This window comes from Alteromonas sp. DY56-G5, from assembly GCF_041414725.1.
GTDB lineage: Bacteria > Pseudomonadota > Gammaproteobacteria > Enterobacterales > Alteromonadaceae > Alteromonas > Alteromonas macleodii.
Map to the genome: position 1 here is coordinate 1 of NZ_JANHZQ010000003.1, position 183,020 is coordinate 183,020.

General features: G+C 45.4%; 148 protein-coding genes and 1 riboswitch. Of the genes, 91 read left to right on the forward strand and 57 right to left on the reverse strand.

All coding sequences use genetic code 11. The features are described 5' to 3' along the window. Window positions 1-138: 138 nt before the first annotated feature. Window positions 139-1,113, reverse strand: coding sequence for an octaprenyl diphosphate synthase (gene ispB, locus NO989_RS01885; protein WP_014948150.1), 975 nt, complete (start codon window positions 1,111-1,113; stop codon window positions 139-141). A gap of 776 nt (window positions 1,114-1,889) precedes the next feature. Between ispB and rplU the strand changes: the two genes are divergently transcribed. From rplU to cgtA, 3 genes are all read left to right on the forward strand, one after another. Beyond that, window positions 1,890-2,201, forward strand: a complete 312-nt coding sequence (rplU, locus tag NO989_RS01890) for a 50S ribosomal protein L21 (RefSeq protein ID WP_012517169.1) — start codon at window positions 1,890-1,892, stop codon at window positions 2,199-2,201. Window positions 2,202-2,216: 15 nt separating this feature from the next. Next, entirely contained in the window at window positions 2,217-2,474 is a 258-nt protein-coding gene (gene rpmA / locus NO989_RS01895) for a 50S ribosomal protein L27 (RefSeq protein ID WP_012517170.1), read from the forward strand. A 260-nt stretch (window positions 2,475-2,734) separates the two neighbouring features. Then, entirely contained in the window at window positions 2,735-3,901 is a 1,167-nt protein-coding gene (gene cgtA / locus NO989_RS01900; protein WP_014948151.1) for an Obg family GTPase CgtA, read from the forward strand. A 171-nt stretch (window positions 3,902-4,072) separates the two neighbouring features. Here the strand turns inward: cgtA and NO989_RS01905 are convergent, their stop codons facing one another. From NO989_RS01905 to NO989_RS01920, 4 genes are all read right to left on the reverse strand, one after another. Beyond that, on the reverse strand, window positions 4,073-4,360 hold the full coding sequence (locus NO989_RS01905) for a S24/S26 family peptidase (protein ID WP_278346855.1): 288 nt from the start codon (window positions 4,358-4,360) through the stop codon (window positions 4,073-4,075). After that, window positions 4,361-4,858, reverse strand: a complete 498-nt coding sequence (sodN, locus tag NO989_RS01910) for a superoxide dismutase, Ni (RefSeq protein WP_131137090.1) — start codon at window positions 4,856-4,858, stop codon at window positions 4,361-4,363. Between the two features lie 13 nt (window positions 4,859-4,871). Beyond that, window positions 4,872-5,078: a hypothetical protein gene (locus NO989_RS01915; protein WP_014978232.1), complete on the reverse strand. Its 207-nt coding sequence runs from the start codon at window positions 5,076-5,078 to the stop codon at window positions 4,872-4,874. 63 nt (window positions 5,079-5,141) lie between these two features. Further along, on the reverse strand, window positions 5,142-5,507 hold the full coding sequence (locus NO989_RS01920) for a hypothetical protein (RefSeq protein WP_014948155.1): 366 nt from the start codon (window positions 5,505-5,507) through the stop codon (window positions 5,142-5,144). A gap of 182 nt (window positions 5,508-5,689) precedes the next feature. Here NO989_RS01920 and folA point away from each other — a divergent pair, with 182 nt between their 5' ends. Further along, window positions 5,690-6,187 carry a type 3 dihydrofolate reductase gene (gene folA, locus NO989_RS01925; protein WP_039231980.1) on the forward strand — a complete coding sequence of 166 codons (498 nt, stop codon included), beginning with the start codon at window positions 5,690-5,692 and terminating at the stop codon, window positions 6,185-6,187. A gap of 113 nt (window positions 6,188-6,300) precedes the next feature. Here folA and rpoS read toward each other — a convergent pair whose 3' ends face one another. From rpoS to NO989_RS01975, 10 genes are all read right to left on the reverse strand, one after another. Then, window positions 6,301-7,293, reverse strand: coding sequence for an RNA polymerase sigma factor RpoS (gene rpoS / locus NO989_RS01930; protein WP_371342002.1), 993 nt, complete (start codon window positions 7,291-7,293; stop codon window positions 6,301-6,303). A 72-nt stretch (window positions 7,294-7,365) separates the two neighbouring features. Then, window positions 7,366-8,205, reverse strand: a complete 840-nt coding sequence (locus NO989_RS01935) for a peptidoglycan DD-metalloendopeptidase family protein (protein WP_253819237.1) — start codon at window positions 8,203-8,205, stop codon at window positions 7,366-7,368. Window positions 8,206-8,236: 31 nt separating this feature from the next. Continuing rightward, a complete protein-coding gene (locus tag NO989_RS01940; protein ID WP_014978237.1) occupies window positions 8,237-8,815 on the reverse strand; it encodes a YqaA family protein in 579 nt (192 codons plus the stop codon). After that, window positions 8,812-9,447: a protein-L-isoaspartate(D-aspartate) O-methyltransferase gene (locus NO989_RS01945; protein ID WP_014948160.1), complete on the reverse strand. Its 636-nt coding sequence runs from the start codon at window positions 9,445-9,447 to the stop codon at window positions 8,812-8,814. The genes NO989_RS01940 and NO989_RS01945 overlap by 4 nt, the downstream gene beginning before the upstream one ends. Window positions 9,448-9,527: 80 nt before the next feature. Beyond that, window positions 9,528-10,613 (reverse strand): tRNA pseudouridine(13) synthase TruD, encoded by a 1,086-nt coding sequence (truD, locus tag NO989_RS01950; protein ID WP_171337556.1) that lies wholly within the window; start codon window positions 10,611-10,613, stop codon window positions 9,528-9,530. Continuing rightward, window positions 10,610-11,083 carry a 2-C-methyl-D-erythritol 2,4-cyclodiphosphate synthase gene (gene ispF, locus NO989_RS01955; RefSeq protein WP_014978239.1) on the reverse strand — a complete coding sequence of 158 codons (474 nt, stop codon included), beginning with the start codon at window positions 11,081-11,083 and terminating at the stop codon, window positions 10,610-10,612. Before ispF ends, truD begins: the two co-directional genes overlap by 4 nt. Beyond that, a complete protein-coding gene (gene ispD / locus NO989_RS01960; RefSeq protein ID WP_014978240.1) occupies window positions 11,083-11,844 on the reverse strand; it encodes a 2-C-methyl-D-erythritol 4-phosphate cytidylyltransferase in 762 nt (253 codons plus the stop codon). The genes ispF and ispD overlap by 1 nt, the downstream gene beginning before the upstream one ends. 5 nt (window positions 11,845-11,849) lie before the next feature. Beyond that, window positions 11,850-12,140 (reverse strand): cell division protein FtsB, encoded by a 291-nt coding sequence (gene ftsB / locus NO989_RS01965; protein ID WP_014948164.1) that lies wholly within the window; start codon window positions 12,138-12,140, stop codon window positions 11,850-11,852. Window positions 12,141-12,238: 98 nt separating this feature from the next. Further along, window positions 12,239-13,954, reverse strand: coding sequence for a TIGR03545 family protein (locus NO989_RS01970; RefSeq protein WP_283616936.1), 1,716 nt, complete (start codon window positions 13,952-13,954; stop codon window positions 12,239-12,241). A gap of 341 nt (window positions 13,955-14,295) precedes the next feature. Beyond that, window positions 14,296-15,918, reverse strand: a complete 1,623-nt coding sequence (locus NO989_RS01975) for a methyl-accepting chemotaxis protein (protein WP_014948166.1) — start codon at window positions 15,916-15,918, stop codon at window positions 14,296-14,298. Between the two features lie 444 nt (window positions 15,919-16,362). Here NO989_RS01975 and putA point away from each other — a divergent pair, with 444 nt between their 5' ends. From putA to NO989_RS02005, 6 genes are all read left to right on the forward strand, one after another. Continuing rightward, window positions 16,363-20,160 (forward strand): bifunctional proline dehydrogenase/L-glutamate gamma-semialdehyde dehydrogenase PutA, encoded by a 3,798-nt coding sequence (putA, locus tag NO989_RS01980; protein ID WP_371341974.1) that lies wholly within the window; start codon window positions 16,363-16,365, stop codon window positions 20,158-20,160. A 260-nt stretch (window positions 20,161-20,420) separates the two neighbouring features. Continuing rightward, complete coding sequence (locus NO989_RS01985) at window positions 20,421-21,875, forward strand: TolC family protein (protein ID WP_371341975.1); 1,455 nt, start codon at window positions 20,421-20,423, stop codon at window positions 21,873-21,875. After that, window positions 21,872-23,098, forward strand: a complete 1,227-nt coding sequence (locus NO989_RS01990) for an efflux RND transporter periplasmic adaptor subunit (protein ID WP_371341976.1) — start codon at window positions 21,872-21,874, stop codon at window positions 23,096-23,098. Before NO989_RS01985 ends, NO989_RS01990 begins: the two co-directional genes overlap by 4 nt. Next, complete coding sequence (locus tag NO989_RS01995) at window positions 23,088-26,315, forward strand: efflux RND transporter permease subunit (RefSeq protein WP_371341977.1); 3,228 nt, start codon at window positions 23,088-23,090, stop codon at window positions 26,313-26,315. Before NO989_RS01990 ends, NO989_RS01995 begins: the two co-directional genes overlap by 11 nt. Continuing rightward, window positions 26,287-27,027: a response regulator transcription factor gene (locus NO989_RS02000; protein WP_156085928.1), complete on the forward strand. Its 741-nt coding sequence runs from the start codon at window positions 26,287-26,289 to the stop codon at window positions 27,025-27,027. The genes NO989_RS01995 and NO989_RS02000 overlap by 29 nt, the downstream gene beginning before the upstream one ends. Beyond that, window positions 27,021-28,370, forward strand: coding sequence for a HAMP domain-containing sensor histidine kinase (locus NO989_RS02005; RefSeq protein WP_348670536.1), 1,350 nt, complete (start codon window positions 27,021-27,023; stop codon window positions 28,368-28,370). Before NO989_RS02000 ends, NO989_RS02005 begins: the two co-directional genes overlap by 7 nt. Window positions 28,371-28,501: 131 nt before the next feature. On the opposite strand, the gene NO989_RS02010 is transcribed toward NO989_RS02005, so the two are convergent. Beyond that, window positions 28,502-29,314, reverse strand: coding sequence for a TIGR04211 family SH3 domain-containing protein (locus NO989_RS02010; RefSeq protein WP_069943706.1), 813 nt, complete (start codon window positions 29,312-29,314; stop codon window positions 28,502-28,504). On the opposite strand from NO989_RS02010, the gene NO989_RS02015 reads away from it, so the two are divergent. Then, a complete protein-coding gene (locus NO989_RS02015) occupies window positions 29,277-30,782 on the forward strand; it encodes an inorganic triphosphatase (protein ID WP_039224442.1) in 1,506 nt (501 codons plus the stop codon). The genes NO989_RS02010 and NO989_RS02015 overlap by 38 nt on opposite strands. Before the next feature lie 76 nt (window positions 30,783-30,858). Beyond that, entirely contained in the window at window positions 30,859-31,938 is a 1,080-nt protein-coding gene (locus NO989_RS02020; protein ID WP_061439409.1) for an AraC family transcriptional regulator, read from the forward strand. A 31-nt stretch (window positions 31,939-31,969) separates the two neighbouring features. On the opposite strand, the gene mutH is transcribed toward NO989_RS02020, so the two are convergent. Next, complete coding sequence (gene mutH / locus NO989_RS02025) at window positions 31,970-32,647, reverse strand: DNA mismatch repair endonuclease MutH (protein ID WP_039224444.1); 678 nt, start codon at window positions 32,645-32,647, stop codon at window positions 31,970-31,972. 113 nt (window positions 32,648-32,760) lie between these two features. Between mutH and rppH the strand changes: the two genes are divergently transcribed. From rppH to NO989_RS02060, 7 genes are all read left to right on the forward strand, one after another. Continuing rightward, complete coding sequence (rppH, locus tag NO989_RS02030; RefSeq protein WP_014948179.1) at window positions 32,761-33,303, forward strand: RNA pyrophosphohydrolase; 543 nt, start codon at window positions 32,761-32,763, stop codon at window positions 33,301-33,303. A gap of 123 nt (window positions 33,304-33,426) precedes the next feature. Continuing rightward, entirely contained in the window at window positions 33,427-35,718 is a 2,292-nt protein-coding gene (ptsP, locus tag NO989_RS02035; RefSeq protein ID WP_039224899.1) for a phosphoenolpyruvate--protein phosphotransferase, read from the forward strand. Between the two features lie 3 nt (window positions 35,719-35,721). Beyond that, window positions 35,722-36,528, forward strand: a complete 807-nt coding sequence (locus NO989_RS02040) for a sulfite exporter TauE/SafE family protein (RefSeq protein ID WP_061439411.1) — start codon at window positions 35,722-35,724, stop codon at window positions 36,526-36,528. Between the two features lie 4 nt (window positions 36,529-36,532). Beyond that, window positions 36,533-37,345 carry a prolipoprotein diacylglyceryl transferase gene (gene lgt / locus NO989_RS02045; protein ID WP_269351423.1) on the forward strand — a complete coding sequence of 271 codons (813 nt, stop codon included), beginning with the start codon at window positions 36,533-36,535 and terminating at the stop codon, window positions 37,343-37,345. Window positions 37,346-37,353: 8 nt separating this feature from the next. Further along, entirely contained in the window at window positions 37,354-38,187 is an 834-nt protein-coding gene (locus tag NO989_RS02050) for a thymidylate synthase (RefSeq protein ID WP_014948183.1), read from the forward strand. Window positions 38,188-38,196: 9 nt separating this feature from the next. After that, window positions 38,197-39,267 (forward strand): response regulator, encoded by a 1,071-nt coding sequence (locus tag NO989_RS02055; protein WP_278344003.1) that lies wholly within the window; start codon window positions 38,197-38,199, stop codon window positions 39,265-39,267. Further along, entirely contained in the window at window positions 39,264-40,253 is a 990-nt protein-coding gene (locus NO989_RS02060; RefSeq protein ID WP_278344002.1) for a diguanylate cyclase, read from the forward strand. Before NO989_RS02055 ends, NO989_RS02060 begins: the two co-directional genes overlap by 4 nt. Here NO989_RS02060 and NO989_RS02065 read toward each other — a convergent pair. The 6 genes from NO989_RS02065 to rapA form a co-directional block, all read right to left on the reverse strand. Next, on the reverse strand, window positions 40,248-42,434 hold the full coding sequence (locus NO989_RS02065) for a response regulator (RefSeq protein WP_371341978.1): 2,187 nt from the start codon (window positions 42,432-42,434) through the stop codon (window positions 40,248-40,250). The genes NO989_RS02060 and NO989_RS02065 overlap by 6 nt on opposite strands. Window positions 42,435-42,519: 85 nt before the next feature. Then, a complete protein-coding gene (locus NO989_RS02070) occupies window positions 42,520-43,866 on the reverse strand; it encodes an MFS transporter (RefSeq protein ID WP_278344000.1) in 1,347 nt (448 codons plus the stop codon). A 43-nt stretch (window positions 43,867-43,909) separates the two neighbouring features. Beyond that, window positions 43,910-44,233: a hypothetical protein gene (locus tag NO989_RS02075; RefSeq protein WP_014948188.1), complete on the reverse strand. Its 324-nt coding sequence runs from the start codon at window positions 44,231-44,233 to the stop codon at window positions 43,910-43,912. A gap of 142 nt (window positions 44,234-44,375) precedes the next feature. After that, window positions 44,376-45,263: a DUF3530 domain-containing protein gene (locus NO989_RS02080; RefSeq protein WP_278343999.1), complete on the reverse strand. Its 888-nt coding sequence runs from the start codon at window positions 45,261-45,263 to the stop codon at window positions 44,376-44,378. Between the two features lie 150 nt (window positions 45,264-45,413). Next, window positions 45,414-46,130 (reverse strand): bifunctional tRNA pseudouridine(32) synthase/23S rRNA pseudouridine(746) synthase RluA, encoded by a 717-nt coding sequence (rluA, locus tag NO989_RS02085; protein WP_278343998.1) that lies wholly within the window; start codon window positions 46,128-46,130, stop codon window positions 45,414-45,416. A gap of 49 nt (window positions 46,131-46,179) precedes the next feature. Continuing rightward, window positions 46,180-49,041 (reverse strand): RNA polymerase-associated protein RapA, encoded by a 2,862-nt coding sequence (gene rapA / locus NO989_RS02090; protein ID WP_371341979.1) that lies wholly within the window; start codon window positions 49,039-49,041, stop codon window positions 46,180-46,182. Between the two features lie 329 nt (window positions 49,042-49,370). On the opposite strand from rapA, the gene NO989_RS02095 reads away from it, so the two are divergent. Further along, complete coding sequence (locus tag NO989_RS02095) at window positions 49,371-50,162, forward strand: DUF4019 domain-containing protein (RefSeq protein WP_371341980.1); 792 nt, start codon at window positions 49,371-49,373, stop codon at window positions 50,160-50,162. Between the two features lies 1 nt (window position 50,163). Here NO989_RS02095 and NO989_RS02100 read toward each other — a convergent pair whose 3' ends face one another. Further along, on the reverse strand, window positions 50,164-51,561 hold the full coding sequence (locus NO989_RS02100) for a hypothetical protein (RefSeq protein ID WP_371341981.1): 1,398 nt from the start codon (window positions 51,559-51,561) through the stop codon (window positions 50,164-50,166). Between the two features lie 522 nt (window positions 51,562-52,083). Between NO989_RS02100 and NO989_RS02105 the strand changes: the two genes are divergently transcribed. The 3 genes from NO989_RS02105 (at window position 52,084) to ccoG (NO989_RS02115) (ending at window position 56,580) form a co-directional block, all read left to right on the forward strand. Then, the gene (locus tag NO989_RS02105) at window positions 52,084-53,481 is read left to right on the forward strand and encodes a PhoH family protein (protein ID WP_014978266.1); all 1,398 of its coding nucleotides are present in this window, start codon (window positions 52,084-52,086) and stop codon (window positions 53,479-53,481) included. Between the two features lie 93 nt (window positions 53,482-53,574). Then, on the forward strand, window positions 53,575-54,972 hold the full coding sequence (locus NO989_RS02110) for a PLP-dependent aminotransferase family protein (RefSeq protein WP_014975624.1): 1,398 nt from the start codon (window positions 53,575-53,577) through the stop codon (window positions 54,970-54,972). Window positions 54,973-55,206: 234 nt separating this feature from the next. After that, window positions 55,207-56,580, forward strand: a complete 1,374-nt coding sequence (gene ccoG, locus NO989_RS02115; protein WP_283628486.1) for a cytochrome c oxidase accessory protein CcoG — start codon at window positions 55,207-55,209, stop codon at window positions 56,578-56,580. 7 nt (window positions 56,581-56,587) lie between these two features. On the opposite strand, the gene NO989_RS02120 is transcribed toward ccoG (NO989_RS02115), so the two are convergent. The 4 genes from NO989_RS02120 to NO989_RS02135 form a co-directional block, all read right to left on the reverse strand. Beyond that, window positions 56,588-57,592, reverse strand: a complete 1,005-nt coding sequence (locus NO989_RS02120; RefSeq protein WP_283627160.1) for a hypothetical protein — start codon at window positions 57,590-57,592, stop codon at window positions 56,588-56,590. Window positions 57,593-57,733: 141 nt separating this feature from the next. Then, entirely contained in the window at window positions 57,734-59,302 is a 1,569-nt protein-coding gene (locus tag NO989_RS02125; protein WP_371341982.1) for a tryptophan halogenase family protein, read from the reverse strand. Window positions 59,303-59,620: 318 nt separating this feature from the next. Further along, entirely contained in the window at window positions 59,621-61,003 is a 1,383-nt protein-coding gene (cysG, locus tag NO989_RS02130) for a siroheme synthase CysG (protein WP_014975628.1), read from the reverse strand. Between the two features lie 129 nt (window positions 61,004-61,132). Further along, window positions 61,133-62,923, reverse strand: a complete 1,791-nt coding sequence (locus tag NO989_RS02135; protein WP_014948201.1) for a DEAD/DEAH box helicase — start codon at window positions 62,921-62,923, stop codon at window positions 61,133-61,135. Window positions 62,924-63,228: 305 nt separating this feature from the next. Here NO989_RS02135 and prsT point away from each other — a divergent pair, with 305 nt between their 5' ends. Further along, entirely contained in the window at window positions 63,229-66,003 is a 2,775-nt protein-coding gene (gene prsT / locus NO989_RS02140; protein ID WP_371341983.1) for an XrtA/PEP-CTERM system TPR-repeat protein PrsT, read from the forward strand. Window positions 66,004-66,117: 114 nt separating this feature from the next. On the opposite strand, the gene NO989_RS02145 is transcribed toward prsT, so the two are convergent. Continuing rightward, window positions 66,118-66,972: an ion transporter gene (locus NO989_RS02145; RefSeq protein WP_069943718.1), complete on the reverse strand. Its 855-nt coding sequence runs from the start codon at window positions 66,970-66,972 to the stop codon at window positions 66,118-66,120. Between the two features lie 209 nt (window positions 66,973-67,181). On the opposite strand from NO989_RS02145, the gene NO989_RS02150 reads away from it, so the two are divergent. Further along, window positions 67,182-67,340, forward strand: a complete 159-nt coding sequence (locus NO989_RS02150; RefSeq protein ID WP_014997260.1) for a hypothetical protein — start codon at window positions 67,182-67,184, stop codon at window positions 67,338-67,340. Between the two features lie 139 nt (window positions 67,341-67,479). Here the strand turns inward: NO989_RS02150 and tolC are convergent, their stop codons facing one another. After that, complete coding sequence (gene tolC, locus NO989_RS02155) at window positions 67,480-68,853, reverse strand: outer membrane channel protein TolC (protein ID WP_371341984.1); 1,374 nt, start codon at window positions 68,851-68,853, stop codon at window positions 67,480-67,482. Between the two features lie 296 nt (window positions 68,854-69,149). Between tolC and nudF the strand changes: the two genes are divergently transcribed. The 10 genes from nudF to kwaB all read left to right on the forward strand — a co-directional run bounded on the left by nudF (window position 69,150) and on the right by kwaB (window position 78,710). Beyond that, window positions 69,150-69,776, forward strand: a complete 627-nt coding sequence (gene nudF / locus NO989_RS02160) for an ADP-ribose diphosphatase (RefSeq protein WP_014948206.1) — start codon at window positions 69,150-69,152, stop codon at window positions 69,774-69,776. Next, window positions 69,773-70,213, forward strand: a complete 441-nt coding sequence (locus NO989_RS02165; protein WP_049587313.1) for a DUF1249 domain-containing protein — start codon at window positions 69,773-69,775, stop codon at window positions 70,211-70,213. Before nudF ends, NO989_RS02165 begins: the two co-directional genes overlap by 4 nt. Continuing rightward, the gene (locus NO989_RS02170; RefSeq protein ID WP_371341985.1) at window positions 70,210-71,034 is read left to right on the forward strand and encodes a metallophosphoesterase; all 825 of its coding nucleotides are present in this window, start codon (window positions 70,210-70,212) and stop codon (window positions 71,032-71,034) included. The genes NO989_RS02165 and NO989_RS02170 overlap by 4 nt, the downstream gene beginning before the upstream one ends. A gap of 106 nt (window positions 71,035-71,140) precedes the next feature. Further along, window positions 71,141-71,722, forward strand: coding sequence for a YqiA/YcfP family alpha/beta fold hydrolase (locus NO989_RS02175; protein WP_278343989.1), 582 nt, complete (start codon window positions 71,141-71,143; stop codon window positions 71,720-71,722). 114 nt (window positions 71,723-71,836) lie between these two features. Continuing rightward, a complete protein-coding gene (gene parE, locus NO989_RS02180) occupies window positions 71,837-73,732 on the forward strand; it encodes a DNA topoisomerase IV subunit B (protein ID WP_014975634.1) in 1,896 nt (631 codons plus the stop codon). A gap of 409 nt (window positions 73,733-74,141) precedes the next feature. After that, on the forward strand, window positions 74,142-75,053 hold the full coding sequence (locus NO989_RS02185; RefSeq protein ID WP_014975635.1) for an ABC-three component system protein: 912 nt from the start codon (window positions 74,142-74,144) through the stop codon (window positions 75,051-75,053). Beyond that, window positions 75,050-75,298 carry an ABC-three component system middle component 6 gene (locus NO989_RS02190; protein WP_014975636.1) on the forward strand — a complete coding sequence of 83 codons (249 nt, stop codon included), beginning with the start codon at window positions 75,050-75,052 and terminating at the stop codon, window positions 75,296-75,298. The genes NO989_RS02185 and NO989_RS02190 overlap by 4 nt, the downstream gene beginning before the upstream one ends. Next, window positions 75,295-77,031, forward strand: a complete 1,737-nt coding sequence (locus NO989_RS02195; RefSeq protein WP_014975637.1) for an ABC-three component system protein — start codon at window positions 75,295-75,297, stop codon at window positions 77,029-77,031. The genes NO989_RS02190 and NO989_RS02195 overlap by 4 nt, the downstream gene beginning before the upstream one ends. A 132-nt stretch (window positions 77,032-77,163) precedes the next feature. Beyond that, the gene (gene kwaA, locus NO989_RS02200; RefSeq protein WP_278343988.1) at window positions 77,164-77,760 is read left to right on the forward strand and encodes an anti-phage protein KwaA; all 597 of its coding nucleotides are present in this window, start codon (window positions 77,164-77,166) and stop codon (window positions 77,758-77,760) included. Then, window positions 77,757-78,710 (forward strand): anti-phage protein KwaB, encoded by a 954-nt coding sequence (gene kwaB, locus NO989_RS02205; RefSeq protein WP_278343987.1) that lies wholly within the window; start codon window positions 77,757-77,759, stop codon window positions 78,708-78,710. Before kwaA ends, kwaB begins: the two co-directional genes overlap by 4 nt. 855 nt (window positions 78,711-79,565) lie before the next feature. On the opposite strand, the gene NO989_RS02210 is transcribed toward kwaB, so the two are convergent. Next, entirely contained in the window at window positions 79,566-80,240 is a 675-nt protein-coding gene (locus tag NO989_RS02210) for a hypothetical protein (RefSeq protein WP_014975642.1), read from the reverse strand. 212 nt (window positions 80,241-80,452) lie between these two features. Between NO989_RS02210 and NO989_RS02215 the strand changes: the two genes are divergently transcribed. Both NO989_RS02215 and NO989_RS02220 read left to right on the forward strand, forming a co-directional pair. Beyond that, window positions 80,453-81,154 carry an HAD family phosphatase gene (locus NO989_RS02215; protein WP_039224464.1) on the forward strand — a complete coding sequence of 234 codons (702 nt, stop codon included), beginning with the start codon at window positions 80,453-80,455 and terminating at the stop codon, window positions 81,152-81,154. A gap of 178 nt (window positions 81,155-81,332) precedes the next feature. Then, on the forward strand, window positions 81,333-82,628 hold the full coding sequence (locus NO989_RS02220; RefSeq protein ID WP_039224465.1) for a hypothetical protein: 1,296 nt from the start codon (window positions 81,333-81,335) through the stop codon (window positions 82,626-82,628). Between the two features lie 102 nt (window positions 82,629-82,730). On the opposite strand, the gene NO989_RS02225 is transcribed toward NO989_RS02220, so the two are convergent. Further along, a complete protein-coding gene (locus NO989_RS02225; protein ID WP_014975645.1) occupies window positions 82,731-83,063 on the reverse strand; it encodes a hypothetical protein in 333 nt (110 codons plus the stop codon). A gap of 279 nt (window positions 83,064-83,342) precedes the next feature. Between NO989_RS02225 and NO989_RS02230 the strand changes: the two genes are divergently transcribed. Then, on the forward strand, window positions 83,343-83,534 hold the full coding sequence (locus NO989_RS02230) for a hypothetical protein (protein ID WP_014948215.1): 192 nt from the start codon (window positions 83,343-83,345) through the stop codon (window positions 83,532-83,534). A gap of 1 nt (window position 83,535) precedes the next feature. Here NO989_RS02230 and epmB read toward each other — a convergent pair whose 3' ends face one another. Continuing rightward, complete coding sequence (gene epmB, locus NO989_RS02235) at window positions 83,536-84,561, reverse strand: EF-P beta-lysylation protein EpmB (RefSeq protein ID WP_371341986.1); 1,026 nt, start codon at window positions 84,559-84,561, stop codon at window positions 83,536-83,538. A 36-nt stretch (window positions 84,562-84,597) separates the two neighbouring features. Between epmB and efp the strand changes: the two genes are divergently transcribed. The 5 genes from efp (at window position 84,598) to NO989_RS02260 (ending at window position 90,196) form a co-directional block, all read left to right on the forward strand. After that, window positions 84,598-85,167 carry an elongation factor P gene (gene efp, locus NO989_RS02240; protein WP_014948217.1) on the forward strand — a complete coding sequence of 190 codons (570 nt, stop codon included), beginning with the start codon at window positions 84,598-84,600 and terminating at the stop codon, window positions 85,165-85,167. A gap of 85 nt (window positions 85,168-85,252) precedes the next feature. Continuing rightward, window positions 85,253-86,221 carry an elongation factor P--(R)-beta-lysine ligase gene (gene epmA, locus NO989_RS02245; RefSeq protein WP_061439490.1) on the forward strand — a complete coding sequence of 323 codons (969 nt, stop codon included), beginning with the start codon at window positions 85,253-85,255 and terminating at the stop codon, window positions 86,219-86,221. 177 nt (window positions 86,222-86,398) lie between these two features. Next, window positions 86,399-88,792: a TonB-dependent receptor gene (locus tag NO989_RS02250; protein WP_061439492.1), complete on the forward strand. Its 2,394-nt coding sequence runs from the start codon at window positions 86,399-86,401 to the stop codon at window positions 88,790-88,792. Window positions 88,793-88,960: 168 nt separating this feature from the next. Beyond that, on the forward strand, window positions 88,961-89,578 hold the full coding sequence (locus tag NO989_RS02255; RefSeq protein ID WP_061439494.1) for a hypothetical protein: 618 nt from the start codon (window positions 88,961-88,963) through the stop codon (window positions 89,576-89,578). Between the two features lie 99 nt (window positions 89,579-89,677). After that, window positions 89,678-90,196 carry a GNAT family N-acetyltransferase gene (locus NO989_RS02260; RefSeq protein WP_061439496.1) on the forward strand — a complete coding sequence of 173 codons (519 nt, stop codon included), beginning with the start codon at window positions 89,678-89,680 and terminating at the stop codon, window positions 90,194-90,196. Window positions 90,197-90,233: 37 nt separating this feature from the next. Here NO989_RS02260 and NO989_RS02265 read toward each other — a convergent pair whose 3' ends face one another. Then, complete coding sequence (locus NO989_RS02265; RefSeq protein WP_080986480.1) at window positions 90,234-90,842, reverse strand: peptidylprolyl isomerase; 609 nt, start codon at window positions 90,840-90,842, stop codon at window positions 90,234-90,236. Window positions 90,843-90,891: 49 nt separating this feature from the next. Continuing rightward, complete coding sequence (locus tag NO989_RS02270; RefSeq protein WP_061439498.1) at window positions 90,892-92,124, reverse strand: methyltransferase; 1,233 nt, start codon at window positions 92,122-92,124, stop codon at window positions 90,892-90,894. A 236-nt stretch (window positions 92,125-92,360) separates the two neighbouring features. On the opposite strand from NO989_RS02270, the gene NO989_RS02275 reads away from it, so the two are divergent. The 5 genes from NO989_RS02275 (at window position 92,361) to NO989_RS02295 (ending at window position 95,920) form a co-directional block, all read left to right on the forward strand. Further along, the gene (locus tag NO989_RS02275) at window positions 92,361-93,443 is read left to right on the forward strand and encodes a hypothetical protein (RefSeq protein WP_061439499.1); all 1,083 of its coding nucleotides are present in this window, start codon (window positions 92,361-92,363) and stop codon (window positions 93,441-93,443) included. Window positions 93,444-93,581: 138 nt separating this feature from the next. Further along, window positions 93,582-94,223, forward strand: a complete 642-nt coding sequence (locus NO989_RS02280) for an alpha-ketoglutarate-dependent dioxygenase AlkB (RefSeq protein ID WP_039224473.1) — start codon at window positions 93,582-93,584, stop codon at window positions 94,221-94,223. A gap of 5 nt (window positions 94,224-94,228) precedes the next feature. Next, window positions 94,229-94,549: a BolA family transcriptional regulator gene (locus tag NO989_RS02285; RefSeq protein ID WP_061439501.1), complete on the forward strand. Its 321-nt coding sequence runs from the start codon at window positions 94,229-94,231 to the stop codon at window positions 94,547-94,549. 31 nt (window positions 94,550-94,580) lie between these two features. Continuing rightward, window positions 94,581-95,273 (forward strand): phosphatase PAP2 family protein, encoded by a 693-nt coding sequence (locus NO989_RS02290; RefSeq protein ID WP_014948227.1) that lies wholly within the window; start codon window positions 94,581-94,583, stop codon window positions 95,271-95,273. Between the two features lie 2 nt (window positions 95,274-95,275). Continuing rightward, the gene (locus tag NO989_RS02295; RefSeq protein ID WP_156085931.1) at window positions 95,276-95,920 is read left to right on the forward strand and encodes a nucleotidyltransferase family protein; all 645 of its coding nucleotides are present in this window, start codon (window positions 95,276-95,278) and stop codon (window positions 95,918-95,920) included. Between the two features lie 48 nt (window positions 95,921-95,968). Here the strand turns inward: NO989_RS02295 and NO989_RS02300 are convergent, their stop codons facing one another. Both NO989_RS02300 and NO989_RS02305 read right to left on the reverse strand, forming a co-directional pair. Further along, window positions 95,969-97,309, reverse strand: coding sequence for a nitrate regulatory protein (locus NO989_RS02300; protein WP_061486924.1), 1,341 nt, complete (start codon window positions 97,307-97,309; stop codon window positions 95,969-95,971). Between the two features lie 356 nt (window positions 97,310-97,665). Continuing rightward, complete coding sequence (locus tag NO989_RS02305; protein ID WP_014948232.1) at window positions 97,666-97,953, reverse strand: hypothetical protein; 288 nt, start codon at window positions 97,951-97,953, stop codon at window positions 97,666-97,668. Window positions 97,954-98,387: 434 nt separating this feature from the next. Here NO989_RS02305 and NO989_RS02310 point away from each other — a divergent pair, with 434 nt between their 5' ends. The 13 genes from NO989_RS02310 (at window position 98,388) to NO989_RS02370 (ending at window position 118,392) form a co-directional block, all read left to right on the forward strand. Next, window positions 98,388-99,953: a SulP family inorganic anion transporter gene (locus NO989_RS02310; RefSeq protein ID WP_014978293.1), complete on the forward strand. Its 1,566-nt coding sequence runs from the start codon at window positions 98,388-98,390 to the stop codon at window positions 99,951-99,953. 311 nt (window positions 99,954-100,264) lie between these two features. Beyond that, window positions 100,265-102,814 carry a nitrite reductase large subunit NirB gene (gene nirB, locus NO989_RS02315; RefSeq protein ID WP_061439511.1) on the forward strand — a complete coding sequence of 850 codons (2,550 nt, stop codon included), beginning with the start codon at window positions 100,265-100,267 and terminating at the stop codon, window positions 102,812-102,814. Between the two features lie 36 nt (window positions 102,815-102,850). Further along, window positions 102,851-103,222 (forward strand): nitrite reductase small subunit NirD, encoded by a 372-nt coding sequence (gene nirD, locus NO989_RS02320; RefSeq protein ID WP_014975661.1) that lies wholly within the window; start codon window positions 102,851-102,853, stop codon window positions 103,220-103,222. 87 nt (window positions 103,223-103,309) lie between these two features. After that, complete coding sequence (locus NO989_RS02325; protein ID WP_061439513.1) at window positions 103,310-106,213, forward strand: nitrate reductase; 2,904 nt, start codon at window positions 103,310-103,312, stop codon at window positions 106,211-106,213. A gap of 12 nt (window positions 106,214-106,225) precedes the next feature. Next, window positions 106,226-107,209, forward strand: coding sequence for a uroporphyrinogen-III C-methyltransferase (gene cobA / locus NO989_RS02330; RefSeq protein ID WP_061439515.1), 984 nt, complete (start codon window positions 106,226-106,228; stop codon window positions 107,207-107,209). Beyond that, on the forward strand, window positions 107,193-108,179 hold the full coding sequence (locus NO989_RS02335; RefSeq protein ID WP_061439517.1) for a glycosyl transferase family protein: 987 nt from the start codon (window positions 107,193-107,195) through the stop codon (window positions 108,177-108,179). The genes cobA and NO989_RS02335 overlap by 17 nt, the downstream gene beginning before the upstream one ends. Before the next feature lie 145 nt (window positions 108,180-108,324). Continuing rightward, window positions 108,325-109,842, forward strand: coding sequence for a bifunctional UDP-sugar hydrolase/5'-nucleotidase (locus tag NO989_RS02340; RefSeq protein WP_061439519.1), 1,518 nt, complete (start codon window positions 108,325-108,327; stop codon window positions 109,840-109,842). 4 nt (window positions 109,843-109,846) lie between these two features. Next, window positions 109,847-111,445, forward strand: coding sequence for a diguanylate cyclase (locus tag NO989_RS02345; protein WP_371341987.1), 1,599 nt, complete (start codon window positions 109,847-109,849; stop codon window positions 111,443-111,445). Window positions 111,446-111,729: 284 nt separating this feature from the next. After that, window positions 111,730-113,046 carry a methyl-accepting chemotaxis protein gene (locus NO989_RS02350; RefSeq protein ID WP_075175961.1) on the forward strand — a complete coding sequence of 439 codons (1,317 nt, stop codon included), beginning with the start codon at window positions 111,730-111,732 and terminating at the stop codon, window positions 113,044-113,046. Window positions 113,047-113,617: 571 nt separating this feature from the next. Beyond that, window positions 113,618-115,027, forward strand: coding sequence for a CmpA/NrtA family ABC transporter substrate-binding protein (locus NO989_RS02355; protein ID WP_371341988.1), 1,410 nt, complete (start codon window positions 113,618-113,620; stop codon window positions 115,025-115,027). Between the two features lie 88 nt (window positions 115,028-115,115). Beyond that, window positions 115,116-116,111 carry an ABC transporter permease gene (locus NO989_RS02360; protein WP_370134748.1) on the forward strand — a complete coding sequence of 332 codons (996 nt, stop codon included), beginning with the start codon at window positions 115,116-115,118 and terminating at the stop codon, window positions 116,109-116,111. Window positions 116,112-116,127: 16 nt separating this feature from the next. After that, a complete protein-coding gene (locus NO989_RS02365) occupies window positions 116,128-117,030 on the forward strand; it encodes an ABC transporter ATP-binding protein (protein ID WP_371341989.1) in 903 nt (300 codons plus the stop codon). 141 nt (window positions 117,031-117,171) lie between these two features. Continuing rightward, window positions 117,172-118,392: an alginate export family protein gene (locus NO989_RS02370; RefSeq protein ID WP_370134752.1), complete on the forward strand. Its 1,221-nt coding sequence runs from the start codon at window positions 117,172-117,174 to the stop codon at window positions 118,390-118,392. A gap of 58 nt (window positions 118,393-118,450) precedes the next feature. Here the strand turns inward: NO989_RS02370 and NO989_RS02375 are convergent, their stop codons facing one another. The 5 genes from NO989_RS02375 to ccoG (NO989_RS02395) all read right to left on the reverse strand — a co-directional run bounded on the left by NO989_RS02375 (window position 118,451) and on the right by ccoG (NO989_RS02395) (window position 124,861). Further along, on the reverse strand, window positions 118,451-119,041 hold the full coding sequence (locus NO989_RS02375) for an HD family hydrolase (RefSeq protein WP_371341990.1): 591 nt from the start codon (window positions 119,039-119,041) through the stop codon (window positions 118,451-118,453). Window positions 119,042-119,126: 85 nt separating this feature from the next. Beyond that, entirely contained in the window at window positions 119,127-119,759 is a 633-nt protein-coding gene (locus tag NO989_RS02380; RefSeq protein WP_371341991.1) for a thiol:disulfide interchange protein DsbA/DsbL, read from the reverse strand. Between the two features lie 308 nt (window positions 119,760-120,067). Further along, window positions 120,068-121,990, reverse strand: a complete 1,923-nt coding sequence (locus tag NO989_RS02385; protein ID WP_216600737.1) for a TonB-dependent siderophore receptor — start codon at window positions 121,988-121,990, stop codon at window positions 120,068-120,070. 88 nt (window positions 121,991-122,078) lie between these two features. Further along, window positions 122,079-122,331, reverse strand: a riboswitch (cobalamin riboswitch). A 119-nt stretch (window positions 122,332-122,450) separates the two neighbouring features. Continuing rightward, window positions 122,451-123,434 carry a serine/threonine protein kinase gene (locus NO989_RS02390; protein ID WP_371341992.1) on the reverse strand — a complete coding sequence of 328 codons (984 nt, stop codon included), beginning with the start codon at window positions 123,432-123,434 and terminating at the stop codon, window positions 122,451-122,453. Then, complete coding sequence (gene ccoG / locus NO989_RS02395; RefSeq protein ID WP_371341993.1) at window positions 123,431-124,861, reverse strand: cytochrome c oxidase accessory protein CcoG; 1,431 nt, start codon at window positions 124,859-124,861, stop codon at window positions 123,431-123,433. The genes NO989_RS02390 and ccoG (NO989_RS02395) overlap by 4 nt, the downstream gene beginning before the upstream one ends. A gap of 479 nt (window positions 124,862-125,340) precedes the next feature. On the opposite strand from ccoG (NO989_RS02395), the gene NO989_RS02400 reads away from it, so the two are divergent. Together NO989_RS02400 and NO989_RS02405 are read left to right on the forward strand one after the other, a co-directional pair. Beyond that, window positions 125,341-125,712, forward strand: a complete 372-nt coding sequence (locus NO989_RS02400) for a hypothetical protein (protein WP_371341994.1) — start codon at window positions 125,341-125,343, stop codon at window positions 125,710-125,712. Window positions 125,713-125,835: 123 nt separating this feature from the next. After that, complete coding sequence (locus NO989_RS02405; RefSeq protein WP_283626649.1) at window positions 125,836-126,381, forward strand: DUF3016 domain-containing protein; 546 nt, start codon at window positions 125,836-125,838, stop codon at window positions 126,379-126,381. Window positions 126,382-126,475: 94 nt separating this feature from the next. Here the strand turns inward: NO989_RS02405 and NO989_RS02410 are convergent, their stop codons facing one another. Next, complete coding sequence (locus NO989_RS02410; protein ID WP_069943747.1) at window positions 126,476-128,236, reverse strand: acyl-CoA dehydrogenase family protein; 1,761 nt, start codon at window positions 128,234-128,236, stop codon at window positions 126,476-126,478. Between the two features lie 347 nt (window positions 128,237-128,583). On the opposite strand from NO989_RS02410, the gene NO989_RS02415 reads away from it, so the two are divergent. Together NO989_RS02415 and NO989_RS02420 are read left to right on the forward strand one after the other, a co-directional pair. Continuing rightward, complete coding sequence (locus NO989_RS02415) at window positions 128,584-129,375, forward strand: SDR family NAD(P)-dependent oxidoreductase (RefSeq protein ID WP_069943748.1); 792 nt, start codon at window positions 128,584-128,586, stop codon at window positions 129,373-129,375. 86 nt (window positions 129,376-129,461) lie between these two features. Continuing rightward, entirely contained in the window at window positions 129,462-130,337 is an 876-nt protein-coding gene (locus NO989_RS02420; protein WP_039224502.1) for an amidohydrolase, read from the forward strand. Window positions 130,338-130,407: 70 nt separating this feature from the next. Here NO989_RS02420 and NO989_RS02425 read toward each other — a convergent pair whose 3' ends face one another. From NO989_RS02425 to NO989_RS02435, 3 genes are all read right to left on the reverse strand, one after another. Further along, on the reverse strand, window positions 130,408-131,592 hold the full coding sequence (locus tag NO989_RS02425) for a mandelate racemase/muconate lactonizing enzyme family protein (protein ID WP_371341995.1): 1,185 nt from the start codon (window positions 131,590-131,592) through the stop codon (window positions 130,408-130,410). Window positions 131,593-131,647: 55 nt separating this feature from the next. Then, window positions 131,648-132,415, reverse strand: a complete 768-nt coding sequence (locus NO989_RS02430) for a class II aldolase/adducin family protein (RefSeq protein WP_014948258.1) — start codon at window positions 132,413-132,415, stop codon at window positions 131,648-131,650. Between the two features lie 65 nt (window positions 132,416-132,480). Further along, window positions 132,481-133,026 (reverse strand): NUDIX hydrolase, encoded by a 546-nt coding sequence (locus NO989_RS02435; protein ID WP_278344413.1) that lies wholly within the window; start codon window positions 133,024-133,026, stop codon window positions 132,481-132,483. 498 nt (window positions 133,027-133,524) lie between these two features. On the opposite strand from NO989_RS02435, the gene NO989_RS02440 reads away from it, so the two are divergent. From NO989_RS02440 to NO989_RS02460, 5 genes are all read left to right on the forward strand, one after another. Beyond that, window positions 133,525-134,574, forward strand: a complete 1,050-nt coding sequence (locus NO989_RS02440; RefSeq protein ID WP_014975679.1) for an efflux RND transporter periplasmic adaptor subunit — start codon at window positions 133,525-133,527, stop codon at window positions 134,572-134,574. A 14-nt stretch (window positions 134,575-134,588) separates the two neighbouring features. Next, entirely contained in the window at window positions 134,589-137,696 is a 3,108-nt protein-coding gene (locus NO989_RS02445) for an efflux RND transporter permease subunit (RefSeq protein WP_014978315.1), read from the forward strand. A gap of 531 nt (window positions 137,697-138,227) precedes the next feature. Then, complete coding sequence (locus NO989_RS02450) at window positions 138,228-138,632, forward strand: phosphate ABC transporter substrate-binding protein (protein WP_039224509.1); 405 nt, start codon at window positions 138,228-138,230, stop codon at window positions 138,630-138,632. A gap of 34 nt (window positions 138,633-138,666) precedes the next feature. Beyond that, a complete protein-coding gene (locus tag NO989_RS02455; protein ID WP_168533563.1) occupies window positions 138,667-139,866 on the forward strand; it encodes a topoisomerase IV in 1,200 nt (399 codons plus the stop codon). A gap of 143 nt (window positions 139,867-140,009) precedes the next feature. Then, entirely contained in the window at window positions 140,010-141,629 is a 1,620-nt protein-coding gene (locus tag NO989_RS02460; RefSeq protein WP_168533565.1) for a methyl-accepting chemotaxis protein, read from the forward strand. Window positions 141,630-141,795: 166 nt separating this feature from the next. On the opposite strand, the gene rpoD is transcribed toward NO989_RS02460, so the two are convergent. From rpoD to rpsU, 4 genes are all read right to left on the reverse strand, one after another. Continuing rightward, on the reverse strand, window positions 141,796-143,628 hold the full coding sequence (rpoD, locus tag NO989_RS02465; RefSeq protein ID WP_014948265.1) for an RNA polymerase sigma factor RpoD: 1,833 nt from the start codon (window positions 143,626-143,628) through the stop codon (window positions 141,796-141,798). Window positions 143,629-144,109: 481 nt separating this feature from the next. After that, a complete protein-coding gene (gene dnaG, locus NO989_RS02470; protein WP_049587032.1) occupies window positions 144,110-145,888 on the reverse strand; it encodes a DNA primase in 1,779 nt (592 codons plus the stop codon). A 204-nt stretch (window positions 145,889-146,092) separates the two neighbouring features. After that, window positions 146,093-146,539: a GatB/YqeY domain-containing protein gene (locus NO989_RS02475; protein ID WP_012517256.1), complete on the reverse strand. Its 447-nt coding sequence runs from the start codon at window positions 146,537-146,539 to the stop codon at window positions 146,093-146,095. A gap of 239 nt (window positions 146,540-146,778) precedes the next feature. Then, entirely contained in the window at window positions 146,779-146,994 is a 216-nt protein-coding gene (gene rpsU / locus NO989_RS02480) for a 30S ribosomal protein S21 (RefSeq protein ID WP_012517258.1), read from the reverse strand. A 520-nt stretch (window positions 146,995-147,514) separates the two neighbouring features. On the opposite strand from rpsU, the gene tsaD reads away from it, so the two are divergent. Both tsaD and NO989_RS02490 read left to right on the forward strand, forming a co-directional pair. Continuing rightward, window positions 147,515-148,540 carry a tRNA (adenosine(37)-N6)-threonylcarbamoyltransferase complex transferase subunit TsaD gene (gene tsaD / locus NO989_RS02485; protein ID WP_039224515.1) on the forward strand — a complete coding sequence of 342 codons (1,026 nt, stop codon included), beginning with the start codon at window positions 147,515-147,517 and terminating at the stop codon, window positions 148,538-148,540. Window positions 148,541-148,732: 192 nt separating this feature from the next. After that, window positions 148,733-150,049 (forward strand): ectonucleotide pyrophosphatase/phosphodiesterase, encoded by a 1,317-nt coding sequence (locus tag NO989_RS02490; protein ID WP_278343793.1) that lies wholly within the window; start codon window positions 148,733-148,735, stop codon window positions 150,047-150,049. Here the strand turns inward: NO989_RS02490 and plsY are convergent. Continuing rightward, window positions 150,039-150,641 carry a glycerol-3-phosphate 1-O-acyltransferase PlsY gene (plsY, locus tag NO989_RS02495; protein WP_014948270.1) on the reverse strand — a complete coding sequence of 201 codons (603 nt, stop codon included), beginning with the start codon at window positions 150,639-150,641 and terminating at the stop codon, window positions 150,039-150,041. The genes NO989_RS02490 and plsY overlap by 11 nt on opposite strands. A 278-nt stretch (window positions 150,642-150,919) precedes the next feature. On the opposite strand from plsY, the gene folB reads away from it, so the two are divergent. The 4 genes from folB (at window position 150,920) to NO989_RS02515 (ending at window position 153,127) form a co-directional block, all read left to right on the forward strand. Continuing rightward, window positions 150,920-151,273: a dihydroneopterin aldolase gene (gene folB / locus NO989_RS02500; RefSeq protein ID WP_278343792.1), complete on the forward strand. Its 354-nt coding sequence runs from the start codon at window positions 150,920-150,922 to the stop codon at window positions 151,271-151,273. Continuing rightward, entirely contained in the window at window positions 151,273-151,767 is a 495-nt protein-coding gene (folK, locus tag NO989_RS02505) for a 2-amino-4-hydroxy-6-hydroxymethyldihydropteridine diphosphokinase (protein ID WP_278343791.1), read from the forward strand. The genes folB and folK overlap by 1 nt, the downstream gene beginning before the upstream one ends. Window positions 151,768-151,775: 8 nt before the next feature. After that, window positions 151,776-152,576 (forward strand): undecaprenyl-diphosphate phosphatase, encoded by an 801-nt coding sequence (locus NO989_RS02510; RefSeq protein ID WP_278343790.1) that lies wholly within the window; start codon window positions 151,776-151,778, stop codon window positions 152,574-152,576. A gap of 179 nt (window positions 152,577-152,755) precedes the next feature. Continuing rightward, window positions 152,756-153,127, forward strand: coding sequence for a histidine triad nucleotide-binding protein (locus NO989_RS02515; protein ID WP_278343789.1), 372 nt, complete (start codon window positions 152,756-152,758; stop codon window positions 153,125-153,127). An 82-nt stretch (window positions 153,128-153,209) separates the two neighbouring features. Here the strand turns inward: NO989_RS02515 and NO989_RS02520 are convergent, their stop codons facing one another. Then, window positions 153,210-154,904, reverse strand: coding sequence for a Zn-dependent hydrolase (locus NO989_RS02520; RefSeq protein WP_278343788.1), 1,695 nt, complete (start codon window positions 154,902-154,904; stop codon window positions 153,210-153,212). A 449-nt stretch (window positions 154,905-155,353) separates the two neighbouring features. On the opposite strand from NO989_RS02520, the gene NO989_RS02525 reads away from it, so the two are divergent. Further along, window positions 155,354-156,190: an HDOD domain-containing protein gene (locus NO989_RS02525; protein ID WP_014948276.1), complete on the forward strand. Its 837-nt coding sequence runs from the start codon at window positions 155,354-155,356 to the stop codon at window positions 156,188-156,190. A 126-nt stretch (window positions 156,191-156,316) separates the two neighbouring features. Here the strand turns inward: NO989_RS02525 and NO989_RS02530 are convergent, their stop codons facing one another. Next, window positions 156,317-157,507: a benzoate/H(+) symporter BenE family transporter gene (locus NO989_RS02530; protein ID WP_014975686.1), complete on the reverse strand. Its 1,191-nt coding sequence runs from the start codon at window positions 157,505-157,507 to the stop codon at window positions 156,317-156,319. A gap of 186 nt (window positions 157,508-157,693) precedes the next feature. Between NO989_RS02530 and NO989_RS02535 the strand changes: the two genes are divergently transcribed. Beyond that, window positions 157,694-158,257, forward strand: coding sequence for a helix-turn-helix domain-containing protein (locus NO989_RS02535; protein WP_371341996.1), 564 nt, complete (start codon window positions 157,694-157,696; stop codon window positions 158,255-158,257). Between the two features lie 238 nt (window positions 158,258-158,495). Here NO989_RS02535 and rdgC read toward each other — a convergent pair whose 3' ends face one another. Together rdgC and NO989_RS02545 are read right to left on the reverse strand one after the other, a co-directional pair. Next, the gene (gene rdgC / locus NO989_RS02540; RefSeq protein WP_014948279.1) at window positions 158,496-159,407 is read right to left on the reverse strand and encodes a recombination-associated protein RdgC; all 912 of its coding nucleotides are present in this window, start codon (window positions 159,405-159,407) and stop codon (window positions 158,496-158,498) included. Window positions 159,408-159,524: 117 nt separating this feature from the next. Further along, a complete protein-coding gene (locus NO989_RS02545) occupies window positions 159,525-161,255 on the reverse strand; it encodes an ATP-binding protein (protein ID WP_371341997.1) in 1,731 nt (576 codons plus the stop codon). A 254-nt stretch (window positions 161,256-161,509) separates the two neighbouring features. Here NO989_RS02545 and phoB point away from each other — a divergent pair, with 254 nt between their 5' ends. The 11 genes from phoB (at window position 161,510) to NO989_RS02600 (ending at window position 175,838) form a co-directional block, all read left to right on the forward strand. Continuing rightward, entirely contained in the window at window positions 161,510-162,199 is a 690-nt protein-coding gene (gene phoB / locus NO989_RS02550) for a phosphate regulon transcriptional regulator PhoB (protein WP_014948281.1), read from the forward strand. Window positions 162,200-162,299: 100 nt separating this feature from the next. After that, entirely contained in the window at window positions 162,300-163,601 is a 1,302-nt protein-coding gene (gene phoR / locus NO989_RS02555) for a phosphate regulon sensor histidine kinase PhoR (RefSeq protein ID WP_014948282.1), read from the forward strand. A gap of 16 nt (window positions 163,602-163,617) precedes the next feature. Beyond that, complete coding sequence (locus NO989_RS02560) at window positions 163,618-164,649, forward strand: PstS family phosphate ABC transporter substrate-binding protein (RefSeq protein WP_080986402.1); 1,032 nt, start codon at window positions 163,618-163,620, stop codon at window positions 164,647-164,649. A gap of 424 nt (window positions 164,650-165,073) precedes the next feature. Continuing rightward, entirely contained in the window at window positions 165,074-167,854 is a 2,781-nt protein-coding gene (locus NO989_RS02565; protein ID WP_371341998.1) for a hypothetical protein, read from the forward strand. Window positions 167,855-167,971: 117 nt separating this feature from the next. Beyond that, a complete protein-coding gene (locus NO989_RS02570; RefSeq protein WP_168533576.1) occupies window positions 167,972-170,620 on the forward strand; it encodes a TonB-dependent receptor domain-containing protein in 2,649 nt (882 codons plus the stop codon). Window positions 170,621-170,796: 176 nt separating this feature from the next. After that, window positions 170,797-171,555: a DUF3450 domain-containing protein gene (locus NO989_RS02575; protein WP_014948287.1), complete on the forward strand. Its 759-nt coding sequence runs from the start codon at window positions 170,797-170,799 to the stop codon at window positions 171,553-171,555. A 13-nt stretch (window positions 171,556-171,568) separates the two neighbouring features. Further along, window positions 171,569-172,933 (forward strand): MotA/TolQ/ExbB proton channel family protein, encoded by a 1,365-nt coding sequence (locus NO989_RS02580; RefSeq protein ID WP_014948288.1) that lies wholly within the window; start codon window positions 171,569-171,571, stop codon window positions 172,931-172,933. Between the two features lie 2 nt (window positions 172,934-172,935). Then, complete coding sequence (locus tag NO989_RS02585) at window positions 172,936-173,454, forward strand: MotA/TolQ/ExbB proton channel family protein (RefSeq protein WP_012517279.1); 519 nt, start codon at window positions 172,936-172,938, stop codon at window positions 173,452-173,454. Window positions 173,455-173,486: 32 nt separating this feature from the next. Continuing rightward, window positions 173,487-173,894, forward strand: a complete 408-nt coding sequence (locus tag NO989_RS02590; protein WP_014948289.1) for a biopolymer transporter ExbD — start codon at window positions 173,487-173,489, stop codon at window positions 173,892-173,894. 3 nt (window positions 173,895-173,897) lie between these two features. Then, window positions 173,898-174,506, forward strand: a complete 609-nt coding sequence (locus tag NO989_RS02595; protein ID WP_014948290.1) for an energy transducer TonB — start codon at window positions 173,898-173,900, stop codon at window positions 174,504-174,506. 6 nt (window positions 174,507-174,512) lie between these two features. Beyond that, window positions 174,513-175,838 (forward strand): tetratricopeptide repeat protein, encoded by a 1,326-nt coding sequence (locus tag NO989_RS02600; protein WP_371341999.1) that lies wholly within the window; start codon window positions 174,513-174,515, stop codon window positions 175,836-175,838. Window positions 175,839-176,186: 348 nt separating this feature from the next. On the opposite strand, the gene NO989_RS02605 is transcribed toward NO989_RS02600, so the two are convergent. Together NO989_RS02605 and NO989_RS02610 are read right to left on the reverse strand one after the other, a co-directional pair. Further along, window positions 176,187-177,755, reverse strand: coding sequence for an AMP-binding protein (locus NO989_RS02605; RefSeq protein WP_371342000.1), 1,569 nt, complete (start codon window positions 177,753-177,755; stop codon window positions 176,187-176,189). Window positions 177,756-177,867: 112 nt separating this feature from the next. After that, on the reverse strand, window positions 177,868-178,341 hold the full coding sequence (locus NO989_RS02610; protein ID WP_231514250.1) for a hypothetical protein: 474 nt from the start codon (window positions 178,339-178,341) through the stop codon (window positions 177,868-177,870). A gap of 117 nt (window positions 178,342-178,458) precedes the next feature. On the opposite strand from NO989_RS02610, the gene NO989_RS02615 reads away from it, so the two are divergent. After that, window positions 178,459-179,685: a PQQ-dependent sugar dehydrogenase gene (locus tag NO989_RS02615; protein WP_049587063.1), complete on the forward strand. Its 1,227-nt coding sequence runs from the start codon at window positions 178,459-178,461 to the stop codon at window positions 179,683-179,685. A 399-nt stretch (window positions 179,686-180,084) separates the two neighbouring features. Next, window positions 180,085-182,895 carry a bifunctional aconitate hydratase 2/2-methylisocitrate dehydratase gene (locus tag NO989_RS02620; RefSeq protein ID WP_371342001.1) on the forward strand — a complete coding sequence of 937 codons (2,811 nt, stop codon included), beginning with the start codon at window positions 180,085-180,087 and terminating at the stop codon, window positions 182,893-182,895. Window positions 182,896-183,020: the final 125 nt, after the last annotated feature.

A 183,020-nucleotide genomic window follows, 5' to 3' on the forward strand; every position in this document is an offset into this window, starting at 1 on the left:
AAATATCGCGATCGCAGCCTTCGGCTGCTAGAAAAAATAAACCCCTCCGAAAAAAGAGGGGTTTATCATCAATCTGAGCGTGTTGCTTACAACACGCCTTTTCATATCACTTATCGACAATTAGTTATCTATTGCTAGTTAGCTTGTACGCTCAATTGAAATATGTGCCAGCGCGATTAACGCCTCTTTATATTCAGAATCTTCAATAGCGTTTAAGCTGTTAATGGCCATTTGTACTTCTTTTTGCGCACATTCACGTGTGTAGTCCAAAGCACCGGTTTCTTCCATAATGCCTTGAATCCGCGTCAAGTGTGGTAGGCCATTGCTTTGTTCAATAGCTTCTTGAATAAGCGCTTTGTCGTCGTCATTTCTTGCGTGCCACATAGCGTAAAGTAATGGCAGAGTAGGCTTACCTTCAGCTAAGTCGTCGCCCGCATTCTTGCCCATTTCTTCGCTGTCAGCCATGTAGTCAAGTATATCGTCAGCTAGCTGAAAGGCTGTGCCTAGGTGCTTACCGTATTCTTGCATAGCGTGTTCAATGTGCTCATTTTGGTCGGTCAGCACAGCCGCTAACTGCGTAGCAGCTTCAAACAAACGCGCCGTTTTACCGTAAATAACATCAAAGTAACGTGCTTCTGTAGTGCTGGGATCGTTACAGTTCATCAGCTGTAACACTTCACCTTCAGCAATTTGGTTTGTGGCTTCAGACAGTATCTCCATAACGCGCATGCGTTTGAGGCTCACCATCATTTGGAAAGAACGGGTGTAAAGAAAGTCACCCACTAATACTGATGCCTGATTGCCAAAAATGGCATTGGCCGTTTCCCGCCCTCTGCGCATGGTCGATTCGTCAACCACATCGTCGTGCAATAGGGTAGCGGTATGAATAAATTCAACAATCGCCGCAAGGGTATGGTGATCGTTGTTGTCTATTCCCATAGCCCGCGCACTTAACACGGTAAGAAGTGGGCGTAATCGTTTGCCGCCACTGTTTACAATGTAAAAACCAAGCTGATTAATTAGGGCAACATCAGAGTCGACTTGTTGTTGAATCAGCTGGTTGACCGCCTGCATATCATCATTAGACAGGGCGCGGATTTGATCTATATCCATAGGCATGGCAATAAATACTTACTCTTACGTCTTGGGCAATTATTGGTGGCGATTGTACCTTAATCATCTGTACTATCCACCAAATTGTCTTAAAAAATGACGGCTTAACGCATTTACGTGTAATTCCTCAAATACGGTTAAACCAGATGTGAAAAAGGTGGGGCTGCGTTCTTCATATAAATTCTGTTCTGTGTTTAGCGGTTTGCCGCACGTACGCCCCCTTAATCATGCGATCACATGCAATTATAGGTGCTCTCGATAATTTTTCCTGTTAAGTCGCTATTTTTTGACGTTTGTATGAAGAAAACGAAGTGTTTAAGAGCAACTTTGTTTCTCAATTAGGGGAGTAGCATTGCCCCAAGTCACAGATACAAAGTGGGGAAGTAGTAATCGCAAAAAACGATCCTATTCGTGGGTTCCAACAGCTCGATCGCAGTCTGATCGCAATGCATATTTGGGGATCGTTTGCCGATCTCGCTCGCGTGATCTTGCGCTGTTTGGATCGCATTTCTATGTAATTTAACCTATCAATATTTCCATTTTGATTTAATACGACCTAAAAATTTTTACTGTTTTTTCAAAAAAATTTGTGAATTTTTAACGGTTTTTGGGCATTTGAAGCTGCATCAAATACGCAATTGGGGCATAATTCGCCCCATGTTGGAAAAATAATCTATTTTTCTGCGAATCGGGGTTGTGATTTACGGATGTTTCACGTACAATTCGCGCCCTGTTTTTTGAATTGAAGCGTCAGTGGACGCAGAGCGGAGTTAACTATGTACGCGGTTTTCCAAAGTGGCGGTAAACAACACCGTGTGGCCGAAGGCCAAACCGTTCGTCTTGAAAAAATCGAAGTAGCCCCAGGCGAAACGGTTGAATTTGACAAAGTTTTAATGGTAAGCAACGGTGACGACGTAAAAATCGGCACACCAATCGTTGCTGGTGGTAAGGTGACTGCTGAGGTTGTTACACACGGTCGTGGCGATAAAGTAAAAATCGTTAAGTTCCGTCGTCGTAAGCACTCTCGTAAGCAAGCGGGTCACCGTCAGTGGTTCACAGAAGTGAAAATCACTGGTATCAACGCATAATAGGAGCACGAACACATGGCACACAAAAAAGCTGGTGGTAGTACCAAAAACGGTCGTGATTCAGAAAGTAAACGCCTAGGTGTTAAGCGCTTTGGTGGTGAATCTGTTCTTGCTGGTAACATCATTGTTCGTCAACGTGGTACTCGTTTCCACGCTGGTGACAACATGGGTATCGGTAAAGACCACACGTTGTTTGCACTAAAAGACGGTAAAGTTCAGTTCGACGTTAAAGGACCGAAGAACCGTAAATTTGTAAGCATCGTAGCTGAGTAAGCGCGTAAGCTTCTCGCCGAACAGGCTTAGAAAAACCCCGCGCTTGCGGGGTTTTTTGTTTTGTGAAACCTTTCTTTCTTTTTCTGTTCTTAATTAATAGCGATTATATTCTGAAAATGAATTAGCGCTGAGCAAGGTTTTACTTCTCAATTTTTTAGAATGCTGAGTAGACTCAAAAGCGCCGATGCGCAATTTGGTGTAAACTTAGTATTCGCATTAAATAAGTTAATAACCCACGGCATTACAGCCCGGAGTGATAAATGAAATTTGTAGATGAAGCTGAAATTCGCGTTGAAGCCGGTGACGGCGGCAACGGTACAATTGGCTTTAGAAGGGAAAAATACGTACCTAAAGGTGGCCCAGACGGTGGCGACGGTGGTGACGGCGGCAGTGTATTTTTACAGGCCGATGAAAACCTAAATACATTGATCGATTATCGCTTTGAGCGCTTTCACCGTGCTGAGCGTGGCCAAAATGGTCAAGGCGGCAACTGTATCGGTAAGAAAGGTAAAGACCTCACCGTAATGGTACCTGTGGGCACGCGTGCTACTGATAGCGATACTGGCGAAGTGTTAGGCGACTTAACCCGTCATGGTCAAAAGCTTAAAGTGGCACAAGGTGGTTTTCACGGTTTAGGTAATGCCCGTTTTAAAAGCAGTACGAACCGTGCCCCACGTCAAAAGACCAATGGTACACCAGGTGAAATTCGCAACCTTAAGCTAGAGCTTATGCTTCTAGCCGATGTTGGCTTACTTGGTATGCCTAACGCAGGTAAATCGACCTTTATCCGCTCTGTATCAGCAGCTAAGCCTAAAGTGGCTGATTATCCGTTTACAACCTTGGTGCCTAACTTAGGGGTGGTTCGTCAAGATTCACAGCGAAGCTTCGTTGTTGCGGATATTCCTGGTTTGATAGAAGGTGCTGCCGATGGTGCTGGCCTAGGTATACGCTTCTTAAAACACTTAGAGCGCTGTCGTATCTTGCTTCACGTGGTAGATATTTTCCCTGTTGATGAAACGGATCCTGCCGAGCACGCAAAAGCGATCATTGAAGAGCTTGAAAAATACAGCCCTAAATTGGCAGAAAAGCCCCGTTGGTTAGTATTTAATAAAGTCGACTTACTACTTGAAGAAGAAGCTGAAGAACGCTGTCAGCACGTGATCGATGCGTTGGGTTGGGAAGGCCCAGTTTATCAAATCTCTGCGTTCCAAAAGATGAACCTAGATCCTTTGTGTAACGACATTATGGACTTCATTGAAACTCTTCCAGCTGAACTGGAAGAGGAAGAAGAGAAGAAAGAAGTAGAATTCAAGTGGGACACTTACCACAAGAATACACTTGAAGCTCATGATGAGTTTGAAGATGACCTAGATGACGACGACTGGGACGAAGACGACTACGACGTGGAAGTTGAGTATCGTCGCTGAGAAACAGTCGTTGAGAAACAATCGCTGAGTGACAGTCGATTTCGAAACAATTACTGGTAACCAGTGCTATAAAGCAAATTAGAACAAAAAAAGCTCGCATCGTTGCAAAGACAACGTGCGAGCTTTTTTGTAAGTAACGCGGTTAGGCTAATGCACCCTCATCGTGCTGGCTTACTCACTGGTATGATAGATAACCTTTCCCAGCAATTGAGCGCGAGTAAACTTACCCATGGCCCCTTGGCTTACAGAGTGGGCCTTGTTATCGCCCGTTAAGGTAAACGTTCCGTCGGTGTTAACATGGTCTACCCTTTTGATAATTACGCCGTAAGTGCTGCTTTTAACAACCACGATTTGCCCACTACGCAGCCACCTAAGAGGCCATCTCATTGCACAGACAAAGTCACCGTCGTTTAGAGAAGGCAACATGCTGCTCCCCGTGACCCGCATAATTTTAAACATTTATAGGTCGGGATAAACCACTTCTTCAGAAGGTGGATAGGGGCACGTTGCTTTTTTGGTTGCGACATCCTTGGTTGCCCAGAAACGCTCTGCAAATTCATTCACTAACGAAAGCAGCTCTTCAGCTTTTTCTCTGCTGACGTGTTGCTTACACCCGGAACCGGCCAGCATGATTTTATGTACCAGCTCGTTAGTATCTGGAAACTTCTCAAACTGAGGGGCTTTAAAGTAATCGCCCCATATTACCCTGACTTCTTGCTTTACTTTCTCTGCATGGGTTTCCTTTTCTGCTACTAAGCGGCTCATTTGCGCTTGATCTGCAAACGTAAGTGTCTCTTTTTCGGTCAATTCGTTAAGTAGGTCTACGAAGCGAATAACACTCAACGCAGCCAACTGCGCCGAAAACGGATCGTAAATTTTGCAAGGAATGTCGCAATGTGCGCTAACCGCAGGGAAGGGGCTAACGGCATGAAGTTTTGAGAGTAATTGATGAATCATAATTTGTACCCCCTTACTTTGCTGAGCGCTTTTTAGCGTTGAAGTATTTGTAAGCCGCAAAGCCACACGCAGCTGCACAGCCTACAAGAGACGCGTAAAACAGAGCATGCATAACACCGCTAGTCCAGTGTTCATGATCGTGTCCTGCATGAGCGAATGCGCCTGAACTAAATACAGCGGCGTATAGCATTAGAGCTGAGCGTTTAAGGTTAACTTTCATGAATTCTCCTAAAGCGTTAGTAAAAGTAAGGTGAAGTAGTTAGGCGCATAAGTATCGGTGCAACTACACGGCGAAGCGCAGTGGTACATTGCTGTTCACGATGTTGTTCGAGGCGCTGATGACAGTATGAGCTCTGTCGACAATGGCGTTTCGGTGGTGAGGCAGTTTCAGATGAAAGTATGTCTCTTCAAGCAAGCTTGTTAAGCCCATAATCTTAGCTGTCATTGCGTTGTTCTCACCGCCGTCTACCTCAAGCAGAATAACGGCGATATCAAACGCACAGCCAAGGTATGGAATTGCTTCACTGAACTGACCGCTTTGCATAAGCATTGTGCCTTGCATTTCATCGCGCGCCATTACGTGTAGGGCCTGTTCTGGGTTGTTGTAAACCCAATCTGCGTGTTTAGGGCATAGATAGTTTATTTGCATTGTCGCGACCTCCTGTATACACACTAGAACAGTTAAAATAATAATGCAAATGATAACTGTTTCTATTTGTTGGGTGTTAAAGCGATACCCTTTGAGCCAATACACATTTGGTCGCTGATATTGATATACTGCCGCGGTTCAACAATAAAAACGGCTTTATAGGTAATGAAATGAAGATAGCGATGATTGCTGCTATGGCGAAAAACAGAATTATAGGCGCAGATAATGATATGCCGTGGCACTTACCGGCTGATTTAAAACACTTTAAAGCGATCACCTTAGGCAAAGCCGTCATAATGGGCCGCAAAACCTATGAGTCAATCGGAAGGGCATTACCTGGCAGGCCAAACATTGTTATAACGAGTAATGCTGACTACAGCTTATCTGACGCGACGGTAGTAGATTCACCAGAGTCAGCGATTGAGGTAGCCAAAGCGCTAAGCGCAGAGAACAGCGACAACGATGAAATAATGATTATCGGTGGCGGTACTATTTACCAAACGTTCTTAGATAGCGCTGACACTTTGTATCTCACACATATTGATTTGACTGTTGACGGAGATACACAGTTCCCAGACTATGAGGCGGCAGCAAGTTGGACGGAAGTATCACGTGATGAACATGACGCCGATGAGAAAAATCCTCACCCTTACACATTCGTTACTCTCGTTCGAAACTAACGGAGAGATTGGAACTAGGTCCAATTTAAAATAAAAAAATGCCAGTGTTGTGAAACTCAAAAATTGAGAGCTTCACAACACTGGCATTTTTATTTTTGCGTTGCGCGCAGATGCTACTTCATTTGGTCGAACAGGTTCTCTAATGAAAGACCCTGATGACCCAACATATCGCGAAGACGGCGAAGTGCTTCTACTTGAATTTGACGAACACGTTCACGTGTTAAGCCAATTTCGGCACCCACATCCTCAAGTGTTGAAGGTTCATATCCCATAAGACCGAAACGACGAGCAAGTACTTCGCGTTGCTTGGGGTTTAGTTCTTCAAGCCAGGTTACAATATTACTTTTGATATCTGAGTCTTGTAAGCTCTCTTCAGGGCTAAACTCTTTCTCGTCAGCAATAATGTCGAGGAGAGCTTTATCATTTTCTCCACCAATAGGTGTATCGACAGAGGTAATGCGCTCGTTTAAACGCAACATCTTAGTGACATCTTCTACAGGCTTATCAAGCGCTAGTGCAATTTCTTCTGCAGTTGGCTCATGATCAAGCTTTTGTGAAAGTTCACGAGAAGCACGTAAATAAACGTTTAGTTCTTTCACTACATGAATAGGCAAACGAATGGTGCGCGTTTGGTTCATGATAGCGCGTTCGATGGTTTGGCGTATCCACCATGTGGCGTATGTTGAAAAGCGGAATCCGCGTTCAGGATCAAACTTCTCTACGGCACGAATTAGTCCTAAATTGCCTTCTTCGATTAAATCTAGAAGTGCCAACCCACGGTTGTTATAACGGCGAGCAATCTTAACAACAAGGCGAAGGTTGCTTACAATCATACGTTTACGAGAGGCTTCGCAGCCTTTCAGTGAGCGGCGCGCAAAATAAACTTCTTCTTCTGCGGTTAGCAGTGGTGAAAAACCAATCTCGCCTAGATAAAGCTGTGTGGCATCTAGGTTTTTAGGTTGGTCATCCTGACTGAAAATAGCGTCGTCATTTTCTAGGTCAGCGTCGTTAACTAAGGTTTCGTCAGCTTTCATATCAGCTGGCATATCGATGACTTCTACATCATCTTGCGGTTTTGATTCTAAGGCTTTATTTGACTTACCCATCATGAATCTCCTGCTACAAGGTTTACCTTATGACGTTTCTCCTTTGTCTTTTTTTATTGTTATTTATTTTTATTATTTTAATGCTGGCAGGTATTTCATAGGGTCTAATGATTTCCCTCTATACCTAACTTCAAAGTGAAGTTTTACCGAATTTGTTCCGCTGTCACCCATGGTTGCAATTTGCTGCCCTGCCGACACCCATTCTCGTTCTTTGACTAAAATAGTGTCGTTGTAGGCATAGGCACTTAGAAAGGTATCTGTATGCTTAATGATAACCAGATTACCGTAACCTCTTAGTGCGCTACCTGAGTAAACAACTTTTCCATCTGCTGCCGCTACGACTTTACTGCCTTTAGCACCAGCGATATCAATACCTTTGTTGCCTGACTCTGACTTACTGAAGGTTCCAACTACCTTACCTTCTGCAGGCCACACCCACTCTTGTACTTTGTCTGGAAAACTCGTCGGTGTTTGTTTTTTGACGCTTTGTGACGGCTTCTTGACAGTTGTAACATTTTGTGGCTTAACAACTTTTTCACTTTCACGATACGCCTGTGGTTGTGGGCGGTCAACCAAACTTTTGTCTACATTTGATGTGGTCGGAGCTGTTGACTGATTGGTCTTGGACTTAGGTATAACGGGGGCTGTAGTCACATTCGAAGGTGGTGTGACGTTTAAAACTTGACCAGGGAAAATGGTGTAAGGGGCTGATAATTGGTTGTATTTTGCTAAGTCGCGATAGTCATTACCCGTGTACCATGCCACCGCATAGAGGGTGTCTCCCCGGTGAACTTTATAGGTTTTTTTTGTGTATTCTTCGCTTCCATCTGAAACTTGGCTATTTAATAAAACGACGGGAGCGGGTGCACTTCTTCCTGCACAGCCCCCGATGAGTACACAAATATATAACAAAATTCCTATGTGAAGGTGGGGCCTACGCATGTCATCGCAATAGTAAATAAGCGAATATTGCGAGGATGACTACTCCCCATCCAAGTACTTCTACATACTGCCTTAGCTTTTGCTCCATGGCTGCGCCCCCCCAGCGCATGAGTGCTGCGACCAAAAAGAAGCGTGCGCCTCGACCAACAGCCGATGCCAGTACAAATGGCAAGAAGGCCATTTGCAAAAAGCCAGCACTCACAGTGAAAATTTTATAAGGGATAGGTGAGAAACCAGCAAGAAAAACTACCCATACGCCGTAGTCTTTAAACCACTGCATTGCCGTGTCTATTTTGTGGGTATACCCCCAGCTCTCGATAAGCGGAGCCAGCCAAGCATCGAAAGCAAAGTAACCAAGCCAATAGCCAGCAATACCGCCCAAAATCGACGCGATGGTCGTAATAAAAGCGAACTGCCATGCTCTAGTGGGCTGGGACAGTGCCATTGGCGCAAGCATTACATCAGGTGGAATAGGGAAGAAAACCGACTCTGAGAAGCTTAACCCGCCCAAATATTTGGTTGCGTGACGATGTCTCGCCCAGCGTAACGCCATGTCATAACATGGCTCAAAAAGCTTCACATTAGCTCTCCTGCTACAAGGGGAACAAATCGGACCGATTCAATGGTCGATGTTTTTAGTTCACCTTCAATCCTATCAATACACAGTAACGATTGTTGCTCGTTACCTACGGGAATAATCAACCGTCCGCCTTCTTTAAGCTGATCGCACAAATCCTGTGGAAGACTTGCAGCGGCGGCGGTGACAATAATGGCATCGTAAGGGCCCTTGGACGCCCAACCTTTCCAACCATCGCCGTGTTTCATTGCAATATTGTGAAGGTCGAGCTGATTCATTCGACGTTTCGCTTGGAACTGCAATGATTTAATACGTTCAACACTGAATACTTTGGCAAAAAGCTGCGCAAGAATAGCGGTCTGATAACCTGAACCCGTGCCTATTTCTAACACTTTCTCGGGTTTATTAGGGCTATCTAGCAGCAACTCTGTCATTTTCGCAACAATATAAGGTTGCGAAATGGTTTGGCCTTGACCTATTGGCAATGCCGTATTTTGATAGGCCTTATGTTTCAGCGCGTCGGGTAAAAAGCTTTCCCGCGGCGTACCAGCAATGGCGTTCAATACTGCTTGCGAACGTATTCCCTCGTTATAAAGCAGTTGTGCTAACGCGTCTCCTTTTCTAGAAGCTCTCATGATGTTGCGTACTTTCCTTTATTCTTATCCACAGCCACGCGAGGTTTAGTCTGTTGCGCGCCACGCTTTCTCAATACTCTTTACACCCTGTTAATTGGCGACAAGGTTTCCACGCACTCTCTAAGGACTGAGGTTGCAAAGCAGCCACTTGGAAGCGCAAACGAGATAGTAAATGTATCACCCTTACTCTGCCATTCAAGCTGTGAAGGCCAAATTTTTATCGCGCGACGCTCTTGTTCGAACCCGCACTGGCTTAAAAAGTCGATAACTTCACTATTTTGCTCTGCAACAGATTGCTCAAGTGCTAGTGTGTCAGCTTGCGTAACAAGTGCTCCTTTACCCCACAGCGGTGCTGAAGGGCATACGTCTTTGGCATTAAAACGACGTTGTGCATCTTGTTGCTGTTCTGAGCCTTCACCACCTTCATTAATGAAAAAGCTGTTAGAACCTGAAAGCACCAGCGCGTCGCCGTGAGTGACCTTGTCGAATATGTCTTTTTCTAAGCGTGCAGAAAGCATTTCATTAAATAGCCAGCTGCGCAGTGCAGAAAGTGCCATGGAACGTTTGTTGCGGTGTCTGATGGTTTCACCGTTTACCATCCGCTCGGCCATTACCAGGTTTCCACCGCGTTGCACTTCACCCATGTCATTTAAGCGCATTACGCCAAAGCGTTGTTCGCCGTAATAGTTTGGTACACCGTGTTTTTCAATTTCTTGAAGACGCTCTTCAATGGCCTCAGGATGCAGTACCTGACGCAAAGTAATCGTAAAGTGATTGCCTTTAAGCTGGCCCGTTCGCAACTTTTTATTGTGACGCATTTGCTTAAGCACTTTAACGCCTTCCAGTTCAAAGTTGCTGAAGTCGAAGTCAGGCTTACCCGGCGCGTGAATACCAAACCACTGTTGCGTTACCGCGTATTTGTCTTTGCGACCAGCATAGGTAATTTGGCGTAATGGAAGGTTAACGAAACGGGCTAGCTGCTCAGCGACAAACGCGGTATTGGTGTTGGTTTTTTCAATAAATACAAACTGGTGCTCGCCTTCACCACAAGGGGTATAACCCAAATCCTCTACAACTTGAAAATCGTCGGCTTGGAATTTAAAAATACCGGTGGATACAGGTTTTGCGAAATAGTACTGCCAGTGGTCAGTGTGTAAAGGCTTCATAATTTTTCCAGTAGAACAACGGCGTGAGAGGCAATGCCTTCTTTACGGCCTGTATAGCCTAGCTTTTCAGTGGTCGTTGCTTTTACGTTGATGTCGTCAAGCGATACGTTGCAGTCTTGTGCAATAATCTCACGCATAGCAGCAATATGCGGCGCCATCTTAGGTGCTTGCGCAACAATGGTCATATCTGCATTAGTTAAGCGGTAACCTTTCTCCCTTACTACATTGACAACGTGACGCAGCAGCACGCGGCTGTCTGCACCCGCGTAAGCGTCGTCTGTGTCAGGGAAGTGCTTGCCAATATCACCGAGTGCCGCTGCACCTAGCATTGCATCACACAGTGCGTGTAGTAATACATCGCCATCTGAGTGGGCTAACAGTCCTTGCTCATAGTCGATACTGACGCCACCTATTGTGATGGGGCCTTCACCGCCAAACTTGTGTACATCAAATCCGTGTCCAATTCGCATTATGATTGTGCCTTTTGATTTTTTGCGCTGTGGCTTTTAGCTCTGTAGTTTTGAGCGTTCTGGCCTTGCGCGCTTAATTTTTGCTTAAGATAAAATTCTGCCAAAGGAAGATCGGCCGGATGCGTTATTTTTATATTTGCCGGACTTCCGCTTACCATGGCAACTTTGTAGCCTTCAAGCTCCATGGCAGAGGCTTCGTCTGTGATATTCGCGCCTTGTGATAAACCATTTTGAAGCGCGCGTTTTAGCAATGTTGCTGGAAAAAGTTGAGGCGTTAAAGCGTGCCAAAGACCGTCTCGGTCTTCAGTGTGAGAAATAACATTTGTTGAAGATCTGACCCGCTTCATGGTGTCACGAACAGGGGTAGCTAGAATACCGCCAGAAACGTCATCACTGCTCATTAACTCGAGCAGCGCGGAAATATCGCTCTCTTCTATACAAGGCCTCGCGGCATCGTGAACCAGTGCCCAATCATTCTCGCCAAGTGACATAAGCCCGTTCAATACACTATCAGCACGTTCCTTTCCGCCATCTACAACGCGAATGGGTTTTTCACGTAACCGATATTGATCAAAATACGCGTCACCTGGGCTTATCGCTACGATCACATCGTCGATTAACGGATGCTGTAGCAGCGCGTCAATCGTGTGTTCAAGAATGGTTTTACCGTTTAAGGTGAGGTATTGCTTTGGGCGGTCAGCCTGCATTCGGCTGCCAACTCCGGCTGCGGGGATAACCGCAACAACGCGGGGCGATGTCATTTTCTTCACTTAGAATCTGCGGGCAAAATACGGTAGAAGGTTTCTCCCTTTTTGATCAGACCGAGTTCATTTCGGGCTCTTTCCTCAATGGCTTCTAGACCAATTTTTAAATCGCTAATATCAGCTTTAAGTAGGGCATTGCGCTGAGCGAGGTTGGCATTTTGAAGGGCTTGAGAGTGAACTTCTTGTTTTCGGTTGAAGTAATCGGGAATACTATTTTTTCCAAACCATAGCCTGTATTGTAATAGACCAAGCAGTACTATCAATACAATGGGAAGCCATTTACCTTGCAACACAGATTCACCTGACAATGTGGTTAAGCGGAAAAAAGCAGAGGCTCTTCGCCTCTGCTGTGTCTTATTATGCCGCGAAGCAGCGTCGAGTCAAAGGCGCATTATTCACCTTGGCCCAATTTTCCCTTCAATTTATCAAACAGCTTACTTTTTTGCTGCTCAACAACGTTGTTAAGTTGAGCTTGAAGCAGTTCCTGAAGGGCGGCACTGTCGCCTTGGGCTGCGCTAAGCATACTGTTTACGTCAACAAGCTCGCCTGATAGCAATGATTGCTCGTTACTTATCATACTGTTGAGTTTGTTGTTTAATTCATCCAGCTTGTCTTTTTGGCTGGCAGTAAGCTGTGAAAGCGCCGCTTTAGCCAGCTTATTATCAAGATCAGACTTAATGTTAAAGCCAGGGTCTGAAAGCGTGCCGTCTAGCAGCATCGTCATGTTTAAGCTGGTTAACGTTTGCAGTGCCTGCGCAATAGCACTAGTGATATCACTGGTGCCAGTTGCTTCCATAACGAGCTGCTGAAGGTCAACTTCGCCCGTACCAGTAAGCATATTATCAGTGACTTTCATCGACCCATTGGTTTTCATCAGCGCTGATTTAAGCACCGCATTTAGTGTTTCATTACCGCTAAACGAAATGTTAGACATATTTACGCCAGCTAGCTGCCAGACTTGGCTGGCATCAACACCGTCGCCGTCAATCCAGAATTCACCGCTGGAAGTAAACGACTTTAATAACTCGCCCGCTGCTTCAATAGTAAAGGTGGTGGGGTTACCGAATACTTCGTGAACGTTTGTAATGTTGTTCCATTTGCTGGTGATAGATTCATTTTGCCAAAGCACTGATACATTGGCTTCTTTCACCAAAATCGACGGCACTTCAGTCGGCGCTTCACTTTTTTCTTCACCTTGAATGAGCGGCATAACAATTTGCATTGCTGCCATAAGGTACTCAGTGTATTCCGCCGCTTTGTCGCCAAACACAAAGTAAGTGACTTGAGAAAGTGCCGCTTGGTCACCCGCAATTACCCCTTTCAGCAACGCGTAATCTTCTTGTGGCGCTTTCTTAAGTGCTTCAACACTTTCGCTAAGGGCTTGTTTGGCATCGCTCGCTTTTTCCGTGAAATTGCTAATAAGCGCGCGGTCTGCCTGCATTTCTTCTTTCAACTTATCAAAAGAAGACTTTGCCTGTACCAAGGCTTGAGGGTCTTTGTAGTTCGTTTCTTTTAGCTGAGCTACCTGCGTTTTGTAGTACTCAATGCGCGACTTATCAGGTAAAGATTCATAGTCGTCTTTCAAACCTTTTCCATAGGTTTCGTAGGCAGACTTTGCATTTTCAATGGCAGCAGTGGTTTTTAGCGGATTGCGGGCGAGAAGTTCGTCAACCGTAGGCACGGCTTCTTTGGCTTTTGCTTTAATTTCGTCAAATGACAGTGAACGTTCTGGAACGCGATACACTTCACCTTCAGACTCGCGCTGTGTATCGAACTGCACTTTCAGTAAATCAAGATTGTTTACGATAACTTGATCATCTAACAGTGGCTTTAGCTCAACGTCTGCGTGAGCTTCGCCTACAAAAACTTGGTTGTGAGTAGGCTTTGTGGGGTTGGTGAGTGCAATACCTTTTAGCGTAACAGTTGTTGGAAAAAGAGAGTGGTCGAACTCGTCGATATTCACTTCTGCTCCATAGGATTCGCCCAGCTTGGACTCAAGAATAGATTTGATGATGGTATTGGCGAACAGGAAATACACCAAAAATAGCAACACGAAAAAACCGACAACCCATAATAATATAGGCTTACCCTTTGAACCACTGCTCATATTCAACTCCTTGATTTTTTGCGCGCTGGCTTTTATTGCGCATAAGTCACTACTTCGGTGGCTAGTATATCGCTCAATAAAAAGTAATCGATTAACCGCCACTTATGGTGCCTCTGAGTGTAATGCACTCAGGTCTTTTCTTCCATACGCAGAAGGTAGGTGTATTGATTAAACCATGTGAGCTTTTAAACAACTTGACGTAAGAGAAGCAAAATTCGGCAAAGTTTACTTTTTTTAAAAGAAAATTACCGGGAGCTATGGAGTGGTAGCAGCAGTAAAGTGAGCCTGCTTCTCAATGCTTTGCAGCAAAGCGCAGCAGGCTCGTTGAAATGTAAAATGCTTTAAAGCTTAAAGCGGTTCGCAATGTCCATTATTGCTATACAGCTTGCGCGTAACGCTTGGCTCGCAGCTGCTAATTCATCTGCCGTTCTCAAGCTACTATCAGCAGCACCCGAAAGCGCATTGATGCGCATATTCGCTTCGGTAGCGGCTTCCGCTTGCTGCTCGGTAGCCCGCGCTATTTCACTACTCATATCTGCAATTTCAGTCATTAAGCGATCAGCTTCTTGCAGATTTTGATTCGCCTGTATAGCGTTATCTACCGTTTTGGTTGACGCTGACTGGCTTACTTTTACTGCATCTACTGCGCTTTTGGCATTACTTTGCAGCTTTTCTATCATCGCTTGGATTTCATCGGTACTTTGTCCGGTTCGACTTGCCAGTGTACGCACTTCATCAGCTACGACGGCGAAACCTCGTCCTTGCTCGCCAGCTCGCGCTGCTTCTATAGCAGCGTTAAGCGCCAGTAAGTTAGTTTGTTCGGCAATACCTCGGATTACATCAAGTACAGCACCAATGCTTTCAGTCTGCGCAGCAAGTTCGGTAACAGCGCTACTTACGCTTTCAATATCAGAGGTAAGAGAGCGTATATCGTTTACGGTACTATCCACAACCGAGGCGCCGTTTTGCACGTTACCCCGCGCGCTGCTGGTACTTTTTTCTGCAGAATCTGCGTTATTGCTAACCTCATTTATCTGCGTTGTCATCTCTTCCATGGCAGCGGCAACTTGAAGCATATTTTCATTTTGCGTCTGTGCCTGAGCGTTGCTATTTTTACTTGATGTTTCTACAAGTTCTGCTTGCTGGGTCAGTGAATTAATATTCTCACGGATCCCTAACAGCGAATGGCGCATTTTTTCGGTATATTCATTAAAGTAGCGTGCCAAACGCGTTACTTCATCTTGGCCAGTTTCAGGCAACGAGCGGGTGAGATCACCTTCTCCTTGTGAGATATCCTTCATTCGCTCACTTACTTCTTGAACCGGTTTCACTATGCTGCCGCCAATCACATAAACAAGCACCACAACTAGCACTATGCTAACCAGACAAAACACCGCAATCACATTGCGAAGATGAGCAAATTCTTTTTCAAGATTGGTAAGGTAGATACCAGAGCCCACTGTCCATCCCCACGGCTTGAACTCTTTAACGTAGGAAATTTTGTCGGTAGGTGACTCTTCACCGGGAAGCGGCCATACATAATCGACAAAACCTTCACCTTTCGATTTCACTTTTTGCGCCATTTCTATAAAGAAGGCTTTGCCGTTCCCGTCTTTAAAGGTTCGTAAATCTTGACCGTCAAGGGCGGGCTTGATGGGGTGCATAACCATAGATGGCGTTTGGTCTTGGATCCAAAAGTAGTTGCTGCCGTCGTATCGTAGCGCTTTGACGGCCTCTAACGCCTGTTGCTTAGCGGTTGCCTCGTCTACGTCGGTGCGCGCCGCGAAGCTACTGAGCATGGTATGAACCACCTCGACCAGGTGCTGATTTTCATCATAAGACTTTTGCTTTAATGCTTCGTAGTGCCTGTTTAAAACAACGGCAGTAAGAAGTACAAATAACAGCGTAATTAGGGCAACGATAATGCCCAAACGTTGAATTAAACTGAATTTTCTTAACCACATCGGCAAATACCTATCTATTTGTATTTTTGTTTTTTTAAAGTGTAGACGGTTTTTTATTAACCGCTTTTTATCACGTTTAAAAAAACACTATTTTAGACGAGCTTTACTTCGACTTTAGAAGCAAATCGCTCACCGCTTTTGTACTAAAAATTAATGCGGTATCGACAGGCTAAAAAATGTCATCTAACGCACTGAATACGTAGCTTGACAAATAATCAAAAAAACTTTGCTGGTAGGGGCTTGGCAGGGCGATTTTGTGTGCTACCATCCGCGCAAATTTGGCACTGTCGTGATCTTCATCCAAAAGTATAAAGTTAAAAGAAGAACGACAGGTCAACGCAGGGTTTCGACTTTGCTTGTTTTTTAGCCGCTTCCATGTAACCGTGAGCAGTCTTACACGGCGGGAACGCTTTTTGTTACAGCTATTTCTATGAAAGGGTTGCAATGCTCATTAACGACACACTTCATACAACTTCACCCCTACGCCAGCGTATAAGAGACTACTATCGTATTAGTGAGTCGGTGGCTGTGGATCAAATTCTTCCCATTGCCGAGGTAAACCCACGTGCACGAAGCCGTGCATGGGAACGTGCACGAAAGATGGTGCTTCAAATTCGCCGAGAGCAAGAAGGGCACGGTGGTGTAGACGCATTATTAAATGAATACTCGCTATCTACAGCAGAAGGTGTGGTATTGATGTGCCTGGCTGAAGCCTTGCTGCGTGTTCCAGACAAAGCGACTCAAGATGAGCTTATTCGTGACAAGCTGTCTCAGGGACAGTGGACACCTCACTTGGGGAATTCAGAGTCGTTATTTGTTAACGCATCGGCGTGGGGCTTGTTGTTTACGGGCAACATGGTGAACTATGCCGACAAGCGCAAGAAAGAACAGTTTGGCTTATTAAAACAAACCCTTGGCCGCTTAGGTGAACCTGTTATTCGCCGCGCTATGAACATTGCGATGCGCGTTATGGGTCGTCAGTTCGTTATGGGCGAAACCATTGAAGATGCGGTAGATCGCGCCAAAGAGAAAGAAACCAAAGGGTACGTATATTCTTACGACATGCTAGGCGAAGGCGCACGCACTATGCGCGACGCTGAGCGTTACTACGATGCATACGTAAAAGCAATAAAAGTAATCGGTAAAGCGGCTAACGGACGCGGTCCTAAGCGTTCACCGGGGATCTCGGTAAAGCTTTCTGCTATTCACCCACGCTTTGAATTTTCTCACCGCGAACGCGCCATGGCAGACATTCCGCCGCGCTTGAAAGCGCTGTGTATGATGGCGAAAGAATACGATATCGGTTTAACCGTAGATGCGGAAGAAGCTGACCGTCTAGAGCTTTCTCTAGATATTATTGAAGCTGTATTTCGCGATGAAGACCTGAACGGTTGGACAGGCTTTGGCTTGGCCGTACAGGCCTACCAAAAACGCGCAATCCACGTTATAGAGCACTTACGTGAACTTACCCTAGAGGTAGGTCGTCCGCTAATGGTGCGTTTGGTTAAAGGTGCCTATTGGGATACTGAGATTAAGCTTACTCAACAAGCGGGCCTTGAAGAGTTCCCTGTATTTACCCGTAAGTCGTCAACAGATGTGTCATACCATGCCTGTGCGAACCGTCTACTTGAGTATCGCGACACCATTTACCCGCAGTTTGCGACTCACAATGCCTACACAGCGTCTGTAATTGTTGAGCTTGCTGGTGACGACAAAGAAGGTTTTGAGTTCCAGTGTCTGCACGGTATGGGCGATACCCTTTACGATCAGGTGGTAACACAGGATAAAATTCAGTGCCGTGTTTATGCACCTGTAGGTGAACACGAAGACTTATTGGCCTACCTTGTACGTCGTCTTCTTGAAAACGGCGCGAACTCGTCGTTTGTAAACGCTATCGTTGACGATGAAAAACCGGTTGAGTCTTTGCTTGAAGATCCGGTAGAGAAAACACAACGCCTGAAAGTACGTTATAACAAGTTAATTAAAACCCCACGTGGGCTGTATGCGCCAGAGCGCGACAACTCGCGTGGTCTAGACCTAACCGACACTAATGCGGTAATTGCGCTTAAACATGAACTTGAACGCTGGCAGGATTACTACAAAGTGACCGGTGAAGTGCCAGAAGGTGCGACAGCGGTACTTAGCCCAACTAACCACAACGACGTGGTAGGTTATCACCATTACGCTACGCCTGATGATATGCGCAAAGCATTAGATGAAGCCGAGGCTGGGTTTGAAGCATGGTCTAAACGCGATGTAAGCGAGCGCGCAGAAATACTTAATCGAACAGCAGATGCGCTTGAGCGCCACATGGCAGAACTTATCGCTATCTGTATGCGTGAAGCCGGTAAAGTAGCGCAAGACAGTATTGATGAAGTGCGTGAAGCCGTTGATTTCTGTCGCTACTACGCGGCGCGTGCAGAAGAGCTTGCTGAAGATCAACGCTTACTTCCTCGTGGTGTTGTGCTTTGTATTAGCCCGTGGAACTTTCCACTAGCTATCTTCTTAGGCCAAGTGGCAGCGGCACTTGTAACAGGTAACACGGTTATTGCTAAGCCTGCTGAACAAACCAGCATTATTGCGCAGCGTGCGGTAGATATTATGCACTCGGTAGGCCTGCCAGAAGACGCATTGAAACTTATCGTATCGCCTGGTAAAGAAGTGGGCGAAACCCTTCTACCAGACGAGCGCATTAAAGCGGTAATGTTCACAGGTTCAACGCAAACCGGTACGTTAATTTCCCAAGTGCTTGCAGAACGTGGTGGCGAACAGGTGCCATTGATTGCAGAGACGGGCGGTCAAAACTGTATGATCGTTGATTCAACTGCACTGCCAGAGCAGGTAGTTGATGACGTGATCCACTCTGGTTTCCAAAGTGCTGGTCAGCGCTGCTCAGCGCTTCGCGTATTGTTCGTACAAGACGAAATTGCTGATGACCTTATCGAAATGCTAACCGGCGCCATGAAAGAGCTTACCGTTGGTGACCCAACGCAGCTTGCTACCGATGTGGGCCCTGTTATTGACGAGAAGGCACTAAAGAGCCTAACCGATCACCAAGAGTATATGGAAGATAAAGCAAAGCTGCTTTATCGCAATGAAATGCCAGCAGGCTTTGAAAACGGTACTTTCTTCGCACCGACCTTGTATGAAATCAAGAACATCGATGTGCTTGAAAAAGAAGTGTTTGGCCCTGTGGTGCATATTGTTCGCTTTAAGTCGAAAAACCTTGATAGTGTGCTAGAGCAAATCAATGGCACAGGTTACGGCCTGACTATGGGCATTCACTCGCGTATTGAAGAGCGTGCTAACGAGCTGGCAGCGAAGAGCCGCGCGGGTAACGTGTACATTAACCGCAACATGATTGGCGCTATTGTTGGCGTTCAGCCATTCGGTGGACGTGGATTGTCTGGTACAGGTCCAAAAGCGGGTGGCCCTAACTATCTGCCTCGCTTAATGATGGAGCGTGCTACACCTAAGCCATCGCGCATTGATGATGTAGACGGTACTGATGCAGCGCTTGTCGGTGATGAAAAGATTGCAGAGCGTGCGCACGTAATGATGGATAAAGCGAAAGCGGTAGAAGTGCAGTGGCGTCATACGCCGTTGAATGACCGTATTTCTATGGTTCGTCAGCTTCTGGCAAAAATTGCGAAAGTGGACATTGTTGACGAGCTTGCTGATGACTTGAACCGTACGCTTGCGACGGCGCGTCAGCAGTTAACCAGCGTTGAGCGCAAGCTTGCCAAGCCACAAACCTTGCCGGGCCCAACAGGTGAATCGAACAAGCTTTACTTAGAGCCTCGCGGAATCTTGGTGTGTTTCGCCGATAAAGAAGTAACCTTCGAATACTGGTTACTGTCTGTTGTGACCGCGTTATCAACGGGTAACCCGGTAGTATCAGTTGTGTCTGAAATCTTCTATGAAGAAGCCGTTGAAATTCAAAATAAATTTGAATCAACTGGCGCACCTAAAGGCTTATTCCAGGTAGCGCGTCTTGCGCATCTAGATACCTTGCTAATGGATGAAGATTTATCTGGCGTGGTGGTCGACTCTGGTACTGAACGTACTGCGCGTATTACAGCAATGCTGTCATCCCGCGAAGGCGCTATTTTGCCGGTTATCACAGCAGAATATAACGACAACCTTATTCAACGTTTGATGACAGAGAAAACCATCAGTATCGATACTACGGCATCAGGTGGTAACACGTCATTGATGACCTTGGTCGAAGATGATGAATAAGCGATAATGCTTGTGGTAAATACCGACTTTGCAAGATAGCGATTTAATTGAGAGCTATCTTCACAACATGTCATTCAAAGGCCAGCGCTAAGCTGGCCTTTTTAATACCTTATTCTTACCTTTCTCATTTATTTCTAATTCCTTGCTCTTTTCTTAACCGGACCTTAACCCTGCGTTTGAAATACTCGTGTCAGTTAATTTAAAAAAGCTGCGCATAGACCTTCGAAAGTAAGCTGTGCGCCAAATAATAGGCACAAGTCATGGGCAAGATAAAACTGACGGTAAATAGCATTACCCTTTGCATTTTGCTGTCTGCATGCACAAGTACTGATGACAGAGCGTTGAGCGAATCGGCATCGTCGTCAACGGGTAACAACGTTGTGTGGCAGTCTCAAGCGCGGCAACAAGAATCAACACAAACCTTGCTGCTGAATTCGGACACGACGTTAACCGATGTCATTGATATCAAAGAGTTACCCCACTTAGCCGGTTACATTGATGAAGCCCTGTCTTCTAATGCTAGTCTGCAGCAGTCGTTAATAACGCTTAGAAAAGCACAAGTAGCCATTGATAGTGCAAAAGCGGATAGGAACCTTAATGTTGACGCGAGCTTCTCTGCGTCAAAAAGTGAAACCACCAATAGCAGTGCATCTACCAGCTCAAATACCAACTCCAGTACGAGCTCTAATTCGAGCAGTCCGAGCTATAGTGCGAGCATGAATGTCAGTTGGGAGCTGGACCTATGGCAAAAAATCAGCGATGGAATAAGTGCAGCAAACTTAGATGCAGCAAGTGCCAGAGCCAGCTATCAGTCTGCCAGAGATTCTCTGGTCGCTAACGTAGTAAGAAGCTATATCGACGTACTCACTCAGCAGCAATTACTGAATATTGAGCAGTCTCGGTTAACGGTACTAGAAAATAACGAAGCCGTTATTTTAAAGCGCTATAGCACCGGTCTTGGAAGTTTAGACGACCTAGATACCGCGCGCACTAGCAGCGCAAATACCCGCGCTACTATTGCCCAATATGAAAATGCACTTTTAACAGCAAAGCGCACCTTGGCCGTACTCTTAGGCAGGCAAAACCAATCGCTAAACGAGCTCAACACTCAAGTTAATTTTCCCGACGTGTTATTGCCGCTAACAACTTTGCCAAAACAGGATCTGGCACGTAGACCCGATCTTCAGGCGGCCTTTTATGCATTAAAAGCAACAGAGTTTGAAGTCGATGTGGCCTACAAAGCCTTGTTGCCAAGCATTAGCTTGTCTGCATCACTTTCTGATAATGCCTCTACACCTTCACAAGCTTTGTTTACTAACCCTTTATGGAGTTTGCTTGGGCAGATGACCGCGCCACTGTTTCAGGGGGGCGCTTTAAGGGCGCAAATTGAAGATGCAAAGCTAACCTCAGCCAATGCCTGGTGGCAGTATCGCGAAACGTTATTAACGGCGGTACAGGAAACCCAAAATGCGCTGGATAGCGAAACCGCGTTGAGTGCTCGAATTAGCCACACCAACGTGGCGTTAGCGAATGCAGAGCGCAGCGTCTCTACCATTGAAGGTCAATATCGACAGGGCCTTGCTGACATCTTGGACTTACTTTCAGTATATGAAACGCGCTTTAACTTACAAGCTCAGGCAGTTGAGCTGCACGCCCAGAAATTACAAAACCGAATTGACTTAGGCCTAGCCCTTGGCCTTGGAGTGTCACAATGAGAAACAAACGAATTATTGTAACCTTACTCGCCGCTGCAAGTATTGCGCTAGCGGTTATGTATACCATGACGAATATGGGCGCCCAACATCCCGGCGCAAAACCGCAGGCCGAATCAAAGCCAACGTCTCCCGCTATTTCCGCGATTGCCGAGCAACCACAAAATGCCGCTCAGGCAAAGAGACCTGCAGGTGGAGAAAGGCCAGTAGCATCACCTACTGCCGATAGCGGTGTGAACAGGCTTAACAAGGCAAGCGACACGTCATCAGTGAATACCACTAATCGCAGCCCAAAGGGAGAACAAAGCGGCAATACTCAGCTGGCTCAAGTAGGCGTTATTGATGTAACCGCCGACAGCTATAACGCTAAGGTGAGGGGGTATGGTCAGGTTGTTCCGCAAGATAGTTTGAGCTTAGTCGCACAGGTTAGTGGTCAAGTTACTGATATATCTTCGTCTTTTAAAACTGGTGCCCTAGTGGCTAATAATACGGTATTGGCACGTATTGATGACACCAACTATCAACAGGCGTTAGCAAGTGCAAATGCTACCTATCAAGCGGCTGTGGTAAGTCTGGAAGAAGAGCGATTACAGGGTATTCAAGCGAAAGATGAATGGACACGTTCAGGGCTTGATGGTGAACCTTTATCGGCATTAGTACTGCGTGAGCCACAGCTAAAAGCGGCTCAGGCCACTTTGGATGAAGCCGAGCAAAGTGTAAATTCAGCCAAGCGAGATTTGGCGTTTACCTCGTTACGTGCACCTTTTAATGCATTGGTGGTCAGCCGTGACATTGCGCTAGGGAGCTATGTTCAAGCTGGCAGTGCGGTCGCCACACTTTATTCTGCAGATATTGCCGAAGTGGCAATTGGCCTTTCACCTAGCCAATGGGCTCAACTCCCGGCTTCTGCTATCTCGCAAAAGCAAGAAGTATGGTTAGTAATGCCATCTACCGGGCAGTTGGCAAAGTTCACGCCTTCGGTTTTGTTTGAAAGCGAAGGTTATGCCTACATCACCCCGCCAAAAACCAGTGAAGTTACGGGCGATATTGTGAGTAATGTTGCGGGAAAAACCTCGGGTAACGCTAGCGACAACAGCATGTCAGAACAGGTTGGCGAAATACGCCAAGCGCTGGTGGTTGCGCGCCCTTTAAACAGCTATCTGGTGAATACCAAAGTATTGCCTGTAGTGGAAGGACAAACAGGAGGGCAAGCTGATGACAAATAATCGAAACGGCGCGCCGTTTGACGGGGGCGAGAGTCCGAAAGGCAATAGGAATGGTGGGAATAACGCCCGGGGAATTATCGCTTGGTTTGCGCAGAACTCAGTAGCGGCCAATTTGCTCATGGTCAGCCTTATTGTGCTTGGCTTGGTTTCCATGAACGATATCCGCAAAGAGGCATTTCCAAGTATGGAGCCACGCTTTGTTACCATTTCAATGACATACGATAGTGGTGATCCTAAACAAGCAGAAGAAGGGATAGCTATCAAAATTGAAACCGCTCTGGAAGCAATTCCGGGGATTAAGCGAATTACCTCTACCTCGAACGCCAGCGGCGCCAGTGTGCAGGTAGAAAAAGAAACCGAATACGATTTAGACACGCTTTTCAACGACATCAAAACCGAAGTAGATAGTATTTCTAACTTCCCGTCAGATGCTGAAAACCCTGTTATCAGCAAAGCACGCCGACAAGAACACGCTATTTGGGTGCAGCTTTATGGTGACGTCGACCACGCTTCGCTTCAATACTTGGGTGAGCAATTAGAACGAGATTTACTGGCAACAGATGACATTCGCGAAGTCAGCGCAGGCAGCTTTGTCGACCCTATGATGTCTATTGAAATAGACGAAGGTAAGCTTCAAGCCTACGGATTAACGCTGTCAGACGTGGCTGATGCCGTTAACCAGGAGTCGAATACCGCGCTTACAACCAGCTTGCGCAACAAAGAAAAAGTGATTCGTTTAAAAGCGTCTGAACAGTCTTACTGGGCGAAAGATTTTGCCAACATCCCCCTCATTACGGATACCAATGGCGTCATACTCACCGTTGGCGATGTTGCTACAGTGCGCGATATGTTTGCCGACGACAGCTATCACTTGTCACGTTACAACGGTACCAATGGCTATGGAATTCAGGTGCTTATGGACGAATATGGTGACGTAACAAAAATGGTACAGCAGGCTCACGAAGTAGTGGACGCATGGCACGAAAAAGGCTTGCTACCTGAAGGCGTAGAGCTTGAAACCTGGTATGACAAAAGTACGCTTATTACCGAGCGATTGACGTTACTTACCAGCAATGCGCTTATGGGCATTATGTTGGTATTTGTTACTCTTGCCGTGTTTCTAAATTTACGCGTGGCTTTTTGGGTGGCGGCTGGCTTGCCCTTTATCTTCTTCGGCACCTTGTACTTCATGACCGACAGCTATACGGGAATGACGCTAAACGAAATGACCACATTCGGTTTTATCATGGCCCTTGGCATTGTGGTGGACGATGCCGTGGTGGTGGGGGAAAGCGTGTACGCCACGCGTAAACAGCATGGCGATACGCTTCAAAATACCATTTTAGGTACCCATAAAGTGGCGGTTCCCACACTGTTTGGTGTACTAACCACAGTGGCCACTTTTTTCGCATTATCGAACGTATCGGGCGGCTTAGGTACGCTTTATTCTCAGTTCGGCACTATCGTTACCTTGTGTTTGTTGCTGTCGGTGGTGGAATCGAAGCTGATCTTACCTTCTCATTTAGCTCATCTGCCAACTAAGCAAAAAGCGCGAAGGGGATTAGGTGGCGTATGGAACAAAGTACAGCAAAAAGCGGATGGTGGACTTCAGTGGTTTAATTACCGCGTGTATGAGCGCTTATTGAAAGTCACCGTAGCCTACCGTTATGCCGCTGTATTGTTGTTTATTGCCTTATTTGTCATGGTGGTTAGCCTACCGCTTATAGGTGCGGTAAGAGTAAGCTTCTTCCCCAGCATGCAGGGCGACACGGTTTCGGCCAATATGTCGCTTTACAGCGATGCCAGCTATGGACAGAACGAACGCAACTTAATGCTGCTAGAGAAAAATGCGCTTGAGGCAGACCGCCAATTAACCCAAGAAAATGGCGCAGATAAAAGTGGCATTAGCAGTTTGCAAGTAACGGCGAGTGGTGATCAAAGCGGCACAATCACCATTTCACTTGATGAAGACTCCTCTTATTCTCTTGATGAATTGTCGGCACGCTGGAATACGTTAACTGGCAATTTAGAAGGCGTAAAAAGTCTAAAAATACGCTCACGCCGAGAGATGGTCGACGGGTTTAACGTTGAAATTAAAAGCATTAACGACGATACCCTGACGGCGGCTAACGATGCCTTTATTGAAGTACTTAACAATATCGATGGTGTATATGCAGTTGAGAGTTCGCTAACACCCGGCGAAGCCATGATGCGCTTTGAACTTACCCCCGAAGGACGAGCGTTGGGGTTGAATACGCAAAGCCTATCGCAGCAACTGTTAAAAGCATTTGGTGGCGAAATTGTTCAGCGCTATTTGCGCGATAAAAACGAAGTAAAAGTGCGGGTGCGTTATCCTGAACAAGACAGAATGAATCCGTCTGATGTAATGAACACGCAAGTGCGTCTGGACGACGGCACCGTAGTACCGCTTTCTGTAGTGGCTAACGTTATTCAAGATGTACAAGAAAAACAGGTGGTACGTATAGACGGCCTACGCGCCCTAACGGTTAGCGCGTCGGTGGATAGCGATGTTATCACCTCAACCGAACTGGTGAATTACTTAAACAACGAGTTTGTTCCTCAGCTATCGCGTCAGTATCAGGACTTATCGCTTTATTTTGCCGGTGAGGCTGAGCAGCAAGCTGAAACGCAAAGCTCCATGCAGAGCGTGTTTATATTAGCCTTGTTGTCTATTTTTGCGTTGTTGGCGATTCCGCTTAAATCCTACGTACAGCCGCTTATTATTATGACCGCCATCCCCTTTGGTATAGTCGGAGCCATTATCGGCCACTGGTCGAATGGATTAATGATAAGTCTGCTCTCGCTGAACGGCATACTGGCGCTTAGCGGCGTAGTGGTTAACGACAGCTTGTTGTTGGTTTCACGATTCAACGCTTTGCGAGAAGAAGGTGTGCCGGTGGAAACGGCAGTTATTGAAGCTTGTACCAGTCGCTTGCGAGCTGTGTTGTTGACCTCAATTACCACCTTTGTAGGCTTATATCCCATATTGGGCGAAACGTCGGTACAAGCGCAGTTCTTAATTCCGGCAGCCGCGTCGCTGGGTTACGGTATATTGTTTGCCACCGTCATCACACTTTTATTAATACCCGCATTACTGTTAATTTATGACGATGTAAGCCGTCTAATGGCAAAGCATTTGGTTAAACCTTTAACGGAGAGTACGGCTAATGATCCGCGTGTTACTAGTGGAAGATGATATGGGCCTGGCGGGCAATATTATCGACTATTTAGAGCTTGAAGACATGGTATGTGACCACGCTGCAAACGGTGTAGCCGCGCTGTCTCTTATCCAAAAGCATCCGTTTGATGTTGTGGTGCTGGACATTAATTTACCGCGACTTGATGGCTTAAGCGTATGTGAGAGGGTGCGGGAAGACGGCAACGATACGCCTATTATTATGCTAACCGCCCGTGACCAGTTGGAAAACAAGCTAGAAGGGTTTCAAAAAGGCGCCGATGACTATTTAGTGAAACCGTTTGACATGCCCGAACTGGTTGCTCGGGTTTTTGCACTGGCGCACAGGCGTTCATCACAAGTGAAAAAGCTGCGCTTTGGCAACGTAAGTTTAGCAATGGGAAGCGACGTAGTAAGTGTTGAGAACGTGCCTATTAAGTTAAGCCCCACAGCATTTACGCTGCTAAAGGCATTGTTACAGCAACAAGGAAAAGTTATGCCACGGGAGCGTCTTCTCGATGCGGTTTGGGGAGAAGAAGCGCCAGAGAGCAATGCGCTTAAAGTGCATCTTCATAATTTGCGTAAATCACTGGTGCAAGCGAATGCCAGCATAGAGGTAAAAGCAGTAGCCGGCACAGGCTTTTGTGTGACGTTAAAACCAGAGCAGTCCAATTCAGTGCAAAGTACAAGCGCGGAACCAAAAAGTACAAATAAAGGAAACGATCAGTGGTAAATGGCCTTCGCATCAGCTTAAGACGCTACGTCTTGTGGTCGCTATTAAGTTTGGCCGCCGTAGTTATTGTGCTCTTTTCAATACAAAGCAGCGATAGCTTTTTCGATGGTATGGACGGCATGCTGAGAAATACCATGATACGGGCGGCAGAAAGCGCAAAGCTTGATGACAACAAGCATGCTCAAATTCTCGATTTACATGTTTTTGCGAACTACGAGAGTTTGCCTGACGAAGTGAAGCAGAGCTTTTCCAAAGAGAGCTTTATACCGTTTTCACTTATGAAAGATATCAACAAACCTGATTGGTTTTCCCGTCCTATTTCGGCTCACTTTGCCGTGTTAGTTCCGTTAGAAAATGGAGAATCGCGATACGTTACCCAAGTGTTTGTCGCGCCACCTTCTGACGGCAAAAAACACTTTAGAATAAACCATGTTATTTACAGCGCCATTGTGGGCGTAGTTGCACTGGTTTCGTTTTTTGTCGCCTTGCTTTTTCTTATGCGCAGCGTGTCTCGCCCCATAGAGTCATTGCAGAGGTGGGCGGCGTCTTTGGATGAACAAGAGCTCGATAAGCCTATCCCAGAGTTTCGTTATAAGGAACTTAACGCGCTAGCAGGGATGACACATGGCAGCTTGCAAAACGTGCGCAATACCCTAAATCGAGAACGAGAATTTGTTAACCACGCGAGTCACGAGCTTAGAACGCCGATTGCCGTTATTAGAAGTAGCGCGGCATTACTGCACAGAGTGATCGATAGTGAAAATACTAAAGGCAATAACGCGCTTGCGCGGGTGGATCATGCCTCAAAAACCATGGCAGATTTGACCGAAACTCTACTTTGGTTAGGAAGAAATGAAGAAGCAGCTTTACCCAAAGAAAAGGTTAACCTTAAAGCAATGGTTGAGGCTCTAAGCCAAGATTTAATGTATTTGCTGTCGGGAAAAGACGTGAGTGTGCAGCTGCAATTGAGCGATTGTGAGTTAACGCTGGCCAAAACGGCGAGCGAAATTGTGATAGGAAATGTGATTCGAAACGCTTATCAGCACACGCAGCAAGGAAGAGTCACAATAAGTCTTTCAGATGCAACGCTCACCGTGCTCAACGAAGAGGACGGCCTTGAAGAAGAGGCGCTTAACGAAAAAGGCCAAGCGACTTTATCTGCGCCGACTATCAGTGAATTAGATGGCGGATTTGGAATAGGGTTAAAACTCATTGATAAGCTTTGTGCGAAGCTTAAATGGGGTTATGCACATGAGAGGATAACAGCCCGAGGGTCACACGATGAACAAGGTGATGTTTCTCGTATGACAAGAGGGTATAGAGTGTTGCTTACAGTACGATAATAGGCGCATATAACTCATCAAAGTGTTTGCACGTTGTCACTCCTAATCCATTTACCGAAACGAGCCCAATAGAAAACGCCGATGCTAACATCGGCGTTTTCGTTTTTTAGCGTCCAGCTTTAAAACCTACACTACATCCATTCGCTGTTTCTACGCTTGCGTTTAGGAAGGTAAGTGAGCATTACACCAAGCAATATCCCCACGCCTGCCACTATGCCACCGCGAGTAAACCAGGTAACAAGCTCGTCTTTATTAGCGCTTTCAACCTTAGCCGTTAAACGAATAATTTGAGACGCTTGCTCGTCGTTTGTGGTGGTAAGTTTAGACACCTTTTGGCGAGCATCGTTAAGCTGCTGACGAAGTTTGGCATTTTCTGATTGTGCAGCTTGAAGTCCACTTTGGCTCTCAGCTAGCTTCTCACTTATGATTGGCAATTGCTCGGCTTGCGACATGGTATTAGACACAAACTTACTTTCAACCCAGCCTTTACGTCCTTCGTTGTCGGTAATTTGGGTAAATTCAGCATCATTGTCGCGGGAGAGCACAGTAATAGGTGTGCCCGCCTCAATTGAACCTAGAATGCGGTAGTTACGACCAGGTCCAGTATGCATAAAGATAAACAAGTCATCTCTTATGTAATGCGAAGAAGACGCTTCTAAATCAGCGGTATCTTGTAGCGAAAATGCTTGAAAAGAGCATGCAATAAGGGCTGCTGCTAACCACTTTCGAATCATATGAAGTCCAATTTTAGAATTTAAAACGTGAAGATGGTATTGGTTGACCGCGATAAAGGCAAGTTTGTTCCACTTTTGTCTAATTAAAGCATCTTGTTTCATGGCGCCAGCATTGCGAAAAGTAAGCGACAAAGGTAAGGTGTCAGCATCATAAGCTGTGCCTAGCGCAACCATGTCAGAAATAGAATTAAAATTTGTAACGGGTGACAACGCCCACCATGCGTTTACTCAACGTGTACTTCCTCTTTTCGAAAAAAACAGTATTCAGGTTAACTCTCATCGTGAAATGCGCCTTGAAAACGACTATTACGATACCGATAAGCTCGATTTTCAAAACAATAAAATGGGCTTTCGTGTTCGAGGTAACAATGGTGAATACGAACAGACGCTAAAGACTAACGGCGTGGTCAGCGGTGGTCTGCACAAACGCATGGAATACAATGTGAGCCTTGATAATTCAAGGCCCGACCTCACGCTATTTGAAGCCAGCGCTTGGCCCCAAGATTGGGACGTGGCGGCAAAAAACACGCGTCTATCTAAACAGTTTAGCACTCACTTTACTCGCAATGCCTATGTGGTTAGTGTGGGTGAAAGTGTGGTTGAGATTGTGCTGGACTGTGGTGAAGCAAGTACAGAAAAAGCCAGTTCCCCAATCAACGAAATAGAGCTTGAGTTGATGTCAGGTGATATCAACAGTTTGTTTACGTTAGCTGTGCTAATAAACGACAACATGCCGGTACGCCTTAGTGATGTATCAAAAGCGGCGCAGGGATATCAATTACTTCACGGTTTTAACGCTAAAGTTCGACACCTGCCAGATTTCCTTGCGCTTGAAGACACAACCACCACGGAAGAAGCATTTAGCCACGCGGTTCAAACTGCATTGGCGCATTGGCAGCACCACGAGCATGTGTTTTGCGAAAGTGGTTCAATAAAAATGCTCGCGGAAGTCGCCAAGAGTGTACGCTTGTTACTTCAAAGTGTATCGCTTTACTTGCCGGTTCTGCAGTGCCCTGAGCTACTAGCCCTGCATAAAAAACTGGTCACCCATGCGCAAAAGTGGGGTTGGCAAGACGACTTACAAAGTTTGCGTTACTTGCTCTCTAAAAAGAGCATGTTTAACAAAACTCTCAGCAAACATCCTGCAGTAGTAAGCTATTTGCAAGGACGACAAACAGGTTTAATGCAGGCTCATGAGCCCGAAAAGCTGTTTTTCGACAACGATGCCACAGACATTAAGCTACACGCCATAAGTCTTATTCAGAATAAGCCGTGGCAAAAAGTCGCAACGGGTTTTGATCATCCCGTGCTTGATCATGCAAAAGGCTGGCTGTCGCAAGGTTGGCAAACTGTACAGCAAAGTATGCCGCTAAATAAAACCATGGGGCCTGCCAATTACAGCGCTGTAGAAGTAATGCTTAGGCAGACATTATGGAGTGGATTTCTGCTCGGTGACTTGTTTGTAGAAGAGCGGGGTAATTTTCGCGCACCGTGGTTAGATTTGCTCACTGGTATTGATGAGCTGAATGCGCTGCTTATGTTAAAGCAGTCGATAGACGACGCCGAAGTAGACTCCCATGACGAAGTGCGTAAATGGACAGCAGAGAAACTCAGCACGCTTATTCGAATTATGGAACGAACTCGCACAGTGGCTATGCAACGTGACGTTTACTGGTAATTGTTTTCTATGCATATGTGGTTACTGTAAACATGCACGGTAAAGGCAACTCGAATCTCAAGGATGGAGGGCGCTGATGACCTCAGCCATAAATGACTATTTCCTTTACGCACTGCTTGGCATTTATGCCATTGGCTTTGTGCGTCTGTTCGTTCAAAAAGTCAATTTACGCAGTGGACGCTGGCTAACGGCAGCGTTTTTGTGCTGGCCTGTATTTATGCTGGATGAGTGGCTCCGTATGGCAAATGCCACAGGGCTGGCTAGTATCTACGGGTTATCAGAAGTATTTGCTGTTATCGCGATTACGTGTTGTTACCGCGCAATAAAACCCATGCTGTTAGCTTATCCTACGGCAAGAAAGCGACTGTGGTGGCCGGTAGTAGTGACCGGCGTTTTTCAGTGCGCCATTCTCCTGATACCCGTAGACGATAAGCAGCAATGGCTCTCATCGTCTCCTCATGGTCAGCCTCTGCTATTGTGGCCTGCCTATATTGCATCACTGTTAACGGGGTTTAGCGTGTTGCTCATAGGTATTCTTATTACCGAGCATATTCAAATGTACCATAGGCACTTACCAGAGCAGGCGGTGGATATAAAAAACCTGAAAATGCCTAGGCTTGCCGGAGTAATGGGAAGCTTGGTTGGCGTTGCGTTTATGAGTATTCTACTTGTGACGGCCGCAACATTCGGCTTCTTCCCTGTTCCTTTTTGGGAAGGGTTTCATCATCTGATGATTGGAACGGCAATTCTAATTGTACTGTTTTCACTAACCTTTATACGACGGACGTCCCCGTCGCCACTCGATTACGAACGCTTAGATGAAGGCAAGGCAACGCCTTATGAAATTAGCAGTATTATTTCTAAAGCAGAACGCTACACCATAGAATCAAAGGCGTACAAGGTTCGCTTCCTTACCCTCAGTGAGTTTTGTAAAGGGGCAGATATCGACCCCACCTCGCTCGCATTGGCCTTGCAACTTACTGAAAAGAAAAACTTTAGACGTTTCATTTTCCACTACCGCTTAGAGTACGCCAAGAATGTACTGCTGCGCAGCGACGCTAAACTTGAAGCCGTGGCAAAACGCATGGGGATAAATTCAGAAAAGTTTTTGAGTGAATATTTCGTTAAACACCTAAACTCCACGCCGCTAAGATAACAAGAGTATTATGCTAGGCGTTGAGTTCGCGTTAGCCACCAAATGCATTTATCAATATTTGATGGGTGAAGGTTTTACGTAAATAAAAGCCGCGAGGACGGGTTTTAATACGCTGACCTTCAGGCCCCAACGCGTCAGTGAGCACTTTCCCGTTTGCCGCCTTAGGACGAATGTGTAAGGCCTCGCCTTGACGAGAGGTGATCGACTCAACCTGTCCAGTTGCAATTTGCTCGACCAGTTCCTCCCAATCGTGTCTCAATACCGCATCTTCGTGTTCATTCGGTCGCCAGTAGAAGCCTGTTGCTACCCGCCTATGGGCCAGCGGAATAGCTCTGTCACCTTCAATTGGTAGCCATAATACCTGCTGCAGTTTGTTTCGCACGTTAGACGTTTCCCATGTAATGCCGGGCGTCATCAAAAGCGGGGCAAAACAGACGTAGGTGGTTTCTAAAGGCGAAAAATGGGCGTCGATGGGAATGGTTTTAAGTTCGATGCCAAGTTCAGGAAAGTCCTGCTGAGGCTTCGAACCTGCACTCGCGCCCAGCCACTTCTCTATCAGCATGCCTGGCCACCCCTTGTGACGTTGTAAATTGGCCGGTATGGCTACATTTGCCATGTCCGCAAGCTCTCCAAGCGTCAAGCCCGCTATCGCATGACAACGAGCTAAAAGGCTATCTGGAGATGACGGGGGAGACGCTGGTGGCTGCATAAATATGGTTAATTTCCTGTTTGAAAAGCGGGTACGAATATTAAGACTATGATTGGAGCATAGTTTGTGGAAGAATGAAAACATATAACAGTATAGTGTGCCCGGGAGTCTATGTGATAGATGCCGATGGATTCCGTGCGAATGTGGGCATAGTGATTTGCAACAAAATGGGTCAAGTATTTTGGGCAAGACGTTATGGTCAACATTCATGGCAGTTCCCTCAAGGCGGAATTGATGAAGGGGAATCTGCTGAACAAGCTATGTACCGCGAGCTTCACGAAGAAGTAGGGCTGACACCGAAAGATGTCACTATTTTAAGTGTTACCCGTAACTGGCTTAGATATAAGCTGCCTAAGCGATTAATTCGACAAGGCAGTAACCCTGTTTGTATAGGGCAAAAACAAAAATGGTTCTTGTTGCAGCTCGATTGTAACGAGCGAGACGTTAATGTACTTAAAACAGGTCATCCTGAATTTGATGACTGGAGGTGGGTAAGTTACTGGTATCCAATAAGAAACGTTGTATCGTTTAAGCGCGATGTATACAGACGAGTAATGAAAGAGTTCTCGCCTGTAGTTATGTCTGCGCAGCATCGGCCTCAACAGCGCCAAAACGCAGCGCCACATAAACGTGGCAAGAAACGCAGGCGTGGATAAGCGTATGCGAAGTTCAGGTACGCAAGAAAGAGGTGTGCAATATTGCGGTGTGCGGAGTAAGCAGCGAGTAAACTGCGAGTAAAAAAGGAAAAACCGGTGAGCCCTCAGAGCCAGCAAGGAACAATGTTAACCACGTTAAAGCGTATCGTGCAGGAAATGAATCAAATTCCTGCTCTCGATACGGCGTTGTTTAGGCTAGCCTCGCGGGTTAAACAGACCCTAGATGTCGATTCATGCTCTATTTACCTTGCCGATTACGACACCCAAGAATTTATCCTTAAAGCCACTGACGGACTACATCCCGATGCAGTCGAGCAGGTACGCATTGGCTTCTCAGAAGGGCTTATCGGGCTGGTAGGTCAGCGGGAAGAGCCTCTTAATATCGTTAATGCTCATAGCCATCCTCGATTCAAACATTACCCCGAAGTTCAGGAAGAAAACTATAACGCCTTTTTAGGTACGCCTATTATCAACCAACGGCGTGTGCTTGGTGTTATTACCCTTCAGCAATCACAAATGCGCCGCTTCAGTGAAGACGAAGAAGCATTTTTAGTCACCCTTGCTGCGCAGCTCGCGTTAGAAATAACCAATGCTGATATTCGCGGGGCTTTGACGCTGTCAAATTCGAACGACAATACTGCGCGGCAAAAAAATGTGCGTGGTATTGCGGGTTCTCCAGGCCTTGCTATTGGCAAGGGAGTGTCTCCAGACAAATCTATTAACCTTAAAAACTGGGTCGTAAAGCGCACGCAATCTCCTCAAGATCAAATTCAACTCTATCGCAAAGGGGTTGAAGTTACGCGAGGTCATGTCGATGCGTTATCGAAGCGGTTAGATGACGGCATTCCCGACGATGTTAAATCCATTTTTCAGCTGTATCATCATCTGCTAGATGCCAACAGCCTTGGGCGGGAAGTAGAAGAAAAAATTCGCCAAGGTTGGGATGCGGCGTCTTCATTGAAAATGGTTGTAGAAAGCTATGCCGCGCGCTTTCAGGCAATGGACGACCCTTACATGCAAGAGCGTGCCATTGATATTGTCGATTTATCCGACCGTATTCTTGCCAACATTTTGTATGAAGCGAATGGCAAAAAGGTTACTGAAAAAACGATAACCGAAGCCAGTATTCTCGTAGCTGATGAAGTCTCAGCGCCTATGCTTGCCGAATTTCCAAGAGGTAAGCTAAAAGGCATTATTTCTATTCGCGGTTCAAATAACTCTCACGCGGCAATATTGGCTAGAGCCATGGGCGTGCCTGCAGTGATGGGCTGTCAAAACGTCACGCCAGCACTACTCGAAGACAAAGAGATTTTGCTTGATGGGTATTCAGGCGAGGTCATTGTATCGCCTGAACGTAACATCAAGTCTGAATTTATACAGCTCATTGAAGAAGAGTCGGCCATCGCAGAGAAAATTGACGCCGAGGCTGATAAACCTTGCGAAAGTGTTGATGGCTGTAGAATGTCTCTTTATATCAACGCTGGCCTTTCAGCTGAAGTCGAACTAAACGCTGAACAAATTGGCGCGGGTGTAGGGCTTTATCGCACCGAGATCCCCTTTATGTTACGCGAGCGTTTTCCTTCAGAACAAGAGCAAGTAAAGCTGTACCGCCAAGTGCTAGAGGCCGCGCCTTCATTGCCTATCACTATGCGTACTCTCGACGTAGGAGGCGATAAGCCACTACCGTACTTCCCAATTAATGAAGAAAACCCATTTTTGGGGTGGCGAGGCATCCGCCTAACCCTTGACCATCCAGAAATTTTCTTGGTTCAGGTTCGCGCCATGCTGCGTGCAAGTGTAGGCCTAAGCAATTTGCAAATTATGCTGCCTATGATCTCCACCGTATCTGAAGTGCAGGAGTCTAAGCGACTAATTAATCAGGCATATTATGAAATTTGTGATGAGATTGCAGAGTCAGGACAAACGTTAACCAAGCCTAAGTTAGGTATTATGCTAGAGGTACCGTCGGTACTTTATCAGCTACCTCAATTAGCAAAGCACGTGGATTTCTTTTCGGTAGGCAGTAACGACCTGACCCAATATCTGCTCGCGGTGGATAGAAACAATACGCGGGTGGCAGGGCTCTACAATAGCTATCATCCTGCGGTATTAGGGGCGCTTTACGACGTGGTTCAAAAAGCCAATCAAAATCAAGTGCCCGTGACTATCTGTGGTGAAATTGCAGGTGAGCCAGCTGGAGCATTACTGCTAATGGGAATGGGTTATCGCCGCCTAAGTATGAACGGCTTTAACTTAAGAAAAATAAACTGGCTTATTAGAAAAGTCACGCTGGATGAATGTAAGCAATTACTGTCATTGGCGCTCACCTCTGTTAGCCAAGAAGAAGTCTTTGTGCACTTGAATCAATATCTTGAAACCAAGGGCCTGGGAGGCCTTATCCGAGCAGGTGCTTAAGGAATGGATCCATTAGTTGTAATAGTTCTCAGCTGCCTTATTTTAGGTTCTGTGGTAGGTGTTTTGGCGGGTATGCTGGGCATTGGCGGTGGGCTTATCATCGTTCCTGTGTTGTCGTATTTGCTTATACATTTCATGGGAATGACCACTGAAACCGTAATGCCAGTCGCTATCGCTACCTCATTATCTACCATCATCTTCACAGGAATGTCGTCGGCCTTCGCGCATTACAAGCTGGGTAATATTCAAAGGCATGTTGTGCTTTACACAGGCTTAGGTATTGCTTTTGGCGCATTTGCCGGAGCACAGATAGCAAGCCATATTTCGGGTGAACTGCTTAAAGATGTGTTTGCGGTGCTGGTTATTTTGATTGCGATGCAGATGATATTTGGTAAGCAAAAAGCCTCAGAAAATGACGCATCAAAAGGTACGCTTGCGACTGTTGGTGGTGGAGCTGGCTTACTAAGTGCACTTATGGGGATTGGTGGCGGTGCATTATTGGTACCTGCGCTGGTATGGTTTCGTGTTAATGTACGGGCGGCAATTGGCTGTGCAGCCTTTTGCGGACTCATTATTGCCGTTTTTGGTACCACGAGTTTTATCGTGGCCGGTTACAATGCGATAGATGTACCAGAACATAGTTTAGGTTATGTGTATTTACCTGCAACAGCTGGTATTGTTGCCACCTCTATGTTTACAGCAAACATAGGTGCAAAGCTTGGGCAGCGAGTAAATGTTCGTGTATTAAAAGCGATGTTGGCGTGCTTACTCGTGTTGGTGAGCATTAGAATGATTTTAGGAATTGAATAAAGTAATGGAACAGAGCAGTTATCTGGTATTTCCCAGTATCGACCCCGTTATCTTCAGTGTCGGTCCGTTAAGTGTCCGCTGGTACGGCCTTATGTATTTGGTGGGCTTTATCGCCGCTTACCTATTGGCACAAAAGCGACTTTCACAAACCAACTGGAGCCGTGAGCAATTAAGCGACCTGCTTTTCTGGAGCTTCGTTGGCGTAATATTAGGCGGTCGAATAGGCTATGTGCTTTTCTACCAGTTTGGTATGTTTCTCGACGATCCCTTGTACTTATTCAAAATTTGGGCTGGTGGAATGTCCTTCCACGGCGGGCTTTTAGGGGTACTAACAGCCTTGTTCTGGCGCGCCAAGTGTATGAACACGACCTTCCTTCGACTAGGGGACTTTGTTGCCCCGTTAGTACCCATTGGCTTAGGTGCCGGCAGAATTGGCAACTTTCTGAATGCCGAGCTTTGGGGACGCACCACGGACGTACCTTGGGCGGTCATTTTCCCCAACGCGGGTAATATTCCCCGTCACCCATCACAGCTTTACGAGTTTGCGCTTGAAGGCGTACTACTCTTTATTATCCTATGGCTATATTCTGCCAAAAAGCGTCCAGTAGGGGCGGTCAGCGGCTTGTTCTTACTTGGTTACGGCACCTTCCGATTTATCGTTGAATACTTCAGAGAACCCGACGCACATATTGGCTTATATCAAATGGGACTAAGCCAAGGGCAACTTCTTTGTTTACCTATGATAGCTTTAGGAATAGGATTAATAGTCCGTGCTTACATGCGCGGGAAAGACCATGTTGAACAGCAAAAAATATAAGAATAACGATGAAAGAATATCTCGCTCTAATGCGCCATGTACGTGATACGGGTGTGAAAAAGGAAGATCGAACTGGTACAGGTACGTTAAGTGTATTCGGCTATCAGATGCGTTTTAATCTACAGGAAGGTTTCCCCTTGGTGACAACAAAGAAGTGTCACCTTAAATCCATTATTCACGAACTACTTTGGTTTCTTAAAGGCGAAACAAACATCGCTTATTTAAAAGAGCACGGTGTGAGTATTTGGGACGAGTGGGCTACCGAAGAGGGCGAGCTTGGTCCGGTTTATGGACACCAGTGGCGCAGTTGGGATCGCGGTGATGGCACATCGGTAGACCAGATTGCCGAAGTGGTTGAGCAAATCAAAAACAATCCAGATTCTCGTCGACTTATCGTTAGCGGCTGGAACCCTGCGGTACTCCCTGATACCAATTATTCTCCTAAAGAAAATGCAGCGATGGGCAAGCAAGCACTGCCACCTTGCCATACACTTTTCCAATTTTACGTATTAGACGGTAAGCTTAGCTGCCAGCTTTACCAGCGAAGCGGCGATATTTTCTTGGGCGTTCCTTTCAATATCGCAAGTTATGCTTTACTGACCATGATGATGGCACAAGTGTGTGATTTAGAGCCCGGCGATTTTATTCATACGCTAGGCGATGCGCATTTGTATTCAAACCATCTTGAACAGGTAGAGTTGCAGCTAAGTCGTGAGCCTTTCGAGCGCCCAACTATGGAAATTAATCCTGAGGTGAAAGATATCTTCGGATTTTCCTTCGACGACTTTACGCTTAAAAATTACCAGTCACACCCACACATTAAAGCCCCTGTTGCCATATAAGGAGTTGCCATGAGTACTCCTATATTAATATGCGACGACTCAGGTTTCGCAAGGCGCCAGATGGCGCGCAGTTTACCTGATGGGTGGGACGTGGATATTTCGTTTGCCGAGAATGGTGAGCAAGCCCTCGCGCTTGTTCGCGAAGGCAAAGGCGATGTGGTGTTTCTCGACTTAAACATGCCGGTAATGGACGGTTATCAAACCATGGAAGCCATTCGCCAACAGGATCTTCCTTGCTTGGTAATTGTCGTTTCCGGTGATGTACAAGCGCAAGCGCGAGAAAAAATGCTCGCTCTTGGTGCCCTGGATTTCATAAGAAAGCCAATTGATAACGAAAAACTCAGCCACATCCTAGCCTCTTACGGGATTTACAGTGGCGAGACGCATTCTTCTGGTGCGAGCTTACAAAAAGCGCAAGACGATAGCGACTCAAATGCCGTTTTAGCCAAGCGCCAGATGAGTAAAGAAGATCAATTAGACGCATGTCGTGAAATGGTCAATATTGCCATGGGACGTGCGGGTGAGAATCTTGCTCAACTACTTGGTGAATTTATTGATTTGCCCATACCAAACGTCAACTTAATTGAAAGCAACGAACTGTCTATGGCGGTTGCGGAAATTAATCGTAACGACAGCGTGTCGGCAGTTTCAAAAGGCTTTATTAGTGAAGGTATAAGCGGCGAAGCACTGGTCATTTTTAACGACACAAACTCTCAAAACATCGTCGAACTATTAAAATATCCGCCTTCGGCTTCCTCAGACAAACTAGCGCTCGAAGCACTAATGGATGTTTCCAATATTCTTATCGGTGCCTGTTTAAACGGTTTATCAGAGCAGTTAAATGTCGCCTTTAGCCACACGCATCCGGTGTTACTGGGGCAGCACCAAGGACTATCAACGCTTTTAAGTGATAACGTGCAGCGTTGGGGCAAGCTTATGGCTATCGAAATAGGTTATGCCATTAAAGCCAGAGATATTTCCTTTGACCTGCTGTTGCTATTTCCTGGTGACGCCATGAACCATATCTATTCTCGGCTGCTCGATGATGACGCTGTGACACAAGACAAGGAAAGTCTATGAATGCATCAACAGACGCACTTTCCACCGGTGCTTTAGTTAATTCTTCTCAAGTACCCGCAGAGCTTCTCGATTCCATTGAAGTGGGCATTGCAGTGCTAGACCGCAACTTCAAGGTTCAAGTGTGGAACAAGTTTCTTGAAAACCACGGTGCAAAGAAAGCGGAAGCAATCATTGGAGACAGTCTTTTTTCTCATTTCCCGGAAATAGAAGAAAAATGGCTGAGAACCAAAGTTGACCCTGTGTTCAATTTGAAGAGCCCTGTGTTTATTATTTGGGAGCAGCGCCCGTACTTATTTAAGTTTGGTTGTAATCGCCCTGTAACCAGCGCTGCAGAGTTCATGTACCAAAATGTGACCATGTTCCCTATTGTTGATAAGCGCGGCAACGTAGAGCGGTTTTGTATGCTTGTTTACGATGTCACTGAGCAGGCGCTCGGTAAGCGTGGAATGGAGCATCTTAACGAAGAGTTGAAAACTGCGAGCCGCGTGGACGGTCTAACTGGGCTATATAATCGTCGCTACTGGCAGGAACGCTTTGATGAGATGCACAAACTTTGTGTGCGTAGAGAAAAGCCAAGTACTGCGCTTATGCTCGATATCGACCATTTCAAACGCATTAACGATACTTATGGTCATCAGGCTGGGGATAAGGTGATTAAGATGTTAGCAGCGCTGATTAAGCGCTGTGTGCGGGAAACCGACCTTGCAGGGCGCTACGGCGGCGAGGAATTTGCCATTATTCTGAATGACTCTTCGGTTGAAGATGCCAAGATAGTGGCTGAACGTATCCGACAATTAGCACAGCGTTTAGTGGTAGAACACGAAGGAGAGTCGATAAGTTTCACTGTTAGTTTAGGCCTTGCACAATTCACTCCTGACTTTAAAGGAGCGTTGGCATGGCTTGAGTGTGCCGATCAGGCGCTTTATGAAGCAAAAGAAAACGGCCGAAATCAATATCGCATTTATGCAGCGCCTGGCGCATTATAGTGCTAGGCGTAGGGTGTTTTTGAGCTCTTGAAAGGTGACAGGCTTCACTAAGTGGTATCGAATACCTGCCTGCAGCGACGCTTCTTTATCGCTTCTGTGGGCATTGGCCGTCAGGGCAATGATTGGAAGGTCAGGGTGACCTTCTTTCATTATTTTAGCGACTTCCAAACCATTCATATCTGGTAAGTTGATATCCAACAGCACACAGTCAAACGCATTTTCACTCACTCTAATAATAGCGTCGTCACCGGTGTAACTCACGGTAACTTCGTGGCCCATACATTGAAGCATATACTCTACCATTTCTGCATTAATGGGCTCGTCTTCTACCAGTAACACGTTGGCCTTTTTCATTGTTTCAACAACTCTTGCGTTACTTGCTGTAAGGTGATGGAGCGCATCTACAAAGCGGTTTCTATCGATGGGTTTAACAAAACTTTGATAGATGGGCAGTTCACTGTTTGCAATAATGTTGGCAATATCTGGGGTTGCTGACAACACAATAACGGGCGGTACCCGTTCACCAAAAATCGCCTTAAGCGTCCTCACTAGTTCAAGACCATTCATGCCCGGCATATACAAATCTGCAATAATGCCTGAAAACTGAAGTATTTCTTCGTGCAGGTTGAGCAAATTCGCACCAGATGAAAACGTGCGTGCACTAAAGCCCTCTTTGGTAATAATTGATTGTAAATGCAGCCTAGATATCTCTAAATCGTCAACCACGGCGAAGGTCGCATTAGACGGTGCTGAATTTGTAGCGGGAAGGTCTTCAATAGGTTTCAGAGGCAGTAAAATTTTAAACTCTGTACCAACTCCAATTGTACTGGTTACCTGAAGTGCCCCGCCCAGCTTATCAACGCTGCGTTTAGCTACAGACAAGCCAATTCCTGCACCCGGGAAGCGTTGGCCAGTTGAGTGTTCGCCGCGATAGAAGCGTTCAAACATGCGTTTTTGCGTCGTCTCATCAATTCCTATTCCAGTATCACTAATTATAATAACGAGAAAAATCCCTTGGTTTTTCACCAAGGTTGTAACGGTGACGTCGATAAGTCCATTAGCTGTAAATTTAACGGCGTTATCAAGAATGTTAACTACCACTTTAGAAAGGGCGACAGGATCCGTTTCTGCGTGATGGGGAACACTGTGACTACAGTGCATATTAAATTCGATTTTTTTGTCTTTTACGCGTACAGAAAACGGCGAGATACATTCGTCGAGCAAGCTGATTAGGTCGACATCTGAAAAGTGCAGGTCGTCTTCAGTGTTATTGGTTAATACATCGGTAAGGTTGTTGGTAAGATTAAGAAGTCGATAGCTAGATTGTTCAGCCTGCTGAATTAGTCTGGTACGCTGCTCTTCCATGTTAGGAATAAGTTCAAGAGCACTGATAATTGCACTTATTGGCGCTCTGAATTCATGGCTAATCAGCTGCAAAAACTCTTTGTTTTGCAAATCTCTATCGTCGTCCACAATGGCAAGTCTCAACTTCGATTTACCAAACTTTTTAGGCGACTTGTTTGCGTTACTTTTATAAAAAAGCCATGCAATAAAATACCAAAGTACAATAACGACTGCGCCCAAAATAGTAGTGAGAAGCATCTTATTGCGCAACGCCTGAATACGCAGTAACAACGCGCTTTCTTCCGCCTGCATGGCTTTGACCATAGGCAGCAGGCTAAATTGCTGTTGAATACGTTGAGTTGCGTCGGCTATCGGCAACTCAATAAGAGTATGAAGTAAATCTAGTGTGGTTTGCGCGACCTGCCGTGCAGACGCGCTAGTCAATCCTTCGTTTGCTTTTGCAAAGTCTCTTTCGGATAAGACTGTGGGCGAGATAGCTTGGCCTGCACTACTGCGAAGGTATTCAGATATACCTTGAACGGTGATCTGTAGCTCGCGCTTTAGAATAGTGTAATTCGCGGGTTCAGAAAACGCGCTGCTCTCCATCCGAAACGTAAATTGATTGATACTAGACTCAGTGGCAAGAATATTGTCCTCTAAATAACTCTGCTGCTTTAAGACTGCTATGAGTGCTTGTTGCTTGCTCATCAGCGCGATTAAAACCGCAATGACAATCATAGCGATCAACAGTGCTGTAACACTCACTTTTGAAAAAGTGAATGTCCGCGAAATTGATGATGATTTGCGCTGCGACTGGCCAGCCTGGTTTGAGCTCACGTTCATCCTTGCAAGTAATATGCGGTAGAGATACCTACCTTAAATGTAGGCAACTAACGCTAACTTGCAAGGAAGTAGAAAAAAATCACGGTGACTCAACGCGCTTTATGTGGTGCCTAATTGAATACAAAAAGCAAAGGCTGGGAATTACCATGACTGCTGTGAGAATAAAGAACAAGCTCCAATTGCCTTCAAGACTATCTACAATAAAGCCGCTGCTAGAAGCGACCAAGGTTCTGCCCGCAACACTCAGGGAGGCCATGAGTGCGTATTGGGTTGCACTAAACGCCCGATTACACAATAGTGAGATAAACGCGACCATAGCAACGGTGCTCCAAGCCCCTGTAAAGCCATCGACAATAACGGTTATGGCTAAAAGAGATGTGGAAGGGCCTGTTTGCGCGATCAGTGCAAATAGTAAGTTAGACGCGGCCATGGCCACACCCGCAATCATTAATCCGCGGTAAATACCGTAGCGAATGTTAACCAATCCACCTAACAGTGAAAACACAATGGTTACCCACCAGTTGAGCAATTTTGAGTAAGTAGCGATATCGCTATTAGAAAAGCCAATTTCTTTATAAAACACGATACTCATGCGGCCTAGAAAGGCTTCACCGATTTTAAATAGAAAAATAAACAGTAAAAACGACGCCGCTAATTTAACGCCGTTTCGATTGAAAAATTCGGCGAATGGCGTGACCAGAGTAGTTTGTATCCAGTGAAAAACGGGAGACTGCTTTGTATCTTTGGCTGTTATCTTTTCAAGCAAGGCTTCGCGGTCAATTTGTGGCTCGTTCGCTAAACACGTGGCGCACATTAATAAAGCCATGAGAGCACCGAGTAAAAGATAAATGTTTGGCCAAGTCCAAGATGTCATGTCAGCCAAGAAGAACGGGATAGCACCAAGCCCGCCATAACCTGTCCACCAGCCGGCGGTGGCGACTGAAGACGCAGCTGACATGCCGTCTTTGTCGTCTTGGGCAATACAGTCAATGCGAAAACCATCAATGGCGATATCTTGCGTGGCTGAGGCAATAGCAATAAGCAAACCGATTAATGCAACATAAAACAAATCTTGGTCTGCAGTGAGTTGAGACATCACTAAGCACAGCAAAACTACACAGCCTTGCATAGCGAAAATCCAACCTCGTCGTTGACCTAGTAGTGGGGGCTTGATTTTGTCAACAAGCGGAGACCAGAGAAAATTAAAAGAGTATGTCGCGAAAATAATGCCGAATAAGCCGATGGCCGAGCGAGACAAACCTTCATCTTTGAGCCAAGCAGATAACACTGAACCAATCATGATCCAAGGGAAGCCACTGGAAATGCCGAAAAGAAATATACTGAGGTATCGTTTGTCGTTAAACGTTTTTAAAGCGTTGAGCAAAACTGCGGCCTTAGGCAAGAATATAAAAGCATATTGAGCCATGAACCACAGTGAGAAGCAATAACGCGTTGAAGTGAAAGTTTTACTATGGACGAATGCCGACGCAGTCGAGTGGGCAATGACCCAAACCTTCAAGGAAATTCACGCAGTTATTTAGTTCATCTACAAGAAACTGGTCGTTAATTAGCTTGTCTTCATTCCAATAATGTACTTGATGAAGTAAATGCCAAAAAACCCGTTCTTTTTGTGTATAGGGCTGCGTTAAGGTGTAATCAATTTGCCCCCATTCTTCCATACTATCCCAAAAGAATAGCTCGATCTCCTCGATAGGAAGCTCTCCTTGCCAAAATGCTCTCAAATAGAAACACAGCTGCTTTGCTTTGTTATCTACGAAATCTTGAACACTCACAAGTAACTCAACCGTTTATGTTTGCTAAAAGTATTATAGTTCATAACAATCTTACTGCTTAGGACAGAGGCTTGCTATTTACACCATTAAATTTAGGTAATTGTTTTGGATACTAATTTAGCGTAATCGGTAAATTATCGAATTACCAGCCTAGGTGGCGAGTCCAACCAATAGTACTATTAGCAACTATTTGAATATGAGGGGGTTTCTGAAACTCCTTTATACTAAAGGCTAATAAATTACTGGGAATAATTATTTGCCGATAGTGCATTTTTAGTGCGTTTTTTGCGCTAATCTTTCGCTTTTGCGTGGTACTGTTTGCCCAATCGTTAAATCCACTTAGTGACAGATCCAATATTGGAAAGCTGGACTGCGCTATATTATCTATAACTAATGTATTCGTTGATTCTTCTGGCCAAAAAGGTGAAATGGCAACGAAGGTGTCTGGATGAAGTTGAGGCTGTTGCTCTACAACGGACAAGTAAGTTGTGGCCAGCATGCCTTGTGCAATGACCATACGGTAACCTGAATTGTCTTGTAAATAATTATTCAATGCATTGAGTTGTAAACCTAGCGCTGAAGTTGCTGATTCAAAATTGAGATACTGCGTAAGTTGATTACTTCTGGGGTGGATATTTTGGGCTGACATAGACGTAGTTTCAGAGTCTGACATGTCGGTGTTTGTAGATTCAACAGGTAGGTTCTGCTGGGAAGTGACATTGACCGGCAAATTAAACGGACTTATCACTACATTCCAGCCTTTTTCAGCAAGCATGTTGGCAAGGCTATTTCCCTGCGCGAGCGTAAGGCTAGAGGGAAAAGGCTCTGTGAGTATGATAGCCACACCCAAAGGTAATGGTGTTTGCGCTTCAATTTCAATAATTGGGGATTCAACTTCCCCAATCATCAAAGGTTTCACTTCTCCAGGCAGATAGGCGTGACTAACATCTGTGAAAAAGTCACAGTGAGCTGTCATAGGCAATAGCGAAACAATAACAGCAAATGTTAAAAGGAGAGCGTGCCTTTTCATAAAATGTGGTTTGCCTTTACCTTAATCTGGATCTATTCAGCTTGGACAGCATCAAATTAATTCGTACATCAAGCGTTATACGAAGGTTATCGGCAGGGTGCGTTAAAACTAAAATGGAGTCTATTGATAAAATTGAGTAGCGTTAAAACGCTATTCAATACTTTCTGAAAGCGGCTTTGGGCGAAACGGACTAAAAGGGATGGCGACATTAAAGTGCAGCCAATGGCCAAGTGTCGGGTGCGTAAAACTCAAGCTTTCAGCATGAAGTTGTAAGCGAGGTGCCATAGACAATGCTTCTTCGTGGGCATAGAGTCTATCACCCAAAATAGGGTGACCCAAAGCAAGCATATGCACGCGCAGTTGGTGAGAGCGACCGGTAATGGGATAAAGGGCAACAAGAGAGTGAGGATGCCCTTTTTCATCCAGTGTGCGCTTAATGACGTCAAAGTGTGTTACGGCTTTTTTACCGCGCTCAAAGTCTACCATTTGCTTTGGCCTGTTTGGCCAGTCGCAAATTAGGGGAAGGTTAACTTCTCCGCTGTCTTGTTCTACATGTCCATGAACTCGGGCGAAGTAGCGCTTTTTAGTTTGACGTAACTCAAACTGTTTCGAGATATGGCGATGGCTATCTTTATTAAGCGCCAGCACCAAAATACCCGAAGTCGCCATGTCTAAGCGATGCACTACTGTGGCGGTGGGGTACACACGGTTCACCCGGCTAATCAGTGAGTCGCGGTGCTCTAATGCTTTGCCCGGAACGCTCAATAGCCCGCTAGGTTTATGCGCAACCACCATGTCCTCATCTTGATACAAAATATCAAGATAAGGTGTCATCGGTGGGTTATAAACAAAACTTGGGTTCGCCATTATGTACTCGTTACTTCACAGTCGCTTTTGAATGTTTAACCTTTCGAGGTTACGGGTTATTTACCACAATACGAATGGCGTCCAGCTGAACATCTGCATCCTGAATAACTTTATCAAGGGCGTTCATTTGCGTTTCAATAAACTCAATTTCGCTGTCACGTACTGCTGGATTACGCTTTTGAAGATCGCGCAAGCGCTGTATTTCTTCGTTAAGCGTGCTGTGCATGCTGTTAAGTGCGTCGTGTTGCTTTTGGTTAGCTTGCTGATGGGCAAGCTTACGCGCCTTTTCAATGGCAAGCTCAAGCGGCTGTTGCAAGGCTTTTAGAAGCTGAGCCGAGATCTTACGTCCAATTTTACGCTTAACGTCGAAGCTTAATTCAGACGGGTTTCCTTGCGCATCTAAACACACTCGCACGGGCGTTTGAGGTAAGAAGCGGCCCAACTGAAGCGCTTTAGGCGCTTGCGCCTGCAGCACAAACAACGCCTCAACCCAATAAGCGCCTTTTGGCAAAGACGGCTCGGCAATGAAGCCCATGCTGCTCTTTCCGTGTACGTCGGTGAGTACTACGTCCATGGCGGTATGCACAAGTGGATGATCCCAACTTAAAAACTGCACGTTTTCTAGCGTGGTGGCAACACGGCGCTTGTAAGTAACCGTCATGCCTTCTGGGTCAAGACCTGGAAGCTGGCTCACCATCGATTCAGTTGGCATAAGAATAAAGCAGTCATTGCCTTTTTCATCCTGCTGAACACCGATAGCATCGAAAACGCGACCCATAAAGCGCGACAAATCTTGTTCGCTATCAAGGGTAATAATGTCTTCAAGCAGTTGTTCTACGCGGCCCTCTCCCGAAGCATTAAGCTCTAGAAGACGATCGCGACCGGCTTCAAGCTGCGCTACGAGCTGGCTATTAAGCGTAACACTCATGTTCACTAGCTCGTCACGCGCGCTCATATCGTCAGGGTGTAAGCACGCACCAATAAGCAGAGGCTTAACGTCGTCGAATACACCAGAGCCCGTGGGGCAGGTCTTTTCGAAGGCATTCAGCCCTTCATGATACCAATCTAGTAATACGTGCTGCGCGGTTTTCGCTAAATACGGCACGTGAATTTGTACGGTTTGGGTTTGGCCAATACGGTCAAGACGACCAATACGTTGTTCAAGCAGATCTGGCGTAATAGGCAAATCGAACAGCACCAAATGGTGAGCGAACTGAAAGTTACGGCCTTCGCTACCAATTTCACTACACAGTAGAATTTGTGCGCCGTCTTCCTCATCAGCAAAATAATGAGCCGCCTTGTCGCGCTCCACAATGCTCATGCCTTCGTGGAATACACTGTGGCGAATACCGGTTTGCGTGCGAATAACCTCACCTAACTCTTGCGCTGTACGGGCGCTTGCGCAAATAAGCAGAATCTTTTCTGGCTTAACGCTTTGCATGAAATCAAGCAGCCATTCAACGCGCGGGTCTTGCTTGGTCCAGCTGTTAACCACGCTTGCCATACGTTCAGGATACAGTGAATAGGTTAAGTCGCCGCCGCTCACTGCATCTGAATAAACCTCGGGCAAAGCCAATTCATAAGCGCTTAATTTACGCATCGGAAAGCCTTCGATATTGGCGCGGCGGTTTCTAAACAGCATGCGACCTGTGCCGTGACAATCGATAAGTTGATGCAGCAACGCATGGCGATGTTCCGGCGAGCTTAAATCACCCGCATGTTCCATTACGTCAGGCGCGAATTCAGCCAGTTTGCTGCGTTGTTTGTCGTTAGGCTCGGCGTCTGAAAGTAATGGCGCTACCGCATCGGCCAGTTGGCTGTATTTCGATTCTTCATCTAAGAATGCATCGTAGCTATGGAAGCGAGCCGGGTCGAGCAGGCGCAAGCGGGCAAAGTGGCTTTCGTGACCAAGTTGATCAGGCGTTGCGGTAAGCAGTAATACACCAGGTGTTTGGTTTGCCAGCGCTTCCACACACAGGTATTCGGCAGAGCAAGCCTCACTTGACCACGCAAGGTGATGGGCTTCATCGACAACCATTAAATCCCATCCTGCAGCTTGAATTTGCTGCTGGCGTTTTTCGCTCTTGCTTAGGAAGTCGATACTGCAAAGTACCAGCTGGTCGTTTTCAAATGGATTCACAGCGCTCGCGTCAGATATTTCGTCATCTTGTAAGCCTTCGCTCTTCTCTATAGCCTCGCAGCGACTTTCATCGTAAATGGCAAAAGGAAGGTTAACGCGGCGAAGCATTTCAACTAACCATTGGTGTATGAGCGAGTCTGGAACCAAAATAAGCACGCGCTCTGCGCGGCCTGTTTTAAGCTGCTGGTGAATAATCAACGCGGCTTCAATGGTTTTACCAAGACCTACTTCATCGGCAAGTAATACGCGAGGTGCGTGTCTGCCGCCTACCTCTGACGCAATGTGGAGTTGGTGCGGAATAAGCGATATGCGCGCACCTGCAAGACCAATGGTGTTTGAACGTAAGTAATCATATTGATGATCTAAAGCACGCTCGCGCAAATCGAACCATTTAGGGTTGTCTAATTGCTGACTGAACAGGCGCTTTTCAGGTTGGTTCAAGCGAATGTGGCTGTCTAGCATGGTTTCAGGTAATCGCGCTTGCGCTTTGGTGTCTTCGCGAAGCCCGTGATAGATGAAAAGATCTTGGCTTTCTTCTTTTTCAGTAATGGTCATTTCCCAGCCGTCTTGGCTTTTGACCGTTTCGCCAATTTCAAAAATTAGTCGCGTAAGCGGCGCATCTTGCTTAGTATACTTTCGCGCTTCGCCTGTTGCTGGATACAACACTTCGACAGAACGGAAGTCGCTACCAATAACGACACCTAACCCCAGCTCTATTTCTGTGTTGCTTAACCAACGCTGACCAACTGAAAATTGACTATCTGAACTCATAAATCACCAACCTATTTTTCGGGGGGCGGTATTGTACGCATTGCGTTGTGATAAGTCATTAATACTAGCTCATTTGATTTGCGGTTGCAGGTGGGGGGATTGAGTACCTATGCCCTGCGTTAACAAGACGATTAGCACTAGTAGGCCTTCTTTGCTTCACAACGAGAATGCTGGTAGCAAAAGAGTAAGAACGTTGACGTGCCTATCAGGCTTGCTTTGTCACAGGGTTGGCGTAAAACTGTCGTATCACTGACCATGGATATTTCTTACTGTTAACCGCGTTACGTTTTTAACGTATGTGAATCGCAGCTAACAGGAGGAAGCGCGAGATGGATATGAAAGTAGACAGTCAAAAGCTTATACAACTTCGCAATGCTAGGGCATGGAGTCAGCAGCATCTGGCAGATGTGTCTGGATTGAGTTTGCGTACTATTCAGCGAATTGAGAAAACACAATCTGCATCACACGATTCAATAGGCGCACTTGCTTCAGTTTTCGAAACGACGCCCGATGCGCTTTTAATGGGTGAAACCCACGCTACAACAAGTCATGCTCAAGGGCAGCCAACCTCGCAAACTTCTACTGCGGGCGAGAATGCCGCAGCTCATCATTCAGTTAAGCTGCAGGGTGACCGGCCAACGTCGCTGAATCCCCAACATGTTCTTTGGATCACGCTAGCGCTCGCCATCAGTTTGTTTGTTGCTATTTATTATGCGCAAACGGTCAATGCGAACAATGGTAGCAACCAAGTAATTGAAGAAGGTAAGCCAGTTAATGTCAGTAGCGAAGTCCTTGAAGATGCAACAAGTTGGCTGGAACTTATCGACAGCGGTGAATATGAACAAAGCTGGAAAGAGAGTGGGGCTATTTTTAGAAGCGGTATTTCAATAGCTAAATGGACCGAGGCTATGCAGCTAGTCAGGGAGTCATTGGGGGCAGCCAAGTCGAGGGAAATCGCGTTAGCACAAGCGCCAACTTCACTGCCGGGATTGCCTAAAGGGAACTACCTAATTTTGTCGTTCACCACTGACTTTGATTCCCAGACCACAATGAAAGTAGAGACCCTTTCTATGGTGGAAGTTGATGGCGAATATAAAGCAATAGGCTACTTCATTAAGTAGCCTACTCAGGTAACTGGTACAAAGTTTCAATTCCTTGAATGGCTTTGAAAGCATCATCGCTCGTTGCATTGTTGATGGCTTTGATAAGTTCAGGTGCATTGTAGGGCTCTAACAAGGTTAAGAACGTCGCTGTGCCAGGTGGCATGCCACTATTCACTGCTTTTTGAAGTCGCTTCCATACGGTGAACAGCGACTCCTCACCTAACGTTTTTTGTTGCACCACGCTGTCGATGGCGCGGTGCATTATCATCCCGCACGAATAATAAAGATTGAAGTGCCCGTTTTTATAAGCACGAGCCAGCGTAGTCTGTGCCAGCCCTTCAGTACAGCTCTCGAAAGCGCGGGTCATTCGGCTTTCAACATAGCTATTGGCGTCTTCGTAGAGGAAGTTCATGGCGATGGCCGCAAAGTAGTCGGCGCTACCCTCGTGCAGCCAAGACTGCTCCTCGTTTTCTGATACACCTTCAGTACTGCCAGGCTGATATAAATGGGCGACTTCGTGAGCAAAGAACCAAAGTGTTTGGTTAACAAAGCTGCTGTTATCGGCCTGCTCATTTAAGTCTTGTCTGTTCCAATGCATAAATATCTGGTTAGGTAGTGTTCCGCCTTGTGTAGAGCGATCGTCTACGTTTGCGTAAGAGGCAAATAACATGGGCTTTTCGCCCTTAAGCGGATTAAGAGAATGGGAGAAAAGCGCCATCATGTTGGGTATATCTTCTTCTAGCGAAGCTTTAATGCTTTCAGGAAGCCCGGGATCAATTAGGGCAACCACATCATCGGTAATAATTGGCTGTTGCTTACCCACATACACGACTCTTCCATCATTGTTATCTGTCCACGACACGCTGCTTTTCACTACTTTGCCATTCAGCACTATGTGTTCATCACTGGGAACATTGATTGTCAGGTGCCATTTATTATCTTCTTCAGTACAGGCATTAGCACAAGCAAACAGTCGCCCAGAGTGAAAGGCATTTCCACCATCAGAAAAAGGAGAAAATGGCGCATAATCTTTGCCCAAATGTTTATAGGTGGGCGTCAGTAAAAATGACACGGTAGAGAGGGACTTGCCTGACTTAGAGCGCACAAGTTCTTGGTGTTTGACGTTATCAAAGACGATTTCTATGTCGTTGTCTTGCGCGAACCAACGTGTTGTTCTTGATGTATCTGGGTTTCTAACAAAAGCCAGTGTTTTGGCTGGCGTAGTTAATGTGTAAGTGACTACCCATTTTTCAGACGTGTCAGCCGTGCTTTTCTCAACCTTGATTAGAATGGTAGAAGGGGAAGAATCATTGAGCGCTTGGCTATTCGCCCATGCAATTTCAACGTTAAAGCACGCCAGTAGCGCTAACGTCATGCTTATGGCCGTTTTTATTTTTGTGATGTTAAGCCAATTCATAGCTGATCTTTCCCTGAGTGTTATTAATTTAAACGCATCCACTTTATTGAGGTGTTGTGGCATTGGGTTAGCACCCGTGTTTAATTCACCGCTTCAACAAATACACCTTAGCCTATTTGGGTATTAAAAACGCAGCTAAAACTGCGCTAACTGTAGTTAAAGTGTGAGCATTTGTTACGAACCAAGTATGCCAGTTTCTTGTTTAATGCAGAATGGGAGCGCTGTGCTATCTCATATAACGTGAAGGGACTGTTCGTCGCTTCTCACTTGCTCTAACGAAAAATAAAAAAGAAAAAACAGTGCTAATTCTCAAAAACTGGATTAAGGTGGAATCAAGGGTTCGCTAATTTAACAAACGAACCTTTGAGGCAGAAAGAGTAGTACTGCTTCTCAGTCGACGCGAGTAGGGGAAGAAGTCCTGTTTCGAGCGGCATTCTCCTACAACCGTAACTGTAGCTTGTTAGCGCGTGCGTTCATAAACGAACAATACGTCTAACCTGGCTTTATTTACCGGAGTGAAGGATGCCAAGAAAAAATTCTACCGATACTAAGATTTACGTCCTCGATACCAATATTCTGCTGCACGAACCTCACGCTTTTCTCTCCTTTAAAGAACATGACGTTGTTATTCCAATGACCGTATTGGAAGAGCTCGACTACATCAAAGACAGCAAAAAAGACGTGGCGCGTGATGCACGGGTATCCATTCGGGCTATGGAGGATTTGCTCCACGACGCAACGCCAGAAGATATGCTAGCGGGTGTATCGATGGAAGGGTTGGGCGCGGGTCAAACGGCACCTACAGGGAGTCTGTCTATATTTGCCGACCTTAATATGGTCGAAGCCCAGCAAGTCTTTACCAGCAATGAGAATGACAACCGCATTATTAACGTAGCGCTGCACTTGCAAAAGACGTTCGCGCCGCAAAAAGTGGTGTTGGTTACCAAAGACTTAAACATGCGCCTTAAAGCGAAAGGGGCAGGCCTCGCTCATGTTGAAGACTACCGCACCGACCAGCTAATTACTGACATCAAATATCTATCTCGCGGGTTTCATACCTTTGAAGGTAATTTTTGGGACAGCGTAAAAAGCGTGGATAGCCGCAGCGAAGGGCGCGACACCATTCACACTATTCCCAAGTCTATGTTGCCAGAAGCGTATGTAAACGAGTTTTTGCTCGACGAAACTAAACAGTTTGCAGGTTTAGTAGAAGAGATCACCGACGATCATTTAGAGGTGCTGGATTTAGGCTATGAACGCTTGATGGGTCGTCATGCCTGGGGCATCACACCCAAAAATATAGGGCAGGCCATGGCGCTCCATGCGCTGCTAGACCCACACATTGATATGGTTATTCTCACAGGCCCTGCCGGTAGTGGTAAAACGCTCCTTGCGTTAGCGGCAGCCCTTGAAATGGTGGTAGAGCGTAACATGTATGACAAAATCATTGTCACGCGAAGCACGCCGGAAATTGCTGAGTCCATTGGCTTCTTGCCGGGAACGGAAGAAGAAAAAATGTTGCCTTGGTTGGCAGCAATTACCGATTCTTTGGAAGTACTCCACAAGCACGACGAAAATACCAAAGGTTCTATGAATTACATCATGGAAAAAGCCAACATTCAGTATAAGTCGGTAAACTTTATGCGAGGCCGAAGTATTCAAAATGCGATTGTGATTTTGGATGAGTCGCAGAACTTAACCGCGTCACAGCTTAAAACCATCATCACACGCTGTGGTGAAGGAACAAAGCTGATAGTGGGCGGTAACCTCGCGCAGATTGACAGTAACTATCTGAGCGCAGTGACATCGGGGCTTACTTACTTGGTTGAGAAGTTTAAAGACTTCTCGGGCAGTGCCACCATTAACCTAGACGGCGTGGTAAGAAGTCGTCTTGCGAGTTTTGCTGAAGAAAATCTATAATCTAAGATAATGCGTAAATTGGCAGTATTGTTTTTATAACAGAATACTGTCCTCACTGTTATACTCCGCTGGTGGGAACTATCGGAGTATAACGTGGCTAAATACGAAGTTTTAGCTCACCAACTTAAAGAGCAGATTGAGCGCGGCGTGTGGGTAGAAAATGAAAAGCTCCCATCGCTTCGCAAACAGGCAGCACAAACAGGCTTCAGCCTAATGACAGTGCTGCACGCCTATCAGATGTTAGAAAGCCAAGGCATAGTAAGCTCCCAAGAACGTTCGGGCTTTCTGGTAACAGCTAAAGCGAGCAATGCCTCAAAAGAACGTGTACAGGCCACAGAAGCCGTCAGCATTAACGACTTTGTATATGAAGTGCTGCAGGCCTCTCGCGACCCTCACATGTTCAGTTTAGGATTTGCGTACCCCGACCCAAGCCTTTATCCAAGGCAACATTTAAATAAGTCTATTGCAGCTGCCGCCCAGCAAATTTCCTTGACCAGCGCCATGGATAATTTGCCTCCAGGTAACCTGGACCTTAGAAAAATCATCGCTAAGCGCTATGCCGCCAAAGGCGTGAATATATCGCCTGATGAAATCATTATTACCGCTGGTGCGCTAGAGGCGCTGAACTTGAGTTTGCAGGCATGCACCACACCAGGAGACTGGGTGGTTGTCGAGTCGCCGGTGTTTTACGGAACGCTGCAGGCGCTTCAACGTTTAGGTCTAAAAGCGATTACTGTAACGGTATCACCCAACACTGGATTGGACGTAGCTGCACTTGAGCGCGCATTTAAAAATCATAATGTGAAAGCCTGCTGGCTTATGAGCAACTTTCAAAATCCTGTTGGATACTCATTGAGTGACGTTCAAAAACAGCAGGTGGCCGCGTTGCTGGATAAGTATAATGTTGCCCTTATTGAAGATGATGTGTATGCCGAGCTTTATGCTGATAAGCGTCCACCTCTGCCAATTAAGCATTTTATGAAAGAGGGAGATAGCATGTTGTGTTCATCGTTCTCCAAGTCTTTAGTGGCAGGGTACAGAATAGGGTGGGTCGCCGCAGGTAAGCGTGCCCTTGAAATACAAAAACAGCAGCTTATGAGTACATTGGCAACCAGTGCGCCGATACAGCTTGCGCTTGTAGACTATTTATCCACAAAAAATTACGAGTCTCATTTAAAGCAGCTGCGAAAAAAACTCATCGCTCGTAAGAAGACGATAACGGCGCTGCTTACCGACCTTCTATCAGACGTTGCGACTATTCATACACATAGCGGCGGCTATTTTTTGTGGGTGGAATGCCGGGGGCATGTTGATGCAATGGCTATTTATAAAGAAGCGTTGCGTTTACACATCACCATTGCGCCAGGAAAACTGTTTAGCTTAACCAATGAGTTTAACCATTGTTTTCGTTTAAATGCATCGTTTGCTCTGAATGAAGCGAAGCGCAATCAACTGCTTAAGCTTTCGCTATTTATAAAAAGTCTTTCATAAATAACGCGTTATCACTCTGTGTAACGCAAACCGTAGTTTTTGCACATTATGTATAGGGTGCAGGTTTGAAATAAGAAAAACATCCACCTTAAAAATCTGCGACTTCAAAGCCTACGCCTTAAATATCTACGCCTTAAAAACTATTGTAACTGATCTATAAAGAAAGCCCTAATCTGTTTCTATTTTAACGGCCTTAAATCCCTACCATTAGCGCAAAATTTTCGGAGAAAGCTAATGACGGCAGTTAAAATTCGGCAAGAAGACATCATTGCTTGTACACCCGTAGAAAGCAAAAAAATCTATATCCGTGAGGAAACTGGGCACTTTCAAAAAATACGTCGATACTTGAATGTAGTATTAGTGACGCTGTTTGTTGCGCTCCCCTTTATTCAATACCAAGGACAGCAGGCGATTTTGTTTGATGTGGGGCGTCAAACCCTCACGCTTTTTGCATGGGTGTTGTATCCACAAGACCTCATGATTTTTGCCTTTCTGTTTATTCTTGCGGCTTTTGTTTTGTTTTTAGTCACCCGTCATTACGGGCGAGTATGGTGTGGCTTTACATGCCCTCAAACCGTATGGACTCTCGCTTTCAATTGGGTAGAGCGCCGTATTGAAGGTACGCACAATCAAAGCAAGGCTTTAGATAAGCAGCCTAGCTCACTAACAAAAGTAGTCGTAAAGGGGGCAAAACACAGTGCATGGTTGGCATTAAGCCTTATTACTGCGCTGGTTTTTATGTCTTACTTCTATCCGGCATCTCGTCTATATACGGAGTTTTTCACTTTCTCTGCGCCTGCGTTAATTTCAGGCTGGACTATGTTCTTTGCCGTTTGCACTTATGCCAATGCCGGTTGGCTTCGAGAGAAAATGTGCACGCACATGTGCCCCTATTCTCGCTTTCAAGCTGCGATGTTTGATAACAGTACGTCATTGGTTACTTACAACGAAACCAGAGGAGAAAGCCGCGGACCAAGGAAGCGTTTTTCACAGCACAAAGACTTGGGCGATTGTGTGGATTGTAATTTATGCGTTCAAGTCTGCCCAGCAGGCATCGATATTCGTGAAGGAATTCAGTACGAGTGCATTAACTGTGGCCTGTGTATTGACGCATGCGACAAGGTCATGGCCAAATTTGGCTATCCACTCAAACTTATCAATTTTTCGCGAGCCGGCAGAAATTCGGGGCGTAAATTCACTAACTATCTTTACGGCGCCGCAATCATTGCCATACTGCTCGCAATGGGCGAGTGGGCTATCGACAGGCAGGACTTCGAGGCTTCAATTAGCCGTGACCGCAACGCGCTTTACAGAGAGAACAACGCGGGACACATTGAAAACACTTATACGTTAACCGTTTTAAATAAATCCCGCGTGGCCAAAACCTATGAAATTGCTATAGAAACGCCATCAGATATGCAGCTTATTAACGTACCGACTATAAACGTAGCACCAGGCGAAAAGCGAAATGTGCCATTTTCAGTTGAAGCATTGTCGCCAATGGCTAATACCATGCAATCTGTTAGCTTTGTTATTATCGATAAATCTACCAACAGTGTGATTGGCAATGAAGTGATGTTCTATTCAGGGAATAACAGGCAAATGTAGATGAAACTTACTCTACTACTTCCACTTGGTAGCGCCCGGTCACAATGTTGCGCTCTGTATCTTCGGATACTTGCCCGAAAGGAATGAGTGCCGGACCCGTAGGATCATAGAGCACGTAAACGTCGCCATCGTGCTCTATGGTTCGGTCATCTGCCATGGGGGTTAATGCAATTCCAAGCAAGGCATGGTTGGGCAGGTAAAGCACAATCATCTTTGTAGTAGGTAAAAAAGCTCTTACCATTGAAGACGCTAACACTGCTTTACTGTCACAGTCCCCTAGGTTCTGCATAAGCACACTTATGGGCGGCGCATACCCAGAGCCATTACTCACTACTCTATCTTCTAACGTGTCGTAAGGGATGCTTTGCAGCCAACTGAGAATTAAAGAAAAATAGGCTCTAGAATCTGACTCAGACGCGACTTTCTCGTAAAACGCTTGAGAAACGGACACCAAAGGTTTTACTGACTCAGAGATGTAACGCAGGTGATCTGGCTTTATGGCACTTTGGTTAAATATGGTCGTAAAGCGCGTGAAGTAATGTTCATGCAAGTAGCTATCGTAAGCGTTTTGCTGTACGTCACGTAAATGCGCTTGAACGTCTTCTATTTTCTCTTCGTCAGTCCCCGACACTTTAATATTAATGGCTTCTCTCATGGGCTTGATTGTTACTTTTGCGTCTTTGGGGTCGATAGCCTTTGCTGCTTTGGTCAACGCAACAGTCACGTGTCGCTGTGCTATTTTTGGCTTGTAATTAGTTTGCCTTAGCGGCAAGTCTTCAATTGACTCAAAGGGAATTTCAAACCTAAGGTTATGTCGCTGCTTCGCACCGTCAATCCATTCGTAATAGAACTGCATGCCGGTATCAGTCTTTTTTCTTTTGAACTCGAGTTGTTCAGAGAGCGCATGCTGAACATGGAAAACCACAAGGATCGTAGCAAGACCAAGGTATCTCGTTACCTTGCTAATAAAGCGCCAAATGTTCTTTTTTTTCGAGGAAGTATGAAGCTTCATTGTTATCGTTGGGGTAACTCAATAATTGATCACTCATTTTGTGAGTATGCGCGTGAAAATGAAAAAAACAAGGCAAAGGCTATTTTGAAGCCTTTGCCTTGGGTCGTGCCAGCCCATTACCCTAGCAAAGGGCAGTGGCCGTTAATAATGCATTGAGAGACCTTGGGATTGTGCTACTTGATTCAAAAACTGTCGATTAGTGGGTAAACCACTGAGTTGTTGCTGAATACTTTGTACATGTTTTGCGTAGGCCTGCCGCTGTTCAGGGGTGTGTAAATTAGCTTGATAGACATCATTGTACTGCGACCTGAATCCCATGCCGTATAGAACAAACAAATAGCTGGCCGCGGGGAACAATTCCTCACGAAGTTCAAAATCAGATGAAATAGGACTGCGGCTTTTCCACAGGGTTAACCAATCTTGCAACTGGGTGGAACAGCTCTCTTGGTTCCGCATATCACGCCAGTACGCAGAAGCTTCACGTTCACTCAACACATAATGAAGCTTTAGGAAGTCGACTATTCTTTCCCACTTTTTTTCGAAAGCCTGATTAAACTGTCGACCAGCCGCTTGGCATTCTTTATATGTTCTAGGCAGTTGTTTTGCTATGTGGGTGGCAGATAATTCAATCATGACAAGCGCCGACGCTTCCAAAGGTTCTAGGAAGCCAGCAGATGTGCCGATGGCGACACAATTCTCTACCCAAAGCGTTTTACGGTAGCCCGGTGAGAATGTGATCTTTCTCGCTTTGCTAACATCCACATCAGCGGTTTTCTTGTCGTGCTTTAAGTAGGTCTCCAGTGTTGCTCTTGCTTCATCTTCACTACAATGCGCCGAGCTATACACGTATCCCACACCTTTTCTCGAAGGCAAACCAATGTCCCAAATCCAGCCACTGTCTTGAGCTGTTGAGTGTGTGGTAGAGGCAATATCAACTGAGCTGTCAACGTAGGGAGCTTGGATTGCGATAGCACTGTCGTTGGCCAGTACGTTGGAGCAAGATGTTAAGGGGACACCATAGTGCTGACCAATTAACCTTGCCGCAAAGCCTGTACAATCTATGAATAGATCACCAGTAATATTACCGTGTTCACGACCCACTATTGCAGCAATAGGTTCTGAAGATGAGCCAACCACATCATCCACATGATCCACAATATGTTGAACACCTAAAACCGTTGTCGCGTGCTTTTGAAGTAGGGCTGCAAACTTGTTTGCGTCAAGGTGATAACCATAGTTTGCAATGCCAGCATACGCAGGCGTTTGACGCTGCTTGGGTGCGAGGTGATGGTCGCATAACGCGGCCTGGGAACATACAGCATGTGCAAAATCTTGCTCTGCTGCGTAGCTTTGCCACCATGCCGCAACGTCGCTTTCAAAGTACCTAAATGGTAGGCTGAAAGGGTGGTAGTACTGATGTTCAACGTTGTCTGAGCGCCAATTGTGAAAACTGGTACCTTGCTTAAAAGACGCATTGCACTGGGCTAAAAAGGTTTCTTCACTGATACCAATTTTAAGAAGCGTACTGCGCATAGTAGGCCACGTCCCTTCGCCTACACCCAATATACTGACATCTGGTGACTCAACTAAAGTGACACTAATATTGTCATCGTGCTTGTGCGTTACAGCGATGATTGAAGCGGTTAACCAGCCAGCGGCACCACCACCTACAACAACAATACGACGAAGGGGGCTATTCGCTTGATGCATATTTTTCCCAAAGCCTACTTTATGAAAACAAAATGTTAACGATTTGGTTTTTCTTAAATGTATATTAAATGGGGCTTAAATGTAAGTGGAAACGTTTACATAATTAGTCGGTAGTCAGGAAATAGCGCAATTAACTACGAGTACAGGCAGCATTGTTTACTGCCAATAATACACAGGGAAATTATTGGGGCAGATGTTGGTAGTCGGTTGGGAAATTGCGGCAGAGCAATGTTGAAGAGGAGGTAAGTAGAAGCCGACGTTCATAAACGGAAAGGCTGGTACAGAGCCCCTTTATTTACACAAAGGGGCAGGAAGGGATTATTGGTACCAGTTTAGCTCGTCACGTAAACTAACAACTGAACCGACGATAATAAGTGTAGGAGGCTGTAATTGCGCCTCTTCTTGCTTAGCCACAATATTACTCAGCGTGCCTGTTAGTACCGCCTGCTTTTCGGTAGTCGCCGATTGAACTAAAGCGATAGGCGTATTGGCATCAAGACCGTGTTCAATGAGCTTTTCGCAGATAATCGGCAAGCCTGTCAAACCCATATAAAACACAGCGGTTTGATTCTTCTGTGCAAGGGCAGGCCAGTTGAGGTCGATAGTGCCATTTTTTAGGTGACCAGTGGCGAATACCACAGACTGGGCGTGATCGCGATGAGTAAGTGGAATGCCAGCATAGCTAGACGCCCCGCTTGCGGCGGTAATGCCGGGAACTACCTGAAAGTCGATGCCGTGCTGAATAAGTGTTTGAATTTCTTCTCCACCACGTCCAAATATGAATGGGTCGCCGCCTTTTAAACGTACCACACGATTGCCTTTTTTAGCTTCATCAACCATTAGTTGGTTAATGTCGTCTTGAGGAAGCGTGTGATTGCTTTTGGCCTTACCCACGTAGATTTTCTCAGCGTCACGGCGTACAAGCTCAAGAATTTGCGGCGATACTAAGCGATCATAGACTACCACGTCGGCCTTTTGCATTAAGCGCAAGGCGCGAAAGGTAAGAAGATCGGGGTCGCCAGGACCTGCTCCTACCAAATACACTTGCCCTTCTACTTTTTTGTCCTGAGCCGCGGCTTGCAGTGCTAATTCGAATGCATCATCGGCTTTGCTGTCTTGGCCCTTTTCAACCATTTCAGCAATGTCACCATCGAGCACGTCTTCCCAAAAGTATCGACGAGCGGTAACGCCATTAAGCGTTTGTTTTACTTTTTCGCGGAATTTTTCAGAAAATGCGCCAAGTCGACTTAAGTTAGCAGGCAGTACAGTCTCTAACTTTTGACGTAAATAACGAAGCAAAACAGGCGCTACACCACCACTACTCATAGCAATAACGATAGGAGAGCGGTCAACAATAGAGGGGGTGATGAATTGGCAAAGCGGCGTATTGTCCACCACGTTCACCAACACTTTGTTCGCGCGCGCTAAGTCGTGAATATGTTGATTAACATCGCCTTTATCTGTGGCAATGAAGACCATATCTTTATGGGTGAGATCACTATTTTCAAACTCGCGTTCAATAAGTGTCACTTTCTCATTTTGCGCCAATTGCTTCACCGTATCGCAAACCCAAGGCGCCACCACGGTGATGGTCGCAGGTGTCTTCATAATAAGCTCTAGCTTACGGGCAGCTACTTCACCAGCCCCAACAATTAGAACATTGAGTTTTCTGGCGTCTAGGAATAACGGAAAGTAATCCATAAAGGTTTTCTTAGCTTCAAATACAAAAAAAGAACTGACACTATTTTGCGCCAATTCTTTTTAATTAGAAAACAACGAAAACAGCCTTTATATTGCTATTAGTTATATAAAGGCTGAATGTATTGCTATTTAGTTCTTACGCTTACGGTTTTCGCGATCTCCGCGATTAGGGCGGTCTTCACGATTGCCGCGAGGCGCTCTGTCACCACGGTTACCACGATCGCCACGACCTTTAGCCGGCGGTGTATCTGACCATTCGCGAATATTCAAACGCTGACCAGCAACACGGGTGCCCTGTAGAGTATCGCGCGTTTCCTTAGGCATACCTTCAGGAAGGTCTACCGTGCTGAAGTTGTCATAAATTTCGATAGCGCCAATGTGCTTCGAATTTATGTTTGCTTCATTAGCAATAGCGCCAACGATATTTCCAGGCTTCGCACCATGTACGTGACCTACTTCAATGCGGAAGCGCTGCATGCCTTCTTCAGGCTTGCGGTTTCCACGAGGAACTCTTGGCTTTCTCTCACGACCATCACGGTCACGAGAGTTTCTCTCGCGGCTGTCGCGCTGAGGCTTGCTGTTAATATCTGGACGATCTGATTCTTTAAGTATTAACGGTTCGTCGCCTTGCGCAATTTTAAGCAGTGCCGCCATCAATACTTCAGGGGACGCTTCGTTTTCTTCTTTAATCATCTCAACAATAGGCATTAGTGATTCAATGCTATCGTCTTGGGTTGCTTCGGCAACTGATTGTTTGAAGCGGCTTAAACGTGTTTCATTAATTTCGCTAATTGAAGGAATTGGCATTGCTTCAATAGGCTGCTTGGTAGTTTTCTCGATAGAGAATAACAAGCGCTTTTCGCGATGAGAGATAAATAGGATCGCATCACCTTGACGACCAGCACGACCAGTACGGCCGATACGGTGTACGTAAGATTCGCTGTCGTACGGAATATCGTAGTTAATAACGTGGCTTACACGCTCAACGTCAAGACCACGGGCTACAACGTCGGTAGCGACAAGGATATCAATTTTACCCTGTTTAAGTTTTTCAACAGTGCGCTCACGAGCTGCCTGAGGAATATCACCGTTTAGTGGTTCTACGTCGTAACCACGAGCAGAGAGTTTATCTGCTAGTTCAACCGTAGCGGTTTTCGTACGTACGAATATGATCATACCGTCGAACACTTCCACTTCCATGATACGCGTTAGCGCTTCAAGCTTGTGGTGTGGTGCAATTTGGCAATAACGCTGGCGAATGGTGCTAGCTGTACTTACCTTAGACGCAATTTTAACGTGCTTAGGGTCTTTCAAGTATCGCTGAGTAATCTTCTTAATTGGGCCAGGCATAGTTGCCGAGAACAGTGCGGTTTGGCGCTCTTCTGGTGCGTGGCTAAGAATAAGTTCAACGTCATCGATAAAGCCCATACGAAGCATTTCGTCAGCTTCGTCTAGCACTAAGAACTTAAGTTCGCTTAAGTCTAGCGTTTTGCGCTTAATGTGGTCGATGATACGGCCTGGGGTACCTACAACAACCTGAACGCCGCGCTTAAGCTGGCGAATTTGGTTGTCGTACGACTGACCGCCGTATACTGGAAGTACTTTAATTTTTTGACTAAAGCTCGCATAAACCTGAAACGCCTCTGCAACCTGAATAGCTAGTTCACGGGTTGGGGCCAATACCAGTAATTGCGGCTTACGTTCTTCAGGATCGATATTTGCCAACATAGGTAGGGCAAACGCAGCGGTCTTTCCTGTCCCTGTCTGTGCCTGACCGAGTAAATCGTGACCTTCAAGTAGAAGAGGAATACTCTCAGCTTGAATAGGAGACGGTTTCTCGTAGCCAACTTTTTCAAGGGCTTGTAAGATAGGTTCTGGTAAATTGAGGTCTTTAAATGTCATGTCGACAGTTGTGGTCATTAAGGATCCTGGTGCATTAAGTAAGGAGGGTGCGGCATACGATTAAACCGTACTTTTTCGGTTTATTATCGCAAGACGCTATACAGCGATGAACTGGCCTTTCGGGCGAGTTTATGAAGCGTATTCGTAGCGTATTTCGCGATATGCTTGCCAGCAGTGTTGCAAAAAACCATATTATATTCGAATAATGGCAAGGTTGCCACGAAATTGCACAGTTTAGATGAAATAATAGACAGTACACCATGCGCTATTTTCAATGTGTAGCGATGTGACAATAAAAAGTTGAGGTAGGGCAAGGAATTACAATGACAAAAATGAAACCCAATACATTACTTAAAAGCACAACGTTAGCGGTGATGCTGACCAGCGCGCTTTTATCTGGATGTAGTGAAAAATCAATGGAAAGCCATTTAGCAGATGCAAGGAACTACGCCTCTTCTCAACAAATCGACGCCGCCATTGTTGAATATAAAAATGCCATTCAAAAAGCGCCCGATGCCGCAGCACCGCGCTTCGAACTTGGCAAGCTGTACTTGCAGGAAAGTAATTTTTCAGCTGCTGAAAAAGAACTCAACAAGGCAATGGAACTTGGGCATCCTGTTAGCCAAGTCATTCCTCTATTGTCGGTCGCTTACCAACAGTCAGGCGCAGAAAATGCGCTGGCCGAAGTAGATTATCGCGCAAAAGGGATGTCAGCAGTTGAATCAGCCGAGGTGGGTTTTTATAAGCTACAGGCTTTAATGCAGCTAGGTAAAAACGAAGAAGCGCAAACGCTACTGGCTGATTTATCAACCCTAGATACGAGCTCAGTCTACAAAGGCCTTATTGACAGTTATGCCTTTGTTTTAGACAACGACATGGATGGAGCGCTAGCCGCCACCGAGAAGCTGCGAGAACAAGCCCCCACCAATAAAGACGTGCTACAACAGCTAGCAAAAATTTATCTTCAAAAAGGTGAGCCGAGTAAAGCTGCCGAAGTCTACGGCGTGTATGTGAGTCAGTATCCTGACGACGTAACCAGCAAATTTGCCTATGCAGCGCTACTGATTGAAATAAGAGAGCTCGACAAAGCAGAACCTATTGTAGATGACTTGTTGACCTTAAATGAAAACCATCCGCTGCTTAATACCTTTAAAGGCATCATTGAGTCGGCCAACGAAAATTATGCTAAGGCCCTCGAACACTTGGAAATTGCCGTTCAAAATGGAAGAAGTGATCAGGTCGTGCGTTTGGTTGCGGGCTTCAGTGCATATCAAATTCAAGACTTTGAAGCGGCACAGCGTCACCTGACAATGGTGGCTTCTAGTCTTCCTGATAATCACCCTGGTCTTCGTATGCTGGCAGACAGCATGCTGCAGCTCGGTGAAAATGATGAAGCGCTTGAAGTATTAGCGAGGGTAGAAGGCGAGCAAGGTATTGATGCCGCACTATTCTCTAAGGCAAGTTATCAGCTTTTAAAAGACGGTAACGTGGTCGGTGCACAGCAAATGGTGGCAAAGTCTGAAGCGGTGAGTACCACAGCAGAAGATTTATCTCGTTTAGGTGTTTTGCAGTTGTCACTAAATGATATTGATGGCTTAGTTAATCTTGAACAAGCCGTAGAGCAGTCGCCAGAGTCTGTGACGTCACAAGCCACATTACTTCGCGCCTACATTGCTACTAGTCAGCTTGAAAAAGCAAAAAGTGCGGCGAAAGAGTGGCATGAACAGTCACCTGAAACTGCAGCTCCGCTTATTTACCTAGGGAACATTGCGACGGCAGAGGGAGCCTACCAAGAGGCCGCCCAATATCTAGATAAAGCCAGTGAGCTAGAAGGTGCAAAGAATGAGGTGTTTTACTCTCGCGCTAAATTACTGGTAGCCGAAGGTAAAAACGATAACGCGATTTCCTTTGTTCGCGCCTTTATTGATAAGAACCCCGCCGATGTACAGGCGCTAGCGCTTTGGTTTGCCCTCGCAACGGAAAAGGGGAACGCAAAGGACGTTATCAAGCATACTCAAACACAGTTCAACGCCAATAAAACAAATCTGAATTTAAGACTTCTTCTTGCAAGAATGTACTCGTTGAACAGTCAGCTTGATAAAACGGTTTCGCTTTTGTCAGATGTCGAAGGTAATGAAGCGTCGCCACAAGCGTTTTGGAACTTAAAGGGTCAAGCGCTTATCGCCACCAACAACGTAGAAGACGCGACAGCGTTTTTTGATCGTTGGCTATCGTTTTACCCGCAAGATAAAAATGCGGTATTGGGTAAGTTGTTGATTGTCGACTCTCAAAAGCAATTTAATCAGGGACTGACGTTAACCAATAAGGTGTTGGCTAAACGTCCAGATGCACAGTTAACCTTATTGAAAGCTTACTTCCACAGTCGACTTGGGCAGGCTAAACCTGCATGGGAAATCATTAATAGCACGGCCGATGATGTTAAGGCTCTGCCTTTCGTTAGAGGCGTAATAGCGCGCTTACATCTTATCGATAAAGCGCCTGAGCAAGCTGTAGAGCATGCCAAAGCCGCCTATGACGCTACGCCTAACTCAGATAACGCTTTGTTGTTGATTGCGGCGCTTGAGATGTCGGGTAAAAAAGCTCAGGCATTTACGTTTCTTGAAAAACACGTTCAGGCGCACAGTAACGACATTCCAAGTGCAATGCTGTTAGCAGAGCGTCAAATCGGCAAAGACAGAGCTGCAGCCATTAAAACCTATGAGCAGGTGCTAACTAAAACACCGGATAACTTTGTTGTCTTAAACAACTTAGCGTATTTGACGTTTGAAGACAAAAACCTTACCCGAGCAGAAGAGCTCGCTAAAAAGGCCGTATCACTGCAGCGTGAGAACGCAGACGCCGCGGACACGCTAGCGCAAATATACATTGCTAAAGGTGATAAAGCCGCAGCGCTTAAACTGTACGAGGAAGTCGCTGCACGTCCTATTGCGAACGACGACGTATATTTAAATTATGTGAGTGTATTACTTGAACTCGATAAAAAGGCGCTCGCCTCGCGCAAGCTGGCAAGCCGAGAGTTTAAGTCAGAGGCAGCCAAGCAAAGAGCGGAGTCACTTAAGCAGCAATACGGGCTTTAGACTCGCCCGGGCGTATCTTGCTTTAGCCTAAATCTAGGCATCACCATTTTTGAGAAACTAAAAAGGCCACATCACTGTGGCCTTTTTCAATTGCGCTATTCGGACAGAACGCACTTAGCTGGTTTTGTTTACCGTGCTATTTTGATTATTAGCGGCAAGCTGTGCCTTCAGCTCTCGTAGTTCTTTCATTACATCTTGAAGGGTTGGCTCTACGTTCCCTTGGGCAATTTGCTCTTCAAGTAAGGCGGCTTCTTTTTCTGCTCGTGCTTTTTCGTTTTCTCTTTCCATCACGTTCACCACGATACCAATCACCATGTTTAAAAACGCGAAGGCGGTGAAGAAAATAAAGGTAAGGTAGAAAATCCAGCTTAGCGAATAGACCTCTTGGGTCTCGTACATTACGTCAGTCCAATCTTCGAACGTCATAATTCTAAAGAGCGTCAGCATCGAGATAGTGATATCGCCCCACAGTACAGGGTTGATGGTTTCAAATAAGGTACTGCCCACAGCGGCATATATGTAGAAGATGATAAACATTAACAGCATTACGTACGCTAATTGAGGCAATGCTTTCACCAAAGATACTAACAGGATCCTAAGCTCGGGGATGATCGAGATCATACGCAGGACGCGGAATACTCGCACCAAACGAGCGATAAGTGCCAGCTCAGTGTCGTCTGCAGGAATGAGGCTGATGACCACAATCAGTGTGTCAAACCAGTTCCAGAAGCTTTTGAAAAAGTAGCGTTTACGTTTTTCAGCCAAAAATCGTATGGTGATCTCTGTCAGGAAGAATGCACTGATAAACCAATCTAAGAATAACGTGACGGATGACATGCCTGCTGGCAATTCATAGGTTTTGGCACCTACGAGAAGCGCTGAAATAACGATAACGCTAATTACAAAGGCTTCGAACCATTTATTGGCTCGAATGCGCTCAAATTTATTTTGAAGTTCAGAGGCTTGCATTTCTATTTATCACTCAAAGAAAAACCAAATAACCAAAGGGCTTGTGGTAAGCGCGATTGGCGGTATACTAAATAATCAGTAGTGCTGAATAAAGGCACTTATTGCTTACAAATGTAGGGGCACAACGGGCGTTTTAAACCTGTCTCGTCGCACGTTACCTAAACGTTTATCAAGCCGAATACACAGGCTTAAAAATAAAGGGCATAATCATGGATGATGAATTACGGTTGTTGCAAGAGAAATTGCATCGTGTAGCGGAACGCTTGTCTAACTTCGCGCCCACAAAGCAAAATGCAGAAGCCTTGCGTATGGAATATCGCCAACTGCTAAGCGCACTTAAGAAATATACACCTACATCGCCAACTTAATCATCATTAACATAGCCCTTTTTCGCGACTCAGCATCGCATTTCTTCAGGTGTCATATTATCTCAGGCATAAAAAAGGGCAGCACTGGCTACCCTTTCTTTCACTATTGAGCATGTACTAAACGCTCAACTATCCAATGCTAATCATTGGTGTTGGTTTCTGCTGGCTTAAGACCACGGTTGATCATAGCCACATCTTCACCTGTCAATGTACCTGCCGCTTGCTTAAGCGTAACCACTGACTGAATAAAGTCATAGCGTGCGCCCGCAAGGTTACGACGTGCATCGAACAGGTTACGTGTGCTGTCTAGCACGTCAACAATGGTACGTGTACCTACATCAAAACCTGCTTCTGTTGCTTTAAGGGCGCTATCTGCAGACACCACTGACTGCTCAAGAGCACGAATAGTAGAGATAGACGCTTTTACGTTATTAAACGAGCTGCGAATAGACTGCACAGTTTGACGATAAGTCTGTTCAGCTGCTTGGCTTGCTGCAACATAGTTAAACTTAGCTTGGTCGGTTTGCGATGAAACGCGAGAGCCTTGATAGATAGGCACATTCAATTGAACCGCAACTGACTGACTATCAAGATAAGGTGTTTCAAACTGTAAGAACGGGTTTGAAATATCGTCTTTGCTTCGCGATGCGTTAGCTGTTAAACCAAGGGTAGGTAAGTGACCCGAGCGCGCAATTGAAATATCTTCTTTCGCGATATCCATAGCAAGTCTGTCAACCAGAAGTGCTAAGTTTTTATCCTGCGCAGTTTCTAGCCACTCATCGACAGCCGCTGGCACAGGCATAGTTGCGGCAAAATTCTCTGTGTTTAGCCCAAACAAACGATCGTGATATTTACCTGTAATTACGCGAAGCGCTTCAAGAGCAAATTCAAGCTGGTTCTTTGCTTGGATTTCCTGCGCCACCGTGCTGTCGTAATTGGCCTGAGCTTCGTGTACGTCAGTAATAGCCGTTAAACCCACTTCAAAACGCTGGCGAGTTTGTTCTAACTGGCGCTCAATGGCACGTTTTTCAGCGCCCACAAATTCAACATTGTCACGTGCACGTAGTACGTCAAAATAAGCAGTAACCGTACGCACAATAACGTCTTGCATGCTAGCGGCAAGCTGGGCGTCGCTTTGCTCGGCCACTTTTTCAGCGCGATCCAGCCCTAGCCAGTTTGCGTGGTCGTAAAGTGACATTTGTACCTGCAAACCATAATCGATAGTGTCTACGTCTGTTTCAAATACCACAATTTGAAGGTCATCAGCATTAGCACCTAACGTTTGTGCACGTTCAGCTGTAGAAGTTGTATAGCCTACCGAGCCAGATATCTGTGGTAGAAGGTTTGCGCGGCTAAGACTGATTCCTTCGAACGCAGCATCACGTTGCGCTTTCGCTTGGTTTACCAATGGATCGTTCGCCAGTGCTTGTTGATATACCTGCATTAGGTCATCGGCTAGCGCACCAGTTGTCATCGAAACACCGATAACTAGCGACAGAAGTGTTCGTTTCATGCTTACGTCTTCCTGTTGTGTTCAAGTTGCGTCGTCGTTTATTCGTTGAGACGACTTATTAAAACCAAGTGTATGAAAATTCAACCACAAACCGAAAGTCCAAACTCGTAACAGTATTCGATTAACTGTAACAGAATATGTGATCTACCCACGCAATTATTATAGTAATAGACGACTTGTAATATGAGTTTTCTGTTATTCGCTCACACGCCGTATCGCATTTTTCATGCGTATACATGGTTGGTGTGTAAATGTACTATGTATGATAAATCTATTTGAACCATAAGTGTCAGCAAATGAGCAAGGAATTCCTTTCATTTACCTCAAATGACGTCGAAATCACCGACATTAAGCCAGTGTATCGTGGTTTCTTTACCATGAATCAGTATCAATTTAAGCACAAGTGTTTTAATGGAGAATGGAGCGACACGGTCACGCGAGAAATATTTGAACGCGGTCATGCGGTGGGGGTCTTACCCTACGATCCTGAACTCCAAGAGTTTGTGCTCATTGAGCAAGTTAGAATTGGGGCATTAGCCACATCTTCAAGCCCTTGGTTAATAGAAATTATCGCGGGCATGATCGACAAAGGAGAAACACCGGAGTCTGTATGCCATAGAGAGTCGATGGAAGAGGCAGGTATTACCCTAGATAAATTAACCAAAGCGCTGAGTTATTTATCGAGCCCGGGCGGCACGACCGAAAGATTACACATTTTTATAGCAAAGACTGATGCTAGCCAAGCGCAAGGCATTCACGGCCTAGAAAGCGAGTCTGAAGACATTAAAGTACACCGAATAAAAGAAAATACCGCCCTTGAATGGTTGGAAAATGGCCATATTGACAACGCCGCAGCGGTAATTGCGCTACAATGGTTCTTTATGCACAAAACACAACTTCTGGAGCAGTGGCAGACATCGTGACACAACGCAATCAACGAAAATACGTACCTCATCTTCCTTCAATGCAGGCGCTTTGCGAACTGAACTACTCCCATGTTCTGAGAATTTTGCCTGATTGCGATACGGAAGATTTGAGCTATGAATTTTCGGTCGGTGTCGGCCTGTCTTATGAAATACGTATTGTAGAGTCTGCTCGCTACACCAGTACGTTAAGCATTAAGCAAACCACTAAAGATATGCCCTCATATTTAACGCCCAGCATGACGGTGCGCTTATATCACGATGCGCGTATGGCAGAGGTTATTAATAGCCAAAATACGGGAGCGCTTGAACCGTCGTACGAGTATCCGAATTTAAAAATGCGTCAGCGTAATGAAAAGCACATGGTGAATATCTTTTTAGCTGAATGGCTAAACTTCTGTTTGCAACATTCCTCAAGCGTTACCTCTGAAGCGTGATAACACTCATTCAGCTAAGTGATTGCCACTTACTAAAAGGCAAAGATAAGACGGGATATGCGGGCATCGCGCCCTATGATTCACTAGCACGCGTGCTTTCTGATATCCAAAATTACATTGTTCAAGAAGTTGCAAGTGAGCCAGAACAGAGAGCAAAGCACCAAGTAGTCGTGCTGGTTACTGGGGATATTAGCGGCGATAATTCCCCTGAGAGCTATCAGCATTTTATTGCATTGATGGAGCAACATATTGAGCCAGCAAATATAGAATGGTTTGTGCTGGCGGGAAACCATGACAATAATCCGTACTTCGAAAAGTACGTTGGCAGTCGGCACCTACAAAGCAATGACTCGTTAAGCTTGTGCAATTGGCAATTACACGGCATGGATACCCGCGCTACAAGTAATATGCATACGGCAGCGGGGGAAGTAAAAGAAAGCGATATACAGGCGCTAGAGCAATCGTTAACTACGTCGCCGCAGACAAATCATCTTGTTGCGCTTCATCATCACATATTGCCTTCAAATAGTTGGATGGATAAGCACTCTTTGGTTGATGCTCAGCGGTTAGTATCGCTTACAGATGAATATCCGCAGATAAAAGCCTTCCTACACGGACACGTACATTCGCCGTTGCGCCAGCAGATAGGAAAGCACAATACGCCCTCTTACGGAGCCCCGTCTACCTGTTGGCAGTGGGAAATGCGGCCCGAGTTTGGTGTTAGCAATGAAGCGCCGGGGTATCAGGTGATGAATTTAATGGATGACGGCTCGGTGGATGTTTCCGTTGTTAGGGGGAAGCTCAGTCGAGCTTGGCTTTGAAGGATGCGGTAGGCGCGTTTGGCGTTAAAACCCGTTTCATACTCGCATCGAGTTTAGAGCAAACAAAGAAACAAAAAAGAACAGAGAACACAGGGTAGAGAAAAACATGCAGCACATTTTATATCTCCACGGCTTTTTAAGTTCGCCGAAATCCATTAAGGCGCAAGCCACTAAAGCGTATTTTGAGCAGCATCACTCAAACGTTACCTTGCACATTCCTGAGCTGTCTAATTTTCCTAGCAAAGTGGAAGACCAGCTAATTTCACTAATTGAGAGCACACCGGCACTGCTTGAAAGCGGGCTGAAACTTATTGGTAGTTCAATGGGGGGGTATCTCTCTACGTTTTTGCTTGAAAAGTTTGGTGGCAAAGCCGTGTTAATCAATCCCGCTGTTCGCCCTTACGAGCTATTGCAAGGGTTTATCGGTGCCCACGAAAACCCTTACAGCAAAGAAAAGTTTGAAATAGTAGAAAGCGATATGGGGGTAATCCAAGCATTAGAAGCTGCCTCAATTAAAACGCCAGGCAATTACAAAGTGCTACTTCAGACCGAGGATGAAACACTGGATTACCGCTTAGCGGCTGAAAAGTACGCACAAAGTCATCTGGTTATTGAAGAAGGCGGCGATCACAGCTTTGTAGGTTACGAAAATCACTTGCCTGCTATTGCCGAGTTTTTGCTGAAATAAGCGCATTGCCAGTCTGTACTCGCCCTGCTAACATCAAACCTATGCTGTGTGGCGCTTTTGCTTAAGCGCCGCGTACCTCTTTCTTTGTCGCTGGCTTAAATAACAACCATAACTATGTCAAATCAATACAATTCAGATGCTATCGAGGTTTTAAACGGCCTTGACCCCGTAAAACGCCGCCCTGGTATGTATACCGACACTACCCGCCCAAATCACTTGGGTCAGGAAGTCATCGATAACAGTGTGGATGAAGCGCTTGCTGGGCACGCCTCTAACATCAAAGTAATTTTGCATGAAGACCAATCGTTAGAAGTTATCGACGATGGTCGTGGTATGCCGGTAGATATCCACCCTGAAGAAGGGATATCAGGCGTAGAGCTTATTCTCTGTAAGCTTCACGCGGGTGGTAAATTTTCAAATAAAAACTATGCCTTCTCTGGTGGTCTTCACGGGGTGGGGATCTCGGTAGTTAACGCGCTTTCAACCCGCGTAGAAGTAACTATTCGACGAGACAGTAACGTATACCAAATTGCCTTTGAAAACGGCGACAAAGTCGAAGACTTACAAGTAATCGATACCTGCGGTAAACGCAATACAGGAACTCGTGTTCACTTCTGGCCTGACCCGCAATATTTCGACTCGGCAAAATTCTCAGCCAGCCGACTTGTGCACAACTTGCGCGCTAAAGCGGTATTAAGCCCGGGTCTGCGCATTCGCTTCGACAACAAGATTACCAAAGAAAGCCAAGAGTGGTATTACGAAGACGGCCTTAAAGACTACCTCTACCAAGCGGTAGAAGAGTTTGAAACCTTACCGTCTGACACGCCTTTTGTGGGTACATTCAGCGGCAATACAGAAGCCGCCGATTGGGCTGTAATGTGGTTGCCTGAAGGTGGAGATTTGGTAACGGAAAGCTACGTTAACCTTATTCCTACAGCGCAAGGCGGTACACACGTTAACGGGTTGCGCCAAGGCTTACTGGAGTCAATGCGCGAATTCTGCGAATTTAGAAACTTAATGCCCCGTGGCGTTAAGTTATCGCCTGATGATATTTGGGACCGCTGTGCCTATATTCTATCGACTAAAATGCAGGACCCGCAGTTTGCCGGGCAGACTAAAGAGCGCCTGTCTTCACGTCAGGCCAGCGCGTTTGTATCAGGTGTAGTGAAAGACGCATTCAGCCTTTGGTTAAATCAACACACTGAAATTGCTGAAGCGCTTGCTGAAATGTGTATCAACAATGCACAGCGCCGCCTGCGTCAAACCAAAAAGGTTGCGCGTAAAAAGGTCACTCAAGGGCCGGCACTACCAGGCAAACTGACCGACTGCTCATCACAAGATATTTCTTACTCTGAACTGTTTTTAGTAGAGGGTGACTCGGCGGGTGGCTCGGCCAAGCAAGCGCGAGACCGAGAGTTTCAGGCAATTATGCCGCTGCGCGGTAAAATCTTAAATAGCTGGGAAGTCGACTCTTCTCAGGTACTGGCTTCACAGGAAATTCACGATATTTCAGTTGCGCTGGGTATCGACCCAGACTCGACGGACCTGTCTGGTTTGCGCTACGGTAAAATATGTATTCTTGCCGATGCTGACTCCGATGGGCTACACATTGCAACGTTGCTATGTGCGCTCTTTGTACGTCATTTCAGAACCTTGGTTGAACAAGGTCATGTGTATGTCGCTATGCCGCCGCTATTTAGAATAGATGTAGGCAAAGAGGTGTATTACGCGCTAGATGAAGGCGAGAAGCAGGGCATTCTTGACCGAATTGAAGCGGAAAAGAAACGCGGTAAAGTCAACGTACAGCGCTTTAAAGGCTTGGGTGAAATGAACCCGCTACAGCTTCGCGAAACAACCATGGACCCGAACACCCGTCGCCTTGTTCAGCTGACCATTGAAGACGCGGAAGAAATGATGGAGTTGATGGACATGCTACTTGCTAAGAAGCGTTCTGGCGACCGTAAAACATGGCTTGAAAGCAAAGGTAATATGGCCGAAGTGGCGCTTTAAACTCAAACATTACTTGTCAAAAATAAAATTGTCGCTGTCAAAAAAAGCGTAACTTGACAGCGATTGTTCCCTTCACTGTTTATCTTTCCTGTTTCAATTTGTGCTCATCTAGAAATGTGTCTCTTATTCTCTAAACCTATGACCCGCTTCAAAAGCTTTAAGAGTTAACCGATTTGTAGCTCAACTTCCAAAACTTAAAAGGCATGTGCTGTCAATAATAGGCTTCATCGGGTGTTTGTTTTAGATTTGTTTTTTGTTTTTATCTAATTGATTTTAAACAATTAATTAAGTTTGTGTGAAATCAGTCTATATGATGTGGTTATTGAAAAATACTTGAACTTAAGTGTGGCCTTGCTTGATTTTGCAGGGTAGTATCTTTACCAGAATAAGAACAAGTTGAGGGAGCAATTTGGAACGAATAACAAGCTCATGGTACGCAGTTCATATAGAGCTAGCGTTACTCAAGAAGAAAGAGCAAGAGTATGAAGACTTCTTTTGCTGGATTATGGAAAAGAAGCATGGAACAAATTTCCAACGTGTGAAAGCCGCTGGTAGAGATGGTGATGCAAAATCAGACGGATTCTTGTTCACTGAAAAATGCGTCTTTCAATCATATGCTCCAAGTTCAGGCTTTCAGAAGGCGAAGCTCTTAGCCAAAATCGAAGGTGATTTTGAAGGAGCAAAAGAACGTTGGGGCAAAAAAATGGAGCAATGGGCGTTCGTTCACAATGAAACAGAGGGGCTTCCTCCATATGCACATTTTAAGATCATGGAACTTGATGAGGCCAACGCTGATATAGCTATTCAACCATCAGTTCAACCTTCGCATCTAAAAGTCAAAGCTCTATCCCTTGATGAAAATCATCTTGCTGAGTTGTTTGGTCCTGCGTTGAGTTATCATGATGTGACTCAACTTAATCATGAACCCGTAAAATACCTGCTGCGAGCAATTCAAAAACGTGACTATAAAGTTGAAAATATTCAGCCAGTCTCAGTAAACAAGCTACAGTACAATCAACTTTCAAATGATATTGAAGTCTTATTAACTGCTGGGCGACGCAAGGAAAAGCTAGTCGAAGATTTGCTGATAAATTGGCCAGATCCCGAATACGGTAACGAACTTTCAGCGGCCTTCATTTCTAAGTACCGTGAACTTGTTTCACAAGAGTTGTCACCGGACGAGATCTTCATGGAACTGAAGACATTTGCTGGCGGGGATAGTCGTGTTCCAAGTGAACAGGTTTCAGCTCTTGCTGTACTTAGTTATTTCTTTGAGCGTTGCGATATCTTTGAGAATGCGCCAGAAGGATGGTCGCCATGATCCTTCCAACAAAACATTTGTCGCCGAGAAGAGCGGTTATCTCGGTTGCTTCCGAGATTCATCCCCTGATAAAAAGAAGATCAACTGTTAGTTCAATTTGGAATGACTTACAGGAACAACATAAGGTTTCTCGCAGAGTCGGAGAAGTCTCTTACGACTGGTTTATTTTGGCGTTGGACTTTTTGTATTTGATGGGAAAAGTGGACTACGAGGAAGGATATATAAGAAAGGTTAAGTCGTTATGATAGGGAAAATATATAGTGACCTCGCATCATTTAAAACGGTCAATTTGCATGCAGGTTTGAATCTTATTTTGGCTGATAAGGCCGCAGGATCTGATGATGGAAAAACTAGAAACGGTGCAGGGAAAAGTAGCCTCGTTGAAATAATTAGCACTCTGCTTGGCGGTAGTTTAAAAAAGGGGGATTTGCTCAAAACAGCAGAGCTTGAACTATCTACTTTTGGTATGACCGTAATTATAAATGGTAATCCAATTGAAGTTCAGCGCACGGGTTCTAATCCAAACAAAATTAATGTAATCAGTGCGCCAAAATCAGAATTGCCAGTGCAAAGTGAAAATGGGAAGAATTTCATCACCCTTCAAGAGTGGAATGAATATCTGGGCAATGCCTACTTCGGATTGGACAGGCATACTATAAATCAGAAACGCGCCCCTACATTCCGCTCACTTTTTCAGTATTTCGCTAGACCTCAAAAAGGGTTCGATTCACCAGAAAAAACTGTAGCTATGCAGTCAACAGGCGCAGTGCAGATTGCACTCACTTATCTATTCAAATTGAACTGGCATATCGCTAGGGAGTTTGAAGAGGTTAGGCAAAAAGATAAGTTTGTAAAAGCTCTAAAGAAAGCGGCAACAGAAGGAGCGCTTGGCGATATTCTGGGGTCAACATCAGAATTGAAAACGGAGTTAACCCTTAAAACTTCAAAGGCGAAAAGTACGAGGCAAGCGCTATCCGAGTTCAGAGTACTTCCTGAGTATCAAGAAAAAGAGAATCGCGTGAGCGAAATCAGTCGTGAACTGGCAGAGATTTCAACATCGGACATCACCGACAAAGAGTGGTTACTGGAACTCAAACAAGTAGTGAAGGAAGAAAGTGTCCCTGACACCCAAAGAGCATTCAAACTATTTGAAGAAGCTGAGTTAGAATTACCAGAACTAGTGCAGCGTAGATTTGAGGAAGTAGCTAAATTTCATGAATCCATCGTTCAGAATCGCAGAGATCATTTGCGCCAAGAAATTGCAGATATCGAGGAAAGAATTACTGGCAGGTTGGGTAGAAAGAAACGCCTAGATTCTGAAAGAGCTGAAATCATGTCTTTACTTCAGTCTCATGGAGCACTAGACCAGTATACCAAGCTTCAAGCAATGCTCAGCAAACTCGAAAGCGAAATAGAGTTGTTGGGGAAAAAGGTAGAAGCCACAACTAATTTAGATGATAAAACAGATGAAATTAAGGTTGAACGCCACAATCTTCAGCGAAAAATGCGAATAGACCATTCCGAGCGTGATGCGCTAATCAGTGAAGCTATTCTTTCGTTTGCCGATTTTTCAGATCAGTTATACGACGAGTCAGGTCGTCTGACAATTGACCCAACAAACAATGGGCCTAAATTTGAATTTGATATCCCCGGTAAGAAAAGCATGGGTAAGTCTAAGATGCAGGTTTTTTGTTTTGACATGACATTGATGAAGCTGTGGTCTTCTGAAAAGGCCCGGCCAGACATTCTAATACATGATAGCGCTCTATTTGACGGTGTTGATGAACGGCAAATAGCTAAAGCGCTGGTTATTGGTGCGAGGGTGGCGAGAGAGCATAACTTTCAGTATATCGTGACTATGAACTCTGATGACCTTCCTGATATGAGCGAATTCGAAGACTTTGATTTAGACGAGCATAGAGTGGATCTAGAGATTACTGATGAAGATACAGGCGGGCTTTTTGGTTTTAGATTTTAAGAAAATCTCCTGATTAGTTACTTATCTTTGCTTTGCAAGGAAGTAATACCTGTGTGTGTCTGGGGCATATATATGAAAGATAGTTAACGATTATGTATACTGTATTTATAAACAGTAATCGGGGCGGTGGGAATGGATCTTTCAAACACATTAGATAAAATCGGACTGTACGTACTTTCACTGTTGGTTTTATTTGTATTTATTATATTTTTGACGGTTGATGTTCCGTTGTGTTTAGGTGAACGCTGCGATTTTGTTGGCTTTAGTGCACTAGCGGATATTATATGGAAAAACTTTTCCAGCATCTTATCGCTTTTCGGCTTAGTAGCAGGTGTTTATTTCTATTTTCGTTTTGAGAATGAAGTCAAAGGTAGCTCTTTGGACGTCATGACGATTGAGAAGTCCAGTAGCGAAAGCTATGAACACTTGGTGTTTCTAGCAACCTATATCCTACCATTCATTGGATTTACTTTTGATGAGCCAAGGAAAACGATTGCTTACTTCTTACTTTTGGCGGTTATTGGATTAATTTTCATCAAAACCGACAAATATTATGCCAACCCAACGTTGGCTTTACTGGGTTACAAGCTGTTTAAAGCTGAAGTGCGTTGTAGGGGCACTCAGTATAAAAATATGGTCATTATCTCAAAGAGTGAATTGAGTGAAGGTGATCAAGTAAATTTCAAGTTCTTATCCAATAGTGTTTGTTTTGCAAGGAAGGTCGAATGACTGTTGAACAGTTCAAAAACAAGGTAAGTGCAATTGTTGATGATTGCGTGGGTATCAAAATGTTTTTTGTGGTTGGTGAAGCAAACATTAAAGACTCGGATGTCGATAATGATGCTCTGGTGCGTTTGAAGACAAGCATGGTCGCTAGGCTGAAGACTGGAATTGTGGAAAATGAATCTTTGTCAATCCCGCTTTTATCGGACGCGGATGAAAGGAAAAATGCACTCTATAGGTTTGACTTTGACGACAAGCCACTTGAATTTGACCTGTTAGAGCAAGCCTTACAATTAAGAGTTAATGCGCCGGATAAGTACCAAGTCGGGGACGGAAACTTTGATGACATCAGCGCAATAATCGTTGTGCTGACTGGACGAAACAACGAAACCATCACTCTATACAAGCATCAGTACACAGTGTCAGTACTCAAAGCTGAACAAGGTGCATTGAATCTATTCAAATCAAATAATAGATTGTCTGAACTTGACTCAAACATCCTGAAGATAGATCCCAATTACGTATTTCTTAAGCTTGATAACGATTATTACGTTGAAAATGTTAAAACTCTAGAATCATATCTTGGGTTCCACGATGTAATTAAAGACACAGCAGCCAAATGCGTAGCAAAACTTACAGATATGGCTTTGATTGAAGATACCGCTCCGCTAGTCGAAAGGGTTGAGGGTGAGGATATGGCATTCTCTCGTAAACTAGCTAAGGTAGCTCGCAACTCGCCAGTAATGGGAGCCGTAGCAAACAACGACATCATCGTATTCGCACAGAAACACGAATATTTGTCAAAATTGTTAAAACTAAATGATGCAGGCGATAAGTTTGTATTAAAAACCAAAAAGTCTCAGGACCATTTCATTAAGCTAATGAGTGATGATTACTTGGAATCAGAATTGACAAAAATCCAATATGATAGCTTGGCAAAGGACAAACTAAGCTAGAACCATTATGGAAAATACTCTTCTATGTCCAACATTAAGACCAATATTTGAGCTAGAGATAGCTCGTGGCAACGAGGTTGAGTCAACTGAGTCCGGTTGGACAAATTGCGTATTTTCTGTAGTTATGAAAAATAGACTTTGCCATGATTCAGTTGAAAAATTTAAGTTGCCATATAGTGTCAGAAAGTGGAAGAACACTGATGGACACTATGCACTCGAAACTGGATATTTGGGTGATAAGTACAAACACTCAATAGCAGGTCCAACGGATTGAAGTCTGGTTTTGCTGAGATATTTGAACATGAGCCAACTCAATGGGGCTTGAGAGGCGATCCGTTATTATGGCGGGAACTGAAGTCTCGGCTGAAACATGATGAGATGCCAAATACGCCAGACGAGTTAATGAAAGCCCTAGAGACTGAGTTTAAAAATTGCACTGGCCACAGTATTAAAGAGAGAAGCATTTACTATTGAGCGATTTAAGAGTCACGGGATGTCTAGTGGCGGTATAAGCCCGATATTTTGGAATGAAGTCGCCTTTCCTTTACTTGTTTCTCGAAATCGAACGGCTTAGCAGTATTTAAATATTTTGTCAGCTTATGGTTTATTATGGGTTTTAATTGTCATTTTTTGGAATTAACTTGCGATCACGGGAAATTTTTAGTGCAGAGAAGACGCGGTCTGCAAGGACATCATTTTGCCAACTTATGCTTTAATCAATAGCGTTGTAGATTGCAGAAACGCGCCGCTTTTGTGCTTATTTATAAAAGCGTGTATCGATAACGCTGTTCAAACAAGTGATCGCTAGACAAGCAATCTTATTGCTACACGAAGCAAAGTAGAAACGCCGAGATACTATCCTGATACGGAAATTTCTCGGCGTTTTAGTTTGTGCATCTGCAATAAAATACTGCCACGCATAATTACGCTGGTGCCGTTTAGGATAAGTAGCGGCCAGCTTTGGCTTAATGGCATTGTTAGGCCAAACAATAAAGTGCTAACGTCTTTTATCAATATATTGCGAAACAGCGCAAATGACAGCGACCCCACTTTTTGTCTGCGCTGCAGTACAAACCACTGGTGCAGTGAACCTTGAAATAAGATAACGGTAACGACCAGCATTAAGGTATTTGCGCCAAGCTGTGCAAGCGTTGGGAAAGGGCGAAAAGCAATGGAAAGTGTGCCACCAATGAGAGCTAGCAGAGCAACAGCGGCAACGTAACCTGAAATTGTAGTGCGCCTGTGTTGCCATATTTTCCAAATGATAATGAGCGTAAGTATGAGCGCGCCAAATCGTGTCCACACCAAGTAATGGTTGAAAGGCTCTACCGAAATGCCAAATAGGAAAATTGAGAAAAAGGCAAAATAGCTAGAGCCAAACTGGTTAAGTGACAGACTGTGGTTAGCATCGTCACTTTCGCTAGAAACGGGCACTTGAAAGCGCGTCATGGCCTTAATTTGTGACCATAATCCTAACCATGTCAGTAAAAACAGCGCGGCACTGGCAAAGCCTAAAATGTGGTAAAGCACCCAATTTGCTCCACGTTGAAAATGTTCTAGCTCGTGAATGCCCCAGTGTATCACAGGACTGGCACTGTTCTGGCATGTTCTGACATATGGCATGCAAACAATCACTATTAACAAAGCACTGCAGCAGGGGCTAAAGGTGTTATCGTTTTTTCGGTATCGATGACACCCAATATGTTTTCAAAACCGGTATTGAACTAGCAAGGAGGTTTATTTTGGCATTGCACTCAGTTTCTTCATCAACCCGCCAGCTAGCGGTAAGCGACAAAACCACAACGCTATTATTTGATCACGACGGTACCCTTATTGACTCAGAATCCGTACATTTTGACCTGTGGAAAGACATTTTGCTGGGGTACGATGTTGAATTAAGCGAGGATTTTTATTGTGAAGTGATGGCGGGTATTCCAGTAAAGCAAAATGCTGTCGATCTCGTCGAACATTTTAATATTGATGTAGCGCCGCAGGTGCTAGCAGAGCAAAAACACAAAAGCATTAGCGACTACTTAGATAAGCAAGCTTTTCCCTTAATGCCGTTTGCTAAAGAAACCATTGAACATTGTGCAAACAAAGGTTACACCATTGGCATTGTGACTGGGGGAAGTAAAAAGTCGGTGGAAAAAACCTTATCTCAGTATGGTTTAAGTGCTTATATTTCTTGCGTGGTTGCCGTGGAAGATGTCGAAAACAGCAAACCAGCACCTGATTGTTACGCGCTTGCAATGGACAAGCTAGGAAAAATACCCGGTGAATGTGTGGCAATTGAAGACACGCAAACCGGCATGACAGCGGCACTTGCTGCAAACCTAGCCTGCGTTGTGATACCCACGGATTTGTCGAAACATCATAACTTGTCTGGTGCCACAGTGCGATATACAAGCTTGAAAGACTGGGTGGACTGCGAACTCGTTTTTTAGCGAATGCAGTGGAGGTTAATTGCCGACTTGTCGTGCCACTTGTCACTGGTGGCGCGAAAATAGATAACGTAGTATAACCAGCACGTTAGGGCGTAACTTTCTTTGTTTTACAGCAAAGAACGCCAGAGGCGCTAACTTATTTTTTATTCATTGTTATGACAGGTACAGCTGATTTCTCATGATTTTGCGTAGCGTAAAATGGCTTTTGATTACTCTTGCCATCATTGTTGTTCTGCTTGTAGTAAGCGTTGCTACGATTACGGTTTTGGCTGTGCAAAAAACGCCATTAGTCGCATCGACAGCGCCCACACAGCTAGATGGTGCTGATAGCGTTAATGAACTCCTCGGTCAGCTGCAACAGGCGTTTTCTCGCCGAGAAGAAGGCCATCAAGTTACGCTCACCGAAACCCAAGTCGAAAGCTTAGTGGGTGTGTTACAGCGTGCATTACCTGACTTTAAGGGCGTAGTGAATATCACGCCGTTGGCGGGAACCATTAACGTCACTTACGCTATCAACAATACGGGGTATTATGTAAATGCGTCAGCACTAGTACTGCCTGGAGATAGCTTGCGTATAGAGCAAGTCCAAGTTGGCGACTTAACCATTCCGGGTCGTTTTTTACTTGGGTTTTTAGAGCGTACGGTGAACTCTTATACGCAATCAGAAATAGCCACCATTGCGTTATCGCGGGTTGAACGTGTGACCATGAGAAGCGGTGAACTTACCCTTGATGTTGGGCGTTTAGATGAGTTGCTAAGCGAGTTAAACGTGGTGGCGTCGAACATGTCGGTAAGCGAACAGACCGAGCTTCAGCAGTTATCTGCGTACTATTTACGGTATTTGTCTGGTAGAGAAATAGCCTTATCAAATAAACCGGTATCCCTTATTGAATACTTGCGCGAAGGGATGGCGCGGGCGAGAGAGCAAAGCCAAACCCCTCAAGATGCAGTACTGCATAATAATGCGGTAATCCTCGCTTTAGCGGTTTACGTTGGGCATCATCGTGTTGGGACTTTGGTGGGCGACATACAGCCAGATTCCGAAAAAGCGTTAAAGCCTCGCAGAGGTGCTGTGCTGCACAAGCGCAACGATTTGGCTCGTCACTTTATTATTTCTGCTGCATTAGAGTTAATGGCTGAACAAGGTATGTCTTTAGCAATTGGCGAGTTTAAAGAGCTAATGGACCGGGGCAACGGTGGTTCGGGCTATAGCTTTGTAGACTTAGCGGCAGATATGTCGGGCACTGAGTTTGCAAAGGTTGCTACCCATCCAAATACTGCGATGGAAGTGCAAAATGCGATTGCGCGCATTCAAAGTGAACTTGAAATCATCCCGCCTATTGAAGGGCTGCCCGAAGGCTTAAGTAAGCAAGTATTTACCGAGCAGTATCAGCGGGTGGACAGTGAAGCCTATTTGAAAGAAGTGCAGGAAATTAAGCGGAGAATTGCCTTGCTACCGCTTTATCAAAAATAAGCGGTAAGGCGCGTGAGAGTTCGCCGTAAGCGAGAAGCTAATGTCAAAAAAAAGCCCGCAAATAAAGCGGGCTTTTCGTTTATAGATATATTTTAGCCCGCGCTAGCTTTTAGATAGGGATTGCTGAAATTGCGCAATGGTCACCAGTGCCAGCTCTATTTTTTTAACTAATGGCGCTAGGGCTTGTTTGGCCGCATCATCATCCAGTTCCTTTAGCGATTGCCAGTCATTTGCAATCTCTTGAACATATGGACCAAAGCGTTTTGCTGATGTGCTAAACCCACTGTCATCTGCGAAAACGGCTGCAAACTTCCCTTTTTGATCGCGCTGTAAACTATCTAGTATTTGGTCGGCATCAACAGCTTTGCGGTGCAGCGTTTGAAGTGTTTCTTGAAGTTGTTGATGGACAGCTTGCATCTCTTGGCTCTGTTGCATGGTCACGCCTTTTCTTTCTAATGTAATCCGGTGCACGCGTTAGCCGCACACTTAATGTTCATATATATTGCGCAGCTATCATTTATGCTACGCCGAATGTATCACGGTAAATAATGATTAAAGTTTCGCCTTTCAAGGCCGATAACCTGAAGTCAGTTGTAAATTACGAAGTCTGCGGGTAATTGAGCCGCTTGCTATTTATGTAATGGACAACACGCCGTAAGGGTGGGCAATTCTGCCCATTTTTTTACTTTGCTACAAGCAACAAAGGAAAATGGTATGGATCTACAAGGTACTAGTGCCTCTGGAACGTCCGGTGCGTCACTTGAGTTGGCCTCTCTTAAGTTGGCAAAAAGCCAGCAAGAGCAAGAGGGAAAAGCGTCGCTTCAGCTGCTGGAATCAGCCGCTGACGTACCAAAAACGTCATCTTCAAACCCCGCGTTAGGCGCCAACATTGATACCTACGCGTAAGTTACGGATGCAAATGTAAGTCGATAGGCGTTTTGCCGGGTTGACCGCCAATTTCTCTCACCAGTTTTGGCACCAAGAAGCCCGGCAGGCGCTTTATCGCTTCTTCCATAATTGCGCGGCCTTCATCATCACTCACATAAAAATGACTCGCACCCTGCACTTTATCTAACACGTGCAAGTAATAGGGCAGTACTCCAGCCTCAAATAGCGTTTCACTTAAATCACTTATGGCATCGCCGGAATCGTTTACGCCTTTTAGCAATACCGATTGATTGAGCAGAGTCACACCTCTCTCTCGTAGTGTGTTTAATCGGGATTTTAGCGTTTCTGACATCTCATTTGCGTGGTTTGCGTGCAGCACTAATACTTTTTGAAGCGGCAATGCGCTAAACCATTCAACGAAGTCATGGCTAATTCGTTCTGGTAGCACTACCGGCAGACGGCTATGAATACGCAGTCGTTTTATATGGGGAATGGCGGCAATTTCGTTGGCTAACCATGACAAATGATCATCTTTCGCCATCAGTGGGTCGCCACCTGAAAAAATCACCTCATTAATTTTGTTATTACTGCGAAGGTATTCAAGCACATCAAGCCATTGGTGCTTACTTACCGCATTGTCGGCATAAGGAAAATGGCGTCGAAAACAGTAACGGCAGTTTACTGCACAGCCAGTGCGAACCATTAACAACACGCGAGAATCGTATTTGTGCAGTATGCCTTTGCCTGCGGTGTCGTGCTCGTCTAACGGATCTTCGCTATAACTGGGTGATGTTAGGAATTCATCGCTGAGCGGCATGACTTGCAAAAACAGCGGGTCGTTGGGATTTTCTTTTTCCATCAGATCCACAAAATGTCGTGGAACACGCATAGGAAAAAGACGACGTGCTTTAATGTGTTGTGCGTATTTTTCTTGGTCTAAACCTAAGTGTTGCAATAGCTTTGCAGGATCAGTAAAGCTACTTGCTAATTCTTTTTGCCAGTTATGCTCTACAGAAATCGGTTTTTTAGGTATTATTTGTTCCACGAAACTTTTTGTACCTTATGTTTAGACAGAGGAATTATGGCTAATTACAGCACTAACGAGTTCAAAGGCGGCCTGAAAATCATGCTGGACGGCGAACCTTGCAACATTCTAGAAAACGAATACGTAAAGCCGGGTAAGGGCCAAGCGTTTAACCGCGTAAAAATCCGCAAGCTTATTTCAGGTAAAGTTTTAGAAAAAACTTTCCGCTCAGGTGAATCAGTAGAAGGCGCTGACGTAATGGATACGGAACTTGCCTACTTGTACACCGACGGCGAATTCTACCACTTTATGAACAACGATACATTCGAACAAATCGCTGCAGACGAAAAAGCGGTAGGCGAGAATACCAAGTGGTTGGTAGAGAACGACGTTTGTACCATTACATTGTGGAACGGTTCACCTATCACGGTTACGCCACCAAACTTTGTTGAGCTAGAGATCACTGAAACTGATCCTGGTCTTAAAGGTGATACAGCGGGTACAGGCGGTAAGCCAGCAACGCTGAGCACTGGTGCAGTTGTTCGCGTTCCTCTATTCGTTCAAACCGGCGAAGTTATCCGTGTAGATACGCGCTCTGGCGAATACGTGTCTCGCGCACAAAAATAGTATCTGAGACATTCTGTTTACGTGTAAAGCCGGTACCTTTGTGTACCGGTTTTTTGTTTTAGCTAATCTTCTTAGGTTTGGACACATGCAATCTTGGCAGCCTACTACCACTCATGAAGCGCGTGTTGCGCGAGCAGAATTACTCAGAACAATACGTGAGTTTTTTTACGCACGAAACGTTCTAGAGGTAGATACGCCTTTACTTTCAAACGGTACGGTTACCGATGAGCATTTAGACGCGTTCGATACACAATTCAATTTTGGCTCATCCGGTAAGCCAACTACGCTGTATCTTCAAACGTCACCTGAATATGCCATGAAGCGGTTACTATGCGCTGACAGCGGTAGTATTTATCAAGTGTGCAAAGCGTTTCGCCATGAAGGGGAAGGCCGCTGGCACAACCCTGAGTTTACCATGCTAGAGTGGTACCGCTTGGACTTTGATCATTTTGCATTAATGGAAGAGGTCGACGCTTTATTGCAAGAAACACTGGCGACAGCTCCAGCCGACAAGATGACGTATCAGCAAGCTTTTCAAACCTTTTTAAATATTGACCCGTTAAGTGCTGATAACGACGTTTTGCTAAAGGTAATGGAAGAGCAGAACATAGATATTCACGCGCCGCAAAATCTAAGCTATGACAGCAAGTTACAACTGTTATTCAGCTATGTAATCGAACCTAAAATCGGTAACGAAAAACCGTGCTTCATCTACGATTTCCCTGCTTCTCAGGCGGCGCTTGCCAAACTAAGCCCAGTTGATGAACGGGTTGCCGAACGCTTTGAGGTGTATTACCAAGGCGCTGAACTTGCTAACGGTTTTCATGAGTTAAGTGCAGCAAAAGAGCAGCGGCTGCGTTTTGAAACGGATAACAGAAAGCGCGAAGAACATGGCCTTCCCACTAAGCCCATTGATGAGAATTTCTTAAGTGCGCTTGACGCAGGTTTGCCACCGTGTGCGGGTGTGGCGCTGGGCATCGACAGGCTGTTAATGCTTAAAATCAACGCGAAGCATATTCAAGGAGTGATCAATTTCACTGTGAGTAGGGCTTAGTACCTTCGTGCCCAATTAGCTATGAATTGCTTAAACCTTGGGTTCCAGTAGGCGCGTCCGATTAAATTGCAAAAACATAAGATTAAGTGAGTAAAGCAGCGGTTGACAAGCAATGGGTAATGGCTAAAATGTTATAACATCACTAAATAATGTTATAACATCCACAGAGGGATACCCATGAAAATGCGTTCGCTGCTAAGTTTGTCCATAGCAGGGCTGTTAAGTGCGCCTGTGTATGCCACCACAGTAACGGGAAAAGTCACCGACACGGCAGGGCAACCTGTTGCAGGGGCTGAAGTAAAAATCGAAGGCAGCCGCCGTGTAGCATACACCGATGCAAATGGTATTTACCGTTTTGACGATGTAAAGCAGCCACATATTCATTTACATGTTTATTCTTCAAACTACATTCATGGTGATAACGACTTAGGCGACGTAAATACGGATCAAAATGTAGATTTCGTTTTAAAGCCTGCATCCGTCGAAAATATCGTGGTTACCGCCAATGCGCTTCAATCATCAGTACTGGAATCTGTTACGCCAGTGACAGTAATTGGTGCTGAAAAATTACGTAAAATAGAAGCACCAACCTTAGGGGAAACCCTAAAAAACGCTCCGGGTGTGCACAGCACTTATTTTGGCCCGGTTTCAAGCAGCCCAGTTATTCGCGGTAATGATGGCCCGCGCGTAAAGATTGTTCAAAACGGTTTGGATGTATCTGATGTATCTCGAGTAGGTCCAGATCACAATGTTGCCACCACACTTTCAAGTGCAACGCAGGTGGAAGTACTTCGCGGTCCTGCAACGCTTCAATACGGCAGTGGCGCTATTGGTGGTGTGGTTAACGTGGTTGACAAACGTATTCCTCAGTATCAGATAGACGGCGTAGAAGGCGAAGCTGAAACTAGCTATAGCACAGTGAATAACGGCTCGTATACCCGTGCAGATGTAACGGGTGGCAGTGGCAATATTGCATGGCATGTCGACGGGTTTTATCGCGATACAGATAACGCGGATATTCCGGGCTTTGCGTCTATCGACCCCGATGAAGATGAACCAAACGGTGTGCTAGAAAGCAGCGCAATGGAGACGCGTAACGTCGTTGCAGGTTTATCTTACGTGGCCGAAGAAGGCTACTTCGGTTTCGCTGTTGAACAACTCGACAACAAATATGGCGTACCTGGCTATAGCCATGCTCATGGTGAGGAAGAGCATGAGGGCGAAGACCACGATCTTGAAGAACATGATCATGAAGAACACGCTGAAGAAGGCGTGTTACTTGATGTAGATATGACCCGTTATCAAGCAGCCGGTGAGTGGCATTCACCCTTTGAAGGAATAACTAACCTTAAATTTGCCGCAGCTTACACCGATTACGAACATGCTGAGATTGAAGACGGTGAGCCAGGCACGGTATTCACAAATGAATCGAGCGACATTCGCCTGTCTGCTTATCACGAAGAAGTGAACGGCTGGCACGGCGTATTCGGGCTACAGTTTAATCATAGCGATTACAATGCCGTGGGCGAAGAAGCCTTTACCCCAGCTAATACTACATCGAGCTACGCACTTTATCTTATAGAACAAAAGAAAGTAGGTAATGTAACCTTTGAGCTTGGTGGCCGACTAGAGCGAACGACATTAGATGCTGATGCCAGCGAAGTGGAACTTGACGTATTGCATGATGAGCATGAAGGCGAGGAGCATGCTGTTGCTTTCAACTTCCCTGACTACGACTTTACCAGCCTATCGCTTTCAGCGGGCGCTAACTGGGAATACCAGGAAGGTCACTCGGTTGCCGTTACGTTGTCACGCAGTGAGCGTGCGCCTAGTCAGCAAGAACTTTTCTCTGCTGGCCAGCATTTAGCAACCCAAAGCTACGAAGTGGGTTTAGTATTTGATATGGATGAAGAAGGCCATATCGAAGAAACACTTAAAGGCGTAAAAGAAGAAGTTAGTACCAACCTAGATATTACTTTCCGTAAATTTACCGGTAGCTGGGGCTATAGTGCGTCTTTCTTCTACAATCAGGCAGATGACTATATCTTCCAAACAAGCACAGGCTTAATTGCGCTCAGCGAACACGAAGAGCATGGACATGATGAACACGGCGATGAAGAAGGCTTGCCAATTTATTATTTCCAACAGGCTGACGCTGACATCTGGGGCTTCGAAGCAGAAACTTACGTTGATTTATCAGACACGCTACGCTTAACCGTATTTGGTGACTATATCCGCGCAGAAATTGAAGACGACAACCTTCCGCGCACGCCGCCTATGCGCTTTGGTAGTGAATTAAGCTACGTGAACGATGGTTTAAGTGCTGACGTGGGCTTTACGTGGTACGACGACCAAAATGAAGTTGCGTCATTTGAGACTGCAACCGACGGTTACACCTTGGTTAACGCAAGCGTGCAATATGAATTTGGCACACAGGGCATTGACTGGGTAGTGTTTGCGCGCGGTGAAAACCTAACTGACGAGGAAGCCCGTGTTCATACATCTTTCTTAAAAGACCAAGCACCGCTTCCAGGTAGAAACTTTACTATGGGTGTGAGAGCGTTGTTTTAATTAAACAACTCCACTGCGGTATACAAGGCGATGTATTGGGGCTCTCAGTACATCGCCTTTTTTATACTAGGGGAAAGTGGTCAGTACGATTTTTTCCAGTTGAATAAACTGCAAAGATAAACATGCTTAAGATGGTAAACGTCGAGCGGTTGTGAAGTAGAGGTGAAAATGAATGACATAGCGAATTGGTTAAGTACGCAAACCGAAAAACACATGGTGTTAGGTTATGGAAGCTTACTTAGCAAAGACAGCCGAGAGCGCTACTCCAACATTTTTACACCAGGGATCTCTGTGACGGTTTCAGGCTTCGAAAGGGCATGGGTGACGCGTAGTCTTCATGAAAAACAGACTTACGTTGGCGCCGTGGCCAATGCGCATTGCAAATTAAACGCCCAGCTTATCCCAACACAAATTAACCCTGCCTTACAGGAGAGAGAAAAAGACTATCGGTTTGTCGAAGTAAGCGCTAAAGCACTCAACTTTCATCAACACAAGGGTTCTGCGTCTCTAGACGATGTGCTTGCACAATTTACCTTTTGGATTTGCGAAACACTCGACTGTACACAGGCAAATGACGCCTATCCCGTACATCAAACGTACGTAGATACATGCTTGAGTGGATGCTTAGAGCACGGTGGTATAGAGGAAGCCGAGCGATTTATCGTCCATACATCGTTGTGGGAGCACCCAAGAGTAAACGACAGAGCGAACCCAAAGTACCCCCGCGCGGCAGTGGTCAACCCAGACCACTTTGAGCACATAGACAGGCTTCTATCAAAGAGATAGTGTTTGCCTTAGGTCTTACTTCTAGTTATACGTTCAAATGTAGAGGTACAAAAGCGAGTACTACATGCGCGTCATAAAAACTTTGCTAAAAGGATTAGTGTGAACACAAACACCGCTATTTTTACAAACGATAAAATAACGCTACGGCCGCTTACTTTTGATGATAAACACTGGGTACTTGCGCTGCAGCAGGACCCGCTATGGCTTAGATACATTGGAAGTAAAAATGTCCATACAGTAGACGATGCGTGTGACTACATTGGCAAAACAAATGCGCAGCGCGAAGAGTGGGGATATGGCCTGCTGGCTGTCGAATTAACCGAAACCAAACAACCGTTAGGGGTTTGTGGTCTCTTCAATCGCTTTGCATTTGAATGTCCAGATTTAGGCTTTGCCATGCTGCCTGAAGCAAGAGGCAAGGGTATATGTTATGAGGCATGTCAGTGTGTTATAGCGTGGTCTGCCTCTGAGGGCTATCGTTTTTTAACAGCCATGACGCACCCAGAAAATATGGCGTCGCAGAAGCTTTTACAGCGCTTAGGATTTAACAAGCAGGGCTTTTACTTCGACAAAACGTTCCCAAAACAGCATTTGTTCAGGTTGGAATTACAGCCATAAAGCATTGCTCTTTATGGCTGTTAGTATCTGTTAATCGCTATAAGGGCGGTAACACGGTCATCTTTTTAATAATGATCGGCTCAATGGGTACGTTATTCGCGTTAAGGCGAATCGAATATTCAGTTTCTACTTCCGACATGGCATCAACAATATCTTCGCCTTCAACAATTACGCCAAAAACCGCGTAGCCCCAGTCTCTTCCGGGGTTTAAGCTGCTGTTGTCATTCACGTTGAAGAAAAATTGTCGGTTTGCGGTATGCGGGTCACCTTGTCTTGCCATTGCAATGGTGTGCAGGTCGTTAGTCAAACCGTTACCAGACTCATTGAAGATATCTGGAAAGTTCGACTTGCCGTTGAAGTCTGCCGTATAACCACCACCTTGCACAACAAAACCAGGCACGATGCGGTGAAAAATGGTGTCTTCGTAGGCGCGCTTATCCACATAACGAAGAAAGTTATTTACGGTAATTGGCGCACGTCTTCTGTCCAGTTCAACCACAATATCGCCCATGGTGGTTTCTATTTTCACCCGAGGGTAATAGTTATCTGGCTGAACCTGAGACCCATCGTCTTTTTTGGCCATAACGGGTGAAATGCTGCCTATTAACATGATGGCGGTCAGCAGTGATAAAAGTATTTTCTTCATAAAAACGCCTTTAAATGTTTTCCTTAATTCGCGCACGTTTTTTAATCGCTTAGCGTTTTGAAGTGCCTAAGATAACGAACTTTTTGTCACTCGCAAGTACCTTAGCGCCACCAAACAACTTTTTAAGTTTAATGTGATAGTCGAGGTGTCGGTTACCAACCACAACTAAGTGACCGCTTTTAATAAGTACGTCCCGGGAATCAGTGAACATTTGCCATGCAATATGGTCAGTGATTGCGTTTTGTTGATGAAACGGTGGGTTACACAGAATTTTGGTAACAGCGGGTTTATTCTCTCTATTGATTAATGTTTCAAGGCAATTACTTGCAACAAACTCACATTGATCAATTTTATCCGGGAAGTTGTTGAGCACATTGAGTCTGGCACTTTCTAATGCCATATACGACTCATCCACAAATATTACTTTGGCATCAGGGGCAAGAGAAAGGGCATTAACCCCCAGTACTCCGTTGCCGCAGCCTAAATCTACCAACACATCATTAGCGCTCACCGTCATATGTTCAAGCATAATGCGAGCCCCTATATCTAATGACTGTCGGGAAAACGTATTCGCCAGATTGTCTATAGTTAACGCCGTTCCCATCGTACTTTTACACTGCCAGCGCGTCGGATAGGGCGAGTCAGATAGTTTTATTGACTCACGAGGCGAAGCGAACACAAGCCGCGATTTCTTCTTGGCAAGGGACGTGGTGGTGGGGCCAATATATCGTTCAAATAGGTTGAGTACGGATTTTGTGATGGTCTTCACTTTACCGGTTGCGATAACACGCGTGTCAGGTGTTATATATTTTTGTAAATCAATAAGCTGTTGTTCAAGAAGTGCAAGGGCGCGGGGGACCTTCAGCACAACAAGACTCGGCGCCTTTTCTGGCTTAAACGTTAAGCTTTGCACGCTAGTCAAGGTTTTCAGCGGCGCGGTTAGCAGGCCGTTTTTATTACCCGTTTCTGCATTACTCAGTAAATGATTGGCTTTTAAATTCTCAGAGAGTGATCGCAAAGATATGTAGGAGTCAGATACCCAGTAAGGTGCTAAGTGCGAAAACCAACAACCCAACGCGCCGAAATCGTCATTAAAAATCATCATTGAGCCATCATTGTCGCCACTGCCAATTGAAAGCGACGCTTCACTTAATAAGCTCTCAATGTGCTCAATAACGAGTTCATCAGCGCTATCCCATGCTTGAAGGCTTATGTGCTGGTGCTTTTCAGGGTAGCGAATAAGCGAGAATTGTCGGTCGGCAAAAATAAATTCTGTATTCATTGGAGTCTGTTTTCAGAGAAGGCTCAAAGCACTCACATACTTTTGGGAATGCCTATTTGGTTTATGTACGCGTTGCCTATCTTATCATATCAGCTACGCGGCTCTAACAGCCAAGAAGACTCAAAACGCGAATGTTTCGATGATAATAAAAGGTAAAACGTTTACTTTGTTTTATTTATGTGAAAATATTGTTAATGAAATCTCATCTGACCACTTGATAATTAACTGAGAAAACTATGAAAACACGACTGATAATTCTACTGTCCATTGCCTTTTCAACGCTCTCTCTAAATGTTAAAGCTGAAGTAACTTTCCCTGATGCCGCCTTTAGTAATTTAGATTACGGTTTGTATTGGTTTGACTACAACGACGCAAAAAAAGCGAATGTTAATGAACCTAATCCATACTACAACGCCAATAATAAAACGGTCATCTACATTCACGGATGGCAAAACGGCTCGGTAACGGAGCGTCGTCGCGAGACGTTGAATCGTTCAAACTCGGGAGGACCTAACGAAGACCTCGCATGGTATTGGTTAGATAGAGGGTATAATGTAGGGATTCTGTATTGGAACCAGTTTGCAGATGAGTCTGAAGTTAAAGATGCTGAAGCCAAGATTCATTCGGCTTCTGGTCCTCGAAATATGCGCTGGAAGTCGTCAAATGGCAGCTACAGCTCGGGACCAAGCTCTTCGGTAACACAGTTACTTTACAACTCACTCACGAATGGAATGCCTAACTTTAATGGTAGCGAGCTCCGCATAGCGGGTCACTCTTTGGGGAATCAGCTCGCGCTTACTATTTCAGAGAAATTAGACGATGCGGTAAATAGAGGTGTTCTGACATCATCATATCGGCCAAATCGTATCGCATTGCTCGACCCTTTCTATTCCATAGGCGAAAAATCTTATCTGAATAACGATTGGACTGGTGAGAGAAGTAAAAGCATTGTTGATGCACTAAAAGCTAAGGGAATTGCCATTGAAGCGTATCGTAGCTTGCCGGTTACCAGCACATTTCTTGCTGGTGACAATAACGCTAGCCTAATGAATAGCATTGCATTTTCAGAGCTAAAACCATGGAATTTTTCTTGGTGGCAAGTGGCTGAGAAGCACGGTGCTGCAGTGACTCACTATTTTTGGTCACGAGCTTTCAGCCCGTTGACACTTGACGGAAGCAATACCCAAGTACCGAGCGCATCGGCGAGCAGTACCGTAATCAAAACGTGGATGAACAAGAATAAAGGCGTTATTCAAGACAGCGGTGCATACAGTGCCACACCTGCAGATGACGACTTCAAAGAAAAATCACGCTTATAGAAGTTAACATCAATCCACATTAGCAATGCATGCGTAATTAAGGTGTAATTAGGGGAACTTCAAAGGTGTGTTTAAGCACTTTTGAGATCAAGTGCCCATAGCCAAAATTAAAAATCACCGGAAATATCATAGTTACGCATGCAGTTTTCTCTTTTCGAGACCCCAGAAAACAATAGCTCATCTCATAAGCTCCCGCTGTCAGAGGGCGATGTCACTTATTTTCCTCACGCGCTATCAAAAAATGATGCAGATACTTTTTTTGAGTTACTGAAGGCCGAGTTACCCTGGCGTCAGGACTCGATCAGATTGTTTGGCAAGCCGGTAAAAATTCCCCGCCTTCAGAGCTGGCACGGCGATGACGATTGCACCTATACCTATTCGAATTTAACCATGTCGCCAAATCCGTGGACGAACAGCCTTTTAAGCATTAAGGATTGTTGTGAAGCGTTATGTGCTGCAACCCAAAATACAAAGTTCAACAGTGTGTTAGCGAATTGGTATCGTGACGGACAAGATAGCATGAGCTTTCATTCAGATGATGAGCCTGAGTTGGGTATAAACCCGGTTATTGCATCCGTCACCTTAGGTGAAGCAAGGCCCTTTGTTTTTAAGCACAAAGAAACAAAGGAAAAGTATACACAGGTGCTTGAGCACGGCAGTGTATTAATTATGGCAGGAACAACACAAAGTCATTATGTGCACGGTATTGCGAAGACGGCTAAGCCTATCGGTGGTAGAATTAATCTTACATTCCGACATCTTATTCACAGAACAAGGTAAGCCAAATGCAAGTAAAAGCGTTTCTGGAAACTACGATTGAAGCTGCACTTAACCCGAGTTTTCTCGAGGTTGTAGATGAGAGTTTTATGCACAATGTTCCAGAAGGGGCTCAGAGTCATTTCAAAGTAACGGTAGTGAGTAATGCTTTTGAGGGTAAGCGCTTAATAGCGAGACACAGAGAAATTAACGGTCTTGCGGCTGAAGCGCTGCAGGGGCCTGTTCATGCGTTGGCACTTCACACGTATACGCCGACAGAGTGGGAAGCTCGAGGTGGGCAATCTATGGTATCGCCAAACTGCCTAGGTGGTAGCAAGCACGACCAATAACGCTCTTTTTGTACTAAATGGAAGTAGATTTATGACAAGCAGTGAAACGAAAAACAGCGGCGCGCTAGCCTCTTACTTAGACATCATTAAAACACCCTCTATTCAGGTGTTACTACTTGGCACCGGTTTTTTGCTTATGATGTTGTTTGTCTACATGGGCGTGCTGACTACGTTTGACGATGCGTTATTCAATGTAATTAGTGAAGCAGGCAATGTATCGGGTTGGAAAGAAGACGCGCTTCGCGATATCACCGCGTTAGGCAGTAATACGGCACTTATCTTTGTCACGATTTCAGTTGCCGGAGCCTTGGCGATGGCCGGTGAAAAGAAAAAGGCACTGACTTTTTTGATTGCTGTTGCCGTGGGGATCGCAACGACTTTCTTACTCAAAGCTGGCATCGACAGGCCTCGTCCTCCGCTGCCCATGCAGGATGTAAGTGTGTATACACAAAGCTTCCCCTCTGCACATGCTACCTTATCTACGCTTGTTTATTTCTATATCGCCTATTTGTTAACGTACTTCACGCAAAACGCTTCAGTAAAAGTGTGGATCTACATGGCAGCCACCTTTCTTGTATTTTGTATTGGCTTAAGCCGCATTTTATTGGGCGTGCATTGGCCTAGCGACATTATTGCAGGGTGGTTTGCTGGTGGCAGTATGGCTGCCTTTTGCTTTTATATCATCAAGTGGAAACGCAAACTGCGTATAAAAGGCGAAGGTTAAACGTGCAAGATCTCAAACGGCTAGGCGACATTATTAAGCGGGATCCTTTTCGCATGCGTTGCCTTCGCGCTTTGAGAGCGCTCGATTTACCGCAAGGGTACATTGGTGCTGGATTTGTTCGAAATGCCATTTGGGATGAGTTACACGCAAGAGCGACACCAACTCCGCTTAACGATATTGATGTGATTTACTTTAGTGGTGAAATTAATCCGCCGCAAAGTGTTGCGAGTGCCGATAATACATTGGAATCAGTACCTCAACCGCAAGCTTACTCATCAAATTCTGCAGCTGCTAAACCAGGGCTGAAAGCACAAGAACAAGCCATAGAACGCGAGCTAGCGCGTATGGTTCCTCAAGCTAATTGGCAAGTTAAAAACCAAGCGCGTATGCACGTAGCTCACGAGCACGCTCCCTATCAAAATTGCCACGACGCTATTTCTTATTGGATAGAACGAGAAACCTGTGTTGCGGTTCGTCTTTTAGCCAATGATGATTTAGACATACTCGCGCCATTTGGCTTGGAAGCAAACTTCGCCGGCACCATAAGTATTAACCCAAAATATCCAAGGCCCGAAGTTTTTAAACAGCGACTAGCTTCTAAGAATTGGCTTACTGTTTGGCCTTTGTTGACTTTAATTTCTCCTTAAGAGCTAGAACGCGCTTAATTAAACTAGAAGTGACTCAATTGAGCGTAGCTACCTTTGAGCAGTAGTCTTTGTTGTAATATTTACTATCTTAGCGGCAATAGCCGCTATGGTCGTATTTTCGCTCATAGCTTGTTTTTGCAGTCGACGATACGCGTTATTTTCGCTTAATCCGAATTGCTCCATTACTACCAGTTTTGCTCGCCCAATCAGTTTTTGTTCCTGTATTGCACGCTTGGCCTCTTCGAGCTCCCGACCCATATCTTCTATGTGTTGGGCCTGTGAACGCAGTAAATCATAAAAAGAGCGGTGAGCAGATAAAGTCTTCGTTTGCTCGTTAAGTGATAGCGTTTTGATTTCGTCTTCTTTGGTGTCTTCCGCGAGTCCAGGCATACTTGGATCGAACAATAAGGTGAGCGGTGAGCCATCAGTAGCGTGTTCATCATTGAAGCGCGTAAGCAACTGCTGATGATTGGCCATCTCATTTTTTGCATTGGCGACTTTACTGTTAGCTTGCTGAGTAAGGGCCTCAGTGAGCGCCACTTCGATAGTCTGCATTGCATCCATTCGACGTGTTGCTACATCAAACCAAACTTCCGATATTTCTCCGGCAATCGGACTGCCGTCACCAAGCTGTGCAATCATATTTCTAAGCTGTGTAATATCGATTGCAGCAGGGCTTTTGTTCAACGCGTCTAATGCATCTTTATGCGGCTTACAGCTAAACTCACAGAATATACTGAAGTGATGTTCTTGGGCATGCTGAAGCGCGGCCAGCTTTTCACAAAGGCGAACATCGAAATGAGTTTCTGCGAAACCAATAGCGCCCCACGCCCGCTCCTGCCCAGCGTATTCTTTTGCCTGCATAAAATTGAACAGTGCAACCAATAAGCGAGTGATTGTTGGGTCGCTTGCAATATCTGCCGCTTCAAAAATAACCGTAAGCAAACTGGCAACTAGACGACTATATGCTCGTGTAGATTCCAGTGGTGTCAGCAGCTGCTTGCTTACTTGTTCTCTCAGTCTGGGCAGGTAGTCCGTCGCCTGCATAGCAAGTGTAATGCTGCTCAACAACCGCGGGTTACCCGTTGTGATCTCATCTGTCAGGTAGAGCGATTTCAAGTGGCTTTTCAACATTGACTCCGCTTGCTCGCTAGCACTGACGTACTGCATTCGCTCAGCGGCATAACGCTCGCCTTTTGAAGCAAGAAAGATATTGCTGGCCCCACGCTCTTTTTGCAGTTCATGAATAAGTTCTCGAACGGCAATTACAATTCGACAATTACTAGATAGTTGCTCAAGCACGGTTATTTCGGCGTGCTTGGCCGCTAGCAAAAAGCGCTTAGTGGCGTCGCTACAAAGCGCAATGGTCTGTTCTGGTTCATGAAGCATGTTAAGGCCTGCTAATCTTCGGTACACACGTTTCGAATTTTCTATTGATGAGTGCATCTATTGGCGAAACGTTTTTTGAAACTCTTTGCTCTTAGCCCCCTGCACTCAGCAGAGCAATACGTGTACCAAGCAACACTTATGCCCTGTTTATTAGAATTAATGAAGATAAGCGTTAGAGTGAACAAAAACGCCCGGAGTGCTGACATTTAGCGGCATGTGGTTCGGCTGGAATTTTAACTTAAGGTGACTTTATAAGGGGGGACGGGAAGGTTAGCGGCGTTAAGAGGGAAGTTGAGAGAGAAGAAGCTGCGCCAAAATGGTGCAGCCTCGCAAACTATGTGGTTTTGCTTTCCGGATTAGTTTCTGACTACGCGAAGAAACCAACCTACAAACAGTGAAATTAAGAAACCGAAGAAGGCAATCATTGTGGTGATAGTTAACATTTGCCCAGAAAAGTCAGCATTCTCGCCAGTGTGCTCGCTAACCAGCATTCCTGATGCTTTAAAGATGAACAATGCTGCTACAGAAAATAGTAAAATAACGGCGGTCGACATGATAGTGGCTTTCCAATAAGCCTTCGGCGACATCCAATGAATAGCGCCTGCCACTAGCACGCACAAAATAGTCAGAATATAAGGTACCACTTTAACTCCTCGTTGAATAAGACTTGTGCCTTATTGCGACGTCTTACCGTAGCCCCGTATTAGAAATCGAAGCGCATTGAACGACGCGGTTAATAAAAACCATTATACGATGCCATGTACGATGCAATTTGTCAGCATTCGCTATTAAATTAAGCCCTGAGACCGAACATGAAAAATTGACAAGCTCACAGCATTAGGAAAGGGGCAAAGAGCCCTGCGCTTATCACGTAAGCGCCAAGTAGTTCGGACTGGGGCCTGTTGATCTTTGCTGCACATCAACGTTCAACAGGTCCTAGTAACAATCTATTAAAAGATTTTGCGCTACAATGGTGATAGAATCGCCGAAAAAATCTCCTACCTACTTGGTGTTCTGCTTTAACGCGGTGTACGCCATGGTGGGTTGTTGTGTTTAACATCTTAGCTTCTGAGAGAACATGTTCGATTTAATTACCAGTAAAGACAGCAACGTTAAAAACGACGTGCTATCAGGTATTACCGTGGCGCTTGCCTTGGTCCCTGAAGCCGTTGCATTCGCATTTGTGGCCGGCGTAGAACCAATGATTGGTCTTTATGCGGCTTTCATGATGGGCTTAATCACTTCCGCTATTGGTGGCCGACCAGGAATGATTTCTGGTGCTACCGGCGCCATGGCCGTTGTAATGGTGGCACTGGTTGCCCAACACGGCGTGCAGTATTTATTTGCCGCGGTTATTTTGGCTGGTTTACTGCAAATAATGTGTGGTATTTTCAAGCTCGGAAAGTTTATACGTCTGGTCCCATATCCGGTAATGCTAGGCTTCGTAAATGGTTTGGCAATTGTTATTTTCTTGGCGCAATTAGGCCAGTTCAAAGTGACCAACGCAGCCGGTGAATTACAGTGGATGGAAGGTACGCTGTTATATTGGATGTTAGGGCTTGTGGCGCTAACTATGGCTATTATCTATTTACTACCAAAGCTAACCAAAGCTGTACCGGCGTCGCTTGTAGCGATTGTTACGGTAACCTTGTTAGTACACGGTCTTGACCTTGAAGCGCGCACTGTAATCGACTTTGTTCGCGATTTGCTACCAGCTGACCAGCGCGACACCGCGACGCTAGCGGGTGAACTTCCTAGCTTTGCTATTCCTATGGTGCCGTTCACCTGGGAAACCTTCATGATCATTTTGCCTACCTCAGTCATTCTTTGCTTGGTTGGTCTAATTGAGTCGCTTCTTACTCTTTCATTAATTGACGAAATGACAGATACCCGCGGGCGCGGCAACAAAGAGTGCGTTGGCCAAGGCGTTGCAAATACCGTAAACGGTTTCTTTGGCGGTATGGGCGGTTGCGCCATGATTGGTCAAAGTATGATTAATATTAACTCTGGTGGCCGTGGCCGCTTGTCTGGTATCACCGCGGCGGTTGTATTATTAGGCTTTATTCTATTTGCTGCTCCGCTAATTGAAATGATTCCTCTCGCTGCCCTTGTTGGCGTTATGTTCGTGGTGGTTATCGCTACATTTGAGTGGGCGTCATTCAGAATTATTCGCGGCGTAAACAAAGAAGATGCGTTCGTACTTTTCCTAGTAACAGGCGTTACCGTTATCGCTGATCTGGCTATTGCGGTTGTGGTGGGTGTTATCGTTTCAGCACTGGTGTTTGCATGGAAACACGCTCGTCATATTGAAGCGAGATCCCATATCGATAACGACGGTTGGAAAGTCTATGAGCTAGACGGCCCGCTGTTCTTTGGCTCGGTATCGCATTTCAAAGACCTGTTTGATATCGCCAACGACCCTAATGATGTAGTTATTGACTTTAAAGACTCTCGCATTTGGGATTCATCAGGTATCGATGCGCTAGATACCCTTGCTGACAAATACGAAGAGCAGGGTAAAAAGCTACACATTCGCCATATCAGTGATGAATGTCGCTCACTGCTTCGCAAGGCCGATAAGTTTGTTGAAATTAACGTGGTTGAAGACCCTCGCTACCGCGTAGCGACGGATAAGCTGGCCTAAGTTATTTGATAGCCTTAATGCACCAAGTAAACACAGTTTTGCGCTTGTTTGGTGCAGTTGTGAAGTCTGAATAATGCTTATTTTGTAGTAAATCAAATAAAAACAATTATTTACGGTTTTGGCACTGAACTTGGATAGCTATAAACGTAAAGTGTGTTTTGGTGATTTGTGTCAATCGCTGAAAATTGTGTGATTTATAACACTCCGTAAAATGTGTTAGCCGACCTAAACCGTTGGCAAAATAGGCAACGAAGCCCGCATCAACGAAAGTTGAAGCGGGCTTTTTTTTGTCCCGAAAAAAGGGGAATACCATGACTTCATTGGACTCAAAACCGCAAATTGTCGTCGTAGGCAACGGCATGGTGGGGCATCATTTTGTTGAGCAGCTTCACCAAAGCGATGCCAATGTAGAAATAACCGTTTTATGCGGCGAGTCACGCCTTGCGTACGACCGCGTTTATCTGTCGTCTTTTTTTAGCGGCGCGAGTGCTGATGACTTAGCGCTTACTACTCCCGCTCAGTACGCCGAGTGGGGCGTAAACGTAGTTACCAATGCCTTGGTTACCGATATAGACCGTGACAATAATAAAGTGACGACGTCGGAAGGGCAGGTGTTTAGCTACGATAAGCTTGTGTTAGCTACGGGCTCTTACCCATTTGTGCCACCCATTCCTGGCAACGATCAAGAGCATTGCTTGGTGTACCGTACTATAGACGATCTACTTGCTATTGAAGCGTCAGCAGCGGTGAGCAAAGTAGGGGTTGTCGTTGGCGGCGGTCTTCTAGGTTTAGAAGCCGCTAACGCACTAAAACAAGCCGGTCTAGACACCCACGTGGTAGAGTTTGCCCCGCAGCTTATGGCGGTACAGCTAGACCAAGCTGGTGGTAACGTGCTTAAAGATAAAATCGAAGCATTGGGCGTAATGGTTCACACCCAAAAGGCCACCCAAACTATCGAGGCTGGTGATACCTGCCGCTATAAAATGGTGTTTGCTGACGGCACTGCACTAGAAACTGACATGATTTTATTCTCTGCCGGTATTCGACCTTCCGATCAGCTTGGCAGAAAGTCAGCGCTAACACTGGGTGAGCGCGGCGGTATTGTCATTGATAACCATTGCGTGACGTCTGACCCAAACATTTACGCTGTGGGTGAATGTGCGCTGTGGGATAACAAAATCTTTGGTCTTGTTGCACCTGGCTACACCATGGCACGCACGGCCGTAAGTCATATTACAGGTGGCGATGCCGAGTTCGCTGGCGCAGATATGAGCACTAAACTCAAGCTAATGGGCGTAGAAGTGGGCTCAATTGGCGATGCCCATGAACGCACAGACGGAGCGCTTAGCTACACGTACTTAAATCAGCCCGAGGGCGTGTATAAAAAGCTGGTGGTAGATAGCGAGCAAAAGTACGTGCTTGGTGCTGTGCTCGTTGGCGATACCAGCGACTACGACACGCTCTTACAGTATGCACTTAATAATATTGAATTACCTGAACACCCAGAAAGCCTAATTCTGCCCTCATCCGATGCCGCACCGGCGTTAGGTGCCGATGCACTACCAGACACCGCGTCTATTTGTTCATGCTTAAATGTGACTAAGGGCGACATAGTTTCAGCCATTGAAGGCGGCTGTTGTAGCGTTGGTGATGTAAAAGGTGAAACTAAGGCCAGTACAGGTTGTGGAGGCTGTGCTGCCTTACTTAAAAATGTTGTGGATAGCGAACTTGAAAAGCGCGGTGTGGAAGTATCAAAAGCCATTTGTGAGCACTTCAACCATACCCGACAAGAGCTATTTCACATTGTTAAGGTAAACGGCATTCGCACCTTTGACGAGCTACTAGAGCAGCATGGTGAAGGTCTAGGGTGTGAAATTTGTAAGCCCGCTGTCGGCTCAATTTTAGCTTCGGTGTATAACGACTACATTCTTAAGGCTTCACATCTTCCTCTGCAAGACACCAACGATATCTACCTTGGCAACATGCAAAAAGATGGCACGTACTCGGTTGTACCGCGTGTACCTGGTGGCGAAATAACGCCTGAGAAGTTGATTCTGCTCGGCGAAGTGGCAAAAGAATACAACCTGTACACCAAGATCACGGGTGGTCAGCGCATTGATTTATTTGGAGCGCGCGTAGAGCACTTACCGGATATCTGGGAAAAACTGGTCGCTGGTGGTTTTGAAACCGGCCATGCTTACGCGAAGGCACTGCGTACCGTGAAATCGTGTGTGGGCAGCACATGGTGCCGCTACGGTGTACAGGATTCTGTTGGCACTGCCATTGACTTAGAGAATCGTTACAAAGGCTTACGTGCACCGCACAAAATTAAATTTGCCGTTTCGGGGTGTACCCGTGAGTGCGCAGAAGCCCAAAGCAAAGACATTGGTGTTATTGCTACCGAGCAAGGCTGGAACCTGTATGTTTGCGGAAATGGCGGTATGAAGCCTCGACATGCAGACCTGTTTGCCACCGATCTAGATACCGAAACCCTTATAAAGTACATCGACCGCGTGCTGATGTTTTATGTGAAAACGGCTGATCGCCTACAGCGCACATCGGTGTGGATGGACAACTTAGAAGGTGGGTTAGCTTACTTGCAAGACGTTGTGATAAACGATGCTCTTGGCATTAATGGTGAGCTTGAAGCACAGATGGATGCTGTGGTTGATGCTTATCAGTGCGAATGGAAAACCACCATTGAAAACCCTGAGTCGCGCAAGCGTTTCCGTCAATTCGTAAACAGCAATGCTAGCGACACCAATATTCAGTTTGTTTCAGAGCGAGGCCAGGTTCGCCCAGCTACTGAAGCTGAAAAAGTAGCAGGTAAAGATCAGTTCATTCCTGTCTCTATGGTATAGCCACTGGCTTATCAACCCTGTTAGGAGAATCAAATTATGTCAGCAGCGCAAAATGTAATGGCGTCAGAACCACAGCAAGTGCAATGGCACTATGTTTGTGAGACGAACGACTTAGTGACAAACAGTGGGGTTTGCGCCCTTGTCGACTCACAGCAAGTGGCAATTTTCAGTTTGAAGATAAACGGCGAAACCCAGGTTTTCGCCATTAGTAACTACGACCCTATTGGTAAAGCAAACGTACTCTATCGCGGGCTTCTAGGGTCGATAGGCGGTGCGCCTGTTGTTGCTTCGCCTCTATACAAAGAGCATTACTTTTTAGAAACCGGGCTGTGTAAAGAACACGACGATGTTTCCGTCACGGCTTACGCTGTGAAGGTAGAGGGCGAAAAGGTTTTTGTCGGTGTTTAAGCAAACTGCCTTTATTTGAACGCCCACATGAAAAAAGCCTTTTAGCAAAATGCATTCAAAAGCTGTGAAACCGAAAAAGGTAATGAAATGAATATGCCTACACGACAACCCGACATGATGTCTGAACAATTAAGACAAACAACATGCCCTTACTGCGGCGTAGGGTGTGGTGTAGATATCAGTTGCAACGTAAGCACGCGTGCCATAACCCTGGACACTGTTAAAGGCACGCCAGAGCATCCCGCCAATTATGGAAGATTGTGTGTCAAAGGAACAAACCTGCTTGAAACAAACGACATAAACGGTCGTTTGCTTCACCCAACCATGGCAGGTCAATCGGTGGATTGGGACACGGCCACCGATGTGATTGCGGATAAGATCACCTCTACCATTGCGCAGTATGGCGCGGATGCCGTTGCTTTTTATGTATCAGGTCAGCTTCTCACCGAAGACTATTACATTGCCAATAAGCTTATGAAAGGTTTCATCGGCAGTGCCAATATCGATACGAATTCACGCCTATGTATGTCATCAGCCGTTGCCGCGTACAAGCGAGCCTTCGGTGAAGATGTAGTGCCTTGCGATTACACCGATTTGGAATGTACAGATTTACTGGTGATCACCGGAAGTAATGCGGCGTGGGCGCACCCAGTGCTTTTTCAACGCATTCAGCGAGCAAAGCTGAAAAATCCGAATATGAAGGTCATTGTTGTTGACCCACGCAAAACCGAAACCTGTACCATTGCCGATTTACACCTTCCTATAAAGCCGGGTAGCGACGTAGCGCTATTTAACGGTTTACTCAGCTATGCAAACGCACAAGGTCGAATAGACAAATCCGCCGTTGAGACCTATGCCGAGGGACTTGAAGAAACGCTCAAAAGTGCAAATGCCTTAACGTTAGATGACGTTGCTGAAGTATGCGACCTGGACATTAACAGCATTAAGGCCTTCTTTGATGCCTTTTGTGAAGCCTCTAGCGTAGTTACTTTTTATTCTATGGGCGTGAACCAGTCTTCTGCTGGTGTGGATAAAGCCCAAGCCATTATCAACTGTCATTTAGCAATGGATTTAATTGCTAAAGACGGTTGTGGTCCGTTTTCAATTACTGGCCAGCCAAATGCCATGGGAGGGCGTGAAGTCGGTGGGTTAGCCAATATGCTAGCTGCTCATATGGACCTTGAAAACCCTGATCATATCAGCGCTGTTAAAACCTATTGGAATGCACCCGTCATGCCTAAAGGGCAGGGGCTTAAAGCAGTTGATTTGTTTAATGCAATTGAGAGTGGAAAGGTAAAGTTCGTTTGGATAATGGGGACTAACCCTGTTGTCAGTATGCCAAATCGCGGTCAAGTTGAGCGCGCACTTTCAAAGTGTGACATGGTGGTGGTGTCTGATATTGTTGAGTCTAACGATACGCTTAACTACGCGCACATTGCCCTTCCTGCCACGGGGTGGTCGGAAAAAGACGGCACGGTAACAAACTCAGAGCGCCGTATTTCACGTCAGCGCGGTATATTGCCCCCACCAGGTAGTGCAAAACACGATTGGCAAATACTATGCGAAGTGGCGGGTAAAATGGGCTTTGGCGAGGCATTTAATTTTACCCATTCGTCACAAATATTCTGCGAATACGCTGGGCTAACCGGCTATCAAAATAACGGTAAGCGACAATTAGACCTGTCACCTTTACAAGCGTTAAGTGAAGCTCAGTACAATGGGCTATCGCCTTTGCAGTGGCCTTTTCACACAGTTATAAAAGCTGAGAATACGGCCAGTTCTAATTCTAAATCTAACCCTAACCCTCGCCTTACCAGTAAACGTCCTTTTGAAGATAAACGGTTTTCAACCCCTAGTGGCAAAGCGAAACTTATTCCCGTAACTTACAGAGCGCCACTGCAGGTAACATCAGACGCTTATCCTTTTGTTGTGAACAGCGGCCGAGCGCGAGATCAGTGGCATACCATGACGCGCACGGGTAAAGCGGCAAAGTTACTGGCTCATATGCCAAGTGCTTGCGTGCATATCAACCCTAAAGACGCTGCTGAATTGGGCGTTGAAGATGGAAGCCTCGTTTCTCTTTCAAGTGCAGTGTGTAAAGACGCCCCTGTTATTTATCCGGTTAAAGCGGATACGGATATGCGCAAAGGGGAAGTATTCATTCCTATTCACTGGTCGGCGCAATGGGGTTCGCACAGTAAACTAGGCGCACTTTACGCCAGCGCGGTAGACCCTATTTCAGGGCAGCCAGAGTTAAAACACGCGGCGGTAGCTATCGCGCCTGCTCATTTCGCTACCTACGGCAAGCTCTTTGTTTCATCAGTAAACCAATCAGCACATAATTCAAAACTTAATCCGTTTAGTGAAGACGCACTAAAGCATGCGTGTGATTACTGGAATACGACACCGCTTGAAAGCACAGAGGCGTCTTCACCTTTAAATAACTCGGATGCAGCATTATCAGTATTGAATGTTGCTTCGAACAAAGGTCGTCGGGATTTTACCCAAGGGTTGATACCTCTGCTGCCGCAAAACGCGGTGCTATTGCAGTTTCATCATCATACATACTCAGTATGCCTTGCGCTTGTCGATGATACTCTTTGTTTCGCGGCGTTTTTGGGCGATGAGCCAGAAAAGGGTGAAAGGGCACCAGCAACTGCACATACAACAGCGCAGGCAGCGCCACATTCAAAAAGCACATGGTCAGTACCTAACGAATGGCTTGCCAGTCTTCTCAACACATCTATTTCTACAGACATACAGCGCAATTTAATACGTGGCCAAGTAGACGACGCATTTTTAAATGGTGATGTAGTTTGTAGCTGCTTTGAAGTGCGCGAAAAAACCATTACACATGCCATCGAAGAAGGCTGTAGTTCGGTGGCAGAGCTTGGTGAAGCATTAAAGTGTGGTACGAATTGTGGCTCGTGTAAGCCCGCCTTGTCTCAGCTGATAGACAAGCATTTAGTCATTGAAATTCAATCTGTTTAGGAGCGTTAAATCATGTCAATTGCATCTAGTTGGTCGTTACCGTTTTTGCGCACCTTATTTAAACCGCAGAAACCTTTGTTAAACCTCTTTTATCGCGATGCTATTTCTACCACGGTCACGACCGTGACGACGCGCCAGCGCTCCGATAATCCAAAAGCTCCAGCTAAGCATTCATACTTTGGCAAGTGGTTGAAGTTAGCAAACAGGCAAACTGAAGGTCATAAACAAGGGCAGGTGTTCATCGTCGGTGCTGGCCCCGGCGATGCCGAGTTACTTACGTTAAAAGCGTTTCGTCTTCTGCAACAAGCCGATGTCGTGCTGTTCGATGCCTTAGTCAGCGAAGATATTCTCGCGCTAATTCCCTCTAAAGTGGTGAAAGAATATGTAGGGAAGCGCTGCAAAAAGCATAGCTTTACCCAAGACGCTATATGCAAGCGAGTGGTTGAATTGGCATGCAACGGTCACACTGTCGTGCGGTTAAAAGGCGGTGACCCAGCCCTATTTGCAAGAACCTGCGAAGAAACCGATGCACTCACAAAGGCCAACATTCCTTTTGCTATTGTTCCTGGTATTACGGCAGCATCGGGTGTGTCAGCCTATACGGGTATCCCTTTAACCGACAGGCGCTGCGCTCAATCGGTGAGTTTTATGACCGCACATTTTAAAGACGCGGAACAATGGCCAGAGATGGCACCTTTGGCGCAAAATGTGTTGAACCAAACCATGGTGGTTTATATGGGACTAAGCCGGCTTGAAGGTCTATGCAAAGGCTTGATTCATCACAACGTGCCAACGACATGGCCAGTAGCGGTAATTGAAAATGCCACTTCGCCTGAACAGCGCATGATTACTGGCGTGCTTGCCGATATTCATAGCAAGGTAGAAGCAGCAAATTTAACGGGGCCTACGTTACTTATATTTGGAAAGGTGGTAGAGTCTCGTCAACAGGTAAATACTCTTCTATTACATTCATCCAAGCATGCAGCAACCATTTAGTGAATACATAAAAATTATTGGCAAAGGTCAAAAAGGGGGGCGTAGCCTTACCCGTGATGAGGCTTATCATGCCATGAAAATGGTATTGGCCAATGAAGTGACAGGCGATCAACGCGGCGCATTTCTTATGTTGCTGCGTACGCGTGAAGAAACACCAGAAGAAGTTATTGGCTTTGTCGATGCATGCAGAGAGCTAATAGAGCCAGAAGTCAAAACCCTCACCCCCACGTTAGATATTGGCTGCTACGCGGGAAAGCGTCGCCAGTTACCATGGTACTTATTGGCCGTAGCGGTTCTAGCCAACAATGGTTACTCGGTTATGCTCCACGGTGCGCATGAGCCGGGTTCAGGGCGCCTTTATGCAAGTATAGCGTTACCCCAATTGGGCCTGTCTGAAGTTAGCAGTATTGAAGATGCCAAACAGCAGTTAACGGATAAAGGGGTGACTTACCTTGATTTGTCTTATTTGCTGCCTGCGCTCGACACAATTATTAAGCTTCGTGAGGTATTTGGCCTGCGTTCATGCGCTAACACCCTCGCAAGGTTGTTGAATCCCACCGCTGCACAATTTTGCGTACAGGGCGTTTACCATATGCATCTTGACCACAAACACTGCCGCGTTAATGAAAATTATCCATCTATAGATGCGCTTTGCTTTCGTGGTGATGGCGGAGATCCTGAAGTTAATGGTGAACGGGAAACTGAGCTATTTATTACCCGAAATGGTGAGACCGAAGAAGTAATAATGCCGGTGGTTGCTGACAAATGGGCGCTTAAAGATAAAGACATGAACGTTAACGACATGCTTGATGTGTGGGCGGGTAACGCGAATAGCCTTTACGGTGAACAAGCCGTTTTGAGTACACTTGCCAGCTATTTGATACTGCTACAAAAGTGTGATGTTGCAGATGCCCTGTCCCAGGCAAGGCAGCTTTGGGCACAGCGCGATAAAAGCGCAACGCCATTTTAAGGTCACCTGCGTTTTCTGAGCGGGCAATTATCTATATTGCTTGTTATAAAGCCCTTCTTTTTAAGGAAAAATAGCCAATCGTCGCATTGACTTAATCGTTGCTATACTTGTTAATAGTATTAACAAGTTTTCCTTAAGTGGTGTTATGCGAATCACGCAATGGCTCGTATTTTTAGCTAGCCTGTCGCTCTTATTTCGAGCAGGTTATGCTGTATCTGAAAATCGAGAACAGGTCACAACCTCTAGCGTAACTTTCGTACTAACCGCAGATATGCCTAATATTAGCGACGCACGCACAGGGCGTTACGCTAATCTTCAAACCCTCGTAAAACAACAGCGGCAAATTAGTGAAACCGTCTTCTTCATTTTCGGCGGCGGCTCGATTGGGCCGAGCGCGCTATCCTCGTTTGACCGTGGCTCCCACATTATTGATATTCTCAATTCCCTTGAGCCAGATGTGATGGGGGTCACAAAGAGAGAATTTAGTTTCTATGAGGATGAATTATCTCTTCGTTCTTATGAAGCAGCCTTTCCATTGGTAGCCAGCAACGTAATAGACAACCGGGTGGGGCGTTCCCCAGATGGCCTGCACACTTCTGTGATTGTAGAAAAAGAAGAATTAACACTTGGTGTTATATCAGTTTTACATGAGAGAGTGATAGAGGAGTACCAATTATCTGATATTGCTATAACGCCTCCTCAAAAAGCCATCATGGAGGAGTCTAAAAGATTGCGACAGCAAGGCGCAGATATTATTTTGCTTCACTATTCCTACCCGTTCCCTTTTATTAATACCATGCTGAACAAACGCATTATTGATGTCGCTTTTATAACAGACAGTCGCTTGGACGAGAAAAATATGCTCGAAACTACGCGTCATCCTAATAGTATGGTACTTACACAGCAGGGAACCGCTGTCGTTGCTAGTTTTGTGAAAAATACTGGGTGGCAAGCAACGTCGTATATAGAACAGCCGTTAGAAGATATAGAGGCTGATGCTGAGTTAAACGAGCAACTCATTGAGTATGAAGCGCGCCTAAAGCGGTTGTTAAATATCCAAATTGGCGAATGGAAGATTGCCGTTTCGACTGCGCGCAAAGAAGTGAGAAGTGAAGAGAATCCTTTTGTAAACTTTGTCGCGGATACCATTAAACGCTATGCCAATACTGAAATTGCCTTGATAAACGGAGGCAGTATCCGAGGCAACAAACAATATACGGCAGGTACACCAATTACTCGGCAAGATATTGTCACCGAAATGCCGTTTCGCGCGCATGTTGTGGCTTTGGATATAACTGGCGCTCAGTTAATTCAAGCTCTGGAAGAGGGGCTTTCGCAATATCAAAATTTAAAAGGTGGTTTTCCTCATGTATCGGGTATGTCTTATAGTTTCGACCCTTCAGCGAAAGTGCTTCAACGAGTAAAAAATGTCACGATTAATGGAAAGCGAATAGATAAGTCGAAAACCTATTCATTGGCTACAAGTAACTTTCTGGCTAATGGCGGAGACGGTTTCTATGCGTTAAAGAATACCGAAAAGCGTCCGGCCTCGAGCACACGTCCCCCTCAAATATCAGACCTTGTTATGCAGGCCATCGTCAATCAATACGATTTAAAGCCTAAAACTGATAACCGCATAATAAATATGGCAAAAGGCGAGTGATCAGATGCAGCATAAGAAAAAGATTTTGTATCTGTTTATCATTGCACAATGCAGTGTGATGGGATTTTTTCTTTTAATACTGGTTTTGACGCTGCTGCGTTTAAATGACGTGCGAACAGTGCTTGACGATATCACCTCGTCTTCTATCCCCACTCTTAGCCAAGCTACTGAAATTACTCGTGAAGTTCAGCACTTAATTTCACTTACTGCGCGATTAACATCGTCTGAGAGCCAATCGTCTCGGCGTATTGTCAAAACTCAGTTAGATGAAACGATAGAGCGCCTGGATTCCTCCAATTTGAAACTTGAGCAGGGAGACAAGTACTTAGCGACGCAACTGAATGTACTTACATTAGAAATAGAAGAACTAAACGCATTAGTGCGTCAGCGAATTGATGTTGAAAAAGAAGTGCGGGTGGAAAGGGAAGTACTCTTTACTTACTTGAACAATATTTTCGAAGACAATAAATCGCAGTATGTGGGTATTCAATCTTCTCAAACGCTGGTTCCTCTGATATTACAAATTGCCCAAATAAATCAGCAGTTCCAACTGCATGAGTTACGCAAGTTAGAGGACAGTATTGAAGAAAGCATCGCTTCCTTGCGTGAGGCGACATCGCTAGACAAGCGCAGCAGCGAACTGGTAAGAGCGCTAGAGGAGGGGGTATTAGGTAAATGGGGCATGATTGATAAACAAGCTAATGTCATGCGTATTCGTGGACGTTCAAGAGGGCGAGGCAGTTTTGTTGAGCACTTGGCTGAAGAAGTCGCGTCAAATATTGAGTTTAGGGCATCTTCAATCACAAAAGACACCTCTTTTTACGCATTGTCTGCCAACCAAGCTGTGTCCAAACAAATAACCCTGTCATTGGCTCTTTCATTAATTGTGATGATTATTTGTTGCGCCATCATCTTCTATATCTACAAGCGTATTATTCTGCGTTTAATTGCTTTAACCAACTTGGTTGAAAAAAATAGTGAAGAAGTAGCAAGCTTCGAAGGCAGTGACGAGATATCTCGCCTGGCTAAAACCTTCGCACTGTATTTTGAGAGAGTAAAGAGCCAAGAAACCGAATTGATTCGTTTGTCACTTAGCGATCCGCTGACTAACATCCCAAACCGACGGGCATTTGAAATGGAAATGGAAAAGGTAATAGCGATGTCAAAACGGTATGACTGGCCGTTGACGGTAGTTATCTTGGATGTCGATAGTTTCAAACTTTACAATGACAATTATGGTCACCCTAAAGGGGATGAATGCCTGAAAGCCGTCGCTATTGGGCTTAATGAAGTCATTACCCGTAACACTGATTTTTGTGCTCGATACGGTGGTGAGGAGTTCGTAGCGATTTTGCCCAATACTGATGAGAAAGGCGCGAAGGTGAAAGCTGAAGAGATTCGAGATGCGATAGAATCATTAGGGATAGAGCACAGCAAGAGCACAGTTTCACCCGTAATTACCGCAAGTTTGGGCGTTGCAACGGTCAATTTCGTTAATCACCACAACTGGACGTTAACTTCGATCCTTAATACCGCTGATAAAGCTTTGTACGACGCCAAAACGGGCGGCCGGAATCGCTGCGTGTTTTCATCGCTGCCATGAGTATTTTTGTATAGTAAAAAGAGGCGGGTTTATGTCAATCCCCAAACTGGGCTATCTCTAATCTTTATTGAACAAAAAAACTTCAGTTTTATTTGTGTGAAACATCAATAAACTTCATTTCCTCTGCTATCTTTAATCAAAACCAACAAAAACTAGCTTATCGTTTCAGACAACTAACCGTATTTCAGTGTGATACGCCAGTGCCTATTTTGTCAGGGTGGCTTCGTTATGAGCTAAGTCGGCTGATAAATAATGCGTGAAACGAAGTTCATTAGGAGCGCAGGATGTTTTTCAAAAATAAAGAGTTGATAGCCGAAAACCAACGTTTGGAAAAGGAACTGGCGGCATATCAAACGGTTAAGGAAGAGCTTCGTGAAGAAATGTTGTACATTGAGTTGAATGCAGATGGACGTATACGTGCAATTAATGATCTATGTACTCAAGCAACAGGATTTAAGATTTCAGAGCTAGAAGGGAAGTCCCTTGAAAGCCTAATGGACCCGAAATCGCTTAAGAAATCGGACGTTCAAGATATGCTAGGCGCTGTTAAAAATCATCGTCATTGGCATGGCGCAGTTAGCTTCAATAATGCAAAAGGCCATGAGATTTGGGTAAGAGGAATCATACAGCCCATAGATGACGCCTATGGAAATGTGAAGTGTATTTCTTTCTATATGGCAGAGCAAACGCGCAATATTTCTTACAGTAATGAGCTTAGAGATATGATTGCCGCGCTTCATCGCTCTTCTGCTGTTATTGAGTTCAACCTTGATGGCACCATCATAAAAGCCAACGAAAACTTTTTGAAAGGCACGGGCTACAAGCTGGAGCAAATAGTTGGAAAGCATCATAGGATCTTTTGCACAGAGCAAGAGGCGAACTCGGAAGAATACAAACAGTTTTGGCGTGGGCTAGCGCAAGGACAGTTAGAATCTGGACGCTACAAACGCATTGATAGCCGAGGGAATGAAGTGTGGCTAGAAGCGTCATATAACCCCATCAGAAACGAAGATGGTCAGCTTTATAAAGTAGTGAAATTTGCAACGGTAATTACAGAGCAAATGAAGCGGGAGTTCGCCATTTCTGAAGCCGCCAACGTTGCATTCAATATTTCGCAAGAAACTGGAGAGCAAGCACGTAAGGGAAACCAAGTGCTCGATTCTACGGTTAAGGCGATGAACGAATTAACGAAACAGATGGGTAATGCGAGTGAAGGTATTAAGGACCTTGATGAGCAATCCCAAAAAGTTGCGGACTTGGTTAAAAGTATTAGCGGAATTGCCGACCAAACTAATTTATTGGCGCTTAACGCTGCTATTGAAGCTGCACGTGCAGGCGATCAAGGGCGTGGTTTCGCGGTAGTAGCCGATGAAGTCAGGCAGCTAGCGTCGCGAACTAGTAGCGCAACTGAAGAAATCGTAAACGTTGTCGTAGAAAACAGAAAGTTAACAGAAAATGCAGTTCAGTTAATTGAAGCGGGTCAGGAAAAAGCGCGCGAAGCCTTAGAGTATTCAACGCAGTCAGGCAAAGCAATGAGCGAAATCCAAAGCGGTGCCAATGAAGTGGTAAACGCTATCGGGCAATTTACTAAACGCCTCTAGAAAATTAGCGACACAATCAGACAGCCTCAGTCATTGGCCATATTTGTTCAACCTTGGTATCTGCTTTCGCGCACCAAGGTTGAACACCCCCCCTGTTTTGGTGCACCAAAACGAATTCATTCTCACTTTTCTCTTACCTCAATAGTGTAAATATTCATAAATTTTAATGGCTTACATTTCTGGCACGATGGGTGCTAAATAATCCGTGCAACAGCAACGTTGCTGTACAAAGCAACGGGTGCAAACACAAATGCGATGGCAGAGTGGAGTGCACAACACTTACCATAGGGTAAACAAATAGGATTCAGCGGAGAACGGTAAGGAAGCATCATCATCTCCGGCATTTATGGCAAGTGCATAATAATAAAAAATAAAGATGGTTTTATAAGCTAAAGCTTTTAATAAACCTCCCTTAAAGATGAGGTGTGTGAGCGGGAATTCCTGACTTACCATTAACAACTTGATGCGTTTGTAAGAACTCCGATATTACAAACACGGCAACGAAGCCCACCATGCTCGACGGTTAAACGTCGTACGCTGGTGGGTTTTTTTTTGGCTACGAGGAACACGTATGACTGGGTTAAAGACAACATCACTGCTAAAACGCTTTCGAACGGCGAGTGCTGGAGTATGTGCAGCACTTGCCGTCTCTGTAGCAAGTTTTTCTGCGAGTGTGGCAGCACAAGCGCCAGCGATAGGCTGGCCTGAGAAGGAAGAACTTAAGTTTGGTTTTATCAAGCTCACTGATATGGCACCGCTTGCTGTGGCGTACGAAAAAGGCTTTTTTGAAGATGAGGGCCTCTACGTTACATTGGAAGCGCAAGCTAACTGGAAAGTGCTGCTTGATCGCGTAATCGACGGCCAATTAGATGGCGCTCATATGCTGGCTGGCCAGCCCCTTGGTGCAACCATTGGCTTCGGCACGGAATCGCATGTGGTAACAGCGTTCAGTATGGATCTCAATGGTAATGGAATTACCGTTTCTAATGAAATTTGGGACAAAATGAAGGCCCATATTCCACAGGAAAATGGCAAGCCAGTTCATCCCATTAAAGCTGATTATTTAAAGCCAGTGGTTGATGAATACCGCAACGCAGGAAAGCCGTTCAACATGGGAATGGTATTTCCAGTTTCTACACACAACTACGAATTACGCTATTGGCTTGCGGCAGGTGGAATTCACCCTGGATATTATGCGCCGCATAAAGGCGATACCGCGGGCCAAATAGACGCTCAGGCACTGTTGTCAGTCACACCCCCACCGCAAATGCCAGCGACGATGGAAGCCGGCACCATCTATGGCTACTGCGTAGGCGAGCCATGGAATCAACAGGCAGTGTTTAAAGGTATTGGTGTACCTGTGATCACCGACTACGAAATTTGGAAAAATAACCCTGAAAAAGTGTTCGGCGTAAGCCAAGGCTGGGCTGACAAATACCCAAATACGCACATTCGCGTGGTTAAAGCCCTAATTCGAGCGGCAATGTGGCTGGATGAAAACGACAATGCGAACCGTCCTGAAGCGGTAAAGATTCTTGCTAAAAGTAACTACGTGGGTGCAGATGAAGATGTACTAGCTAACAGCATGACAGGCACTTTCGAATACGAGAAAGGTGACAAGCGCGACGTGCCTGACTTTAATGTGTTCTTCCGCTACAACGCCACTTACCCATACTACAGTGATGCTATTTGGTACCTCACACAAATGCGCCGCTGGGGTCAAATCTCAGAGGCTAAGTCTGACGATTGGTATAAAGAGACAGCCAAAAAAGTCTATAAACCAGAAGTTTATGCTCAGGCTGCTAAAGCACTGATTGCCGAAGGTAAAGCTAAGGCGTCTGACTTTCCAGAGTTTGGGACGGAAACGGGCTACAAGCCACCTCAGAGCGAATTCATTGATGGCGTGACGTTTGACGGAAGCAAGCCTAACGCTTATTTAGAGCAATTTAAGATTGGTCTGAAGGGCGACACTGTACTGTAAGTGTCTGATTTAATAGCCCTGCCTTCAGTTTTAACTAGGGCGGGGCATAAACAGCGCAAAAGCGCACATCAAGTGTCAGGAGCAAGCAATGAGCAAGATGACAACCATTCTTCGCCTTCCATCGTCGCCGTCAAACGCCAACTCTTTGTTGAGCCGTTTATATCAATCCACGCCTGCGTTGCTGCTGCCTGTTATTGGCTTGCTGATGTTTTTGGCCATTTGGAATGGTGTAGCAAAAAGTATCGACACGTCGCTGGGGCAGTTCCCAGGGCCCGCACAAGTTTTTGAGCAAGCCGGTGCGTTAATTGACGAACATATTGCACAGCGCGAAAAAGCAGACGCTTTCTATCAACGTCAAGAAGCAAGAAATGCAGCGCGTGTAGCGCAGGACCCTACTTATCAGCCAAAAATTAGAGAATTCACCGGTGCGCCAACCTTCTTTGATCAGATATGGACAAGCCTTTACACCGTTATGGTTGGATTCTTAATTGCATCAGTCGTGGCGGTTCCCGTGGGTATACTATGTGGTCTAAGTAAATCTGCTTACACCGCAATAAATCCACTTATCCAGTTATTTAAGCCAGTGTCTCCATTGGCATGGCTGCCGCTGGTGACTATGGTGGTAAGTGCCGTTTATGTCAGCGATGATCCGGTCTTTTCTAAATCATTCGTGACCTCTGCCTTTACGGTTTCGCTTTGTTGTTTATGGCCAACCCTTATTAACACCGCAGTAGGCGTATCAAATATTGATAAGGACCTAATCAACGTAAGTAAGGTATTGCGCCTTACGCCGTTTGCTCATCTCACCAAAATAGTACTTCCATCTTCTATCCCCATGATTTTTACAGGACTTAGATTGTCGCTTGGTATTGGCTGGATGGTACTGATTGCGGCAGAAATGCTTGCCCAAAACCCGGGCCTAGGAAAGTTTGTGTGGGATGAATTCCAAAACGGAAGTTCAGAGTCGCTAGCGAGAATCATGGTAGCAGTGCTCACCATTGGCGCTATTGGCTTTGTGCTAGACCGCCTAATGTTATCGATTCAGCGCGCTGTAAGCTGGGACAAGTCGAGCGTACTACGCTAATTTTGAGGAGAATTTTATGCACACTAAACACTTAGAGTTAGAGCAGGTGGGTATCGACTTCCCCACACCGAAGGGGGCATTTACTGCGCTTCAAGATGTAAATCTTAAAATCAGCAAAGGTGAATTTGTGTCGTTAATTGGCCATTCGGGCTGCGGTAAATCAACGGTGCTGAATATCGTCGCAGGTTTGCATCAAGCTACTACCGGCGGCGTAATTTTAGATGGCGCAGAAGTGAAGCAGCCTGGGCCTGAACGTGCAGTAGTCTTTCAAAACCATTCTTTATTACCTTGGCTTACGGTATACAAGAATGTTGAGCTGGCCGTAAAATCGACCATGCGAGGCAAGACTAAAAACGCGATGCGTGACTGGATCATGCACAACCTAGAGCTTGTGCACATGACCCACGCCCTTGATAAATTACCCAGTGAAATATCAGGTGGTATGAAACAGCGAGTGGGCATTGCACGAGCGTTGGCAATGGAGCCAAAAGTGCTGCTAATGGATGAACCGTTCGGTGCGCTAGACGCCCTAACTCGCGCTCATCTTCAAGACTCGCTAATGGAAATTCATGCTGATTTGGGTAACACGGTTATCATGATTACTCATGATGTGGATGAAGCGGTATTGCTATCAGACCGCATTGTTATGATGAATAACGGCCCGGCAGCCACCATTGGCGAAATTCTAGATATTGCGTTGCCGCGTCCGCGAGATAGATTAGCACTTGCAGATAACAAGCAGTACAACCACTACAGACATGAAGTCTTAACTTTCCTTTACGACAAACAAAAGAAGGTTGAAACCGTTTCGTCACGCGCCAACCAAGCGCCTACAACTAATAAACATTCACAACAGCTAGCAAAACCCAGCGGGGTGTCATCTGAAAAAAAAGACGCTAAGAAGTCAGATGCCGCCTAGCTTTATCGGCACCTGACTAGGGCGGAAGCCTTTTCCGCCAACCAACCAAAACCATCACTTTTAACCAGCATTCTACTGCTGGCTGGGTAAGTGTTGACTTCTGGGCCAGCAGGCCCTCATCAATACCGATAGGGAATACACATGAACACGTTAAAAAACTTTGGCACTAAGATGCTAACAGCATCTGTTATGACAGTATTGGGTGGAAGCGTAATGGCCGCTGACATTCACAGCGCATTAAGCGATTCAAAGGCATGGGCTGATCTGAATTTACGCTACGAAGCTGTTGATCAAGACAATGCGTTAGAAGACGCAAGTGCACTGACTTTGCGTACGCGTTTAGGGTTTAGTTCAGGTAGCATTAATGGTTTCTCATTTACCGCTGAGGTTGAAGACAGTCGTATTGTACTTGGGCAAGATGAGTTTACTGTGGGGCCTACTGGCTTTAACGTAGGTGAGTATTCGGTCATTGCCGACCCTGAAACTACCGAAGTTGATCAAGCTTTTATTCAGTATAAGGCGGATAACTTTACCGCCAGAGTAGGGCGACAAGTAATTACGTTGGATGACCATCGATTTGTTGGCCACGTTGGCTGGCGACAAGACCGCCAGACCTTTGATGCCGCAAGCGCTAAATATGCGGCAACAGACAATCTAGAACTATTCTATAGCTATCTTTACAAACGCAACCGCATTTTTGCTGAGGCGGCAGATTTAGATTCTAAAGATCATATTCTTCATGCTACTTATACATCTAAAATTGGCAAGTTTGTGGCCTACGCTTACCTTTTAGAGGTGGACAACGACACGGATAACGCGTTGGACACGTATGGCGTGAGCTACGATGGAAAGATGAAAGGTGACAGCGTGAGTTGGGCTTACGGTGGTGAGTTTGCCACGCAATCAAGCGAAGCTGGCGCGGGCGAAACGGCCACCGACTTTGACGCCTCTTATCTAAATGCGTATGTCGCAGCCACGTTTTCTGGTGTGACGGCTAAGGTCGATTACGAAATACTAGGTTCTGACGATGGGTTGTACGGGTTTGCAACGCCGCTAGCTACGCTGCACAAATTCAACGGTTGGACTGATCAGTTCTTGGGCACGCCAGCACAGGGCTTAAAAGATCTTAAGTTATCTCTATCAGGTGGGCTAGCCGGTGGTAAATGGCTTTTGGCTTACCACGATTTCAGCGCTGACGACAGCAGTAACGGTGCTGACGACTTAGGCAGCGAAACTAATGTGCAGTATACGAAGAAGTTTGCAGGTAAGTACAATTTTGGCATTAAGTACGGTACTTACGATGCGGGAGATATAAAGGTGGATACCAATCGCTTCTGGATGTGGATTGGTACACGCTTCTAATTGCAATACACTATTACAACGTTATGTTGTAATTAATACTACAGGTCTGGCTGAGTCGTTACTGACTTAGCCAGCCTTTTTCAACGGCCACATCAAGCTGCTGCATAACGTAGTCCCATAAAGCCGGTGCGCAAGATTTGAGGTGAGCATTACGCTTCTCAATTTTCTCCCTTGCAATACCGTGACGCTTCCAGCTTCCTCCGTTGTCTTTCATATTTTGAAATACGGGAAGTACGCGGTCCATTGATTTTGCAAATTCTGCATCAGCGGTTTCCGCTGCTTCAAACTCAAGCCATAAATCGAGCATTTCACTATTAAGTGGACTCGGCAACAAACCAAAAATGCGCTTAGCGGCAGCTACTTCTTTCTCGGCTTGTGCGTCGTGATCTGTTTGATGATTGAAAGCAAACATGTCGCCAGCATCAATTTCCACAATATCGTGAATAAGGACCATGCGAATAACGCGGGTCACATCTATAGGTTTGGCCGCATATTCGCTTAGCATATTTGCCATTAATGCAACATGCCAGCTGTGCTCTGCGGAGTTTTCCTGTCGATAGTTATCACAGGGGAGGGTGATCTGGCGCTTAACTGCTTTTAGCTGGTCAAGTTCACAGATAAAGTCAGCAAAGTCACTTACTGCATACATTGGAATGCTCCAAGGCGTAAAAATGGGCGCCTGAGCGCCCATTTAATTATTCAAGGTCTAATGAGTGTATTGGTCATTAACCAAATTATTTTTGCTCAGATAGCCACACGATTAGGTCAGCGATGTCGTCGAAGGTCATGTCAGCAGTGAATGTAGGCTGATATTTACCGTTGATAATAAAGCTTGGCACACCAGTTAGGTGCTCACGATACTCATCAATTTGCTGTTGATTCTTGCGCACCATGCTATTTACGCCGAAGCTTTTGGCCATTTTATCAAACTCTTCACCGTCTACTCCGTTCACAACGAAGATATTGCGAAGGTCTTTCAAGCCAGTGATAGATGCACGTTGCTTGTGGATATAGTTAAAAATAGCGCCGTTCATCGCGTCTTCTTGCTTCATAGCGCGCGCAATTAGCATGGCTTTAGTTGCGTCATCTTGAACTTCAGGTCCAGTAAAACGCATAAAGTTTACGTGCACCTTATTGAATTTCGTACCGTCGCTTTTCTTTTTTTTAATTTGCGCAACGATTGGTTCGAACTGGAAGCAGTGAGGGCACCAAAATGAGAAGTACTCAGTAATAACAGGCTTATCTGTGGCTTCTTTATCAAGCACAGTATAGTGCGTACCTTCTTTCCATTTAGACGCTGGCTCCTGAGCGCATGCTGTTAGTGGCAAAAGCATTGCCATGACAAACATTACTGCAAACTTTTTCATGGAATATAATCCTATGTTCAAAAAACTATTATCGATACCGAGATTATCACAGGCTTGTTCGCTTAACTAGGACCTGTTCTACTTCAATGCCTTACTACGCGATAAGCTCACTAAAAAACGCGATTCAAGGTTTAGGTAAATGCAGTATTTTATATACGCATGATGAACAGAGTCTGAATCATCAGGCCCTAACAGAAACTCAAAGAAAAAGGGCTATAACCATGTATAGCCCTTTATTGTTTGTTGATTTCACGTTGAGTTTTGCCTTTAAGCAATGCTCAACAGAAGGTTCATTAACGTTACATCACTTACATGCTGTAGTTAACTGAAAGTAGAGCGCGACGCTCTTGGCCAGCATAACCTACAATGTCTTCATAATCAGTATCAAATACATTGTCGACCTTCAACGAGACCTGCCACTGCTTATCTATTTGATAGCCTAAATTAACGGTTGCAAGCGTATAGGCTGACAGCGCCAGAGTCTGAGACGGTTCAGGGAAAGGAGGGAAGAAGGTGTCGTAATGACTCCCTGTGTAAGCTAGCTTGGTGTAAAAGCTGAACTTCTCCGTTCCAAAGTCAGTGTTGTAGGTTAATGAGCCTTGGTGACGGGCACGACGCAGTTCAGTGGTTGTTATACCATTGTCGGTTTGTTCCGCATCTAGATAACTATACGCTGCGGTAAAATCACCATAGCCACTGTCCCAGTTAAGTTCTAGATCAATACCTTCTCGCGAGCTTTCACCGTCGATATTATCTGCACTATATGCACCCAAATCTGACACAAATACGAAGCCATTGATTTCATCTTCAAGGTCGGTAGTGTATGCGCTGATTTGTGCAGACAGTGATTTCCAGTTCGCCTTAACGCCTATTTCCCATTCTTCACTGGTTTCAGGTTCTAAGTTTGGGTTGCCGATGAAGCTTGCTGGGAAGTAGCCAAAGCGCTCGGTGAAGGTGGGTGTTTTAACAGCTTTACCATAGCTGGTAAAAACAGCGTAGTAATCGTTAAGCTGCCAGGTAAGGCCACCGCGATAACTTACGGCATTGTCGAACTCACTGTTGTTGTCGAATCGTGCGCTTAGTGTTGCGGTTAGCGACTCGGTTAGCTGACCATTTGTCTCGGCAAATACGCTATAAGTATTGTCATGCTGCTTCTGGTTCGGATCGCCAAATGCAATTGGGCCGCGCTGGGTAAAAAGGCGCTGTAGGTATTCAACACCGCCAGCAAAATCCCAGTTATCCATGGTATAGAAACCTGTCCAGTTTAACTCTATGCGCTCACCAGTGGTTCCGCCAGTGTCTGCACCTGACTCAGTGTTATCATTATCGTCTTTGCGATAATGCGCACTTAGCGCTGAGCGATAACCTGTATTTTCCGGAGCAAATTCCCATCTTAATTTCGCACTAATTTGTGAACCATCCGTCACGTTATCTGAGTCAGCAGGAAGGCCTGTCGTCACAAAATCAGTGCCGTCGTAATCGTTCTCGTACTGAACCGTGCGAAGGTTAGCTATTAACGTATGCTCCGACGTTGCGGCATAATTAATATTAATGCCAGCGGTCATGTTGTCGTAGCCATCATCTTCGTTACCAACACGAGATACGTTGTCACCGTCGGTACGTATGTAGCTGGCGTATGCAGAAATACCTACGTTATCGCTTTGCGAGCGCGCGTTCATGCTGCCCTGCAACGTACCTTGTGTGCCAACGCCAGCAGAGAAGTCTACGTGTGACGCATTATCGGCAAACTGGCCTGATTTCGTAGTAATGCTCAATACACCACCGATAGCGCCGCTGCCCCATCTTGCGCTCTGCGGGCCTCTAAGAAGTTCTATGCGCACCACGTTTGCGCTAGTTAAGTGAGCAAGGTCAACCAGACTTCCTTGGCCTACGTCGTTGGCAACAACGCCATCAATTAAAACAAGTAGATGGTTGGTTTCACCGCCGCGCACGCGCAGCTCCGTTAAGCCACCAGGACTGCCTGACTGAGACAAGCTAACGCCAGGTAGGCCGCGAATTAGATCGGTAAGTTGAAGTGCGCCCGAAGCTTTAATGTCGCTTTCAGTTAGTACCGATACTGAACCAGGAAGTTTGGTTAACGAAATAGGCAAACGCGTGCCTGTTACTGTTAAAGTTTCAATATCTTGGTCAGAAGTTTGAGCAAAGGCAGGTGTGCTTAAGCACGAAATAACTGCAGCGCTAAGGGCTGCTTTAGTAAAATGTGTACGCATGGTTTTTATGTTGTCTTTGATGCGCTCCACCCGAGCACATGATTAGGGAAAGTGCACGCATTGCTTAATTATGGATGTGAGCAAGCAAACGACACCATGAAGTACAGGCCGGTATCCGGGCTTACTCACCATTACTAAAAATGTAATAGCTCTTTTGCCTTCCCATCTAATGGCGTTTAATACGTAACGCATAAAAGACAGTGGCGTATGAAAAGAAAACGACAACGCGTTGAGTTTACCGTTGCGGGGGCAGCATCAGTTTTTCACTGATTTCCCGTTTAACCCTTGTCGCCGTAGTCAATATGGAGCTAGACAAGAGCACCTACACACTGTCGATTATATCTAAGTTAAAAAGTGATAGCGAATACGGTTTCTTATACCTTACGCTTTTTCGTAACCGCCATAAGATTATCGGCAACGGTCATCGAAAAAGCGTTTTTTCAGCAGTAAAGGGACTGGCTCAATATCCTAATTTCAGTGGAGGCTCTTGAAGGGCCGATAGCTGTTCTTTCAGAGCAAGTATTTGGCCTTCCCAGTATTTGTCTTCAGCAAACCAAGGAAATGCCCGCGGGAAAGCAGGGTCTTCCCAGCGTCGTGAAAGCCATGCCATGTAATGCACCATTCGCATAGCGCGCAGGGGCTCAATAAGTGGCAACTGTGCAGTGTCAAACGGGTGAAACTCCTCGTATGCTTCAACCAAAGTATCGAGCTGCAATAGTTGTTGTTGGCGGTCGCCGCTTAGCATCATCCACAAATCTTGGATAGCAGGGCCCATGCGGCAATCATCTAGATCAACGAAGGTAGGGCCATCGCGCCACAGTATATTGCCTGGGTGGCAGTCACCGTGAAGCCGAATACTCGATGTTGGCTTATACGCTTTTTTCGTGGCATCAATAACGGGGTTAAGTATGGCAAAAAATGCTGTCTTTAGATGCTCTGGCAGCAGTGTGCTTTGCATAAGCACCTGCTTCGGTTCATCGAGGTAACTTTCAATATTAATCGAGGGACGATGTGCAAACCCTTTAGCATGGGCCACGCGGTGAATACGGCCAATGAAACGCCCCATCCATTCGAGTTGATCAAGGTTGTCATTTTCGAATTGTCTACCGCCCACCGAAGGAAATAACGCAAATCGATAATCAGTTTCGGCCACGGTGTGATGATGCAGCGTGCTGCCATTGAGAGAAATGGGCGCAGCCAATGGAATTTCGTTATCGATTAGCTCTGCAGCAAACGCGTGTTCTTCAAGAATTTGAGCGTCGGTCCATCGACCTGGGCGATAGAATTTTGCTACATAGCGCTGACCGTCTTCAGCCAAAAACTGATAGACGCGGTTTTCATAACTATTTAGTGCTAGCAAACCGCTTTGAAGAAAAATGCCCTGACTTTCCAGGGCATCTAATATGGTGTCTGGGCTAAGCCCAGAGAATGAAAAATCTGTCATCGATAAAGGAACTTAGTTGGCTCATCAACGGTAACCGTTTCCCCATCAATAGTGGTGGTTACACTGATAAAAATATCGGTAACCGTATCTTCCAGATTATAGGCGTCAGTTGCAACTGAAATTGGCGTGCTATACACCGCACCGCCTTCAACTGTTACAGTTTGCTCACCAATGTACTTGTAGTCAGGCAAACCTTTTACAGCAATAGAGTAGGTTTGGGTTTGCTGAGTTTTGTTAAGTACTTTTATTGTATAAACGTTCTCAATTAGCCCTTCATTCGTTTCGCGGTATAGCGAGTTTCTGTCGCGGATAATGTCAACTTCGGTGGGGCTGCGCATCCAAATATTGGCAAACAGCAAGCCTATCATCACCACTAAAACTACAAAGTAACCAATTAACTTTGGACGTAAAATATGAGTCTTACCGCCAGCTAGTTCTTCTTCAGAGGTAAAGCTTATCAGGCCTTTAGGATAACCCATTTTATCCATAACACCGTTACAGGCATCAACACAGGCGCCGCAGTTGATGCATTCGTATTGTAAGCCATTTCGAATATCGATACCGGTTGGGCATACCTGAACACACAGGTTGCAGTCTATACAGTCGCCTAAACCTTTTTCCTTTACTTGTTCGTGACTAAGTTTGCGTGGTCGCGGGCCGCGTTGTTCACCACGTTTTACATCGTACGATACAGTAAAGGTGTCTTTGTCGAACATGGCAGACTGAAAGCGAGCATAGGGACAAATGTGCGTACACATGATTTCGCGCATGTAGCCAGCGTTTCCGTACGTACAGACGGCAAAGAAAATAACCGATAAACCTGCCCAGAAGCTGGTGTTAAATGTTACAAAATCGATAAACAGTTCATCAATTGGCGTAAAGTAGCCAACGAAGGTTAAAGCCGTTAACAGCGCTACCAATACCCAAGCGGTGTGCTTAGCTGTTTTACGCAAAAATTTATCTGCATCCATTTTGCGTGCATCTAGCGCTATACGCTTGTTGCGCGGGCCTTCGAATTTCTCTTCGAACCACGTATAAATGTATACCCACGTTGTTTGAGGACACATAAATCCACACCACACTCGACCAGCGAAAGTGGTGACGAAGAACAGCGCAAAGGCGGAAACAATAAATATATAGGCCAACAAAGTGAGATCTTGAGGCCATAAGGTTAGTGAGAATATAGTAAATCGCTGCTCGCCGATGTCGAGTAGCACGGCTTGATGCCCGTTGTACTGAATCCATGGAATGATGGCAAAGAGGCCCAAAAAGAAAAGGCCAAACATGCGTCTAAATGTCTCCAGAGGGCCTTGTACAGCCCGCACATAAATACGGCTACGAGAGTCGTGGCGTTTACCCTCAGGTCCACCTTTGGGTTTATGTACTTTTACCGGTGTAACGGTCTTTACCGGTATTTGTTCATTCATAGCTTAACCTTATGTGACGTAACGAACTGCCTGTGCAGTATAACTGCGTTCAAAACGTCATATTTAATGTAGATCAATAATGCGGCGTATGGTGTATCTTTTTAAAGTTTCAGTCAATACTGAAACTTCAGAACGTAAGTCGTTTTTTGTTTTGATTTCCTCAGTCTATGTAACTTTGTAAATAGTTAAATACAGCTACGTGAATAATGAGGATTAATATAACGGCCAGATGCCATTTGATGCCCAACATCGACGATTAGGCTTTACCTACTATACATGAGTATAGTTTGCTGTATTTACAGGTAAACCGATATGACCCTATTATCGTCGATAATAATGTGGTCAATTACCGTTTGAATCGTGTACAGTGAGCATTGTGAAAATGTAAATTGGCAAAGTGTAGTTGAGCACATAGTGAGAAAGGTGCTAAAAATTGGCGCTATTTGTAGTAAACGTCTGTCAAAGTTAGCTGAGAAGTCATGTTAAGGTTCTTTATCATCGCTGCTGAAATTATTGTTTTGGTAATTGTGCTGCGGTCTCCTTTTGTTCAGTATCTCTTTGAAGATATCCAGAACTCGCTTTCTGAATGGCTAGTTTCAATTGCCACCTTACCGGAGCGAGAAGAACTGCGTAATTTACAAGATAAAATTAATATCCAGCTGAGTCCCTTAAAGCCTTACCAGCAAACATATGTTCAGCAAATCACCGCTGACAGCGCAAGCGTTAAACGTTTTTATCACACCTATTGTGAAAAGGACGATATAAACCCCAACTTTACGGGAACTAAACGCGTTCAACTATGCCTAATCATTAAACAGTCGTCAATTATGCAAGTAGCAAAGCGAGACTAGCCAATTTTAACCAGGTTGGTTAAATGTAAAGCTGATATAAAAGCCGACAATTGCTGCATGCTAAGCTTTCTCTAAATGTCTTGCTAACTCATAGTTTAAACGACTGAATTTAGGAGCATAAAAGTGAATAAATTACGTACTTTTTCTTATTTAGGTTGTGCCACTGCGGTTGGACTTCTTGCTGTTTTCGCTCCCACCCAGGCGGCAGAAGTAAAGATTACTTGGGAAGAACCTGAAACATATAGCGATGTTAAGCCAACTAATGAGTCACGCAAACGGTTCCGCGAACGAACGCTACAAGAGCTTGAAGAACACATTGTAGATTTGGCCAGTGATTTACCTGAGTCGCAAGTGCTGTCAATGACAGTAACAAATGTTGATTTAGCTGGTCAGGTTTGGCCAAGCCAGTTTGTCGGCTTCGGTAACGGCGCCGGTAGCGACGTCCGTATCATTAAGCGCGTTGATATTCCTAGAATGACATTCAGCTACTCGTTGGCTAATGCCGACGGTCAGGTCATTTTAAGTGGTGAAGATGTGAAACTTAAAGATATGGATTTTATGGAGTCGAATATTCGTCGCAATCGCACGGAATCGCTTTCTTATGAAAAAGCGATGCTTAACGATTGGTTTTCAGATACGTTTTCAACCCAAGTAGCAGCGAACGACTAATAGTTTCGTTCAAATCATAATAAAAAAGGTCACATATAGTGACCTTTTTTGCGTTCATAGCCCATATTTCACGGGCTATAGCAGAATAAGCTGCCTACAGATAATCAAACTCATTACCTGATATTGCAAGGGTGCTTCCAGGGCCAGCTTTATAAGCGGCTTTGTGCGCATCGCGACGTACTAATATACGTTCCATGTAGAAGTCACGTGTCTTCATCTTAGACGCTGCAAGTACTGCATTACCTGATGCCTGCGCTTTGTCGGCCATGCTGTACCACAGTACACCAATCAATGAATAGGCGCTGTATGCCAAGTAATCACAAGCAGCAGCTGCAGCGGTGGTGGCATCCATACCTAAGCAATCGGCTGAAGATGCACGCCAGTCATCAAGAATTCCTTGAGCCAGACCCTTCGCCTCACTGTCTTGAATGTCGCTGACCAAAGCGTTAAACGCATTATAGGTCGCTTCCATCATTTGACCGCCATCTCGGGTAAGCTTACGACCAATAAGGTCTAGCGCCTGAATACCGTTGGTGCCTTCATATAACATAGCAATGCGCACGTCGCGCATAAGTTGTTCCATACCCCATTCACGAATAAAGCCGTGACCACCAAATACTTGTACACCTAGGCTGGTGGTCTCAAGGCCCATATCCGTCATAAAAGCTTTGCAGATTGGCGTTAAAAACTGAAGTATCTTGTCGGCATCTTCTTTTTCTTGACCTTCACCAAGCTTCTCAACGTCCATAAACTTGGCATAGAAAAGTGAAAGTGCACGACAGCCTTCAATCAGTGATTTCTGCGTAAGTAACATACGCGCTACGTCAGGTTGAAAGACGATCGGGTCTGCTTTGCCTTCTGGATTTTGAATTCCCTGAGGTGCGCGAGACTGAACGCGTTCGCGGGCATAGGTCAGCGCGCCTTGGTAAGAGGCTTCTGCCGCCCCTAAACCTTGCAGACCTACTTGGAAGCGTGCATCGTTCATCATGGTGAACATACATGCTAGGCCTTGGTTTTCTTCACCTACAAGGTAACCCGTTGCACCGTCAAAATTCATCACGCAAGTCGGGCTCGCTTTGATCCCCATTTTGTGTTCGATGCTTCCCACTGACAAGCTGTTCGTCTCGCCAGGCTCATTGCTGGCATCTGGAAGGAACTTGGGCACTAAGAATAAGCTGATGCCTTTAACGCCTTTGGGAGCATCAGGCAGACGAGCTAGAACAAGGTGAATAACGTTCGAGCTCCAATCGTGATCGCCTGCGGTAATAAAAATCTTATTACCGGTGACTTTATAGCTGCCGTCGCCTTGTGGCTCAGCTTTGGTACTAAGCAAGCTCAAATCTGTTCCTGCGTGAGGTTCGGTCAGGTTCATGGTACCTGTCCACTCACCGCTGATTAGCTTAGCAAGGTAGATATCTTTTAATTCTTTACTGGCGTGCTTAGTAACCGCAAGTGTTGCGCTCTCAGTAAGCATGGTGGTTAAACGCCAGCTTAAGTTCGCCGCGTTTAGCATTTCGTGAACAGGCACAGCCATGGTGTACGGCAAGTCTTGCCCGTCGTACTCGGCAGTACCTAGCATTGCATTCCAGCCGTTAGCAACATATTCCTGATAGGCATCAGCGAAGCCTTTAGGCGTGGTAATTTTGCCGTCTTTTAGCGTACAGCCTTCTTCATCGCCTTCACGGTTAAGAGGGGCAACCACATCCAAAGCAAACTTTGCACCCTGTGCAATAATTTCGTTGGCAAGCTCGCTATCAAAGTCGCTGATACCGAGCTTTTCGTAGTGAGCATCAAGTCCAAGCCAGTCTTTTAACAAGAACTGAAAATCAGTCGTAGGGGCGTGGTACAGAGGCATGGATGACTCCTTTTTCAAACAAGTGTTTTAATTTTGTCTATTATAGTCACAAAAAGCGTAGTCCGAATAGTCCGTTAAAGGAAAGTTAATAATAAATTTGGATGATGTGGGTAATGATCTATGCGGACTGACATGAGAGAAACACATAGGTTTTCCAAGACTCATGGACTTTAAATGTGCAGCAAAGGTCACACAGGCTCTGGTGATTATGTCTGACGCATTGATGTTAATATAGAAAAGTGAACTCAAGTGGTAGGCTCGCTTGCAATTCAAATTCTCACTGGCATGCTTAGCTTACATTGAAATAACCCGTTCACATACGCACAAGCAACACGGTACATAAAAACATGAATTCAGAAAGCGCGAAGAAAAACCTTAAACATAGCAGTGATGATGCGCAGATCCCGGTTTGCATTGTAACGGGGGGAAGCTTGGGTATCGGTTTTGCGGTATGCAAGCTGTTTAGTCAAAACGGTTATCAAGTCATTAATTTAGATATCAGAGACTTTGAGCAAGCGTTACCTAATGCTATCTGGAAGCCGTGTGATGTAAGTGTTGTGCGTAATATTGAAGCCGCGGTGAATGAGGTTATTAGTTCTTATCAACGCATAGACGCATTGGTGTGTAATGCCGGTATACATGTTTCAGCAACCATTGAAGACACTGATGAAGCGCTGCTTGATAAGGTACTAAACTTGAACGTAAAAGGGGCGTATGGCGCGATTAAGTCTTGCCTGCCAACCATGAAAGAGCAGGGCAGCGGCGCGATTGTGGTGATGGGTTCAGATCAGTCCTTTATTGGAAAGCGCAATTCGTTCGCCTACGGTGTCAGCAAAGGTGCGTTGGCGTCTATGGCGAAAACCACCGCGCTTGACTACGCACCCTATAATATCCGCGTTAACGCGGTATGCCCGGGTACCATCGAAACCCCTCTATTTCATAACGCCATTGATAATTATGTGGCACGTTCTGGGGCAGATAAAAATGAAGTGGTAGCTGAAGAAGCCGCTGCACAACCTATTGGACGTTTGGGCCAGCCCGAAGACGTAGCTGAATTGACTTATTTCCTATGCAGCAACAAAGCGTCGTTCATCACGGGTAGCTTGTATGCGGTGGATGGGGGCTACACAGCACAATAGAAAGAGCACAATAGATAGGGCTGAACAGAAAAGCAACGCGAAATGCCTTATCAGCAATAGCATAAACCAAGGTTTTATAAACAAAGATGAGCAAGCCTTCAATCACTTGGATAGACCCTCATATTCACTTCTTTGCCTTAAACGAAGGGCACTATGGTTGGCTGAAACCAGCCAATGCCCCCTTTTGGCCAGATAAAAAAGCGATTGCAAAACATACTACAGAGCACATGCTCTATTGCGCGTCGTTAGGGCAGTTAGGCGGTTTTGTTCACATTGAAGCGGGTTACGATAACGAAAGACCCTGGCGTGAAATTGCGTTCTTGGAGCGTCATTGTACGCTGCCATTCCGTTCGGTTGGGTGTATCGATTTAACGGGAAATAATGTTGGCAGTCATATCGACAAGCTAAAGCGGTACCAGTCAATAGGTGGGCTTCGTCACATATTAGATGACGATGCTAAAGTACTTTTACGCACCCCTAAGGTTAAATGGGGAGTTCATCATATGGCGTCGCAAGGCTTGTCTTTTGAAGCGCAGTTAAATCTTGCAGATAGCAATGCTGTGCATGCGCTGCTAACGGTACTAGAACAAACACCCTCGCTAAAAGTGGCTATAAACCATGCCGCAATAGCGCCAATTGATGTAAATAGCTTTGCGTTTAAAACATGGCGGCAGAATATTCGCGACTTGAATGAAACGCAGCAAGTTGTGTTTAAGTTCTCAGGATTAGAAATGCAAGATCGCCGTTGGCTGTGGCAGCGTGCGTCTTATATTTTTGAAACCTTGCTGGACACCGTTGGCACAGATCACATGATGTTTGCCAGCAATTTTCCGCTGTGTCAGTGGCGAATGCCGTATGCCGCGCTTTGGCATGGGTTCATTGATATGACAACGCCGCTTTCTGTAACTCAAAAAGCGGCGCTGCTGTACGAAAATGCGAAGCGATGGTACGACATCGCATAAAGCTAGCTTACTTAAGCTGCTGAACTAGCCTAGGGTTTATTGCCTTCAATAAACCCGTTGGGTTTCAGCTTTATTTAAGCTCAGTTACCGTCATGTGCGGCGAGCGATAAACCACCTCATCGTTTAGATCGATACCAATTCCCGGTGTGTCAGGCGCTTCAATGAAGCCGTTTACTGGCTGAGGATCTTGAATGCAAAGTTCACGGTTCCAGTCTTTAATAGCGTAGGTATGGTGCTCGTGAATTAAGAAGTTTGGAATGGCCGTTTCTAGATGCAGGCTTGCCGCTGTCGCTACAGGGCCTCCGCAAACGTGAGCCTGAATACGTACATCGTAAATGTCGGCATAGTCACACACCTTTTTCGCTTCGGTGAAACCACCACAAAGGCCAACGTCAGGCTGAAGTACATCAATAGATTGGTCTTCAAGGTAAGGGCGTACATCCCAGCGGTGGTACAAGCGTTCACCGCCCGCAATAGGCACATTCACGTTCTTCGCTACTTTGTCGTGAAGCTTCGAGTTAAGGTAATTCACTGGCTCTTCGTAATATAGACAGCCAATTTCTTCAACGATGTCACCCAGCTGGATAGCCGTTGATGCACCTAATAAGCTGTGACATTCAAAGATGATGTCGCCATTTTCGCCCATTGTGTCTCTAATTGCCTGAAGACGGGCTTTGAAAAGTTTAAGCTCGGGCTTAGTGAATAGTTTGGTTCTGTCGAAATGGGTGTTGCCATCTTTATCGTAAACGATGGGGTCAACTTTAACCGCATCGTAACCATCTTTAAGTGCTTTTTCAGTGGCGCGAGCATAGTCAGCGGGGTCGTTAAGCTTGGTTACTTCTTTGTCCCAATCAAACTGTAGCTGGCTAGCGTAGCTACGGAGCTTGCCATTAGTTTTGCCACCCAGTAATTCGTAAACCGGTAAGCCAAGCGCTTTGCCTTTAATGTCCCAAAGTGCAGTATCAATAGCGCTCATCGCAGCATAAATAACCGGGCCGCCGCCTAATCCCCAAAAGCCTTCGCGCAGCATTCTCGACCACAGCAGTTCAGTGTGAAAAGGATTAAAGCCAATCAGCATGGCTTCGGCAATTTCTTTAATCATGTGTGCTGCGGCGCTGTGACCCCAATCATAAGCCAGTCCTGCTTCGCCCACACCGGTAATACCTTCGTCGGTGTAAACGCGTACGAAAACCGGGTTCCACTGAGGGCGCTTAGGGCATTCGATATCAAAAATTTCTACTTTGGTGACTTTCATAATGTATAAACAATTCCTGTTTGAAATAAGTTGGCGTTTAGCTGGCTAAGCTAAATTATTCGCAGAAGCCCGGGTCTAGTTTGTAAGCTTTGCGAAGCATGGCAGGCCATGCTTTTTGGCCGCCTGTTTCGCCGCTGTGAACCACATTAGCCTGTGCGTATATGCCATCAATAATGCTTTGCGGTATCTCGATAACCTCTTCATTAGACTGCATCAGGGCAAGCTGAATTTCGCACGCACGCTGCAAATCGTAAAAGCGCATAAAGGCGTCGCCAACGGTGGGACCAAGGGTTAGACCGCCGTGATTAGGCAAAAGCATGTGATTAGTGTCGCCAAGGTCGTCCTGCAAACGTTTCTTTTCACTATCATCAACGGCTAAACCTTCGTAGCTGTGATAAGAAAGTGAAGGTAGCGAAAACATTGAATACTGGCTCCAGGGCTTAAGCCCGCCTTTGACAGATGCGACTGAGATTGTGGCTAGTGTATGCAGGTGAATAACGCATTGGGCATCGTGGCGCACTTCGTGGATAGCACTGTGAATGGTGAAGCCAGCGGGGTTTATGCCGTAAGGTGTATCGTCAAGGATGTTACCCTCTAAATCGACCTTAACCAGGTTAGAGGCGGTAACCTCGTCAAACGTCAGGCCAAAGGCGTTAACCAAGTAATGATCAGTGCCCGGTACCTTAGCTGAGATATGCGTGTAAATAAGGTCGCCCCATCGCATATCTGCCACTAACCGATAGCATGCTGCTAAATCGACACGAGTTTGCCATTCTTGTTCAGATACTTTGCCTTTAAGGCTTAAGGTTGGCAGTGAAAACAAGCCACTTCTCCTATTCTTTTCATGGTGACAATTTACCAATACCCGCAACAATGAACAATGCTTTGTCAGTGCTGCGTTATATCGAATTGGGTGTAGCCATCGCGCAAGGGAATAAGATCGTCAGCGAAACGCATTGCGTCGTGGTCAAGGGTAAAGGGGTCGGCTTTAACGAGTTTTTTTATCTCTAATTTGGCCCAAGGAGGCGCATCGAAGGCGTCTGGAAGGGTCTCAATACCAGCATCTAAATCACAACCAAATATAGCCAATCCATTAGGTGTGGTGGATAAATATTGGGTAACTTCAACATTGAACCCAGTTTCTTCCCACGTTTCTCTGTGTGCAGTACAGGCGACCGACTCATGTTCAAGCAACCCTCCACCAGGAAAATCCAATTTACCTGAAAGACGGTGTTCTACTAACAGTACCTTGTTATTTGTTTTGACTAGGCACGCGGCAGCAATCAAAGGGGCTGGACTGTTTTCTCCAACTTGGTTTTGTTGAGATAAAAGCCTATCGGAAACGCGACAAACCGGCGCGTTGGGTGAAGACTGTGAACATGCGAAAAGCGTTAAAACAGCGAATATAGCTGATAAGCGAAATAAGATGGCCATCGATTTGGGTAAAATACTCTAGAAGCTGTTTGTGATTGTTTTAAAAATAATCAATATTAAATGACAGACTCTACGCAAAAATAAAAATAACACAACTAATACCAGTCCGCGTAGATCATTACCCACTCAGCGAGATTTAAAATGTTCGGAATCGCGGCGTGTTACCGCAGGTGTAGTGGCTCTACATCAAGGTGACACAACAAAGAGTACGGACATTTTAAACTCGCCCTTCGGGAAGGTCTGGCATGCTTCCTAGCTTCATTCTGGGAATTTGAAAGGGAACACCATTCCTGCCTTCCCACGCTTCGCTAGGAAACTTGCCAGCGCCTTCTGAGAGGGCAATGATCTATGCGGATTGGTATAAAAATAATAACGCAGTACACAATCTTAACGTATAGCGGCGCTTGCGAAGAATCGTAAGCGGATTTTGTGTACTTGAGTATCCTAAACGTTTTGAAAAATACGTGATGGGATACTTTTTTACCTATAGGAAAGGTTATGTCTTCACGATTATCTTTATCGCCTTTGTTGCTTGGCGTAGTACTACTTGCAGGTGTTGTAGTGTATTTGAATATGCCCGAAGAAGAGAGCGCGAGTAATAGTAGCGTGCGGGCGACGCCGGTAAAAACAGCCTTGGTATCATCACAGGCATTCCCCATTACTATTGAGTCATTAGGTACTGCTACCGCCAACGAGTCGGTGAATATTACCGCACAAGTCACCGATACCGTAAAAACGATTAATTTTGAAGACGGCGATAAAGCCACCGAAGGCGAGTTACTGGTTCAGCTAAACAATACGGAAGAACGCGCCAGGGTAGAGGAACTTAAGGCGAATATTGATGAGGCCAAACGCCAGTTCACGCGAATTTCTGACTTGCGTCAGTCAAACGCTACCTCTGAACAACTTCTTGACGAGCAGCAAGCACGGGTTAAAGCCTTACAAGCTCAGCTAGATATTGCGCTAGCTCAGCTAAACGACTTGCAGATACGCGCGCCATTTAGCGGACTACTAGGTAATCGCGAAATCAGTATCGGCTCTTTGGTGCAACCTGGTGACACTATCACTACTTTAGATGACATCAGTCTAATTAAGGTCGATTTCAGTATCGCTGAAAACCATCTTGCAAGCGTGGCTAAAGGGCAGGCATTAAGTGCATCCTCGGTGGCTTACCCCGGAGAAGAGTTTACAGGGAAAATCTCTAACATTGACACGCGACTCGACCCGATTAGCCGCTCTATTCGGGTACGTGCGACGATAGACAACCAAGATAATCGTCTACGCCCAGGTATGCTGCTTACCGTAATTGTTGAAAAGCGCGTGCTGAATACTTTGGTATTGCCGGAAAAGGCGCTGGTTCCCGTTCAAGACAAGCAGTATGTGTATGTCGTTAAAGATAACGTTGCACATCAAACTGAAGTGGTAATTGGTGAGCGTCGTCCCGGGCTGGTACAAATTGTTAGTGGGTTAAACGAAGGCGATGAGGTCATTACCGAAGGCACGCTTCGGGTACGCGACCAATCTCCGGTTAATGTGTTAAACCGCTAAGGGAGCATATCGTCATGTTATTGTCAGACGTTTCTGTAAAGCGCCCTGTTTTCGCAACGGTTATTAATTTACTGCTGATCATTTTCGGTATTGTCGCTTTTACCATGTTGAGTTTGCGTGAATACCCTGATATCGACCCACCGATTGTCTCGGTGAGTACGACCTACACAGGGGCATCGGCTAATATTGTTGAGACTCGGATCACCCAGCTATTGGAAGATAGAATATCGGGTATTGAGGGGATAAAAAACGTTACCTCGACCTCTCGTAATGGTCGTTCAGACATTACCATTGAATTTAAGCTCTCTCGTGACATTGATGCTGCCGCGAATGACGTGCGCGAGCGAGTAAGTCGCGCACTCAATAACTTGCCTGACCAAGCTGATCCTCCAGAGGTGTCTAAAGCAAATTCCGATGAAAGTGCCGTGGTATGGTACAACTTGCGAAGCACAAACCTAAATACCATGGAGCTAACTGACTACGCCGAGCGCGTATTAGTGGATAGGCTTTCAATTGTCGATGGTGTCGCCCGAGTTCAAATTGGGGGAGGCAGGCGCTATGCCATGAAAGTGTTCTTAGACCGCAATGCAATGGCGGCAAGAGGTATTACGGTAAACGATGTAGAGCAAGTCATTCGCGCCGAGAATGTGGAATTGCCGGCAGGGGAAGTGGAAAGTACTGACCGTAACTTTGAAGTACGGGTTGCGCGAACCTTTCTTACACCTGACGACTTTGCCGCGCTGACAGTTGCGATAGGCGACAACGGCTATCTTGTGCGGCTTGGCGAAATAGCCCATGTTGAGTTAACCGCCGAAGATGACGAAACCGAGTTTCGTGGTGATGGCGTCAATATGATTGGACTCGGTATTATTAAGCAGTCCAAAGCCAACACCTTAGACGTTGCCCGTGCAGCGAAAGCGCAAATTGAAAGAATAGAAGCCACCCTTCCTGATAATATTTTTATTGTACCCAGCTATGATTCGTCGGTATTTATTGAGGCGTCGATTGATGAAGTATATGAGACTTTAGGTATAGCGATGCTAATGGTGGTGATCGTTATTTACCTTTTCCTAGGTAATATTCGCGCCACGTTGATTCCGGCAGTGACCGTACCCGTCTCTATTATTGCCGCTTTTATCGTGATGTATGCACTGGGGTTTTCGATCAACCTTCTTACCCTGCTTGCTATGGTGCTAGCCATCGGTTTGGTGGTGGATGACGCCATAGTTGTGCTTGAGAACATCTACCGACGCATAGAAATGGGCGAACCCCCTATTTTGGCCGCCTACCGCGGCGCTAAAGAAGTTGGGTTTGCAGTTATTGCAACAACGCTGGTGCTTATCTCTGTGTTTGTACCGTTGGTTTTCCTTGAGGGCAACATTGGAAGGCTATTTACGGAGTTCGCATTGGCCATAGCTGCTGCGGTAGCGTTTTCAAGCTTTACCGCACTTACGTTGTCGCCCATGATGGCCTCGAAAATTCTTAAAAAAAGAACGCGGTCGTCTGGCTTTGGAAGTTGGATGGACAAGCAGTTCTCTAAACTTGAGAACGGCTACTTCAATACGCTAGGTAAAACGTTGCATCAGCCTATTTTGATGCTGCTTATGCTTGCTATTGCTATCGTTGCATTGGTACAGCTTTCTGAAAAAGTGCCTAGCGAGTTCGTTCCCAAAGAAGACAGAGGCAATTTCTTCATTTTGATGAACGCGCAGGAAGGGGCTAGTTTCGAAAGTAACGCAAAGAATCTCGAAAAAATTGAGAGTATCTTAATGCCTTACCGCGAGAGTGGGAAAATTAATCGCCTTTTGGTTAGAACACCTGGTTTCGGCGGTAATGCGGGTATCGCAATTGTGGGGTCTGCAGACTGGGATGAGCGAGATTTCAGTACATTTTCGCTCATGGATGAAATCAGCGCCAAACTTAACAGCGTGCCTGACGTTCGTGCTTTTGCCATCATGCGCAGCGGGATTTCTGGAGGAGGCCTCGGCCGTCCTGTTCAGTTCGTCTTACAAGGCGATACCTACGAAAATCTGGTTGAATGGCGAGACATTGTTCTACAAAAGGCAGCGCAGAACCCAAGGCTCATTCGACTAGACTCCGATTATAAAGAAACCTCACCACAGCTATTGGTGAATATTAACCGCGACAGGGCCGCTGATCTTGGGGTATCAATTAGTGATATTGGCGGCACACTGGAAGTGATGCTGGGTCAGCGTAGGGTGTCAACATTCCTTGATAGGGGCGAAGAATACGATGTCATCATGGAAGGTATAGAGGAAGATTTTCGAAGCCCTAACAGCATAGAAAATTTGTACGTGCGCTCATCCCGCACTGGCGAGCTCATTCCTATGGATAATTTACTCACGTTTGAAGAGCAAGCCACGTCAGCACAGTTAAATCGCTACAACAGAATGCGTGCTGTCACTATTTCTGCCAACTTGGCGGACGGTTATACGCTAGGGCAGGCACTTGAATATTTAGAAAACATTGTAAGTACAGAACTGCCTGACAATGTATCAATAGATTACAAAGGCGAGTCACAGCTGTATCAGGAAGCGGGTAATTCATTTGTATATGTATTTATGCTGGCACTCGCTGTCACTTACTTAATATTGGCTGCGCAATTTGAAAGCTGGGTGCACCCGCTAGTCATCATGCTGACCGTGCCGCTGGCGCTTGTTGGAGCCTATATCGGGCTATTCTTTAGCGATATGACGATCAATATATACAGTCAAATTGGTTTGGTTATGCTAATTGGACTTGCCGCAAAAAACGGTATTCTTATTGTCGAGTTTGCAAACCAACTACGGGATGCCGGTATGGAGTTTGAATATGCGCTTAAACGCGCAGCCGCGCAGCGCCTACGTCCTATCGTAATGACGGGCTTCACTACGGTATTTAGCTCCTTACCACTTGTACTCGCGTCTGGACCAGGAGCAGAAAGCAGAATGGTTATAGGCATGGTCATTTTCTCTGGTGTTCTCGTTTCTGCCTTCATGACACTTTATGTTGTTCCCACCGCTTATAGCTGGCTGGCAAGAAACACCGGTTCTCCACTTCAACGAACAATGGAGATAGAGAAGCTGGAGCAGTCGATCCCTTATAAAAAAGGCGAATCGTAACCATTATAGCGGGGTAAAGCCCGCTTAGCCTTTATTTTCGTTAATACACGCTCAACAAGGGCTGATTAAAAAAATATACAGGAAGGGGCTATAAGGGTTATCTTTCCGTATGTTTTTACATACGTAAATATCAGCGCTTATCACTAAGTGTTTTGTGGTGAAACCCCTTAACTTACTGAAAAAGATAAAATAATTTTCTTTTCACTGCTCTCATCATAAATTCTTATTTGTGGTCATAATGCATAAAGGAATGTATTAGACATTTGTATAGTTGCTTAACTTACAACTTCTTCTACACTTCACGCCAAAATCAAACGCTTGTATAAGTCATTAATTTTTAAATGCTAAAATTTTCACGCTCAAATTGGCGAATATGGCAATTGTGACCAATACTTACCCCGTTGTATGAGTATGAGCACACACGCACATGTTTGTCTCAAGCCGTTTAAAAGCTCCACTTTCCGTGCAAACGGGTTAGCAAGAAAGTTAAAAGCGAAGAGCAAGCATTCAACAGACTCTAGAGGACATATCATGAAGAAATGGATACTTGCAGCAGGATTGTGCTGTAACGTAGCTTTTGCCGATGTAGCAGTTATTGTTCATCCAAGTAACGCTGACACCCTCGACAAAGATAGTATTAGCCGTTTATTTCTAAATAAAGCAAAGGCGTTTCCAAGTGGTACGCAAGCCGAGCCAGTTGCGTTAGCTGAAGGCCAATCTGCCACTGATGAATTTAACGGCAAGGTATTAAACAAAACCGCAGCACAATTAACCGCGTTTTGGTCAAAACTAGTATTTACCGGTAAAGGTCAACCACCAAAAGCTCTGGGTAGCGATGCAGAAGTTGTATCTGCTGTAGCCGGAAACCCTGGCGCAATTGGTTACGTCGACGCTGGCGCTGTTAACGACAGCGTACGAGTAGTCGCTACCTTTTAACTGACCGTTTATACAAAGAATTTAAGGAACACGCATGAAAACCAAACTTGCTATCTTATCTATGGCTGGCCTGTTAGCTACTCCGGCACTGGCTGATATTCAAATCAACGGCTTTGCAAACCTTATTGGTGGTATGACACTAGACGATGACGAGTCAGTATACGATTACGACAGCGACTTTAACTTCGACCCTGCAAGTGTATTTGGCCTTCAGGTTCGTGGTGATGTTAGCGATAAGCTCTCTGCGACCGCCCAGCTGGTTGGTCGTGGTAGCGAAGATTACGACGCCGATTTTGAATGGGCGTACATGACCTATATGTTGAACAACAACTTCAACATCAGTGCAGGCCGTCTTCGCATGCCTTTATTTAAGTATTCTGCTTCATTAGATATCGGTTACTCGTATCACTGGCTTACACCACCAGATGCTGTATACGGCATTGACTTCAACAACATTGACGGTGTTCGTGTTGACTACATGAACTACTCAGGTGACTGGGAATATGGTGCACAGTTTACCGTTGGTCGTACTGAGGCTGATACCACCATTTCAGGAACACCTGCTGCGTTAGAATTGGAAAACGTGGTCGCTGTTTCATTTGAAGCAACACGAGATTGGTTCAGTGCGCGTACTTTGCTTGCACGTGCTAAAACAAGTGCTGCGAATGCTGACTTTGACACATTTGTTGGTGGTTTAAATCAATATGGTGCCTTTATTCCTGCGGCGTCTTTAGCCGCTGAAGGCCTGAGTGTTAACGAAGATACAGGTACCTTCTTTGAAGTGGCTGTTGATATCGATAAGTACGATTGGTTTGTGGGTGCAGAATTTACCCAAACAGAAGTTGATGGCTCTGTTATTGCCGATAATAAAGCATGGTACGTTACGGCGGGTATGCGCTTTGGCAAGTTTACACCACATATTACTTACGAAGTTGAAGAAGCGGATAATGGTACTCAGCTAGGTTTAATTGCTGCATTACCAGCTACGATTGCGACAGGCGATGCCGTGGTAGATGCTACGTGGAACGGCGCAAATGGCTCGTCGGGTATTTACCAAACTGCGGCAGGTATTGCTGCTCAACAGGAGCTAGACGTGTCTGCAGTTACTGTTGGTCTTCGTTACGACGTTGAGCCAGGTTTTGCACTTAAAACTGACGTGACTTGGTATTCAGATGATCTAAACGATCTAAATGATGCAACACTGCTTAAAGTAGGCGTAAACTATACGTTCTAACTACTCGTTATGGCCTTGCATTTTGGTGCGAGGCCATAATTTCATTAAAGATTTTAGCTAATGGGTAGATAAATTAGATATGATGTTTTTTCAGGTGAAACTGAAACGTAGTTAAGCAATTATAAAAAACAGTGGGATAGCTGATGAACTTTCTAAAAAAAATGCCAATTGCGACAAAGATTTTCCTCATTCCGGGGATCGCAGCGCTAAGTTTTATTATTTACTTGCTTATCACTGTCTATACCGCACTCAATAATGGTGCAACGCTAGAAAAAGTTCAGAAAGTTCAATTTCCTGCCCTTCAACTATCAGCATCGACCTTGGTTGATATGCAAAAGGTTCGCGATACCCTTGCGAGCGCAGTGACCACTGGTGATGAAGACACCCTTACTATGGCGCAAGAGCTCGCCGAAGAAGCAAAAAGCGGCTTAAACCACATTGCTTCTATTAGCCCTGAGTTTCGTAGTGAGATTTCCCGCATCTCCTCAGGCTTTGATAATTATTTCGATGTTGCCTACGACGTATCACAGTCTATGGTCAAAGGCACTGCCGACTTCAGTCGTTTAGGCGAACTCTCAGCCCAAATGAATCAGTCTTACGATGGTGCCATCGCTGCGATGTCTCAATTTCGTGATGCTCAACAGGCGGCATTTGAAGAAGCATTTAAAAACACAGACAGTGCCAATACCTCGCTAATTAGTACAGGCGTCATTTTAGCCGTGGTTGTGACTATATTGTTGTTTGGGACCGCGGTACCTATTGTTCGCGGCATTAAGCAAAGTATTGATGACGTGGTTCGTTCCCTGAAAGATATTGCTCAAGAAAACGGTGACCTAACGGTTCGTATAGAAACCAAAAGCGAAGATGAAATTGGCGAATTGGTGTATTGGTTCAACCAATTCATGGACAAACTGCAAGGCGTAGTGCGTGATGTGGTAGAAGCGAGTTTACCGCTATCAAACCTAGCGCAGAACTTACGCGGTGTAACGGAAGAAACTCAGCGCACTATTGATGTACAGCAAAAGTCCGCAACCAATGCTAAGCGTGCGGTAGATACGATGAGTGGCTCTGTTGACGGTGTTGCACATAGCGCAGCGCAGGCGGCAAGCGACGCTAACAAAGCGACAACAGCGGCCAGTGAAGGACGTCAAATCGTACAGCAAACCGTTACCAGTATTCAGCAGCTTGCTGAGAACGTACGCGAAACCGCTGACGTTATAGCCCGTTTAGAGTCTGATTCTAATAAAGTTGGCTCGGTGCTGGATGTGATAAAAGGTATTGCAGAGCAAACCAACCTGTTAGCACTAAATGCCGCCATTGAAGCCGCAAGAGCGGGTGAGCAGGGTAGAGGCTTTGCGGTAGTCGCAGATGAAGTGAGAACGCTAGCATCGCGCACACAGCAGTCTACGGAAGAAATTCAAAGTACTATTGAACAGCTTCAAAATGCTGCTCACTCAGCGGTAGAGGTAATGTCTCGTGGTACCGAACAAGCAACTAGCAGTGTAGAGACGGCTAATAAAGCGGGAAGCAGTCTAGAAACCATTACCAGTACTATTGGGCGCATCAACCAAATGAACGAGCAAATTGCGCACAATACCGAAGACCAGCGCACTGTAGCGGTTGACATAGTTCGTCACGTTGATGAAATTCATGAGCGTACCGAGCAAACAGCGAGCCGTTCAGGTGAATTAGGCAGCATGTGTAATGAGCTTGCTGACCTGGCGCAGCACCTTGAGTCAATTGCGAAGCAATTTAGAGTATAACACCTTATCAAATGCTATTTAGGGCCTCCGCAAGGAGGCTTTTTTGTAGGCGCCAATTACATTTCAAAAGTCATTGTTACTAGCGTTAAGCGGAATTAGGATAAAACGAAGGCATAAAAAAATCCCCAGCCAAGGCTGGGGATTTTTAGTCAAAGCAATGCTTTTTCTATTCGTCTAAGAAGCTGCGTAGCTGCTCAGAACGGCTAGGGTGGCGAAGTTTGCGAAGTGCTTTCGCTTCAATTTGACGAATACGCTCACGGGTTACGTCAAACTGCTTGCCTACTTCTTCAAGGGTGTGGTCAGTATTCATGTCGATACCGAAGCGCATACGAAGTACTTTTGCTTCACGGGCTGTTAGGCCTGCTAATACTTCCTGCGTTGCATCTTTCAAGCTACCGCCAGTTGCTGAGTCGAGGGGCTGAATAATCGTGCTGTCCTCGATAAAGTCGCCAAGATGTGAATCTTCATCATCACCGATAGGGGTTTCCATCGAGATTGGCTCTTTAGCAATTTTAAGTACCTTACGAATTTTGTCTTCAGGCATTAGCATGCGCTCTGACAACTCTTCAGGAGTAGGCTCACGACCCATTTCCTGAAGCATTTGACGAGAGATACGGTTAAGCTTGTTGATCGTCTCAATCATGTGAACAGGGATACGGATAGTACGCGCCTGGTCAGCAATAGAGCGAGTAATCGCCTGACGAATCCACCAGGTTGCATAAGTTGAGAACTTATAACCACGACGGTATTCGAACTTATCCACCGCCTTCATTAGACCAATGTTACCTTCTTGAATAAGGTCTAGGAATTGAAGACCGCGGTTGGTGTACTTCTTAGCAATTGAGATAACAAGACGTAAGTTAGCTTCAACCATTTCTTTCTTCGCGCGGCGTGCTTTCGCTTCACCGATTGACATGCGACGGTTGATGTCTTTGATATCTGCGATCACCAAGCCAGTTTCCTGTTCAACTTGGTTCATCTTGCTAATACAGCGCTCAATTTCTTCCTGATTTACAGCAAGGTCAGCGGCGTATGGTGCACCTGATTTAACTGCTTCATGTAACCATGCATTAGACGTTTCGTTGCCCGCAAATGCTTTGATGAAATCTTTCTTCGGCATTTTTGCGTTAACCACGCAGAACTTCATTACTAGACGCTCTTGAATACGCACTTTGTCCATCATCTCACGCATGTTCTTAACCATGCGATCGAACTGTTTTGGAACTAGGCGGAATTCTTTGAAAACATCGCTTAATGCATTGATTTGCGTGCGAGAGTCAGCATGAGCACGGCCTTTCTTCTCGATAACTTCACGAGTTTTAAGGTATTGCTCACGAAGCTCAGTGAAACGCTCGCGGGCTAACTCTGGGTCAACACCGCTATCGTCTTCGTCGCTATCGTCATCATCTTCATCGTCGTCTTCATCATCTAACTCTTCTTCAGATAATTCAGAACCAACGTGAGTAGCCGTTGGAGCAAGGTCTTGCTCATCGTTAGGATCAACAAAGCCAGAGATGATGTCGCTCAAGCGAATTTCTTCTGCTTCGTAAAGATCCCACTGGTCTAATAGATAAGTGATAGCTTCTGGGTATTCAGCAACTGAACATTGTACCTGGTTGATACCATCTTCAATTCGTTTAGCGATTTCAATTTCGCCTTCACGAGTAAGAAGTTCAACCGTACCCATTTCACGCATGTACATGCGAACTGGGTCAGTCGTACGGCCAATTTCACTTTCTACAGTAGCTAGTGCCTGAGCTGCCGCTTCTGCAGCATCTTCATCAGCATTCGCTTCTTGCATGAGAAGTTCGTCTGCATCAGGAGCTGATTCAGAAACTTGAATTCCCATGTCGTTAATCATGCGGATTATGTCTTCGATTTGATCAGAATCGACAATATCTTGCGGCAGGTGGTCGTTTACTTCTGCAAAGGTTAAGTAACCTTGCTCTTTACCTTTTGCAATCAGGAGTTTAATCTGAGACTGCTTGCTTTGCGCCATATAACCTACACTTCTCACATTCAATTAGTTTGCAATAGAAAAGACAACATACGTCTAGGTATGTTCCCCGTTCTGCTGTAGTACTGCTTTTGTATCAAGGCCGTTAATGCTCGATGCCACGCTGGTCTAAACCATTATGTTGCGATGCACATCTGCTCGGGTTCGGATCTGCCCGTTATGTTCGGCTATATCTTTGCTACTCGTGCTGCTGTATTTTTGTTCACTTTATAGTGAATGAGACACGTTTATCTGTGCCCACAGCGAATTAGCCAGTATAGCAGAATAAACGGTGGTTTTACCAGATTGATGGCCGATTTTTTAGCCAGTGTTTTTAAGCTATAAAACAGCGCGTATTCCAGACAGCGCGTATTTTAGCTAAACTAATCTTGTTAACTTAATCTCACCAACATAAGTGTTTAAAAAAGCCTTGTGCAAAAGCCTACAGAAGAACAGGCTAACCTCTAGGTCAGTTTGCCCAAGGTTAACTCTTCTGCCTTTCCCTCATAAGCAGGTTCAATTCCTGTTTTTCCGCCTGTGTCAGCGGCTGAACCCGCGAGCGTGAAATTAAGGTTTCAATGCGGCTATCGAAATGCCCGTCCAGTAAGCGAGCGAAGCTGTCGTTGTAAACCCGTTCAGCATCCTCGTCTTTAACCAAGTGTTCTTGTAACAATAATTTCGCGATAGTAGAAGAATGGGGATGGTCGCGGAAATTTTCAACAAGCTGCGCGGTTTTTGCTTGAGGGTGACTCACGCAATAGCGATGCACATCGCGTAATAAATCCATGCCAGCAGCGTTGCTGCCCGCAAAAATATCAATTTGAACGTCTTCACATAGTGTGGCTAATTCAGGTTTATCAAGCAGCAAGCGTATCAGCATGCGAAGCGGTGATAGTTTAGGCTTGTTTACTTGATTGCGATTCGGAGAATAAGCTTGCTTCGAACCTTGATTGGCTTTGGTGATATCTTGCTGAAGTTTAAACCGATCGAACTCGCCAGTGTGCTTGGCTAGTTCTTCCAGCAGCATTTGCTTTTGATCATCACCTAATGTGCTTTCGATAAGCGGCATTGCCGCTTTCTTAAGGGCAATTTTACCTTCTGGCGTGCCCACATTGTGCGTCTTTAATAAGTTTTCAAAGAAGAAGCGGGATAACGGCATAGCGTCATCTAGCATTTCCATAAACGCATCTTTCCCCACCTGACGCACCATCGTGTCAGGATCCTCGCCGTCGGGTAAGAATAAAAACGAAATACGCACGCCGTCTTTTAACGCGGGCAGGGCGTTTTCTAACGCGCGCCATGCAGCTTCACGCCCTGCGCGGTCACCGTCATAACAGCATACAATGTGAGACGTAGCGCGAACCAGCATTTGAATATGTTCAGGTGTGGTAGCTGTACCTAGCGCAGCAGTAGCAATATTAATGTCGAATTGACTGAGCGCCACTACGTCCATATAGCCTTCTACAATAACGACGGTATCCAGGCTACGATTTTTTTGTCTGGCAGAATAAAAGCCAAAGAGCTCACTGCCTTTGTGGAAAATGCGGGTTTCTGGCGAGTTTAAGTATTTAGGGCCGCCGTCATCTAATACTCGGCCGCCGAAACCCACCACACGACCCCGTTTGTCCCTGATAGGAAACATAATGCGGTCGCGGAAGAAGTCGTAGGTACGCCCTTGGTCGTTTTTATTGACCAGTTTTAAGTCGACCAGTTGCTTGATGCGCTGTGGATCTTTGCCAAAGGTATTTAGCAACGCGTCCCAACTGTCTGGCGCGTAGCCAATTTCCCATTGCTTAACGATATCGCCGCTTAATCCACGGTTTTTCAAGTAGTCGATGGCTTTTTTGCTATTACCATTTTGGCGTAACTGATGCTGGAAAAAGCGTGCAACTTGCTCCATGACTGCGTAATCGTCTTGCTGTTGCTGCTTTTTCTCTTCGCTCATGGCAGGGCGACTGCCCTTTTCACGGGGGACTTCAAGCCCGTGATAACGGGCTAGTTCTTCAATCGCCTCGACAAATTCTAAGCGGTCGAATTCCATAATAAACGAGATAGCGTTACCGTGAGCGCCACAGCCGAAACAGTGGTAAAACTGTTTGTCTTGACTAACAGTGAAAGATGGCGACTTTTCGTTATGAAAAGGGCAGCACGCTTGGTAGTTTTTACCTGCTTTTTTAAGTTTAACTCGGCTATCTACCACTTCTACCACATCGGTACGTGACAGCAGGTCGTCTATAAAATCGCGAGGTATCTTTCCAGCCATGAGGGTACTTTCAAAAAGGGTTAGTTAAAAAAGATCTAGTTCAAAAAGAATGAGAAAAGCACAAGTCGTAACTGCGCTTCAAGCGACAGGCTACAACATTATGAAAACAGTAATCTACTTTAACAGGGAAGTGTAAAAATGAGAACAATGAAGGTGTGACAATGCACACCTTCTACACACTTCTCTTTTACGAAAGGTCAGAGTTTAAGCGTTCAAGCGCGCCTTAATTTTTGCACTCAAAGCACCCATGTCGGTGCGGCCTTGAACCTTAGGTTTCAAGGCGCCCATGACTTTACCCATATCCTGCATACCCGATGCTCCGGTCGCAGCCATGGTTTCGTCGATAAGTGCATTTAGCTCATCGTCAGTCAAAGGCTGAGGTAAGAAATCTTCAATGTAAGTGATTTCTTCACGCTCTTTGCTAGCTAGGTCGTCGCGGTTTGCTGCGTCATATTGTGCAGCCGCGTCTTGGCGCTGCTTAACCATTTTGGTCAGTACCGCTAAGATTGCGCTGTCGTCTAGCGTAATTTGTTCATCGATTTCTTTTTGTTTAATGGCAGCCATTGCCATGCGAATAGTACCAAGACGTACTTTTTCTTTTGCACGCATCGCATCTTTTTGCGCTGCTTTTAAATCATCAATTAGTGCCATGATGTTTCCTGATTTTTTATTAGTAGATTGAGCTTATATCAATCCGCATAGATCATTGCCCACTCAGAAGATAATGATCTATGCGGACTGGTATTATTAAGCCCCAGGTTGAAAATCAAATGCAACCATTTGAAAAGGAAAAAATGGAGTCGATAAGAATAAGGCCAAAAAATAGAGGCCCAGAAACGCGAAAGGTGCTGCAATTGCAACACCTTTCAGACTCGTTACTTAACCCTATATTAGTAGAGTTTTACGCGACGTGCGTTTTCACGAGCTAGCTTCTTAAGATGACGCTTCTTGGCGGCAGCTTTCTTGCGCTTGCGTTCCCAAGTTGGCTTTTCGAAGAATTCACGACGACGAACTTCAGAAAGAACACCTGCTTTTTCACAAGAACGCTTAAAACGACGCAGCGCCACATCAAACGGCTCGTTTTCTCTAACTTTAACGATAGGCATTAAACACTCACCTCAAAACTTTTACTGTGTAAATCCGGGTAAAATTGTGCGCTAAAAAGGCCACCCGGGTTAAAAATGGTGCGAAATTCTAATCATATCTACAGAGAAAGTAAAGGATGAATTGCCAAAAAATAGCCAATATTGTGCATTTACCGTTCATTTACCTGTTCACTGGCATTCCATGAATGCAGGATTAAAGGTAAACTCTGCGCTCGTTAAGCACCGTGTTGTTTAACTCGGCTTGTATAAGCGCCCTTTTCAGAATGTTTTCTAGCTCAATTCCCTTTTGAAAAATGGTGATCAAAAGTGTGGAATCAGATGATCCTGACTAGGGTAGTGTTATGATCGCGGCGGGATCATAAAGATGATCGCATCAGATCGCCAGAATTATTTTCTCAGTTTTTGATATTTGCTTAGTCATTATGGCTCTCAACAATTGTGTGAACACGTGTTGTGATAAAAAGACGACAGCAAATCCAAAAACGAAGCATTGAAGTTAGTAGTAAAAGGGTTACTCCCCATGCGTATTTTAGGAATAGAAACATCTTGTGACGAAACTGGCATCGCCGTTTACGACGATGAAAAAGGGTTGCTGTCGCACGAACTATATAGCCAAGTAAAGCTGCACGCAGACTACGGTGGTGTTGTGCCTGAACTTGCGTCACGGGACCACGTGAGAAAGATCATTCCTTTAATTGAAAAGGCTATGGAAGACGCTAACACCCAACCATCAGAGATCGACGGCGTTGCTTTTACCCAAGGCCCCGGTTTAGTGGGCGCATTGTTAGTGGGTTCGTCTGTCGGGCGTTCATTGGCCTACGCGTGGAATGTGCCAGCAGTGGGCGTTCATCATATGGAAGGGCATTTATTAGCGCCTATGCTTGAAGACGACGCTCCTGAATTTCCTTTCGTTGCTTTATTGGTTTCAGGTGGCCACTCAATGCTAGTTAAAGTCGAAGGCATTGGTCAATATGAAGTACTTGGTGAGTCTATTGATGATGCCGCTGGTGAAGCCTTTGATAAAACCGCCAAGTTACTTGGCCTTGATTATCCAGGCGGCCCTCTTTTAGCAAGATTGGCTGAAAAGGGAGAAGCGGGACACTATAAGTTTCCTCGCCCGATGACCGACAGACCAGGACTAGATTTCAGTTTCAGTGGTTTAAAGACCTTTGCGGCGAACACCATTCGCGATGCTGACCTAACCGGTGGTGATGCTGAGCAAATAAAAGCGAATATTGCCTACGCGTTTCAAGAAGCCGTCGTTGATACGCTTATTATAAAATGTAAGCGAGCATTAAAGCAGACTGGTATGAAGCGTTTGGTTATTGCTGGCGGCGTAAGTGCAAATACAATGTTGCGCAGTGAGATGAAAGCCCTGATGCAAGAGCTAAAAGGTGAGGTGTTTTATCCTAGCTTAGCGTATTGTACAGACAATGGTGCCATGATTGCCTATGCGGGCATGCAGCGTTTGAAAGCTGGGGAAACCTTGGCCTTGTCTTCACAAGCCAAGCCGCGCTGGCCTCTTGATACTTTATCGGCGATTTAGGTATTCATAAAAAACCGGTAATTAGGCGCCACACCTCGTTGTAAACGCTACTATGTCTTTCCTAAGTTCACTGGGGAAATATTGAGCATAGCAAGCAGGTAAAACAAAAAAGCATAAATAAAAGGCAATGGGAGCGCATTCCATTGCCTTTTGTTTTACTGAAATGAACATTGAGTAAGGACGTTAAACACCATGCGCTTAGCAACAGACGGAACAAAACAAAATGCACCGCTATTCTATTTAGCATTGTCGTTATTTATTTCGCTTACCTTTGCAGCGCTCACCGCGTCCAATGCATTTGCATCAAGCAAAGCAGCCTTGAATGACTCTGTAAAAGGCCCGAAGCAAGAGCAGCAAGATCAGTATGTCGTGCTCATTTCTCTTGATGGATTTCGACACGACTATATAGAGTTACACAATGCGGAGCAACTTGGCGCCATTGCAAAGCAGGGGGTAAGAGCCTCGTCTATGACCCCTGTTTATCCGTCGAATACCTTTCCCAACCATATTTCTTTGATCACTGGGCTGCTTCCTAAACATCACGGCATCGTGAATAACCGTTTTTATGATAAATCCCGCCCTACAAAAGAGGGTTATGCAAAATATCAACTAGGTTATGGCGGCATGGACAGCACGTGGATTACGGCAACGCCGCTATGGAACTTAGTGGAATATCATGGCATGAAGGCAGCTACCTTCTTCTGGCCAGAGTCTGATTCACGCATATCAGGTACCTTGCCTAGCTACTTCTATCACTACTCTAAATACGCCGATTACCAGCAGCGGGTAGATCAAATTATAACTTGGTTGAAACTGCCTGAGGTGTCGCGCCCTCGCTTTATTGCGGGTTATTTCTCGCTTACCGATTCGGTTGGACATGATGAAGGACCTTTTGCCGACAAAACCAATGATGCGGTGCAGGAAGTGGATGCGCTTATTGGTCAACTTTATGAACGCATTAATGCATTAGATTTGCCGGTAAACTTGGTGGTGGTGTCAGACCACGGCATGACACCCATTGATGAAAGTCAGCTTATAGAAGTTGAGTCTTTATCTATACCTGATAGCTTCATTATTGAAAATGAAGGAGCGCAAGTTCATCTTTACGCCAAAGTGGGCGTGAACGATAAACAAATCACCGAAGAAACAGAACGTCTTACCCATATAGCCGAAAACCGTTACATTGTGCTTAACGATACCCAGCGCGCTGAGCGACATATGGAAGCGGGAAATAGAACCGGCGATATCATTATTGAGATAGCCCCGCCAGCACGCTTTAAAAACGCCAACAGCATGCATGTTAGTAAAGGTGGGCATGGCTACATGAACACGCTGCCTGATATGGGGGCGACGTTTGTTGCAGTGGGACCTGCGTTTAAAACGAATACCACCCTACCTGTGTTTAGCAATCTGGAGGTTTATCCTGCGTTGGCCAAAATACTTGGCATTGCACCGGTTACGCCGATAGACGGTAAGCTAGATATGCTGGAAAAGGCGCTTACTCTTTAACTTTTCCCTTATCCCATACTTTACTTTCATTGCCCGCTAGAAGTCGGGCAATGTTGTCTTTGTGGCGTAGAATGATAAGCAGCGAAAGCATTGCCACGGGCACGGTATATAAAGGCTTTATCAAAAATGTAAATAACGGCGCAAGAGATACTGCGATAAGCGCGCCCAATGAAGAATAGCCCGTAAGAAACACCACTACTACCCAGCTTAGAATAAGCAAACCTGCTAAATCGAGCCCTATTGGCAGCATAGCGCCAAACGCAGTAGCGACGGCTTTACCACCTTTGAAACCAAAATAGAGCGGAAAGATATGCCCCAAGCACGCGAAAATAGCAATGACGCCTAACATAATTGGCTCTATACCCAGAAAGTAACTGCCGTAAACGGGAATAGTGCCTTTTAGTATATCCATGACAAGCACGAGGAGCGCTGGAACACGACCGCCCAGTCGATATACATTGGTAGCACCTGGGTTTTTAGAGCCGGCGGTTCGTGGGTCTGGTAAACCAAACAGCTGGCTTATAACCACAGCACTTGAAAGTGAACCGAAAAGATAGGCAACAGCGATCATCAAAAGAGTTAGCGAAATCATTTTGTCATTCTAATTATTAAAAATATTGCCTTTTATTACGTTAAATTTGGTGTGTGCAAGTTCAATGGGCTTTAGTCGCATTAAATTGTGAAACCTTGGTTGCCCCCAGTTGTCATACAGCGGTATAGTTGTGCCACACATGCGTAAAGCTACTCCATCCAAACGCGATATACCACCGTTTACCAGCAATATGTGGTTGAAAGCGCAGTAGTAAGACCAGTATTGGAGCCGGAAAGTAGGGCAATAAACTGGTTTGATAACAGACAAGATGAAATTCCATGGGAAAAATTTATATAACAGGGCTTGAAGTAGACACCCTGATTGGTGTTTATGATTGGGAGCGAGAAAGAACCACCCAGCTACTTCTTGATGTAACACTTGATGTTGATTTAAGCGCGGCGATGCAAAGCGACGATGTTGCAGACACTGTAGACTATGCAAAAGTGGCAGAGTGTATTGTAGAAGTAGGCAAAGAAAGCACATTTGAGCTACTTGAAGCTCTAGGTAATAAAGTGATGGACGCCGTTCTTGATAATTTCACCGTTGCGTCAATAACGCTTAAAATTGTTAAGCCTAATATCCTTCCCAATGCGCAAACGGTTGCTGTTGAAATGCGTAAAGAGCGCAATTAATGTCACAACACACCATCTTAATCAGCATTGGCTCTAATATTGAACGTGAGCATTACACTAGGCAATCTTTAGTTGCGTTAAAACAACACTTCTCAGATGTTTCAGTGTCTTCGGTCTACGAGAGCGAAGCGGTGGGCTTCAATGGAAGCCCTTTTTATAACGCCGCTGCCCGAGCGACGACATCAAAAAGTATAGAAGAGGTATGCGCAATTCTTAAAGCCATTGAAAAAGACAATGGCAGGGTGCATACAGACAAAAAATTCTGTGCCAGAACCCTTGATCTCGACTTGCTTACCTATGATAGTAAGGTGACCACAACCCCTGTGGTTTTACCTCGCGAAGAGATTTGCTACAACGCGTTTGTGCTTTGGCCGTTAGCTGAACTTGTTCCCAACGACATTCACCCTGAAACGCAAGAAACCTATGCCAAAATGTGGCAAAACTTTGATAAACAGAAACAGCAATTATGGCCAATTGACTTTACTTGGAGTTAAGCAAAGGAATGACACTTTTCGAAATCATTATTTTAGCAATTATTCAAGGCGTGACTGAATTTCTTCCTATCAGTAGTTCTGGACACTTGTTGTTGCCCGCTGAACTTTTGGGTTGGGTAAGTCAAGGTTTGGCGTTTGACGTCGCCGTTCATGTGGGAAGCCTACTTGCGGTTATGATCTATTTTCGTCAAGAAATCGCTCAGATGACCGTAGCTTGGGTAACACAAGGGTTTAGCAAGCAACAATCTACCGACAGTAAGCTTGCTTGGTACGTTATTGTGGCAACTATTCCAGCGGTTATTATTGGCTTTTTAATGAAAGGCTGGATAGAAGAAAACGCACGTACGGCGTTGGTAATAGCGGGTACCACCATTATTTTTGGTTTGCTTTTATGGTATGCCGATTCGACAGCAAAGCGGGAACAAGAGCTTGAAGGGTTGACGCTAAAGCAAGCCATTTATATCGGCTTGGCCCAGGTGCTAGCGTTAATTCCGGGGACATCTCGCTCAGGTATTACGATGACCGCAGGTTTGATGTTAGGCCTTAAACGCGAAGCCTGTGCACGCTTTTCATTCTTACTGTCTATACCTGTCATCTTAGGTGCAGGGCTGTTAGCTACCTTAGATTTACTTAAGGCAAATGAAGCCGTGGACTGGTATGCATTGCTGTATGGCGCGGCATTTTCATTTGTCAGTGCCTACCTTTGTATCTATTTGTTCCTAAGCTGGATATCGCGTATCGGCATGCTGCCCTTTGTTATTTATCGCTTAGCGTTGGGCGTAATACTACTGTGGTTTGTTTTCGCTTAAGTAAAGAAAAAAGGGCGTTATTCTTCGTATGAGGTTTTTCTTTTTATGAGGGCGGTATTCGCATGAGAATGTGCTCTAGCGCCGCACAATAGCACTTAATTTTTAATTATGTTCGCTGGCAAATGTTTTAACACCGCTAACATAATTGGTAATCACCTAATTGGTAAGGGAAGTGAGATATGGCAGAAACAATATTTGATAAAATCATCAGCAAGGAAATTCCAGCGGACATATTGTACGAAGATGAATTGGCGCTGGCGTTTAAAGATATAAACCCTCAGGCACCGACTCACTTTCTGGTTATTCCGAAAAAGCAAATTGCAACGGTGAATGATATAGCCGAAGAAGATCGCGAAGTGGTGGGGCACTTGTCATTTGTTGCAGCAAAAATTGCAAAGGAGCAAGGGTTTGCTGACCAAGGCTTTCGTACGGTAATGAACTGTAATGAATACGGTGGTCAAACGGTATATCACATTCACCTTCACGTGTTGGCAGGCAAACCGCTAGGCTGGCCTCCGTATACTGAAAATATGAAGCAACACCTAGAGTAGCGTGGAAAGATAGGGATACAAAAATGCCGCCCTAGATAGTTATCTCAGGGCGGCATTTTTATTTAATGAGTACAGTACTTACTTAGTTAGCAAGCCCCAGTACTTTCTTACCTTGGTTGAAGTGAATATCAACCGGAATGCTCGCTGCCTCTAGGCGCGCTAAATCTGAAGCAAGATCGGGTTTAATTATACCCATAGTTTCTACTAGCTTCGCTACGCCATCGTAATCGCCGTCACCTTGTAACGTAAGGATTAGTTCAGATAGTGCTTCTACTGCGGCGCCCATTTTCTCCATATTTACGCGATACATGCCGTCTTCTGTCTTCTCGAAGGCGCCTTGCTGGGCAAAGAAGTTAAAGCGGATCATGTTCGCTTTTCCGTGTGCAGAACTTGCGCCGAAACGTACAGAACGGAAAATGCCAGCCATAAAGGTAACGTAATAATCTTCTAGTGTGCCTTCAGTGATTTCACCTTTTTCAAGAAGACTTTGTACCATGTACAAACCTAGAATATCCGCTTTGCCTTCTTCAAGCGCTGATGCATGCTCTTTAAGTGCTCCGCGCACAGTCCCTGAACCATCTAGGGTATTCTTAATCCCTAAACCGTGTGCCACTTCATGAAACATGGTGTTCGCGAAAAAGGCGTCAAACGTAATGTGTTCACGTTGCTCTGGTACAATTAACGTATCCGCAATAGGCACCAAAATAGTATCGAACTTTGCACGCATTGCGTTTTTAAGCTGCAGACGGCGGGTACCTTTTTCTAGCTGTACTCGCTCATCATTGGGCAAGTTAATTGCAATGGTCTTACTGCCTGCATTAGAGTGGCCGGCATAATAAATAACATCATAAGCGTTAAGGTCTGCATCAGAACCTGGCATTTCCGCTTTATATGCCTTAGCAACCGGAAGGCCTTGCTGTAATTCAGGTAAGAAGGCCGCGTATTTAGCTAGCTTTTCACTCCATGCTAAATCTTTAATGAGTACATAGGCTTCAAACGCTGCGCGATAGCCAAAGAGCTGATCTTCGTAGCTTTCAATAGGACCGATAACCAGCTCAACAGGGTTGGTTTTCATATCCATCCACGCCATGTCAGAAGCCAGGTAGTCGTTTGATAGTAGGGCTTCAGAACGCAGCTGCAAATATTGTTTAAAGCTTTCATCTTCAGCAAGCTCTGACGCTTTTTTAAGTAAGTCAGACGCCTTCATTAATTCGCTTTTAAAGGCTTCAGAATAAGGAACCGAATAAAGGTTGCCCGCTTCATCGCGCTTCACCATGGAATAAAGGCCTTGTTTGTCGCCAAAATCTGCCGTGGCAAATTCCTCTTTTTCCATATCATGGGGGTAGAACTCAGCGCCCAGCGCTTTGTCTTCATAGCCACTTAAAAAAGGTGTATCGCCATTTAAGCGATCCCAAGGTCCATAGTTTATCGCTGCAAAGTGGCGAACTTTTTCGTCACTAATTGACGAAAGAAATGCATCTTTATCTTCAAAGAACGCTTGTTTCCAGAACAAGTCGTCCATAATTTTCGATGCATCAATTAACAGCGAAAGCATTTTGTGTTGATTGTCACTTAGGTGTGACAAATCGCTGGTAAGATCTACGCCGTGATAAATAGACAAGCGAGATTCATCAACAAGTAGGGTTTGCTCGGAAGCGGTTTCAGGCTTTGCTGTTTGAGTTGGTGTTGTATCGGCGTTTTTGCTGCACGCGGTCAGCATAAATAAACCCGCTACTGCAGCTGCAATAGGAGAATAAGTTGTAATTGTTTTTTTCATAATGACTCTTACCGTGTGGTTTAACCGCATTGATTTACAGTATGCGGGGCGGTGAATAGATAGCTCACTATAGCTATGCTTTTGATTTAATACAAAAGTATGAAAAATATTTGCTTAATATCAATAGTGGTTTGCTACCAGTTGACTATACTTTAAAAAAAGCTCTGGTGGTTCTGCCGTTGCTAATGATTCGCATCGACACTGTATTTTTTTAGTTGGTCGAAACTAAAGAGCTACTATAGTATGGTGATAGAAATACCATAATAAAACAATAAACGGTTTGTATTTTAGCGTGAAGCATAGAGGCCTATGTAAGTTAACGCACGGAATGCAACGCACAAACATCGAATCTATTTTAGTCATCAGTTTTGCTGGTGGTCGAGATGATTAACTGGTAAAGCAACCTATCGCCTTCACGAGGCTATTTGGAACTTTCTAAGGGTAGAAATATGTCTACACAGAACGCGCTTTCAACCATTTTGGTTGAAAAAATTAACAATGACACACTCGTCCTTCCCACGCTTCCTGCTATTGCATTGAAAGTCCGCAAAGCGGCAGACGATCCCGATATTAACTTAAACGCGATGGGTGATGTGATTGGTCAAGATCCATCACTTAGCGCAAGAATGATCAAAATTGCGAACAGTGCTTATATGGGACGTAGCGTAAAAGTTACTTCTATCAGCCAAGCGGTTACACGAATTGGTTTACGCCAAATTAAAAACATCTCTACTGCACTCGCTATGGAGCAATTATTCGTCTCTAAAAACGATGTAGTTGCACGCTATTTACAACAAGAGTGGGCAAATACAGTTAATATCGTGGCTAACTCTATGGCGGTGCTTCAGCTTTACATAGCGCGTACCAAAAAGCGTGAAATGAGCATGGATACCATGACACTAGCGGCACTGGTTCACAACATTGGTGTTCTGCCTATTTTGACCGAGGCTGAGCGTCACCCTGAAGTCTTTGCGAACCCTTCATTCCTTGAAGTGGCAATCGATAAATTAGCTGGCCGTATTGGTGCAAGTATTATGACAGAGTGGGGCTTCGGAGAAACCTTCGTTAATGTTTCAAAAAATTGGAAAGACCTAAGCTACATGCCAGAAGAGTTAACCTACATTGATTTCGTTCGTGTTGGCGCTGCAGTTTCAGGTGCGGTAGACAGTCAAAAAGATGCGATCTTAAACTTAGCTATTCAGCGCGGTGTGGTTGAAGATATGGGCGAGCTTCATTCTGATGAGTTTGAAGAGCTTGCAAGCGCAGCGAAGCAAATCTTCTTGTAAGTATTTTAAGCTACAAAATACTGCAAAGGCCGGTACTGAAGCACAACTTCAGTACCGGCCTTTTCGTTAGGGGAAGCTGACAAATGGAAAGCTGACAATGAAACAGCACAAAGCAAACAAATGCCGCTACGCGCTAACAGGCTTCTTTTGAACGTAAAGCAGTAATAAACCTAACCCCAATCCCCACACCGCTGAAGTCATGGAATATAAACTAAATCCTGACGCCGTACACAGCATGGTAAGCAACGCAGGAGCCCTGTGGTGCTCTACTTCCATGGCGCGAACCACCGCTCCTTGCAGCGTAGCTAATAGGGCTAGTCCAGCAAGCAGATGAATAATGATACTGGGCATACTCACAAATAGCGCAACGACCACAGACGCTAATAACCCCATGAACAAATACGCCACCCCCGCTGCTATAGCGGCTTTATAGCGCTGCGACTTTTCATCATCCGCTTGCTCGCCCATGCATAGCGCTGCTGTTATCGCCGCTAAGTTAAAGGTAAAACCACCGAAAGGTGCTAATAAGGCTTGAACAATGGCAATGCCTGACAAAATGGGTTTGTGGTCGGGCGTATATCCATGGGCGTGATGAATAGCTATGCCTGGCAAGTTTTGAGAAAGCGTGGTGATAAGAAAAAGGGGAAATGCTAATCCAATGGCAGCACTCAGTGAGAAAGTGGGCGTTACCCAAATAGGCTCGGGCAGGGTGAATATTGATGGCAGCCCTGGTGAGTCGCTTGATAGAGCAACCACACCATCTGCACTACTCATAAACAAGCTAATGGTCACCGACATGATCAGCAACAACAGCATAAGATAGCGGGGAAATAGTCGGCTTCCTACTAAATAAGCCGCGATAAATAACGCAACTAAGTACGGTGCGTCATTAACATCACTGAATATCGCAAGGCATATAGGTAAGAGAATGCCGGCCAAAAGCGCCGATGAGATTGCAGGGGGAATCCGACTTATTTGTTTGAGCAGGCTACGGCTTTGCGCAGTTACAAGAGAAAGCAAGGCACATAGTATAAATGCACCAATGGCTTCACTTAAACGGTAGTCACCGATACTGGTTAACAAAAAGGCCGCGCCAGGGGTAGACCAAGCGGTAACAACGGGCAGTTTGGATAGCCACGAAAACAGAATGCAGGTAATGCCCATACCGAGCCCAAGCGCCAACAACCAACTCACTACCATGTCGTCGCTGGCGCCGGCTTTACGCGCTACATCAATGATAATGACAACAGAACTACTGTAACCTACTGTAACCGCGGTTAGCCCTGCGCTGATATGACTTAACTTCCACTTGCTCATGAAAACCCTCGTGATGGAATTTCGATTTGGAATCGACCGAGCGATGAAACACGCTTTTAGTGTCTATCGAATGTGCTACTCTACCTTTTTGTGCGCTATAACGTACAATAGTTAACTTAACATCTGTGCGTTATAGCGCACAACTGGTTTATTAAACTCAGCGACAAAATAAAAGGCCTTCATTACATGACAAAAGCAAATGCGCAGCCTTCTGCTATTTCAAGAAGTATTGCACACCACCTGCAGTCTGTTCGTAAAGCTCGGGGGCTTTCCCTTGATAAAACCGCGCAGTTGACGGGAGTGTCTAAAGCCATGTTGGGGCAAATAGAACGAGGCGAGTCTAGCCCCACAATCGCTACCTTGTGGAAGATAGCAACCGGTTTTGCGTGTTCTTTTTCTTCTTTCTTGTCAGGTGATGAAACCGCACCTACGTCCCAACGTGCCGATAACAAGTTCGCTAACGACCCAAACGTAACCATAAAAACGCTATTTCCGTTTAACTCAGCCACCCAGTTTGAAATGTTTGAACTATGCTTAACGGACTTTCATGAGCAGCACTCTTCGGCGCATCAAATAGGCGTCACCGAACATATTCACGTACTACAAGGAAAGTTAGGGGTTTGGCAAGATGGTCAATGGCAAACTTATCAAGCGCAAGAGCAGTGTATATTACGCGCAGACCAGCCCCACGGTTATCGAGATGAAGTAGGAGAAACGCGCTTTATTGTGGTTATTCACTATCCCACTTAAAGCGGTTGGCAACTTTCTTGCACGGTTGGCAACTTTCTTGCAAAAGCTAGGAAAAAGGCTAGGAGAAAGGCTAGGAAAAAAGCGAAGAAGTATTTGCGCTACATGACGGTTGCCACAGTTCAAACAAGCAAGTTAATTAACAGGACCTAATAAAAAGCCTAACTACCCCTAGGTAATTAGGCTTTTCGATAGCGCTAGGCTATCTTTTTCATCGGCTTAATATTTATTTGCCATAAGTTTATAAACTATCGTCGTTAAGATTAAGCGCACCACGAAGGAAGTTAAGCAGTGTACAAATTTCGGCTGACATAAGCGCGAACTCTGCATCAAGGCGCGCTTCAACCTGATCTTTTGGCACATCGTCAGTTTCTTCTTTAATGCGATCGGTGAACTTAACACGTTTAATGGCGCCATCCTCACACATAATAGCCGTCAACGTCTCTGCATATTCGAATGCAACCTTTTGAACCAGCTTACCGGCATCCAAATGAATACTAATTTCTTCGCTGTCTAGCGGCTGGTTCTTACAACGAATAACGCTGCCAGTGTCATCGGTAGATTTAAGCTCAGCTTCTTCAAGTAGACCTACACCTTCTGGTGTTGACTCAGTAACCCAGTGCGTAAGCTCGCTTTGAAGGCTTCTGCGCGTAAATGGCACTACTGGAAGTGAGCCTATGGCTTTTCTTACCATGGCCAAAAAGGCTTCGGCTTTGCCATCAGATGATGCGTCAACTACGACTAAGTTGTCAGCGAGCGAAATAAAGCCGTGAGTGTAGGTGTTTTTCGTAAATGCCTGGGGCAGCAAGCGGGTTTGAATTTCTTGTTTAAGATCTGCCTTGGCTTTTTTACCAACCGGCGAACCGGTTTCCATTTCAATTTTGGCCACCATTTCGTCAAGCTCGGCATTTACCACTGCGCCGGGCAAGATCTTTTCTTGTTTCTTTAGGGTTATCCAAAAACGCTGTTGAACAACATGGAACATGGTGCCTTGCTTACCCGCCTGAGAAAACGGAGAGGCGAACCCCATGGTTGCTAAGTCCTGGCTACCGCACGGGCGAAAAGCGTGTTCGTTAAGGGCACGTTCTAAATCGCCCTCGTCTAGCGATAACGGCTGAGTAATTTGATAGGCTTTTACATTTTTAAACCACATAGTGTAAGCATTCTCTTGATAAAAATAGGGCGCAAGCCTACCAACGTAAGACTCGCGGTGCAATTGAATAAAAGGCCCTAGAAAGCGGGCACCTTAGATTGATAGTGGCAAGAAAGGTTAAGCACTCTTTTTCGGAAAACGAATGGTGTACTGTAAGCCGTTGCCAAGCGTACTGTCGGCCTCTATATGCCCATGCAGTGACTGTGTAACCAAGTTGTACATAATATGTGTGCCTAGACCGCTACCACCTTCTCCGCGTTTGGTAGTAAAGAAGGCATCAAACAACTTACTGAGCTCTTCTTCGCTTAAACCTTTTCCGTCATCTTGGTAGTGGATCACAACATTATCACCATCTTCTTTTACATCTAGTGTTACAGAGCCGGCCGCTTTGCCTTCAAAGCCGTGCGTAATTGAGTTAACCACCATATTGGTAACGATTTGAGCGATGGCGCCGGGTGCACAGGTCACAACTAAATTGTCGGGGCAGGATACGTTAATTTGATGTTCAGTATGCTTAAAACTTGGCATAAGTGACTGAATAATTTCGTTAATATAGTCGCCCAACACAAATTCGCGCTCGGTTTCACTGGTCTGGTCAACGGCCACCTGTTTAAAGCTGGCGATGAGATCAGATGCGCGCTCCAGGTTATTTAAAAGTAATAGTGCAGTTTGTTCCGCTTCATCGATGAAGCTTGCCATGTTCTTACTGGTCAGGCTTTTATCTTCGAAGTCGGTCTTTAAATTGTTAAGTCGCTCTTGTAGAAAGCTGGCTGCGGTCACGCTTACGCCTAATGGCGTGTTTACGTCATGCGCGATACCGGCCACCAGACCGCCAAGCGACGCCATGCGCTCCGACTCGACTAATTGTTCTTGCGCTTGATGAAGTGTATCCATCGAACTGGCTAGCTCTTGGTTACGTTTGCGCAGTTCGGCTTCTATATACTGACGGTTTTCGTTTTCCTGGCGAAGCTCTCGCTGGTGGGCAATAAGCTCGTCTTTTTGCTGCTCTAAGTCGAGCATGATCTGAGACAACGACGCTGTTTTCTTTGCCACTTCTTGTTCTAAAATCAGGTTTTGGTCGTCTAGCTTCTTGTTGGCAAGAGTGAGTTCATTCTGCGCGTCTTTCAGCTTATTGTTTGAAATAATCAGGTCGTCAATAACGTGGTTGTAAGATTCCTTAAGCTGTAATAGCTCGTTGTCATCATCGAGCTTTATGCTGAGTTTGCTCTCTTCTGGGTGCTGAGGATCGAAATTACCCATTTGCTCGGTAATGGTTTGCAGCGGTTCAGAAAGCATGGTGCGAAATGCGGTCATGAACAAGAAGACCAGAAAGGTGGTTTTTACTAACGCATTACCGATAAGAAAAAATACGCCTACTTCAATACGGCTAAAAATAGTATCAAAGCTAGAATACAAGGTAACGTCGCCAACCGTAGATTCGCGACCTGAGAATTTAAATACTAGTGGGAAGCTGTAGCTAAATACGCCGCCGGGATGATCTTCAATTATTTCACGGTCAACCGGAGCAGGAGAGCGCTGAGCACGGATGCCGTACTCGGCAATGTAGTTACCGTTTTCACCACGAACTTGAAGCCCTTCAACAATAGGCAATGACATAAGGCCTTCGGCGATGGCACGCACTTGGTCGTGGTTAAGTTCCCACAAAGCGCGGGTCAGGCTAGAAGAAAAGGTGTTTTTTAGCGTTTGAAGCTCGCCTTCAACGTGATTTTTCGTGCTGAGGTATTCTGTAAAGATCTGTCCTACCGTCACTAGCAGCGTGAGAGAAAAGTACACTGACAACACTCTGGCTAAGAGTTTCCTTGATAACCCTGTCTTGACCGCAGCCATCGATAAACACACCCCTGTTACATCAGACCTTTTAAATCACCGACAACGCTTGGTAGTTGCTCACCTTTGCAACAATAACAGTCGGTTTTATGTAATTTCAAGAATATGCGTAATCGTATGAATAAACAAGATTATGTATTTAAACTTTGGAACAAGCTTGTATTAAACTTGACACATAAATGTAATCGTTTTAATAAAACTGTCACAGACCACATTAATAATAACGGCGTTTAAAAATGAGCAGGAATATTACGATGTCTCGTACAGTGTTGGTGGTTGAGGACGAAGCGCCTATCCGTGAAATGCTTAAGTTTGTGCTTGAGCAATCTGGTTTTAACATTATTGAAGCCGAAGATTTCGACATCGCGCAAGAAAAAATTTGCGAACCTTACCCAGATTTAATCTTATTAGATTGGATGTTGCCGGGAGGAAGCGGTGTACAGCTAGCTAAAAGTTTAAAGCAGCACGAGTTTACTCGTGACATTCCCGTTATCATGCTTACAGCCCGTGGCGAGGAAGAAGACAAAATTCGCGGCCTGGATGCAGGTGCTGATGACTACGTTACTAAACCATTCTCGCCGAAAGAGCTTGTGGCAAGAATCAAAGCAGTGATGCGAAGAGTAACGCCTACATCAAGCGAGGAGCCCATTGAATTTAATGGTCTTAAACTTGAACCGGTATCACATCGCGTAATGGCGAATGAAGAACCGTTAGACATGGGGCCGACTGAATTTAAGTTGTTGCACTTCTTTATGACGCACCCAGAACGTGTCTATAGCCGAGAGCTACTGCTAGATAATGTTTGGGGAACCAATGTTTATGTAGAAGACAGAACGGTAGATGTACATATTCGACGTCTACGCAAAGCTATCTCTCGCCACGGACATGATGCTATGATCCAAACAGTACGCGGCGCGGGTTACCGTTTTTCTACTAAGCTGTAATAAATGTAGTGTTTAGGGAGTAACATGGTGTTATTCCCTTGATGTCGCTGCGCCATCTGGGCATGCGCCCAATTCCACCTTTAACAACGCGAGCTATTTCATGTATTACCCGTTCTCTTGGTTGAGAAGTACATTGCGCTTAGTGCTATTCCTTGTGGTTTTTGCGCTAGTCGGGTGGTATCTAGATGATATGTTATTCGCCGTTGCCATTGGCGCAACCCTGCTACTGCTATTTAACTACTGGCATCTTTACAAGCTAAATCGCTGGTTATGGCATAGTCGTAAAATGTCTCCACCTACCGTGCGTGGCGTGTGGGAACATATTTATGAAGGGATTTATTACCTTCAGCGTCGTAACCGCAATAAGCGTAAAGAGCTTGGTGAATTGGTAAAGCGTTTTAGAGAGGGGTCTGAAGCCTTGCCTGATGCGGCGGTAGTGGTTGATGCTAAGGCCTGCATTATTTGGTGTAACCGCCTTGCTCGCTTGGATTTAGGGCTTAAATGGCCGCAAGACTCTGGGCGTCGAATCGACAACTTGTTGCGCCATCCGGAGTTTATTCAGTACTTTCATGCAGGGAATTATAAATACCCCATTGAAGTACCGTCACCTACCAACCCCAACAAAACCTTTGAATACCGGATTATGCCTTATGGCGATGAGCATTTGTTGCTGATTGCCCGTGACATAACGCGGGTGTCCCAGCTTGAAGAAATGCGTAAGGACTTTGTGGCAAATGTGTCTCATGAATTGCGTACACCGCTAACGGTCATTAACGGATACCTTGAAATTCTTCCTATTGATGAAGACTCCGATCCATTCATGCAAAAAGCGATGAAAGAAATGACATCGCAAACCCACCGTATGCAAAACTTGATAGAAGACTTGCTGGTGTTGTCGCGCATTGAAGCAAGCTCGGAACGCATCTACGAAAATGTTGTGAATATTCCTGTGGTTCTTGCGCAAGTGGAAAGAGAAGCGCAGGCGCTTAATAAAGAGAAAAACCACACAATAAACTTCCACATCGACAAAGAACTCTATGTTTTCGGTGTAGAGACCGAACTGCGCAGCGCTTGCTCAAACTTGGTGTTCAATGCGGTGCACTACACACCTGCCGGTGGTGAAATTAATGTGTACTGGCGACGTAAACCCAATGGCGCGCAATTTTCTGTGGTAGATAACGGTGATGGTATTGAGCCAAATCATCTAAACCGCCTTACCGAGCGCTTTTATCGCGTGGATAAAGCGCGCTCTCGCAAAACCGGTGGCTCTGGCTTAGGTCTTTCCATTGTAAAACATGTACTAAGTCATCATAATTCTCGTTTAGATATAACCAGCACATTGGGTGAGGGCAGTAATTTCTCGTTTGTGCTGGATAACGAGTTGATTGCAGAGCAACTGTAACCCTAAGAGGCGAGAAGTGTTGGTGAGCAAAAAGCATGACAAGATGAAAGGGCAACGCTACCGCCTTTCAACGTTACTTTTAGTAATAGGCTTATTGTTACCATTTGGAGCCCTGGCTGATTTTCAAAATACTCAAAGCTCGTCATCTGCTTCTGGTAGCTATCAAGTACCTGCCTATGAACGTAAGCCTGGGGTGGCAGGAAAAATATCCTCTGTTGGCTCAGACACGCTGGCAAACTTAATGACCTTTTGGTCACAGGAATTCAAAACCCTTTATCCTCAGGTCGGCTTTCAAATACAGGCGTCAGGTTCATCTACCGCTCCGCCGGCACTTATTGAAGGTACTGCCACCATAGGCCCTATGAGCCGAGAACTAAAACCCAGTGAAATACGGGATTTTACGCGAACCCACGGTTACCCGCCTACGGTATTAAAAGTGGCAATGGATGCCATCGCCATTTTTGTGGATAGACGCAATCCGCTGCCGGGTATGACCCTTGAGCAAGTTGACGCGGTGTTTTCTGAAACCCAGTTTTGTGGCAGCAATACAGCCATTACCAATTGGTCTCAGCTCGGCGTTGACGATATAGGCTATCGTTCTCCTATCAGGCTGTACGGTCGAAATTCAGTATCGGGTACTTACGGCTTGTTTAAAGTGATGGCGCTGTGCGATGGTGACTTTAAGAATACGGTAAACGAACAACCTGGCTCTGCATCTGTAGTATTGTCCGTGGCCAGCGGTACAGGCGCGATTGGCTATGCCGCTTACGGCTATAAAACCGCAGGAGTTCGCGCTCTGCCTTTAGGTGAGTCGCTAGATAGCTTAATCCCTCTTTCTATTGATACGGTGCGCAACGAAACGTATCCGTTTGCCCGTTTTCTTTATTTAGTGATAAATAAAAAGCCTGGTGAGCCTTTACCTACTCTGGAAAGAGAGTTTTTGCGCTATATCTTGTCACAGGAAGGGCAGCAGCAGGTGTTAAGAGACGGATATTTCCCCATTCGTGAAGACGTACTGGTACGCCAACGCCGACTGCTTGACGAATAAAAAGTGCCATTCAGAATAACGCTAACCACTCTAATGCCGCTGAACAAATCAACAAGTTTTTTAGGTGGAAGCCTTTTTAAAGTCTACTTCACTCTACCTGCTATGTCATAATTGCGTCACAAATCAAAAGAGTATATTGACGAAAACTGACTAATTGGGATTGAAAGAAGGGGGCGGTTGACAAAAAATAGAGTCTACGTTCGGTCAATAAATTCAGGTTTTTACCAATTAAGTTTTGGAAAAATATACAAAAAACAAATCCCCAGTTGCCAAAGTAAGTCTTCTAAACGTTTTTTTAGCCCAAAATTGAACTTTTTCTATGAAACTTTTGTTACAGCGACTTAATGTAACAAATGTGTCATCTACCTCAGTTAAAGTTTCCGCGTTTTCAAAATCCATAACTATACCGTACCTGGAGAAACACATGGAACTTAAGCAACTTTTCAAGGCTTCAGCTATTGCTACTGCACTTGTTCTAGCAGGCTGTGGCGGCGATATTAATATCAGTGAAGGTGATATTGATAACAGCGTAACTAATAATAACGGTGGAAACACTGGTGGCGATACTGGTGGCGATACTGGTTCAGATGATACAGCTCCAGGTGAAGTAAGCTCTTTCCTAAGTGGTGAAGTTTCTGATGCGTTCGGCCAGTCGGTTGAAGTACGCGTTCTTTCTGGTCGTTTAACAGCTGATGATGCTGACGATCAAGGCGTTATCACGCTAACTAATGACACAGTGTGGGCACTTGAAGGTCCAGTATTTATTGGTAACGACAAAGCAGACAGCGTAACGCTAGCAATCGAAGAAGGTACAGTCATCTTTGGTCGCACTGGTGCAGATTACCTTGTAGTTAGCCGTGACTCTAAAATTGAAGCAGAAGGTACAGCATCTTCTCCAATCATCATGACTTCATTCAATGATGTTGTAGGCGACGAAGTTGGTGCTGGTCAATGGGGTGGTGTGGTTATTCTTGGTAACGGTACATCGACTAAATGCCCGCAAGACGGTTCTGATTGTGCGCTTCAGGTTGAAGGTGCAGAAGAGGGTGCAGTATTTGGTGGTACAGACGATACAGACAGCTCTGGTATCCTTAAATACGTAGTAGTGAAATACGCTGGTTTTGAAATTGCGCCAGACAACGAACTTAACGGTATTACGTTTGGTGGTGTTGGCTCAGGTACAGAAGTTGATTATGTACAAGTACACAGCAACGCTGATGACGGTGTAGAATTCTTCGGTGGCGCGGTAAACGCGAAACACTTAGTTTTAACAGCTAACCAAGATGACTCAGTAGACTGGGACAACGGTTATAAAGGTAAGCTTCAGTATGTTTATGTTCAGCATGCCGCTGACAACTCTGACGCAAACCGCGGTATTGAAGGTGACGGCGACGGTGGTGACGGTCTAGAATTCTCTAAGCCAATGCTCGCTAACATGACAGTTATCGGTAACACTTTCGACACTGCTGACGCTGACTCTGAAGGTCTTCTACTTCGCGACCAAACTGGCGCAAACCTAATGAACTTCCTAATCACTGGTCCAGAAGCAATGGGCGAGTGTTTAGAAATGGACACAGACGAAACGGTTCAAGCTAACCTTTCTGACGGTGATCTAACCATGACTTACTCAGCGATTGCTTGTTCTGAGCCGTTCAACACGCCAGAGGGTGCAGTAGACCTTGAAACATGGTTCACAGGCCAAGAAGGTAATCAGCTAATCGCATTTGAAGACCGTGCAAATCTTGGTCTTAACCCAGACGGTACACTTACAGCAGAAAGTGCGCTTCTTACTGCTGGTGGCGACGCATCTACATTGCTTGATACTTTCTTTGAAGCAAACACATTCATCGGTGCGATTGGTGAAGATGACTGGCGTCAAGGTTGGGCTTTTGGTTTTGGTGGCGGTAACATCGAACTAGCACAATCTGCTTCTGGCTGTCCATCAGGTACAACGTCAATTACGCCAGTAGACGGTTCAACTACTACGTGTGAAGTGTCTGGTACTATCACGTCTGACCTAACGCTTACAGAAGGTAATTTCTACGCGCTTTCAGGTGCAGTATTCGTAGGTGGTGATAAAAAAAACAGCGCAACCCTTACTGTTGAGCCAGGCGTAACTGTTTATGGCGCATCTGGTAACGACTACCTAGTAATTAGCCGTGACTCAGAAATCAATGCAAACGGTACTGCTGAAAACCCAATTACTTTCACATCACGTGACCACGTTGTTGGCGGCCTTGAGGCGGGTGAAGCTGGACAATGGGGCGGCATGATCGTTCTAGGTAACGGCGAATCAACTAAGTGTCCTCAAGACGGTACAGATTGTTCACTTCAAGTTGAAGGTGCACAAGAAGGTGCAGTTTTCGGCGGAACTGACAACACAGATAGCTCTGGTACACTTCGCTACGTTCGCGTAATGCACGGTGGTTTTGAAATTGCACCAGATAACGAACTAAACGGTATTACGTTTGGCGGTGTGGGTTCTGGTACTACTGTTGAGTATGTACAAGTTCACAAAAACGCAGACGACGGTGTTGAGTTCTTCGGTGGTGCAGTAAACGTTAAGTATCTTACGCTAACAGGCATTCAAGATGACTCAGTAGACTGGGATAACGGCTACGTAGGTAAGCTTCAGTTTGTACTTGTTAAGCACGCTGAAGATAACTCTGATGCTAACCGCGCAATTGAAGGCGACGGTGACGGCGGCGACGGCACAGCGTTCTCTAACCCTATGGTTGCTAACATGACTATCATTGGTAACGAGTTCGACACTGCTGATGCAGACTCTGAAGGTGTTCTACTTCGCGACCAAACTAATGCACAACTTTACAACTTTGTTGTAACTGGTCCAGCGGGTATGGGTGAGTGTTTTGAAGCCGACTTAAGCGATGGCGATACTACGCTACTTGCTAACATGGATGGTACCAACACGCCTCAGCTTACTTTTGAAACATCTGTACTAGCGTGTGCTGAAAACATCAAAGACTCTGGCGACTTTAGTCAAGAAGATTGGTTCACTGCGCAGGCAGGTAACAGCCTACTTGATAACACTGCAACAGTACTTAACGGTATTTACACAGTAGATGCAACAGTAGCGACTGACGTATCGACGCTAGACAGCTTCTTCTCTTCAGTAGACTTTATCGGCGCAGTTAAAGACGCTGATAACGACTGGACTGCGGGATGGACTGTTGGTCTTGAATAAGACTCAGTTCGCATAGCTAAAAACAAGCAAGTGCGTTGCAAAAGTGGCGCACTTGCTTTTAAGTTTGTAAAACACGAATAATTATCGTGAAAGTATTCCTTTCTAAAGAGGTTCATCATGAACAGACCTGCTAACAGGTTTCTTCTAAAGCCCATTAGCTTAGCCGTTGCAGCAAGCATTTTGTTTCCAACGACTATAGCCAACGCTCAATCAAACGAAGAAGAAGTGATTGAGGAAGTTGTCGCTACCGGTACGCGCTTAAAAGGTACCGCGACAGCAGTAATGGAAGAACGTAAAAATCAAGCCTTCGTAGCTGACATCATGGGTGCTGAGCAGATAGCTCGTACTGGTGACAGTGACGCTGCGGGCGCACTTCGCCGTGTAACTGGTCTAACACTTGTAGATGGTCGTTTCATCTATGTTCGTGGCCTTGGTGAGCGTTACTCATCAACACAATTAAACGGCGCAATCGTGCCAAGCCCAGATCCAACGCGTAACGTTATCCCTCTCGACTTGTTCCCGTCGAGCATTATCGAAAGCCTTGCGGTTCAGAAATCGTATTCACCATCTATGCCCGCGGCATTCGGTGGTGGTAACGTAAATATCCGATTGAAATCTATACCTACACAGCGTGTTTTCAACGTATCGGCTGCGGTTGGTATCGATACGGAAAACTCTGGTGATGTGTTAGATTATGCTGGTGGTGGACGCGATTGGACAGGTGAAGACGACGGTACTCGTGGCGTTTCAGCAGCTATTCAAGAACGTTGGGATTCAAAAAATTTCTTAGACGATCTTGAGCCAGAAGAAGCATTAGAACTATTCAAAGGTGTTAATAGAGAATACGGGCTAGAAAGAGAGTCTGCCGATCCTGACATGCGCGTTAATGTCACTTATGGTGACAGCTATGATTACGATGACGACTGGCGCTTTGGCTTTTTGGTAACTTCACGTTATTCAGCCCAAACCCGCTCTTCTGAAGAATACGAGCTACAAGACCCTGACTTAGTCGGCGATGACATTATCAATGTACGCTTCTTTGATGATATCCAAGGTACAGAGCAAACGGTGACTTGGTCTTCACTATTAACACTAGGTGTAGACTATAACCGTCAACATCGTATTGATTATAGCCTTATCGTGCTAAACGATACGCGCGACGAAATCCGCGAGATGTTCGGTAATACTGAAAACCTGAACCAAGCAGAAGGCTTGCGTATTAGAGATATTGATGTTCAGTACGAAGAACGCTCGCTATATACCAATCAACTTAAAGGCCAGCATACAATCCCAGAGCTAAACTTCATGGGTATTGACTGGACATACTCATTAGGCCGCTCGGTACGCTATGCGCCAGGTAACTTCAATGCACGCTTCGTTATGGAAGATGTGAATGAAGATGGTATTTTTGACGATGAAAACGAAATCTTCTTATCTGATGCACAAACTGCTGCTCGTTATACTTTCCAAAATCTTCACGACCGCTTGGAGAACTTTGGCTATAACGTGACTTACCCGATGACAATGGGTAAGTGGGAAACTGAGTACAAAGTGGGTGCAAGCTTTGTAACCAAAACTCGTACTGCAGAAAACCGCCGTTTCGATATCAATACGTTAGGTGTTGAAGACCGTTCAATATTAGATGGTAACGACTTTAGCGAAATCTTCAGCGACAGCGTTTTAGACACCCTGTCTTTGTCTAGCCGACCTATCATTCGTGATACGACTATTGCTGGTGATGACTATGTAGCGGGTCAAAAAATTGATGCGTACTATCTAGAAGCTGATTTCTTCTATGACAACAAGTGGCGTTTCACTGGTGGTGCCCGTTATGAAGACTTCCGTCAGGTAGTGGCGCCATTGGATCCGCGAACAAACCAATTTGACTTGAGTGATGAAGCAGATCGTTCACAGCTAGCGTTTCAAGAAGACGGGTTTTATCCAGCGCTTGCTGTAACTTACTTCTTAGAAGACGATATGCAGTTAAGAGCGAGCATCGGTCAAACAGTTGTGCGTCCTGATCTTCGTGAAGTGTCATCAGCAACTTACCTAGACCCATTAACTAACTTCCCGATTGCAGGTACACCTGGTGTAAGCACAACAGATATCATTAACTATGATTTACGTTGGGAATGGTACCGTGAAGCAGGCAACAACGTATCGGTAGGCTTATTCTACAAAGACATGGAAGCGCCAATTGAATCGGTACAGTCTCCAGCTCAGGATGGTCCACCGCTAATTCGTATTGCTAACGCAGAATCTGGTGAGGTTTATGGTGTCGAAGTTGAATTCCTACAAGATTTGGCCTTTATTGGTGACGGTATCTGGGACAACTTGTTTACTACAGGTAACATCACTGTCAGTGATTCTGAAATCGTATTAGATCGTCAGAATATTGTTGAGCAAACCGGTGTTTCTGCGGCGATTACTAATGTTGAGCGTCGTATGACGGGTCACTCTCAGTATGTACTTAACATGCAGTTGGGTTATGACTCAGATAACGGTGAACACTCTGCCTCACTCGTCTACAACGTATTTGGTGAGCGTATTCTAATTCCGGGTATCGACGGTTTCGACGATAACTTCGAACAACCATTCCATTCACTTGATATGGTGTACAAGTATTACCCAGACTTTAATAGCACTGTCACATTACGCGTTCAAAATATTCTAGGTGAAGATCGTGAAATTGAATTCAATGATACGTTGCTTAGGTCGGAGACAAGGGGTACAGGTATTAGGTTGTCATATAAATATGACTTCTAAACCTTAACTTATTACAAAGGCCGCTAACCAGCGGCCTTTTTTATGTGCAATAGATGACACTTTTGGTCTATTTATGACAGTTTCGTAATAAAACTGTCACAGAAAACTCCTATCCTACGCGCAGAAATTTATAGTCGGATACAACCGATTTCTTTTAACTTTAAAGGTTTGAATGTATGAAGCTTATCAATGCCTTGCTTGTGGCAGGTGCGCTAGCAGCGACACCCGTGCTTGCACAAGACGATGAAGTCTTAAAACCCGTTGTCGATGAGGCAGCGAAAATAAACGAGTCAGCGGCGAAATCGCAAGAAAAGATCAACGGTATTACCGATCAAATCGACAGCAAACTTCAACAGTTCAAAACATTGATGAAAGAAATCGAAGGCCTTGAGGTTTATAACACTCAGCTTCGTAAGCAAATCAATAACCAAGAACAAGAAATGGCAGACCTAAATGCTGCTATCGATGAAGTGTCTGTTGTTGAGCGTCAAATCACGCCACTAATGATGCGCATGATTGACGGCCTAGAGCAATTTGTTGCGCTAGACGTACCATTCCTTCCAGAAGAGCGCGCAAATCGCGTTGCTGACCTTCGCGCTATGATGGACCGTGCCGACGTTGCTGCGTCTGAGAAATTCCGCCGCGTAATGGAAGCGTATCAAGTAGAGATGGACTACGGCCGCACTATGGAAGCGTACAGCGGTATTCATTCAATTAACGGTCAAGAGCGTGACGTTGAATTCCTACGCCTTGGTCGCACAGCGCTAATTTATCAAACACGTGATGCAAGCATGCAGGGTGTTTGGAACAAGCAAACTCGTCAGTGGGAAGAGCTTGATAGCAGCTACCGTACACAAATTACAAAAGGTCTGCGCATGGCGAAGAAGCAACTTGCACCAGACTTGCTAATGCTGCCAGTGGCAATTACAGACTAAGAGGTTGATGAGAATGTTTAACACAGTAAAACGTATCGCTGTTGGTCTAGCAGCCCTTAGCATCAGCGTTGGTGCTTTCGCACAAAGCGACCGTGCCATGGACTTAGACGCACTTCTTAAGCAACTAGAAGAAGGTCAGTTCGCACAGTCTCAGCAAAACAAACAGCGCGAGCGTGATTTCCAAGCGCAACGTGCAGAGCAAGATCGCATTCTTCGCGAAACTCGTGAAAAGCGCGACCAAATGCTTGCACAATCAGAGCAGCTTGAAACTCAGTTCGAAGAAAACGAATTCAAACTGGCTGACTTAAACGGTGCACTAGACACACGTCTTGGTTCACTTAAAGAGCTATTCGGTGTGCTTCAGCAAATCGCTGGCGACACCAAAAACAAATTCTATAACTCAGTGGTTTCTGCACAAATCCCTGGCCGTGCTGACTTCCTTGATAAGATGGCACAAGACATGGGTTCAAGCTCAAAACTTGCATCAATTGAAGAAATTGAGCGCGTTTGGTTTGAAATGCAACGCGAAATGACTGAAGCCGGCAAAGTCACTACGTTCAAGACAGACGTTGTTGAAGCGGGCGGTGAAAAAGTGAATAAGTCTGTTGTTCGCGTAGGTCCTTTTGCACTTGTTGCTGATGGTAAATACCTAGAGTACAACGGTGTAACAGGTACAGTATCTGAACTTGTACGTCAGCCTGCTGACCGTTACATGGATTCTGCTGCTGAACTACAAGCATCAAGCGGTGAATTAGTGCAGTTCGGTATCGACCCAACGGGTGGTTCAATCCTAGGTCTTCTTGTTCAAGCGCCTAACCTTCAAGAGCGTGTAGAGCAGGGCGGTGTTGTAGGTTACATCATTCTTATCGTTGGTGCATTCGGTCTTCTACTTGCCCTTGAGCGTCTTGTAACGCTGACGCTTATTCGCATGAAAGTGAACAAACAGCTTAAGAGCAAAGAAGTAAACACAAACAATCCGCTTGGCCGTGTACTTAAAGTACGTGACGAGCACCCAGACGCGGACGTTGAAGCACTTGAACTTCACCTTACAGAAGCGATTTTGGGCGAAGTGCCTAAGTTAGGTCGTAATCTAACTATCATTAAGATTATCTCTGTTGTAGCACCGCTTATGGGTCTACTAGGTACGGTAACCGGTATGATCAACACCTTCCAGGCTATCACCTTGTTTGGTACGGGTGACCCGAAACTGATGGCAGGTGGTATTTCAACAGCACTTGTAACAACAGTACTAGGTCTAGTTGTAGCGATTCCAATGACACTGCTTTATGCAATGCTTAACACACGTTCTAAGAACATTGTGTACATCCTACAAGAACAGGCGTCTGGCGTAATTGCAGAGCGCGCTGAGCGAGGCTAATCATGATCGAGTTTCTAGAAGCAATTCGCGATTTCACAGAAACAGGTGGCCAGGTTCTCCTGGTCATCGGTCTGCTGATATTCGTTATGTGGCTTTTGATCCTCGAGCGTGCGATGTATCTGATGGTTTGGCACAAGCAAGCCAAGAAAGAAGCGATAGCAATGTGGACAGCACGTGCCGATCGCTCTTCTTGGTTCGCAGAGCAGGTTCGTCAGAAAACAATTTCACAGTTAACCATGCGCCTAAACGGCAGCATCCCAATTATCCAGTCACTGGTTGCGCTTTGTCCGCTGCTAGGCTTGATGGGAACGGTTACCGGTATGATTGAAGTGTTCGATGTAATGGCGATTGCGGGCTCAGGTAATGCTCGTTCAATGGCGTCAGGTGTATCGAAAGCCACTATCCCCACAATGGCGGGCATGGTTGGCGCACTTTCAGGCGTATTCGCCGCTACCTGGTTAACTCGTATGGTGAAATCAGAACGCACGCATCTTGAGGATGCATTGATTATTCAACGTTAATGCTAGCTAAGCGTTAAGGTAAGGTATTTATTATGAAGCAGCACTTTCAAAACTTAGTCGATGAAGAAGAAGCAGCCATCGACATGACGCCCATGCTGGACGTCGTATTTATCATGTTGATCTTCTTTATCGTGACTGCGTCATTTGTGAAAGAAGCGGGTATCGATGTTAACCGTCCAGAAGCAGCAACTGCTGTGAAAAAGGACCGCGCCAATATCCTTATCGCTATTTCAGATAAAGGCGAAATTTGGATTAACAAACGCCGTATCGACGTTCGCGCAGTACAAGCGAACATTGAGCGTCTTCGCGCAGAAAACCCACAGGGTTCTGTTGTAATTCAGGCTGACAAAAAAGCCACAACAGAAACACTGATTAAGGTTATGGACGCGTCGCGAGCCGCTGGCGTTTACGATGTTTCGATTGCAGCCCAAGAGCAATAAATCATGCCACGATATTTAATCGCATTTGTTATTTCCCTTGCGATCACGTTAGGCCTGTTCTTCTTGATGCAATCGCTTATCAAGATGGGTGGCAGCGCACTAACTGAGCCGCCCAAGGGAAGCGTGCTTGACTTCGTAAGGGTTAAGCAGGATGAACAGGTTGAGAAAAAAGATCGTAAGCCGAAGAAGCCACCTAAGCCTGAAGAGCCGCCACCGCAAATGGAGCAGCCTCAAATGGACTCGCCTTCTCCAGATGCAGAAGGTACGTCGATGGACTTTGGTGCTGAAGTCGGAGACGACATCTCGCTAGAAGGCGGCTTGGCCCTTGAATCTGGTGACGGTGAATATCTTCCTATCGTTAAGGTTGCGCCGGTTTATCCGAGACGTGCACTTCAGCGGGGTATTGAAGGTTTCGTTATTGTTGAATTTACAGTAACTAAGCAAGGCGCAGTACGCGACCCAATTGTTGTTGAAGCTAACCCTTCAGGTATTTTTGAACAAGCGGCTATTGATGCGGCAATGAAGTTTAAATATAAGCCTCGAGTGGTAAATGGCGAAGCAACGGAAGTGTCTGGTGTACAAAACCGTATTACGTTCCAAATAGACGGGTAACAGAACATGATGAGAAAACAGACGAATACATTGCTTAGTGCACTGGCGTTTGCATTTGCATCGGCCACAGTATCTTTACCTACTATATTGGTTGCGAGTGACGCTGTTGCGCAAGAGCAAAAAGCGAGCGAAAAGAAAACTCGTCGTGTGCCTACGCTTCGCGGTAAAGTCTACGAGCAGCTAGCCCGTGCCCAAACGGCAGCTGATGAAGCGGGCAATGTAGAAGAAGCTATTTCCATTTTGAAAGAAGTGGAAGATAAGTCTCATTCTATGAATGCCTACGAAAAAGCGATGATGTACAACTTTTTCGGCTTCATTTATTACAACAACGAAGACTATGCAAAAGCGTTGGAGTCGTTTGCCAAGGTGGTAGAGCAACAGCCTATTCCTGAAAAGTTCGAAATGACCACACTTTTCAGTTTGGCTCAGCTTAACCTTATGCAAGGTAATTACGACGACACCATCACTTATTTAGAGCGTTGGGAAAGTCTAAATACAGGCCCTGTACCGGTTAAAAATAAAGTCATCAAAGCCCAGGCGTACTACCAAAATAAACAGTACGACGAAGCTGCAATGTGGATTTCTGAAGCCGTTGCCGATCACGAAGCTGAAGGCATGATCCCTGATGAAGGTTGGTTAATACTTCAGCGTGCTATTTTCTATGAACTCAAACAGCCTCAAAAGGTTAAAGACGTTCTTATTAAAATGGTGAAGCTTTTTGACGAACCTAAGTATTGGATCCAGCTGGCCGGTATGTACGGTGAGCTAGGCGAAGAGCGCAAGCAGTTGGCTATTATGGAAACCGCTTATCAGCGCGGGTTCGTTAATACATCCGCTGATGTGTTCAATATGGCGCAGCTTTATTACTATCATCGCGTGCCATACAAAGGTGCCAAGTTGATGGAGCAGGCGATGAACGACGGTGTGCTAGAGAAAAACTTGCGCAATCTTAAGTTCTTAGGCCAAAGCTGGTCGCTAGCCAAAGAGCAAGACAAAGCCATACCAGTGATGATGCAAGCGGCTGAACTGTCTGAAGACGGAGAGTTAGATGCACAGTTGGCGCAAATTCTTCTTAATGAAGAGCGTTTTGACGATGCAATTGCTGTAGCAGACCGCGCGGTTGAAAAGGGCAATTTGAGAAACCCTGGTTTGGTTTACCTGATTAAAGGCATGGCACTTTACAACAAGAAGCAATATGCCCTTGCGCTTAATCAGCTAGCTGAAGCAGAAAAGCACCAAAAAAGTCGTGCTATGGCACAGCAGTGGAAGCAGTTTGTGCAGGGCGAAAAGCGTCAGGCAGACGCCATTGCAGCTGAGCTAGGTACAAGTTAAAAATCGTACTTTCGTTAATACATCATTTAAAAGGGTCGAATAATATTCGACCCTTTTTTATGCGCTAGGGAAAAGCACTTTGGGCTTCGTCGTACGCTTTTTGGAGCTTTTGTTCTGATATATCGGTGGCAATAGCAATTAGGTGGTCTACCCGCGGCGACGACTTGATGACGGGAACCAGAGTGGTGAATACGTACCAAGGCTCGCCCAACTTAGTCAGACTATGTACCTCGCCTTGCCAGGTTTGCCTTGAGATAGTGAAACAAAAATATCTGATTTTTCGATGGAAAACGCGTAAAACTGGGTATTAAGCGCCGCGCTGAATGTGCGGCGCAAGTGGGGGAGTCATTAAGCCGAACGAAGCTCTCTACGTAGAATTTTTCCGACGGTAGATTTTGGTAGCTCGTCAAGTATCGTGATCGACTTAGGAATCTTGTAATTTGTGAGGTGCTGTTTACAGAAATCAATGACGTCTTGTGTCGATACATCGCTTGAAACAGTAATAAATGCACACACTCGCTCACCGGTCTTTTCATCGGGTTTACCCACAACTGCGGCTTCCATCACGCTAGGGTGCGTTGTAAGAACATCTTCAACCTCGTTTGGATAGACATTAAACCCAGAGACAATAATCATATCCTTCAAACGATCTACAATTTTAATTGCCCCAGACTCGGTGCGAATGCCAATGTCCCCGGTTTTAAAGAAGCCATCTTGGGTCATGACTTTGGCAGTTTCGTCGTCTCGGTTCCAATAACCCAGCATAACCTGAGGTCCGCGAACTGCAATTTGCCCCGACTCGCCTTCGGCCACCGGCTTATCATGGCTATCCAGTAACGCAACTTCAGTGCCTTCTAGTTCGTGCCCCACCGTGCCAATCTCTTCTTTACCTGGAATGTTAAAAGATACAACTGGCGCAGTTTCTGATAGCCCATAGCCTTCGGTGATGGTGTTCCCGGTTACGTCTTGCCAAATGGATACTGCGGCTTGAGTAAGTGCGGTGCCGCCAGACATCGTGAGGTGTAGTTTAGAAAAGTCTAACTTTGCAAATTCAGGGTGTCTTCCAAGACCAACAAACAAGGTGTTGATCCCCATGAATGCTGAAACTTTATGGGGCTTGAGTGTTTGAATGAAACCGTCGATATCCCGCGGATTGGGTATAAGAATTATCTGAGTACCTTTGGCAAAGAGCGCCATCATTCCAACCGTAAATGCATAAATATGATAAAGCGGTAATGGGCATACCAATACTTCTTCACCATCTTTGAAGCCCTCACCAATACGGTCGAGCATTTGGATGCAGTTAGCTAAAACGTTTTTATTACTTAAGGCTGCGCCCTTCGATACCCCTGTAGTACCACCGGTGTATTGCAACATGGCGAGTTCATCTAGAGCAATAGAAGGACGTGCAAATGCAGGCAGTGTATTGCCTAGCTCCACTGCTTGTGTGAATGAAACCGTACCTTCAAGGTTTGGTGCAGTGTTAGGGTCTAAAAGCTCTGTTGCCGACGTGGTGATAACGGTTTCGATACTAGTATCATCTTTTATGCTAGTGAATTTGGGGAGCAAATCACCCAGAATAACCAGAGCTTTCGCGCCACTATCAGTGAACTGGTGCTTCATCTCGCGTTCGGTATAAAGCGGGTTTGTATTTACTACAACAAGGCCTGCGCGTAAGGCAGCATAAACAACAATAGGGTTTTGAATTAAATTAGGAAGTTGTATGGCGACTTTGGTACCAGGAGACAATTTAGCTTCGTGAACAAAGTAGCGGGCTAACGCTGATGACTTACGGTCTATCTCGGCAAATGTAAGTGTTTGTCCAAGCGCCGTATACGCTGGCCTGTCGGCAAATTTTTGCAAAACGCTTTCAATATAATCGGCTAAGCAGGTCACGTTATCAGGATAAGTTATCATGTTGCTTGTTCCTAGTAGGGCAAAGTAAAAAGGGTGTTTATGCCTTACAGTAGCAAACTTAACTTTTCATTTACATTAGGGTTGGGTTATTTAGTATTATAATTTTTAGTTATTAATTTTTTGTAGAACTATTACTTAAGTAACTATATAGCCCACCAGCACAGATGCCTGCCATGCATTGTGCGGAAAGTCCTAAGGTAGTGCGAGCGCCTGCAATTAGGGTCACATTCAATATGGGCTGCATGGCAATGAGCATTAATAAGAACGACAGGCCTCCCGCTATTGTGAAAAGAATAAATCGGGTACGGTTGGAAGAGCCACTAGCATTTTGATTAAGACGCCTAACAATGAAATGTGTCGCCAAGAACGCCAACAATAAGGTAACAGCAATAATCACGCCGTAAGTAGGCAAAAGGCCTAGTGCATCTTGCCATATCATGAAAAACCAATCGCTTGGATTCATATCAACATCAATTCGAATGAGTCCGATTAAAACGGCACACGAGTGAAACGTACTTGCTAGTAGAAAGCCGACGGCCCATGATGGTAAAAAATGGAAAATAGTGCGTCGTATTAGGTTGTTCATTTTTGTAGTCCAAGATTTGTCGCACAGTGCATTAGAACAAAACTCAACAGGCCTCAAATGGTTTGAGCGTGGCAATAGGGTATACCATAGTATGTTAAGTAAAAGAGGACAATCACAATGAGGTCATGGCGTACGATGATCAGTTTACTGGCTTTTTCTTTACTGGGAGCTGCTTTGGCTCCTGCTTTTGCCGTAACTACGGCCTCTGAACTCACTCAAAAGCACGCATCTAATACTGAGCAACGTGAAGCAGGTAGCTCAAATCTAACGGCCTATGAAAATTTCGACCAGCATGTCATGACAGAAGATATCGCTACCTCACTGGCGTTTCCCAAGGCCTTAACGACGGTTATTGATAAGGCTCAGGCAAGCACCCATATATTGATAGTAACGCGAGATGGTGAGCTGGTAATTATTGACAATAAGGGGGAAAGTGCGCGGTTTTCTTTAATGCTCGATGACTTGTACACTAAAGGGCAAGGAGGCGTACTCGATCTTCTTATACCCTCGCAATTCCCTGAAGACAGAACCGTGTTGCTGAGTTATTCCAAGGGGAGCGATAGTGCAAACCGTCTTGCCATAGTAAAAGGACAGCTTTCCCTTACTTCTGGCATTACTAACATTCAGCCAGTGTTAGCACTGGCACAAGCCAAAGACACGCCTGTGCACTACGGTGGGAAACTGCTTCAACTAGAGGGCAGTGCTTTAAACACAAAACAGGGCTTTTTGGTTACGACAGGAGATGGCTTTGATTATCGCGAGCAAGCGCAAGTTATCAGTTCACAACTAGGAAAAGTGCTAGGGTTTACAATAGACGGCAAGCCGTTGGCCAACTCTCCTTTTCCTGATAACCCCTTTATTTTTAGTATTGGACACCGCAATCCCCAAGGGCTTGTAAAGGGGAGTGACGGCAACCTGTTTTTGCATGAGCACGGCCCAGATGGCGGTGATGAAGTAAACCTTTTACAACAAGGCGCAAATTATGGTTGGCCAGTTGTTACACTAGGCAAAGACTATTCCGGCGCTAGAATTTCGCCTTTTTCGACCTATCCGGGTATGACTGGCCCCATTGTAGACTGGACACCTTCTATAGCGCCATCTTCCATGATCTACTATTCCCATGGGCGTTTCCCGATGCTAGCTAATACGTTACTTGTTACCAGTTTGAAAGCCAAAGCTTTGTATGCGGTTAGAGCCGTATCGAACGAATATATCTCTACAAAAATGTTTGAGGGACCTGGGGAACGGCTGCGGGATATTGCGCTTGATCATCAAGGTAACCTGCTTCTTTTGACCGATGGTGAAAATGGAAGAGTGATCGAAGTATCGCCAAGAGGAAATTAGGCACAGAAAACATTAATAAATGAAATTTTGTTTCAAAATTGATGGTAATTTGTACTGGTAGCACCATAAATAAAATGAATGTCTGTCATAAGTGCAACACTATTATTTATCTTTATTGGTCAAACCATTCAAGCTAAATATTGTCATTGATTTCAAATGGTTTGCTTCTAACTGTCTGAAATGGTTAGTTTAATTTTGCTTTTAATTAAAATTCGTTTTTCTAGTAAAAATGTAATTGCTTTAACACAACGACAGTTTAGGCGGGTGAATACCTAACTGTTTACTTTCAGTCATTACGTAACCGCTAAAAATCGGTTAAAATATCCCTCATTTTTATATGCGTATAGCTAAGACCGACTTAACACTACGCCCAAGTAAAACTAAGACCGAGAGAACTATATGAGTTTGTATTCAGAATATCTGGCAGAGATCGAAACCCGTAAAACGGAACTAGGTCTTAACCCTAAGCCAATCGACAGTGCAGATCTGCTGTCTGAAATTATTGCTCAAATTAAAGATACAACAAACGAGCATCGCGAAGACTCTCTAAAATTCTTTATCTATAACACGCTTCCAGGTACTACACCTGCGGCGGGTGTTAAAGCACAATTCCTAAAAGAAATTGTACTTGGCGAAGAAAAAGTAGAAGAAATTACCCCTGAGTTTGCGCTTGAACTACTTTCACACATGAAAGGTGGTCCGTCTGTAGAAGTACTACTAGACCTAGCACTTTCTGATGACGAAGCGGTTGCTAAGCCTGCGGCAGAAGTATTGAAGACTCAAGTTTATCTATACGAAGCTGACACTGAGCGTCTTGAAAATGCATTCAAAGCTGGCAATGCTATTGCTAAAGACGTACTAGAAAGCTACGCAAAAGCTGAATTCTTTACCAAGCTTCCTGATGTTCCAGAGAAAATTGAAGTTGTGTCTTACATCGCCGCTGAAGGTGATATCTCAACTGACCTTCTTTCTCCAGGTAACCAAGCGCACTCACGTGCCGACCGTGAACTTCACGGCCAGTGCATGATCTCTCCTGAAGCGCAGCAAGAAATTGTTGAACTTGGTAAGAAGCACCCGAATGCTAAAGTGATGCTTATCGCTGAAAAAGGCACAATGGGTGTAGGTTCATCTCGTATGTCTGGTGTTAACAACGTTGCACTATGGGCAGGTGAGCCAACAAGCCCTTACATTCCATTTGTAAACAAAGCGCCAATTGTTGCTGGTACTAACGGTATTGCGCCAATCTTCCTTACTACTGTTGACGTAACCGGTGGTATTGGTCTTGACCTTAAGAACTGGGTTAAGAAAACTGATGAAAACGGTGAAATCGTTCGCGATGCAAACGGTGACCCAGTACTTGAAGAAGCTTACTCAGTAGCAACTGGTACTGTACTAACTATCGATACTAAGGCGAAGAAGCTTTACAACGGTTCAGAAGAACTTGCTGACGTTTCTGCATCATTTACTCCTCAAAAAATGGAGTTCATGAAAGCCGGTGGTTCTTACGCAGTTGTATTCGGTAAGCAGCTACAGTCTTTCGCAGCACGTACTCTAGGTACAAAAGCGCCAGCCGTATATGCAGCGTCGAAAGAAGTGTCTCACGAAGGCCAAGGCCTAACAGCGGTTGAAAAAATCTTTAACCGAAATGCAGTTGGCGTAAATTCAGATGCTCCGCTTCACGCGGGTTCTGACGTACGCGTTAAAGTAAACATTGTAGGTTCTCAGGATACGACTGGCCCAATGACGTGCCAAGAGCTTGAGTCAATGGCCGCTTCAACGATTTCTCCTGTTGTAGATGGTGCTTACCAGTCTGGTTGTCACACGGCATCAGTATGGGACAAAAAAGCACAAGCTAACATTCCTAAGCTTATGTCGTTCATGAACAACTTTGGTGTAATCACTGCACGTGATCCTAAAGGCGTTTACCATGCAATGACTGACGTTATTCACAAAGTGCTTAACGACATTACAGTAGACGATCGTGCCATTATCATCGGTGGTGACTCGCACACGCGTATGTCTAAAGGTGTAGCATTCGGTGCCGACTCAGGTACGGTAGCACTAGCTCTTGCAACGGGTGAAGCGGCAATGCCAATCCCTGAGTCTGTGAAAGTTACTTTTAAAGGTAGCATGAAAGAGCACATGGACTTCCGTGACGTGGTTCACGCGACTCAAGCGCAAATGCTTAAGCAATTCTCTGGCGAGAACGTGTTCCAAGGTCGTGTAATTGAAGTTCAAATCGGTACTCTATTGGCTGACCAAGCATTCACATTCACTGACTGGTCTGCAGAAATGAAGGCGAAAGCATCAATCTGTATCTCAAATGACGAGACAATGATTGCGTCGCTTGAACTTGCTAAGAGCCGTATCCAAATCATGATCGACAAGGGCATGGACAACGAAGCGAACATGCTTCAAGGCCTAATTGACCTAGCTGATAAGCGTATTGCTGAAATCAAGTCTGGTGAAGAGCCAGCGCTTGCGCCAGATGACAACGCGAAGTACTACGCAGAAGTGGTTATCGATCTAGATCAAATCGACGAGCCAATGATTGCTGACCCAGACGTAAACAACGAAGACGTATCTAAGCGTTATACCCACGACGTTATCCGTCCAGTTTCTTACTACGATGGTAAGCCAGTAGACCTAGGTTTCGTTGGTTCTTGTATGGTGCACAAAGGCGACATGCAAATCATCGCACAAATGCTGCGTAACCTAGAAAAGCTTAACGGTTCTGTTGAATTCAAAGCACCACTAGTTGTAGCTCCACCTACATACAACATCGTTGACGAGCTTAAAGCGGAAGGCGATTGGGACGTTCTAGCGAAATATGCAGGCTTCCAGTTTGATGATGCTAACCCTAAAGAAGTGGCGCGTACTAAGTACGACAACATTCTTTACCTAGAGCGTCCTGGATGTAACCTGTGTATGGGTAACCAAGAAAAGGCTGAGCCTGGCGACACAGTTATCGCGACATCTACACGTCTTTTCCAGGGTCGTGTTGTAGCTGACTCTGCTGAGAAAAAAGGTGAATCACTACTAGGCTCTACACCGCTAGTAGTACTTTCAACGGTTCTTGGTCGCTTCCCAACCACGGAAGAGTACAAGCAAGCGGTTGAAGGCATTGACCTAACTAAGTTTGCTCCACCATCTGAAGACTTAGCTGTTAAGCCTAAGTTCGAAGCAGATGTAGCCGTTAAGCGCGTATAAGTACTTAACGCTTTCAAACGCATTTAAAAGCCCCAACCTCGGTTGGGGCTTTTTTGTTTGCCCAGCGAAGCTGGCAAACCCGTCAGGTTGAAAGAAACCTGAATCACCCTGACTGAGGGGAAGAT

Coding starts and splice junctions, on each gene's coding strand:
- NO989_RS02425 (WP_371341995.1), bottom strand. CDS start 131,592: ATGAAAGTCACCAAAGTAGAAATTTTTGATATCGAATGCCCTAAGCGC.
- NO989_RS02410 (WP_069943747.1), bottom strand. CDS start 128,236: ATGCCTCTGTACCACGCCCCTACGACTGATTTTCAGTTCTTGTTAAAA.
- lgt (WP_269351423.1), top strand. CDS start 36,533: ATGGAACAGAGCAGTTATCTGGTATTTCCCAGTATCGACCCCGTTATC.
- NO989_RS02255 (WP_061439494.1), top strand. CDS start 88,961: ATGAATGACATAGCGAATTGGTTAAGTACGCAAACCGAAAAACACATG.
- NO989_RS02340 (WP_061439519.1), top strand. CDS start 108,325: ATGCGAATCACGCAATGGCTCGTATTTTTAGCTAGCCTGTCGCTCTTA.
- rpsU (WP_012517258.1), bottom strand. CDS start 146,994: ATGCCTATCGTTAAAGTTAGAGAAAACGAGCCGTTTGATGTGGCGCTG.
- NO989_RS02100 (WP_371341981.1), bottom strand. CDS start 51,561: ATGAATTGGCTTAACATCACAAAAATAAAAACGGCCATAAGCATGACG.
- rpoD (WP_014948265.1), bottom strand. CDS start 143,628: ATGGCGCAAAGCAAGCAGTCTCAGATTAAACTCCTGATTGCAAAAGGT.
- NO989_RS02095 (WP_371341980.1), top strand. CDS start 49,371: ATGGATATGAAAGTAGACAGTCAAAAGCTTATACAACTTCGCAATGCT.
- NO989_RS02600 (WP_371341999.1), top strand. CDS start 174,513: ATGATGAGAAAACAGACGAATACATTGCTTAGTGCACTGGCGTTTGCA.
- parE (WP_014975634.1), top strand. CDS start 71,837: ATGTCAAATCAATACAATTCAGATGCTATCGAGGTTTTAAACGGCCTT.
- NO989_RS02270 (WP_061439498.1), bottom strand. CDS start 92,124: ATGAATACAGAATTTATTTTTGCCGACCGACAATTCTCGCTTATTCGC.
- NO989_RS01990 (WP_371341976.1), top strand. CDS start 21,872: ATGAGAAACAAACGAATTATTGTAACCTTACTCGCCGCTGCAAGTATT.
- NO989_RS02265 (WP_080986480.1), bottom strand. CDS start 90,842: ATGAAGAAAATACTTTTATCACTGCTGACCGCCATCATGTTAATAGGC.
- NO989_RS02575 (WP_014948287.1), top strand. CDS start 170,797: ATGAAGCTTATCAATGCCTTGCTTGTGGCAGGTGCGCTAGCAGCGACA.
- rapA (WP_371341979.1), bottom strand. CDS start 49,041: ATGAGTTCAGATAGTCAATTTTCAGTTGGTCAGCGTTGGTTAAGCAAC.
- NO989_RS02070 (WP_278344000.1), bottom strand. CDS start 43,866: ATGGCTCAATATGCTTTTATATTCTTGCCTAAGGCCGCAGTTTTGCTC.
- NO989_RS02375 (WP_371341990.1), bottom strand. CDS start 119,041: ATGTATGCAGTAAGTGACTTTGCTGACTTTATCTGTGAACTTGACCAG.
- NO989_RS02335 (WP_061439517.1), top strand. CDS start 107,193: ATGCAGCAACCATTTAGTGAATACATAAAAATTATTGGCAAAGGTCAA.
- cysG (WP_014975628.1), bottom strand. CDS start 61,003: ATGGATTACTTTCCGTTATTCCTAGACGCCAGAAAACTCAATGTTCTA.
- NO989_RS02145 (WP_069943718.1), bottom strand. CDS start 66,972: ATGCAAGCCTCTGAACTTCAAAATAAATTTGAGCGCATTCGAGCCAAT.
- NO989_RS02580 (WP_014948288.1), top strand. CDS start 171,569: ATGTTTAACACAGTAAAACGTATCGCTGTTGGTCTAGCAGCCCTTAGC.
- NO989_RS02230 (WP_014948215.1), top strand. CDS start 83,343: ATGGATCTACAAGGTACTAGTGCCTCTGGAACGTCCGGTGCGTCACTT.
- NO989_RS02060 (WP_278344002.1), top strand. CDS start 39,264: ATGAATGCATCAACAGACGCACTTTCCACCGGTGCTTTAGTTAATTCT.
- ispD (WP_014978240.1), bottom strand. CDS start 11,844: ATGACATCGCCCCGCGTTGTTGCGGTTATCCCCGCAGCCGGAGTTGGC.
- NO989_RS02175 (WP_278343989.1), top strand. CDS start 71,141: ATGCAGCACATTTTATATCTCCACGGCTTTTTAAGTTCGCCGAAATCC.
- NO989_RS02475 (WP_012517256.1), bottom strand. CDS start 146,539: ATGGCACTAATTGATGATTTAAAAGCAGCGCAAAAAGATGCGATGCGT.
- ispB (WP_014948150.1), bottom strand. CDS start 1,113: ATGGATATAGATCAAATCCGCGCCCTGTCTAATGATGATATGCAGGCG.
- NO989_RS02565 (WP_371341998.1), top strand. CDS start 165,074: ATGGAACTTAAGCAACTTTTCAAGGCTTCAGCTATTGCTACTGCACTT.
- nudF (WP_014948206.1), top strand. CDS start 69,150: ATGAGCAAGGAATTCCTTTCATTTACCTCAAATGACGTCGAAATCACC.
- tsaD (WP_039224515.1), top strand. CDS start 147,515: ATGCGTATTTTAGGAATAGAAACATCTTGTGACGAAACTGGCATCGCC.
- kwaB (WP_278343987.1), top strand. CDS start 77,757: ATGACTGTTGAACAGTTCAAAAACAAGGTAAGTGCAATTGTTGATGAT.
- NO989_RS02435 (WP_278344413.1), bottom strand. CDS start 133,026: ATGGCCATCTTATTTCGCTTATCAGCTATATTCGCTGTTTTAACGCTT.
- NO989_RS02585 (WP_012517279.1), top strand. CDS start 172,936: ATGATCGAGTTTCTAGAAGCAATTCGCGATTTCACAGAAACAGGTGGC.
- rpoS (WP_371342002.1), bottom strand. CDS start 7,293: ATGGGTAAGTCAAATAAAGCCTTAGAATCAAAACCGCAAGATGATGTA.
- NO989_RS02545 (WP_371341997.1), bottom strand. CDS start 161,255: ATGGCTGCGGTCAAGACAGGGTTATCAAGGAAACTCTTAGCCAGAGTG.
- NO989_RS02190 (WP_014975636.1), top strand. CDS start 75,050: ATGATCCTTCCAACAAAACATTTGTCGCCGAGAAGAGCGGTTATCTCG.
- NO989_RS02125 (WP_371341982.1), bottom strand. CDS start 59,302: ATGCATCAAGCGAATAGCCCCCTTCGTCGTATTGTTGTTGTAGGTGGT.
- ptsP (WP_039224899.1), top strand. CDS start 33,427: ATGTTAACCACGTTAAAGCGTATCGTGCAGGAAATGAATCAAATTCCT.
- ccoG (WP_371341993.1), bottom strand. CDS start 124,861: ATGAATGAACAAATACCGGTAAAGACCGTTACACCGGTAAAAGTACAT.
- NO989_RS02380 (WP_371341991.1), bottom strand. CDS start 119,759: ATGAAAAAGTTTGCAGTAATGTTTGTCATGGCAATGCTTTTGCCACTA.
- NO989_RS02570 (WP_168533576.1), top strand. CDS start 167,972: ATGAACAGACCTGCTAACAGGTTTCTTCTAAAGCCCATTAGCTTAGCC.
- NO989_RS01975 (WP_014948166.1), bottom strand. CDS start 15,918: ATGTGGTTAAGAAAATTCAGTTTAATTCAACGTTTGGGCATTATCGTT.
- NO989_RS02385 (WP_216600737.1), bottom strand. CDS start 121,990: ATGCGTACACATTTTACTAAAGCAGCCCTTAGCGCTGCAGTTATTTCG.
- NO989_RS02390 (WP_371341992.1), bottom strand. CDS start 123,434: ATGACAGATTTTTCATTCTCTGGGCTTAGCCCAGACACCATATTAGAT.
- NO989_RS02350 (WP_075175961.1), top strand. CDS start 111,730: ATGTTTTTCAAAAATAAAGAGTTGATAGCCGAAAACCAACGTTTGGAA.
- NO989_RS01945 (WP_014948160.1), bottom strand. CDS start 9,447: ATGAGAGCTTCTAGAAAAGGAGACGCGTTAGCACAACTGCTTTATAAC.
- NO989_RS02040 (WP_061439411.1), top strand. CDS start 35,722: ATGGATCCATTAGTTGTAATAGTTCTCAGCTGCCTTATTTTAGGTTCT.
- NO989_RS02620 (WP_371342001.1), top strand. CDS start 180,085: ATGAGTTTGTATTCAGAATATCTGGCAGAGATCGAAACCCGTAAAACG.
- epmA (WP_061439490.1), top strand. CDS start 85,253: ATGCAATCTTGGCAGCCTACTACCACTCATGAAGCGCGTGTTGCGCGA.
- NO989_RS02105 (WP_014978266.1), top strand. CDS start 52,084: ATGCCAAGAAAAAATTCTACCGATACTAAGATTTACGTCCTCGATACC.
- NO989_RS02225 (WP_014975645.1), bottom strand. CDS start 83,063: ATGCAACAGAGCCAAGAGATGCAAGCTGTCCATCAACAACTTCAAGAA.
- NO989_RS02450 (WP_039224509.1), top strand. CDS start 138,228: ATGAAGAAATGGATACTTGCAGCAGGATTGTGCTGTAACGTAGCTTTT.
- prsT (WP_371341983.1), top strand. CDS start 63,229: ATGACAAAAATGAAACCCAATACATTACTTAAAAGCACAACGTTAGCG.
- NO989_RS02510 (WP_278343790.1), top strand. CDS start 151,776: ATGACACTTTTCGAAATCATTATTTTAGCAATTATTCAAGGCGTGACT.
- truD (WP_171337556.1), bottom strand. CDS start 10,613: ATGAAGCCTTTACACACTGACCACTGGCAGTACTATTTCGCAAAACCT.
- NO989_RS02365 (WP_371341989.1), top strand. CDS start 116,128: ATGCACACTAAACACTTAGAGTTAGAGCAGGTGGGTATCGACTTCCCC.
- NO989_RS02520 (WP_278343788.1), bottom strand. CDS start 154,904: ATGAAAAAAACAATTACAACTTATTCTCCTATTGCAGCTGCAGTAGCG.
- NO989_RS02250 (WP_061439492.1), top strand. CDS start 86,399: ATGAAAATGCGTTCGCTGCTAAGTTTGTCCATAGCAGGGCTGTTAAGT.
- NO989_RS02020 (WP_061439409.1), top strand. CDS start 30,859: ATGACCTCAGCCATAAATGACTATTTCCTTTACGCACTGCTTGGCATT.
- NO989_RS02460 (WP_168533565.1), top strand. CDS start 140,010: ATGAACTTTCTAAAAAAAATGCCAATTGCGACAAAGATTTTCCTCATT.
- phoB (WP_014948281.1), top strand. CDS start 161,510: ATGTCTCGTACAGTGTTGGTGGTTGAGGACGAAGCGCCTATCCGTGAA.
- NO989_RS02590 (WP_014948289.1), top strand. CDS start 173,487: ATGAAGCAGCACTTTCAAAACTTAGTCGATGAAGAAGAAGCAGCCATC.
- NO989_RS02595 (WP_014948290.1), top strand. CDS start 173,898: ATGCCACGATATTTAATCGCATTTGTTATTTCCCTTGCGATCACGTTA.
- nirD (WP_014975661.1), top strand. CDS start 102,851: ATGTCAGCAGCGCAAAATGTAATGGCGTCAGAACCACAGCAAGTGCAA.
- NO989_RS02285 (WP_061439501.1), top strand. CDS start 94,229: ATGCAAGTAAAAGCGTTTCTGGAAACTACGATTGAAGCTGCACTTAAC.
- NO989_RS02605 (WP_371342000.1), bottom strand. CDS start 177,755: ATGATAACTTATCCTGATAACGTGACCTGCTTAGCCGATTATATTGAA.
- folA (WP_039231980.1), top strand. CDS start 5,690: ATGATTGCTGCTATGGCGAAAAACAGAATTATAGGCGCAGATAATGAT.
- phoR (WP_014948282.1), top strand. CDS start 162,300: ATGTATTACCCGTTCTCTTGGTTGAGAAGTACATTGCGCTTAGTGCTA.
- NO989_RS02080 (WP_278343999.1), bottom strand. CDS start 45,263: ATGAAAAGGCACGCTCTCCTTTTAACATTTGCTGTTATTGTTTCGCTA.
- NO989_RS02455 (WP_168533563.1), top strand. CDS start 138,667: ATGAAAACCAAACTTGCTATCTTATCTATGGCTGGCCTGTTAGCTACT.
- NO989_RS02300 (WP_061486924.1), bottom strand. CDS start 97,309: ATGCTTCATGAACCAGAACAGACCATTGCGCTTTGTAGCGACGCCACT.
- NO989_RS02420 (WP_039224502.1), top strand. CDS start 129,462: ATGAGCAAGCCTTCAATCACTTGGATAGACCCTCATATTCACTTCTTT.
- nirB (WP_061439511.1), top strand. CDS start 100,265: ATGACTTCATTGGACTCAAAACCGCAAATTGTCGTCGTAGGCAACGGC.
- NO989_RS02120 (WP_283627160.1), bottom strand. CDS start 57,592: ATGAAGCTTCATACTTCCTCGAAAAAAAAGAACATTTGGCGCTTTATT.
- rplU (WP_012517169.1), top strand. CDS start 1,890: ATGTACGCGGTTTTCCAAAGTGGCGGTAAACAACACCGTGTGGCCGAA.
- NO989_RS02610 (WP_231514250.1), bottom strand. CDS start 178,341: ATGAACAACCTAATACGACGCACTATTTTCCATTTTTTACCATCATGG.
- NO989_RS01920 (WP_014948155.1), bottom strand. CDS start 5,507: ATGCAAATAAACTATCTATGCCCTAAACACGCAGATTGGGTTTACAAC.
- NO989_RS02310 (WP_014978293.1), top strand. CDS start 98,388: ATGTTCGATTTAATTACCAGTAAAGACAGCAACGTTAAAAACGACGTG.
- NO989_RS02050 (WP_014948183.1), top strand. CDS start 37,354: ATGAAAGAATATCTCGCTCTAATGCGCCATGTACGTGATACGGGTGTG.
- NO989_RS02535 (WP_371341996.1), top strand. CDS start 157,694: ATGACAAAAGCAAATGCGCAGCCTTCTGCTATTTCAAGAAGTATTGCA.
- rpmA (WP_012517170.1), top strand. CDS start 2,217: ATGGCACACAAAAAAGCTGGTGGTAGTACCAAAAACGGTCGTGATTCA.
- NO989_RS01970 (WP_283616936.1), bottom strand. CDS start 13,954: ATGAGCAGTGGTTCAAAGGGTAAGCCTATATTATTATGGGTTGTCGGT.
- NO989_RS01985 (WP_371341975.1), top strand. CDS start 20,421: ATGGGCAAGATAAAACTGACGGTAAATAGCATTACCCTTTGCATTTTG.
- dnaG (WP_049587032.1), bottom strand. CDS start 145,888: ATGGCTGGAAAGATACCTCGCGATTTTATAGACGACCTGCTGTCACGT.
- folB (WP_278343792.1), top strand. CDS start 150,920: ATGGGAAAAATTTATATAACAGGGCTTGAAGTAGACACCCTGATTGGT.
- NO989_RS02615 (WP_049587063.1), top strand. CDS start 178,459: ATGAGGTCATGGCGTACGATGATCAGTTTACTGGCTTTTTCTTTACTG.
- cgtA (WP_014948151.1), top strand. CDS start 2,735: ATGAAATTTGTAGATGAAGCTGAAATTCGCGTTGAAGCCGGTGACGGC.
- cobA (WP_061439515.1), top strand. CDS start 106,226: ATGTCAATTGCATCTAGTTGGTCGTTACCGTTTTTGCGCACCTTATTT.
- NO989_RS02150 (WP_014997260.1), top strand. CDS start 67,182: ATGGATGATGAATTACGGTTGTTGCAAGAGAAATTGCATCGTGTAGCG.
- NO989_RS02220 (WP_039224465.1), top strand. CDS start 81,333: ATGATTTTGCGTAGCGTAAAATGGCTTTTGATTACTCTTGCCATCATT.
- NO989_RS02440 (WP_014975679.1), top strand. CDS start 133,525: ATGTCTTCACGATTATCTTTATCGCCTTTGTTGCTTGGCGTAGTACTA.
- NO989_RS02490 (WP_278343793.1), top strand. CDS start 148,733: ATGCGCTTAGCAACAGACGGAACAAAACAAAATGCACCGCTATTCTAT.
- rluA (WP_278343998.1), bottom strand. CDS start 46,130: ATGGCGAACCCAAGTTTTGTTTATAACCCACCGATGACACCTTATCTT.
- NO989_RS02370 (WP_370134752.1), top strand. CDS start 117,172: ATGAACACGTTAAAAAACTTTGGCACTAAGATGCTAACAGCATCTGTT.
- NO989_RS02325 (WP_061439513.1), top strand. CDS start 103,310: ATGAATATGCCTACACGACAACCCGACATGATGTCTGAACAATTAAGA.
- ccoG (WP_283628486.1), top strand. CDS start 55,207: ATGACGGCAGTTAAAATTCGGCAAGAAGACATCATTGCTTGTACACCC.
- NO989_RS02290 (WP_014948227.1), top strand. CDS start 94,581: ATGACAAGCAGTGAAACGAAAAACAGCGGCGCGCTAGCCTCTTACTTA.
- NO989_RS02400 (WP_371341994.1), top strand. CDS start 125,341: ATGTTAAGGTTCTTTATCATCGCTGCTGAAATTATTGTTTTGGTAATT.
- NO989_RS02525 (WP_014948276.1), top strand. CDS start 155,354: ATGTCTACACAGAACGCGCTTTCAACCATTTTGGTTGAAAAAATTAAC.
- folK (WP_278343791.1), top strand. CDS start 151,273: ATGTCACAACACACCATCTTAATCAGCATTGGCTCTAATATTGAACGT.
- NO989_RS01915 (WP_014978232.1), bottom strand. CDS start 5,078: ATGAAAGTTAACCTTAAACGCTCAGCTCTAATGCTATACGCCGCTGTA.
- NO989_RS02275 (WP_061439499.1), top strand. CDS start 92,361: ATGAAAACACGACTGATAATTCTACTGTCCATTGCCTTTTCAACGCTC.
- ispF (WP_014978239.1), bottom strand. CDS start 11,083: ATGCGAATTGGACACGGATTTGATGTACACAAGTTTGGCGGTGAAGGC.
- kwaA (WP_278343988.1), top strand. CDS start 77,164: ATGGATCTTTCAAACACATTAGATAAAATCGGACTGTACGTACTTTCA.
- putA (WP_371341974.1), top strand. CDS start 16,363: ATGCTCATTAACGACACACTTCATACAACTTCACCCCTACGCCAGCGT.
- NO989_RS02515 (WP_278343789.1), top strand. CDS start 152,756: ATGGCAGAAACAATATTTGATAAAATCATCAGCAAGGAAATTCCAGCG.
- efp (WP_014948217.1), top strand. CDS start 84,598: ATGGCTAATTACAGCACTAACGAGTTCAAAGGCGGCCTGAAAATCATG.
- tolC (WP_371341984.1), bottom strand. CDS start 68,853: ATGAAACGAACACTTCTGTCGCTAGTTATCGGTGTTTCGATGACAACT.
- mutH (WP_039224444.1), bottom strand. CDS start 32,647: ATGCAGCCACCAGCGTCTCCCCCGTCATCTCCAGATAGCCTTTTAGCT.
- sodN (WP_131137090.1), bottom strand. CDS start 4,858: ATGATTCATCAATTACTCTCAAAACTTCATGCCGTTAGCCCCTTCCCT.
- NO989_RS02345 (WP_371341987.1), top strand. CDS start 109,847: ATGCAGCATAAGAAAAAGATTTTGTATCTGTTTATCATTGCACAATGC.
- NO989_RS02015 (WP_039224442.1), top strand. CDS start 29,277: ATGTCAGAAATAGAATTAAAATTTGTAACGGGTGACAACGCCCACCAT.
- NO989_RS02415 (WP_069943748.1), top strand. CDS start 128,584: ATGAATTCAGAAAGCGCGAAGAAAAACCTTAAACATAGCAGTGATGAT.
- NO989_RS01995 (WP_371341977.1), top strand. CDS start 23,088: ATGACAAATAATCGAAACGGCGCGCCGTTTGACGGGGGCGAGAGTCCG.
- rdgC (WP_014948279.1), bottom strand. CDS start 159,407: ATGTGGTTTAAAAATGTAAAAGCCTATCAAATTACTCAGCCGTTATCG.
- NO989_RS02445 (WP_014978315.1), top strand. CDS start 134,589: ATGTTATTGTCAGACGTTTCTGTAAAGCGCCCTGTTTTCGCAACGGTT.
- NO989_RS01905 (WP_278346855.1), bottom strand. CDS start 4,360: ATGTTTAAAATTATGCGGGTCACGGGGAGCAGCATGTTGCCTTCTCTA.
- NO989_RS02055 (WP_278344003.1), top strand. CDS start 38,197: ATGAGTACTCCTATATTAATATGCGACGACTCAGGTTTCGCAAGGCGC.
- NO989_RS02000 (WP_156085928.1), top strand. CDS start 26,287: ATGATCCGCGTGTTACTAGTGGAAGATGATATGGGCCTGGCGGGCAAT.
- plsY (WP_014948270.1), bottom strand. CDS start 150,641: ATGATTTCGCTAACTCTTTTGATGATCGCTGTTGCCTATCTTTTCGGT.
- NO989_RS02135 (WP_014948201.1), bottom strand. CDS start 62,923: ATGACCACAACTGTCGACATGACATTTAAAGACCTCAATTTACCAGAA.
- NO989_RS02355 (WP_371341988.1), top strand. CDS start 113,618: ATGACTGGGTTAAAGACAACATCACTGCTAAAACGCTTTCGAACGGCG.
- NO989_RS02360 (WP_370134748.1), top strand. CDS start 115,116: ATGAGCAAGATGACAACCATTCTTCGCCTTCCATCGTCGCCGTCAAAC.
- NO989_RS02530 (WP_014975686.1), bottom strand. CDS start 157,507: ATGAGCAAGTGGAAGTTAAGTCATATCAGCGCAGGGCTAACCGCGGTT.
- NO989_RS02280 (WP_039224473.1), top strand. CDS start 93,582: ATGCAGTTTTCTCTTTTCGAGACCCCAGAAAACAATAGCTCATCTCAT.
- NO989_RS02195 (WP_014975637.1), top strand. CDS start 75,295: ATGATAGGGAAAATATATAGTGACCTCGCATCATTTAAAACGGTCAAT.